At 69.8% G+C, this 228,301-nt stretch carries 215 protein-coding genes, 18 tRNA genes, 3 pseudogenes and 1 other annotated feature (2 of these 237 only partly in view); of the genes and pseudogenes, 134 read left to right on the top strand and 102 right to left on the bottom strand.

Annotation, left to right across the window (positions count from 1 at the left end; genetic code table 11):
• On the bottom strand, positions 1-324 hold the beginning of the coding sequence (locus B086_RS0102595; protein WP_018564852.1) for a TetR/AcrR family transcriptional regulator. Its footprint begins 372 nt before the window's first position; the window shows 324 of its 696 coding nt (coding positions 1-324); the start codon lies at positions 322-324; its stop codon lies beyond the left edge, outside the window.
• Between the two features lie 74 nt (positions 325-398).
• On the opposite strand from B086_RS0102595, the gene B086_RS0102600 reads away from it, so the two are divergent.
• Complete coding sequence (locus B086_RS0102600; protein ID WP_018564853.1) at positions 399-1,874, top strand: MFS transporter; 1,476 nt, start codon at positions 399-401, stop codon at positions 1,872-1,874.
• Here B086_RS0102600 and B086_RS0102605 read toward each other — a convergent pair.
• Together B086_RS0102605 and B086_RS0102610 are read right to left on the bottom strand one after the other, a co-directional pair.
• Positions 1,856-2,284, bottom strand: a complete 429-nt coding sequence (locus tag B086_RS0102605; RefSeq protein ID WP_018564854.1) for an MscL family protein — start codon at positions 2,282-2,284, stop codon at positions 1,856-1,858. The genes B086_RS0102600 and B086_RS0102605 overlap by 19 nt on opposite strands.
• 146 nt (positions 2,285-2,430) lie before the next feature.
• Complete coding sequence (locus tag B086_RS0102610; protein ID WP_018564855.1) at positions 2,431-3,627, bottom strand: THUMP-like domain-containing protein; 1,197 nt, start codon at positions 3,625-3,627, stop codon at positions 2,431-2,433.
• Positions 3,628-3,717: 90 nt separating this feature from the next.
• On the opposite strand from B086_RS0102610, the gene B086_RS0102615 reads away from it, so the two are divergent.
• The 4 genes from B086_RS0102615 (at position 3,718) to groL (ending at position 7,813) form a co-directional block, all read left to right on the top strand.
• Positions 3,718-4,659, top strand: a complete 942-nt coding sequence (locus B086_RS0102615; protein ID WP_018564856.1) for a polysaccharide deacetylase family protein — start codon at positions 3,718-3,720, stop codon at positions 4,657-4,659.
• A complete protein-coding gene (locus B086_RS0102620; protein WP_018564857.1) occupies positions 4,656-5,489 on the top strand; it encodes a polysaccharide deacetylase family protein in 834 nt (277 codons plus the stop codon). The genes B086_RS0102615 and B086_RS0102620 overlap by 4 nt, the downstream gene beginning before the upstream one ends.
• 272 nt (positions 5,490-5,761) lie before the next feature.
• Entirely contained in the window at positions 5,762-6,070 is a 309-nt protein-coding gene (gene groES / locus B086_RS0102625) for a co-chaperone GroES (RefSeq protein ID WP_009190181.1), read from the top strand.
• 117 nt (positions 6,071-6,187) lie between these two features.
• Positions 6,188-7,813: a chaperonin GroEL gene (gene groL / locus B086_RS0102630; RefSeq protein ID WP_018564858.1), complete on the top strand. Its 1,626-nt coding sequence runs from the start codon at positions 6,188-6,190 to the stop codon at positions 7,811-7,813.
• A 118-nt stretch (positions 7,814-7,931) separates the two neighbouring features.
• Here the strand turns inward: groL and B086_RS0102635 are convergent, their stop codons facing one another.
• A complete protein-coding gene (locus B086_RS0102635) occupies positions 7,932-8,369 on the bottom strand; it encodes an ATP-binding protein (RefSeq protein WP_018564859.1) in 438 nt (145 codons plus the stop codon).
• A gap of 287 nt (positions 8,370-8,656) precedes the next feature.
• On the opposite strand from B086_RS0102635, the gene B086_RS0102640 reads away from it, so the two are divergent.
• The 4 genes from B086_RS0102640 (at position 8,657) to B086_RS38980 (ending at position 10,421) form a co-directional block, all read left to right on the top strand.
• The gene (locus B086_RS0102640; protein WP_018564860.1) at positions 8,657-9,502 is read left to right on the top strand and encodes a helix-turn-helix domain-containing protein; all 846 of its coding nucleotides are present in this window, start codon (positions 8,657-8,659) and stop codon (positions 9,500-9,502) included.
• Positions 9,499-9,705, top strand: coding sequence for a DUF397 domain-containing protein (locus B086_RS0102645; RefSeq protein ID WP_018564861.1), 207 nt, complete (start codon positions 9,499-9,501; stop codon positions 9,703-9,705). Before B086_RS0102640 ends, B086_RS0102645 begins: the two co-directional genes overlap by 4 nt.
• 81 nt (positions 9,706-9,786) lie before the next feature.
• The gene (locus B086_RS0102650) at positions 9,787-9,993 is read left to right on the top strand and encodes a DUF397 domain-containing protein (protein WP_018564862.1); all 207 of its coding nucleotides are present in this window, start codon (positions 9,787-9,789) and stop codon (positions 9,991-9,993) included.
• A 206-nt stretch (positions 9,994-10,199) separates the two neighbouring features.
• Positions 10,200-10,421, top strand: a complete 222-nt coding sequence (locus B086_RS38980; RefSeq protein WP_018564863.1) for a hypothetical protein — start codon at positions 10,200-10,202, stop codon at positions 10,419-10,421.
• A 48-nt stretch (positions 10,422-10,469) separates the two neighbouring features.
• On the opposite strand, the gene B086_RS0102660 is transcribed toward B086_RS38980, so the two are convergent.
• The 3 genes from B086_RS0102660 to B086_RS0102670 all read right to left on the bottom strand — a co-directional run bounded on the left by B086_RS0102660 (position 10,470) and on the right by B086_RS0102670 (position 12,874).
• Positions 10,470-11,177, bottom strand: coding sequence for an ester cyclase (locus tag B086_RS0102660; protein WP_018564864.1), 708 nt, complete (start codon positions 11,175-11,177; stop codon positions 10,470-10,472).
• Positions 11,178-11,311: 134 nt separating this feature from the next.
• Positions 11,312-12,085 (bottom strand): SDR family NAD(P)-dependent oxidoreductase, encoded by a 774-nt coding sequence (locus B086_RS0102665; protein ID WP_018564865.1) that lies wholly within the window; start codon positions 12,083-12,085, stop codon positions 11,312-11,314.
• Positions 12,086-12,181: 96 nt separating this feature from the next.
• The gene (locus B086_RS0102670; RefSeq protein ID WP_018564866.1) at positions 12,182-12,874 is read right to left on the bottom strand and encodes an MOSC domain-containing protein; all 693 of its coding nucleotides are present in this window, start codon (positions 12,872-12,874) and stop codon (positions 12,182-12,184) included.
• An 80-nt stretch (positions 12,875-12,954) separates the two neighbouring features.
• Here B086_RS0102670 and B086_RS0102675 point away from each other — a divergent pair, with 80 nt between their 5' ends.
• Positions 12,955-13,851, top strand: a complete 897-nt coding sequence (locus B086_RS0102675) for a LysR family transcriptional regulator (RefSeq protein ID WP_018564867.1) — start codon at positions 12,955-12,957, stop codon at positions 13,849-13,851.
• 98 nt (positions 13,852-13,949) lie between these two features.
• Here B086_RS0102675 and B086_RS0102680 read toward each other — a convergent pair whose 3' ends face one another.
• Positions 13,950-14,279 (bottom strand): WhiB family transcriptional regulator, encoded by a 330-nt coding sequence (locus B086_RS0102680; RefSeq protein ID WP_018564868.1) that lies wholly within the window; start codon positions 14,277-14,279, stop codon positions 13,950-13,952.
• A 382-nt stretch (positions 14,280-14,661) separates the two neighbouring features.
• Between B086_RS0102680 and B086_RS0102685 the strand changes: the two genes are divergently transcribed.
• The 4 genes from B086_RS0102685 (at position 14,662) to B086_RS0102700 (ending at position 19,375) form a co-directional block, all read left to right on the top strand.
• Positions 14,662-15,273 carry a response regulator transcription factor gene (locus tag B086_RS0102685; protein WP_003948568.1) on the top strand — a complete coding sequence of 204 codons (612 nt, stop codon included), beginning with the start codon at positions 14,662-14,664 and terminating at the stop codon, positions 15,271-15,273.
• 548 nt (positions 15,274-15,821) lie between these two features.
• Positions 15,822-16,409, top strand: a complete 588-nt coding sequence (locus B086_RS0102690; protein WP_026252030.1) for a sigma-70 family RNA polymerase sigma factor — start codon at positions 15,822-15,824, stop codon at positions 16,407-16,409.
• A gap of 233 nt (positions 16,410-16,642) precedes the next feature.
• Positions 16,643-18,145, top strand: coding sequence for an IMP dehydrogenase (guaB, locus tag B086_RS0102695; RefSeq protein ID WP_026252031.1), 1,503 nt, complete (start codon positions 16,643-16,645; stop codon positions 18,143-18,145).
• Positions 18,146-18,250: 105 nt separating this feature from the next.
• Complete coding sequence (locus B086_RS0102700) at positions 18,251-19,375, top strand: GuaB3 family IMP dehydrogenase-related protein (protein ID WP_018564871.1); 1,125 nt, start codon at positions 18,251-18,253, stop codon at positions 19,373-19,375.
• 656 nt (positions 19,376-20,031) lie between these two features.
• On the opposite strand, the gene B086_RS0102705 is transcribed toward B086_RS0102700, so the two are convergent.
• Positions 20,032-21,240: a nucleotide sugar dehydrogenase gene (locus B086_RS0102705; RefSeq protein WP_018564872.1), complete on the bottom strand. Its 1,209-nt coding sequence runs from the start codon at positions 21,238-21,240 to the stop codon at positions 20,032-20,034.
• A gap of 302 nt (positions 21,241-21,542) precedes the next feature.
• On the opposite strand from B086_RS0102705, the gene B086_RS0102710 reads away from it, so the two are divergent.
• From B086_RS0102710 to B086_RS0102745, 8 genes are all read left to right on the top strand, one after another.
• Positions 21,543-23,249, top strand: a complete 1,707-nt coding sequence (locus B086_RS0102710; RefSeq protein WP_026252032.1) for a glycerol-3-phosphate dehydrogenase/oxidase — start codon at positions 21,543-21,545, stop codon at positions 23,247-23,249.
• 232 nt (positions 23,250-23,481) lie between these two features.
• Entirely contained in the window at positions 23,482-25,728 is a 2,247-nt protein-coding gene (locus B086_RS0102715; RefSeq protein ID WP_018564874.1) for a serine/threonine-protein kinase, read from the top strand.
• 123 nt (positions 25,729-25,851) lie between these two features.
• Positions 25,852-28,971 carry a protein kinase gene (locus B086_RS0102720; protein WP_018564875.1) on the top strand — a complete coding sequence of 1,040 codons (3,120 nt, stop codon included), beginning with the start codon at positions 25,852-25,854 and terminating at the stop codon, positions 28,969-28,971.
• 167 nt (positions 28,972-29,138) lie between these two features.
• The gene (locus tag B086_RS0102725; RefSeq protein ID WP_018564876.1) at positions 29,139-31,022 is read left to right on the top strand and encodes a serine/threonine-protein kinase; all 1,884 of its coding nucleotides are present in this window, start codon (positions 29,139-29,141) and stop codon (positions 31,020-31,022) included.
• A gap of 94 nt (positions 31,023-31,116) precedes the next feature.
• Positions 31,117-32,964 (top strand): serine/threonine-protein kinase, encoded by a 1,848-nt coding sequence (locus tag B086_RS0102730; protein WP_018564877.1) that lies wholly within the window; start codon positions 31,117-31,119, stop codon positions 32,962-32,964.
• 68 nt (positions 32,965-33,032) lie between these two features.
• A complete protein-coding gene (locus tag B086_RS0102735; RefSeq protein WP_026252033.1) occupies positions 33,033-34,754 on the top strand; it encodes a serine/threonine-protein kinase in 1,722 nt (573 codons plus the stop codon).
• A gap of 206 nt (positions 34,755-34,960) precedes the next feature.
• Entirely contained in the window at positions 34,961-36,574 is a 1,614-nt protein-coding gene (locus tag B086_RS0102740; RefSeq protein ID WP_018564879.1) for a succinic semialdehyde dehydrogenase, read from the top strand.
• 68 nt (positions 36,575-36,642) lie between these two features.
• Complete coding sequence (locus B086_RS0102745) at positions 36,643-38,502, top strand: GMC family oxidoreductase N-terminal domain-containing protein (protein ID WP_018564880.1); 1,860 nt, start codon at positions 36,643-36,645, stop codon at positions 38,500-38,502.
• Between the two features lie 87 nt (positions 38,503-38,589).
• Here the strand turns inward: B086_RS0102745 and B086_RS42390 are convergent, their stop codons facing one another.
• Together B086_RS42390 and B086_RS0102755 are read right to left on the bottom strand one after the other, a co-directional pair.
• Positions 38,590-39,645, bottom strand: coding sequence for an LAETG motif-containing sortase-dependent surface protein (locus tag B086_RS42390; RefSeq protein WP_026252035.1), 1,056 nt, complete (start codon positions 39,643-39,645; stop codon positions 38,590-38,592).
• Between the two features lie 425 nt (positions 39,646-40,070).
• On the bottom strand, positions 40,071-40,439 hold the full coding sequence (locus tag B086_RS0102755) for a chorismate mutase (RefSeq protein ID WP_018564883.1): 369 nt from the start codon (positions 40,437-40,439) through the stop codon (positions 40,071-40,073).
• Between the two features lie 455 nt (positions 40,440-40,894).
• On the opposite strand from B086_RS0102755, the gene guaA reads away from it, so the two are divergent.
• Positions 40,895-42,475: a glutamine-hydrolyzing GMP synthase gene (gene guaA / locus B086_RS0102760; protein WP_018564884.1), complete on the top strand. Its 1,581-nt coding sequence runs from the start codon at positions 40,895-40,897 to the stop codon at positions 42,473-42,475.
• A 20-nt stretch (positions 42,476-42,495) separates the two neighbouring features.
• Here the strand turns inward: guaA and B086_RS0102765 are convergent, their stop codons facing one another.
• A complete protein-coding gene (locus tag B086_RS0102765; RefSeq protein WP_026252036.1) occupies positions 42,496-42,969 on the bottom strand; it encodes a pyridoxamine 5'-phosphate oxidase family protein in 474 nt (157 codons plus the stop codon).
• A 150-nt stretch (positions 42,970-43,119) separates the two neighbouring features.
• Here B086_RS0102765 and B086_RS0102770 point away from each other — a divergent pair, with 150 nt between their 5' ends.
• From B086_RS0102770 to B086_RS0102780, 3 genes are all read left to right on the top strand, one after another.
• Positions 43,120-43,920, top strand: a complete 801-nt coding sequence (locus B086_RS0102770; protein WP_018564886.1) for a class II aldolase/adducin family protein — start codon at positions 43,120-43,122, stop codon at positions 43,918-43,920.
• Between the two features lie 151 nt (positions 43,921-44,071).
• Positions 44,072-45,355, top strand: coding sequence for a hypothetical protein (locus B086_RS0102775; RefSeq protein WP_026252037.1), 1,284 nt, complete (start codon positions 44,072-44,074; stop codon positions 45,353-45,355).
• A 185-nt stretch (positions 45,356-45,540) separates the two neighbouring features.
• Positions 45,541-46,077: a DoxX family protein gene (locus tag B086_RS0102780; protein ID WP_018564888.1), complete on the top strand. Its 537-nt coding sequence runs from the start codon at positions 45,541-45,543 to the stop codon at positions 46,075-46,077.
• A gap of 75 nt (positions 46,078-46,152) precedes the next feature.
• Here the strand turns inward: B086_RS0102780 and B086_RS0102785 are convergent, their stop codons facing one another.
• Positions 46,153-46,386, bottom strand: coding sequence for a hypothetical protein (locus B086_RS0102785; RefSeq protein ID WP_018564889.1), 234 nt, complete (start codon positions 46,384-46,386; stop codon positions 46,153-46,155).
• Complete coding sequence (locus B086_RS0102790; protein WP_078530952.1) at positions 46,373-48,001, bottom strand: PspC domain-containing protein; 1,629 nt, start codon at positions 47,999-48,001, stop codon at positions 46,373-46,375. Before B086_RS0102790 ends, B086_RS0102785 begins: the two co-directional genes overlap by 14 nt.
• Positions 48,002-48,198: 197 nt before the next feature.
• Here B086_RS0102790 and B086_RS0102795 point away from each other — a divergent pair, with 197 nt between their 5' ends.
• Entirely contained in the window at positions 48,199-49,488 is a 1,290-nt protein-coding gene (locus B086_RS0102795) for an ATP-binding protein (protein WP_018564891.1), read from the top strand.
• Complete coding sequence (locus B086_RS0102800; RefSeq protein WP_018564892.1) at positions 49,488-50,225, top strand: LuxR C-terminal-related transcriptional regulator; 738 nt, start codon at positions 49,488-49,490, stop codon at positions 50,223-50,225. The genes B086_RS0102795 and B086_RS0102800 overlap by 1 nt, the downstream gene beginning before the upstream one ends.
• A gap of 3 nt (positions 50,226-50,228) precedes the next feature.
• On the opposite strand, the gene B086_RS0102805 is transcribed toward B086_RS0102800, so the two are convergent.
• Positions 50,229-51,335: an NlpC/P60 family protein gene (locus B086_RS0102805; RefSeq protein ID WP_018564893.1), complete on the bottom strand. Its 1,107-nt coding sequence runs from the start codon at positions 51,333-51,335 to the stop codon at positions 50,229-50,231.
• Between the two features lie 455 nt (positions 51,336-51,790).
• Here B086_RS0102805 and B086_RS0102810 point away from each other — a divergent pair, with 455 nt between their 5' ends.
• Entirely contained in the window at positions 51,791-52,144 is a 354-nt protein-coding gene (locus tag B086_RS0102810; RefSeq protein ID WP_018564894.1) for a hypothetical protein, read from the top strand.
• 19 nt (positions 52,145-52,163) lie between these two features.
• On the opposite strand, the gene B086_RS0102815 is transcribed toward B086_RS0102810, so the two are convergent.
• Positions 52,164-53,132, bottom strand: coding sequence for a tellurite resistance/C4-dicarboxylate transporter family protein (locus B086_RS0102815; RefSeq protein WP_018564895.1), 969 nt, complete (start codon positions 53,130-53,132; stop codon positions 52,164-52,166).
• Positions 53,133-53,379: 247 nt separating this feature from the next.
• On the opposite strand from B086_RS0102815, the gene pcrA reads away from it, so the two are divergent.
• Complete coding sequence (pcrA, locus tag B086_RS0102820) at positions 53,380-55,872, top strand: DNA helicase PcrA (protein ID WP_018564896.1); 2,493 nt, start codon at positions 53,380-53,382, stop codon at positions 55,870-55,872.
• A gap of 87 nt (positions 55,873-55,959) precedes the next feature.
• Here the strand turns inward: pcrA and B086_RS0102825 are convergent, their stop codons facing one another.
• Together B086_RS0102825 and B086_RS0102830 are read right to left on the bottom strand one after the other, a co-directional pair.
• The gene (locus B086_RS0102825; RefSeq protein ID WP_018564897.1) at positions 55,960-57,582 is read right to left on the bottom strand and encodes a M23 family metallopeptidase; all 1,623 of its coding nucleotides are present in this window, start codon (positions 57,580-57,582) and stop codon (positions 55,960-55,962) included.
• A 256-nt stretch (positions 57,583-57,838) separates the two neighbouring features.
• On the bottom strand, positions 57,839-58,735 hold the full coding sequence (locus B086_RS0102830) for an esterase/lipase family protein (RefSeq protein ID WP_018564898.1): 897 nt from the start codon (positions 58,733-58,735) through the stop codon (positions 57,839-57,841).
• A gap of 455 nt (positions 58,736-59,190) precedes the next feature.
• Here B086_RS0102830 and B086_RS0102835 point away from each other — a divergent pair, with 455 nt between their 5' ends.
• Positions 59,191-59,607 carry a cobalamin B12-binding domain-containing protein gene (locus tag B086_RS0102835; RefSeq protein ID WP_018564899.1) on the top strand — a complete coding sequence of 139 codons (417 nt, stop codon included), beginning with the start codon at positions 59,191-59,193 and terminating at the stop codon, positions 59,605-59,607.
• Positions 59,608-59,810: 203 nt separating this feature from the next.
• Here B086_RS0102835 and B086_RS0102840 read toward each other — a convergent pair whose 3' ends face one another.
• On the bottom strand, positions 59,811-61,439 hold the full coding sequence (locus tag B086_RS0102840) for a DUF5691 domain-containing protein (protein WP_018564900.1): 1,629 nt from the start codon (positions 61,437-61,439) through the stop codon (positions 59,811-59,813).
• 283 nt (positions 61,440-61,722) lie between these two features.
• Positions 61,723-63,087 (bottom strand): SWIM zinc finger family protein, encoded by a 1,365-nt coding sequence (locus B086_RS0102845; RefSeq protein ID WP_037872691.1) that lies wholly within the window; start codon positions 63,085-63,087, stop codon positions 61,723-61,725.
• Between the two features lie 133 nt (positions 63,088-63,220).
• Between B086_RS0102845 and B086_RS0102850 the strand changes: the two genes are divergently transcribed.
• The 5 genes from B086_RS0102850 (at position 63,221) to sucD (ending at position 71,101) form a co-directional block, all read left to right on the top strand.
• On the top strand, positions 63,221-64,381 hold the full coding sequence (locus tag B086_RS0102850; protein WP_018564902.1) for an ATP-binding protein: 1,161 nt from the start codon (positions 63,221-63,223) through the stop codon (positions 64,379-64,381).
• Between the two features lie 246 nt (positions 64,382-64,627).
• Complete coding sequence (locus tag B086_RS0102855) at positions 64,628-67,102, top strand: DUF5682 family protein (protein ID WP_420712526.1); 2,475 nt, start codon at positions 64,628-64,630, stop codon at positions 67,100-67,102.
• 164 nt (positions 67,103-67,266) lie between these two features.
• Positions 67,267-68,451 (top strand): vWA domain-containing protein, encoded by a 1,185-nt coding sequence (locus tag B086_RS0102860; RefSeq protein ID WP_018564904.1) that lies wholly within the window; start codon positions 67,267-67,269, stop codon positions 68,449-68,451.
• A 555-nt stretch (positions 68,452-69,006) separates the two neighbouring features.
• Positions 69,007-70,188 (top strand): ADP-forming succinate--CoA ligase subunit beta, encoded by a 1,182-nt coding sequence (sucC, locus tag B086_RS0102865; protein WP_018564905.1) that lies wholly within the window; start codon positions 69,007-69,009, stop codon positions 70,186-70,188.
• Positions 70,189-70,216: 28 nt separating this feature from the next.
• On the top strand, positions 70,217-71,101 hold the full coding sequence (gene sucD, locus B086_RS0102870) for a succinate--CoA ligase subunit alpha (RefSeq protein WP_018564906.1): 885 nt from the start codon (positions 70,217-70,219) through the stop codon (positions 71,099-71,101).
• Positions 71,102-71,230: 129 nt separating this feature from the next.
• Here sucD and B086_RS0102875 read toward each other — a convergent pair whose 3' ends face one another.
• Complete coding sequence (locus tag B086_RS0102875; protein WP_018564907.1) at positions 71,231-72,370, bottom strand: RNA polymerase sigma factor; 1,140 nt, start codon at positions 72,368-72,370, stop codon at positions 71,231-71,233.
• A gap of 96 nt (positions 72,371-72,466) precedes the next feature.
• Here B086_RS0102875 and B086_RS0102880 point away from each other — a divergent pair, with 96 nt between their 5' ends.
• Positions 72,467-74,230, top strand: coding sequence for a DUF6350 family protein (locus tag B086_RS0102880; RefSeq protein WP_018564908.1), 1,764 nt, complete (start codon positions 72,467-72,469; stop codon positions 74,228-74,230).
• A 22-nt stretch (positions 74,231-74,252) separates the two neighbouring features.
• On the opposite strand, the gene B086_RS45260 is transcribed toward B086_RS0102880, so the two are convergent.
• The gene (locus B086_RS45260; RefSeq protein ID WP_018564909.1) at positions 74,253-75,272 is read right to left on the bottom strand and encodes a hypothetical protein; all 1,020 of its coding nucleotides are present in this window, start codon (positions 75,270-75,272) and stop codon (positions 74,253-74,255) included.
• 291 nt (positions 75,273-75,563) lie between these two features.
• Here B086_RS45260 and purN point away from each other — a divergent pair, with 291 nt between their 5' ends.
• On the top strand, positions 75,564-76,193 hold the full coding sequence (purN, locus tag B086_RS0102890; RefSeq protein ID WP_018564910.1) for a phosphoribosylglycinamide formyltransferase: 630 nt from the start codon (positions 75,564-75,566) through the stop codon (positions 76,191-76,193).
• Positions 76,190-77,755 carry a bifunctional phosphoribosylaminoimidazolecarboxamide formyltransferase/IMP cyclohydrolase gene (gene purH / locus B086_RS0102895; RefSeq protein WP_018564911.1) on the top strand — a complete coding sequence of 522 codons (1,566 nt, stop codon included), beginning with the start codon at positions 76,190-76,192 and terminating at the stop codon, positions 77,753-77,755. The genes purN and purH overlap by 4 nt, the downstream gene beginning before the upstream one ends.
• A gap of 3 nt (positions 77,756-77,758) precedes the next feature.
• Here the strand turns inward: purH and B086_RS0102900 are convergent, their stop codons facing one another.
• Both B086_RS0102900 and B086_RS0102905 read right to left on the bottom strand, forming a co-directional pair.
• Positions 77,759-78,157 carry an ATP-binding protein gene (locus B086_RS0102900; RefSeq protein WP_018564912.1) on the bottom strand — a complete coding sequence of 133 codons (399 nt, stop codon included), beginning with the start codon at positions 78,155-78,157 and terminating at the stop codon, positions 77,759-77,761.
• Positions 78,154-78,363, bottom strand: coding sequence for a hypothetical protein (locus B086_RS0102905; protein WP_018564913.1), 210 nt, complete (start codon positions 78,361-78,363; stop codon positions 78,154-78,156). The genes B086_RS0102900 and B086_RS0102905 overlap by 4 nt, the downstream gene beginning before the upstream one ends.
• A 118-nt stretch (positions 78,364-78,481) precedes the next feature.
• On the opposite strand from B086_RS0102905, the gene B086_RS0102910 reads away from it, so the two are divergent.
• Positions 78,482-79,360: a helix-turn-helix domain-containing protein gene (locus B086_RS0102910; protein WP_018564914.1), complete on the top strand. Its 879-nt coding sequence runs from the start codon at positions 78,482-78,484 to the stop codon at positions 79,358-79,360.
• Positions 79,314-79,517: a DUF397 domain-containing protein gene (locus B086_RS42410; protein WP_078530953.1), complete on the top strand. Its 204-nt coding sequence runs from the start codon at positions 79,314-79,316 to the stop codon at positions 79,515-79,517. The genes B086_RS0102910 and B086_RS42410 overlap by 47 nt, the downstream gene beginning before the upstream one ends.
• A gap of 68 nt (positions 79,518-79,585) precedes the next feature.
• On the opposite strand, the gene B086_RS0102915 is transcribed toward B086_RS42410, so the two are convergent.
• Entirely contained in the window at positions 79,586-80,059 is a 474-nt protein-coding gene (locus B086_RS0102915) for a hypothetical protein (RefSeq protein ID WP_018564915.1), read from the bottom strand.
• Positions 80,060-80,205: 146 nt separating this feature from the next.
• Between B086_RS0102915 and B086_RS38985 the strand changes: the two genes are divergently transcribed.
• Positions 80,206-80,685: a MarR family winged helix-turn-helix transcriptional regulator gene (locus B086_RS38985; protein WP_086024149.1), complete on the top strand. Its 480-nt coding sequence runs from the start codon at positions 80,206-80,208 to the stop codon at positions 80,683-80,685.
• 150 nt (positions 80,686-80,835) lie between these two features.
• Entirely contained in the window at positions 80,836-81,240 is a 405-nt protein-coding gene (locus B086_RS0102925) for an SgcJ/EcaC family oxidoreductase (protein WP_018564917.1), read from the top strand.
• 41 nt (positions 81,241-81,281) lie between these two features.
• On the opposite strand, the gene B086_RS0102930 is transcribed toward B086_RS0102925, so the two are convergent.
• From B086_RS0102930 to B086_RS0102940, 3 genes are all read right to left on the bottom strand, one after another.
• The gene (locus B086_RS0102930) at positions 81,282-82,853 is read right to left on the bottom strand and encodes a serine/threonine protein kinase (protein WP_018564918.1); all 1,572 of its coding nucleotides are present in this window, start codon (positions 82,851-82,853) and stop codon (positions 81,282-81,284) included.
• The gene (locus B086_RS0102935; RefSeq protein WP_018564919.1) at positions 82,850-83,620 is read right to left on the bottom strand and encodes an FHA domain-containing protein; all 771 of its coding nucleotides are present in this window, start codon (positions 83,618-83,620) and stop codon (positions 82,850-82,852) included. The genes B086_RS0102930 and B086_RS0102935 overlap by 4 nt, the downstream gene beginning before the upstream one ends.
• Positions 83,621-83,753: 133 nt before the next feature.
• The gene (locus B086_RS0102940; RefSeq protein WP_018564920.1) at positions 83,754-84,317 is read right to left on the bottom strand and encodes a hypothetical protein; all 564 of its coding nucleotides are present in this window, start codon (positions 84,315-84,317) and stop codon (positions 83,754-83,756) included.
• Between the two features lie 298 nt (positions 84,318-84,615).
• Here B086_RS0102940 and B086_RS0102945 point away from each other — a divergent pair, with 298 nt between their 5' ends.
• The 9 genes from B086_RS0102945 (at position 84,616) to B086_RS0102985 (ending at position 94,843) form a co-directional block, all read left to right on the top strand.
• A complete protein-coding gene (locus B086_RS0102945) occupies positions 84,616-85,470 on the top strand; it encodes a bifunctional methylenetetrahydrofolate dehydrogenase/methenyltetrahydrofolate cyclohydrolase (protein ID WP_018564921.1) in 855 nt (284 codons plus the stop codon).
• Positions 85,460-85,984 (top strand): DUF3017 domain-containing protein, encoded by a 525-nt coding sequence (locus B086_RS0102950; protein WP_018564922.1) that lies wholly within the window; start codon positions 85,460-85,462, stop codon positions 85,982-85,984. Before B086_RS0102945 ends, B086_RS0102950 begins: the two co-directional genes overlap by 11 nt.
• A 268-nt stretch (positions 85,985-86,252) precedes the next feature.
• On the top strand, positions 86,253-86,792 hold the full coding sequence (locus B086_RS0102955; RefSeq protein ID WP_018564923.1) for a helix-turn-helix domain-containing protein: 540 nt from the start codon (positions 86,253-86,255) through the stop codon (positions 86,790-86,792).
• A 162-nt stretch (positions 86,793-86,954) separates the two neighbouring features.
• On the top strand, positions 86,955-88,322 hold the full coding sequence (locus B086_RS0102960; RefSeq protein WP_018564924.1) for a helix-turn-helix domain-containing protein: 1,368 nt from the start codon (positions 86,955-86,957) through the stop codon (positions 88,320-88,322).
• 479 nt (positions 88,323-88,801) lie between these two features.
• The gene (locus B086_RS0102965) at positions 88,802-89,791 is read left to right on the top strand and encodes a malate dehydrogenase (RefSeq protein ID WP_018564925.1); all 990 of its coding nucleotides are present in this window, start codon (positions 88,802-88,804) and stop codon (positions 89,789-89,791) included.
• Positions 89,792-89,989: 198 nt separating this feature from the next.
• The gene (locus tag B086_RS0102970) at positions 89,990-91,726 is read left to right on the top strand and encodes a hypothetical protein (RefSeq protein ID WP_026252039.1); all 1,737 of its coding nucleotides are present in this window, start codon (positions 89,990-89,992) and stop codon (positions 91,724-91,726) included.
• Complete coding sequence (locus B086_RS0102975) at positions 91,710-92,063, top strand: hypothetical protein (protein WP_018564927.1); 354 nt, start codon at positions 91,710-91,712, stop codon at positions 92,061-92,063. Before B086_RS0102970 ends, B086_RS0102975 begins: the two co-directional genes overlap by 17 nt.
• A 59-nt stretch (positions 92,064-92,122) precedes the next feature.
• Entirely contained in the window at positions 92,123-93,073 is a 951-nt protein-coding gene (locus B086_RS0102980; protein WP_026252040.1) for a hypothetical protein, read from the top strand.
• Between the two features lie 285 nt (positions 93,074-93,358).
• Entirely contained in the window at positions 93,359-94,843 is a 1,485-nt protein-coding gene (locus B086_RS0102985) for an aldehyde dehydrogenase family protein (protein WP_037872749.1), read from the top strand.
• Positions 94,844-94,849: 6 nt separating this feature from the next.
• On the opposite strand, the gene B086_RS0102990 is transcribed toward B086_RS0102985, so the two are convergent.
• Genes B086_RS0102990 through B086_RS0103000 form a run of 3 tightly spaced genes read right to left on the bottom strand, consistent with a single transcriptional unit; the run spans position 94,850 to position 96,548 of the window.
• A complete protein-coding gene (locus tag B086_RS0102990; protein ID WP_018564930.1) occupies positions 94,850-95,599 on the bottom strand; it encodes an isocitrate lyase/PEP mutase family protein in 750 nt (249 codons plus the stop codon).
• Positions 95,596-96,039, bottom strand: a complete 444-nt coding sequence (locus tag B086_RS0102995) for a carboxymuconolactone decarboxylase family protein (protein ID WP_018564931.1) — start codon at positions 96,037-96,039, stop codon at positions 95,596-95,598. Before B086_RS0102995 ends, B086_RS0102990 begins: the two co-directional genes overlap by 4 nt.
• The gene (locus tag B086_RS0103000; protein WP_018564932.1) at positions 96,036-96,548 is read right to left on the bottom strand and encodes a carboxymuconolactone decarboxylase family protein; all 513 of its coding nucleotides are present in this window, start codon (positions 96,546-96,548) and stop codon (positions 96,036-96,038) included. Before B086_RS0103000 ends, B086_RS0102995 begins: the two co-directional genes overlap by 4 nt.
• 47 nt (positions 96,549-96,595) lie before the next feature.
• Between B086_RS0103000 and B086_RS0103005 the strand changes: the two genes are divergently transcribed.
• Entirely contained in the window at positions 96,596-97,984 is a 1,389-nt protein-coding gene (locus B086_RS0103005) for a PLP-dependent aminotransferase family protein (RefSeq protein ID WP_026252041.1), read from the top strand.
• Between the two features lie 83 nt (positions 97,985-98,067).
• On the opposite strand, the gene B086_RS0103010 is transcribed toward B086_RS0103005, so the two are convergent.
• Positions 98,068-98,937 carry a hypothetical protein gene (locus B086_RS0103010; RefSeq protein WP_037872695.1) on the bottom strand — a complete coding sequence of 290 codons (870 nt, stop codon included), beginning with the start codon at positions 98,935-98,937 and terminating at the stop codon, positions 98,068-98,070.
• A 197-nt stretch (positions 98,938-99,134) separates the two neighbouring features.
• Between B086_RS0103010 and B086_RS0103015 the strand changes: the two genes are divergently transcribed.
• Together B086_RS0103015 and B086_RS0103020 are read left to right on the top strand one after the other, a co-directional pair.
• Positions 99,135-99,512, top strand: a complete 378-nt coding sequence (locus B086_RS0103015) for a hypothetical protein (protein WP_026252043.1) — start codon at positions 99,135-99,137, stop codon at positions 99,510-99,512.
• An 8-nt stretch (positions 99,513-99,520) separates the two neighbouring features.
• Positions 99,521-100,741, top strand: a complete 1,221-nt coding sequence (locus B086_RS0103020) for a glutathionylspermidine synthase family protein (RefSeq protein WP_018564936.1) — start codon at positions 99,521-99,523, stop codon at positions 100,739-100,741.
• Between the two features lie 52 nt (positions 100,742-100,793).
• On the opposite strand, the gene B086_RS0103025 is transcribed toward B086_RS0103020, so the two are convergent.
• On the bottom strand, positions 100,794-101,525 hold the full coding sequence (locus tag B086_RS0103025) for a MerR family transcriptional regulator (protein WP_234029233.1): 732 nt from the start codon (positions 101,523-101,525) through the stop codon (positions 100,794-100,796).
• 136 nt (positions 101,526-101,661) lie between these two features.
• Here B086_RS0103025 and B086_RS0103030 point away from each other — a divergent pair, with 136 nt between their 5' ends.
• The 4 genes from B086_RS0103030 (at position 101,662) to B086_RS0103045 (ending at position 105,517) form a co-directional block, all read left to right on the top strand.
• The gene (locus B086_RS0103030; protein WP_018564938.1) at positions 101,662-101,877 is read left to right on the top strand and encodes a hypothetical protein; all 216 of its coding nucleotides are present in this window, start codon (positions 101,662-101,664) and stop codon (positions 101,875-101,877) included.
• 233 nt (positions 101,878-102,110) lie between these two features.
• On the top strand, positions 102,111-103,556 hold the full coding sequence (locus B086_RS0103035) for a glycine hydroxymethyltransferase (protein ID WP_018564939.1): 1,446 nt from the start codon (positions 102,111-102,113) through the stop codon (positions 103,554-103,556).
• Between the two features lie 138 nt (positions 103,557-103,694).
• Positions 103,695-104,708 carry a tryptophan--tRNA ligase gene (gene trpS, locus B086_RS0103040; protein ID WP_037872751.1) on the top strand — a complete coding sequence of 338 codons (1,014 nt, stop codon included), beginning with the start codon at positions 103,695-103,697 and terminating at the stop codon, positions 104,706-104,708.
• 227 nt (positions 104,709-104,935) lie between these two features.
• A complete protein-coding gene (locus tag B086_RS0103045) occupies positions 104,936-105,517 on the top strand; it encodes a 2'-5' RNA ligase family protein (protein ID WP_026252044.1) in 582 nt (193 codons plus the stop codon).
• A gap of 21 nt (positions 105,518-105,538) precedes the next feature.
• Here the strand turns inward: B086_RS0103045 and B086_RS0103050 are convergent, their stop codons facing one another.
• Complete coding sequence (locus B086_RS0103050) at positions 105,539-106,321, bottom strand: SDR family NAD(P)-dependent oxidoreductase (RefSeq protein ID WP_420712527.1); 783 nt, start codon at positions 106,319-106,321, stop codon at positions 105,539-105,541.
• Positions 106,322-106,461: 140 nt separating this feature from the next.
• On the opposite strand from B086_RS0103050, the gene B086_RS0103055 reads away from it, so the two are divergent.
• A complete protein-coding gene (locus B086_RS0103055) occupies positions 106,462-107,409 on the top strand; it encodes a YihY/virulence factor BrkB family protein (protein WP_018564943.1) in 948 nt (315 codons plus the stop codon).
• Here B086_RS0103055 and B086_RS0103060 read toward each other — a convergent pair.
• The gene (locus B086_RS0103060; RefSeq protein ID WP_018564944.1) at positions 107,384-108,637 is read right to left on the bottom strand and encodes a D-alanyl-D-alanine carboxypeptidase family protein; all 1,254 of its coding nucleotides are present in this window, start codon (positions 108,635-108,637) and stop codon (positions 107,384-107,386) included. The two genes, B086_RS0103055 and B086_RS0103060, sit on opposite strands and share 26 nt — an antisense overlap.
• Positions 108,638-108,740: 103 nt before the next feature.
• Between B086_RS0103060 and B086_RS0103065 the strand changes: the two genes are divergently transcribed.
• The gene (locus B086_RS0103065; RefSeq protein WP_018564945.1) at positions 108,741-108,980 is read left to right on the top strand and encodes an SCO4848 family membrane protein; all 240 of its coding nucleotides are present in this window, start codon (positions 108,741-108,743) and stop codon (positions 108,978-108,980) included.
• A 318-nt stretch (positions 108,981-109,298) separates the two neighbouring features.
• Entirely contained in the window at positions 109,299-110,840 is a 1,542-nt protein-coding gene (locus B086_RS0103070) for an ABC transporter substrate-binding protein (protein ID WP_018564946.1), read from the top strand.
• A 36-nt stretch (positions 110,841-110,876) separates the two neighbouring features.
• On the opposite strand, the gene B086_RS0103075 is transcribed toward B086_RS0103070, so the two are convergent.
• The 7 genes from B086_RS0103075 to B086_RS42415 form a co-directional block, all read right to left on the bottom strand.
• Entirely contained in the window at positions 110,877-111,536 is a 660-nt protein-coding gene (locus B086_RS0103075; RefSeq protein WP_234020894.1) for a TetR family transcriptional regulator, read from the bottom strand.
• Positions 111,537-111,683: 147 nt separating this feature from the next.
• Positions 111,684-112,094, bottom strand: a complete 411-nt coding sequence (locus tag B086_RS0103080) for a VOC family protein (RefSeq protein ID WP_018564948.1) — start codon at positions 112,092-112,094, stop codon at positions 111,684-111,686.
• A gap of 166 nt (positions 112,095-112,260) precedes the next feature.
• On the bottom strand, positions 112,261-113,040 hold the full coding sequence (locus tag B086_RS0103085; RefSeq protein WP_018564949.1) for a succinate dehydrogenase iron-sulfur subunit: 780 nt from the start codon (positions 113,038-113,040) through the stop codon (positions 112,261-112,263).
• Positions 113,040-114,794, bottom strand: coding sequence for a succinate dehydrogenase flavoprotein subunit (sdhA, locus tag B086_RS0103090; RefSeq protein WP_018564950.1), 1,755 nt, complete (start codon positions 114,792-114,794; stop codon positions 113,040-113,042). Before sdhA ends, B086_RS0103085 begins: the two co-directional genes overlap by 1 nt.
• A 24-nt stretch (positions 114,795-114,818) precedes the next feature.
• The gene (locus B086_RS0103095; protein WP_018564951.1) at positions 114,819-115,298 is read right to left on the bottom strand and encodes a succinate dehydrogenase hydrophobic membrane anchor subunit; all 480 of its coding nucleotides are present in this window, start codon (positions 115,296-115,298) and stop codon (positions 114,819-114,821) included.
• 5 nt (positions 115,299-115,303) lie between these two features.
• On the bottom strand, positions 115,304-115,684 hold the full coding sequence (gene sdhC, locus B086_RS0103100) for a succinate dehydrogenase, cytochrome b556 subunit (protein ID WP_078509667.1): 381 nt from the start codon (positions 115,682-115,684) through the stop codon (positions 115,304-115,306).
• Between the two features lie 167 nt (positions 115,685-115,851).
• Positions 115,852-116,418 (bottom strand): 2-oxo-4-hydroxy-4-carboxy-5-ureidoimidazoline decarboxylase, encoded by a 567-nt coding sequence (locus B086_RS42415; RefSeq protein ID WP_420712528.1) that lies wholly within the window; start codon positions 116,416-116,418, stop codon positions 115,852-115,854.
• A 258-nt stretch (positions 116,419-116,676) separates the two neighbouring features.
• On the opposite strand from B086_RS42415, the gene B086_RS0103115 reads away from it, so the two are divergent.
• The 6 genes from B086_RS0103115 (at position 116,677) to B086_RS38995 (ending at position 122,370) form a co-directional block, all read left to right on the top strand.
• The gene (locus B086_RS0103115) at positions 116,677-118,251 is read left to right on the top strand and encodes a beta-N-acetylhexosaminidase (RefSeq protein WP_018564955.1); all 1,575 of its coding nucleotides are present in this window, start codon (positions 116,677-116,679) and stop codon (positions 118,249-118,251) included.
• Positions 118,252-118,473: 222 nt separating this feature from the next.
• Entirely contained in the window at positions 118,474-119,082 is a 609-nt protein-coding gene (locus B086_RS0103120) for a hypothetical protein (protein ID WP_018564956.1), read from the top strand.
• A 143-nt stretch (positions 119,083-119,225) separates the two neighbouring features.
• Positions 119,226-119,846, top strand: coding sequence for an RNA polymerase sigma factor (locus B086_RS0103125; RefSeq protein ID WP_018564957.1), 621 nt, complete (start codon positions 119,226-119,228; stop codon positions 119,844-119,846).
• 77 nt (positions 119,847-119,923) lie between these two features.
• On the top strand, positions 119,924-120,172 hold the full coding sequence (locus B086_RS38990) for a hypothetical protein (protein WP_018564958.1): 249 nt from the start codon (positions 119,924-119,926) through the stop codon (positions 120,170-120,172).
• 318 nt (positions 120,173-120,490) lie between these two features.
• A complete protein-coding gene (locus tag B086_RS0103135; RefSeq protein ID WP_018564959.1) occupies positions 120,491-121,153 on the top strand; it encodes an RNA polymerase sigma factor in 663 nt (220 codons plus the stop codon).
• A complete protein-coding gene (locus B086_RS38995) occupies positions 121,153-122,370 on the top strand; it encodes a hypothetical protein (RefSeq protein ID WP_018564960.1) in 1,218 nt (405 codons plus the stop codon). Before B086_RS0103135 ends, B086_RS38995 begins: the two co-directional genes overlap by 1 nt.
• 202 nt (positions 122,371-122,572) lie before the next feature.
• On the opposite strand, the gene B086_RS0103145 is transcribed toward B086_RS38995, so the two are convergent.
• Complete coding sequence (locus B086_RS0103145; RefSeq protein WP_018564961.1) at positions 122,573-123,568, bottom strand: L,D-transpeptidase family protein; 996 nt, start codon at positions 123,566-123,568, stop codon at positions 122,573-122,575.
• Between the two features lie 154 nt (positions 123,569-123,722).
• On the opposite strand from B086_RS0103145, the gene B086_RS0103150 reads away from it, so the two are divergent.
• Positions 123,723-125,303 (top strand): acyl-CoA mutase large subunit family protein, encoded by a 1,581-nt coding sequence (locus tag B086_RS0103150; RefSeq protein WP_018564962.1) that lies wholly within the window; start codon positions 123,723-123,725, stop codon positions 125,301-125,303.
• A gap of 75 nt (positions 125,304-125,378) precedes the next feature.
• Positions 125,379-125,819 (top strand): annotated as a pseudogene (leuE, locus tag B086_RS39000) (leucine efflux protein LeuE); the annotation flags it as partial.
• Positions 125,820-126,202: 383 nt separating this feature from the next.
• On the opposite strand, the gene B086_RS0103160 reads toward leuE, so the two are convergent.
• Both B086_RS0103160 and B086_RS0103165 read right to left on the bottom strand, forming a co-directional pair.
• The gene (locus B086_RS0103160; RefSeq protein ID WP_018564964.1) at positions 126,203-126,400 is read right to left on the bottom strand and encodes a DUF397 domain-containing protein; all 198 of its coding nucleotides are present in this window, start codon (positions 126,398-126,400) and stop codon (positions 126,203-126,205) included.
• Entirely contained in the window at positions 126,400-127,215 is an 816-nt protein-coding gene (locus B086_RS0103165; RefSeq protein ID WP_018564965.1) for a helix-turn-helix domain-containing protein, read from the bottom strand. The genes B086_RS0103160 and B086_RS0103165 overlap by 1 nt, the downstream gene beginning before the upstream one ends.
• A gap of 675 nt (positions 127,216-127,890) precedes the next feature.
• On the opposite strand from B086_RS0103165, the gene B086_RS0103175 reads away from it, so the two are divergent.
• The 18 genes from B086_RS0103175 to B086_RS44450 all read left to right on the top strand — a co-directional run bounded on the left by B086_RS0103175 (position 127,891) and on the right by B086_RS44450 (position 141,337).
• Positions 127,891-127,990 (top strand) — tRNA-OTHER (locus B086_RS0103175).
• Between the two features lie 2,266 nt (positions 127,991-130,256).
• Positions 130,257-130,361 (top strand) — a sequence feature (16S ribosomal RNA rRNA prediction is too short).
• Between the two features lie 597 nt (positions 130,362-130,958).
• Positions 130,959-131,483 (top strand): hypothetical protein, encoded by a 525-nt coding sequence (locus B086_RS0103185; protein ID WP_018564967.1) that lies wholly within the window; start codon positions 130,959-130,961, stop codon positions 131,481-131,483.
• Between the two features lie 34 nt (positions 131,484-131,517).
• On the top strand, positions 131,518-131,772 hold the full coding sequence (locus B086_RS0103190; RefSeq protein ID WP_158690343.1) for a hypothetical protein: 255 nt from the start codon (positions 131,518-131,520) through the stop codon (positions 131,770-131,772).
• 175 nt (positions 131,773-131,947) lie between these two features.
• Complete coding sequence (locus tag B086_RS0103195; RefSeq protein WP_018564969.1) at positions 131,948-132,127, top strand: hypothetical protein; 180 nt, start codon at positions 131,948-131,950, stop codon at positions 132,125-132,127.
• Positions 132,128-132,641: 514 nt separating this feature from the next.
• Positions 132,642-132,995: a hypothetical protein gene (locus B086_RS44435; protein WP_158690344.1), complete on the top strand. Its 354-nt coding sequence runs from the start codon at positions 132,642-132,644 to the stop codon at positions 132,993-132,995.
• Positions 132,996-133,554: 559 nt separating this feature from the next.
• Entirely contained in the window at positions 133,555-133,764 is a 210-nt protein-coding gene (locus B086_RS44440; RefSeq protein ID WP_158690345.1) for a hypothetical protein, read from the top strand.
• A 504-nt stretch (positions 133,765-134,268) separates the two neighbouring features.
• Positions 134,269-135,831, top strand: coding sequence for a DUF3987 domain-containing protein (locus B086_RS42425; RefSeq protein ID WP_158690346.1), 1,563 nt, complete (start codon positions 134,269-134,271; stop codon positions 135,829-135,831).
• A gap of 29 nt (positions 135,832-135,860) precedes the next feature.
• Positions 135,861-136,361: a hypothetical protein gene (locus tag B086_RS0103225; RefSeq protein ID WP_158690347.1), complete on the top strand. Its 501-nt coding sequence runs from the start codon at positions 135,861-135,863 to the stop codon at positions 136,359-136,361.
• A gap of 68 nt (positions 136,362-136,429) precedes the next feature.
• On the top strand, positions 136,430-136,978 hold the full coding sequence (locus B086_RS0103230; RefSeq protein WP_018564976.1) for a hypothetical protein: 549 nt from the start codon (positions 136,430-136,432) through the stop codon (positions 136,976-136,978).
• A gap of 1,052 nt (positions 136,979-138,030) precedes the next feature.
• Positions 138,031-138,378 carry a histone-like nucleoid-structuring protein Lsr2 gene (locus B086_RS0103240; RefSeq protein WP_018564978.1) on the top strand — a complete coding sequence of 116 codons (348 nt, stop codon included), beginning with the start codon at positions 138,031-138,033 and terminating at the stop codon, positions 138,376-138,378.
• Positions 138,379-138,460: 82 nt separating this feature from the next.
• Positions 138,461-138,784, top strand: coding sequence for a hypothetical protein (locus B086_RS0103245; RefSeq protein ID WP_026252048.1), 324 nt, complete (start codon positions 138,461-138,463; stop codon positions 138,782-138,784).
• Entirely contained in the window at positions 138,781-138,996 is a 216-nt protein-coding gene (locus B086_RS0103250; RefSeq protein ID WP_018564980.1) for a hypothetical protein, read from the top strand. The genes B086_RS0103245 and B086_RS0103250 overlap by 4 nt, the downstream gene beginning before the upstream one ends.
• A gap of 657 nt (positions 138,997-139,653) precedes the next feature.
• Positions 139,654-139,953, top strand: a complete 300-nt coding sequence (locus tag B086_RS0103260; protein WP_018564982.1) for a hypothetical protein — start codon at positions 139,654-139,656, stop codon at positions 139,951-139,953.
• On the top strand, positions 139,953-140,222 hold the full coding sequence (locus tag B086_RS0103265) for a hypothetical protein (RefSeq protein WP_018564983.1): 270 nt from the start codon (positions 139,953-139,955) through the stop codon (positions 140,220-140,222). Before B086_RS0103260 ends, B086_RS0103265 begins: the two co-directional genes overlap by 1 nt.
• Positions 140,222-140,425: a hypothetical protein gene (locus tag B086_RS0103270; protein WP_158690349.1), complete on the top strand. Its 204-nt coding sequence runs from the start codon at positions 140,222-140,224 to the stop codon at positions 140,423-140,425. Before B086_RS0103265 ends, B086_RS0103270 begins: the two co-directional genes overlap by 1 nt.
• Positions 140,425-140,649, top strand: a complete 225-nt coding sequence (locus B086_RS44445) for a hypothetical protein (RefSeq protein ID WP_018564985.1) — start codon at positions 140,425-140,427, stop codon at positions 140,647-140,649. Before B086_RS0103270 ends, B086_RS44445 begins: the two co-directional genes overlap by 1 nt.
• Before the next feature lie 59 nt (positions 140,650-140,708).
• Positions 140,709-141,170: a recombinase family protein gene (locus B086_RS46160; protein ID WP_420712529.1), complete on the top strand. Its 462-nt coding sequence runs from the start codon at positions 140,709-140,711 to the stop codon at positions 141,168-141,170.
• Positions 141,167-141,337 carry a hypothetical protein gene (locus B086_RS44450; RefSeq protein WP_018564986.1) on the top strand — a complete coding sequence of 57 codons (171 nt, stop codon included), beginning with the start codon at positions 141,167-141,169 and terminating at the stop codon, positions 141,335-141,337. The genes B086_RS46160 and B086_RS44450 overlap by 4 nt, the downstream gene beginning before the upstream one ends.
• 898 nt (positions 141,338-142,235) lie before the next feature.
• Here B086_RS44450 and B086_RS42435 read toward each other — a convergent pair.
• The 8 genes from B086_RS42435 to B086_RS41805 form a co-directional block, all read right to left on the bottom strand.
• Positions 142,236-143,174 (bottom strand): peptidoglycan-binding protein, encoded by a 939-nt coding sequence (locus tag B086_RS42435; RefSeq protein ID WP_234029234.1) that lies wholly within the window; start codon positions 143,172-143,174, stop codon positions 142,236-142,238.
• A gap of 59 nt (positions 143,175-143,233) precedes the next feature.
• Positions 143,234-143,518 (bottom strand): hypothetical protein, encoded by a 285-nt coding sequence (locus tag B086_RS42440; protein ID WP_234029235.1) that lies wholly within the window; start codon positions 143,516-143,518, stop codon positions 143,234-143,236.
• A gap of 67 nt (positions 143,519-143,585) precedes the next feature.
• Positions 143,586-144,275, bottom strand: coding sequence for a hypothetical protein (locus tag B086_RS42445; protein WP_234029236.1), 690 nt, complete (start codon positions 144,273-144,275; stop codon positions 143,586-143,588).
• A gap of 300 nt (positions 144,276-144,575) precedes the next feature.
• Positions 144,576-146,105: a hypothetical protein gene (locus B086_RS44455; protein WP_158690351.1), complete on the bottom strand. Its 1,530-nt coding sequence runs from the start codon at positions 146,103-146,105 to the stop codon at positions 144,576-144,578.
• Complete coding sequence (locus B086_RS44460) at positions 146,095-147,186, bottom strand: hypothetical protein (RefSeq protein WP_158690352.1); 1,092 nt, start codon at positions 147,184-147,186, stop codon at positions 146,095-146,097. Before B086_RS44460 ends, B086_RS44455 begins: the two co-directional genes overlap by 11 nt.
• A 6-nt stretch (positions 147,187-147,192) precedes the next feature.
• Positions 147,193-148,590, bottom strand: a complete 1,398-nt coding sequence (locus tag B086_RS42450; RefSeq protein ID WP_037872702.1) for a siphovirus ReqiPepy6 Gp37-like family protein — start codon at positions 148,588-148,590, stop codon at positions 147,193-147,195.
• A gap of 8 nt (positions 148,591-148,598) precedes the next feature.
• Positions 148,599-149,594, bottom strand: a complete 996-nt coding sequence (locus tag B086_RS0103310; RefSeq protein WP_086024151.1) for a phage tail domain-containing protein — start codon at positions 149,592-149,594, stop codon at positions 148,599-148,601.
• A 9-nt stretch (positions 149,595-149,603) separates the two neighbouring features.
• A complete protein-coding gene (locus tag B086_RS41805) occupies positions 149,604-154,406 on the bottom strand; it encodes a hypothetical protein (RefSeq protein ID WP_158690353.1) in 4,803 nt (1,600 codons plus the stop codon).
• 33 nt (positions 154,407-154,439) lie between these two features.
• On the opposite strand from B086_RS41805, the gene B086_RS46165 reads away from it, so the two are divergent.
• Positions 154,440-154,808, top strand: coding sequence for a ParB N-terminal domain-containing protein (locus B086_RS46165; protein ID WP_078530959.1), 369 nt, complete (start codon positions 154,440-154,442; stop codon positions 154,806-154,808).
• Positions 154,809-155,211: 403 nt separating this feature from the next.
• Here the strand turns inward: B086_RS46165 and B086_RS0103325 are convergent, their stop codons facing one another.
• The 9 genes from B086_RS0103325 to B086_RS0103360 form a co-directional block, all read right to left on the bottom strand.
• Positions 155,212-155,520, bottom strand: a complete 309-nt coding sequence (locus tag B086_RS0103325; RefSeq protein ID WP_018564993.1) for a hypothetical protein — start codon at positions 155,518-155,520, stop codon at positions 155,212-155,214.
• Between the two features lie 68 nt (positions 155,521-155,588).
• On the bottom strand, positions 155,589-156,191 hold the full coding sequence (locus B086_RS39015) for a hypothetical protein (RefSeq protein ID WP_234029238.1): 603 nt from the start codon (positions 156,189-156,191) through the stop codon (positions 155,589-155,591).
• A gap of 58 nt (positions 156,192-156,249) precedes the next feature.
• Entirely contained in the window at positions 156,250-156,555 is a 306-nt protein-coding gene (locus B086_RS0103335) for a hypothetical protein (protein ID WP_018564995.1), read from the bottom strand.
• Between the two features lie 77 nt (positions 156,556-156,632).
• Positions 156,633-156,992, bottom strand: coding sequence for a hypothetical protein (locus B086_RS44465; RefSeq protein ID WP_158690354.1), 360 nt, complete (start codon positions 156,990-156,992; stop codon positions 156,633-156,635).
• A gap of 309 nt (positions 156,993-157,301) precedes the next feature.
• Positions 157,302-157,874: a phage gp6-like head-tail connector protein gene (locus B086_RS0103340; RefSeq protein WP_018564996.1), complete on the bottom strand. Its 573-nt coding sequence runs from the start codon at positions 157,872-157,874 to the stop codon at positions 157,302-157,304.
• 26 nt (positions 157,875-157,900) lie between these two features.
• On the bottom strand, positions 157,901-158,995 hold the full coding sequence (locus B086_RS0103345) for a hypothetical protein (RefSeq protein WP_158690355.1): 1,095 nt from the start codon (positions 158,993-158,995) through the stop codon (positions 157,901-157,903).
• Between the two features lie 113 nt (positions 158,996-159,108).
• The gene (locus B086_RS0103350) at positions 159,109-159,591 is read right to left on the bottom strand and encodes a hypothetical protein (protein ID WP_018564998.1); all 483 of its coding nucleotides are present in this window, start codon (positions 159,589-159,591) and stop codon (positions 159,109-159,111) included.
• 107 nt (positions 159,592-159,698) lie between these two features.
• Positions 159,699-161,120, bottom strand: coding sequence for a phage portal protein (locus tag B086_RS42460; protein ID WP_078530960.1), 1,422 nt, complete (start codon positions 161,118-161,120; stop codon positions 159,699-159,701).
• A gap of 11 nt (positions 161,121-161,131) precedes the next feature.
• Positions 161,132-162,004: a hypothetical protein gene (locus B086_RS0103360; protein WP_018565000.1), complete on the bottom strand. Its 873-nt coding sequence runs from the start codon at positions 162,002-162,004 to the stop codon at positions 161,132-161,134.
• Positions 162,005-162,806: 802 nt separating this feature from the next.
• Between B086_RS0103360 and B086_RS44900 the strand changes: the two genes are divergently transcribed.
• Positions 162,807-163,043: a hypothetical protein gene (locus tag B086_RS44900; protein WP_199790710.1), complete on the top strand. Its 237-nt coding sequence runs from the start codon at positions 162,807-162,809 to the stop codon at positions 163,041-163,043.
• 366 nt (positions 163,044-163,409) lie between these two features.
• On the opposite strand, the gene B086_RS0103375 is transcribed toward B086_RS44900, so the two are convergent.
• The 18 genes from B086_RS0103375 to B086_RS46170 form a co-directional block, all read right to left on the bottom strand.
• Positions 163,410-163,485 (bottom strand) — tRNA-Pro (locus tag B086_RS0103375).
• Between the two features lie 41 nt (positions 163,486-163,526).
• Positions 163,527-163,608 (bottom strand) — tRNA-Tyr (locus tag B086_RS44470).
• Positions 163,609-163,761: 153 nt separating this feature from the next.
• Positions 163,762-163,835: transfer RNA gene (locus B086_RS0103380), tRNA-Trp, on the bottom strand.
• 83 nt (positions 163,836-163,918) lie between these two features.
• Positions 163,919-163,993 (bottom strand) — tRNA-Leu (locus tag B086_RS0103385).
• A 292-nt stretch (positions 163,994-164,285) separates the two neighbouring features.
• Positions 164,286-164,358 (bottom strand) — tRNA-Lys (locus B086_RS0103390).
• A gap of 84 nt (positions 164,359-164,442) precedes the next feature.
• A tRNA-Met gene (locus tag B086_RS0103395) sits at positions 164,443-164,515 on the bottom strand.
• A 76-nt stretch (positions 164,516-164,591) separates the two neighbouring features.
• A tRNA-Thr gene (locus B086_RS0103400) sits at positions 164,592-164,667 on the bottom strand.
• Positions 164,668-164,670: 3 nt separating this feature from the next.
• Positions 164,671-164,741, bottom strand: a tRNA-Ser gene (locus B086_RS0103405).
• A 126-nt stretch (positions 164,742-164,867) separates the two neighbouring features.
• A tRNA-Asn gene (locus B086_RS0103410) sits at positions 164,868-164,939 on the bottom strand.
• 92 nt (positions 164,940-165,031) lie between these two features.
• Positions 165,032-165,102, bottom strand: a tRNA-Ala gene (locus tag B086_RS0103415).
• A 4-nt stretch (positions 165,103-165,106) separates the two neighbouring features.
• Positions 165,107-165,178: transfer RNA gene (locus tag B086_RS0103420), tRNA-Arg, on the bottom strand.
• A gap of 114 nt (positions 165,179-165,292) precedes the next feature.
• Positions 165,293-165,365: transfer RNA gene (locus B086_RS0103425), tRNA-Val, on the bottom strand.
• A gap of 9 nt (positions 165,366-165,374) precedes the next feature.
• Positions 165,375-165,457, bottom strand: a tRNA-Ser gene (locus B086_RS44475).
• Positions 165,458-165,461: 4 nt separating this feature from the next.
• Positions 165,462-165,546, bottom strand: a tRNA-Ser gene (locus tag B086_RS0103430).
• 3 nt (positions 165,547-165,549) lie between these two features.
• A tRNA-Ile gene (locus B086_RS0103435) sits at positions 165,550-165,622 on the bottom strand.
• 2 nt (positions 165,623-165,624) lie between these two features.
• Positions 165,625-165,697, bottom strand: a tRNA-Asp gene (locus B086_RS0103440).
• Between the two features lie 97 nt (positions 165,698-165,794).
• Positions 165,795-165,868: transfer RNA gene (locus B086_RS0103445), tRNA-Phe, on the bottom strand.
• Complete coding sequence (locus B086_RS46170; protein ID WP_078530961.1) at positions 165,869-166,204, bottom strand: HNH endonuclease signature motif containing protein; 336 nt, start codon at positions 166,202-166,204, stop codon at positions 165,869-165,871.
• A 430-nt stretch (positions 166,205-166,634) separates the two neighbouring features.
• Here B086_RS46170 and B086_RS44480 point away from each other — a divergent pair, with 430 nt between their 5' ends.
• The 21 genes and pseudogenes from B086_RS44480 to B086_RS42500 all read left to right on the top strand — a co-directional run bounded on the left by B086_RS44480 (position 166,635) and on the right by B086_RS42500 (position 179,884).
• Positions 166,635-167,129, top strand: a complete 495-nt coding sequence (locus B086_RS44480) for a hypothetical protein (protein ID WP_158690356.1) — start codon at positions 166,635-166,637, stop codon at positions 167,127-167,129.
• Between the two features lie 258 nt (positions 167,130-167,387).
• Positions 167,388-167,759 carry a hypothetical protein gene (locus B086_RS0103460; protein ID WP_018565004.1) on the top strand — a complete coding sequence of 124 codons (372 nt, stop codon included), beginning with the start codon at positions 167,388-167,390 and terminating at the stop codon, positions 167,757-167,759.
• A 22-nt stretch (positions 167,760-167,781) separates the two neighbouring features.
• The gene (locus tag B086_RS39030) at positions 167,782-168,546 is read left to right on the top strand and encodes a RecB family exonuclease (RefSeq protein WP_063746745.1); all 765 of its coding nucleotides are present in this window, start codon (positions 167,782-167,784) and stop codon (positions 168,544-168,546) included.
• A 128-nt stretch (positions 168,547-168,674) separates the two neighbouring features.
• Positions 168,675-169,502 carry an AAA family ATPase gene (locus B086_RS0103470; RefSeq protein WP_018565006.1) on the top strand — a complete coding sequence of 276 codons (828 nt, stop codon included), beginning with the start codon at positions 168,675-168,677 and terminating at the stop codon, positions 169,500-169,502.
• 34 nt (positions 169,503-169,536) lie between these two features.
• Positions 169,537-169,911: a hypothetical protein gene (locus B086_RS0103475; protein WP_018565007.1), complete on the top strand. Its 375-nt coding sequence runs from the start codon at positions 169,537-169,539 to the stop codon at positions 169,909-169,911.
• Positions 169,911-170,345 (top strand): endonuclease VII domain-containing protein, encoded by a 435-nt coding sequence (locus B086_RS42480; RefSeq protein ID WP_018565008.1) that lies wholly within the window; start codon positions 169,911-169,913, stop codon positions 170,343-170,345. The genes B086_RS0103475 and B086_RS42480 overlap by 1 nt, the downstream gene beginning before the upstream one ends.
• Positions 170,338-170,577 carry a hypothetical protein gene (locus B086_RS0103485; protein WP_018565009.1) on the top strand — a complete coding sequence of 80 codons (240 nt, stop codon included), beginning with the start codon at positions 170,338-170,340 and terminating at the stop codon, positions 170,575-170,577. The genes B086_RS42480 and B086_RS0103485 overlap by 8 nt, the downstream gene beginning before the upstream one ends.
• 63 nt (positions 170,578-170,640) lie before the next feature.
• On the top strand, positions 170,641-170,895 hold the full coding sequence (locus tag B086_RS0103490) for a hypothetical protein (RefSeq protein WP_018565010.1): 255 nt from the start codon (positions 170,641-170,643) through the stop codon (positions 170,893-170,895).
• Between the two features lie 90 nt (positions 170,896-170,985).
• A pseudogene (locus B086_RS46175) lies at positions 170,986-171,096 on the top strand (hypothetical protein); the annotation flags it as partial.
• A 28-nt stretch (positions 171,097-171,124) separates the two neighbouring features.
• The gene (locus tag B086_RS39040; RefSeq protein WP_234029239.1) at positions 171,125-171,823 is read left to right on the top strand and encodes a topoisomerase; all 699 of its coding nucleotides are present in this window, start codon (positions 171,125-171,127) and stop codon (positions 171,821-171,823) included.
• A complete protein-coding gene (locus B086_RS44910; protein ID WP_018565012.1) occupies positions 171,820-172,236 on the top strand; it encodes a DUF3310 domain-containing protein in 417 nt (138 codons plus the stop codon). Before B086_RS39040 ends, B086_RS44910 begins: the two co-directional genes overlap by 4 nt.
• Positions 172,233-172,649 (top strand): hypothetical protein, encoded by a 417-nt coding sequence (locus B086_RS41810; protein ID WP_018565013.1) that lies wholly within the window; start codon positions 172,233-172,235, stop codon positions 172,647-172,649. Before B086_RS44910 ends, B086_RS41810 begins: the two co-directional genes overlap by 4 nt.
• Before the next feature lie 75 nt (positions 172,650-172,724).
• Positions 172,725-173,111, top strand: a complete 387-nt coding sequence (locus tag B086_RS44490) for a hypothetical protein (RefSeq protein WP_158690358.1) — start codon at positions 172,725-172,727, stop codon at positions 173,109-173,111.
• Positions 173,108-173,914, top strand: a complete 807-nt coding sequence (locus tag B086_RS42490) for a metallophosphoesterase (protein ID WP_018565015.1) — start codon at positions 173,108-173,110, stop codon at positions 173,912-173,914. Before B086_RS44490 ends, B086_RS42490 begins: the two co-directional genes overlap by 4 nt.
• Positions 173,911-174,462, top strand: coding sequence for a hypothetical protein (locus B086_RS0103515; protein ID WP_018565016.1), 552 nt, complete (start codon positions 173,911-173,913; stop codon positions 174,460-174,462). Before B086_RS42490 ends, B086_RS0103515 begins: the two co-directional genes overlap by 4 nt.
• Positions 174,463-174,684: 222 nt before the next feature.
• On the top strand, positions 174,685-175,149 hold the full coding sequence (locus B086_RS0103520; RefSeq protein ID WP_018565017.1) for a hypothetical protein: 465 nt from the start codon (positions 174,685-174,687) through the stop codon (positions 175,147-175,149).
• 180 nt (positions 175,150-175,329) lie between these two features.
• The gene (locus B086_RS0103525) at positions 175,330-177,120 is read left to right on the top strand and encodes a DNA polymerase (RefSeq protein ID WP_018565018.1); all 1,791 of its coding nucleotides are present in this window, start codon (positions 175,330-175,332) and stop codon (positions 177,118-177,120) included.
• Positions 177,121-177,483: 363 nt separating this feature from the next.
• Positions 177,484-177,735, top strand: coding sequence for a hypothetical protein (locus B086_RS0103535; RefSeq protein ID WP_018565020.1), 252 nt, complete (start codon positions 177,484-177,486; stop codon positions 177,733-177,735).
• A gap of 384 nt (positions 177,736-178,119) precedes the next feature.
• Positions 178,120-178,539 carry an SLOG family protein gene (locus B086_RS42495; protein ID WP_018565022.1) on the top strand — a complete coding sequence of 140 codons (420 nt, stop codon included), beginning with the start codon at positions 178,120-178,122 and terminating at the stop codon, positions 178,537-178,539.
• The gene (locus B086_RS44495) at positions 178,485-178,739 is read left to right on the top strand and encodes a hypothetical protein (RefSeq protein ID WP_051115743.1); all 255 of its coding nucleotides are present in this window, start codon (positions 178,485-178,487) and stop codon (positions 178,737-178,739) included. The genes B086_RS42495 and B086_RS44495 overlap by 55 nt, the downstream gene beginning before the upstream one ends.
• A gap of 713 nt (positions 178,740-179,452) precedes the next feature.
• Positions 179,453-179,884 carry a deaminase gene (locus B086_RS42500; protein ID WP_078530962.1) on the top strand — a complete coding sequence of 144 codons (432 nt, stop codon included), beginning with the start codon at positions 179,453-179,455 and terminating at the stop codon, positions 179,882-179,884.
• Between the two features lie 84 nt (positions 179,885-179,968).
• Here B086_RS42500 and B086_RS42195 read toward each other — a convergent pair whose 3' ends face one another.
• Positions 179,969-181,552 (bottom strand): recombinase family protein, encoded by a 1,584-nt coding sequence (locus tag B086_RS42195; RefSeq protein WP_037872709.1) that lies wholly within the window; start codon positions 181,550-181,552, stop codon positions 179,969-179,971.
• Positions 181,553-181,572: 20 nt separating this feature from the next.
• Between B086_RS42195 and B086_RS0103565 the strand changes: the two are divergent.
• A pseudogene (locus B086_RS0103565) lies at positions 181,573-181,818 on the top strand (LysE family transporter); the annotation flags it as partial.
• Positions 181,819-181,860: 42 nt separating this feature from the next.
• On the opposite strand, the gene B086_RS0103570 reads toward B086_RS0103565, so the two are convergent.
• The gene (locus tag B086_RS0103570) at positions 181,861-183,222 is read right to left on the bottom strand and encodes a polysialyltransferase family glycosyltransferase (protein WP_018565027.1); all 1,362 of its coding nucleotides are present in this window, start codon (positions 183,220-183,222) and stop codon (positions 181,861-181,863) included.
• A complete protein-coding gene (locus B086_RS0103575; protein WP_018565028.1) occupies positions 183,219-184,196 on the bottom strand; it encodes a glycosyltransferase family 2 protein in 978 nt (325 codons plus the stop codon). Before B086_RS0103575 ends, B086_RS0103570 begins: the two co-directional genes overlap by 4 nt.
• A gap of 199 nt (positions 184,197-184,395) precedes the next feature.
• Between B086_RS0103575 and B086_RS0103580 the strand changes: the two genes are divergently transcribed.
• From B086_RS0103580 to B086_RS0103635, 12 genes are all read left to right on the top strand, one after another.
• Positions 184,396-185,754: a DUF6716 putative glycosyltransferase gene (locus B086_RS0103580; RefSeq protein WP_018565029.1), complete on the top strand. Its 1,359-nt coding sequence runs from the start codon at positions 184,396-184,398 to the stop codon at positions 185,752-185,754.
• Between the two features lie 74 nt (positions 185,755-185,828).
• Complete coding sequence (locus tag B086_RS0103585) at positions 185,829-187,166, top strand: N-acylneuraminate cytidylyltransferase (RefSeq protein ID WP_018565030.1); 1,338 nt, start codon at positions 185,829-185,831, stop codon at positions 187,164-187,166.
• A 12-nt stretch (positions 187,167-187,178) separates the two neighbouring features.
• Positions 187,179-188,117, top strand: a complete 939-nt coding sequence (locus B086_RS0103590) for an N-acetylneuraminate synthase family protein (RefSeq protein WP_018565031.1) — start codon at positions 187,179-187,181, stop codon at positions 188,115-188,117.
• A gap of 52 nt (positions 188,118-188,169) precedes the next feature.
• Entirely contained in the window at positions 188,170-189,351 is a 1,182-nt protein-coding gene (locus B086_RS0103595; RefSeq protein ID WP_018565032.1) for a hypothetical protein, read from the top strand.
• Between the two features lie 324 nt (positions 189,352-189,675).
• Positions 189,676-190,938, top strand: a complete 1,263-nt coding sequence (locus tag B086_RS0103600; protein WP_018565033.1) for an amidohydrolase — start codon at positions 189,676-189,678, stop codon at positions 190,936-190,938.
• 237 nt (positions 190,939-191,175) lie between these two features.
• The gene (locus B086_RS0103605) at positions 191,176-192,204 is read left to right on the top strand and encodes a BMP family lipoprotein (RefSeq protein WP_018565034.1); all 1,029 of its coding nucleotides are present in this window, start codon (positions 191,176-191,178) and stop codon (positions 192,202-192,204) included.
• A 249-nt stretch (positions 192,205-192,453) separates the two neighbouring features.
• Positions 192,454-193,500, top strand: a complete 1,047-nt coding sequence (locus tag B086_RS0103610; RefSeq protein WP_018565035.1) for a BMP family lipoprotein — start codon at positions 192,454-192,456, stop codon at positions 193,498-193,500.
• Positions 193,501-193,740: 240 nt separating this feature from the next.
• Complete coding sequence (locus B086_RS0103615) at positions 193,741-195,333, top strand: ABC transporter ATP-binding protein (protein ID WP_051115744.1); 1,593 nt, start codon at positions 193,741-193,743, stop codon at positions 195,331-195,333.
• Positions 195,330-196,460, top strand: coding sequence for an ABC transporter permease (locus B086_RS0103620; RefSeq protein ID WP_018565037.1), 1,131 nt, complete (start codon positions 195,330-195,332; stop codon positions 196,458-196,460). Before B086_RS0103615 ends, B086_RS0103620 begins: the two co-directional genes overlap by 4 nt.
• The gene (locus tag B086_RS0103625; protein WP_018565038.1) at positions 196,457-197,719 is read left to right on the top strand and encodes an ABC transporter permease; all 1,263 of its coding nucleotides are present in this window, start codon (positions 196,457-196,459) and stop codon (positions 197,717-197,719) included. The genes B086_RS0103620 and B086_RS0103625 overlap by 4 nt, the downstream gene beginning before the upstream one ends.
• Positions 197,716-198,120, top strand: a complete 405-nt coding sequence (locus tag B086_RS0103630; RefSeq protein ID WP_018565039.1) for a cytidine deaminase — start codon at positions 197,716-197,718, stop codon at positions 198,118-198,120. The genes B086_RS0103625 and B086_RS0103630 overlap by 4 nt, the downstream gene beginning before the upstream one ends.
• A gap of 122 nt (positions 198,121-198,242) precedes the next feature.
• Positions 198,243-199,526 (top strand): thymidine phosphorylase, encoded by a 1,284-nt coding sequence (locus B086_RS0103635; RefSeq protein ID WP_018565040.1) that lies wholly within the window; start codon positions 198,243-198,245, stop codon positions 199,524-199,526.
• 118 nt (positions 199,527-199,644) lie between these two features.
• Here B086_RS0103635 and B086_RS0103640 read toward each other — a convergent pair whose 3' ends face one another.
• Positions 199,645-200,565 (bottom strand): AEC family transporter, encoded by a 921-nt coding sequence (locus tag B086_RS0103640; protein ID WP_026252062.1) that lies wholly within the window; start codon positions 200,563-200,565, stop codon positions 199,645-199,647.
• 126 nt (positions 200,566-200,691) lie between these two features.
• A complete protein-coding gene (locus tag B086_RS0103645) occupies positions 200,692-201,414 on the bottom strand; it encodes a hypothetical protein (protein ID WP_158690360.1) in 723 nt (240 codons plus the stop codon).
• A gap of 157 nt (positions 201,415-201,571) precedes the next feature.
• On the opposite strand from B086_RS0103645, the gene B086_RS42505 reads away from it, so the two are divergent.
• Positions 201,572-201,961: an STAS domain-containing protein gene (locus B086_RS42505; RefSeq protein WP_158690361.1), complete on the top strand. Its 390-nt coding sequence runs from the start codon at positions 201,572-201,574 to the stop codon at positions 201,959-201,961.
• On the opposite strand, the gene B086_RS0103655 is transcribed toward B086_RS42505, so the two are convergent.
• Together B086_RS0103655 and B086_RS0103660 are read right to left on the bottom strand one after the other, a co-directional pair.
• A complete protein-coding gene (locus B086_RS0103655; protein WP_018565043.1) occupies positions 201,845-202,861 on the bottom strand; it encodes a sigma-70 family RNA polymerase sigma factor in 1,017 nt (338 codons plus the stop codon). The two genes, B086_RS42505 and B086_RS0103655, sit on opposite strands and share 117 nt — an antisense overlap.
• Positions 202,862-203,009: 148 nt before the next feature.
• Complete coding sequence (locus B086_RS0103660; protein WP_018565044.1) at positions 203,010-204,341, bottom strand: MFS transporter; 1,332 nt, start codon at positions 204,339-204,341, stop codon at positions 203,010-203,012.
• 62 nt (positions 204,342-204,403) lie between these two features.
• Here B086_RS0103660 and B086_RS0103665 point away from each other — a divergent pair, with 62 nt between their 5' ends.
• Positions 204,404-205,378: a LysR family transcriptional regulator gene (locus tag B086_RS0103665; protein ID WP_026252064.1), complete on the top strand. Its 975-nt coding sequence runs from the start codon at positions 204,404-204,406 to the stop codon at positions 205,376-205,378.
• Positions 205,379-205,439: 61 nt separating this feature from the next.
• Here the strand turns inward: B086_RS0103665 and B086_RS0103670 are convergent, their stop codons facing one another.
• Positions 205,440-206,204 (bottom strand): hypothetical protein, encoded by a 765-nt coding sequence (locus B086_RS0103670; protein ID WP_026252065.1) that lies wholly within the window; start codon positions 206,202-206,204, stop codon positions 205,440-205,442.
• A 147-nt stretch (positions 206,205-206,351) separates the two neighbouring features.
• On the opposite strand from B086_RS0103670, the gene B086_RS0103675 reads away from it, so the two are divergent.
• Both B086_RS0103675 and B086_RS0103680 read left to right on the top strand, forming a co-directional pair.
• Positions 206,352-207,515, top strand: a complete 1,164-nt coding sequence (locus B086_RS0103675; protein ID WP_018565047.1) for an adenosine deaminase — start codon at positions 206,352-206,354, stop codon at positions 207,513-207,515.
• Positions 207,516-207,653: 138 nt separating this feature from the next.
• Entirely contained in the window at positions 207,654-208,007 is a 354-nt protein-coding gene (locus B086_RS0103680; protein WP_018565048.1) for a hypothetical protein, read from the top strand.
• 140 nt (positions 208,008-208,147) lie between these two features.
• Here the strand turns inward: B086_RS0103680 and B086_RS0103685 are convergent, their stop codons facing one another.
• From B086_RS0103685 to afsQ1, 5 genes are all read right to left on the bottom strand, one after another.
• Positions 208,148-208,351 carry a PspC domain-containing protein gene (locus B086_RS0103685; protein ID WP_018565049.1) on the bottom strand — a complete coding sequence of 68 codons (204 nt, stop codon included), beginning with the start codon at positions 208,349-208,351 and terminating at the stop codon, positions 208,148-208,150.
• Between the two features lie 90 nt (positions 208,352-208,441).
• Entirely contained in the window at positions 208,442-208,993 is a 552-nt protein-coding gene (locus B086_RS0103690) for a VanZ family protein (RefSeq protein ID WP_026252066.1), read from the bottom strand.
• A gap of 210 nt (positions 208,994-209,203) precedes the next feature.
• Entirely contained in the window at positions 209,204-209,791 is a 588-nt protein-coding gene (locus B086_RS0103695) for a hypothetical protein (protein WP_026252067.1), read from the bottom strand.
• An 89-nt stretch (positions 209,792-209,880) separates the two neighbouring features.
• Positions 209,881-211,542 carry a sensor histidine kinase gene (locus tag B086_RS0103700; protein WP_018565052.1) on the bottom strand — a complete coding sequence of 554 codons (1,662 nt, stop codon included), beginning with the start codon at positions 211,540-211,542 and terminating at the stop codon, positions 209,881-209,883.
• Positions 211,539-212,216 carry a two-component system response regulator AfsQ1 gene (gene afsQ1 / locus B086_RS0103705; RefSeq protein WP_158679181.1) on the bottom strand — a complete coding sequence of 226 codons (678 nt, stop codon included), beginning with the start codon at positions 212,214-212,216 and terminating at the stop codon, positions 211,539-211,541. Before afsQ1 ends, B086_RS0103700 begins: the two co-directional genes overlap by 4 nt.
• A gap of 193 nt (positions 212,217-212,409) precedes the next feature.
• Between afsQ1 and B086_RS0103710 the strand changes: the two genes are divergently transcribed.
• Entirely contained in the window at positions 212,410-213,147 is a 738-nt protein-coding gene (locus tag B086_RS0103710; protein ID WP_018565054.1) for a SigE family RNA polymerase sigma factor, read from the top strand.
• Positions 213,148-213,376: 229 nt separating this feature from the next.
• Here the strand turns inward: B086_RS0103710 and B086_RS0103715 are convergent, their stop codons facing one another.
• A complete protein-coding gene (locus B086_RS0103715; RefSeq protein WP_420712525.1) occupies positions 213,377-214,012 on the bottom strand; it encodes a uridine kinase family protein in 636 nt (211 codons plus the stop codon).
• A 127-nt stretch (positions 214,013-214,139) separates the two neighbouring features.
• Between B086_RS0103715 and B086_RS0103720 the strand changes: the two genes are divergently transcribed.
• A complete protein-coding gene (locus B086_RS0103720; protein WP_018565056.1) occupies positions 214,140-214,538 on the top strand; it encodes a hypothetical protein in 399 nt (132 codons plus the stop codon).
• Between the two features lie 105 nt (positions 214,539-214,643).
• Here the strand turns inward: B086_RS0103720 and B086_RS0103725 are convergent, their stop codons facing one another.
• Genes B086_RS0103725 through deoC form a run of 3 tightly spaced genes read right to left on the bottom strand, consistent with a single transcriptional unit; the run spans position 214,644 to position 217,964 of the window.
• On the bottom strand, positions 214,644-215,570 hold the full coding sequence (locus B086_RS0103725; protein WP_018565057.1) for an aldehyde dehydrogenase family protein: 927 nt from the start codon (positions 215,568-215,570) through the stop codon (positions 214,644-214,646).
• On the bottom strand, positions 215,563-216,999 hold the full coding sequence (locus tag B086_RS0103730; protein ID WP_018565058.1) for an aldehyde dehydrogenase family protein: 1,437 nt from the start codon (positions 216,997-216,999) through the stop codon (positions 215,563-215,565). Before B086_RS0103730 ends, B086_RS0103725 begins: the two co-directional genes overlap by 8 nt.
• A 5-nt stretch (positions 217,000-217,004) precedes the next feature.
• On the bottom strand, positions 217,005-217,964 hold the full coding sequence (gene deoC, locus B086_RS0103735) for a deoxyribose-phosphate aldolase (protein WP_018565059.1): 960 nt from the start codon (positions 217,962-217,964) through the stop codon (positions 217,005-217,007).
• Between the two features lie 205 nt (positions 217,965-218,169).
• Between deoC and B086_RS0103740 the strand changes: the two genes are divergently transcribed.
• On the top strand, positions 218,170-218,898 hold the full coding sequence (locus B086_RS0103740; protein ID WP_018565060.1) for a PH domain-containing protein: 729 nt from the start codon (positions 218,170-218,172) through the stop codon (positions 218,896-218,898).
• A gap of 112 nt (positions 218,899-219,010) precedes the next feature.
• On the opposite strand, the gene B086_RS0103745 is transcribed toward B086_RS0103740, so the two are convergent.
• The 3 genes from B086_RS0103745 to B086_RS0103755 form a co-directional block, all read right to left on the bottom strand.
• A complete protein-coding gene (locus tag B086_RS0103745; RefSeq protein WP_018565061.1) occupies positions 219,011-220,648 on the bottom strand; it encodes a phospho-sugar mutase in 1,638 nt (545 codons plus the stop codon).
• 400 nt (positions 220,649-221,048) lie between these two features.
• Positions 221,049-221,873: a purine-nucleoside phosphorylase gene (locus B086_RS0103750; protein WP_018565062.1), complete on the bottom strand. Its 825-nt coding sequence runs from the start codon at positions 221,871-221,873 to the stop codon at positions 221,049-221,051.
• 111 nt (positions 221,874-221,984) lie between these two features.
• Positions 221,985-222,422: a gamma-glutamylcyclotransferase gene (locus B086_RS0103755; protein WP_018565063.1), complete on the bottom strand. Its 438-nt coding sequence runs from the start codon at positions 222,420-222,422 to the stop codon at positions 221,985-221,987.
• A 105-nt stretch (positions 222,423-222,527) separates the two neighbouring features.
• Between B086_RS0103755 and B086_RS0103760 the strand changes: the two genes are divergently transcribed.
• Complete coding sequence (locus B086_RS0103760; protein WP_018565064.1) at positions 222,528-223,976, top strand: NAD(P)H-quinone dehydrogenase; 1,449 nt, start codon at positions 222,528-222,530, stop codon at positions 223,974-223,976.
• 147 nt (positions 223,977-224,123) lie between these two features.
• A complete protein-coding gene (locus tag B086_RS0103765; protein ID WP_078509672.1) occupies positions 224,124-225,095 on the top strand; it encodes a DeoR/GlpR family DNA-binding transcription regulator in 972 nt (323 codons plus the stop codon).
• Between the two features lie 257 nt (positions 225,096-225,352).
• Here B086_RS0103765 and B086_RS0103770 read toward each other — a convergent pair whose 3' ends face one another.
• Positions 225,353-227,125: an acetyl/propionyl/methylcrotonyl-CoA carboxylase subunit alpha gene (locus B086_RS0103770; RefSeq protein ID WP_018565066.1), complete on the bottom strand. Its 1,773-nt coding sequence runs from the start codon at positions 227,123-227,125 to the stop codon at positions 225,353-225,355.
• Positions 227,126-227,490: 365 nt separating this feature from the next.
• Between B086_RS0103770 and B086_RS0103775 the strand changes: the two genes are divergently transcribed.
• Positions 227,491-227,946, top strand: a complete 456-nt coding sequence (locus B086_RS0103775; protein ID WP_018565067.1) for a hypothetical protein — start codon at positions 227,491-227,493, stop codon at positions 227,944-227,946.
• Positions 227,947-227,954: 8 nt separating this feature from the next.
• Here the strand turns inward: B086_RS0103775 and B086_RS0103780 are convergent, their stop codons facing one another.
• On the bottom strand, positions 227,955-228,301 hold the 3' portion of the coding sequence (locus B086_RS0103780; RefSeq protein WP_018565068.1) for a Maf family protein. 271 nt of this gene lie beyond the right edge of the window; the window shows 347 of its 618 coding nt (coding positions 272-618); its start codon lies off the right edge, out of view; the stop codon is at positions 227,955-227,957.

The raw sequence follows: 228,301 nt of genomic DNA on the forward strand, positions 1-228,301 counted from the left end.
GGGCATGCCGCTGAGCAGCGCGTGCATGTGCAGGGCGGTGGCCAGGACGCGGTCGCGCGGCGCGGTGGGGAGTTCGGGGCGCGGCACCGTGGCTGCCAGGCCGGAGATGGTGAGCATCAGCAGTTCCCGCTTGTCGCGCACATGGTGGTACAGCGCCATCGGGGTCGCGCCGACCTCCTTGGCGACCCGGCGCATGGACACCGCCTCGACGCCCTCCTCCTGGAGGATCCGCCGGGCCGCCGCCACGATCTGCCCGGCCTCGATCCGCCGCGGCCGCCCCGCCGCCCGTTTCGCTGTGCGCTCGCGCGCCTGGTTCTCCGCCACCCCCGCATTCTCCCCGCCCGGCCCCGGACCTCGGGGATCGCGCTTTTTTATACGCGTATAGTAACGTCGTCGGCATGGTGAACTCCCAGACGCGCCACACCCCTTCCGCGGCCTCGCCCTGGCTGCTGCCGGTGCTGCTCACCGTGCAGTTCCTGGTCTCCCTCGACATGTCCGTCGTCAATGTCGCGCTGCCCGGCATGGGGCGCGGCCTGCACTTCGACCCCGGCTCGCTGACCTGGGTCGTCAACGCCTACGCCCTGACCTTCGGCGGCCTGCTGATGTTCGGCGGGCGGCTCGCCGACGTGGTGGGGCGGCGCCGGGTGCTCGTGGCCGGCTTCGTCGTCTTCGGCGCGGCGAGCCTGGCCGGCGGGCTCGCCCAGTCGCCCGGCGCGCTGATCGCCGCCCGCGCCGCGCAGGGCGTGGGCGCCGCCGCGCTGGCCCCGGTCGGCCTCGCCCTGCTCACCGTGAGCTGCCCGCCGGGCCCCGCCCGCTCCCGCGCCCTCGGCCTGTGGGGCGCCGCGGGCGCGGTCGGCGGCGCGGTGGGCGTGCTGGCCGGCGGACTGCTCACCGACTGGTTCGGCTGGCGCGCGGTGATGCTGGTCAACGTGCCCTTCGTGGTGGCCGTCCTGGCGGTCACCGGCCGCGCCGTACCCGCCGACACGCCCGCCGCCGCGCGGCCGGGTCCGCGCCCCCGGCTCGACCTCACCGGTGCCCTGCTGGTCACGGCCGGGACCGTGCTGCTCGTCCTCGGCCTGGTCAGGACCGAGACGTACGGCTGGGCGTCCTGGCGCACGGCCGCCGTGCTGGGCGCGGCGGCGGTGCTGCTCGCCGCGTTCGTGGTGACCGAGGCGCGCACGGCCGCCCCGCTGCTGCGCCTCGGGCTGCTCGGCACCGGTCCGGTGCTGGCGGCGAACGTCTTCGGGCTGCTGATGTCGGCGGGCCAGTTCGCCGCCTTCTACTTCACCTCGCTCTACCTCCAGCAGGTCCTCGGCTACGGCCCGACCGCCACCGGCTCCGCCTTCCTGCCGTTCTGCGCGGGCGTGGTCGTGGGTTCGGTGCTGGCGGCCCGCACCATCGGCCGCTACGGGCCCCGGGTGCTGCTGACGGCGGGCGGCCTGCTGGGCGCGGCCGGGCTCGCCTGGTTCGCGGCGGCGGCCGCGGTGGACGGCGGCTTCACGGGCTCGGTGCTCGGCCCGTCGGCCGTGGCCAGCGTGGGCATCGGGCTGTGCTTCGTGCCGCTGGGCACCGCGGCCACCGGGTCCGTCGCCGCCGGGGAGGCGGGCATGGCCTCCGGGCTGCTGAACAGCTCGCGGCAGGTCGGCGGCGCGGTGGGGCTCGCCGTGCTCGGCACGGTCGCCGCGCACGCCTCGGGGGCGGCTCCGGACGCCGCCGGTCTGGTGCACGGCTTCTCGGCGGCGTACTGGACGGCGGCCGGGCTGCTCGCGGCGGGGGCGCTGGCGGCGGCGGTGCTGTACGGGCGCGGCGGCCGGGCCGGGGACGGCGCGGCGCCCGCCGCCGACGCGGCGCCCGCTCAGGCAACCGCTGGCTGATCCGTACCGCAGTAGCGGCACTTGGTGGCGGCCCCGGGCAGATCCTCCGACAGGCACGCCGGGCACGTCTTGGCGGGCCCCGGGTCACCGAAGACCTTGACGCCCCGGCGGGCCTGGACGTGCTTGTACGGGACGACGATCAGGAAGTACACGACTGCCATGAAGATGATGAAGTAGATCAGCGCCGAGATGAACGCGCCGAGGTCCAGATAGGTCGCCTTGTTGCCGGTACGGCCGAGCTGCCAGCCGAGGCCGGGCGAGGAGTTGCCCTGCGCGCGGGCGATGATCGGATTGATCACGAAGTCGGTGAACGCCTTGATCAGCGTGCTGAAGGCCAGCGCCACGATCAGTCCGATGGCCACGACCACGACATCGCCGCGCATCAGGAAGTTCTTGAAACCCCGCAGCATGGTTGGTCCTCGCTTCCCGGCGGACCGCGCGCACCGGCGGCACCCGCCGTGCCGCCCGCCGCGACCAGTCTCCGGGCGCGCGGGCGGCGCCCGCACCCCGGGCGCCGCCGATCGGGGGAGCGGGGCGCCCGCCGGGTGCCGGTGCGTCAGGGGCGGTCCGCCGGGTGGCCGAGAAGCATCGTGGGGGCGCCCGCCACCCGGGTGAGGAAGACGGTCGCCGAGTTCCGGCCGCACGGCCTGGGCAGCGCCTTGCGGCGCAGCTCCTCCGGTTCGACGGCCGAGCCGCGCTTCTTCACGGTCAGCGCGCCCACCTCGCGCTCGCGCAGCAGCGCCTTCAGCTTCTTGACGTTGAAGGGCAGCCGGTCGGTGATCTCGTACGCGGTGGCGTACGGGGTGGGCCGCAGCGCGTCGGAGGTGACGTAGGCGATGGTCTCGTCGATCAGGCCGCCGTCGAGTCCGGCGGCGGCCTCGGCGACCAGGTGGGAGCGGATGACGGCGCCGTCCGGCTCGTACAGGTAGCGGCCCACCGGCCGCACCGGCGGGTCGGGCAGGCCCCGGCCGCGCAGCGTGTGCGGTCCGGGCAGCAGGGTCGCGCGGACCAGGCCCGGCTCGGTGCCGAACCACAGCACCGCCTCCTTGACGTCCCCGCCGTCGGAGATCCACTCGGCCTCGGCCTGCGGCGGCACCGCCTCGTGCGGGATGCCGGGCGCGACCTTCAGCGCGGCGTGCGGGGCCTTCAGCGCCGCCCCCACGGCCCAGGAGAGCGAGGGCGAGTAGCTCTCCGGGTCGAAGATCCGGCCCCGGCCGCCGCGCCGCGCGGGATCGACGAACACGGCGTCGTACGCGGACGTGTCGACCTCCGTCACATCCGCCTCGCGGACCTCGATCAGCCCGGCGAGCCCCAGCGCCTCGGCGTTCGCGCGGGCCACCGCCGCCGTCACCGGGTCCCGGTCCACGGCGAGGACCCGGATCCCGGCGCGGGCCAGGGCGATCGCGTCGCCGCCGATGCCGCAGCACAGGTCGGCGAGCGAGGTCACGCCCAGCTCCGCGAGCCGCGCCGCGCGGTGGGCGGCCACGCTCGCCCGGGTGGACTGCTCGACCCCGTTCGGGGTGAAGAACATCCGGTCCGCGTCCGCCGCGCCGAACTTCGCGGCGGCCCGCTGCCGCAGCCGGGCCTGGCCGAGCGCGGCCGACACCAGGGCGGCGGGGTGGTCGCGGCGCAGCCGGGTGGCGACGGCGAGCTCGTCGGCGGGCGCGGTGCCGCGCACCTCCTCCAGGAGGGCGCGGCCCTCGTCGGTGAGCAGCGCGGCGAAGGAGTTCAGCGGGGCGAGTGGGTCGGTCACCGGTTCATTGTCGGCCAGTCGGTGGACGGTGCGCGGCCGGCCGCGGTGTCGCCGCGGCTCAGGAGCGGCGAGCTGCGAGGATCCGGCGCCATGACCGTAGTAGTACAAAATGACAAAAAGCGTCTCCGGGGTGCCCTGCGGCGCCGGGCGGCCCTGCACGCCGGACTCGGCGCCCTCGCCGTCGCCGCCCTCGTCTCCGGCTGCGCCGGGCAGGACAGCACGGCGGTACGGCCCGCCCCCGGCCAGCAGCGCCTCCAGGCGCCCCCCGCCCGCGCCCTCGGCTCCTACGCCTCCCGGCTCGCGACCTCCGCGGCGGCCCGCACCGCCGCCGCCAAGCGCTGGGGCCTGAGCCAGGCCCCGCTGCTGCCCCCGCCGCCCCCGGCCGTCAAGCCGAAGATCCACGCCCGCGCCGGCTTCGAGGTGGACCACCAGGAGGACTGGGACCTGCCCCCGGTCTTCACCACCGTCCCCACCAAGGACAAGATCCTCTTCCTCACCATCGACGACGGCGCCGAGAAGGACCCCGCCTTCCTGCGCATGATGAGCGAGCTGAAAGTCCCCTACACGGCCTTCCTCAGCAACTACCTCGTCCAGGACGACTACGGCTACTTCCGCAAGGCGCAGGCGCAGGGCAACACCCTCAACAACCACACCCTGCACCACCCGTACCTGCCGGGCCTGTCCTACGACGAGCAGAAGCACGAGATCTGCGACATGCAGGACATCATGCAGAAGCAGTTCGGCAAGCGCCCCCGGATGCTCCGCCCGCCCTACGGCAACTACAACCAGGACACCCTGCGCGCCGCCAAGTCCTGCGGCATCCGCTACGCGCCGATCTGGAACGAGGAGGTCTACGTCGACCACTGGGAGTTCCGCGAGGACGACAAGCGGCTGCGCCCCGGCGACATCGTGCTCACCCACTTCCGCGGGCGCGACGAGTGGGACGGCACCATGGCCGACGACATGCGCCGCTTCCTGAACTACGCGACGGCCGAGGGGTACGCGGTGGCCCGGCTGGAGGACTACCTGTGAGACCGCGGCCCCGGCCGCGGCGCACGGCCGCGGGCCTGCTCGCGGCCGTGCTGCTGCTGGCCGGCTGTGCCTCGTCCGTCGACCCGATCCAGCGCCTGGGCCGCAAGGCCGCGCAGCGGGTCGCCTCGCCGGACGCGGCCTCCGACCGGCAGCCGTACCGCCGCTGGGGCCTCACGGCCCCGCTGCCCGCGCCGCCGCGCCCGCCCGCCCGGCCGACGGCGGCCACCGCCCGCCCCGCCGGGCCGCCGCCGGTGGTCGACCACGTCGACACTCCCGACCGGGTCGTCTTCCTCACCTACGACGACGGCGCCGAGCGCGACGCGCGCTTCGTCGACATGGTCCGGGAACTGCGCCTGCCCGTCAGCATGTTCCTCACCGACAGCATCGCCGGACCCGGCTACGGCCACTTCGCGCGCCTGCGGTCGGCCGGTGCGGCACTGGAGAACCACACCCTGGAGCACCCCGCCCTGCGCGGTCTGCCGCACGCCGGCCAGCGCGCCGAGATCTGCGGCCAGCGGGACAAGCTGCACGCCCGCTTCGGCGTCCGCTCCCGGCTGTTCCGGCCGCCCTACGGCTCCTACGACGCCACCACCCGGCGCGCCGCAGCCGAGTGCGGGGTGTCCGCGATCGTCCTGTGGCGCGCCTCGCTGACGGAGACCGGCCTCCGCTTCACCCACGGCCGGCACGCCCTGTGTCCCGGCGACATCCTGCTGGTCACCTCGGACGACGACGACCTCGACGGGCCGACCCTGCGCGAGCGCACCACCCGCCTGCTGCGCGAGATCCAGCGGGACCGGCTGACGGTGGCGAGGCTCCAGGACTACCTGTGATCCCCTGTGATCCCCTGTGACTGCCTGCGGCTACCTGCGGCCACCTGGGGACGGAGGCCCCTTCCGGGGGGTGTCCCGGACCGACGCGCCACGAGGCAATTGGCACTCCGCTTGACCGAGTGCTAATCGCGGTCATAGTCTCGGCTCTGGCACTCCCCACCGGAGAGTGCCAACAACGCGACGGGCAGGTCCGGCACCCGCGACGACGGATCGACCTGGTCGCCACCTCAGACAGTTAACCCCGTGAGATCTCCGAAGGGGGAGGTCGGATCGTGACGACCGCCAGCTCCAAGGTTGCCATCAAGCCGCTCGAGGACCGCATCGTGGTCCAGCCGCTCGACGCCGAGCAGACCACGGCCTCTGGCCTGGTCATCCCGGACACTGCGAAGGAGAAGCCCCAGGAGGGCGTCGTCCTCGCCGTGGGTCCGGGCCGCTTCGAGGACGGCAACCGTCTTCCGCTCGACGTCAAGGTCGGCGACGTCGTGCTCTACAGCAAGTACGGCGGCACCGAGGTGAAGTACAACAACGAGGAGTACCTCGTTCTCTCGGCTCGCGACGTCCTCGCGATCATCGAGAAGTAAGTCACCTCAGCACTCCTGCTGTGAACTGCGCCCCTGGCCCCCGCGATCGATGAGAAGCCGGGCGCCCGGGGCGCAGTGTGTTCTTCACCCAAGATTTCCGAGAGGGCTCCCGCTGCCATGGCGAAGATCCTGAAGTTCGACGAGGACGCCCGTCGCGCCCTCGAGCGCGGCGTCAACAAGCTTGCCGACACGGTGAAGGTGACGATCGGCCCCAAGGGCCGCAACGTCGTCATCGACAAGAAGTTCGGCGCCCCGACCATCACCAACGACGGTGTCACCATCGCCCGCGAGGTCGAGATCGAGGACCCGTACGAGAACCTCGGCGCCCAGCTGGTGAAGGAGGTGGCGACCAAGACCAACGACATCGCGGGTGACGGCACCACCACCGCCACCGTGCTCGCCCAGGCGCTCGTGCGCGAGGGCCTGAAGAACGTCGCGGCCGGTGCCTCCCCGGCGCTGCTGAAGAAGGGCATCGACGCCGCGGTCAAGGCCGTCTCGGACGACCTGCTCGCCTCGGCCCGCCCGATCGACGAGAAGTCCGACATCGCCGCCGTGGCCGCGCTGTCCGCCCAGGACCAGCAGGTCGGCGAGCTGATCGCCGAGGCGATGGACAAGGTCGGCAAGGACGGTGTCATCACCGTCGAGGAGTCCAACACCTTCGGTCTGGAGCTGGACTTCACCGAGGGCATGGCCTTCGACAAGGGCTACCTGTCCCCGTACTTCGTCACCGACCAGGAGCGTATGGAGGCCGTCCTCGACGACCCGTACATCCTGATCAACCAGGGCAAGATCTCCTCCATCGCGGACCTGCTCCCGCTGCTGGAGAAGATCATCCAGACGAACGCCTCCAAGCCGCTGCTGATCATCGCCGAGGACGTCGAGGGCGAGGCCCTGTCGACCCTGGTGGTCAACAAGATCCGCGGCACCTTCAACGCCGTCGCGGTGAAGGCCCCCGGCTTCGGCGACCGCCGCAAGGCGATGCTCCAGGACATGGCCGTCCTCACCGGCGCCACCGTCATCTCCGAGGAGGTCGGCCTCAAGCTGGACCAGGTCGGTCTTGACGTGCTCGGCTCCGCCCGCCGCATCACCGTCACCAAGGACGACACCACCATCGTCGACGGTGCCGGCAAGAAGGACGAGGTCGAGGGCCGGATCGCGCAGATCAAGGCCGAGATCGAGTCCACCGACTCCGACTGGGACCGCGAGAAGCTCCAGGAGCGCCTCGCGAAGCTGGCCGGCGGCGTGTGCGTGATCAAGGTCGGCGCCGCCACCGAGGTGGAGCTGAAGGAGAAGAAGCACCGTCTGGAGGACGCCATCTCCGCGACCCGCGCCGCGGTCGAGGAGGGCATCGTCTCCGGTGGTGGCTCCGCCCTGGTGCACGCCGTGAAGGTCCTGGAGGGCAACCTCGACAAGACCGGCGACGAGGCCACCGGTGTCTCGGTCGTGCGCCGCGCCGCCGTCGAGCCGCTGCGCTGGATCGCGGAGAACGCCGGCCTGGAGGGCTACGTCATCGTCTCCAAGGTCGCCGAGCTGGAGAAGGGCAGCGGTTACAACGCCGCCACCGGTGAGTACGGCGACCTGGTCAAGGCCGGCGTCATCGACCCGGTCAAGGTCACCCGCTCCGCCCTGGAGAACGCCGCCTCCATCGCCTCCCTCCTGCTGACGACCGAGACCCTGGTCGTCGAGAAGAAGGAAGAGGAAGAGCCGGCCGCCGCGGGCCACGGCCACGGCCACTCCCACTGATCGCTCCGCTGAACCGACGGCGCCCGGTCCCCTGCGGGGGGCTGGGCGCCGTCGTCTCTGTGGCTTGCCGGATCCTCCCCGCCCGCGTGCGGGGGAGGCGAGCTGCCGGATCCGCCGGTCACGGCCCCTCGACGGCCGGGGCGGCCACGACGGCCCACACGCTCTTGCCCGGCGCGCCGGGGCGTGGCGCCACACCCCACTCCTTGGCGAGGGCGGCGACCAGGACCAGCCCCCGCCCGCCGTCCGCCTCAGCCGCCGGGCCCCCGCCCGCGCACGCCTCCCGCACGACGGGCAGCCGCTCGCCCCGGGTGTCGTGCACCTCGATCCTGACCCGGCCCTCGCCGTCCCGCCGGGACAGACGCAACTCGGCGTCCCGGCCCGGCACCCGGCCGTGAGTGACGGCGTTCGCGGCCAGCTCGGCGACGATCAGCTCGACGGTGTCGTGCACCGGTGTGCCGTACGGCCAGCCCCAGGCGTCCATCTGCTGAGAGGCGAGCCGCCGGGCCAGCCGGGCACCACGGGGTGTGGCGGTGAAACGGAGGGCGAAGGTGGTCATGGCCCCTGAGCTTTCCGCCTCCAACACCCCGCTGACCAGCCACGACGCCCCTACAGCCACCCGCTGTGAGGCCGGTCCGGCCCACTGTCGGGGTTGTCGCCCTCGCGGACCGTCGGTGCGGATTCCGGCACGGGGTGCTCCGGAGTGCGGGAACGGGCGTGCTGGGTGAGGAAAGCTCGTGGCGGAAGACCCTCACTCCCTGGAGTCAACTTCTCCTGTTCCCCACCCCGTTGACGTGGGCAAGTCCTACCCTTCGGCTACGCACAGCAGCCGAAGGGGGCGAGCGGATGGACACCGGCGCGGACTCGGGCACGGGCACGGAGGAAGCCGAGGAACCCGGCGGGAACTTCCTGCGCTGCTTCGGCCGCCAGATCAAGCTGCTGCGCGAGACCCGCGCACTCACCCAGGCGCGGCTGGGGGATCTGGTGGGCTACGGCGAGGCCCAGATCGCCGCCGTCGAGCAGGGGCGCCGCATCCCCAAGCCGGACCTGATCGACGCGCTGGACCGGGCGTTGGACGCGGGAGGGGTGCTGGTCGCCATGAAGGGGGAGGTGGCGAAGGCCAGGTATCCGTCGTTCTTCCGCCGGTACGTGCAGCTCGAGGCCGAGGCTGTGGAACTGCACGCCTATATCAACCACGTGGTCAAGGGCCTGTTGCAGACGGAGGAATATGCGCGGGCGGTCTTCCGGATGTGGCGGCCGTTGCTGGATGAGGGGGACATCGAGCAGGGCGTATCCGCGCGTATGGAACGGCAGCAATTGCTGGGCCGGCGGCCCGTCCCTCTTTTGAGCTTCGTCATCGACGAGCATGTGTTGCGGCGGCCCCTGGGAGGACCGGAAGTCTTGCGTGGCCAGCTCGAACAGTTGTTGATCTATGGCCACCAGCGGAACGTCGAGATGCAGGTCATGCCGATGGGCCGGGACGAGCATGCCGGTCTCGCGGGGCCCTTCACATTGATCCACTCGAAGAACCAGCGCAGGATGGCCTACATGGAAGTGCAGGACGTGAGCGCCCTGTACACAGAGGCGAAGAAGGTCAGTCCGCTCGAAGCTACGTACGGAGTTCTCCGGGCACAGGCGCTGACTCCACGCGAGTCGCTGGCCTTCATCGAGAAGCTGTTGGGAGAGCTATGAAGAAGGGCAGCCCGACGCGTGCCGTCGCGAGACTGCGATGGTTCAAGAGCAGCTACAGCGCGGGAAACGGCGGTGACTGTGTCGAGGTCGCGGACGCCGGTGCCGTCGTGCTGGTCCGTGACTCCAAGCGGCCCGAGGAAGCGTTNCTGTCGGTGGGTTCCGGCCAGTGGGCCGCGTTCGTACGGATGNCGGNGCGCGGTTGACGTAGGCAGATGGGGGAGGCCGGTGCGGGCGCCGACTCCACGCCAGCCCCTGGCCTTCATCGAGAAGCTGTTGGGAGAGCTATGAAGGCAAGCAGCCCGGATTCCGCTGCGGGCGAGCTGCGATGGTTCAAGAGCAGCTACAGCGCCGGCGACGGCGGTGACTGTGTCGAGGTCGCGGACGCCGGTGCCGTCGTGCTGGTCCGTGACTCCAAGCGGCCCGAGGAAGCGTTTCTGTCGGTGGGTTCCGGCCAGTGGGCCGCGTTCGTGGGGATGGCGGCGCGCGGTTGACGTAGGCGCAGGGATTCTCGCCGGATGCCCGGTCCCCGTCGAGGGGGCCGGGCATCCGGCGTCGTGCGGCCGTCGCGGCGATCGAATTCCCGTGCGCATTGGTCTGGACCTATGCGTGCGGGCATGGCTAGGCTGCGAACGCATCACGCCATCTCTGCTGAAAACCGACTGCATGTCACCATGCCTTCGCAGATGAGGAGTTGTCCGTGAAAAGACGCATCGCCCTGGCTGCCGCGACCCTCGCCGCAGCGGTCGCCCTCCCCCTCACCGCCACCACCTCCGCCCAGGCCAGCGCCTGGCACTTCCAAGGCGCCTATCCGAGCGCCGCCGCCTGCGACGAGGCAGGCAAGGCGGGCGTGCTCCTGTGGGGGCCGCTGTTCGTGTGCAGCCCCGGCGGACAGGGCTGGTACAACCTCTACGTCCACTGACGCTCCCGGGGCGGCCGGGCACCGGGGGCCGGCCGCCCCGTCCGGGCGTCAGTGCTCCAGTTCGTCCAGCGCGCCCAACTGCTGCATCAGGCCCAGATGGTCGCGCTGCCACCAGAGTTCGGCGAAGGTGCCGTGCGGGCCGCGGCGGAAGACGGTCGTGCCGGTCATGGCGACCCGGCGGCCCGTGGGCGCGATGCCCAGGAACTCGCCGCGGTGGACGGCGTCCCACCGCCAGCGGGCGCAGGCGCGCTCGCCCTGGGTGAGCACGTCCTCGACGGTGAAGACGGCGTCGAAGGCGTCGCGCCACATCCGGCACTCGCGCCGGATCGCGTCCAGACCGATGGTGTCCTGCGGATTGACCGGATCGTGGCTGTGGCAGTCCTCGTCGACCAGGTCGTTGAGCGGGGACAGCTCACCGGCGGCCGTCAGCGTGCCGAAGAACCGGCGCACCGCCGACTCGGAGAACTGCTCGTCCCGTACGACCTCCAGATCGGTGAAGACCGGCAGCTCGTCGCAGAGCGCGACCATGCGGCGGAAGACCTCGTCCGTCTCCGGCAGGTTCGAGGTGCGCATCGCCTCCTCGTACGAGGGGAACTCCACCAGCTCCACCACGTGGGCGCCGTCCGAGCGGTCCCTGCCGACCAGCGCGTGCGTGGCGGACCGCTGTCCGCCGGTCCGCTCGGCCCAGGTGTCCAGCAGCCGGTCCAGCTCGTCCCACCGGCTCGTCCTGCACTCGATGAGCTGTACGAAGGTCATGACGCCGCCGCCTTCCGGCCGCCCGGCCCGGTCGCGCCCGGGGCTTTTACCCACCGGGTTCCCGCCGGGGCGGCGCCGTCACGTCCGCGCGCGGACCGGTCGGGCCGCCGGGACGGCCCGCGTACGGGGCGTCCTCACTGCGGTCCGTATTTGCGGCCCGTCTTCGAGGTCATCCCGCCCAGCAGACCGCGCGGGGTGATCTTGACCAGGCCCATCAGCGCCTTGTAGCGGGGGTCGGGGATCGAGACGGTCCGGCCGCGGGCCAGATCCGCCAGGGCCGCCGCGACCAGCTTGTCCGCGTCCAGCCACATCCAGCCGGGGATGTTGTCCGTGCCCATGCCGGCCCGCTCGTGGAACTCGGTGCGCACGAAGCCGGGGCACAGCACCATCAGCCGTACGCCGCTGCCGGCCAGGTCCCGCGCCGCGCCCTGGGTGAACTGCACGACCCACGCCTTGGACGCCCCGTAGGTGCCGCGCGGCACGAACGCCGCCACCGAGGCCACGTTCACCACGCCGCCCCGGCCGCGCTCGCGCATCGCCGCGGTCGCCGCCGCCGTCAGCCGCAGCACCGCCTCGATGTGTACCTTGAGCATCCTCAGCTCGTCGGCCATCGGCACGTCGAGAAAGCGGCCCTTGTTGCCGAAGCCGGCGTTGTTGACCAGCAGGTCGACCGGGTTCTTCCGGTCGCCCAGCCGGGCCGCGACCGTCTCGATGCCCTCGTCGGTGGCCAGATCGGCGGGCAGCACCTCGGCCTCGATGCCGTGCCGGTCGTGCAGCTCGGTCGCCTGCTCCGTCAGCCGCGCGGTGTCCCGCGCCACCAGAACGAGGTTGTGCCCGTCCGCCGCCAGCCGCCGCGCGAACGCGGCGCCGATGCCCGCGGTCGATCCCGTAATCAGAGCCGTTGTCATGGCGAAAGGTTAGTGGTCCGGGGCGCGCGTCCCCGATCCCCGCACAGGGCCCGCCGATCGGTGGAGGAGCGGTGAGCCCGTACCGGACGGGGACCGTCAGCCCGTCGTGTCCGTCGCGTACTTGTCCGCGTACCGGCGTGCCGAGGCCAGGGTCTCGGGGTGCAGCGCCGCACCGGCCGCAAGCAGCCGCGGCAGCAGGGCGCGCTCGGTGGTGCTCGCCCGGAACTCGAGGGCCACGGTCACGTCGTGGTCCGGGCGGTGCACGATCCGCACCGGGTCGCCGCGCCGGATCTCACCGGGCTCGATCACCCGCAGATAGGCGCCCGGCGCACCCTTCTGCGTGAACCTGCGCACCCAGCCCTTCTCGCCCAGATGGCCCTGGAAGGTCCGGCACGGGATGCGCCCGGAGGTGACCTCCAGCAGCACCGAGGGGCCGTCCGGCGCGCCGATGCGCCAGCGCTCCCCGATCAGCGCGCCCGACACGTCGATGCCCGCGGTCGTCAGGTTCTCGCCGAACGATCCGTCCGGCAGCGCCCGGCCCAGCTCCCGCTCCCAGTCGTCCAGGTCCTCGCGCGCCATCGCGTACACGGCCTGGTCGTCGCCGCCGTGGTGCCGCGTGTCGCACACCGTGTCCCCGGCCAGTCCGCTCCCGCCGACGCCCTTGGGACCGGGCGCGGCCACCCGCACCGCGTGCTCCACCGGACGCTTGTCGATCCCGGTGACCCCGGCCGGCTGATCCGTGTACGGCACGGGCACGGCGCGGCCCAGATTGACGGAGAGAAGCTTCATGCCCCGACGGTATGCGACCCGCGGTCAAAGTGTCGACGCGTTTTTCGACGGTATGCCCAAGGCTGCCTTATGCTCGAAGGGTGATCGAGGCCCGCCATCTGCGCGTCCTGCGCGCCGTCGCCGCCAGCGGATCCTTCTCCGCCGCGGCCCGCGAACTGGGCTGCACCCAGCCCGCCGTCAGCCAGCAGATGAAGGCCCTGGAGGGCTCGGTCGGCACCCCGCTGCTGGTGCGCACCGGCCGCGAGATGCGGCTCACCGAGGCCGGCGAGGCGCTGGTGCGGCACGCCGGGGGCATCCTCGCCGGGCTCACCGCGGCCGAGGAGGAGGTCGCCGCCATCGCCGGGCTGCGCGCGGGCCGGGTCCGCCTGGTCTCCTTCCCCAGCGGCAGCTCCACCCTGGTCCCGACCGCCCTCGCCGCGCTGCGCGCCGCCCACCCCGGCACCCGGGTCTCCCTGGAGGAGGCCGAACCGCCCCGCTCGGTCGAGCTGCTGCGCGCGGGCGACTGCGACGTGGCGCTCGCCTTCCGCTACGAGGGCGCCGCGGGCGCGGAGGAATGGGACGACCTGGTCGTACGGCCGCTGCTGACCGACCGGCTCGTGGGCCTGGTGCCCGAGCGGCACCCGCTGGCCGGCGCGGGATCCGTGGGCATCGCCGAACTCGCCGGGGAGCCGTGGATCGCGGGCTGCCCGCGCTGCCGCGGCCAGCTCGTCGAGGTGTGCGCGGAGGCCGGCTTCGCCCCGCGCATCGACTTCGCCACGGACGACTACCCGGCCGTGGCCGGACTGGTCGGCGCGGGCCTGGGCGTGGCCGTCCTGCCCCAGCTCGCCATCGACTCCGTACGGCCCCGGGGGGCGCGCACGGTGGCGCTGGAACCGGCGGTGCGCCGGGAGATCGTCGCCCTCACCCTGCCCGACCTGGCCCAGGTCCCGGCGGTGGCGGCCACGCTGGACGAACTGGTGCGCGCCGGGGCCGGATGACACCGCGGCCGGCACCCCGGCGGGCGGGCACGTGTGTGCGCGCGTGCCCGTGCCGTCGTCCACAGGTGCAGGAAGAAGATGTAAGAAGAAACGTTCCTTCAGGTGTTCGAAGCGACATCGCCGCTCGATGACGAGGCCGTCACCAGGCGGTTGCGTGCGCGTCCCATCAGCTCTTCGCGCTCATCCTCGGTCAGGCCGCCCCACACTCCGTACGGTTCGCGCACCGCCAGGGCGTGTGCCGCGCACTCCGCGCGGACCGGGCACCTCATGCAGACCTCCTTGGCCGAGTTCTCTCGAGCGCTCCGAGCCGCCCCGCGCTCGCCCTCGGGATGGAAGAAGAGCGAGCTGTCCACTCCGCGGCAGGCAGCCAGCAGCTGCCAGTCCCACAGGTCCGCATTCGGTCCGGGAAGGCGGGAGAAATCTGCCATTGCGTGACCCCTTGTAGCCGTTCGGTGGCGGATACGGTGCCAACGACCGTACATCCCCGGTCTAAGGAGATGAAAATATGACTCATTGCGAATCTAGCGCCAGACACCTAGAAACGGGAAGAAAAGGGGCCGAATGGGGCATCCGTTGTGATGAAAAGTTGAGGGTATGACGTCTGTGTCTGCACTGTGTCCGCTCCCTCACGTAGAGTGCCGAAAACGGCGTACGGCCCCGTAACTCTTTCGAGTGACCGTCGTTGAGAGTGCGGAGGCGGTTGAAAACACAAGTGCTCGGACAGGCGTCCGAGACGGTCGACCGCACAGGTGACGATTTCGTACCAGCCTGGAGGCTCAAGGTGACGCGCATCAGCTGCGGAGGGCGGCCATGACATCCGTCCTCGTCTGCGACGACTCCCCGCTTGCCCGAGAGGCGCTCCGCCGCGCGGTCGCGACCGTGCCCGGCGTCGAGCGCGTGACGACGGCGGCCAACGGCGAGGAAGTCCTCCGCCGCTGGGGTGCCGACCGCTCGGACCTCATTCTGATGGACGTGCGCATGCCCGGACTGGGCGGCGTCGAGACCGTGCGGCGGCTGCTGTCCGCCGACCCCGGCGCGCGCATCATCATGCTCACGGTGGCGGAGGACCTGGACGGCGTGGCGCTCGCCGTGGCCGCCGGTGCCCGCGGCTATCTGCACAAGGACGCCTCCCGCGCGGAACTGCGGGCCACGGTGACCCAGGCCCTCGCCGACCCCACCTGGCGGCTCGCCCCGCGCCGTCTGCGCTCGGCCGAGATGGGCGCCGCGCCCACGCTCACCGCGCGTGAGATCCAGGTGCTGGAGGGCATGAGCCACGGCCGTTCCAACGCGGAGATCGGCCGTGAGCTGTTCCTCTCCGAGGACACCGTCAAGACGCACGCCCGGCGGCTGTTCAAGAAGCTCGGCGCCTCCGACCGCGCGCACGCGGTGGCCCTCGGCTTCCGGTGGGGACTGGTCCGCTAGGGCCTGTCGTCAAGGGCTCGTCCGCCGTCGTCAGCCGCGCGCCGTACGGCCGGGTGGGCCGTCGGGGGCGGGCCGTCGCCGGGGCCGCCGTCCTGCGGGCCGGGGGCCGGACCGGGGCCGGACCGTCCCGCCGGGCCCTCCGGCCGGGGCGGGCGTCCGGGCCGGTCACCGGCGTGCGGGGCGGGCAGCGGCCCCGCGGATCCGTCCGGTACCGGCGGCCCGCCGCCGCCCGCGCGTCCCGGCCGCGGCCGTACGCCGTCGCGTGCGCGGGCGCCCCGCGCCGACGCGTCCGGACGGGCGGGAACGGAGCACGGACGGTGTCGCGCACCGCGCGCCGGGTACCAGTGGCGATACGGCCCGCCGGGCGGTCGGTGCTCGTTTCGCCGCGGATGCCGCATCCTTGAGGTGTGGAGTTCCTCGGGGACGAGTCGGTCGAGCGGAATGGGAGGGCGCAGGGGATGGGTTCCGGCGCACCTGCTCATAACGCTTCGGTGCACAACCACGAAGGCGGTGCCACGGAGCAGACGACGTCAAGGCACCATGGACCGATGCGCGACGACGAGGCGGCAGTTGCCCCAGGGGCGATCGGTGCGCTGGTGCACCGCGCCGTCGACGGCGACGAGCAGGCCACGCACGACCTGCTGGCCCGGGTCCACCCGCTCGCGCTGCGCTACTGCCGTACGCGGCTGTCCCGCCTCCCGGGCGACGCGCGCCACTTCGTCGAGGACCTCGCCCAGGAGGTCTGCGTCGCCGTCCTGCTCGCCCTGCCGCGCTACCGGGACACCGGCCGCCCCTTCGAGGCGTTCGTCTTCGCCATCGCCTCCCACAAGGTCGCCGACCTCCAGCGCGCGGCGATGCGGCACCCCGGCTCGACGGCCGTGCCCTCCGACGAGATGCCCGAGCGCCCGGACGACTCGCTCGGCCCGGAGGAGCGCGCCCTGCTCAGCAGCGACGCCGAGTGGGCCAAGAAGCTGCTGGCCAACCTCCCCGAGAACCAGCGCGAACTGCTGCTCCTGCGCATCGCGGTCGGCCTGACCGCGGAGGAGACCGGACAGATGTTGGGAATGTCACCGGGTGCGGTCCGGGTGGCCCAGCACCGGGCGCTGAGCAGGCTGCGGGCCCTCGCCGAGCAGTGACCGTGCGCTGCCCGTGCTTCGGCCGTGCTGTGACCGGGCTTTCGCGGGCGCCCATGGGTGCCCATGGACTCCTGCTGGACTCCTGCGCGCCCGGCCGGGCGCCGGTCCGGACCCCGGGCCGCTCCCGTAGGAAACCACGAAGCCCGGAACGATCTTTCTTCGTGGAATGAGACGCCTCCGCTTCCCGTTAGCATGGACATCCGCACCGAGCAAGGCCATTTGGGGAAGGTGTCATGACTGCAAACGTCGACGGAGTGCCCGGTAAATTCGCGACACTCGGGCTGACCTACGACGACGTGCTGCTGCTGCCGGGCGCCTCGGAGGTGCTCCCGAACGCGGTCGACACCTCGTCCCGCATCTCCCGCAACGTCCGGGTCAACATCCCGCTGCTCTCGGCGGCGATGGACAAGGTGACCGAGTCCCGCATGGCGATCGCGATGGCCCGGCTGGGCGGCGTCGGCGTGCTGCACCGCAACCTCTCGATCGAGGACCAGGTGAACCAGGTCGACCTGGTCAAGCGGTCCGAGTCCGGCATGGTCACCGACCCGATCACGGTGCACCCGGAGGCGACGCTCGCCGACGCGGACGCCCTGTGCGCCAAGTTCCGTATCAGCGGTGTGCCCGTCACCGACCCGGCGGGCCGGCTGCTCGGCATCGTCACCAACCGCGACATGGCCTTCGAGACCGACCGCGGCCGCCAGGTGCGCGATGTCATGACGCCGATGCCGCTGGTCACCGGCAAGGTCGGCATCTCCGGCGTCGACGCCATGCAGCTGCTGCGCAAGCACAAGATCGAGAAGCTGCCGCTGGTCGACGACGAGGGCATCCTCAAGGGCCTGATCACCGTCAAGGACTTCGTCAAGGCGGAGCAGTACCCGAACGCGGCCAAGGACGCCGAGGGCCGGCTGCTCGTCGGCGCGGCGGTGGGCGCCAGCCCCGAGGCCCTGGAGCGCGCCCAGGCGCTCGCCGCGGCGGGCGCCGACTTCCTGGTCGTCGACACCTCGCACGGCCACAACAGCAACGCGCTCAGCTGGATGTCGAAGATCAAGTCGAGCGTGTCCATCGACGTGATCGGCGGCAACGTCGCCACCCGCGACGGCGCCCAGGCGCTGATCGACGCCGGTGTCGACGGCATCAAGGTCGGCGTGGGCCCCGGCTCCATCTGCACCACGCGCGTGGTCGCCGGTATCGGCGTCCCGCAGGTCACCGCGATCTACGAGGCGTCCCTCGCCGCCCGCCCGGCGGGCATCCCGCTGATCGGCGACGGCGGCCTCCAGTACTCCGGCGACATCGGCAAGGCGCTCGCCGCCGGCGCCGACACGGTCATGCTGGGCAGCCTCCTCGCGGGCTGCGAGGAGTCGCCCGGCGAGCTGCTGTTCATCAACGGCAAGCAGTTCAAGTCCTACCGCGGCATGGGCTCGCTCGGCGCCATGCAGTCCCGCGGCCAGGCGCGGTCGTACTCCAAGGACCGCTACTTCCAGGCCGAGGTGGCCTCCGACGACAAGCTCGTGCCCGAGGGCATCGAGGGCCAGGTGCCCTACCGCGGCCCGCTGGCCAACGTGCTGCACCAGCTCGTCGGCGGTCTGCGCCAGACCATGGGCTACGTGGGCGCGGCGGGCATCGGCGAGATGGAGACCAAGGGCCGCTTCGTCCGGATCACCTCGGCGGGGCTGAAGGAGTCCCACCCGCACGACATCCAGATGACGGTCGAGGCGCCGAACTACAGCAGCAAGTAGGAGCAGGGCCCCGACGGGCGGTCCCGGAGGCATCCGGGGCCGCCCTTGTCATGGGCGTCGGCGATACTGGAAGACGCTGCAACGCATCAGGGAAAGGCCACAGACGTGACTGAGATCGAGATCGGGCGCGGCAAGCGCGGCCGCCGGGCGTACGCCTTCGACGACATCGCCGTCGTCCCCAGCCGCCGTACGCGGGACCCGAAGGAGGTCTCGATCGCCTGGCAGATCGACGCCTACCGCTTCGAGCTGCCGTTCCTGGCCGCCCCCATGGACTCCGTCGTCTCCCCGGCCACCGCGATCCGCATCGGTGAGCTGGGCGGCCTGGGCGTGCTCAACCTCGAAGGTCTGTGGACCCGGCACGAGGACCCGCAGCCGCTGCTGGACGAGATCACCGGGCTGCCCGCCGAGGCCGCCACCCGCCGCCTCCAGGAGATCTACGCCGCTCCCATCAAGGAGGAGCTGATCGGGGCGCGCATCAAGGAGGTGCGCGACTCCGGTGTGGTGACCGCCGCGGCGCTCTCCCCGCAGCGCACCGCCCAGTTCTCCAAGGCCGTCGTGGACGCGGGCGTCGACATCTTCGTCATCCGCGGCACCACCGTCTCCGCCGAGCACGTCTCGTCCTCGCACGAGCCGCTGAACCTGAAGCAGTTCATCTACGAGCTGGACGTCCCGGTGATCGTCGGCGGCTGCGCCACGTACACCGCGGCCCTGCACCTGATGCGCACCGGCGCGGCCGGCGTCCTGGTCGGCTTCGGCGGCGGCGCCGCGCACACCACGCGCAACGTGCTCGGCATCCAGGTCCCGATGGCCACCGCGGTCGCCGACGTGGCCGCCGCCCGCCGCGACTACATGGACGAGTCCGGCGGCCGGTACGTGCACGTGATCGCGGACGGCGGTGTCGGCTGGTCCGGCGACCTGCCCAAGGCCATCGCCTGCGGCGCCGACTCGGTGATGATGGGCTCCCCGCTGGCGCGCGCCACCGACGCGCCCGGCCGCGGCCACCACTGGGGCATGGAGGCCGTCAACGAGGAGCTGCCGCGCGGCCAGAAGGTCGACCTCGGCACCGTCGGCACCATCGAGGAGGTCCTCACCGGCCCCTCGCACACCCCCGACGGCTCCATGAACTTCTTCGGCGCCCTGCGCCGTGCCATGGCCACGACCGGCTACAGCGAGCTGAAGGAGTTCCAGCGCGTCGAGGTCACGGTGGCGGACTCCCAGCACAAGCGGTAACCCGCCAGGACCCCGTACCACGGAAGGGGCCCGGTCACTCGTCCGCACGAGTGACCGGGCCCCTTCGTGTGTGCCGCGGAGGTACCGGTGGGGGCGCTTTCGGTAGGCAGGGGGCGCACGGTTGCTTTCGGGCCGAAACCGTCGGGAACGGGCGTGTCGAGCCGGTAATGTCCGTGATCGACGGCCCGGTTGTCCGGGTCGCCCCCTTCCAAGGACATGGTCCGGACCCCGCCCCTCGGGGCCCGGCCCGATTTCCGACGCGCCGTCCACCGGGTCAATGGCGGCATCGTGGAAGGGGGCGTGCCCGTGGGCCGTCATCGCAAGCCCACCCGCTGGGACCACATCCGGCTTCGGCTGGTGCAGTGCCGGAGGAGGTGGATCTTGCGAATCTACGGATGGTGAGCGGCCGCCCCCAAGACAGCTAGGGGCGGACACTCCGTGATCCATCCTGGAGCCTGCCGCAGAGACCACTGCGGCGGGCTCCACCTTTTTTACCCTGTGGTGCGGCCGCCCCCATACAGCCTAGGGGCGGACACTCCGTGATCCATCCTGGAGCCTGCCGCAGTGACCTCTGCGGCGGATTCCGTCTCATACGGTAGCGGCGGGATCCGTCCGCTTCCACCGCTACCGGCCGCCGGGCCCCCGCGCGCCCCCTTTCACAACCGGTGCGCCGCCCCCAGCGGTGCCGCCCCGCGGGTGTCCAGCAGCAGCTGGGCCTTCACCGACAGCCCCTGGAGGTCGTACGTCCGGTGGTGCTGGAGCAGGATCGTCAGGTCGGCGTCGGCAACCGCCTCGTACAGGGCGTCGGCGCGGGGCACGGGACGGTCCTGGACGCTCCAGGAGGGCACGTACGGGTCGTGGTAGCTGACGCAGGCGCCGAGGCCGGTCAGCCGGACGGCGATCTCCTCGGCGGGGGTGCCCTGGAGGTCGGCGAGGTCCGGCTTGTAGGTGACGCCGAGGAGGAGGACGCGGGCGCCGCGCGCCGACTTGCCGTGCTCGTTCAGGAGGGCGGCGGCGCGCTGGACGACGTAGCGGGGCATACGGCTGTTGACCTGCCGGGCGAGTTCGACCATGCGCAGACCGCGGCCGGCCGGGCCGGACATGTCCTGGGGGAGGCCGGGGCCGCCGACGCCGGGCCCGGGGCGGAACGCCTGGAAGCCGAACGGCTTGGTCTCGGCGCAGCGCACCACGTCCCACAGGTCGACCCCGAGGTCGTGGCAGAGCACGGCCATCTCGTTGACCAGGGCGATGTTGACGTGCCGGTAGTTGGTCTCCAGGAGGTGGACGGTCTCCGCCTCCCGCAGCCCGCGCGCGCGGACCACCTTGTCGGTGAGACGGCCGTAGAAGGCGGCGGCGGACTCGGTGCAGGCCGGGGTGAGGCCGCCGATCACCTTGGGGGTGTTGGCCGGGGTGAGGTCGCGGTTGCCCGGGTCGACGCGGCTGGGGGAGTAGGCGAGGTGGAAGTCGCGGCCGGCGGCGAGTCCGGAGCCCTCCTCCAGGAGCGGGCGCAGGAACGCGTCGGTGGTGCCGGGGTGCACGGGTGACTCCAGGATCACCGTGGTGTGCGGGCGCAGCTGCCCGGCCAGTGCGCGGGCGGCGCTCTCCACCTGGCCCAGGTCGAACCCGCCGTCGGCGCCGCGCGGCGTGGGGGCGCAGATCACGGCGGTGCGGACGCGCCCCAGCTCGGCCGGGTTGGTGGCCGGCCGGAAGCCCCCCGAGAGCATCCGGCGCAGTTCGGCGGCGCTGAGCGGGCCGGGTTCCTCCCCGATGCGGTACCCGAGCGTGGGGACACCGGCGGCGACGGCGGCCTGGGCCAGGGGCAGGCCGAGAGGACCGAGTCCGATGACGGCGAGATCTGCGGGCATGGCGTGGGCCGTCCTTCCCAATAACCGAGGTGGGGCAGGCACGCAAGTCCTGTGGACAGGACGAGCGAGAGCAATGTCAGACTAGGAGTAAATATGACCGTTTTGCGGGATTGACCAGCGTGTTTCTCGGTGAACCGGTGGGAGTTGTCCACAGGCCGGGGGCGACTGGTGGCTGAAGCCGGGCATCCCGGTCAGAATTTGGGCAGGGGGAACACGGAGGGGACGCGCGGGGTACAGGGGACGTGTGGGACGGGGCTTCGCCCGACGGGTGCGGCCGGCTCGACCGAGAGCGGGAGGCAGCAGTGAGGACAGCGACACTGGGGCCGGCGCAGCGCGCCGAGTCACTGGCGGCAATGGCCGAGCGTGAGCTGGACATTCTGGTCGTGGGTGGCGGCGTGGTGGGAGCGGGCACGGCCCTGGACGCGGTCACGCGCGGCCTGTCCACCGGCATCGTCGAGGCGCGCGACTGGGCGTCGGGCACCTCCAGCCGGTCCAGCAAGCTCATACACGGCGGACTGCGCTATCTGGAGATGCTCGACTTCGCCCTGGTGCGCGAGGCGCTGAAGGAGCGCGGGCTGCTGCTGGAGCGGCTGGCCCCGCACCTGGTCAAGCCCGTGCCGTTCCTGTACCCGCTCCAGCACAAGGGCTGGGAGCGGCTGTACGCGGGCTCGGGCGTCGCCCTCTACGACGGCATGTCGATGGCCCGCGGGCACGGCCGGGGACTGCCCGTGCACCGCCACCTGAGCCGCCGTCACGCCCTGCGGGTGGCGCCTTGCCTGAAGAAGGACGCCCTGGTCGGCGCCCTCCAGTACTACGACGCCCAGATGGACGACGCCCGCTTCGTGGCGACCCTGGTGCGCACCGCCGTGTCCTACGGCGCGCCGGCGGCCAACCGGGCGCGCGTGACCGGGTTCCTGCGCGAGGGCGAGCGGGTGGTCGGCGCGCGGGTGCAGGACGTGGAGGGCGGCGGCGAGTACGAGGTCCGCGCCAAGCAGATCGTCAACGCCACCGGGGTGTGGACGGACGACACCCAGGCGATGGTGGGGGAGCGCGGCCAGTTCCACGTCCGCGCCTCCAAGGGCATCCACCTCGTCGTGCCCAAGGACCGCATCAACTCCACCAGCGGGCTGATCCTGCGCACCGAGAAGTCCGTCCTGTTCGTCATCCCCTGGGGACGGCACTGGATCATCGGCACCACGGACACCGACTGGGACCTGGACAAGGCGCATCCGGCCGCCTCCAGCGCCGACATCGACTATCTGCTGGAGCACGTCAACTCCGTGCTCGCCGTCCCGCTGGGCCGGGACGACGTGGAGGGCGTCTACGCGGGACTGCGGCCGCTGCTGGCCGGGGAGTCCGACGCCACCAGCAAGCTGTCGCGCGAGCACACCGTGGCCCATCCGGTGCCCGGCCTCGTCGTGGTCGCGGGCGGCAAGTACACCACCTACCGGGTGATGGCCAAGGACGCCGTCGACGAGGCGGTGCACGGCCTGGACATGCGGGTCGCCGACTGCGTCACCGAGGAGACCCCGCTGTTCGGCGCCGAGGGCTACCAGGCGCTGTGGAACGCGCGGGCGCGCATCGCCGCCGACACCGGCATCCACGTGGTGCGCGTCGAGCACCTGCTGAACCGGTTCGGGGCAGCCGCGCAGGAGGTCCTCGACCTGATCGCCGAGGACCCCTCGCTCGGCGCACCGCTCAGGGCCGCCGACGACTATCTGCGGGCCGAGGTCGTCTACGCCGCCTCCCACGAGGGCGCCCGTCATCTGGACGACGTGCTCACCCGGCGCACCCGCATATCCATCGAGACCTTCGACCGGGGCACCCGCAGCGCCCGCGAGGCCGCCGAGCTGATGGCGCCGGTCCTCGGCTGGGACGAGGACCAGATCGTCCGCGAGGTCGAGCACTACGAGAAGCGGGTCGAGGCCGAGCGCGAGTCGCAGCGCCAGCCCGACGACCTGACCGCCGACGCGGCCCGGCTGGGCGCTCCGGACATCGCGCCGCTGTAGCGGCGGGCGGGCCCGGGGCCGGGAGGAGCGGGGAGGAAGCGGGCGAGAAGCGGGCGAGAAGGGGGCACCCGGCCCGGGTTTCGTCACCGGCCGTCATCACGCCGTGCCCCACGGGCTGTTCGGCGGCCGGTCCGCCGCGCCCGGGGTGTCCCCTCGGGGCCCCTGGGCGCCGAGCACTTGTCGCGTGAGGGACAATGGAGCCTCTGTCAGGGCGGGTTGCATGAGGGGACGCATGTCGGAGGCGGAGCGGGCGGGGGCATCCCGTCAGGACACTCGTCAGGACAACAGCGAGCGTCTTCTCGCCGGGCGGTACCGGCTGGGAGACGTGCTCGGCCGGGGCGGCATGGGCACGGTCTGGCGGGCCGAGGACGAGACCCTGGGCCGGACGGTGGCCGTCAAGGAACTGCGGTTCCCGACGACCATCGACGAGGACGAGAAGCGGCGCCTGATCACGCGGACGCTGCGCGAGGCCAAGGCCATCGCGCGGATCCGCAACACCAGCGCCGTGACGGTCTTCGACGTGGTCGACGAGGACGACCGGCCCTGGATCGTGATGGAACTGGTCGAGGGCAAGTCCCTGGCCGAGGTCATCCGCGAGGACGGCCTGCTGGAGCCGAGGCGGGCCGCCGAGGTCGGCCTCGCCGTCCTGGACGTGCTGCGCTCCGCGCACCGCCAGGGCATCCTGCACCGCGACGTGAAGCCGTCCAACGTGCTCATCGCCGAGGACGGCCGGGTCGTGCTCACCGACTTCGGCATCGCCCAGGTCGAGGGCGACCCGTCCATCACCTCCACCGGCATGCTCGTCGGCGCGCCCTCGTACATCTCTCCGGAGCGGGCCCGCGGCCACAAGCCCGGCCCGGCGGCCGACCTGTGGTCGCTCGGCGGCCTGCTGTACGCGGCGGTGGAGGGTTCGCCGCCCTACGACAAGGGTTCGGCGATCGCCACGCTGACCGCGGTGATGACCGAACCGCTGGAGGAGCCCAAGCACGCCGGGCCGCTGCGGGACGTCATCTTCGGCCTCCTCAACAAGGACCCGGCCGAGCGTCTCGACGACGTGGCCGCCCGCGCGATGCTCAACGCCGTCGTCCACGCGCCCGAGCGCGGGACGGTGGAGCCGGAGCCGCTGGAGGCCACCAAGCTGGTGCCGCTGCCCGCGCAGCCGGACCGGCGCGGGGGCAGGGACGGCGGCAAGAAGAACGGCGGGAAGAAGGGCGGCGCCGTGTCCGGCACCGGCTCCGCTTCCGGCCCCGCGGCCGGTTCCGGTTCCGGCGCGGGCGGCAAGCGGGGCGAGGAGGCGGCCGACCGGCTGCGCGGCGCCCTGCGTTCGGTGCGCAAGGCGGCGGTGGCGGCCGGGTCGGCGACCACGGCGGCCGCGTCCCGCACCAAGCCGCCGACAGGCACGGCGGGTACGGCGGGCGCGCCCGCCGCGGGCGCCGGTCCGGCCGCTCCCGGCGCCGCCGGAACTCCGTCCGCCGGGTCCTCGTCCGCGGGGACCGGTGCCGCCGGGGGCGCGCGGCCCGGCGCGAGCCGACCCGGTGCGGCGGGTGCGGCGGGTGCTTCCGGCGGGACGGGCGGTGCGGGTGGCACCGGTGCCTCCTCCGGGTCCGGGGCCGCCGCCCCGGGCACCGCGCAGGCCGGGCGTGCCGGGACGGGGTGGCCCGTGGTGCCGCCGCCGGACCTGGACCTGCCGCCGCGTCAGGTGCCGAGGGCGCCGCTCACCGACGTGGTGCCGAAGCGCACGCTGGTGATCATCGCGGTGGTCGTCGTGCTCGCGGTGATCGGCACCGTCCTGACCATCGCCTTCAGCGGCGACGGCAAGAAGTCCGAGGACGACCGCGGCGGCGCCGCGGCGGCCACCGCGGGGGCGGCCGGGAGCGCCACGGCCGACCACGGCGGGAGCGGCACGAACGGCAAGCAGACCGACTCCGCGACGGGGCAGGGCGGTTCGCCCGCCGCGAGCAGCGGCAGCGGTGACAGTGGCAAGGGCGCGGCGGGCGGCTCCGGCGGTGGCAAGGGTTCCGGATCGGGCTCCGGACACGGTTCCGGTGACGACGGCGCCGTCTCGACGTACCAGGGACAGGGCTTCTCCATCGGGCTGCCCGAGGGCTGGAAGTACAGGACCACCGGTTCCTCCGGCGCCCGCTTCACCGGCCCGGACGGGCAGAAGCTGCTGGTCGCCTGGACGTCGACGCCCAAGGACGACCCCGTGGCCGACTGGAAGAGCCAGGAGGCCTACATGGTGCGCTCCGGCTACCACAAGGTCCGCATCGAGAAGGTGGACTACCGGAAGTGGAACGCCGCCGACTGGGAGTTCACCTACACCGAGGGCGGCACCGGGTACCGGGCGGTGGACCGCGGGTTCGTGGTCGACGACAAGCACGGGTACGCGCTCATGTACACGGCCGAGGCCGACGACTGGGACGGTGACCTGCGCCGGGACACCTGGCAGACCCTGACGAAGACGTTCGAACCCAAGTGAGATCCGGCTTCCCCTCTTGCGGGTTGCCTCCGGCACGTATCGTGAGTGGTTGCGGACCGTGATCACCGGGAACGGGACGCGTGGCGAACGCATCTGACTGGACGTGCGGCCGGGGGAGGCAACGTGGACGACTACGCGGGCCGGGTGCTCGCCGACCGCTACCGCCTGCCGCTGCCTCCGTCCGACGCGTACGAACTCACCGAGACCCGGGCCTTCGACACCTACAGCGGGCAGGAAGTGCTGCTGCGACAGGTGCCGTTGCCCGAGGTCGTCGAGGCAGAGGTGCTCGACGCGGACGGGCTGCCCGAGGGGTTCACGGCGCGCGACGGCGTGTTCCGGGGACCCGGGGCGCTCGGCGGGCGTCCGGGACGTACGGTGCCCCCGGCGCGCGCTTCCCGCGCGGAGTCCGGGGCCACGCGGCGGCCGGCCGATCCGGCGGTGCGACGGGCGATCGAGGCCGCGCAGGCCGCCGCGCGGATCCCCGACCATCCGCGGCTGGACCAGGTCTTCGACGTGTTCGCGGAGGGCGGTTCGCTGTGGATCGCCAGTGAACTGGTCGCCGCCCGGCCGCTGTCGGCGCTGCTGGCCGACCGGCCGCTGACGCCCTACCGCGCGGCCGAGGTCGCCTCCGATCTCCTCATGGCGCTGCGGGTCCTGCACGGCCACGGCTGGGTGCACCGCAACATCACCGCGCGCACCGTCCTGGTCTGCGACGACGGCCGGGTGATGCTGACCGGCCTCGCGGTCGGCGCCGCCGAGGAGGCGCTGTGCGGCTACGACCCGGTGCCCGCGCCGGACGGCGAGGGCGACGGGGCCCAGGAGGACGGCGGATTCGGCGGGTACGCGGGATTCGGCACGGGCGGCGGGGAGTCCGGCACGGGGGGCGGGGCCGACGCACCCGCCGGGCCCGGCGGCATCCGTGACGCGCGGGACGAACGCGGCTACGGCGGCCCTGTGGGCGAGGCCGCTTCCGGTGTTGCTCCCGGTGCCGCCTCCGACACCGCTCCCGGTACCGGCATTGGCGTCGACCCCGAAGCCGCCCGGCGGGCCGCGATCGAGGCGCGGGCGGCCGGTGCGCTGCCGCTGCCCGGTGGCGGACCGGACAGCGGCGGAGCCGCGGGCGAGCTGGTGCGGTCCACGCCGCCGAGCGGCGACGACATCCGGGCGGCGCGCGCCGGGGCGATCGCCGCGTACCGCGCGGGCGCGCGGGCGGCGGCCCGGGTGCAGGAGGCGCAGCAGGGTGCGCGCGCCGCCCTGCCCGGCGCCCGACCGCCCGCCGAGGGCGAGAACCGCGCCGCGCCGCCCGGCCAGATCGCCGACCCCTACGGAGTACGCGCCACGCCGCGCCCGGGGGCCGCCGGTGCCGACGACACGCCGCCCGCGGGGGGCGTCCCGCGCCCCGGGAGCACAGGGAGCACAGGGAGCACCGGGGACGCCGAGGGTTTCGCGGGTCCGGAATACGCAAGGGACGCAGCGGACGCAGGGGACCTGGGGGACGTGGGAGACGGCGGCGCGCAGGGGCGCCCGGCCCTCCCACCGCCGGGCGCCCCGGACCCCTGGTGGAGCACCTCCGCCGCCCCGCCCGCCCCCGGCGCGCCCGGCTCGGCCCCGTACGCCCTCGGTCCGGGCGGTCCGGAGCCGCACGCCCTCGGCCGGGGCGCACCGGGCCCGTCCGGCCGCGGTCCGTCCGGCGTACCGCCCGAGGACGGCCCCGCCGTCGAGGACGGACGCACCGGCGCTCCGTACCCGGGTGGCCGGACAGCGGACGCTCCGGTGAGCGGCGACCGTGACCGTGACCGGCACCGCGACCCGTACGGCGGGCCGGGCCCCTCCGGCGGTGCGTACTTCGGTGCCCGGCCCGTCGCCGGAGTCCCGGCCGCCCGCGACCCGTACCCCGGCGACCGCCCGGCCCCTGGCCGCCCCGCCCCCGACCGACCGGCCCCCGACCGCTCGTCCCCCGACCGACCGGCCCCCGCCGGGACCGGGCCGGGGAGCGCGCTGGCCGCCGAGCGGGCGCGGCAGGCGCGGATGACCGTGGTGGGGCCGGTGACCGAGCGCTGGGCGCCCGAACAGGCCGGGCCCGTGCACGCGAACTGGCAGCTGGCCGCGCCGATCGGGCCCGCCACCGACCTGTGGGCGCTGGGCGCGCTGCTCTTCCGTGCCGTGCAGGGGCACGCCCCCTACCCGGAGGAGTCGACCGCCGAACTGGTGCAACTGGTGTGCGCGGAGCCGCCCGCCTTCGCCGAGGAGTGCGGCGCGCTGCGCCCGGTCGTCGAGTCGCTGCTGCGTCAGGACCCCACCGAGCGGCTGGACTTCGAGGAGCTGGGCGGCTGGCTGCGTTCGCTGGTGCGGTCCGCGCCCGAGCCGGAGGCCGGGGCGCATGTCGTGGCCGCGCCGCCCGCCGACCCGAGGCGGCTGCCGATCGTGCGGCGCCGCGGCGAACTGGTGCGCAGGCGCCGCGCCGGGCTGCCCGCCCACCACGGGCGGCACAAGCGGGGCGGCCGGGAGGGCCGTTCGCCGCGCAGCCTGGGACGGATCCTGCTGTTGCTGGTGCTGCTCCTGCTGGCCGGGGCGGTCGCGTTCGCCATGCTGTTCCTGCCGAAGTCCGGCCGGGACACCGGCGGCGGGCGGCCGGACACCGGCCGGACGGGCGGGGCGAGCGAGGCCCCCGTACCCCCGGACGGCTCGCGCGCGAGCGGCACCCCCGGCGGCGGGCGGAGCACGGCGGACGGCGGCGGCAGCCCCTCGCAGTCCTCCGGCTCGACCGAGACGCAGACCACCGGCGCGGGCGTGCCCGGCGGCTTCACGGTGCGCAAGGACGCCGCCGGGTTCCGGATAGCCGTCGCGAGCGGCTGGAACCGCACCCCGGGCAACGACCGGGGCCAGGTGGTCTACTCGCGGGGCGACTTCGAGCTGATCGTGGTGCCCGGACGGGACACCGCGAAGCGGTACGGCGGCGATCCGATGGCCTACCAGCGCGAGGACGAGTACGAGCTGCGGGACTACCGCGACTCCAGCTGGGCCACCTCCTCCGGGCTGCGGACCACCCAGGTCGGCGGGCGGACCATGGCCGAGGGGCAGTTCACCTGGAGCGCGGGCGGACGGCAGCTCTTCGTGCGCAACCTCGCCCTGCTCCTGGACGGCCGCTACCACGTGGTGCAGGTGCGCGGCCCGGAGTCCCAGCGGGATCAGGTGGACAAGCTGTACGAACAGGCCACGGCGACCTACCAGTACACCGGCTGAGGCGCTGCCAGTACACCGGCTGAGGCGCCGCCGCCCCCGCGCTCCCGCACCTGGTGGGAAGCGACAACTGTCACAGTGCGGTTTCTGGGCACCCCCACCGGTTCCCTGCCGGAGGGGCGGTCCCTAGTCTGGGCCTGTCAAGAACATTGCGGGGAAACGTGAATCAGATGCAGGGCCAGCTGCTCGCGGGCCGCTACCGGCTCGCCGACGCCATCGGCAGCGGCGGTATGGGCCGGGTCTGGCGCGCGCACGACGAGGTGCTGCACCGGGCCGTGGCGATCAAGGAGTTGACCGCCGCGCTGTACGTCGCGGAGAGCGACCAGGCGGTCCTGCTCGCGCGCACCCGTGCCGAGGCGCGCGCGGCGGCCCGGATCAACCACTCCGCCGTGGTCACCGTGCACGACGTGCTCGAACACGACGGCCGCCCGTGGATCGTGATGGAGCTGGTCGAGGGCCAGTCGCTGGCGGACGCGGTCAAGGAGCGCGGCCGGGTGGAACCGGCCGAGGCCGCCCGCGTCGGCCTGTGGGTGCTGCGCGCCCTGTGCGCCGCGCACGCGGCCGGTGTCCTGCACCGCGACGTCAAACCCGGCAACGTCCTGCTCTCCCAGGACGGCCGGGTCCTGCTCACCGACTTCGGCATCGCCCAGATCGAGGGCGACACCACCATCACCCGTACCGGAGAGGTCGTCGGCTCGGTCGACTACCTCGCGCCCGAGCGGGTGCGCGGCCATGACCCGGGCCCGTCCTCCGACCTGTGGGCGCTGGGCGCCACGCTGTACACGGCGGTCGAGGGCCTGTCGCCGTTCCGCCGCACCTCGCCGCTGACCACCATGCAGGCCGTCGTCGACGAGGAGCCCCGCGAGACCCGGCACGCCGGTGTGCTCGCGCCCGTCATCACCGCGCTGCTGCGCAAGGACCCGGCGGCCCGGCCGGACGCGGCCACGGCCGAGCGGATGCTCGCGGAGGCCGCCGAGGGGCGCCGCTCCACCCACGCGCAGGCGTACATCCCCACCCAGTACACCGGACAGCCGTCCCCGCACACCGCGGGCACCGGCGGGACGGGCCACCAGGGGCACCAGGGCGACCCGGGCCCGCACGGGACCACCGGCTCGGGCACGCACGGGACCGCGGGGTCCTACGCGGGCACCGGATCGCACGGCACGGGCGCGTACGGCGGCACGGGCGCGCACGGGAGCACGGGCGTGCCGTTCGACGGCACCGGCACCCCGGCCGGAGGCACGTACCCCGGTCACCGGCCCGGCGCGACCGGGAGCTCCACCGTCGTCCCCGGCGCCGTCCCGGTCTCCCACCACCCGGCGACCGCGCAGACCCCCGTCGCGTCCCCGGCGGCGGGCGGCAGCGGCGGCGACGTGCGGGCGCGGTCCAGGGGCCGTCGGCTGCGCAACGCCGCCCTCGTGGTGGTCCTCGCCGCGGTCATCGGCGGCGGCACCGCCGTGGTGCTCCAGGAGTGGGGGCCGGGCAGCCGGACGGAGGCGGAGGGCTCCGGACCGGCGCTGCCATCGTTGTCCACGACGCCACCCTCGCCGACGCCCCGCAAGACCAAGCCCTCGAACGACAGCATCCCGGCAGGCTGGAAGCGGGTCACGGACCCGTACGGCTTCAGCATCGCCCTGCCCGGCGACGACTGGAAGCGGGTGGTGTCCAACGAGGCCCTGCGCCAGGTCGACTACACCCCGGACGGCGGCCAGCACTTCATCCGCGTCGCCGTCACCGAGTCGCCGGAGTTCCCCAGCGGGTACGACCACCAGAAGGACCTGGAGGAGCAGTTGCGGCGGCTGGTGGACTACCGGCGGGTGATGCTGGAGAAGGACACCTTCCGCGACCGTCCGGGCGCGCTGTGGGAGTACTCCTGGACGGCGCTGCCCAAGGACACCTCGTTCCCCGGCCCGCGGCACGCCATCGAGGAGACGTACTTCTCCCGCTCGGGTGTCGAGTACGCGATCTACATGTCCTCGCCCGAGGCGAGCTGGCCGGTCACCCGCAGTCAGTTCAAGTCGGTGCTCCAGAGCTGGCGGCCCGGCACCGACTGACCGCGTCCGGCCGGACACGACGGCCTGATCAGATCCCCTTCTTGGCCGGTCGGCGTCCCGGAAGCCGGGCGTCCGATGCGGCATGATGGGGCGTATGGGGACCGAGGGGGACGACTTCCGTGTGGTAGCGGGACGTTACCGCCTGGAGGCGCGGATCGGGCGCGGCGGCATGGGCGTCGTCTGGCGGGCGACCGATCAGCTGCTGGGACGGCGGGTCGCGGTCAAGGAACTCCCGTTCGACGAGACCCTGTCCGCCGAGGAGGCCCGGCAACTGCGCGACCGTACGCTGCGCGAGGCGCGCGCGGTCGCCCAGCTGCGGCACCCGCACGTCATCGTCGTCCACGACGTCGCGGAGCAGGACGGGCGGCCGTTCATCGTCATGGAACTGATCGAGGGCGGTTCGCTCGCCGACCGGATCGCCGCGGGCGGCCCGGTGGACGCGGCCGAGGCCGCCCGCATCGGCATCGCGCTGCTGGGCGCGCTGGGCACCGCGCACGCGGCGGGTGTCCTGCACCGCGACCTCAAACCGGCGAACGTCCTGGTGGAGTCCGGCACCGACCGGGTCGTCCTCACCGACTTCGGCATCGCCCAGGTGGCGGGCGCCCCCACACTCACCGAGACCGGGGCCTTCGTCGGCTCCCCGGAGTACACCGCGCCCGAGCGGATGTCCGGCGCGGGGACCGGTCCGCAGTCCGACCTGTGGTCGCTGGGCGCGCTGCTGTGCACGGTGCTGAGCGGTGCCTCGCCGTTCCGGCGCGACTCGCTGGGCGGGATCATGCACGCGGTCGTCCTGGACGAGATCCGGCCGCCCGCCGAGGCGGAGCCGATCCTGCCCGTCGTACGCGGGCTGCTGGAGCGCGATCCCGAGCGGCGGCTGACGGCGGACGAGGCCGAGCGGATGCTGCGCGCCTTCCTGGACTCCGGGCGTACGCCGGGGCAGGCCCCGGACACCTCCGCGCCGCACCAGGGCGAAGCGTCCCGGCGGTCCCGGTCCCCTCGTCCGTCGCTGCCCTCATTGCCCTCGCTGTCGCTCAGGGGCTCCAGGGGGACTCGCTCGCCGGGGCCTCCGGCGTCCTCGGCGTCCTCGGCGTCCTCAGGGTTCTCCGGGCCGCCGTCCCCGGCGGGGCCGCCCGCGTTCCCGTCGCCGCTGCCGGCCCCGACCCCGGCCCTGACACCGCCCCCGCAGGCGGAGCCCGCGGGCGGGGCGCCGTCCGGTCCGCCCGCGCGGCTCTCCACCCGGGGTGTGCTGATCGCCGCGCTGCTGGTCGCCGCGGTGGCCGGGGCGGGGGTGTCCGCGGTGACGCTGCTGATGGACGGCGACCGCGACGGCGGCGGTACGCCCGCCAGTTCGGCGCCGGGACACGGGCCGGGTGCCTCGGCGGGCCCGGCGACCGGAACCGCCTCCGCCACCACCTTCCCGACGCCCTCGTCCGGTGCGCACGCCACCCCCTCGCGGACCCGGCCCGCCACGGGCGCCGACGCCCCCTCCGCGCCCTCGGGCTACCACCTGGCGCAGGACCCGGCCGGTTTCACCGTCGCCGTACCGGACGGCTTCGCGCGCTCGCCGCAGGGCGCGCGGATCTTCTATCTGTCGCCGGGTGAGACCTTCCGCCTCGGCATCAAGGCGGCGGCGCCGGAACAGGGCGGCCCGCTCGCGGTGATGCGCCGCGCCGACGCCGGCGGCCCGTCCGCCAACCCCGGCTACCACGACGGCCAGGTCACGGCCACCACGCACGACGGACACCCCGCCGCCCTCTGGGAGTTCACCTGGAGCGGCTTCAGCGCGGCGGAGGGCGCCCGGCACACCTACGACCTGTGCTGGGAGCAGGACGGGCGGATGTACGACGTGTGGCTGTCGGCGCCGGTCGGCAAGGTGCGCGAGGCCAGGGAGTACTTCGACGTCGCCGTGGACACCTTCGTCACCGGACGGGGCAGACGCTAGGTCACGGGTCTGTGACCGCCCCGCGCCCGCGCTGGAGTCCCGGCCGCCCCTCGCGATATGGATGGACCATGAGCGACAACGGGGGAGCCCGGCACGAGCCGTACGCACCGTACGAGCCCCATGAATCCACGAGCAGCTTCGTCCTGCGGCCACCGGATCCGCAGCCGCGGGTGCCGCACCCGCAGAATCCTTACGCCGCCCCGGCTGCCCCAGCCGTCCCGGTGCCCCCCGCGGTCCCACCGGCCGCCGCCCACGCTCCCGCCCCGCCGCACACCGCCCCCGCCCCGGCTCCGGCCCCCGACCCCGGTACCGGCCGTCTGATCGCCGGCCGCTACCGGCTGCTGGCCAAGCTGGGGCACGGCGGCATGGGCACGGTGTGGCGGGCCAAGGACGAGACCGTGGACCGCGAGGTCGCCGTCAAGGAGCCCCGGGTCCCCGAACACCTGCCCGAGCGGGAACGGGCCAACGCCTTCGAGCGGATGCGCCGCGAGGCGCGCGCCGCCGCCCGGCTCGACCACCCGGCCGTCGTCAACGTGCACGACGTGGCCGTCGTCGACGGGCAGCCGTGGATCGTGATGGAACTGGTCCGGGGCCGCTCGCTCGGCGCCGCCCTCCAGGAGGGCACCCTGGACGCGCGCGAGGCGGCCCGGGTCGGCCTGGAGGTGCTCGGCGCCCTGGAGGCCGCGCACGCCGCGGGCATCCTGCACCGGGACGTCAAGCCGGACAACATCCTGCTCGGCCGGCATGGGCGGACCGTGCTCACCGACTTCGGCATCGCCCAGATCGAGGGCGAGACCAGTCTGACCGACACCGGCGGCTTCGTCGGCTCGCCCGAGTACATCGCGCCGGAGCGCGTGCTGGGGCAGCGGCCCGGCCCGGCCAGCGACCTGTGGTCCCTCGGCGTGGTGCTGTACGCGGCCACCGAGGGCGTCTCGCCGTTCCGCCGCAGCAACACCCCGGCCACCCTCCAGTCGGTCCTGAACGCCGCTCCCGCGCCGCCCGCCGCCGCGCCCGGCCCGCTCGCCGAGGCCGTCACCACTCTGCTCCACAAGGACCCCGCGCAGCGCCCGGACGCCGCCCGGGTCCGCGCCCTGCTGACGGCCGCCGCCGCGCCGCCCGTCCCGGCGCCCACCCAGGAGGTCCGGTACGTCGAGCGTCCCCGGCGCGGGATCCGCCTGGGCCGTACGGCCTGGCTCGGGCTGGGCGCGGCGGTCGTGGTGGGCGCGGTGACCGCCTACCTGGCGATCGCGCGGCCGTTCGCGGGGCCGCTGCCGGACGGCTGGACGGCCCATCAGGAGAAGGACGTCGCGGCGACGCTCGCCGTGCCCGCCGACTACCAGCGCACCCTGCCCGACCGGAAGTCCGACGACGACCACTGGGTGACGTACACGGACTGGAGCGGCAGCGTGTGGGTGACGCTGTCGCTGGCCAGGCAGGCGGAGGACAAGAGCCACGAGATCGCGGGCTCGGCGGCGGCCGAGATGTACCAGGACGACGCCGAGTTCAAGAAGCGCGGCGACTACGGTCTCGACATGCCCGCGGACGCGCGGACCACCCCCGACGACAACGCGACGTTCCACGGGCGCAAGGCCGCCGGGAACACGGTCGTCTACACCACCAATGACTCGCAGCACCCGCGCCCGCGCGAGGTGCGGGTCTTCTACTACCGCACCGGCGGCGGAGACATGTACCGGCTCACCGTGGGCTACCCCGGCAAGGGCGACTTCACCGAGCGGGGCCGGGAGGTGGCCCGGACGGCGATCGCCCAGCTGGACGTCGACGTGCTGTGAGCCGGCGGCCGTCCGCGCACGGCGGGAGCGGGTGTGCGCGGCCGGAGCGAGATGTGCGCGGCGGGAGCCGGGCGTGTGCCGCGGGCGTGAAAAGAGCCCTGATCAGCGGGTTTGTTGCCAGTGATCGCTGGCGGCGTGTGTGCGGTCGGTGAAACCCCGTTACCGACGGGTACACAAACCCGCGGCCACGTCATACCCTGCCGTTCATGACGGACGCGCAGGCCCCGGCACAGACCGGCACGAATCCTTCGGCCCCCGCCCCCGCGGGCGCCCGTACCGCCGCGGACGTGGTGACCCCCGAGCTGGTCGCCCGGCTCACCAAGGGCGTCACCGGGTCGGGCCGGACCGCCAACCACACGCCGTTCACCGGCGAGAAGCGCGCCGACCTGCCCGAGTCCACCCCCGAGGACGTCGCCCTCGCCTTCGAGCGGGCCCGCGCCGCGCAGGACGTCTGGGCGCGCACCCCCGTGCGGCGGCGCGCCGCCGTCCTGCTCCGCTTCCACGACCTGGTGCTCGCCCGGCAGGCCGAGGTGCTGGACCTGATCCAGCTGGAGACCGGCAAGGCCCGCCTGCACGCGCACGAGGAGGTGCAGGCGGTCGCCGTCGCCGCCCGGCACTACGGCCGCCGGGCCGCCGCGTATCTGCGGCCCAAGCGGCACACCGGCGCCATCCCGGTGCTGACCAAGGTCACCGAACTGCGCCACCCGCGCGGCGTCGTCGGCCAGATCGCCCCCTGGAACTACCCGCTGGAGCTGTCCGTCGGGGACGCGCTGCCCGCCTTCGCCGCGGGCAACGCGGTGGTGATGAAGCCGGACACCGAGACCTGCCTGACCGCGCTGTGGGCCCGCGATCTGCTCATCGAGGCCGGACTGCCCGCCGAGGTGTTCCAGGTCGTCATCGGCGAGGGCCCGGTGGTCGGTCCGGCCGTCGTCCGGCACGCCGACTACGTCTCCTTCACCGGCTCCACCCGCACCGGCCGCGAGGTCGCCCAGGGCGCCGCGGCCCGCCTGGTCGGCGTCTCCCTCGAACTCGGCGGCAAGAACGCCATGCTGGTCCTCCGGGACGCCGACATCGAGAAGGCGGCGGCCGGCGCGGTCCGCGCCTGCTTCTCCTCCGCCGGGCAGCTGTGCATCTCCATCGAACGGCTGTACGTCCACGAGGCGGTCGCGGACGCGTTCCTGGAGCGCTTCGTCGCCCGCACCAAGGCGATGCGGCTCGGCACCTCCCTGGCGTACGGCGCCGACATGGGCTCCCTGGTGGGCGAGCGCCAGCTGGAGACCGTCGTCCGGCATGTGGAGGAGGCCGTCTCCAAGGGCGCCACGGTGCTGGCCGGGGGCGTCGCCCGCCCGGACCTCGGCCCGTACTTCTTCGAGCCGACCGTCCTCGCCGGAGTCGAGGCCCCCATGGCGGTGTGCACCGAGGAGACCTTCGGTCCGGTCGTCTCCGTGCACCGCTTCTCCGACGTGGACGAGGCCGTCGAGCACGCCAACTCCACGCCGTACGGCCTGAACTCGTCGGTGTGGACCAAGGACGCCCGGCGCGGCCGGGAGATCGCCGCCCGGCTGCGCACCGGCACCGTCAACATCAACGAGGGGTACGCGCCCGCCTACGGCAGCGCCCAGTCCCCGATGGGCGGCATGAAGGACTCCGGTCTCGGCCGCCGGCACGGCTCCGAGGGCATCCTCAAGTACACCGAGGCGCAGACCGTCGCCCACCAGCGGCTGCTGCCCATGGCCCCGTCGCTCGGCATGGACGACGAGGGGTACGCCGCGTTCATGACCCGCAGCCTGAAGGCGATGAAGGCCCTCCGGCTCCGCTAGGCCCTCCGGAGCCGCCAGGCCCAGGCCCGGCCGTCCCCGACCACACCCGTTCTCGACGAGGAGAGCACGTGTCGCAGGAGAACTCCGTCCCCGAGCAGGACGAAGCGGCGTACGACGTAGCGGCGGTGTACGACGAAACGGCGGCGTACGACGAAACGGCGTACGACTACGACGTCATCGTCGTGGGATCCGGGTTCGGCGGGTCCGTCTCCGCGCTCCGCCTGACCGAGAAGGGCTACCGCGTCGGTGTCCTGGAGGCGGGCCGCCGCTTCACCCGGGGGAGCCTGCCGAAGAACTCCTGGGACCTGAAGAACTACCTGTGGGCCCCGAAGCTCGGCCTGTACGGCATCCAGCGCATCCATCTGCTGGGCAACGTCATGGTGCTGGCCGGTGCCGGGGTCGGCGGCGGCTCCCTCAACTACGCCAACACCCTCTACGTACCGCCGAAGCCCTTCTTCGAGGACCCGCAGTGGCGGGACATCACCGACTGGCAGGAGGAGCTGGCGCCCTACTACGACCAGGCCCGGCGCATGCTGGGCGTCCGGCTGAACCCGACGATGACCCCCTCCGACGTGCATCTGAAGGCGGCGGCGCAGCGCATGGGCGTCGGCGACACCTTCCACATGGCGCCGGTCGGGGTGTTCTTCGGCGACGGCGAGGACGCCGACGGCACCGCGAAGGCCCGGCCCGGACAGCAGGTCGCCGACCCCTACTTCGGCGGCGCCGGACCGGACCGCAATGCCTGCGTCGAGTGCGGCGAGTGCATGACGGGCTGTCGGCACGGCGCGAAGAACACGCTCAACGAGAACTATCTGCACCTCGCCGAGAAGGCGGGCGCGGTGGTCCACCCGATGACGACGGTCGTCTCCGTCACCGACGACTCGCGGGGCGGCTACGCGGTCGCCACGCTCCCGACCGACGACCGGAAGAAGGGCGCGGGCCGCGTCCTCACCGCCCGCCGGGTGGTCCTGGCCGCCGGTACCTACGGCACCCAGACCCTGCTGCACCGCATGAAGGCGGGCCGTCGGCTCCCGTACCTCTCCGAGCGGCTCGGCGAGCTGACCCGCACCAACTCCGAGGCACTGGTGGGCGCGCAGACCGACAACCGGCGCTATCGCGCGGTGACCGGCCAGGCGCGGCCCGACTTCACCCGCGGCGTCGCCATCACCTCGTCCTTCCACCCCGACGAGAACACCCACATCGAGCCGGTCCGCTACGGCAAGGGCTCCAACTCGATGGGTGGCCTGTCCATCCTCCAGGTGCCGTTCGTGGACGGCGGTTCGCGGGTCGCGGCCTGGCTGGCGAACGCCGCCCGCCATCCGCTGCTCGTCCTGCGCTCGCTGTCCAACCGCCGCTGGTCGGAACGTTCCATCATCGGCCTGGTCATGCAGTCCCTGGACAACTCCCTGACGACGTACCTGAAACCGGACGGCGTCGGCAAGGGTCTGCTCACCGCCCGCCAGGGCCACGGCGCGCCCAACCCCAAGCAGATCAAGGCGGCGACGGAGGGCGCCTCCGCGCTCGCCGCCGAGATCAACGGCTTCGCCGGTTCCAACGTGGGCGAGCTGATGGGCACCCCGCTGACCGCGCACTTCCTCGGCGGCTGCCCCATCGGCGACTCGCCCGAGACGGGGGTCATCGACCCGTACCACCGGCTGTACGGCCACCCCGGCATCTCGGTCGTCGACGGCGCCGCGGTCTCCGCGAACCTGGGTGTCAACCCGTCGCTGACCATCACCGCGCAGGCCGAGCGCGCGATGTCGTACTGGCCGAACAACGGCGAGGCCGATCCGCGCCCGGCGCAGGGCGCGGCCTACGAGCGGCTGAAGCCGGTGGAGCCGCGCGAACCGGCGGTCCCGGCCGGTGCGTTCGGCGCGCTGCGGTTGCCGTTCCTGGGCATACCCGCGGTGCCGCCGAAGAAGAAGTAGCACGCCCCGGAAGAAGCGGCAGGCGACGGGAAGGACCCGCGCCCCCCTCCTGGCGCGGGTCCTTCCCGTCCGTGCGGTGCCGGGGGCCTACGCCTGCGCACCGCCCTTGCGGCGGCGCACCGCGAACACCACACCGGCACCGGCCACGACCGCGACCCCGCCGACGAGGCCGAGGACGGGAACCATGGAGCTGGAGCCGGTCTCGGCGAGGGTGCCGGTGGCCGGGATCACCTCGGCGCCGCCCTGCGGACGCTTGCCGCCGGCGGGCTTGTCACCGTTGCCGGGCCGGGCGTCACCGGGGTCGCCGTTGGGGCTGCCGGGCTTCAGGACGGTGAACGCGTAGTAGTCGAACGCGTTGTGCACGCAGTTCTTGTCCTGGTCGACGTAGCCGCCCAGGCCCACGGTGTAGCCGTCGCCCGCGGGGGCCTTCGCGGTGATGTTCACGCGCAGGGAGATGTCGACCGTCTGCTTCGGGCCGAGCGGCGTCTCGCCGAAGTAGATGCCGTTGTCGACCTGGTCCGCGAGGGACTCCCACTTCCCGGTCGCCGGGTTCAGGTACTCCAGCAGGGCGTAGGTGCTCAGCCAGTCCTTCTCGTTCTCGCTCATCGATTCGTTGTCGACGAGGGCGAGCCACTGCACCTGGCCCAGGGGCCGGTCGCTGTGGTTGGACGCGGTGAGCTTGAAGGGGTGCCAGCCGCTGCCCGCGACGATCTTGCCGGGCAGACCGGAGACGGCGATCGTCAGCTGCGAGTCGGCGTCCACGTCGTCGTCGGTGCACGGCGTCGGCTCGGCGGAGGGCTCGGCGGGCTTGCTCGGCGAGGCGGAGGTGGAGGCCGATGCCGATGCCGAGGAGGACGCCGACGACGAGGCGGAGGCGGAGGGCGAGGAGGAGGCGGATCCGGACGGCGACGTCGTGTCGGACGCTCCGGTCGACGGAGTGGTCTCGGTCCCGCCGGAGGACGGGGTGGTCTCGGTCGTGCCGCCGGTCGGGGCGGACTCGGAGGCGGAGGCCGACGCGCTCGACGTGCTCGACGAGGGGGTGCCGGTCGGCTCCTCGGCGGACGCCGTGGGCGCCGACAGCAGGGCCAGCGGGGCTATCGCGGCCGTCGTGGCGGCCAGGGCCAGGGCGCGGCGAAGCTTCATGAAGACCTCGGGAAGTCCGGCGTACCGCGTGTCACGCGGTACGGAGGTTGCGGGAGGCCTCCGCTGTGGGGCGCGGGTGTGGCCGTGGGTTCCGCTGATGTGACCCGGGGCTCCGGTGAATGGTTGCGCCGCTTCTCACCAGATTTTCATGTGAGCTGCGTCATGCGTGGGCGCGGCCGGTTCCGGGCGTCCCCGGAACCGGCCGTCACCCGGGTGACCGGGCTGCTGTCCCCTGCCGTCCGGCCACGTCCCCGGAGCGGGGTCCCACGACGCACGGCACGATCCGTACGTCACACCGCCCCGGAGAGCCACGCGTGGTTTCCTTCGCGTCCGTCCCTGGCTGGCACGGCCACTCCGACCAACGACGCGGGGCCCTTCGCGGTCACGCACCCGCACCGTACGGGTGAGAGCCGCGGACGGACGGGTCAGACCGTGCCGCGGCACAGCTCCAGCAGGGTCATCGCCAGGCTGGTGCCCGGCCTGCCGAGAGCGTCCCGGTAGCGGCCGAGGATCTCCATCTCGCGGGAGAGGTGCACGCGCCGCCCGCCCGAGCCGATCCGGGCCTTCTGGACGACCGCCGACACCGCCATCCGTTCCTGGACCAGGCCCAGGATCCGGTCGTCGAGCGCGTCGATGCGTTCGCGCGCGTCGGTGATGACGCCCGCGGCCTCGGCGGAGCGGGCACCGGTCGGGTCGGTCGTGGTCGCGGTCGAGGCCGAGGGGCGGGCCGGGGGCGCGGCGGTGGTCGCCGGGGTGGGGGTCGCTGCGGTGCGGGCTGCTGCGGTGGTGGTCATCGCGGGGGCTCCTCGCTGGTGGTGGCGGTGCCCCGGAGCGGCAAGGACCGGGTGGAACGCCAGACGCCCCGGGCCTTGTCGGCCCGGGGCGCCTGGGAAGTCGCTCGTCAGTGGCTCAAGCAACACGACCATGGCAGCCGGCGGGCCGGGTGCCATAGGTAAAGACGAAGGTCGTGGAGTGCGTGAGCATGGCGCCAGTATGCCGTGGCGCCGGACGCCGTCCAAGCCGGTTCGCATGCTGAGACATGCGGGGGCGTCCCGTCCGGGGAGCGCGCGGACGGGGCGCCCGCCGGGGCGCCCGCCGGGGCGCCCGCCGGGGCGCCCGCCGGGGCGCCCGCCGGGGCGCCCGCCGGGGCGCCCGCCGGGGCGTTCGTGCGCGCGGGGCGGGTCCCGTCGGCACCTCGGTAGAATCGCAGGTACACCGACCCGCCCGTCCCACCGCCGGAAGGCACCCCGTGTCATCAGCGACTCCCGCTGCCGCCGCCCCCGACACCGTCCTGGTCGTCGACTTCGGTGCGCAGTACGCCCAGCTCATCGCCCGTCGCGTCCGTGAGGCCCGGGTCTACAGCGAGATCGTGCCGAGCACCATGCCGGTGGCGGAGATGCTCGCCAAGAACCCGGCGGCGATCATCCTCTCCGGCGGCCCCTCCTCGGTCTACGAGGAAGGCGCCCCCCGCCTGGACCGCGCGCTCTTCGAGTCCGGCGTCCCCGTCTTCGGCATGTGCTACGGCTTCCAGCTGATGGCGCAGCTCCTCGGCGGCACCGTCGACAACTCCGGCGCGCGCGAGTACGGCCGCACCGGGCTCGCCGTCTCCAAGCCGTCCTCCACCCTCTTCGAGGGCACCCCGGCCGAGCAGGCCGTGTGGATGTCGCACGGCGACGCCTGCTCCGCCGCCCCCGAGGGCTTCACCGTCACGGCCTCCACGGACGTCGTCCCGGTCGCCGCCTTCGAGAACGACGACAAGAAGCTCTACGGCGTCCAGTACCACCCCGAGGTCATGCACTCCACGCACGGCCAGCAGGTGCTGGAGCACTTCCTGTACCGCGGCGCCGGCCTCACCCCCTCCTGGACCACGGGCAATGTGATCGAGGAGCAGGTCGCCGCCATCCGCGGGCAGGTCGGCGACAAGCGCGCCATCTGCGGCCTGTCCGGCGGTGTGGACTCCGCGGTCGCCGCCGCCCTCGTCCAGAAGGCCATCGGCTCCCAGCTGACCTGCGTCTACGTCGACCACGGCCTGATGCGCAAGGGCGAGACCGAGCAGGTCGAGAAGGACTTCGTGGCCGCCACCGGCGTCCAGCTGAAGGTCGTCGACGCCGAGGAGCGCTTCCTCACCGCCCTCAAGGGCGTCTCGGACCCCGAGGAGAAGCGGAAGATCATCGGCCGCGAGTTCATCCGGGTCTTCGAGCAGGCCCAGGCCGAGATCATCGCGGACGCGGGCCCGGCGGTCGAGTTCCTGGTGCAGGGCACCCTCTACCCGGACGTCGTCGAGTCCGGCGGCGGCACCGGCACCGCCAACATCAAGTCGCACCACAATGTCGGCGGCCTGCCCGAGGACCTGGAGTTCCGGCTGATCGAGCCGCTGCGCAAGCTGTTCAAGGACGAGGTCCGCATGGTCGGCCAGGAGCTGGGCCTGCCGGAGGAGATCGTCCAGCGCCAGCCCTTCCCCGGCCCCGGCCTCGGCATCCGCATCGTCGGCGAGGTCACCAAGGAGCGCCTGGACCTGCTGCGCGAGGCCGACGCCATCGCCCGCGAGGAGCTGACCGCGGCCGGTCTCGACCGCGACATCTGGCAGTGCCCGGTGGTCCTGCTCGCGGACGTCCGCAGCGTCGGCGTCCAGGGCGACGGCCGCACCTACGGCCACCCGATCGTGCTGCGCCCGGTCTCCAGCGAGGACGCCATGACCGCCGACTGGTCGCGGCTGCCGTACGAGGTGCTGGGCCGGATCTCCACCCGGATCACCAACGAGGTCCGCGACGTCAACCGCGTCGTCCTCGATGTGACGAGCAAGCCGCCGGGCACCATCGAGTGGGAGTGACGGCCCCCGCCGCGTAGGGGTCAGGTCCGCCGGAGGGTCCGCACCGGCTCTCCGGGCCGGAAGACCTGGACGACCAGATACCGGTCGTCCTCGACGGAGGTCCGCACGACCTCCGTCAGCTCGGTGCGGAAGAGGTGGAACGGCTGCGGCGGTTCCACCTCTTTCTCATACGCCCCCTTCGTCTCCGGGTCCGTCACCTCGAACGCCCGCCCGCCGATCCGCACATCGCCGCCGCCCATCGCGGTGCCGGGACCCGGATTCGCCTGGAGTGCGAACCGCGGGTCCCGCAGCAGATCGCGCGCCTTCAGCGAGTCCGGCATCATGCCGAGCCACAGCTCTCCGTGCAGGAACCGCACCTCCAGTCCGCTGGTCCGGGGCGTACCGTCCGCGCGCAGCGTGACGAGCACGTGGTGCCGGAAGGCGCCGAAGCGCCCCTCGGCCAGTGCGGCAAGGCCGGGTTCCGTCGCGGCGAAAGCCGCCCAGTTCGTCGCCATGCCGGTGAGTGTGGCGCGGAAACCGGACATCTCCCGTCGGGTATGGGACAGGGGCGGCCGGGTGCGCGGCATCTTCACGAACGAGCGCTGCCATTCCCGGCCGCCCCCGGGTACTTTCCGCCCGTACACCGATCACCCGCCGGAGGACCCATGCACGGCCGCGGCCCCACTCCGCCCCCGCCCCTGCCCACCGACAGGCTGCGCTTCGCCATGCCGCCGATGCACGAGTCGGTGGAGGACGAACGCCGGCACCGCAGGGAACGGCTCGCGGGCGCGCTGCGGATCTTCGGCCGGTACGGCTTCGAGGACGGCGTCTCGGGCCACATCACCGCCCGCGACCCCGAGTTCAGCGACTGCTTCTGGGTCAATCCCTTCGGCATGCCCTTCGCGCACGTCACCGTGAGCGATCTCGTGCTCGCCAACCAGGACGGCCAGGTCATCGAGGGCGGCCACCACGTCAACCAGGCCGCCTTCACCGTGCACGCCCAGGTGCACGCGGCCCGGCCGGACGTGGTCGCCGTCGCCCACTGCCACTCCGTGCACGGCCGCGCCCTGGCCGCCCTCGGTGAACTCCTCGACCCGCTCACCCAGGAGAGCTGTGCCTTCTACGAGGACCACGCCCTCTACGACGCCTACACCGGTGTCGTCGTCGACGCGGAGGAGGGCCGCCGGATCGCCGACACCCTCGGCTCCCGCAAGGCGCTGGTGCTGCGCAACCACGGCCTGCTGACGGTCGGCGACTCGGTGGACGCCGCCGCCTGGTGGTTCCTCTCCATGGAACGCTCCGCCCAGGTGCAGCTGGCCGCCCGCGCGGCGGGTCGCCCGGTCCTCATCGACCACCGGGCGGCGGTGTCGACCCGCGAACAGCTCGGCGGGGACCTGGTGGCCTGGATCAACTACCAGCCTCTGTGGCAGCAGGTCAGCCGCGCCGAACCCGACCTGCTGAACTGATCCCCGCGGCGTCAACACGACGCCTCGAACTTCATCCTTCCGGAGCGGACCGGACGGACACGGACCGCGTGCTGTAGGGCACAATTCGCAGTCGGCGTAGGGGTGTTGTCCGCAGCGCGGCTGCGGGTTCCGGGGAAGGCGGGCGTCCGGCGTGGCGGTGCAGGAAGCGAGAGACGGCACGGGGGCGGGAACGCATCCCCACGCGGGCGGCTGCACGTGCGGGGACTGCCCGCACGGGGCACGCGCGGGACACCGGCAGGCGGTGGCCGCCTTCCTGCTCCAGCGCGAGCAGTTCGCCGCCGGGCAGGGACTGCCCGCGGCCGTGGCCCACTCGGTGTCGGCGTCCCGGCAGTGGGTCTCCGAGGAACTGACGCAGTCCGCGGAACTCGTCGCCGCCCGCCGCCGCGCCGAGGGCGGCGCCTGGCTCGGCCGGCTCTGGCGCTGGACCGCGTACACGGTCTGGGCCGCGGTCGTCCTGCTGCTCCTGGTGCAGGCGCTCACCGCGGTCGGCGCGGGCTGGAGCACCGCCCGCACGGCGGGCCTGCTCGCGGCGGTGGCGGTCGCCGTGCTGCTGACGGCCGCCTCGTGGTTCCACCGGGCGCGCGGCGGCGCGCTGGCCCCGGTCATCGGTGAGGACAACAGGCTCTCCACCTCTCGTACGGTCGCCGCGGTCTGGGTGCTGTTCGTGGCGTACGCGGTGCTGGTGCTGGCGGGCCGCCTCGCGGCGGCCTCGGACCACGCCGAACGCGACGCCCTGATCTCCGGCCTCGAACTGGCCCGGGGCGCCGGTGTGGTCACCGTGCTCGCCGTGGTGTGCGGGATCGCTGTGCTGGTGCGGCGGGTGATCGGGCTGCGGGTCCTCGGCCAGCGGCTCCAGAAGGTGCGGGCGGACCGGCCGCGGGCGGCCGACCTGCTGACCGACGACGCGGGCCGCGGCACCTTCGCCGACATCCAGTACGTCGTGATCAGCGCCGTCGCCCTGGCCTTCGCCGCGGTACGGCTGGCCCGGCGGCCGGACCAGCTCCCCGACCTGCCGTGGGGACTCGCGGTGGTGACGCTGGTCTCCGCCGCGACCTACCTGGCGGGCAAGTACGCGGAGGGCGGGCGCCCGGTCATCCTCTCGGTGGTCCGGGCCCGGGAGGCGGGCGACCTGGACGCGCCGATCCGCACCGGCGACGACATCGAGATCCGCGGCGCCGGTTTCGTCCCGCCGGGCGCACAGGGAGCGGACCGGCTGTCGCGGATGGTGGTCCGCATCGGCGCGGTCAACGTCCATGTGCCCCTGGTCCCCGTCACGGGAGGCTTCAGCAGCCCCACGGACACGGTGCTGACCGTGCCGGTCCCGGCCGACGTGGAACCGGGCCGGGTCGAGGTACAGCTCGTCACCGCGGCGGGCGTCGAGACCAACCGGTACGCGATCGACGTCACCGACTGAGGCCCCGGGCCCGGGAGGCGCGGACCGGGGCACCGATGGGGTGAGGCGTCAGGGCCAACCGGGGGGCGAATCCATACGGACGCCGGAAGAACAGCCCGGCCTGGTGGAGCACCTCCTTTCTCGCACACGTATGGTCTGTCGAGGGGTGAACGGCAGTGCGGTGAGGTGAGAGGCGGCTGACAACGATGACTCACGGCCTTCGTACGGACACGCGGACCGCGTATCTCGACCGTCGCGGCACCTGGCGGGAGACCGCCTCGCGCTACGCCCTCCTTCCCCTGCGGGTCTTCCTCGGCGTCACCTTCGTCTACGCCGGTCTGGACAAGCTCACCGACAGCGCCTTCATGAAGGCCGCCGGGCCCGGCTCGCTCGGAGACACCCTGCACGCGGTCCGCGGCTCCTCCGCCGTCCCGGCCCTGGTCGACCTGGCCCTGAAGAGCCCGGCCGGCTTCGGCTACGCCATCGCCTTCGGTGAACTCGCCGTCGGCCTCGGCGTCCTGTTCGGTCTGCTGGGCCGCCTGGCCGCGCTCGGCGGCGCCCTCATCTCCCTCAGCCTGTGGCTCACCGTCAGCTGGGCCACCAGCCCCTACTACTACGGCAACGACCTCGCCTATCTCATGGCCTGGCTCCCGCTCGTCCTCGCCGGCACCCCCGTGCTCTCCCTGGACGCCGTCCTGCCGGGACGACGGCGCCGGAGTCCGGGCCTGGGCAGCTACCGCTAGGGTCTTTCCTTTCGTTTGTACCGCCGGGTTGTTCGTACCGCCGGGTCGTTCGTACCGCCAGGGTCTTTCGTCGGATCAGGCCGGATCCGTCCGGGGCCGCTCCGCCCCGCGCGATCTGCGCCGCCGTCGTACGGTCCCGTCGACCATCCCCACCACGCCCCCCAGGCACAGGCCGCCCACCACGGCCGGGATCGCCACGAACCACGGCGCCCGCCACAGGCCGCCCGCGTCCCCGGCGCAGACGACGGCGGCGCCGAGGACGCTGACACCGGCCACCAGCCTCCCGGGCCGGAACTCATGAAGCAGCACGGCTCACCTCCGCTTGTCCGATGCCGACGTGCAGATCGAGGTCGACCGTCCCGGTGCTCGTGCCGCCCTCCGCCGGATCCAGCGTGATCTGCCGGGACCGGCCCGGGGCCACGTCCACGTCCCGTGAGCCGTCGCCCGGCAGCTGGATGTCGCCGACGCCCACGTCGATCTTCGCCCGCAGGGTCACGTCCTGGGGGACGATCACCCGCAGCCGGCCCACCCCCACCTCGGCCCGCGCGGTCACCTTCTGGCCCTTGCCCAGCCGTATTCGGGACAGGTCGAGCGTGCCGTCGCCGGTGCCCAGGTCGTACCTCGGCCGGACCTCGGTCACGGCGGCGGGCTGCCAGGTCGCGTGCGACCAGTGGGCGCTGACGTTCTCCGGGAGCGTCGTGGCGGTGGCGAGGAGGCCCGCGGTGATGACGGCCAGCAGGATCGAGCCCACCCCGGTCCGGCCGAGGAACGCGCTGACCGCGATGCCCAGGCCGAAGACGCCCAGCGCGCAGGCCAGACCGGTCTGGAGGCTGCCGGGAAGCGAGTGGTCGTACCAGGTCAGGCGCGTGCCGAGGGCACCGGCCGCGACGGCGAGCAGGAAGATCCAGCCGCCGATCGGGCGCGGGCCCTGCGCGCGGGGTGTGTCCGGGGCCGGGGGCCGCGCCTCGCGCCCGGGGCGGCCCCGGCTGATGTTGACGGCCGCCGCGACGTCCCGGTCCCGCGGGTCCTGCGGTCCCCACAGATACCCGGTGCCGCCGACATGGGTGCCGTCCTTGACGATCGGCTCGCGCCACCAGGACGGGTACGACGAAGGGGCCGGGGGTGCCTTGGCCTCCGGCGGCGCGTCGGCGGCGGCCTGGGCCGCCAGCGGGTCCGGGTCGGCCGAGCCCCGGTGCTGCGACCAGTACCCGGCCCCGGCCAGGAGGAGGGAGAGGACGACGGCGAAGGTGAGCACGCTGCCGTTGCGCAGCATGGACAGGAACACCCCGCAGCCGACCAGCGCGAACAGCACGGCGGCCAGCGCATGGCCGTTCACCCGGCCGGTGAGGAGCTTGCGCACCTCGTTCTCTTCCTCGTCGTCGAGGGGGACGAAGAGCCAGGCGAAGCCGTAGAAGATGAGGCCGATACCGCCGGTCGCGGAGAGCACGGCCAGGGTGATCCGGAAGATCACCGGGTCCATGTCGCACCGGCGTCCCAGTCCCGCGCAGACCCCGGCGATCAGCTTGTGGCGCCGGTCCCGCCGGAATCCGAACGGGCCCGGAAGGCTTCCGTCCGCCTCCGCGCCGCCCCCGTCCGTCCGGGCGCCGGGACCGTCGGCAGCGGCCCCGCCGGTGCCGGGACCAGGATCGCCGCCGGTGCCGGGACCGCTGCCGGCCGTCCCCTCTGCTCCTGCCGTCCGCGGCTGCCCCGCCGTCCCCGCTGCCCCCTCTGTCTCCTCTCTCCCTGGTCTCCCTGGCCCGTGCACGCTCGCCTCTCCGGTCCGGCCGGGCCGCTCGTCCGGGCCCGGCTGCCCGCCCGCACCCGCAGCCGGGCCGGGCGCGGCGGCCCCGGGCCCGTCACCCGGGGCCGGGTGCGGGCCGGAGCCGGGTTCCGGACCCGATTCGGCGTGCTGGTGATTCGTCATGCGTCCATGGTGACGGGCGAGCCGCCGCCGCGGCAGTCGGGACGACCCTGGCAGAACCCTGATTCGTCCCTGAGCCCCGCCGGGGGATGCGTTCGACGGGCCACGACCGGCCCGGGGCGCCGCCGCCGCGAAGATCAGGGGAGTCTCGGGGGCCGACCCTGATGCTCCCGCCCGGCCCGCATGTGACCATCGTTGGCATGCCGGAAGCCGCAGCACTGCCCGTCGACGACCCGCGGCCCCCGCGCAAGCTCTACCGCAGCAGCGACGGACGCTGGCTGGGCGGAGTGGCGCGGGGCCTCGCCGGGCACCTCGGGCTGCCCGTGGTGTGGGTGCGGCTCGTCTTCGCCGGGCTGTTCATGGCCGACGGCCTCGGCGCGCTGCTCTACGCGGCCTTCTGGTTCTTCGTGCCGCTCGGCGTCGGCGGCGTCGGCGGGCAGCGGCCGCCGACCTTCGTCACCACGGAGACCTCGCCGGACGGCCGCCGCAGAATCGTCACCCGCAGACCGGACAAGGGCCAGATCGTCGCCCTGCTGCTCATGGTCGTCGTGGCGTCGGTCTTCGTCGGCAGCGTCAACCTCGGCGGCGGCGCCAAGGCCTATCTCCTGCCCGCCGTCCTGGTCGCCGCGGGCGTCGCCCTCGTCTGGCGCCAGGCGGACAACGCCCGGCGGGCCCGCTGGATGGAGGTCGGCCGCCGCCGCCGTACGCTCACCCTGCTGCGCGCGGGCGCGGGTGTGCTGCTGGTCACCGCGGGCGTCTCCGCCATCTTCGTCCTCCAGGGCTCGGCCGCCCACCTCGGCTCGGTCCTCCAGGCGGGCCTCGCCGTCCTCGTCGGGATAACGCTGCTGGCCGGGCCGTATCTGGTGCGGATGACCCAGGACCTCTCCGAGGAGCGGCTGATGCGCATCCGCGCCCAGGAGCGCGCCGAGGTCGCCGCCCACGTCCACGACTCGGTGCTGCACACCCTGACCCTGATCCAGCGCAACGCGGAGAACGCGGGCGAGGTGCGCCGCCTCGCCCGCGCCCAGGAGCGCGACCTGCGCGCCTGGCTCTACAAGCCGGAGGGCAACGGCAAGGACGAGGAGGACGAACCGGCCACGCTCGCCGAGGCGGTGAAGCGCAATGCCGCCGAGGTCGAGGACAAGCACGGCGTCCCCCTGGAGGTCGTCGTGGTCGGAGACTGCCCGCTCGACGAGCGGATCGGAGCCCAGATGCAGGCCGCGAGGGAAGCCATGGTGAACGCCGCCAAGTACGGTGGCGAGGGCGGCGCCGTGCAGGTGTACGCCGAGGTCGAGGGGCGCAAGGTCTTCGTGTCCGTCCGCGACCGGGGGCCCGGCTTCGACCTCGACGCGATACCCGCCGACCGCATGGGTGTCAGAGAATCGATCATCGGCCGCATGGAGCGCAACGGGGGCACGGCCCGGCTGCGCGCGGTGCCGGACGGCGGCACGGAGGTCGAGCTGGAGATGGAGAGGGCGGAGAACACGTGATGAGCGACCCGACCGAGACGAACGGCACGGCGGCCGAGGCGACGGAGGCGGCCGGTACCACGGGCGGCGGGGCGGGGCGGCATGTGCGCGTGGTCCTCGTCGACGACCACCGCATGTTCCGTACGGGGGTGCGGGCCGAGATCGGGCGGACCGACGAGACCGGGGTCGAGGTGGTCGGGGAGGCCCCCGACGTCGACCAGGCGGTCGCGGTCATCACCGAGTCCCGCCCCGAGGTGGTCCTGCTGGACGTCCATCTGCCCGGCGGCGGCGGTGTGGAGGTGCTGCGGCGCTGCGCCGCGCTGATGGCCGACACCGAGCGGCCCGTCCGCTTCCTCGCGCTGTCCGTCTCGGACGCCGCGGAGGACGTGATCGGGGTGATCCGGGGCGGCGCGCGCGGCTATGTGACCAAGACGATCACGGGGACCGACCTCGTCGACTCGATCTTCCGGGTCCAGGAGGGCGACGCGGTGTTCTCCCCGCGGCTCGCTGGGTTCGTCCTCGACGCCTTCGCCTCCACCGACGCCCCGCCGGTCGACGAGGACCTGGACCGGCTCACCCAGCGCGAGCGCGAGGTGCTGCGGCTCATCGCCCGCGGGTACGCCTACAAGGAGATCGCCAAGCAGCTCTTCATCTCGGTGAAGACGGTGGAGTCCCATGTCTCGGCCGTGCTGCGCAAGCTCCAGCTGTCCAACCGCCACGAGCTGACCCGCTGGGCCACCGCGCGTCGTCTGGTGTGACGCTCACGCCACCCGGGTGGCCCCGGCGAACGGCATCTGGTCGACCGGGGCCAGGCGGACCGGGGCCGAGGGGTTCGGCGCGTGGATCATCTGCCCCTTGCCCACATAGATGCCGACGTGACTGATCCCGGAGTAGAAGAACACCAGGTCGCCGGGGCGCAGTCCGGCGCGGGGGACCCGGCGGCCGGCGCCGATCTGGGCGTAGGTGGTGCGGGGCAGGGAGATCCCGGCGGCGCGGTAGGCCGCCTGGACCAGGCCGGAGCAGTCGAAGGCGTGCGGCCCGGTGGCGCCCCACACATAGGGGCTGCCGAGCTTCTGGTACGCGTACGCGACGGCCGCCGCCGCCCGGGAGGTGGGCGCCGCGACGGGTCCCTGGGCGGTGAGCGTGTCCCGCGCGCCCGCGGCGGACCCGGACCGGGAGGCCCGCGCCCCGGGCCCGGCGCCGTCCTCGACGGCCGCCGCGCGCTGCGGCGGGGTGAGCCGGTCCAGCAGCCGCCTGGCCTCGGCCAGCTTGCCGTCGATCGTGTCCTTCTGCCGCCGCAGTTCCGCCTGCCGCGACCGGAGCGCGGCCAGCTCGGTGCGGGCCGCGCCGCGCGCCTGCTCGATCCCGCGCAGCTGCCTGCGCACCTGGGCCACGGCCGCGCTCTGCCGGGCGCCCGCCCGCTCCGCCAGGGCGGCGCCCTCCAGGTAGTGGCGGGGGTCGTCGGAGAGCAGGAACTGCACGGCGGGATCGATCCCGCCGTCCCGGTACTGCGCGGCGGCGATGGCGCCCAGGGTCTCCCGGGCCGCGTTGAGCCCGGCCTGTCCACGGGCCGCCTCGTCGCCCAGGGCCCGCAGCCGCTTCCCGGACGCCTCCGCCTTCTCCCGCTCGCCGTCGTACTTCTGGGTGGCGGTCTCCGCCTCCTGGTACAGCCGGTCCACCGTGGCCCTGACCTGCTCCGGCGTCAGCTGCGGCGCGGCCTGCGCGGAGCCGTCGAAGCCCGTGGCCGCCGCCGCGCCCGCGAGGGCGAGGGTGGCGGCGGTTCGTGCGGTGCTGCCGCCGAGCAGGCGTGGTCGGGGCTTGCGGTGCGAGGCCACGTGGACCGTCACGTCCTTTCGTTCGGCCGCCACGGGGGCGGTCCCTGCGGGTCCGGCGGCGGCCCGTACAGGGGAGCGGGCCGCCGCCGGACTTCTGCGGTGGGGCCCGGCCGCCGTACCGCCGTCCCTGTCCCGGACGGAGGCGGGCTGCCGGACACCCGGGGAAGGACGCTAGGTCGCGCCGCGTCGCACGAGTGACAGGTTGTACGAAACTGCCGCGGCCCGATCGTCCGGTGACCGGAAGTGATCACAGGTGGCACTCGGTCACGACGCCTTCACGCGGAGCGATGACCGAAGTGTCCGTTCGGGGGCGGGCGGAGGCGGCCCGGTGCTATGGCGGCCCGGCGGGGCGCGGGGCGGCGTGCGCGACGGGGGGCGTAGCGGGCGTAGCGAGGTGCGCGGCGAGTGCGCGGCGGGGTGTGCGGGGGCGGGGCGGAGCGGACGGCCCGGTTCCGGTGGGCTCGCGACCTGTCGTTAGGCTCCGCCCCATGGACGTACTCATCCATCTCTTCGTCGGCCTGCACATCATCGGGATCGCCGCGCTGCTCGGCGGCTTCCTCACCCAGATGAAGGCGATGGGCCGGGGCACGGCGCGGTTCGTGCCCGGCATGCTGCACGGCGCGCTGACCATGCTGGTCACCGGCATCGTCCTGGTCGGCCTCAACCAGGCCGACGACCACCACGTCAACACCGTCAAGATCGGCGTGAAGCTGGCGCTGCTGGTCGTGATCCTCGGCCTGGTCTACGTCAAGCGCGACGACGAGAAGGTGGACAAGAGCATGTTCGGGCTGGTCGGCCTGCTGACCACGGCGAACATCTTCATCGCGGTGCTCTGGACCTGACCGCGCCCGCCCCGCGGCCTCAGCGCGCGGCGTCCGCCAGTTCGGTACGCGCCTCGGCGACCGCGCCCGCCGCGACGGCCAGCCACGCCGCCACCGACACCCAGAGCAGCACCTCGCCGAGCCCCTTGAACGGCTTGTCCAGCGTGTCGGCGACGGACAGCGCCGCCGTCGCCGTCATGCCCATGGGGAAGACGGTCGACCAGCGGCGCACGTCGTACCCGGGCCGGGGCCGGACCACCTCCGCCACGGCCAGGACCGCGTACCAGGCGAGGTCGAGCACCAACAGCGCGAGGGTCACGGTGTGCAGGACGCCGTCGTCGTCCTTGTTCCACAGGTAGTGCCCCGCGCCACCGGCGGCGATCAGCTTCGCCCCGGCCACCGTGGAGATCGCCAGCGCCCCGCCCGCGACCCAGTGGTCGCCCCGCCCGGTGAGCACCTGGCGCAGGTCGAAGCGGGACAGGGCGAAGAGATAGAGCGCCAGGCCCAGCCAGAAGAAGACGAGCGCCGTGTGCGCGAGCCAGGCCGCGGACTCGGCCTTCGCCACCGAGGCGCCGAGCACGGCGAGTCCCTCGGTGGCCACGCAGCACAGGAAGACCGCCCCCGGCATGGGGCGCGGCGAGTTGCGCACGACGCGCGGCAGCAGCCACGGCCACAGCGCGGCGGCGAGCGCGAGCAGCGCCTCGGCGAGCCACTGCCAGCCCAGGTTGGAGAAGCGCGTGCCCAGCACGGTGGTCGTGGCGACCCCGGTGAGCGCGCCCGGCGTGCCCGCCTCGGCCGTCCAGCGCTCCCGTTCGCGCAGCAGCCGCAGGGTGAAGTCCGCGGCCAGCGCCACCCAGGCGACGCAGGCCACGGCGAGGACCGCGAGGGACAGCGCCTCGAAGCCCGTCAGGCCCAGCCCGATCGAGACGATGCCGCCGGCCATCACGGCGGCACCGGCGGCGGGCGGACGCTGCGCCAGCCAGGCGCGCAGGGGTGAGGTGGCGGGCATGGTGCTGATGCTAGAGAGCGGCGTACGCCGTGCGGACGGGGCACGCGCGGGGCAGGCGCAAAACCGTCTCCGCGCTCGCGCCGCCCGCGCGACGGACACCCCGTGACGCACGCCCCCCGTGACCCGTGTCCCCGTGACCCGCGTCCCGGTGACGCGCATCTCCTGTGACGCACGTCCCCGTCCGCCCGCGGTGAAGTTTCCGGGGCGGCCCCGGGTTGTCAGTGGGGAGCCCTAGACTCGGAGAGCGATGAGCAGCCTCTTTGACGACAGCTTCCTGGCGGACCTCCAGGCCCCCCGCGGCCACGAGGAGGAACCCCCGCCGCCCGAGGACGAGCACGCTCCGGAGCCGGTTCCGGACGATCTGTTCGGCGGGAAGTTCGACGTGCCCCCGGACCAGGGCTCCCGCGGCGCGGACTCCTACTACCGCGACGGCGCCCCGCGTCCGGCCGTCGACCCGGCCGCCCTCCTGGACGGGCTCAACGAGAACCAGCGCGAGGCCGTCGTCCACTCCGGCTCCCCGCTGCTCATCGTGGCCGGCGCCGGTTCCGGCAAGACCCGGGTGCTCACCCACCGCATCGCCCACCTGCTGGGCGCGCGGGGCGTCCACCCCGGGCAGATCCTGGCGATCACCTTCACCAACAAGGCCGCCGGTGAGATGAAGGAGCGCGTCGAGCAGCTCGTCGGCCCGCGGGCCAACGCGATGTGGGTGATGACCTTCCACAGCGCGTGCGTGCGCATCCTGCGCCGGGAGTCCAAGCGGCTCGGCTTCACCTCCTCCTTCTCGATCTACGACGCCGCCGACTCCAAGCGCCTGATGGCCCTGGTCTGCCGCGACCTGGACCTCGACCCCAAGCGCTTCCCGCCCAAGTCCTTCAGCGCGAAGATCAGCAATCTGAAGAACGAGCTGATCGACGAGGAGGACTTCGCTGCCCAGGCCACCGACGGCTTCGAGAAGACCCTCGCCCAGGCGTACGCCCTCTACCAGTCGCGGCTGCGCGAGGCCAACGCCCTCGACTTCGACGACCTGATCATGACGACGGTCAACCTGCTGCGCGCCTTCCCGGACGTCGCCGAGCACTACCGCCGCCGCTTCCGGCACGTCCTGGTCGACGAGTACCAGGACACCAACCACGCCCAGTACGCCCTGGTACGGGAGCTCGTCGGCACCGCCACCCACCCCGAGGACGTCCCGCCGGGCCCGGACGACCTCGGCCCCGCCGAGCTGTGCGTGGTCGGTGACGCCGACCAGTCGATCTACGCCTTCCGCGGCGCGACCATCCGCAACATCCTCCAGTTCGAGGAGGACTACGCGGACGCGACGACGATCCTGCTGGAGCAGAACTACCGCTCCACGCAGACCATCCTGACCGCCGCCAACGCGGTCATCGAGCGCAACGAGTCGCGCCGCCCGAAGAACCTGTGGACCAACGCCGGTGCCGGTGCCCGCATCACCGGCTATGTCGCGGACACCGAGCACGACGAGGCCCAGTTCGTCGCCGAGGAGATAGACCGCCTCACGGACGCGGGCGAGGCCAAGGCGGGCGATGTCGCCGTCTTCTACCGCACCAACGCGCAGTCCCGTGTCTTCGAGGAGATCTTCATCCGCGTCGGCCTGCCCTACAAGGTCGTCGGCGGGGTCCGCTTCTACGAGCGCAAGGAGGTCCGGGACGTCCTCGCCTATCTGCGGGTCCTGGCCAACCCGGAGGACTCCGTCCCGCTGCGCCGCATCCTCAACGTGCCCAAGCGGGGCATCGGCGAGCGCGCCGAGGCGATGATCGACGCGCTCGCCCAGCGGGAGAAGATCAGCTTCCCGCAGGCGCTGCGCCGGGTCGAGGAGGCGTACGGCATGGCCGCGCGCTCGACCAACGCCGTCAAGCGGTTCAACACGCTGATGGAGGAGTTGCGCACCATCGTCGAGTCGGGCGCAGGTCCGGCCACGGTCCTGGAGGCCGTTCTCGAACGCACGGGCTATCTGGCCGAGTTGCAGTCCTCCACCGACCCGCAGGACGAGACCCGGATCGAGAACCTCCAGGAACTCGCCGCCGTCGCGCTGGAGTTCGAGCAGGGGCGGGAGGAGGGCGAGTCGGTCGCGCTCTCCGAGTTCCTGGAGCAGGTCGCCCTGGTCGCCGACTCCGACCAGATCCCCGACGAGGAGGACGGCGACGGCGTCATCACCCTGATGACCCTGCACACCGCCAAGGGCCTGGAGTTCCCGGTGGTCTTCCTCACCGGCATGGAGGACGGCGTCTTCCCGCACATGCGGGCTCTCGGCCAGGTCAAGGAGCTGGAGGAGGAGCGCCGGCTCGCCTACGTCGGCATCACCCGCGCGCGGGAGCGGCTGTATCTGACCCGCTCGGCGATGCGCAGCGCATGGGGGCAGCCGTCGTACAACCCGCCCTCCCGCTTCCTGGAGGAGATCCCGGAGGCGCACGTGGACTGGAAGCGCACCGGCGGTTCCGCGCCCCTGTCCTCCGGGCCCGCCTCCGGTGTCGCGGCGTCGCTGTCGTCGTCCCGTTCGCGTTCGTCGGCGTCCGGCGCCTCCGGGTTCGCCACCCGTCGGAGCGCGGAGAAGCCGGTGGTGGCCCTCGCCGTCGGCGACCGGGTCACGCACGACCAGTTCGGCCTGGGCACGGTGGTCGCCGTCAAGGGCACCGGCGGCAACGCGGAGGCGACGATCGACTTCGGCGACACCAAGCCCAAGCGGCTGCTGCTGCGGTACGCGCCGGTCGAGAAGCTGTAGGGCTCCTCCGCCCGGAGAAGCCGTGAGCCCCCGCCGGTCAGGCGGGGGCTCACGATCAGGTGGCAGGCGCCGCGCGGCGCCGTGCCGCTACGTCGGGTCCAGGCCGTGGCTGCGCAGCCACGGCAGCGGGTTGATCGGCGCGCCGCCGCCGGGCCGGACCTCGAAGTGCAGATGCGGACCGGTGGAGTTGCCGGACTTGCCGGAGAAGGCGATGGGCTGCCCGGCCTTGACGGTGGCGCCGGTGACGACCTGGTAGCGGGAGAGGTGGCAGTACCACGTCTCCGTGCCGTCCTTCGCGGTGAGGATCAGCATGTTGCCGTAGGCGCTGTTGAACTGGGTGCGCACGGTACCGTCGGTGGCCGCCATGACCGTCGTCCCGTACCAGACGGGGAAGTCGATGCCGGTGTGCACGGACATCCAGTTCACACCGGCCTGCCCGAAGTAGGCGCTGAGCCCCTTCTGCGCGACCGGCAGCGCGAACTTGGGGCGCAGCCGCTCCTTGCGCTCCGCCTCCTCGGCCGCCTTCTTCCGGTCCGCCTCCTGCTGCGCCTTGAGGTCGATGCGCTCCTGGGTGCGGCTGGCCCGGTCGGCGAAGTCGTCGGCACCGGCGGACAGGCTCTGGAGCTGGGTGTCCAGCTTGTTGTTGGCGGTGGCAGGCTGCACGGGGTGCGCCTCGGAGGCGGAGGCGGCCGCAGTGTCCTTGCCGTCGTCGGTGAAGCTGCCGACGGAGGCCGCGGCGATACCGGCGACCCCCACGACACAGACCGAGGGCACCGCCACGGTCAGCAGCGCCGAGCGCCGGGCCGGGGGACGGCGCCGCGAACGGCCCTGGCCGCGCGCGGCCGCACGCGACGGCGGAACCGGAGTGACCTCTTCCTGATCCTCCAGCAGGGCGGCGGCGGGCAGTTCACCGGTGTCGGCCGGACCATCGCCCTCCGTACCGGTGTCCGGGCCGTCCGGGGCGGCGGCGTACGGGTGGTCGAGCCGGTCGAACGTCCGGGTCCCGTCGTGGGGCCGGTGCTCCTCGTACGTACCGGTCTCGTCGTACGCACCGGTCGCTTCGTACGCACCGGTCTCGTCGTACGGGGCGCTCTCGGCGTACGTCCGCTGCGCGGGGAAGTCCCCGGGGGCCGGGGCGGTGTCGCCGGACGCCGGGGCACCGGTGTTCCACAGGGTGGCGTCGTAGGCGCCGGTGTCGAAGGTCTGGGTGCCCCAGTCCCACTGCTGGGTCTGGTCGGCGGCCTGGTGGGTCCGGCTGTCCGGGCCTGCGGCGGGCGCGCCCTGGAGCCAGGCGCCCGTGTCCCACTGGCCGGTGGCCTCGGGGGAGGCCGACTGCTGCGGCACGGCCGACAGGTGCTGGTAGCTGGTGGCCCAGGCGGTCGTGTCGTAGGCGCCGGTGTCGTACGCGGCGTGGTGCTGGGCCGCGTACAGGTCGTGGTGCACGGTCTGGTGGCTGCCGGTGGACCACTGGGTGGTGTCGTACGCGCCGGTCGTGCCGCCGCCATCGGGGAGGTCACCGAAGAGCGGGTCGGCCGGGAAGCCGGCCGTGCTGTGGGCGCCGGTGTGGAAACCGGTGGCGCCGTGGTCGCCGTACGTGGTGAAGTCGCCGTAGGCGGCTTCCTGTCCGCCGTACGGCGCGTAGGGCGCCGGGGCGTCGTCGGAGGCCGGAGCCGGGGGCATCGCGGTCCCCGACGGGTGGCGGTCGTTCACCAACTTCTCTTTCGCCTCGACAACAGGGGCTGCCAGAGCAGTGCGGCGACTGTACCCGGCGGTACGCGGGCGCGACAATCTTCGGCAGGTTTCCCGCCGACGGGAAACGGGCAATCGGCCGTGATTCGGCGGACTGCGGACAGAGCCTTGGCCCTGTGTTCGAGGTGATGTTCGACCCTGATGGGCCAATGCCGGTCCGCAGGCGGGCGGCCGGTGTCCGGTGGGGGAGTGTCAGGCCGGCGGGTCAGGCCCTTGGTCAGGCCACGGTGACCCCGCCGTCCCCGCCTCCGTCCCCGCCCCGCTCTCCGTTCCGGGCAGCCGACGGGTCGCCCGGCCGCACGGTGTCCAGGGCCTCGCGTATCCCCCCGGCCACGGCGGGGTGCACACAGAGCGCGAGATGGCCGATGCCGCTCACCCGGACGTTCTCCGCGCTGAGGTCCGGGTGCTCGACGCAGGCCGACTCCAGCGGGTCCATCAGGTGGTCGAGGTCGCTCCAGAAGCTCACGAAGTACGTACGGCAGCCGGGCGCCGGACGGGACAGCTCCTCGATCAGCTCCGAACCCGGGCGCATCTGGCGGACGATGGGATGCGCGTTGGCCAGCGGGGCGACCCGGGTGCCCGCGTGCGGCGTGCCCAGGGTGACGAGGGTGCGCACACGCAGGTCGCCGCCGAGCCGCTGCACGTAGTAACGGGCTATCAGGCCGCCGAGGCTGTGGCCGACGACATCCACCCGGCTGCTGCCGGTGCGCTCGCAGATCTCCTCGATGTGCCGCCCGAGCAGTTCGGCCGCGGTGCGGATGTCGCAGGTCAGCGGCGAGTAGTTGAGGGACTCCACCTGATGCCGGCCGTGCTGGGCGAGGCTGCGGCGCAGCAGGACGAAGACCGAGCGGTTGTCGATGAAGCCGTGCAGCAGGACCACCGGCGGCTTGGCCTCGACGGGCAGTTGGGCGGCGGCGTCCGGCGCGGGCGCCGGGCCCGCGGCGGCGCGGCGCTCCTGGACGATCCCCGAGGGATAGAGGAGGACGTGCCCGGCGAGGATCGCCAGTTCGAGGGCCGTGGCCTTCAGCAGGTCCAGTGAGAGGCCCGCGACCTTGGCCGGGAGCAGACGCTGGCAGAACGGCAGGATCGGGTCTGCGACGCTGGTGACCTTCATGGCCGACCTCCTGTCGGCACGCGGGAGGACGGCTCTGTCCCCCCGGTGCTCTCATGGGCGGTCGCGGTGAGGCGCCCCGCGCGCCCGCCGGTCCGTCCCTGGTGCTCTCGCCGGGGCGCCGGGTGACGACCGGCTCCCCTGGCCCGGGTCCCGGAGGCGCGGGGGCCCGGCCGCGGCTTCCGGGGCGGGGCGGCGGGGAACGGTGCGCGGTGCACGGGGAGGCGGTCCGCGGGTCCCCCGTGCGCGGCGTGGTCCGCTCCGTGCCGTCGCTCGTGCGTCCGCTCCTGCCCGAGGTGGCCGAGCGGTTGTCCCTGCGTGTGATTTCCCCCTCGCTCCGTGCCGTGAAACTGCCGGGTGCGGGATGCTGGAGATAACGTTCGTTCACTTCCCCGGACGACGTGGTGCGGGGCGTCCGTCCCGTGGTGGGCGTAGGAAGTCGCTTCATGGAGGCAGTGATGGGTGTGGCAGCCGGTCCGATCCGCGTGGTGGTGGCCAAGCCGGGGCTCGACGGCCACGATCGCGGTGCGAAGGTGATCGCGCGGGCGCTGCGCGACGCCGGTATGGAGGTCATCTACACGGGCCTCCACCAGACCCCGGAACAGATCGTCGGCACGGCGATCCAGGAGGACGCCGACGCGATCGGCCTGTCCATCCTCTCCGGCGCGCACAACACGCTGTTCGCCGCCGTGATCGACCTGCTCCGCGAGCGCGAGGCCGAGGACATCGTCGTCTTCGGCGGCGGCATCATCCCCGAGGCGGACATCGCGCCGCTGAAGGAGAAGGGCGTCGCGGAGATCTTCACCCCCGGCGCGACCACCCAGGCGATCGTCGACTGGGTCCGCGCCAACGCCCGCCAGCCCGCCCAGGCGTAGGGCCTCCCGCCCGGACAGGGCTTCCCACCCGGACAGGGTTTCCCGCCGGGAGGGGGCTGGGCCTTCGGGCTTTGGCGCCGCACCCCGGACCGGCTCGATCTGAACGCACGGCCCCGGTCCGTCGCCCCCGTGCCACCGGGCCCCGCGCCGCCCCCGCGCGCCCGGCGCCCCGAGGCGGGCGCCGCACGGGGGCGGGGTGGTGCTCAGCCGGGGGCGGGCGCCAGTTCCTCGGCCATCGTCCGGCGCAGGCGCAAGGTGGTGACCAGCCGCTGGAACGCCTCCGCCCAGTACCCCCCGGCGCCGGGCGAGGTGTCCTCCGTCTCGTCCGGCACCGCCAGCAGCCCGTCGAGCCGGGCCGCCTCCACCGGGTCCAGACAGCGCTCGGCCAGTCCCATCACACCACTGAAACTCCATGGGTAGCTCCCTGCGTCCCGCGCGATGTTGAGCGCGTCGACCACCGCCCGTCCGAGCGGTCCGGCCCACGGCACCGCACACATCCCGAGCAGCTGAAACGCCTCGGACAGACCGTGCGCCGCGATGAACCCGGCGACCCAGTCGGCCCGTTCGGCGGCGCCCAGCGTGCCGAGCAGCTTGGCGCGCTCGGCCAGGGACACCGCGCCCGGCCCGCCGGCCTCGGGCGCCGCGGGCTCCCCGAGGAGCGCCCGCGCCCACACGGCGTCCCGCTGCCGTACGGCGGCCCGGCACCAGGCCGCGTGCAGCTCGCCCTGCCAGTCGTCCGCCACCGGCAGCGCCACGATCTCCTGCGGCGCGCGCCCGCCCAGGCGCGCGGACCACGTGCCGAGCGGGGCGGCCTCCAGCAGCTGGCCCAGCCACCACGACCGCTCACCCCTCCCTGACGGAGCCCTGGGGACGACACCGTCGCGCTCCATGCTCGCGTCGCACTCGTGAGGGGCCTCAACGGCGATCACCGGGGTGCCGCCCGTGCGGTCGACGGCGACACAGGCGGCGGCCCGGTCCGCCATCCGCGCGGCCAGCGCCGACCCGGGCAGCGCCGACAGCAGCTCCGCGGCGGTCGAGCGGACGTTGCGGCTGCGGTCGCCGAGGGCCTGTTCCAGGAACGGCTCGTCGGCGGGGCCGAGTCCGGTGCGCAGCGAGTCCAGGAACATCAGCCGGTCCTCGGCCCGCTCGGTGGCCCAGGTGCCGGCGAGCAGGTCGCGGGCCGCGTCCGGTCGCTGCCGCCGTACCGCTGCGAGGAGCGCGACCCGCTCGGCGAACAGGCCCTCCTCCCACAGGCGGCGGACCCCGCCGGTGTCCTCGGGGCCGGGCAGCGCGGCACCACTGCCGGAGGCCGCCCGCAGCGCGAACCGCCACTCCGGGTTCAGCCGGGCCAGCCACAGCCCGCGCGGACCGGCGAAGGCCAGCGCGGCGGGCCGCAGATCCGTACGCCCCCGGGCCGCGTCCAGCAGCGCCGGGAGCGCCTGCGCGGGCGCCGCGTACCCGTGCGCGTCGGCCGCCGCGAGCCACTGGGGCAGCAGTTCCATGAGGTCCGGTGCGGTGCCCCTGCGTCCGCCGCCGCCCGCGCCGGGTCGGTCGGCCAGCAGCATGGCGAGCCGGTCGGCGGCGGCGGGCGGCAGGGCCGGGCGCGGGTCGGCGGGCGCCTGCGGGATCCGCTCGGCCGCGGGCGCCGGGAGCAGGCCCGCGCGCCGGGCCACGGTCTGTTCGGCCGCCGCGTCCAGCAGGGCCGCCGGGGCGTCCCGGCCGGGCACGCCCGCCGGGGGCCTGCGCCGGTCGGTGCCGAGCAGGGCGGTGGTGACCAACTCCTCCCAGGCGCCCGCTGCGGGCGCTTCCACCGGGGCGGAGGTCCTGATCATGAGCGTCCTTTCCGTTGCCGGGTGCCTGAGGGTGCTCGGAGGGTCACCCGGTCCGGGTTTCCCCTGGTACGGAAGAAATGCGTGAGCCGGGAGAAATGCGTGCGTCTGATGAGGAAGGGCGGGCTCGTGAGGTGCTGCCGGGGCCGCCGGGGCCGGGGTGCGCCTTTCGGGTGAGACTTCCCGCTGCGCTCGGCACGCCCCGCGGTTCGCCCCGACGTCACTCCGATGCCGGACACCAGGACCCCTCCGACCGGGGCGAATGTCGCAGACGGTGTACAGGTCATCAGCACAGCGTCACCGCTTCTCCGTCGCCCTGCGGCCAGACCGTCAAAGGGGTGAACCCGCGGTGCCCGCACTCGCCGAACACCGTGACCGGCGCACCGCCCGACAGGGCCACCAGCCGCCACAGCCCCGGGCGGCCGCCGGCCGCCGCGGTCAGGGGCAGCGCCCGGTCCGTCCCGGCGTCGGCCAGCTGCCAGGAGTCCCCGGCCGGTACCGGCACCACGTCCCGCAGCGTCACCGGGACCGACTCCAGCCAGGGGTCGTCCCGCAGCGCCTCGCCGTAGCGCGCCGCCGCCTCGGCCGTCGTCACCCCGGGCGGACGTATTCGGGCGGGCGCCGGGGCGGCGAACCGCTCGCCCAGGGCCACGCGCTGCCGCCCGGCGCCCGGGAACGCGGCCACCTCCGCGTCCAGCGCCAGGCCGACCGGCAGCGACATCTCCGGTGCCCGGCCGGCCGCGCCGTAGGACAGCAGCAGTGCCGTACGCCCGGACGCTTCGCCGTGCAGCCAGATGCGGCGGGTGGTCAGCTTCGCGTCCGCCGTGTCGTACTGGGCGAGGACCAGCCAGCGGTCGCGCACCGGCGGGCCGTCCGCCGAAGCGGGCAGACCCACCCGGGAGCGGACCGTCGCCGCCAGCTCACCGGGCAGCCGCTCGTGGCGCAGCCAGCCCTGGTCCAGCAGATGCAGCAGCGCGCACTCCTCCAGCAGCCGCACCGGCCAGCCCGGTCCGGACGACGGGATCGCGCCCAGCTCCCGCACCCGGGCCGCGAGCCCCGGCGCCTGCGCGTCGACCATGCGGGCCGCGGTCTCCTCCCACAGCCCGTACCCCGCCTGCTCCGCCGCGGCCAGACCGCCGCGCAGCAGATCGGACAGCCGCTGCTCCAGCTCCGCCGCCCCGGCGCTGATCCGCTCGGCCCGGCGCTCCGCACGCCGCCGCGCCGCCTCCGGATCGGCGGCGCCCCGGGCCTCCTGCCCCGCCCGCTGCTCCGCCTTGTCCGCGGTCCGCTTGCGTCTGCCCGCCAGCCACTGCGCGGCCCACTCGGGTGCCCGCTCCTCGGGCACGGTCGCGAGCGCGCTCTCGCCGCCCGCCCACACCAGCAGCAGCCCGAGCGCGTGCTTGCACGGGAACTTACGGCTCGGACAACTGCACTTGTACGCGGGACCCGCCGCGTCGGCGAGGTCCACGACCGTCTGATACGGCTTGCTGCCGCTGCCTTTGCACAGCCCCCACACCGTCCCTTCGTCCGCACTCCCCGTCTCGGACCACGGTCCCGCCGTGCCGAGTTTGCTTCCCGCTTTGCGTGACGCGGGGTCAGGTGCCAGTGCCAGCACCTGGTCCGCGGTCCAGCGCACCCCCTGCTGAGTCATGCCATCGAAGGTAGATCCCCCCACTGACAATCGGCCTCGCGAGAGTGTTTTCGCAGGTCGGAACGCATTGTCAGTGGGGTGGTGCACGGTTGGTGGCAGATCCGAACCGGCCGAGCTGGAGGGGGCCTCAGCCATGTCTGTGACCGTTGAACCGACGTCCGTCGAACCGAGCCACGAGCACTCCGCGCCCGCGAACACGGGCGAGGAACAGAGCGCGCAGTCGCTGCGCCCGCACGCCGAGGACGCCTTCGCCGCCGAACTGGCCGCGCTGGCGGCGCAGGACGACCGGCCGCGCCCGGCCCGCTGGAAGCTGTCGCCGTGGGCCGTGGCGACCTATCTCCTCGGCGGGACCCTGCCGGACGGCACGGTGATCACACCGAAGTACGTCGGCCCGCGGCGGATCGTCGAGGTCGCCGTCACCACGCTCGCGACCGACCGCGCCCTGCTCCTGCTCGGTGTGCCCGGCACCGCCAAGACCTGGGTCTCCGAGCACCTCGCCGCCGCGGTCAGCGGCGACTCCACGCTGCTGGTGCAGGGCACGGCGGGCACCCCGGAGGAGGCCATCCGCTACGGCTGGAACTACGCGCGGCTGCTCGCGCACGGCCCCAGCCGCGACGCCCTGGTGCCCAGCCCGGTCATGCGGGCCATGGCGGAGGGCATGACCGCCCGCGTCGAGGAGCTGACCCGCATCCCCGCCGATGTGCAGGACACCCTGATCACGATCCTGTCGGAGAAGACCCTGCCGATACCGGAGCTGGGCCAGGAGGTCCAGGCGGTCCGCGGCTTCAACCTGATCGCCACGGCCAACGACCGCGACCGCGGGGTCAACGACCTGTCGAGCGCGCTGCGCCGGCGGTTCAACACCGTGGTGCTGCCGCTGCCGGAGACCCCCGACGCCGAGGTCGACATCGTCTCGCGCCGCGTCGACCAGATCGGCCGCTCCCTCGACCTGCCGTCCGTCCCGGACGGCGTGGACGAGATCCGCCGGGTGGTCACCGTCTTCCGCGAACTGCGCGACGGCGTCACCGCGGACGGCCGTACGAAGCTCAAGTCGCCCAGCGGCACGCTGTCCACGGCCGAGGCGATCTCCGTCGTCACCAACGGGCTCGCGCTGGCCGCGCACTTCGGCGACGGTGTGCTGCGGGCCGGGGACGTCGCCGCGGGCATCCTCGGCGCCGTGGTCCGCGACCCGGCGGCCGACCGCGTCATCTGGCAGGAGTACCTGGAGACCGTCGTCCGCGAGCGCGACGGCTGGAAGGACTTCTACCGGGCCTGCCGGGAGGTGAGCGCGTGACCGGGACGGGAGTCATGGGGCACGGCGCGGGGGACGGCGCCGTGCGGGCCGGTGCCGACGAGGAGCCGAGCTGGACGGGCGGACGGGGACGACGCGCACAGGGGGGACGGCGTGACAGGCGCTGAGCGGAGCGACGGGCGGAACGGCGAGAAGGAGAACGGCCGGAAGGGCGAGAAGGGGAACGGGCGGGACGGCGAGAAGGAGAGGGAGAGCCGCGGGGCCGGGGCGGGGCCGCTGCTGCTCGGGGTGCGGCACCACGGGCCGGGTTCGGCGCGGGCGGTGCGGGCGGCGCTGGACGCCGCCCGGCCCCCGGTGGTGCTGATCGAGGGCCCGCCGGAGGCGGACGCGCTGATCGCGCTCGCCGCCGACGAGGACATGCGGCCACCGGTCGCCCTCCTCGCCCACGCGGTGGACGAGCCCGGCCGCTCCGCGTTCTGGCCGCTGGCCGACTTCTCCCCGGAGTGGGTCGCCCTGCGCTGGGCGCTGGAGCACGGGGTGCCCGCCCGCTTCATCGACCTCCCGGCCACCCACACCCTGGCGTGGCAGGCGGCAGAGGAAGAGGAAGAGGCGGTGACCGGCCCCACGGACGACGCCGACACGGGCGCCGCCGATCCCGTCGACCTCGACAACCCGGCCGACCTCGACAACCCAGCCGCCCCCGGCGATCCGGCCGACCCCGCCGACCCGGACGGCGAGACCACCACCGGTCCCGGCTCCGTCCCGGCCCCCGGCGCCGACGTGCGGGTCGATCCGCTCGCCGTGCTCGCCGCGACGGCCGGATACGACGACCCCGAGCGCTGGTGGGAGGACGTCGTCGAGCACCGGGGCCCGCGGAGCGAGGACGCGTTCGCCCCGTTCCTGGTGCTGGAGGAGGCCATGGGCGCGCTGCGCGAGACGTACGGGAGCCGGGACCGTGACCTCGTGCGCGAGGCGCACATGCGGCTCCAGGTGCGGGCGGCGCAGCGGGAGTTCGGGGACGGCGTGGCCGTGGTGTGCGGAGCCTGGCATGTGCCCGCGCTGCGGCACCGGGTCACCGTCACCGCCGACCGGGCGCTGCTCAAGGGGCTGCCCAAGGTCAAGACGGACATGACCTGGGTGCCGTGGACGCACCGCAGGCTGTCCCGGTTCAGCGGGTACGGCGCGGGCATCGACGCGCCCGGCTGGTACGCGCACCTGTTCGGCGTGCCGGACCGGCCGGTCGAGCGGTGGCTGACGAAGGTGGCCGGGCTGCTGCGCGAGGAGGACCGGATCGTCTCCTCCGCGCATGTCATCGAGGCGGTACGGCTGGCCGAGACGCTCGCGGCGATGCGGGGCCGTCCGCTGCCGGGGCTGAGCGAGACCACCGACGCGGTGCGGGCGGTGATGTGCGAGGGATCGGACGTGCCGCTGGCCCTGGTGCGCGACCGGCTCGTCGTCGGGGATGTCCTGGGCGAGGTGCCGGAAGCGGCGCCCGCGGTGCCGTTGCAGCGGGACCTGACCCGCCTTCAGCGCCGGCTGCGGCTCAAGCCGGAGGCGCTGGAGCGCGAGCTGGAGCTCGACCTGCGCAAGGAGACCGACGCCGGCCGCAGCAGGCTGCTGCACCGGCTGCGGCTGCTGGGCGTCGACTGGGGCGAGCCCGCCGCCTCCCGGGGCAGCACCGGCACCTTCCGTGAGACCTGGCGGCTGCGCTGGGAGCCGGAGCTGTCGGTGCGGGTGGCGGAGGCCGGGGTGTGGGGGACCACCGTGCTCTCCGCCGCCACCGCCAGGGCGGAGGCGGACGCCGTGGGCACGGACGTCCTCGCCGAGGTGACCGCCCTCGCCGAGCGCTGCCTGCTCGCCGAACTGCCGGACGCGCTGCCGGTGGTGATGCGGGTGCTCGCTGATCGCGCCGCGCTCGACGCGGACGTCGGGCATCTCGCACAGGCCCTGCCCGCCCTGGTCCGCTCGCTGCGCTACGGCGATGTGCGCGGCACGGACACCGAGGCCCTGGCCGGGGTCGCCGCGGGGCTGGCCGAGCGCGTCTTCGTCGGACTGCCCCCGGGCTGCGTCGGCCTGGACACGGACGCGGCGCAGGAGATGCGCCGTCATGTGGACGCCGTGCACACGGCGGTGGGCCTGCTCGGGGACACCCTCGACGCCCGCCACGGCGATCTGCGCGCCCGCTGGCACGGCGTGCTCCGGACCCTGGCCGGCCGGGACACCGTGCCCGGCGTCGTGCGGGGCCGGGCGGTGCGGCTGCTGCTCGACGAGGGGGAGATCGCCCAGGACCGGGCCGCCCGGTTCATGGGGCTCGCCCTCTCCCCGGGCACACCGCCGCCGGACGCCGCCGCATGGATCGAGGGCTTCGTCGGCGGCGGGGGCGGGATGCTGCTCGTGCACGACGAGCGGCTGCTCGGGCTGGTGGACGCCTGGCTGACCGGAGTCCCGGCGGACGCCTTCACGGACGTGCTGCCGCTGCTGCGGCGCACCTTCTCGGCGTACGAGTCCGGGGTGCGCAGAACCCTCGGGGAACTGGTGCGGCGCGGCCCGGCCCACGACGGGGGCGGCCCGGCCGGGAGCCCGGCGGCGGGTACGCCCGGCTTCGCCGCGGACCTCGACCCCGAGCGGGCCGGAGCGGTGCTGCCGGTGGTGCGGCTGCTGCTCGGTCTGGACGAGAGCGGAGCCGGGGCGGGGGCGGCGGCGGGTTCCGGCCCGGGAGCCGTGGCGGAGACCGGTGACGCGTACGCGGGGGCGGCGAGATGACACCGGCGGAGGGGAGCGAGGCGACCGGGGCACCAGAGGCGACCGGCCCGCACGCGGGAGGCATGAGAGTCACGGGGGACGGCAGAGACGGCGGGGGCACGGGGGACGGCAGGGCCACGGGGGACAACGGCAGGACCACGGGGGACATGAGGGATGTGGGGAGCATGACGGGCACGACCGGAGTGACCGGCGCGGGGGACCCCGGGCAGGAGCGGCTGCGGCGGTGGCGGCTGGTGCTCGGCGGGGACGCGGCGGACGGCACCGGCTGCGCGCTGACCGGGCGGGACGCGGCGATGGACGCGGCCCTGGCCGCGCTCTACGGCAAGGGGGACAAGCCGCAGGGCCGGGGCGCGCGGGACCGTTCGGCCGGTCTGGGCGCCTCGGCGCCCTCGGTGGCGCGCTGGCTCGGGGACATCCGGACGTACTTCCCCTCCTCCGTCGTCCAGGTCATGCAGCGGGACGCCATCGACCGGCTCGGCCTGTCCGCGCTGCTGCTGGAGCCGGAGATGCTGGAGGCGGTGGAGGCGGACGTGCACCTCGTCGGCACGCTGCTGTCGCTCAACAAGGCGATGCCCGAGACGACGAAGGAGACGGCGCGGGCCGTGGTGCGCAAGGTGGTGGAGGACCTGGAGAAGCGGCTCGCCACGCGCACCCGGGCCACGCTCAGCGGCGCCCTGGACCGCAGCGCCCGCATCAGCAGGCCCCGCCACCACGACATCGACTGGAACCGCACCATCGCGGCCAACCTCAAGCACTATCTGCCCGAGTACCGCACGATCGTGCCGGAGCGGCTGATCGGCTACGGGCGGGCGTCCCAGTCGGTGAAGAAGGAGGTCATTCTCTGCATCGACCAGTCCGGGTCGATGGCGGCCTCGGTGGTCTACGCCTCGGTGTTCGGGGCGGTGCTGGCGTCGATGCGGTCGATCAGCACCCGGCTCGTCGTGTTCGACACGGCGGTCGTGGACCTCACCGACCAGCTCGACGACCCGGTCGACGTGCTCTTCGGCACCCAGCTCGGCGGCGGCACGGACATCAACCGGGCGCTGGCGTACTGCCAGTCGCAGATCACCCGGCCCGCCGAGACGGTGGTGGTGCTGATCAGCGACCTGTACGAGGGAGGCATCCGCGACGAGATGCTGAAGCGGGTCGCGGCGATGCAGGCGTCGGGGGTGCAGTTCGTGACGCTGCTCGCGCTCTCCGACGAGGGGGCGCCCGCCTACGACAGGGAGCACGCGGCGGCGCTGGCGGCGCTCGGCTCACCGGCCTTCGCCTGCACGCCCGACCTGTTCCCGGAGGTGATGGCCGCGGCGATCGAGAAGCGCCCGCTGCCCGTCCCCGCGACGGTGTGATGCGCCCCGGGCGGAAGGTGGGGCCGGATGAAACCGGACAGGGCCGGACAAGGGAGGAGCCCGTTCTACTCGTCGGTAATAGGGGCTTGCGCGGCGACGGGAGGCGCGTGCGAGTATCGGTGCCCCTCGCACGGACGCCTCCGCGGGACCAGCGGACCCGGATGGCCGAAAGCCGTCGGTTTCTCCGGTCGTCCCCTCGGAACCTGCGGAAGGACCGGCTGGTCCCCATTGGGGTGGGGATCAGCCGGCCCGAGCCCCCCTCGGGGCTCTTCCAGGGGTCTCACCGGGTCAACCCCAGCCCGGTGAGACCTCGCGGGACCGGCCCTCGCGCGGCACGCGGTGCCAGGTGGGACGGCATCATGTGACAGGTATCACCGCTCACGTGTGACCCTGGATTTATGGCGCCCCGGCAAGCGGCGATAACCTGCGAGATGGACATGCCGCGCGCTCGGACACCGTGTGCGCCCCCCTTGTGACAAGCGGACGTCACGTTGCCCTTCGCGGCACGCCCACGCATCCAACGAACCGCGAGATCACTGATAGGGACGGAAGCGCGTGGACCTGTTCGAGTACCAGGCGAGGGACCTCTTCGCCAAGCACGATGTACCGGTGCTGGCCGGTGAAGTCATCGACACGCCTGAGGCGGCGCGCGAGATCACCGAGCGTCTGGGCGGCAAGTCCGTCGTCAAGGCGCAGGTGAAGGTCGGTGGTCGCGGCAAGGCCGGTGGTGTGAAGCTCGCCGCCACCCCGGACGAGGCCGTCGCGCGCGCGACGGACATCCTCGGCATGGACATCAAGGGCCACACGGTCCACAAGGTGATGATCGCCGAGACGGCCCCCGAGATCGTCGAGGAGTACTACGTCTCCTTCCTCCTCGACCGCGCGAACCGCACCTTCCTCTCCATCGCCTCCGTCGAGGGCGGCATGGAGATCGAGGAGGTCGCGGCCACCCGCCCCGAGGCCGTCGCCAAGACCCCGATCGACGCCATCGACGGCGTGACCCCGGAGAAGGCCCGCGAGATCGTCGAGGCCGCGAAGTTCCCGGCCGAGGTCGCGGACAAGGTCGCGAACGTCCTGGTCACGCTGTGGGACACCTTCATCAAGGAGGATGCCCTCCTGGTCGAGGTCAACCCGCTGGCCAAGGTCGCCTCCGGTGAGGTCATCGCCCTCGACGGCAAGGTGTCGCTGGACGACAACGCCGAGTTCCGTCACCCCGACTTCGAGGAGCTCCACGACAAGGCCGCGGCCAACCCGCTCGAGGCCGCCGCCAAGGAGAAGAACCTCAACTACGTCAAGCTCGACGGCGAGGTCGGCATCATCGGCAACGGCGCGGGTCTCGTCATGAGCACCCTGGACGTCGTCGCGTACGCCGGTGAGCAGCACGGCAACGTCAAGCCCGCCAACTTCCTGGACATCGGCGGTGGCGCCTCCGCCCAGGTCATGGCGAACGGCCTGGAGATCATCCTGGGCGACCCGGACGTCAAGTCCGTGTTCGTCAACGTCTTCGGCGGCATCACCGCCTGCGACGAGGTCGCCAACGGCATCGTCCAGGCGCTGAAGCTCCTGGAGGACCGCGGCGAGCAGGTCACCAAGCCGCTGGTCGTCCGCCTCGACGGCAACAACGCCGAGCTGGGCCGGAAGATCCTCACCGACGCGAACCACCCGCTGGTGCAGCGCGTCGACACCATGGACGGCGCGGCCGACAAGGCAGCCGAGCTGGCCCACGCCGCCAAGTAAGCACTCAGGACGAGGACACCAACACACCATGGCTATCTGGCTCAACAAGGACAGCAAGGTCATCGTCCAGGGCATGACCGGCTCCACGGGCATGAAGCACACCAAGCTCATGCTGGGCGACGGCACCAACGTCGTGGGCGGCGTGAACCCGCGCAAGGCGGGTCAGACCGTCGACTTCGACGGCACCGAGGTACCGGTCTTCGGGACCGTCGCCGAGGCCATCGAGAAGACCGGCGCCGACGTCTCCGTCATCTTCGTGCCGGAGAAGTTCACCAAGGACGCGGTCGTCGAGGCCATCGACGCCGAGATCCCGCTGGCCGTCGTGATCACCGAGGGCATCGCCGTGCACGACTCGGCGGCCTTCTGGGCGTACGCGGGCAAGAAGGGCAACAAGACCCGGATCATCGGCCCGAACTGCCCCGGCATCATCACCCCGGGCCAGTCGAACGTCGGCATCATCCCGGGCGACATCACCAAGCCGGGCCGCATCGGCCTGGTCTCGAAGTCCGGCACGCTGACGTACCAGATGATGTACGAGCTGCGGGACATCGGCTTCTCGACGGCCGTCGGCATCGGCGGTGACCCGATCATCGGCACCACGCACATCGACGCGCTCGCCGCGTTCGAGGCCGACCCCGACACCGACCTGATCGTCATGATCGGTGAGATCGGCGGCGACGCCGAGGAGCGCGCGGCCGACTTCATCAAGGCCAACGTGACCAAGCCGGTCGTCGGCTACGTCGCGGGCTTCACCGCGCCCGAGGGCAAGACCATGGGCCACGCCGGTGCCATCGTCTCCGGTTCGTCCGGCACCGCCCAGGCGAAGAAGGAGGCCCTGGAGGCCGCGGGCGTCAAGGTCGGCAAGACCCCGACCGAGACGGCCAAGCTGGCCCGCGCCATCCTCAGCGCCTGACAAAGCGCCGGAGAAGGCGCTGGAGAAAGCGCCTTCGCGCGAGCGGAGCACCGGTGGGCCCGCGCCCGGCGACATGCCGGGTGCGGGCCCACCGCCGTATCCGGGGCCGAAGCCGCGTGGGCGGCCGGGTCACCGGGCCTCGGGCGCCAGCCGCTCCGGTCCGGCGTCGGCCTGCTTCTTCAGCGCGGCCCGCAGCCGCTGCTCCTGCTGCGACAGCGGGCCGAGCGCGCCCGGCACCGGGAGGCCCTGGACCGCGTGGCCGGGGGAGACCGGCGCGAAGTAGCGGGTGGGCGCGGTGTGCAGGGTGAGCGCCGTGGCGCCGATGATGGTGACGGTGAACGCGATGGCGGACCGCGTCCAGAAACGGGTGCTGCGCTCCCCGGCGGTGCGCACCGCCACCGGAGCCGCCGGCCCGGCAGGCACCCCGGACCCGGTGCCCGTCCCGGTCCCGGACCCGGTGCCCGTCCCGGTCCCGGACCCGGTCCCCGTCCCGGACCCAGCGCCCGGAGCCGCCCCCGGCCCCGCCGGGGCCCCGACGACAGGGACTCCGGCGCGCACCGCGGCGCCCGCGCCCACCACGCTCCCCACCGCGATCCCCGCACCCGCGGCCACCGCCACCCCCGGGCCCATCGCGGTCCCCTTCGCGGGGCCGGTCGCGGCGAGGTGCCAGGCGGAGCCGAGCCGCACCAGACGGCGGTGGAGTTCCGCCGGGTCGGCCAGTTCGGGCAGGCAGGCGGCGACGGCCTCGCGGGCGTGCATCAGCCGGTTGGCCGTCGCCGGGGTGCTCGCCTCGGTCTCCGCCGCGGTCTCCGGCAGATCGAGGCCGACACCGTCGTAGAGGACGAGCGTGCGCCGGTAGGACGGCGGGAGGCGCAGCAGCGCGTGCTGGAGGGCGCGGTCGGCGGGCTCGGGGGGCGGGTCGGGGATCCGGTTGCGGGGCAGGAAGCGGTACCAGGGGGAGAGGGCGCAGTCGTACGCCAGCGCGCGCATCCAGCCTGCCGGGTCGCGGTCGTGGGCCACTTCGGGCCAGCGCTGCCAGGCCAGTTGGAAGGCGCGCTCCACGGCCTCGCGGGCGCGGTCCCGGCGGCCGGTGAGCAGGTAGGACTGGCGGACGAGGGCGGGAGCGCAGAAGGCGTACAGCGCGTCGAATGCCTGAGCGGGCGTCAGCGGGGCGCCGGTCTGAGCAGGCGTCAGAGAGGCGTCGGTACCGGTGTGTCGGGCGACCGGGGGCGGGGGCGGGGGCAGCGGCTTCGTATGACTGTTCGTCACAGTGCGTCCCTCCGTGTGAATAGGCACATAAACGTATATTGAGCGACACAGCGGAGGTTCGCCTGTTGCGCCGGGAATGCGTGTGACGTTGGGAGCATGGCGGGCGTGATCCAGACGACCCATGGACGTCCGCCGCTGCCACGCCTGCGCGCCCGGGTGCGGGACCGCTCACCCGGACTCGGCGCCGGTCTCCTGGGCGGTGTGGTCGCGGCCGGGCTCGGTCTCGGCTCGTTCGCCGTGCTCGGCATCGTGCTGTGGATCAGCTCGCCGTACCCCGACAGCGGTCCGGGCGGCGCGCTGCACACGGCCGCCGCGCTGTGGCTGCTGGCGCACGGCGCCGGACTGGTCCGCGCCGACACCCTCACCGGTGCGCCCGCGCCCATCGGGCTGATCCCGCTGCTGCTGGCCGTGGCGCCGCTGCTGCTGGTGCACCGGGCGGCGCGGGACGCGACCGACAGCGGCGACGGCGGGCCGCTGGTGCCCCCGCGCACCGCCTGGGCGGGTGTGGTCGGCGGCTATCTGGCGGTCGCGACCGGCGCGGTGGTCTACGCGGCGGGCGGGGCACTGCACCCGGCGTGGTTCTCGACGCTGCTGTGGGTGCCGTGCACCGTCGCGGCGGCGGCGGGCAGCGGCGTCTGGGCGGCGTACGGCTGCCCGCGCGCGCCCCTGGAGCAGGCGCTGCGCCGGTTCTCACCCGGCGTGCGGCGCCTGCTGCTCGCTCCCGGGCCCCGCGCGCGCCTGGGCGCCGCCTCCCGGGCGGCCGGTGCCGGTGCCGTGGTGTTCGTCGGCGGCGGCGCGCTGGTGCTCGGGGTGTCGCTGGTGGGGCACGGCGGAGCCGCGCAGGGCGCCTTCCTGCGGCTGACGGAGGGCTGGTCGGGCCGGTTCGCGATCCTGCTGCTCTGTCTGGCGCTGCTGCCGAACGCGGTGCTGTGGGCGGCGGCGTACACGCTCGGGCCCGGTTTCGCGCTCGGCGTCGGGCACACCGTCGGCCCGTTCGCCTCCGACCCGGCGCCGCTGCTGCCGCCCTTCCCGCTGCTGGCGGCGGTGCCGGACGCGGGCCCGGGTACGCCGCTGCATCTGCTGACGGCCGCGGTGCCGGTGGCGGCCGGGCTGGTCATCGGCTGGTTCGTGGCGGGCGCGGCGGTGCGGGAGGTGCCGGACGCCACGGGCGCCCTGACCGGGGTGCGGGCCTGGCCGTGGCGGCGGGCGGCGGGCGGGGCGGCCCTCGCGTGCCTGCTGTGCGCGACCGGGCTCGGAGTGCTCGCCGAACTGGCGGGCGGCCCGCTGGGCAACGGCACCCTGGACGCCTTCGGCCCGGTGGGCTGGCAGGTCGCGGGGGCCGCGCTGCTGTGGACCTCGGTGGCGGCGGTGCCCACGGCGGTGCTCGTCCGGGCCTGGCGCTGCCACGGTGTACGGGTCCAGGTGATCGCGGAGACGGCCGGGCAGCGCATCGGCAGGCCCCGCGAGGGCGGGCGGCCGCGCGACGGCGGCAAGGGCGGGAACACCGGCGGCAGGGACGGGAACACCGGAGGCGGCAGGGCCGTCGCGAGCGGGGCGCGGGGCGCGGACACCGGCGGGCGGCTGCTGCCCGCGCGCTACGACGCCGCCCTCGAACCGTACGATGTGCTGCCGCTGGACCCGTCGGCCGCCGGGGAGGCCACCTGGGAGCCCACGGCACGCGCGGCCCCCGAGACCGGCGGCCCGGACAGCACCGGCAGCGGACCCACCGCACCCACGGGCACCACCGGTACCGCCGACAGCAGGCAACCCGAGCCGCCCGAGCCGCCGGAACCGGGCGACGCCGGACCCGCGCCCAGCACACCGCCGACCGCCCCGCCGCCCCCGCCCCCGTCCCCCTGAAGGGACCGGGCGGCCCGCGGTCTCAGTCGTCCGTGCCGAGCATGCCCCGCAGCTCCTGCGGCAGATGCCGGTCGCAGGACTGCTGGGCCTGGTGCGTGAGCGAGTCGTTCACGCACGAGTAGTAGTCGCGGTAGACGAACTGCGCGGCGAAACCGGCCAGCACCAGGGCGAGGGCGAGGGACGCGGTGACCAGGCCGCTGATCGCCGCCGTGAGCTGCGGGCGGTTGCCCCCCGCACCGGTCCCCGCACCGGCCCCGGGACCCGCCTGGGGCACAGCCGGAGGCAGTTGCCCCTGCGGCGGAACCTGCCCGGGGACCTGCCCAGGCAGCTGTCCCGGCGCCTGACCCGGGAACGGGCCCGGAACCTGCGGCCGTCCCGCACCGCCCGCCGCCGGACCGGTCCCCGCTCCGGCACCGGCCCGGCGCGGCTCGGACCGCAGCGCGCTGATGCCCCAGTACAGGGCGAGCGCGCCGAGCAGCAGGGCGACGGGTGACCAGCCGAAGAGCACGAAGAAGACGGCCCACATACCGGCGAGCAGGGAGAAGCGGGCGCGGCGCTGGGCGGGGTCGGTCGGGTCCCAGCGCATGCCGGAGCCCCGGCCGGGACCGCCCGGACCGCCCGGTCCGCCGCCCGGCTGCTCGGGTCCCCCGGGACGCTGGGGCCGCTCGCCGAACCCGCCGGGGGAGCGGCCGGGCTGCCGGTCGCTCCACTGACTGCCCCAGGGAGACGGACCGCCACCGGGCCCCTGGCCCTGGCCCTGGCCGTGCCCTTGACCCTGGCCGTTCCCCTGTCCGGAGTCCTGGCCGCCCGGGTGCCGGGGCCGCCACGGCTGGTCGGGCGTGCCCTCGGCGGGCGGGGCGAAGGGATTGTCCTCGGGGGTACCGGGGGTACCGGGGGTGGTGCCGCCCCGGCCGCCGTCGTCGCCGCCCGAGGGCGCGTCCGGCGGTGTGGAGGGGCGCTCCCGCAGCAGCACGGTGCCGCGCTCCCCTCCCCGCGCCGACAGCGTTGGGAGGATGCGGAGGCGCAGGCTGCGGTCGGGCATCAAGTGAGCGTCTTCCCCTTGGTGAGTCACAACTGGTCGGACCGGTGTCCGGCACGTCCCTCACCCCTTGAACGCCCGGAGCGCACACTGCGTTCCCCGGGTGTCCCCGGCGCGTTCCCGTACCAGGCCGGTGCAGACGCTACCGCCCGGCCGCGCCCCCGTCCCACGGGGGCCGTCAGGAGTGCCGGTATCGTTGCTGGCGGTCGGCTGCTTCGTAGGGTTCCCCGTATCCGGGGACCCGAAGCATTCGTACGACCGTACAAGAACAGCTCCCCGAGAAAGGGCCCCACCGTGGCCGCCAAGCCCGTGGCCAAGCGCCTCGTCGTGCTGGTCTCCGGATCCGGCACCAACCTCCAGGCGCTCCTCGACGCGATCGCGGAGGCCGGAGCCGAGTCGTACGGCGCCGAGATCGTCGCCGTGGGCGCCGACCGCGACGGTATCGAGGGGCTGGCGCGCGCCGAGCGCGCCGGGCTGCCGGTCTTCGTGTGCCGGGTCAAGGACCACGCCACCCGCGACGAGTGGGACGCGGCGCTCGCCGAGGCGGTCGCCGCCCACGAGCCCGATCTCGTCGTCTCCGCCGGGTTCATGAAGATCGTGGGCAAGGAGTTCCTCGCGCGCTTCGGCGGGCGGTTCGTGAACACGCACCCGGCCCTGCTGCCCAGTTTCCCGGGAGCCCACGGCGTCCGTGACGCGCTCGCGTACGGCGCCAAGGTCACCGGTTGCACCGTCCACTTCGTCGACGACGGCGTCGACACCGGTCCGGTCATCGCCCAGGGCGTGGTCGAGATCCGGGACGAGGACGACGAGAGCGCGCTGCACGAGCGCATCAAGGAAGTCGAGCGAAGGCTGCTCGTCGAGGTCGTGAGCCGGCTCGCCCGCCACGGCTATCGCATCGAGGGACGAAAGGTAGTAATCCTGTGACCGCCGAGAGCAACAAGCGGCCCATCCGGCGCGCGCTCGTCAGCGTCTACGACAAGACCGGTCTGGAGGAGCTGGCCCGCGGGCTGCACGAGGCCGGGGTCGAACTCGTCTCCACCGGCTCGACCGCCGCGAGGATCGCCGCCGCCGGGGTGCCCGTCACCAAGGTCGAGGAGCTGACCGGCTTCCCCGAGTGCCTGGACGGCCGGGTCAAGACCCTGCACCCCAAGGTGCACGCGGGCATCCTCGCCGACCTGCGTCTCGACGACCACCGGCGCCAGCTCGACGAGCTGGGCGTGGAGCCCTTCGGTCTCGTCGTCGTCAACCTCTACCCGTTCCGCGAGACGGTCGCCTCCGGCGCGTCGCCCGACGAGTGCGTCGAGCAGATCGACATCGGCGGCCCCTCCATGGTGCGCGCCGCCGCCAAGAACCACCCCTCGGTCGCGGTCGTCACCAGCCCCGAGCGGTACGCCGACGTGCTCGCCGCGGTCCGCGACGGCGGCTTCGACCTGGCCGCCCGCAAGCGGCTGGCCGCCGAGGCGTTCCAGCACACCGCGTCCTACGACATCGCGGTGGCCGGCTGGTTCGCCGCGTCCTACGCGCCCGCCGACGACTCGGCCTTCCCCGAGTTCCTCGGCGCCACGCTGGAGCGCAAGAACACCCTGCGCTACGGCGAGAACCCGCACCAGCCCGCCGCGCTCTACACCGACGGCACCGGTGCCGGTCTCGCCGAGGCCGAGCAGCTGCACGGCAAGGAGATGTCGTACAACAACTACACGGACACGGACGCCGCCCGCCGTGCCGCGTACGACCACGACGAGCCGTGCGTGGCGATCATCAAGCACGCCAACCCGTGCGGCATCGCGACCGGCGCGGACGTCGCCGAGGCGCACCGCAAGGCGCACGCCTGCGACCCGGTCTCCGCCTACGGCGGTGTGATCGCCGTGAACCGGCCGGTCAGCAAGGAGCTGGCCGAGCAGGTCGCGGACATCTTCACCGAGGTCATCGTCGCCCCGGACTACGAGGACGGCGCGCTGGAGGCCCTCGCCAGGAAGAAGAACATCCGGGTGCTGAAGGCGCAGGGCGCGCCCTCCCACCCGGCCGAGGTCAAGCCCATCGACGGCGGTGCGCTGCTCCAGGTCACCGACCGGCTCCAGGCCGAGGGCGACGACCCGGCGCACTGGACGCTCGCCAGCGGCGAGGCCCTGTCCGCCGACGAGCTGGCCCAGCTCGCCTTCGCCTGGCGCGCCTGCCGGGCCGTCAAGTCCAACGCGATCCTCCTCGCCAAGGACAACGCCTCGGTCGGCGTCGGCATGGGCCAGGTCAACCGCGTCGACTCCTGCAAGCTCGCCGTCGAGCGGGCCGGTGAGGAGCGGGCGCGCGGTTCCTACGCCGCCTCGGACGCGTTCTTCCCCTTCCCGGACGGCCCCGAGATCCTGATCGCGGCCGGGGTGAAGGCGATCGTGCAGCCGGGCGGCTCGATCCGCGACGAGCAGGTCGTGGAGGCCGCGAAGAAGGCGGGCGTGACGATGTACTTCACCGGCACGCGCCACTTCTTCCACTGACCCTCACCCGCTTCCCGGGCCCAGGGGCACATCGCACCAGACGGTCTTGCCGTGGCCGTTCGGGGTGACGCCCCAGCGCAGCGCCACCGCGTCGAGGAGGAGGAGTCCGCGCCCGGACTCCTCCTCCTCGCCCGCGTCGCGCACCACCAGCCACGCGTGCGGCTCCCGGTCGCCCACCTCGACCCGGACCGGGCCGTCCGCCCCGTCCGGACACCGCACCCGTACGGACACGGGGGCGCCCTCCCCGACGTGCAGGATCACGTTCGACAGCAACTCGCTGACGCAGAGCTGCACATCGCCGCACGGCACACCCAGGTGCTCCCGCACCGCCCGGCGCACCTGCGCCACGGCCCTCGGGTGCGCGGCCAGTTCCAGTGCCAGCGGTGGCGGCGACGTCCTCACCCCGCCGCTCCCTTCCGCAGCGCGGCCGTCAGCGCCCGCGCGGTGGCCTGGTTGCAGTTCCCGAGCGCGACGAGCGGGGCGCTGTACGACGCGGCCAGCGACGGGAGTTCGAGTCCCAGCGAGGGCAGCGTGATGCCGTGCGCCATGAGCGCGGCGCGCAGTTCCGCCAAGTGGGCCTCGGCTTCCCTGATGTGGGGGTGCGGCACGGGCGTACACCTTTCTGTGTGCGATGCGTGACGAATGGCTCACACAGTGGCGTAACGCGGCGTACCGTGCCAGGGGTTCGGGTTGCGCACGGTGACTGGTAAACGGTGGTGATGAGCGATGCCCGCTCGCAAGGATCCCGACGCCTCGACGAGCGTCCCCTCCTTCTACGGCGCGGAGTTGCGCTTCAAGCGCGAGGCGGCGGGCCTCACGCTGGAGCAGTTGGCCGAGGGCAGCTTCCGGGGCATCTCGTTCCTGAGCCAGATCGAGCGGGGCGAGCGGCGGATGCCGCTGGATCTGGCCCGCCATGCGGACCAGCGGTTGGGCACGGACGGCTTTTTCGAGCGGCGCTGTGAAGACGCGGCGCGGGCGCGGCAAGTGGGCATCGCCGAGTACTTCGCGGACGTGGCGGAAATGGAGCAACGTGCGCTGAGCATCGAGGAGTGGGCGCCGACGCTCGTACCCGGCTTGTTGCAGAACGAGGCGTACGCGGCGACTGTCACACAGACGGCCATGCCCCGGGCGTCCGAGGAAGAGGTGACGGAGAAGGTCGTTGCCCGCATGAAACGGGCTCGGGTCTTCTCGGCCTCTGCTCCGCCCAAATTCTGGGTGACCATGGACGAGTCGGTTCTGCGGCGACGCGTACTGCCGCCTGCGGGCATGGCGGATCTGCTCCTTCACATCGCGGGGAGGATCCGGTCCACCCGGTCGATTCTTCAACTGGTTCCGGAATCCTCGGGCAGCCACCCGCTCATGATGGGCATGCTCAAGATCATGACCTTCGCCGACGCGCCCCCGGTCGTTTACACGGAAGCCCTGCACAGTGGTCAAGTCATCGACTATCCGGCGCTCGTGATGGACTATCGCGAGTCGTACGATCTGCTCAGGGCCGCCGCGTTGGCACCAGGGGCGTCCCTGGCCATGATCGAGGCAGCGGCAGAGGACTACAGCAATGAAGCCCACAAAGACGTCCGACCTGAGTGCGGCCCGCTGGCGTAGATCCAGCTACAGCAACGGCACAGGTGGTGACTGTGTGGAAACCACGTCCCACCTTGCACCTCTGGTCCCCGTCCGTGACTCCAAGAACCCCGCCGGTCCCGTCCTCCTCTTCCAGCGGAGTGCCTGGGTCCCGTTCCTCTCCGCGCTCAAGGACTGACCGCATGGCGATGGCCTCCGGCCCTCCCCCAGGAGGGGCCGGAGGCCATCGCCGTCAGGCGGCCCGGATCAGCAGGGGCGCAGGGACCAGATCGGGTCCCAGGTGGCCGTGCCCGCCTGGTAGGCGGTGGACGTCCAGCGGACGCTGCCGTCCTTGTTGAAGAACTTCGCCACCGTGCCCGGCGTCTGGTTGTTGGTGAAGGGACCGTTGCCGGTCCAGTTGTTCAGGTTCCAGGTCTGGCACTTGTAGAAGTCGAACTTCTGGCCGTTGACGAGCATGCAGAGGTGGCCGTAGGCGCAGTCCAGGTCCTTCTTCAGGGCGGCCCTGTTCCTGGGTGCGTCGGTGACGGTGAGGCCGTCGTACTTCACCGCCTCGGCGGTGACGCGGAGGGGCTCGGGATGCCCCGCCAGGACCTGCTCGGCCCGCTGCTGGAGGCCGGTCACCCGGGTGCCGGCCGGGTCGGACGCGGAGGCCGCGGCCGAGGTTCCGGCGAGCAGGGCGGTGGCCGCGACGAGCAGCGCGGCGGGCTTCTTCACGTTCACAGGTTCCCCCATGTGACGAAGGTGGTCGTACCGCCGAAGCGGAGTGGTCACACCGTGTCAGGCAGCCGTCACCATCGGTACCTCGGATGTCTCAGGGTCCCGGGCGGACCGGTCCGGTGGGAACGGCCGGCTGCTACGTTGCCCGGATGAGGAAAGGACCTGCCACGCGCAGTGCCGGGGCGGACGAGCCGCTCGGCTTCGTGATCGCCTCGGTGGGCAACGCGGCGGCTCTCGCGTTCGAGTCCGCCCTGGCCGTGGAGGGCCTGCACCCGCGGCACTTCGCCGTGCTGCGCGGGCTGCGGGACGGTGAGGAGCACAGCCAGCAGCAGCTCGCCTCCTCGCTGGGCATCCCGGCCAGCCGCCTGGTGGGGCTGCTCGCGCTGCTGATCGACCGGGAGCTGGTGGAGCGGCGCGAGTCGCCGGACGACGCCCGGGTGAAGCTGGTCCGCCTGCGGGAGGAGGGCCGGGCCGAACTGGAGCGGCTGATCCGGCTCGCGGGCGCCTCGGAGCGGCGGCTGACCGCGGGACTCACGGCCGGGGACAAGGCCGAACTGCGCCGCCTGCTCGGCATCGTCCACGCCAACGTCGCCGCCGAGCCCGGGGGGCGGCCCGCCCGGGTGTGGTGAGCGGCCGTCCGGCTCGGCTGTCGGGCACGGTTGTCCGGTTGGTGGCGGGCGAGGCTTGCGCAATTCGTTTCAGTGAGAATAGTTTCAGTGAGAACGAAATGATGGTGCGGCGCGGCGCCGCCGCACGGCACCCGACCACAGGAGACGGCGATGACGGTCACGAGTGACGACACGGTCGAGGAGTTCCTCGGCCGGATCCGGGACGCCTGGGACGCGGGGGACGCGACCGGCTACGCGGCGCAGTTCGCCGAGGACGCCTCGTACGTGATCTTCCTGGGGGACGCCCTGTTCGGGCGTGCCGCCATCGAGCGGACGCACCGCGAGGTGTTCGCCCGGTGGCAGAAGGGCACGCGCATGGCGGTCAGGCCGGTCGACGTGCGGCTGCCGGACGAGTCCACGGCGGTGGTCACCACCGTCGGCGGCATCGGCAGGCGCGGCCGGATCGGCTTCGACAAGTTCCAGACCTTCACGCTGCACCGCCGCGCGGGACGCTGGGAGTGCGTGGCGTTCCAGAACACGAGGATGAGCCGCCGGTCCCGGCGCGCCCACCGCTGAGGACGCCTCCGGCCGCAGGCGGTACCTCGGAGTTCTCAGGGTCACCTGCGGCCCGGGGGCGTGTACTCCTTGAGGTAGTGGGCGACGCGGGCGCAGTAGTCGCGGTACTTCGGGGGAACTCCGCCCGCGTCGTTCACCTTGCGGAACGAGGTCCGGTAGGCGGCGGCGATCAGGACGCGCCGGTCGCCGGGCAGGCCCGGGGCCAGGTTCGGGGCGATGAAGCACAGATAGCGGCCCATGGCCGGGATGGAGACGCGGGCCGGGAACGGCGGCCGGGGGACCGTCGCCTCCGGCTGTCCGTCCGGGCGGATCCACCAGCGCAGCACGCGCGGCGTCCAGCGGGCGATGCCGTACTCGTCCTTGGCGGGGTCGGACAGGTTGGGGTCGAAGTCGCTCTCCGCCTTCAGCATGGCGGCGACCAGCGCCGGGGTGACGTCCGCGTTCGGGCAGGCGTGCGCCGCGTCGACGATGAGGGGCCGGTAGGAGGGCGGTACGCCCTGGTCGGTACGGAGTTCGGGGGCGCCGTAGGTGGCGGGGGCGGCCGAGGTGCCGGGCAGCGCGGCGGAGGTCTCGGCGGGCGGCGGCTCGTGCGCCAGGGTGCCGATGCCGTAGCCGAGGGCGGCGACGGCGGCCGTGGCGAGCAGACCGCCGGTGAGCAGGCGGGTGCGGTGCGGGTGCCCGGCGGCGCGCGCGGGCAGCCGGGGCACGCGCGACGGGCGGGCGGTCCCGGCCGCGGCGGCGACCCGGCGCAGCAGGGCCTCGGTGCCGATCCGGTCGGCGTGCGTCCGGGTCAGGCAGAGCGGCAGCACCGCACGCCAGGCGTCCGGGAGTCCGGGGGACAGGCACAGGCCCGCCGCGCCCTGCGCGTAGGCGACGGCCGCGTCCCGGCGGGCGGTGGGGATGCCGCCGGGCAGCGGGAACGCGCCGGTGAGGGTCAGATGGGCGAGCACGCCGAACGCCCAGACGTCGGCGGACGGGCGGATCCGCCGCCCGCGCTCCCCGATCTCGGACCACAGCAGCTCGGGCGGGGTGTAGTCGGAGGTGGAGAAGCCGGGGGAGTAGGCGTGGGTGCCCTCCAGCTCGGCGGCCATGTTGAAATCGGCCAGCCGCGCCGAACCGTCCCGCATCAGCAGCACGTTGGCCGGTTTCAGGTCACCGTGCACCCAGCCGGCCCGGTGCAGCTGCGCCAGGCCCTCGCAGATCTGCGCGAGCAGCGCGGGCCCGGCGGCGGGCCGGGGACCCGCGGCGAGCAGCGCGGCGAGCGAGCCCTCCGCCTTCTCCAGCACGAGGACGGTGGCGCCGTCCAGGGCGGGACATTCGGGATCGTCCACGGTCAGCGTCTCGTACATCCGGATCAGCCGGGGGCGGCGCAGGCGGCGGTGCAACGCCACCTCCCGGTCCGCGAGTTCACGCAGATGAGTGAGGCGGCGCGGGGTGCCGGTGCCGGTCGGCAGGAACTTCAGGGCGGCGCTCTGCGGCAGCGGGCCGTGGCCGCCGCCGGTCCGCCGGGCCTCGTAGACGCTGCCGAAGGCGCCCGTCGCCAGGGGCCGCCGCACCTCCCAGACGCCCACCCGGTAGCCGCGCGGCACCGGCACGGCGTACGGCTCGGTCACCGCTCCACCGGGCCCGGGGCGGCCGGGAGCACCGTGCGGCCCGGCCCGGCCAGCACCACCAGGTCGTCCTCGCGCACCAGGTCGAAGCGGAGGGCGAGCGAGACCAGCGACTCCTTCTTGCCGTTGAGCCGCGGGCCGGACTCGGCGGTGTCCGGGCCGGGTTTGAGGCGCAGCTTCACGGCCAGGTAGTCGATGTTCCACTGCACCGAGGTGCGCGAGGCGGCCGGCCAGAGCGGGCGCAGCCGCTCCACGACCTGGTCGACGGTGGGCAGCGGTGCGTGCGGGTCGCCGCGCAGGCGCGGCTCGCACAGGGCGGCGAGCACCGCGAAGTAGCGCTTGGCGCGGTCCACGGAGAAGGCGGGCACGGTGGGTTCGCCGTCCGGGCCGCCCGCACCGTGCAGATAGTCGTGGCGCGGCGCCCACACCTCGATGGGCAGCAGGTCACCGGCGGCGGGCAGCACGATCCGGGAGAACTCGAAGGGCACCGGCGCGTCCAGGCGGCCCGGCCCCACCTTGATGTGCTCGCCCGCGCCCTCCGGGTTCTCCACGACGTAGGTCTGCCGGGCCGAGAGGTTGCTCAGTATCCAGAAGGCGCCGTGCGCGGTGATCCGTCCGGCCCGGCGGGAGACCCCGTCGTGCCCGATCACCAGGTCGTTGTCCGGGGCGGAGCGCCCGAAGGACAGATGGTCGCCGGGCGCCAGCCGCAGCTGGCCGCCGGTCCGCTCGTCCTCCGTGGTCGGCGGAGGTACCACGATGATGCTGTACAAGGTGCGTCTCCCCGTGCCTGACGGCTACGGATCCCAGACTAGGGCGACGCAGCGGGGCCGTGCCCGCCCTCGTGAGGGTGAGACACGGCCCCGGGGGTGAACGGCGGGAACCGCTCGGTACGACGGTCGGATCTCAGTAACGGGGGCGGTTGAACCACGCCTTGCCCTTGGAGCCGCCGACGAAGCAGGCGATCAGGATGGCGAGGACCAGGTGCACGATGCCCACCAGGGTGAACGGGTACAGGCCGAGCACCGCCGTGATGATGCCGAAGACCAGGATGGTGATCCGCACGCCGTTGCCGCCGGAGGTGAACTTGGTGGCCAGCACGGCCGCGAGCACACCCCAGACCACCGCGAAGACCACCAGCGCCCACAGCTTGCCGGTCGAGTAGTCGGCGATCTGCTGGAAGGCGGAGTTGTCCTTGAGGCTGTCGTCCTTCTGGGCGGCGTTGATGGTCGCGGCCGAGACGGCGAACAGGCCCGCGCCGATCACCTGGAGACCGACGATCACCCAGAGCATCACACGGGCGGCGCTCACATTGCCCGGCATGGTCAGGGGGGCGCCGCCGTAGGGCTGCTGGCCCAGCGGCGGGGCCTGCGGGTAGCCGTAGCCGGGGGCCTGGCCCGGCTGCTGCGGCTGGCCGTAGCCGGGCTGCTGCGGGGCGCCGTAGGGGTTGTTCGGGTCGCCGTAACTCATGGCGGTGGTTCCTCCGTGGATCAAGTGCGGGGACGACGCGCGGCACCGTACGGAGGAGAGTTCTACAGAAAGCGGTCCGTCCCCCCGATGAGCTGCCCGCGGCACTGTGCCGTCCATCGTTCTTGACCGAATGCTTACTTGTCCAGTCGTATCCGGCGGGTGTTGTGCAAGTGCAACATCACTGATCATGGACGCGACGGGCAGGTGGACGGCGGGGGGTGCGGATGCGAACGGCGCCGCCGCCCGGTTCGGCACACCGGATTGGAACAGCGGGCGGGTCATCCGCGAGGATGGGGCCATGACCGCCCAGATTCTCGATGGCAAGGCCACCGCAGCCGCGATCAAGTCCGATCTGACCGCCCGGGTGGCGGCGCTGAAGGAGAAGGGCGTCACGCCCGGCCTCGGCACGATCCTGGTCGGGGACGACCCCGGCAGCCGCAAGTACGTCGCGGGCAAGCACCGCGACTGCGCCGAGGTCGGCATCTCCTCCCTCCAGCGCGAGCTGCCCGCCACCGCCTCCCAGGAGGAGATCGAGGCGGCCGTCCGCGAGCTGAACGAGGACCCGGCCTGCACCGGCTACATCGTCCAACTGCCGCTGCCCAAGGGCATCGACGAGAACCGCATCCTCGAACTGATGGATCCGGACAAGGACGCCGACGGGCTGCACCCGATGAACCTCGGCCGCCTCGTCCTCAACGAGCCCGCCCCGCTGCCCTGCACCCCCAACGGCGTACTGACCCTGCTGCGCCGCCACGGCGTGGAGATCAAGGGCGCCGAGGTCGTGGTCGTCGGACGCGGGGTGACCATCGGCCGCCCGATGCCGCTGCTGCTCACCCGGCGCAGCGAGAACGCCACGGTCACCCAGTGCCACACCGGCACCCGCGACCTGTCCGCCCACCTCAAGCGGGCCGACATCATCGTGGCCGCGGCCGGTTCCCCGCACCTGATCCGCGCGGAGGACGTCAAGCCGGGTGCCGCCGTGCTCGACGTGGGCGTCTCCCGCAACGCCGAGGGCAAGATCGTCGGCGATGTGCACCCGGACGTCGCCGAGGTGGCCGGCTGGCTCTCCCCGAACCCCGGTGGTGTCGGTCCGATGACCCGGGCCCAGCTGCTGGTCAACGTGGTCGAGGCGGCGGAGCGCAGTGTCGGCTGAGGCGAGCGGCACCGTACGCGGCAGGCTGCGCCGGGCGGGCCGGGGGCGGACCGGCCAGGAGCCGGGCGGCCCGGACGGAAGCGGCGGGTCCGGTGGCGCGGCCGGGAAGGGGCGCCGCCCGCGCGGCACGCGCCGCTTCCCGCTGTTCACCCGGGACACCGCGCGCCCCGAGGGCGGCGGCCGGGCCGCTCCCGGCGACGCCCCGGCGCCCGCCCGGCAGTGGCCGCTGCTGTCCGTCCTGATCACGGTCGGCGTCGGCCTGCTGGTGATCGCCCTGGACGCGTTCCGGGTGGGGCTGCTGCTGGTCGGCATCGGACTGCTGGGCGGCGCCGTGCTGCGCTGGCTGCTGCCCCGGGTCGGCATGCTCGCCGTCCGCTCCCGCTTCACGGACATCGTCACCTACGGCGTCCTGGGCCTGGCCGTCGTGCTGCTGGCGCTGATGGCCCAGCCCCGGCCGTGGCTGGAGATCCCGTTCCTGGACGACGTTCTGCACTACACCGTACGCAACCGCTGACGCGGTTCCCGCATCATCCTGAGTAGCGTGACGGCGGCCCATCCTCTCCCCCGAGTAAGGACGGGCCGCCGCCGGGATCAACCCTGCTCCACGGGGAACAGGCGTTCAACGCCTGTCTGTGCGCTGTGGCACGGAAGTGACCGTTCCGCTACGGTGTCCGCGCTTCGCCACAGCCATGTCCATGACCGGCGTGGGAACCGGCCGGTGCGCCGTCGTCGTCACTCGCCGCGAGGCGGGCCCCCGTGGCCGCCGGGAGGTGAGGTGAGCGATGGGCGCCTGGCAGCCGTTGCCGGACGATCTGCCGCCGGAGGTACGGCATTTCGTGGAGCAACTGCGGCTGCTCAAGGACGGGACCGGGCTCAGCCTGGTCGCGCTCGGCGCGCGCACCGCGTACAGCAAGTCGTCCTGGCAGCGCTATCTCAACGCCACCCAGCCCCCGCCCCGGCAGGCGGTCGCCGCCCTGTGCCGGGTCGCGGGCCTGACCGGAGCGGACGCCGAACGGCACACCGTGCGCTGGGAGATGGCCGTCAAGGTCTGGCCCCGGACGGCGCCGCTGGCCGCACCGCTGGCGGCGCCCGCGCCCGCTTCCGTGCCGGTCGCGGTTCCGGTGCCGCAGGGGCGGGACACGCCGGACGGCGAGGTGCGCGAGGGCTACGAGGAGGTGCCCACCGTGCCCTGGTGGGACCGGCCCGAGGGCTTGGACGAGCGGCGGCGCGGCCGGCCCGGCGGGCGCCTGCTGCTGTACGCCCTCGCGCTGCTCGCCGCGCTGCTGGTGACCGTGGTCGTGGGCGCCGTCGCGCTGGGCTGAGCGGCGGCCGGAGTCGCCCGGGGACGGGGATGTGACGACAGGCCCTGGCGTGGACAATCAGCGTGTACGGCGGTGTGTCCGCGTCCTCCGCACGGGCACCGCACAGGCGCCGTGCGGGGAAGAGCCGGTACGTACCGGGGAAAGAAGAGGGGGAGAGCAGCGATGCCTCGCTGGAAGGCCCTGCCCGAGGAACTGGACCCGCAGGTCAAGGAGTTCGCGGGCCAGTTGCGTCGGCTCGTGGACCGGAGCGGGCTGAGCGTCGCCGCGCTCGCCGACCGCACGGGCTACAGCAAGACGTCCTGGGAACGCTATCTGGGCGGGCGGCTGCTGGCGCCCAAGGGCGCGGTGATCGCCCTCGCCGAGGTGACCGGCACCGACCCGGTCCACCTCACCACCATGTGGGAGCTGGCCGAACGCGCCTGGAGCCGCGCGGAACTGCGCCACGACCGCACCATGGAGGCCATCCGCGTCGCCCAGGCCCGCGTCGCCCTGGAGGAGGAGCCGCCCGGCACACCGGCGCCGGACGCCACCGCCGCGACCAGGCTGCCCGCTCCGGGCGTCGCGGGCCCGGCGGGCGTGTCCCCCACGGTGCCGCCGCAGCCGACCGCGTCGGACGCGGACGCCCGCGAGGACGCGCGGAGCGGGGCCCGGAAGGGGACCGAAAAGCCCGGGGCGGACGCGAAGAAGGCGAAGAACCAGAAGGACCAGAAGGACCAGGAAAAAGAAGAGAAAGAAGAGAAAAAAGAAGAGGAGGAGCGGAAGGCCCCGACGGTCAACTCGTGGGGGCTGGCCGGGTACCGGGGCCCGGCGCCGATGGGCGTCCGCCCGGCCGGGCCCGCGGCGGCGGTGCCCGCCGGGCCGGGTGGCGCGAGCGGCCCCGTACGTCGCCCGGACAGCGCCACCCCCGGCAGCGGCACACCGGCCGTGGCCCCACCGGGACCGCCGGGACCGCCGGGACAGCCGGGCGCGGCCATGGGCCCGGCGGGCGCCGCGAACGCCGTACCGTCCCCGCCCGCCCCGGCCACCGGCGGCGGCTTCCGGCGCCAGTTGGCGATGTTCCTCGCGGGCATGCTCACGACGCTCGCGGTGATCGGCGGCGTCCTGTACTTCACGGGCGGCGACGGCGGGAAGAAGACGGCGGGCGCGACCGGTTCGCCCTCGCCCTCGGCCACCACCCGGCCGAGCCCGCCGCCCGGCGTGAAGTGCGTGGCCGACGGCTGCACCGGCAAGGACGCCCAGGCGATGGGGTGCAGCAGCGGCGGTCTGGGCACCACGGACCGCAGCGTCACCATCGGCAACGCTCTCGTCGAGGTCCGCTACAGCAAGACCTGCGGCGCCGCCTGGGGCCGGGTCGTCCGGGCCGGGCAGGGCGACGAGATCCGGATCACGGTCGGCGCGCACACGGAGCGGGACACGGTCCCGGCCACGGGCGGCGGCATCGCGTACACGCCGATGGTGGCCGTCGCGGACGCCACCGGCGCGCGGGCGTGCGTGACGCTGGCGTCGGGCCAGAAGGGGTGCACGGAGTAGCGGGTGCGCGGGGCGGAGGCGGTTCCGCGCGGCACGGCGTGGCGCGGCGCAGCGTGGCACGGCTCGGCTCGTGAAGGAGCCGCACCGGTACGGAAAAGAAACCGGGTGCGGTGCGCATGAGGCCCGCCGTCCGGGGCACGTGGACCGTACCCCCACGGGAGTCCGGTGCTCCGGTACCCCCATTCGGCGGCCGTTCCGTCTCTCCCTCTCCCGGACGGACCGGCCGCCTCCCGTGTGTTCCCCGCGTGTTCCCCGCCGGTGACCGGCTCACTCTGTGGGACGGGCCACAGGGGGCCGGACGTCCGGCATGCCGGATGCGCGATAGCCTGATCGCTGGATCTCTCTTGACGCCAAGAGATCGATCATCCGTACGCGTGATCGATCACCGTGGCGGACGTCCGGTCTCCGCGGCCGGTCGCGGGGATCCCCGCACCCCGGGGCAGGGACGCCCCGACCGCCAGCTGTCTACGGAGAACGCCATGACCCGCACTCCCGTGAACGTCACCGTCACCGGCGCGGCCGGCCAGATCGGTTACGCCCTGCTCTTCCGCATCGCCTCCGGCCAGCTGCTCGGCGCGGACGTGCCGGTCAAGCTGCGGCTCCTGGAGATCACCCCGGCCCTGAAGGCCGCCGAGGGCACGGCCATGGAGCTGGACGACTGCGCGTTCCCGCTGCTCCAGGGCATCGACATCTCGGACGACCCGAACGTCGCCTTCGACGGCACCAACGTCGCCCTGCTCGTCGGCGCCCGCCCGCGCACCAAGGGCATGGAGCGCGGCGACCTGCTGGAGGCCAACGGCGGCATCTTCAAGCCGCAGGGCAAGGCCATCAACGACCACGCCGCGGACGACGTCAAGGTCCTGGTCGTCGGCAACCCGGCGAACACCAACGCGCTGATCGCCCAGGCCGCCGCCCCGGACGTACCGGCCGAGCGCTTCACCGCGATGACCCGCCTCGACCACAACCGCGCGCTGACCCAGCTCGCGAAGAAGACGGGCACCACGGTCGCCGACATCAAGCGCCTGACCATCTGGGGCAACCACTCCGCCACCCAGTACCCGGACATCTTCCACGCCACGGTCGCCGGCAAGAACGCCGCCGAGGCCGTCAACGACGAGAAGTGGCTGGCCGAGGACTTCATCCCGACCGTCGCCAAGCGCGGCGCCGCCATCATCGAGGCCCGCGGCGCCTCGTCGGCCGCCTCCGCCGCCAACGCCGCCATCGACCATGTGCACACCTGGGTCAACGGCACCGCCGAGGGCGACTGGGTCTCCATGGGCATCCCCTCGGACGGCTCCTACGGCGTCCCGGAGGGCCTGATCTCGTCCTTCCCCGTCACCACCAAGGACGGCGTGTACGAGATCGTCCAGGGCCTGGAGATCAACGAGTTCTCCCGCGCCCGCATCGACGCCTCCGTGCAGGAGCTGGCGGAGGAGCGCGAGGCGGTCCGCGCCCTCGGCCTCATCTGAGCCACCGCACCCGCGCACGGGCCCCGTTCCGGTTCGACCGGAGCGGGGCCCGCGTGCGTCCCGGCCGGACACGGTGTGGTTCGCGCCACTGCGGCATCCTCTTGACTGTTCGCTTCCCCTGTGGCTCGCCCGCCCCCTATGCTGATGGCCCATCAGTGTCACGCGCAGTGATGACCGTTCACACCTCGGGGGAGCCACGTGAACACCGTGTCCGTGCCGCCACAGCCGCATCCGGCGCCTCCTGACGCGCCCCCGCCCGTGCCGCCGCACGCGAGCGAGGCCACCCGGCTGCTGTGCGCGGGGACCTATCTGGACCCCGCCTACCGGGACCGCGTGATCGAGGAACTGCACCTCAACGAACAGCGCCTGGTGGCCCCTTCCCTCGGCTTCGACGCGGCCCGCGTCCTCGCGCACGCGCTGCGCGCCCGCCGTACGGAGGTCGGGTGGGCCGCCGGGATCGTGGGACTGTGGATCGTCGGCTGGCCGCTGACCGGCGGGGTGATGGTGGCGTATCTGCTGCCCAGTCTGCTGCTCGCGATGGGCGTGGCCGCCCGCGGCGAGGACCCGAGCGCACCGGCGCAGCGCCGGGCCATGGCCGCCGCCCTGCGCTGGCTGGGCCGGCTGGTGTTCGCCCTCTTCCTGCTCGCCACCGTGGTCGCCGCCTTCTCCAGCGAGCGGGACACCTACGAGGCGACCGGCTTCAAGAGCTTCCTGCTGGGCCTGCTGCCCGCCCTGTCCCGGCTGGCGGGCGGCCACGACCGGATGACGGCGCTCCAGGCGTGGCTCGCGCTGGTGCTGTTCCTGGCCGTCGCCGTGGCCGCGGGCGTCCAGCGCAGCCAGTTCGCCCGCGCGCTCGGCGGCGAACTGGCCCCGGACCGCTTCCCGGACGCCGCCTCCGACCCGGCGGAGCGCGCCGACGACCCGCGCTTCCAGCGGCTCAAGGAGCGCATCCGGCTCGAACAGCACGCCCCGCTGGTGATGTACCGCGAGTCCCGCCCGTTCTGCGGCGCGGGCCGGGCGTATGACACCTGGGTGCTCGCCGTCGAGATGCGCCCCGTCGAGGGCCGTACACCGCGCCCGCTGCGCAACCGCACGGTCCTGGACACCGTACGGCCGCTCCTGGAGGGGCTGCGGCTGCCCCCGGAGTACGCGGGGCACACCGTGCGCGACCGGCTGCGCTGGCTGGAGCTGGACGAGTGCGTGTTCCTGCCCGCCGAGGGGCTGTCCCTGCGGCAGGACGCCCCCTACAGCCAGGAGGCGTTCGAGGAGCACCGGGACCGCGCCGTCGAGGAGGGCGCCGAGAAGCGGCGGCACTTCCTGCGGGTGCGGGTCGGCGGCTGGGAGGAGGAACTGGTCGTCACCGTGTACATCCGGGTGCACACCCAGGGGCGCATGCTCATGCTGGAGATCGCCCCGCATGTGCTGATGCCGGTCCGCGAGGACTTCAAGGACGCCGACCGCACGGCCCACCGGTTCCGCGCCAACGGCTGGCTCGGCATGGCGACCTGGGCCGCCGGACAGGTGCCCCTGTCGGTGACGAGTTCCTTCCTCACCCTGTGCCGGGCGGCGGGCCACGCCTGGCAACTGCTCACCGGCGGCTACGCGGACGCCCTGCCCGACGGCCCGGCGCTGTCCGTACGGGAACTGGGCGCCGCCGACTCCGGATCGACCTTCCAGCAGATGGACGTCGACCGCTATCTGCGCAGCGTCCAGGACCGTATCGCCCAGGGCGTCCGCACGGCCCTGTCCGAACACGGCTACCAGACCGGCGAGTTCGTGCAGAAGGTCGTCAACATCAGCAACGGCGGGGTGCACATCGACTCCGTCGCCCAGAGCACGTTCGCCATCGGCACGCACGCGCGGGCCGGATCCTCGGCGACCACCGGCGGTTTCGCGCCGCAGAAGGGAAACAGCCACGATGACCACGGCCGATGAGCCCGGCGTCAGTATCGGCGACGTCTCGCACAGCACGTTCGCCGTCGGCAGCCACGCGCACGCCGAGAGCCACCACGCGGCGGCCCCGCGCGACGCGGCGGCCGAGGAACTGCTCACCGCGGTCCGGGAGTTGCGGGCCGATCTGCAACGGGTCCGGGCGAGCGACAGCAGCCGGGACCTGGACGCGGCCCTGGCCGACACCGAGGACGAGATCACCCGTACCGGGAGCGCGGGGGAGAGCAGGCGGCAGCGGCTGCGCGAACTGCTCGCCGACGCCCAGTCGGTGCTGGCCGTCTTCGCCTCGGCCGGATCGGTGGCCGGACTGCTCGGCATGTGACCTGCCGGGCGGCCCGCCCGGACGGCAGACACGGACGGGGGAAGGAGAACACGGTGGTGATGCACGGGGGCGGCCGGTACTGGAACGAGGAGACCCAGCGCTGGGAGAACGGCAGGCGGGGTGCGCCCGTGGCGACGTCACCGCCGCCTGCCCGGCCCGACCACGCACCGGACGTGCCGGTGCCGGGACCGGTCCGGGACCCGGACGCGCCCACCGGCCGGTGGACCGTGTCCGGACCGCCGTCCGCACCGGCCGTGTCCGGCGTCCACGGCCACCGCAGACTGTGGACGGCGGCGGCCGCGGCCGCCGGGACCGGCGTCGTCGCCCTGGTGGTGACGCTGAGCCTGGGCGGCGGGAGCGACGACGACAAGGTCGCGCCGGCCGTGGACGTGTCCACCCCGGCCGTGGACATGTCCACCCCGGCCTCCTGGCCCGAGCCGTCGTGGTCCACGGACGTCTCCGGCGGGACGGTCACCGGCGGCCAGGAGCCGGATCCGGCCACGCAAGCGGCCACGGCGGAGCCCCCCGCCGGGTACGCCGTCCGCGACGACCCGGAGGGCTTCAGGATCGCCGTGCCCGACGGCTGGGAACGCCGCACGGTCGCTTCCCAGTTCGGCATCGACATCGTCAACTACCGCAGCGGCTCGGGCCACCGGCGGATCCAGGTCTACCAGGTGGCGGAGGACTCGCCCGACGCCTCCTTCACGCTCTACCTCTCCGACGCGGTCCCCAAGCCCTCCGGCTTCCGGGCGCTGGCCCTGGACCACGTGCAGACGGACGGGGTGAGCGGCACGCGTCTGGAGTACGTCGCCGACTCGCTCAAGGGCCAGCCGGACATCGGCACCTGGCACGTCTACGACGAGCGGTTCGCGGCCGCCGACGGCAAGGTCTACGCCATCGCCTCCTACGGGCCCGACTCGGACAGCGGGGGCGGCGCGCTGGCCGCTCTCACCACGGCGCTGGGCTGGTTCTGCCCGCCGGGCGCGGTGTGCCCGGCGCCCACCGGCTGAGCCCCGCCGCCGTGTCCGCAGCGGTGGTGCCCGCCGCGCGTTTTGTGCCCGTAAGCGGCCAAGATCCGTGACACGCGGCACGTTCACCCGCCGATCACGCATGGGAGCCGGGGGAAGAGGGCAGATGCCCCCGGCCCCGGGGGTGGCATCCGCGTCACCCCGGCGACGGTGAGGGAGCGGAAGGCAGTGCCGGACAAGCCGGTCGGACCGGACGAGACGGATGAGGCGGGCAGCGCCCGGCACCCGGCGCATCCCGCCCGGCGCTCGGCACAGCCCACCCTGCACATGGGCGGGGAGTGGCGCCAGGCGTACTCCGGTGCGACGCGCGACATCCTCGACCCCGCGGACGCGACCGTGTGCGCCGTGGTCGCCGAGGGCGGCGCCCAGGACGTGGACCTCGCCGTGGAGGCCGCCCGGCACGCCTTCGACGGCGGGGAGGGCGCCTGGCCGCGCACGCCGGTCGCCGCCCGCGCCGAACTGCTGCGCCGTGTCGCCGGTCTGCTGCTGCGCGACCGCGAGCGGCTCGCCCTGCTGGAGAGCCGGGACGCCGGCAAGACGCTGGAGGAGGGCCGGGTCGACGTGGACTGCGTCGCCGACGCCTTCCGCCACTTCGCCGACCTCGTCGCCGCCGAGGCGCCCGGCCGGGTCGTGGACGCGGGCTCGCCCGACATCCACAGCGTCGTCGGGCACGAGCCGGTCGGCGTCTGCGCGCTGATCACGTCCTGCGACTACCCGCTGCTCCAGGCCGGCTGGAAGATCGCCCCGGCGCTCGCCGCGGGCAACACCTTCGTGGTCAAGCCGAGCGAGCTGACCCCGCTGACGACCGTCGCGCTCGTCGACCTGCTCGCCGAGGCGGGGCTGCCCGCCGGTGCGGCCAACCTCGTCACCGGGTCCGGCCGCACGGCCGGTGCCCGGCTCGCCGGGCACCCCGGGGCCGACCTGGTCTCGTTCACCGGGAGCCGGGCCGCGGGCACCGAGGTGGCCCGTGCCGCGGCGGCCACCGTGAAGCGGGTCGTCCTCGGGCTCGGCGGCAAGAACCCCAATGTCGTCTTCGCCGACGCCTGCGCCACCGACGACGGTTTCGACACCGCCGTCGACCAGGCCCTCAACGCGGCCTTCGTGCACAGTGGCCAGGTCTGCTCGGCGGGCTCCCGGCTGATCGTCGAGGAGTCCGTGAAGGAACGTTTCGTCGCCGAACTCGCCCAGCGGGCCCGGCACATCCGGCTGGGCCGCGGCACCGAGCCCGGCGTCGAGTGCGGCCCGCTCGTCTCCGAGGAGCGGCGCGCCCGTACGGAGGCGTACGTCGCCGCCGCGCTCGCCGAGGGCGCCGTGGTGCGCTGCGGGGGCGGGCGCCCCGAGCCCGCCGTGTACCGGCCCGCCACCGGCTTCTTCCACGAGCCGACCGTCCTCGACCGCTGCCACCGCCAGATGAAGGCCGTCCGCGAGGAGGTCTTCGGGCCCGTCCTCACCGTGGAGACCTTCCGCACCGAGCAGGAGGCGGTCGCGCTCGCCAACGACACCGAGTACGGCCTGGCCGGGGCGGTGTGGACCGCCGACGCGGGCCGTGCCCGCCGGGTGGCGGGACGGCTGCGCCACGGCACCGTCTGGATCAACGACTTCCACCCCTGCCTGCCGCAGGCCGAGTGGGGCGGCTTCGGCAAGAGCGGCCTCGGCCGCGAACTCGGCCCCACCGGCCTGGCCGAGTACCGCGAGATCAAGCACACCTACCAGAACCTCACCCCGGGACCGGTCCGCTGGTTCGCGGGCTGACCCGGCTCACCCGGGCGGGAGCGTCCCGGGTCCCTGCCGGAGCAGTCCGTCCGCGATCTCCCGCAGGGCCTGGGCCGTCCGGCGCTGGAGCCCCGGGCCGAAGGTGACGCGGGTGGCGCCGAGGGTGCCGAGGGCGGTGGGGGAAGGGGCGCCGGGGGCCGGGCGGTGCAGGGCGTTCAGCGGGCCCTGGATCCCGGCGCGCAGCAGGGGCAGGACGTCCTCCGGCGCGAGGATCGGGTACACACAGTCCGCGCCCGCGGCCACGTACCGCCCGGCCCGGCCGATGGCCCGGCCGGGATCGCCGTCGCCGTGCACGAAGGTGTCGACGCGGGCGTTGAGGAACAGCCGGTCACCGGCGGCCGCGCGGACCTCGGCGAGGTAGTCGGCGTGCTCCCGCGGGTCCTTGAGGACACCCCCGTCGGAGTCCTCCAGGTTGCAGCCCACGGCGCCCGCCTCCAGCAGCCGTTCCACCAGCTCCTTCGCCGGCAGCCCGTAGCCGCCCTCGATGTCCGCCGACACCGGTACGTCCACGGCGCGCGCGATGCGTGCCACCGCGGCGAACATCTCGTCCGCCGGGACGTCCCCGTCGGCGTACCCGAGGGACGCGGCGACGCCCGCGCTGGGGGTGGCGAGCGCCGGGAACCCGGCCTCCGCGAAGACCCGGGCGCTGGCCGCGTCCCACGGTCCGGGCAGGATCAGGGGGTCGTCGGGCAGCCTGCCGTGGTGCAGGGCACGGAAGGTCTCGGTGGCGTTCACGGGCGGTGGCCTCCCGGCGGGACGCGGCGGGCGACCATCAGGCGGTTCCAGCCGTTGATGACGGTGATCAGCGCGATCAGATGGGCGAGCGCGGCCTCGTCGAAGTGGCGGGCGGCCTCCTCGTACACCGCGTCCGGCACGAAGCCGTCCGTCAGCACGGTGACCGCCTCGGTCAGCGCGAGCGCCGCCCGCTCGCGCCCGGTGAACAGGTCCTCGGTCTCCTCCCAGGCGTTCAGGAGCTGGATCCGGTCCTTGGACTCGCCGTTCTTCCGGGCGATTTCGAGATGCATGTCCAGGCAGAACGCGCAGTGGTTGAGCTGCGAGGCCCGGATCATGACCAGTTCGGCCAGGACCGGATCGCCCAGCCCTTTCTTGGCCGCCGCGCTCAGCGCCGACATCGCCCCCGAGACCTCAGGGTCCAGCAGCCGGGTCCGGCTCACTTGTGCGCCCCCGGCCGGTAGTGGCCCGGGGTCATCCGGGTGGTCACGCCGAACCGGTTCCAGGCGTTGATCACCGCGATGGCCGCGATCAGCTGGGACAGCTCGGCCTCCTCGAAGTGCCGGGCGGCCCTCTCGTACACCGCGTCCGGCACGAAGCCGTCGGTCAGGACGGTGACGGCCTCGGTCAGCTCGATCGCGGCCAGCTCCTTCTCCGTGTAGAAGTGCCGCGACTCCTCCCACGCGCTGAGCTGCACGATCCGCTCCACGCTCTCACCCGCCGCGAGGGCGTCCCTGGTGTGCATGTCCAGGCAGAACGCGCAGTGGTTGAGCTGGGAGGCCCGGATCTTCACCAGCTCGTACAGCCGGGGTTCGAGCCCCCGCTTGGCGGCCGTGTCCAGGCGGATCATGGCCTTGTAGACCTCGGGGGCGTACTGGTGCCAGGACAGGCGGGGCGCCTGCTCGGCCGCGTAGGGGGTGTCGGCGGATTCCGCTTCAGTCTCCGTGCTCATGCGCTCGACCCTAGGCGCGAAGCATCCCAGGAGTATGGTCCATTTCCATGGCGAGAACATGGGCCACTCTGGGCGTCGACCTCCATCTGGAACCGGCCGGTCCAGGGGTGCGGCGCGGACTGACCGACGCCCTGCGGGAGGCGGTCCGCACCGGCCGGCTCGCCCCCGGCACCCGGCTGCCGTCCTCCCGCAGCCTCGCCGCCGACCTCGGCGTCGCCCGCAACACCGTCGCCGACGCCTACGCCGACCTCGTCGCCGAGGGCTGGCTCACCGCCCGCCAGGGCTCCGGCACCCAGGTCGCCGACCGGGCGGTCGCCGCCTCCGCCACCGCCCCGCCGGGCCCGCACCGCACCCCGCACCGCCCCCGGTACGACCTGCGCCCCGGCAGCCCCGACCTGGCCTCCTTCCCCCGCGCCGCCTGGCTCAGGGCGGCCCGCCGCGCGCTCACCACGGCCCCGCACCACGTCCTCGGCTACGGCGACCCGCGCGGCACGGCCGAGCTGCGCACCGCGCTGGCCGGGTATCTCGCCCGGGTGCGCGGCGTGCGCACCGGCCCGGAGCACATCGTGGTGTGCGCCGGGTTCGCGCACGGCCTGCGGATCCTCGGGGAGGTGCTGCGCGAGCGCGGCACGGACACCGTCGCCGTCGAGTCGTACGGCCTCGACCTGCACCGGGACCTGCTGACCCGGGCCGGTCTGCGCACCCGCCCGCTGCCCTTCGACGAACGCGGGACGGTCGTCGCACCGCCGCCCGGCACCGGGGCGGTCCTGCTCACCCCCTCGCACCAGTTCCCGATGGGCGTGGCCCTGCCCCCGGACCGGCGCGCGGCCGTCACCGACTGGGCGCGGCGCACCGGCGGCCTGGTCCTGGAGGACGACTACGACGGCGAGTTCCGCTACGACCGCCAGGCGGTCGGCGCGCTCCAGGGCCTCGACCCCGACCACGTCGTCCATCTGGGCACCGCCAGCAAGTCCCTGGCCCCCGGCCTGCGGCTGGCCTGGATGGTGCTGCCCCCGGACCTCGCCGAGGCGGCGGTCCGGGCCAAGGGGCACGCCGAGGTCTGCGGGGTGCTGGACCAGCTGACGCTGGCGGAGTTCATCACCTCCGGTGCCCACGACCGCCAGGTGCGCGCCGCCCGGCTGCGCTACCGGCGCCGCCGCGACGCCCTGGTGGCGGCGCTGGCCACCGCCGCCCCCGCGGTCCGCCCCACCGGCATCGCCGCCGGACTGCACGCCGTGCTGCGGCTGCCACCGGGCACCGAGCAGGCGGTGGTGCAGGCCGCCGCCTGGCAGGACCTCACCCTCCACGGCCTCTCCCGCTTCCGCCACCCGGAAGCCACGGTGCCCCCACTGGACGCCCTGGTCGTCGGCTACGGCACCCCGCCCGATCACGCGTGGGCGGGGGCTCTGGACGCGCTGTGCCGGGTGCTGCCCTGAGCGGGGTGGGGACCTGTCCGCGGGCCGGTCGCCGCTCGGGCCGATCCGGCCGGGGAAGGGGCGGGCCGTCGCTCCGGGGGTGGTCAGGCCGAGTCGGCCGGTTCCTGTTCCTGTGCGGGCTCGGTCGCCGGGGCCTCGCCGAAGCGGGCCAGGGCCAGTGCCCCGGCCACCGCGACCGCGAAGCCGAGGACCGCGAGCCAGGCCAGCCCGTCCCGGGTGCGGTCGCCGAGCCACACCACGCCGATCGCCGCCGGGCCGAGCGTCTCGCCCAGCACGAGACCGGCGGTGGCCGTGGTCACCGAGCCGCGCTGGAGGGCGGTGGTGAGCAGCAGGAAGGCGGCACCGCCGCCCAGGACCAGGGCGTACGCCGCCGGGTCGGTGAACAGCGTCGCGGGGGCGAGCGAGTCGATCAGCCGGACCGCCACCTCGACCACGCCGAAGCCGAGGCCCGAGCCCAGACCGAGCAGCAGCGCCCGGCCGCGCTCGGGCAGCCGCCCCGCCACCGAGCCCAGCGCCAGCACGGCGAGGGCCGCGGCGAGCATCGCCCACTTCAGGGCCGTGGAACCGGGCTTGTCGCCCTCGGCACCCGAGGCCAGCCCGAGCAGGGCGAGCCCGGCGCAGACCACCGCCACCGCGGCCCACTCCGTGCCGCTGAGCCGCACCCGCAGCAGCCGGGCCGCGGCCACCGCCGTCACCGCCAGGCTGGAGGCCAGGGCCGCGCCCACCGCGTAGATCGGCAGGGAGCGCAGCGCCACGATCTGGAGCACGAAGCCGGCCCCGTCAAGGCCGAGGCCCAGCAGGTACCGCCACTGCCGCAGCGCCCGCAGCAGCAGCGCCGCGTCACCGCCCGGACCGGCCTGGCCGCCGTCCGCACCGGCCGCCGCCCGCGCGGCGACCGCCTGGAACACCGTCGCTGTACCGAAACACACCGCCGCACCGAGCGCGCACACCATTCCCAAGAACACGCACCGACTGTAGGCGAGTGCGGGGGGCACGGGGCCGCCCGCACCCGTGTTCCCGGCCCTCTCTAGGCTGGCCGACGCGCGACGGCCGGGAACCGGCCACCGGGTTCCGGCCGTGAACAACGACAGCACGTACCGGCACGGCATCACACGGCATCACACGACGATTGCGACGGGGAGACAGGGACATGGCGGACACACGCAGACGGCTTCGGTCGGGCACGGTCGTACTGGGGGGCATGGGGCTGCTGGCCGCCGCGCTCACCTCCTGCTCCTCCGCCCCGGACAAGCGGTGCGTGGACCGCGGCAGCTACTCGCTGTCCAAGGGCTACAAGGTCGTCGCGGACAAGAACTGCAAGACCACCAAGTCCTCGTACAACAGCGCCTGGTACTACGGCGGCAAGAAGAAGAGCGGCTGGGTCACCGGCGGTTCGTTCACCAAGCCGCGCAAGAGCTCCGGCGGGTCCGGCCCCAGCTCCGGGTCGGTGTCCGGCGGCAGCCACGGCAGCCACGGCGGCGTCGACCGGGGCGGCTTCGGCGGCGGCCACGGCAAGTCCGGCGGCTGAGGCCCACGATGGAACGCCGCACCCTGGAACCCCGGCCCGGCTGGCAGCAGACCGTCGAGGCGCAGGGCCTGATCTACCCGCTCACCCGCCACCCCGACGACTCGCTGCGGCCCTACTGGGACGAGAGCGCCTGCTACGTCTTCTCGCTGCCCGAGGTGGAGGCGCTGGAGGACGTCGTCGAGGAACTGCACCGCATGTGCCTGGCCGCGGCCGGGCACATCGTCGCCACCGGGCGGTTCGCCGACCTCGGCATCACCGACCCGCGGGTCGCCGCCGCGGTCGCCGAGTCCTGGCACCGGCGGGCCGAACTCCCCTCCGTCTACGGCCGCTTCGACCTGCGCTACGACGGCACGGGACCGGCCAAGCTGCTGGAGTACAACGCGGACACCCCGACCTCGCTGGTCGAGGCGGCCTCCCCGCAGTGGTTCTGGATGGAGGACCGCTTCCCCGGCGCCGACCAGTGGAACTCCCTGCACGACCGGCTCGTCGCCGCGTGGCGCAAGCAGGCGAAGCTGCTCCCGCCGGGCGCCCCGCTGCACTTCGCGCACTCCGCCGAGGACGAGCTGGGCGAGGACCTGATGACGGTCGCCTACCTCAAGGAGACGGCCGAGCAGGCGGGCCTGGAGACCGAGTGGATCTCCGTCGAGGAGATCGGCTGGGACCCGCTGTCCGAGCGGTTCGTGGACAACGGACTGCGGTTCATCCGCAGCGTCTTCAAGCTCTACCCCTGGGAGTGGCTGACCACCGACCGCTTCGGCGGGCACGTGCTGGACACCCTCGACAACGGCGGCGGCACCGGCTCCACCCTGTGGATCGAGCCCGCCTGGAAGATGCTGCTGAGCAACAAGGCGCTGCTGGCCGTCCTCTGGGAGCTGTACCCCGGCCACCCCAACCTGCTCCCCGCCTACCTCGACGGCCCGCGCGAACTGGCCGACACCAGCGGCTATGTGGCCAAGCCGCTGCTCGGCCGCGAGGGCGAGGGCGTCACGGTGCACGAGCCGGGCACCGAGGCCGCGCCCGGGTCCGGGTCCGGTCCCGGCCCCGCGTCCGCCTCGGAGGACGAGGCGTGCTGCTACCAGGCGCTCGCCCCGCTGCCCGCCTTCGACGGCAACCATGTCGTCCTGGGCGCCTGGGTCGTCGGGGACGCGTCCGCCGGTCTCGGCATCCGCGAGTCGTCCGGTCTGATCACGGACGAGTACGCCCGCTTCGTCCCGCACGTGATCCTCTGAGCGCACCGGCCGGGACCGGTGCCGGACGGAGGCTCGGGTGAGGTGGCCGGGCTCAGGTGAGGTGGCCGAGGGTGCGCAGATAGCCGTGCAGGGCCGCGGACGCGGCCAGACGGCGGCTGCTGTGCTCGTACAACCGCTCCCGGCGGGCGGTGAGTTCGTCGCGGACCCGGTCCGAGCCGCCGCCCGCGCGCAGCGCCTCCAGGACCGGTCCGGCCGCCGCGAGCGGATGGCCGCCCCGGCGCAGCAGCGCCACGACGTGCGCCGCCCGCAGCTCGGCGGGCGGGTAGCGGCGGTAGCCCGTGCCCGGCTCCCGGTCCGGCCGCAGCAGTCCGCGCTCCTCCCACAGCCGCAGCACCGGCGGCTTCACCCCCACGGCGCGCGCGGCCTCCCCGATGCGCGGCGCCCGGCGCCCGGCGGCCGGGGAGAGCGCGCCGCCCGCCAGGACCGACGCCAGCGCCTCGCCCACGGCGGCCAGCCCGGCGCGTTCCCGGTCGAGGGCGGCATGGCTCGCGTCGACGGCGGCCAGCGCCGCCCGCAGGTCCCCGGCGTGCACGGCCCGCATGACCGTGCGCGCCGTCGGCCAGCCGTGCCCGGCGGCCAGTTCCCGCAGCGCCGCCAGCGCCTCGGCGTGCACGGCGGTGAAGACCCGGTAGCCGGACGCGGTGCGCCCGGCCGGGGGCAGCAGCCCGCCGTCGGCGTAGACGCGGATCTGCTGCACCGACACCCCCGCCGACCGCGCCAGCACGGCGATCCGCACCCGGTCCTCCACGCGAGTCCTCTCCACCGGTTGAGACTTTCCGGACAGCCGGCCCGGCCCACCTGCGGACAGTCTGCGCCGAGTGCCTGCCAGCAATTGAATGGAACAATGGAAACCACCGGATCCGGCCCCCGAACCCGCCACCCGATGGGAGACGACGGACGTGCAGTTCCTTCTGGAGGTCACGGTGGACCCGGCCCAGCCGCCCGAGGAGCGGGCCCGCGAACTGGGCCGCATCCTGCGCTACTGGGGCGGCAACCTCCACCACTACGCCCTCGAACCCGGTGACGGCTCCGCCGTCCACGACTCGTCCTACCGCGAGGTCGGCCGCTGGAGCATCACCGGCACCACCGGCACCACCGGAGCCGACGGCGCCTGACCGCCGCCCGCCCGCCCGGACGGCCGCCGCGCCCCGCCCGCATGGTGGACGCCGCGGCGTCCGTCCCGGCACCGGCCGGTAGGCTGGCCGAGGGCCGTGACTGGCGCGCTGGGCCCCGGCGGGACGCCGGGACCCGAAGATGGGACCGACCATCGGGAAGCGGCCCGAGCAGCATCTGTGCCGTGCGCCTGGGCCGTCCCGTGAACGCCGACGCCACGTCCGGAGGTCCCCAGATGTCCGCGCCCCTGTCCACCGAGTCCACCGCCTTCCGCGCCGCGCTCGACGTGATCCGCGCCGTCGAACCGCGCGTCGCCGACGCCATCGGCCAGGAGGTGGCCGACCAGCGCGAGATGCTCAAGCTGATCGCCTCCGAGAACTACGCCTCCCCGGCCACGCTGCTCGCGATGGGCAACTGGTTCAGCGACAAGTACGCCGAGGGCACCGTGGGCCGCCGCTTCTACGCGGGCTGCCGCAACGTCGACACCGTCGAGTCGCTGGCCGCCGAGCACGCCCGGGAGCTGTTCGGCGCCCGCCACGCCTACGTCCAGCCGCACTCCGGCATCGACGCCAACCTGGTCGCCTTCTGGGCGGTCCTCGCCGACCGGGTCGAGGCGCCCTTCCTGGAGAAGACCGGCGTCCGCCAGATCAACGACCTCTCCGACGCCGACTGGGCCGAACTGCGCGCCGCCTTCGGCAACCAGCGCATGCTGGGCATGTCCCTGGACGCCGGCGGCCACCTCACCCACGGCTTCCGCCCGAACATCTCCGGGAAGATGTTCGACCAGCGCTCCTACGGCACCGACCCGGCCACCGGTCTCCTCGACTACGAGGCCCTGCGCGCCACCGCCCGCGCGTTCAAGCCGCTGATCATCGTCGCGGGCTACTCGGCCTACCCCCGCCTGGTGAACTTCCGGATCATGCGCGAGATCGCCGACGAGGTCGGCGCCACGCTCATGGTCGACATGGCCCACTTCGCCGGGCTGGTCGCGGGCAAGGTCCTCACCGGCGACTTCGACCCGGTCCCGCACGCCCAGATCGTCACCACCACCACCCACAAGTCGCTGCGCGGCCCGCGCGGCGGCATGGTCCTGTGCGACGACTCCCTCAAGGACCAGGTCGACCGCGGCTGCCCGATGGTGCTCGGCGGCCCGCTCCCGCACGTCATGGCCGCCAAGGCGGTCGCCCTGGCCGAGGCCCGGCAGCCCTCCTTCCAGGACTACGCCCGGCGGGTCGTCGACAACTCCCGCGCCCTGGCCGAGGGCCTGACGCGGCGCGGCGCCACCCTGGTGACCGGCGGCACCGACAACCACCTCAACCTGATCGACGTCGCCTCCTCCTACGGGCTGACCGGCCGCCAGGCCGAGGCCGCGCTGCTGGACTCCGGCATCGTCACCAACCGCAACGCGATCCCCGCCGACCCCAACGGCGCCTGGTACACCTCCGGCGTCCGGATCGGCACGCCCGCGCTGACCACCCGGGGGCTCGGCACCGCCGAGATGGACGAGGTCGCCGCTCTCATCGACCGGGTGCTGACCGCGACCGAGCCCGGTACCACCGCCAAGGGCGCCCCGTCCAAGGCGCGGCACGTCCTGGACGGCAAGACCGCCGAGGAGATCGCCCACCGGGCCTCCGACCTCGTGGCGGGCTTCCCGCTCTACCCGGAGATCGACCTCGGCTGACCACCGGCCCGCGGCCGCCCCCTCCCACGCCGGGGGGCGGCCGTCCGGTGAGGCTGTTGCACAACAGCAGGCGATTCGGGCCGCGGCTGTTGCGGACCAGTTCCGGATCGGGGGCCGTTACCTGAGAGAATGGTGAGCATGGCCAACGACCGACCTCGCGTGCTCTCCGGAATCCAGCCCACCGCAGGCTCGTTCCACCTCGGCAACTACCTCGGCGCCGTCCGCCAGTGGGTGTCCCTCCAGGAGTCCCACGACGCCTTCTACATGGTCGTCGACCTGCACGCGATCACGGTCCCGCAGGACCCGGCCGAGCTGCGCGCCAACACCCGGCTGGCCGCCGCCCAGCTGCTGGCCGCCGGTCTCGACCCGGAGCGCTGCACGCTGTTCGTCCAGAGCCACGTGCCCGAGCACGCCCAGCTCGCCTGGGTCATGAACTGCCTCACCGGCTTCGGCGAGGCGTCCCGGATGACCCAGTTCAAGGACAAGTCCGCCAAGCAGGGTGCCGACCGGGCCTCCGTCGGCCTGTTCACGTACCCCGTCCTCCAGGTCGCCGACATCCTCCTCTACCAGGCCCACCAGGTGCCGGTCGGCGAGGACCAGCGCCAGCACATCGAGCTGACCCGCGACCTGGCCGAGCGCTTCAACGGCCGCTTCGGCGAGACCTTCACCGTCCCCTCCGCGTACATCCTCAAGGAGACGGCGAAGATCTACGACCTCCAGGAGCCGTCGATCAAGATGAGCAAGTCGGCGTCCACGCCGAAGGGCCTCATCAACCTGCTCGACGACCCGAGGACCACCGCGAAGAAGGTCAGGAGCGCGGTCACCGACACCGACACGGTCATCCGCTTCGACCCCGAGGCCAAGCCCGGCGTCAGCAACCTGCTGTCGATCTACGCCACGCTCACCGGCACGGGCATCCCCGCGCTGGAGGAGAAGTACGAGGGCAAGGGGTACGGCGCGCTCAAGACGGACCTGGCCGAGGTCATGGTCGAGTTCGTGACGCCGTTCCGCGAGCAGACCCAGCAGTACCTGGACGACCCGGAGACGCTGGACTCGATCCTGGCCAAGGGCGCCGAGAAGGCCCGCGCGGTCGCCGCGGAGACCCTCGCCCACGCGTACGACCGGGTGGGCTTCCTGCCGGCCAAGCACTGAGGCGCACTCCCGCTCGCGACCGTCCCGTACGAAGCGCCGTACATCACTGCGGCTGCGCCTGCCCATCGCCGGGCCGTGGCCGTACAGTCGATAGCCGGACGGCCGGGACGAAACGGCCGGGAACACGCGAGAGCGCACGAGAGGGCACGAGCCCGCCCGGCCCTCGCCCGCGGGGACGGCACGGACAGCAGAGCAGAGACCACATCGGCACGACGACAGGAGACGACGTGGGGACCGTAACGATCGGTGTGTCGATCGCGGTCCCGGAGCCCCACGGCAGCCTGCTCCAGGAGCGGCGCGCGGGCTTCGGCGACGCCGCGGCTCACGGCATCCCCACGCATGTCACCCTGCTCCCGCCGACCGAGGTCGACCGGGCCGCGCTCCCGGCCGTCGAGGCCCATCTGACCGAGGTGGCGGCGGCCGGGCGGTCCTTCCCGATGCGGCTGTCCGGCACCGACACCTTCCGGCCGCTGTCGCCGGTGGTGTACGTCCGGGTCGTCGAGGGCGCCGAGGCGTGCGCCCGGCTCCAGGAGCGGGTCCGGGACGCCTCCGGGCCGGTGGCCCGCGAACTCCAGTTCCCCTACCACCCGCACGTCACGGTCGCGCACGGCATCGACGAGGCCGCGATGGACCGCGCCTTCGCGGAGCTGGCCGGGTACGAGGCCGCCTGGACGTGCACCGGTTTCGCGCTGCACGAGCAGGGCCCCGACGGGGTGTGGCGCAAGCTGCGGGAGTTCTCCTTCGGCGGCCGCGCGGTGGTGCCCCCGCAGGCGGCCCCCGTCGACCGCGGCACCCTGCCCGCCCGCTAGGCCCGCCAGGACGCCCCTCCGCTACAGCGGCAGCCGCCGGTACAGCCCGCGCGGCAGATGCCGCAGCGCCGTCGTGACCACCCGCAGCGTGCCCGGCACCCATACGGTCTCCGAGTGCCGCCGCAGGCCCAGTTCGACGGCGGTGGCGACCTCGCCCGGCGTGCTCGCCAGCGGCGGCACCGCGCGGCCCGCCGTGGCCCGGGACGTCACGAACGCGGGGCGTACGAGCATCACGTGCACGCCCGTCCCGTACAGCGCGTCGCCCAGGCCCTGGGTGAAGGTGTCCAGGCCCGCCTTGCTGGAGCCGTAGATGAAGTCGGTGCGGCGGGCCCGTTCGGCGGCGGCAGCGGAGAGGACGGCGAGAGAGCCGTGCCCCTGGTTCTGGAGGGCGCGCGCGGCCACCAGGGACGCCGAGACCGCGCCGGAGTAGTTGGTCTGGGCGACGTGCACCGCGTTCAGCGGCTCCCGCTCGTCGTACGCCTGGTCGCCCAGGACGCCGAAGGCCAGCAGCACCAGGTCGACGGGGCCCTCGGCGAACACCTTGCCGAGCACGCTCTCGTGCGCGCCGCAGTCGAGCGCGTCGAAGGCGACCGTGCGCACCTCGGCGCCCAGCGCCCGCAGCCGGGCCGCCTCCTCGTCCAGGGCGGGCGCGGACCGGCCCGCCAGCCACACCGTGCGGGTGCGGCGCGCGATCAGCCGCCGCACGGTGGCCAGCGCGATCTCGGAGGTGCCGCCGAGCACCAGCACGGAGCGCGGCAGCCGGCCGGGACCCGGATCGGTGAGCCGGGGGACCAGCCGGGCCAGGGAACGGGCGGGACGGGAGGCGGGACGGGGGACCGCGCCGGGGGCAACCTTCACGGCAGACGACTGTATCGTCCGCTTATGGGCGTTCTGTCGTAGAAACGCGGTGTTGACGCGGCGCCTGAGCGGGCAGAAGTCCGATCATGGACTGGCTGAAGAACCTCCCCGTGATCGGCCCGTGGCTGACACGTCTGATGCAGACGCACGCGTGGCGGTCGTACGAACGTCTGGACCGGGTCAAATGGACCCGGCTCGCCGCCGCCATGACGTTCGTCAGCTTCATCGCGCTGTTCCCGCTGCTGACCCTGGCCGCCGCGATCGGCGCCGCCACCCTCAGCACCCGGCAGCAGCACACCATGGAGAGCAAGATCGCCCAGCAGTTCCCGGGCCTGGGCGACCAGCTGCACATCACCACGCTGGCGCAGAACGCGGGCACCGTCGGGATCATCGCCGGTGCCGCCCTGCTCTTCACCGGCATGGGCTGGGTCGGCCAGATGCGCGACTGCCTGCGCGCCGTCTGGGAGCTGCCGGACCCGGAGAAGAACCCGGTGGTGAGCAAGGTCCAGGACGCGGGGATCCTGGTGGGCTTCGGCGGCGCCGTGCTGGTCACGCTCGCCGTCTCCACCGTCGCCTCGGCCGCCGTCGGCTGGACCTCGCGCGCGGTGGGCCTGGGCGAGGACGGCGCGGGCAGCGTGGTCCTGCGGGTCATCGCGTTCGCCGTCGCGGTGCTCGCCGACTTCCTGGTGCTGCTGTACGTCCTGACCCTGCTGCCCGGCGTCGAGCCGCCGCGCCACCGCCTGGTGGTCGCCGCGCTGCTCGGCGCGGTCGGCTTCGAGCTGCTGAAGCTGCTGCTCAGCGGCTATATCCAGGGGGTGGCGGCGAAGAGCATGTACGGCGCGTTCGGGGTCCCGGTCGCGCTGCTGCTGTGGATCAACTTCACGGCCAAGCTGGTGCTGTACTGCTCCGCCTGGACCGCGACCGGCAGCGCGGCGGAGGCGGACGGGGACGCCGCCGGTCCGGGGACCGGCGGCGGTGACGAGGCGGCCGAGCGGCCCGGCGGGCGGCTCAGGGGCGCGGACGGCGCCGCATGAGCTCCGGCAGCGGCCAGCGCCGGTTGACCAGGAAGGCACCGGCCGCCAGCAGCACCAGCACCCCGCCGGTGATGCCCAGCGCGATCCCCATGCCGCCGGAGCCGCTCCCGGCGGCGCTCGCGGTCCTCGCCGTGCCCCGCGTGCCGTCGGCCGGGGCGCTCGGGTCCGGCTGCGCACCGGCCGCCTCGGCGCTCCTGGGCCGTACCAGGGTGCCCACCGGCTGCACCTTGCCGGCCGCCTTGAAACCCCAGTCGAAGAGCCGGCCGGTCTCCCGGTAGACCTCGTCGTGCACGGTGCTCTGCGGGTTCATCACCGTCACGAGCAGCACCCTGCCGTTGCGCTCGGCGACGCCGGTGAAGGTGTTGCCCGCGTTGGTGGTGTAGCCGTTCTTCACGCCCGCGATGCCCGGGTAGACGGACAGCCCGGCGTCACCGGCGAGCAGCCGGTTGGTGTTCTGGATCTCGAAGGAGTCCCGGGAGGTCTTCCCCTTCTTGTTCTTGTCCTTCTTCGTCTCGCCGGGGAAGGCGGCGCGCACGGTCGAGCAGTACTCCCGGAAGTCCTTCTTCTGGAGCCCGGAGCGGGCGAACAGGGTGAGGTCGTAGGCCGAGGAGACCTGGCCGGGGGCGTCGTAGCCGTCCGGGCTCACCACGTGGGTGTCCAGCGCCTGGAGGTCCTGGGCGTGCGCGTTCATGTCCTGCACGGTCCGGGCCACGCCGCTGTTCATGGCGGACAGCACATGCACGGCGTCGTTGCCGGAGCGCAGGAAGACGCCCAGCCACAGGTCGTGGACGGAGTAGGTCTCGTTCTCCTTGATCCCGACCAGGCTGGAGCCCTCGCCCATCCCGGCCAGGTCGCTCGGGGCGACCTTGTGCGTCTGGGTCTTGGGGAACTTCGGCAGCACGGTGTCGGCGAAGAGCATCTTCAGGGTGCTGGCAGGGGGCAGCCGCCAGTGCGCGTTGTGCGCGGCGAGCACCTGCCCGGACTCGGCGTCGGCGACGATCCAGGAGCGCGCGGTCAGCTCCTTGGGCAGCGCGGGCACCCCGGGGGCCAGGGCGACCTGGGTGCCGGGCTGGGCCAGCCGGGCACCGCCCACGCCGGACATCTGCGCCGGGGGAGTGGCCGTGGGGGCGGGCGCGGCGAGCGCGGCGGGCGCGGTCACGGAGAGGGACAGCAGGGCGGCGGAGGCGACCAGCAGCGAGCGGCGGACGGTCCTGGCGGGTGCGGGCACGGTCGGAAACGTACCTGTCGTGTCCATCGCGGCCCTGCCTCGGGGCCCGCCCCCGGCCGTACCCCGCCCCCGGCTCCGGACACCCGGCAGCGATACTGAGGGTATGAAGCTCAGCCGCCCCGTCTCCTGGTTCCTGCTCGCCTTCGGGGTGTGGAGCTGGGTCATCTGGATCACTTTCGTCAAGAATCTCGTCAAGGACAGCAGCGGGCTCGCGTTCGACGACGGTCATCCGACGGCGTACTTCTGGGTCCACCTGGCGTTGGCGGTCGTCTCCTTCGTATGGGGGACGGTCATCGGGGGCCTCGGGTTGCGCGGGCTGCGCGCACTGCGCCGGATGTCATAACGGGTACGGCGGACCGGGCGGCTGACGTTCCGTCCGGAACCGGGACGGGCGTCCAGGTGTGTGGCGTATCACCTTTCATCCCGGAAGGACGGATGAAAAGGAGTAAAACGTACATTCATCGCCATCTGAGGGGCGCCTGAGGACATCCTGTGAAACAAAGCGACAACACTTCTTCATAACGTCTTTTCATCCCTTCCTGGAACCTCTTCCCCAAGGTGAACGTCGTGTGATTATGTGTGCGCGGCCCTACGGGGTGTGGCATATGCACGGCGGCTCGCGAAGGGCCTGGGGAGGGCATCACCGATGCGGTCGGTTCGCATGCGGATTCTGCTGACACTGCTGGTTCTGGCGGTGGTCGGCGTGGGCGGCTGGCAACTCCTGCCGTCGCAGGGTGACAAGGGCAAGGCGATCACCCTGGGCACCACGGACGCCGTCACCTCGCTGGACCCGGCCGGTGCCTACGACGCCGGTTCCTGGGCCCTGTACAGCAATGTCTTCCAGTCGCTGCTGACCTTCGAGCCCGGCGGCACCCAGCCGGTGCCGGACGCCGCCAAGGACTGCGGTTTCACCGGCGGCGGTTCGCGCACCTACCGCTGCACGGTCCGCGAGGGGCTCAAGTTCCCCAGCGGCCGGACGATGACCGCCGAGGACGTCAAGTACTCCTTCGACCGGGTCAAGAAGATCAACTCCCAGGTCGGCCCGTCCTCCCTGTTCTCCACCCTGGGCTCGGTGGAGGCCGACGGCATGACCGTCACCTTCCACCTCTCCACGCCCGACACCACCTTCCCGCTGAAGGCCGCCACCGGCGCCGGCTCCATCGTCGACCACACCCGCTACGCGCTGGACTCGCTGCGCACCGGGAACGACGCCGACGGCACCGGCCCCTACCGGCTGACCGGCTACAGCAAGGACAAGAGCGCCGAGCTGAAGCCCAACGGCTCCTACAAGGGCGCCATCAGCGGCTCCGCCAAGCCGGTCCAGGTGCGCTACTTCACCGAGGGCACCGCGCTCGACAAGGCGTGGGAGGACAAGCAGGTCGACGTCGCCACCCGCACGCTGACCCCGAAGGTGCTCGCCGGGCTGAACCCCAGCGACCCCAAGCAGCGCGTGTCGGTGTCCGACAGCGCCGAGACCCGCAACCTGTACCTCAACACGCACGACTCCTCGCCGCTGCACGACGCCCGGGTCCGCCGCGCCATCGCCTGGCTGGTCAACCGCGAGCAGCTCGTCACCTCCGTCTACGACGGCACGGTCGACGCGCTGTACTCCCTGGTCCCGGCCGGCATCACCGGACACACCACGTCCTTCTTCGACTCCTACCCGGCCCAGAGCACCAAGAAGGCCCGCCAGCTGCTGACGGACGCGGGCGTCTCCACCCCGGTGCGCTTCACCTACGGCTACGGCGAGGGCCGCGGCCAGGGCGCCCAGGAAGCCGCGGAGATCAAGAAGCAGCTGGAGGCGAGCGGCCTGTTCAAGGTCGACGTCAAGGGCTACGAGTGGACCGACTTCCAGAAGCGGTACACCTCCGGCAAGCTCGACGCCTGGGCGGTCGGCTGGGTCGCCGACTACCCCGACCCGGACACCTTCGGCGGCCCGCTCGTCGGCACCGGCAGCAGCATGAACACCGGCTACAGCAACAAGGCCGTCGACGCACTCGTCTCCGACAGCCAGCAGTACACCGACCGCAGCCGCGCGGCCACCGACTTCCGCAACCTCCAGGCGAAGGTGGCCGAGGACGTCCCGCTGGTCCCGCTGTGGCAGCAGAAGGAGTACGTCGTCACCACCGAGGACGTCGGCGGCGGCCAGTACCTCTCGGACGGCACGGGCGTCTTCCGCCTGTGGAAGCTCACCTGGATCTGACCCGCGCCCGCGTGACGGCCCGCCGCCCGGCGGGCCTCACGCCTGTCTGCGGGCCCTGGCCGACGGATCCGGCAGCGCCTTCGTCATCCCTGGCAGGAAGTCCGTGAACAGCTCGTGCACATCGAGCACGAGCGGACGCAGCGCCCGGAACCGGGCCAGCGACACGCCCCGCGCGGTGAGCCGGGCGCCGCGCTCGGCCAGCCGGTAGCTGCGCTCACGGCCCTCGGTGCGGTCGAACACCCAGTACAGGACCAGGCCCATCTGGGCCAGCCACATCAGCTCGGGCAGCACCTCGCGCAGCTCCGCCGGCACCCTGGTCCGCGCCCCGTACAGCACCTCCTTGTGGACGCTGACGGCCTCCACGCGCGCGTGCTCGGACTCCGGGGAGAACGGGCTGAGCGGACTGTCGGGATCGGCGGCGTTCTTGAAGAACTGCACCGCGAACTCGTGGTACGGCGTGGCGACGTCGAGCCATGCCTTCAGCACCCCCGCCAGCCGCGCCTGGAGGCCCGTCTCGCGCGCCAGGACCTCGCGCACCGCCTCCCGGTGCTCGGCGGCGATCCGGTCGTAGAAGCCCTGGATCAGGTGTTCCTTGCCCGCGAAGTAGTAGTACGCGTTGCCGACCGAGACCCCGGCCTCCTGCGCGATGGCCCGCATGGTCGTCCGGTCGTAGCCGCGCTCCTGGAACAGGCGCATGGCCGTCTCCAGGATGAGGGCGCGGGTCTGCTCGGACTTGCTCGGGGCCGGGCCCGCGCCGCTGGTCTCGCTCTTGCCGCCGGGGCTCTTCTTCTCGGACACGGACAGAGCCTAGCCAGTGCCCGCGCGCCGTCGGCGCCCGGCCGCTCAGGGCCTGCGGCCCAGCTCCGGGCGCTTGGTGTAGTCGGTGAGACCGAGGACGTTGCCCCAGGGGTCGGCGATCTCCACGGTCCAGCCGGTCGCCTGCGCCACCGGCGTGTCCAGCGGCTCGATCCCGGCCGCCGCCAGCGCGCGGGCCGCCGCGCGGGCGTCCGGGACCTCCAGCCACAGCCGCGGGGTGTGCCAGGGCGGCGGCCGGTGCCCGAGCGCCTCCTCGCGGCGCAGCAGGATCCCCGGGGTCTCCCCGCCGACCTTCAGCAGCGCGATCCCCGCCTCGTCCAGCCGGAAGGCCACCGTGAACCCGGCCCGCCCGTAGAAGGCCGCGGCCTCGTCGAGATCACCCACGGCCAGCAGCACGTTGTCGAACCCGAGCAGCTCGTACGACTCGTCATCTGACATGTGATCAGGTTAGGTACGGCCCGGCCGCCCGCCCCCGCGTCCACCCCGCACGGCGGCCCGCGAGGTCACCCGCCCGGCGCAGACACGCCGAGGGCCCCGCTCCAGGACGGAGCGGGGCCCTCGGTACCGGACCGGCCGCCGCGGGGCGTACCGGACGGCGGACGCCTCAGAAGCGCCGGGTGATCAGCGCCCGCTTGACCTCCGCGATCGCCTTCGTCACCTCGATGCCGCGCGGGCAGGCGTCGGTGCAGTTGAAGGTGGTGCGGCAGCGCCAGACGCCGTCCTTGTCGTTCAGGATCTCCAGGCGCTGCTCGCCCGCCTCGTCACGCGAGTCGAAGATGAAGCGGTGGGCGTTGACGATGGCGGCCGGACCGAAGTACTGGCCGTCGTTCCAGAACACCGGGCAGGAGGAGGTGCAGGCCGCGCACAGGATGCACTTCGTCGTGTCGTCGAAGCGCGCCCGGTCCTCGGCCGACTGGAGCCGCTCACGCGTGGGCTCGTTGGTGTCCTTCGTGATCAGGAAGGGCATCACGTCCCGGTACGCCTGGAAGAACGGCTCCATGTCGACGACCAGGTCCTTGAGGACCGTCAGGCCCTTGATGGGCTCGACCGTGATCGGCTTCTCGGGGTTGATGTCCTTGATCAGCGTCTTGCAGGCCAGACGGTTCTTGCCGTTGATCCGCATGGCGTCCGAGCCGCAGATGCCGTGCGCGCAGGAGCGGCGGAACGTCAGCGTGCCGTCGACATCCCACTTGATCTTGTGCAGGCCGTCGAGGACCCGCTCCTTGGGGTCGATCTCCAGCTGGAAGTCTTCCCAGACCGACTCCGCCGAGACCTCCGGGTTGAACCGGCGGATCCGGAAGGTGACGGTGATGTAGGGGGAGTCGGCGAAACCCGGCTCGGGCTGCCCGGCCGCGTCCGCCTTGTCCAGAACAGGGGTTGCCATCAGTACTTACGCTCCATCGGCTGGTAGCGGGTCTGGACGACCGGCTTGTAGTCGAGACGGATGGATTCGGACCCGTCGGCGCCGACCTCGCGGTACGCCATGGTGTGGCGCATGAAGTTGACGTCGTCGCGGTTCGGGTAGTCCTCGCGGTAGTGACCGCCGCGGGACTCCTTGCGGGCCAGGGCGGAGACCGCCATGACCTCGGCCAGGTCCAGCAGGTTGCCCAGCTCGATGGCCTCCAGGAGGTCGGTGTTGAACCGCTTGCCCTTGTCCTGGATGGACACGTTCTTGTAGCGCGCGCGCAGCTCGGCGATCTTCTCGACCGCCGTCTTGATCGTCTGCTCGGTGCGGAACACCATGACGTTGGCGTCCATGGTCTCCTGGAGCTCGCGGCGGATGGTGGCCACCCGCTCGGTGCCCGTGGAGGAGCGCAGCCGCTCGATCTGCTCGACGACCTGGCTCTCCGGGTCCTCGGGCAGCGCCACGAAGTCCGCGCCGTCGGCGTACTCGGCGGCGGCGATGCCGGCCCGGCGGCCGAAGACGTTGATGTCCAGCAGCGAGTTGGTGCCCAGGCGGTTGGCGCCGTGCACGGAGACGCAGGCGACCTCGCCGGCCGCGTACAGGCCCGGCACGACGGTGGTGTTGTCCGCCAGGACCTCACCCTCGACGTTGGTCGGGATGCCGCCCATCGCGTAGTGCGCGGTGGGCTGGATCGGGATCGGGTCCGTGTAGGGCTCGATGCCGAGGTAGGTCCGCGCGAACTCGGTGATGTCGGGCAGCTTGGCGTCCAGCTGCTCCGGCGGCAGGTGCGTGAGGTCGAGGTAGACGTGGTCGCCCTCGGGACCGCAGCCGCGGCCCTCACGGATCTCCGTGTAGATGGAGCGGGACACGACGTCGCGGGACGCCAGGTCCTTCATGACGGGAGCGTACTTCTCCATGAAGCGCTCGCCGTCCTTGTTGCGCAGGATGCCGCCCTCACCGCGGGCGCCCTCCGTCAGCAGGATGCCCATGCGCCAGATGCCGGTCGGGTGGAACTGGAAGAACTCCATGTCCTCCAGCGGCAGCCCGCGGCGGTAGACGGCGGCCTGGCCGTCACCGGTGAGCGTGTGCGCGTTGGAGGTCACCCGGAAGAACTTGCCGGTGCCGCCGGAGGCGTAGATCACGGACTTCGCCTGGAAGACGTGGATCTCACCGGTCGCCAGCTCGTACGCCACCACGCCGGCCGAGCGCTTGACGCCGTCGACCTCGGTCAGCAGCTGGTCCAGGACGTAGAACTCGTTGAAGAACTCCACGCCCTCCTTGACACAGTTCTGATAGAGCGTCTGGAGGATCATGTGGCCGGTGCGGTCGGCCGCGTAGCAGGAGCGGCGGACCGGGGCCTCGCCGTGGTTGCGGGAGTGACCGCCGAAGCGGCGCTGGTCGATCGTCCCGTCGGGCGTCCGGTTGAACGGCAGGCCCATCTTCTCCAGGTCGAGGACCGAGTCGATGGCCTCCTTCGCCAGGATCTCGGCGGCGTCCTGGTCGACCAGGTAGTCACCGCCCTTGATCGTGTCGAAGGTGTGCCACTCCCAGTTGTCCTCCTCCACGTTGGCCAGCGCGGCGGCCATGCCGCCCTGCGCGGCGCCCGTGTGGGAGCGGGTGGGGTAGAGCTTGGTCAGCACGGCGGTGCGGCTGCGCTTGGTCGACTCGATGGCGGCGCGCATACCGGCGCCGCCGGCGCCGACGATGACGGTGTCGTACTTGTGGATCTTCATGAGTGGATTACCTCAGCCCCGTGCCTAGCGGATGTTCGGGTCGAAGGTGAAGATCACCAGCGTGCCCAGCAGGATGGTCCACACCGTGGCGGTGTAGAGCAGGCCCTTCAGCCACAGCCGCGTGTTCGCGCGCTCCGCGTAGTCGTTGATGACGGTACGCAGGCCGTTGCAGCCGTGCAGCATGGCCAGCCACAGCATCAGCAGGTCCCAGACCTGCCACCAGGGCGAGGCCCAGCGGCCCGCGACGAACGCGAAGCCGACCTTGGAGACACCGCCGTCCAGCACGAGCTGGATGAGCAGGTGGCCGATGACCAGGACGACCAGGACGACGCCGGACAGCCGCATGAAGAGCCAGCCGTACAGCTCGAAGTTGCCCCGGGTCGACTTCGGGGTCTTCTTGGTGCGCTTGCGCGGGGCCTCGATGAGCGGCGCCGGGTTGTCGACGTTGTAGGAGGCGCCCTCGACCGGGCCGACGCCGGAAGCGGTGATTTCAGTGGTGGACATGCGCGTCAGCTCCCGAAGACGACTCGAGCGGCGTGGCCCAGGACGGGGTAGACCGCCCCGAGCATGAGCACGACCCAGACGCCGACGACGGTCCAGAGCATCTGCTTCTGGTAGCGGGCGCCCTTGGCCCAGAAGTCGACGGCGATGACACGGAGACCGTTGAGCGCGTGGAAGAGGATGGCGGCGACGAGGCCGTACTCCAGGCACGCGACGATCGGGGTCTTGTACGTGGACACGACCTTGTCGTAGTCCTCGGGAGACACGCGGACGAGCGCGGTGTCCAGCACATGAACGAACAGGAAGAAGAAGATGAGGACGCCGGTGACTCGGTGAGCCACCCAGGACCACATTCCTTCCCGTCCGCGGTACAGCGTTCCAGCCGGCACGGAAGAACCCTCCGGGAGCGGGGACTAGGGCCGCGCCGGCTTCACTGTCGGTCGGGCCCGGCCGGGTACGGTCCACCGGCCCCCAGCATCGTAGCGACGTGTGTGAGCGGTGCTGACAGCGGGCCTGCCGGTGTGATCAAACTGGCACGCAAAGGGGCACGGACGGCTCAGTGCGGAGCGGCCACGGGCGACGGGTGGTGCGCGGACTGCCGGGCGCGGCCGTGCGGGGGCTGGCCGGGCACCGGCGCGGCCCCGGCGGGCGCCGCCGCGGGGCCCCGGGCGGCGCGCAGCAGCCGCCCCCGGGCCAGGCGCCGCAGTTCGTCCGCGGCGGTGATCCGTTCCTCCTCGGGATCGTTGGTCAATCGTGACCGGATCGCCGCCAGCACCCGGTTCAGGGCCTCCCCGGGAGCGGCGTCGTCCAGGCAGATGACGAACTTGTGTCCGAATCTGGCGTCGTAGGCCGCGTAGGCGGCGCTCAGCGCGGTGGAGGCGGCCAGGTATATGCCCTCGGGCAGGACGGGCAGCGGCTCCGCCGCCAGGGCCTCCGCCAGATCGGCCGGACCCAGGTCGTAGGCCGCCTCGTCCGCCGCCGCCAGCAGGGCGGGCAGATCGGGATAGGGGCGGTGGGCGGTGACACGGTGGGCCCAGCGCGGGCTGCGCAGGCAGGCCAGGAGGGTGCGGCGGGCCTCGTCGGGCGGGGCGGTGTTGAACTGCTCCAGGGTCTGCGCGCGCAGCGTGGGTCCTCGGCGTGGGAACGGGCGCCCGGGTGACGGGCGTTCCGGATGAGTCGGCAGGTACTGCCGTGAGTCGTGCGGTCACGTTATCGGCAGCGGCCCGGATGTGTCCGGCCGCTGCCCGGAATTCACCCGGACGGGAGAGTTTGGGCGCCGTGTGTGGACCTGCGGAGCGGCCCGGACCCGTAGGTTGGCCGGGTGAGTCAGCACAGGCGGCGACGTGCCGCGGCCCCCGCGCCGCGGCGCCGGTGGGTCTTGGTGGGCGGGGCGTTCGCCGTCACGGTCGGCCTCGGCGCCGGCCTCGGCGTGTGGGCCTCGGGCGGCGGCGACGGCCCGGCGGGCGCGGCGCGCGCCACGCCCGGCGCCTCCTCCCCGGGCCCGGCCGCGCCCAGCCCGGCCCGGACCTATCCCCTCTCGCAGGCACCGCGCACCATCCCGGCGGTCCGCTCGCACACCGCGGCCCGCGGTCCGGGCTGGCGTCCGGCGCGCGGCGAGCGGGTGGTGATCGGCGCCCCGTCCCTGGCCGACGAGGGCCGGCTGATCGCCGGTGAGCTGGGACTGGCGTACGCGGGCGAGCGCGACGACGTCCGGACGGGCGACGTGCGCCTGGAGCTGGGCGGCGGCACGGACGGCAACCCGGAGTCGTACACGATGACCGTGCGCGAGGGGCGCGTCACCGTCAGCGGGCCGGGCGACGCGGGCGTCTTCTACGGCACCCGGACCCTGAAGCAGGAGGTGCACGCGGGCGGCACCGCCCCGGAGGGCGTCGTGGCGGACGCGCCCGCCAAGCCGCGGCGCGGCTTCATGCTGGACATCGCGCGCAAGCCGTTCCCGGCGGACTGGATCGCGGACCGCATACGGGAGCTGGGCGACCTGAAGTACAACGAGCTGGGCCTGCACTTCTCCGACGACCAGTCCTTCCGCATCCAGTCCGACACGCACCCGGAGATCGTCTCCCCGGACCACCTCACCAAGGCGCAGGTCCGGCAGCTCGTCGCCCTCGCCGCGAGCCGGCACATCACGGTCGTGCCCGAGATCGACTCGCCCGGCCATCTGGGCGCGGTGCTCGCCGCCCACCCGGAGCTGCGGCTGCGCACCGCGCAGGGCACGGTGACCAAGGGCGCGATCGACATCTCGCAGGACGGCGCGGCCCGGATCGTGGACGACCTGCTCGGCGAGTTCGCGGACCTCTTCCCCGGCGGCCTGTGGAACCTGGGCGGCGACGAGTACCAGGCGCTGACCGTGCGCAGCCCCGAGGCGACCTACCCGCAGCTGGCCGCCGCCGCGCGCCGGGCCTACGGCGCGGGCGGCAATGTCGCCGACCTGACGACCGGCTGGCTGAACGACCGCGCCGCCGCCGTCCGCGCCCGCGGCCGGACCGTGCGCGCCTGGAACGACGGCTTCTACCGCAGCAGTTCGGTGCGGCCGTCCGGCACCGTCGAGGTCGCCTACTGGACCGGCAAGGAGCTGGGGGCGCGGCAGCCGGCCGAGTACCTGGCCGCCGGGCGCCGGGTGATCAACTACAACGACGAGTTCCTGTACTACGTCCTCGGCCAGCCGCAGACCTTCGTCTACCCGACCGGGCAGCGGATCTACGAGCAGTGGACACCGCGCGTGCTGCGCGGCACCGAGGCCGTGCCCGCCCGCTACGACTCCCAGATCCTCGGCGGTGTCTTCGCCGTCTGGTGCGACCTGGCCTCCTCGCAGACCCCGCAGCAGGTGGCCGCCGGGATCCGTATGCCGCTGCGGGCCACCGCGCAGAAGCTCTGGGACCCGGCGCGGCCCGCCCTGTCCTGGACGGAGTTCAGGGCCCTGGCGGACCGGCTGGGCTGAGCCCGCCGCGCACCCGCCGCGCACCCGCCGCGCACCCGCCGCGCCCCCGCCGCGTATCCGGCGGACCGTCGGGCGCCGCGTCCGGGAGTATGGCCGAAATCTTTTGTTCCGCACCGGCTCTCGACGGCGGGTGAGGGGCGTGTGACACTGCGGACGGCCGCCCGTGACACCGGACGGTGCGGCCTGGCGCAGGGGGTGGGGCCCTGCCGGGGGGAGGCGTGGATGAGCCTGGTGGAACTGATCGTGCGGGCGGACGAACGCGGCCTCGCCGCCAGCGGGCTGGCCTGTTTGGATCGGTGCGTCCCGCTGCTGGGCGGCGCCGACACCGAGGCCGACGACGTGCTGCGCCCGCTGTGGGGAGCGCTCACGGACGAGGGCGGCGACTGGGGCCGCCCGCTGGAACGGGCCCGTACCGCCCTCGCCGCCGCGGCGCCCGCCGCCCCCGGGGACGAGGCGGCGCTGCTGGCCCGCCGCATGCTGGACGAGGCCCCGGCGGGCCGCGCCGCCGGGGCCGCCGTACGGGAGTGGGCCGACGCCTGCTCGGTGGCCTCGCTGCGGATCCACCGGCTCCTCGACCGGCCCGAGGACAGCGCGCCGGACCCGGCCGGTCCGCGGGACCTGGACGCCGTGCGGCGGGCGCCCGGCCCGGACGGCGCCCGCCTCCAGGGACTGTCCCCGCTGGTCGCGGCCGAGCTGCGCCGCCAGATCACCGTCCTGGAACTCCTCGCCGGACACGGTGCCGCCGGGCTGCGCGGGGCCCGGGACGTGGCCACGGAGGGGCGCCGGGTGCTGCGGGCGGCCCTCTCGCGCCGGGCCCGCGGCCGCGGCTGACCCGGCCGGGCCGCCCGGCGGCCGGGCTGTGACACTTCCGCGGGGTCCGGCGCTGATGACCATGGGCCGTACGGCACGGCCCGTCCTGTGACACGGCGGGCCCGGCCGGGCCCGCTTCGCACTCGCCACTTACGGGGACAGTGTTGGGCCAGGCAGGGGAGCCCCGTCGCGCGCGGGCGACCGACGGGGAACTGGGCGCGGCGGTCGCGCGGGCCCAGCAGGGCGACGAGAGCGCGTTCGCGGTCGCGTACCGGATCGTGCAGCCCGGCCTGCTCGGCTATCTGCGCGGGATCGTCGGCGCGGAGGCCGAGGACGTGGCCTCCGACGCCTGGCTGGAGATCGCCCGGGACCTGGGCCGGTTCCAGGGCGACGGGGCCGGATTCCGGGGCTGGACGGCGACCATCGCCCGCCACCGCGCCCTGGACCACCTGCGCCGCCGCCGGGCACGCCCCCGGTCGACGGCCCTGGAGGACGCCGACGCGGAGGCCCTCATCGCCCCGCAGGACACCCACGAGCAGGCGCTGGAGTCGCTCTCCACCCAGTGGGCCCTCGACCTGGTGCGCTCCCTGCCCCGCGACCAGGCGGAGGCCGTACTGCTGCGGGTCGTCGTCGGCCTCGACGGCCCCGCCGCCGCCCGCGTCCTCGGCAAGCGGCCCGGGGCCGTGCGCACCGCCGCCCACCGCGGGCTGAAACGTCTCGCCGCCCGGCTCGGGGCGCCGGGTGTGACGGCGGACGGCCCGCGGCCGCTGGGGGAGTCGGAGTGAACGGCACCGGCGGACCGCGCGGACGGCCGTGCGGTGGGTCCGCCCGGCGGACCCGGACAGGACGGACGGACCCGGACATGGGCGAACAGCGGAGCGAGAGCGGTTTCGGCCATCGTGGACGCGGCGGCCCCGGCGCGGCGGGTCCGCCCGGCCCCGCCGGTACGCCTCCCGAGACCCTGCTCGCCGCCGCCCTGCGCGCGCGGCCGGCGGACGGCGCCGAGGCCGAGCGGCGCGCGCTCGCCGCCTTCCGGGCGACCTGGGAACAAGGGGTCCGGCGCCCGGCCAGGACCCGGCGCCGCGACGACTGGCGACCGCGTCGCCGCTGACGAAGAGGGAGTTCGGACCGGGTTCCCGGCCCGCTGCGCCGAGGCAACGGCCGGGGCCGCCACCCCCCACAGGAGAGACCCCGGCCGTCGCGCGGCACGGGCCGCGCGGCGGCCCGTACTCCCTACAGCGCCATGAGTGCGTTTTCTGTCACACCTCGCTCTCGGAGGAATTGGTTGCACGTTGTACGGTCGTGGACGACAGGCGGTTTCAGGCCGTAACGTGCCTTTCGCGCCGGGCGCGGAAGATGCATGATCACCGCACAGTTCGACGGCCTCGTTGCCGCGACGATCCTGCTCGATCTAGCGAGGAACCACGGGGTGCTGGGGGACGACGCGGAGCTGACCGCCGCGGTGCTTGCGGCGCAGACCGGGGACGAGACCGCGTTCCGGACTGTGTACCGCGCCGTGCACCCGCGCCTGCTCGGATATCTGCGCACACTGGTCGGTGAACCCGACGCCGAGGACGTGGCGTCCGAGTCCTGGCTCCAGATCGCGCGCGACCTGGAGCGGTTCAGCGGGGACGCCGACCGGTTCCGCGGCTGGGCCGCCCGGATCGCCCGCAACCGCGCGCTCGACCACATCCGTATGCGGGGCCGCCGCCCCGCCATAGGCGGCGACGAAACGGAACTCACCGGACGGGCCGCCGAGTCCGACACCGCGGACGAGGCCATCGAGTCCCTCACCACCGGCAGCGCCCTGGCCCTGATCGCCCAGCTCCCCCAGGACCAGGCCGAGGCGGTGGTGCTGCGCGTGGTGGTGGGCCTGGACGCCAAGACCGCCGCCGAGACGCTCGGCAAGCGGCCGGGCGCCGTCCGCACCGCCGCGCACCGCGGTCTCAGACGGCTCGCCGAACTGCTCGGCGGCGATGCGGAATCCGTCGGCGTGCTCGGCGCGATGCCGCCCCCGAGAGAACCGCGGGGACGCGCGGTGACGTCCGCCGGTGTGACGCATACGCGCGCCCGGACGCAGAAGGACATGTGATGGCCGACGAGCAGTACCGATGGCTGGACAGTGACAGCGCGGAGCGCCTGCTCCGCGGGGAGCCGCTGGACACCGTCGACGTTACCGTCCGTGACCAGTCCGAACGCCTCGCCCGCGCCCTGGACGCGCTCGCCGCGGAATCCGTCGTCCACCCCGCCCAGGCACCCGCCGAGCTGCCCGGCGAGGCCGCCGCCCTGGCCGCCTTCCGCAAGGTCCGCGCCGAACGGGCGGCCGCCGCCGCGGAATCCGTCGCGCCCGCCGGGCCGTCGGCCACCGACGCCGGACTCGTCCGGATCGCCGCGCACGGAGCCGCCCCGGGGCACGGCGCCCGCACCGGGCGCCCCCGGCGCCCCGGCCCGCGCCTGGGCCGCCCTGTCCGGCTGGCGCTGACCGCCACCCTGGCCGCGGGCGCGCTCGGCGGGGTCGCGGCGGCCACGACCGGGGTGCTGCCGACCCCGTTCGGCGGCGACGAACCCGCGCCCGCCGCGTCCGCCCCCGCACCGGCCGCCCCCGCCCGCCCCACGTCCTCGCCGTCCGGCACCGGCACCGGCGCCACCGCCGTCGGGCCGGGGCAGCCCCACGGACCGGCCACGCCCGGCGCCCCGGCCGGTTCCGCCACGGGCGGCGCCGAGGACACCGACGACGGCACCGCACAGGGCTCCGCCGCCGGGCACGACGACGACCGGGGCCGCTCGGGCGGACGCTGGGGCCGGCTGTTCGCCGCCTGCCGCGACCTGCGGGACGGCAAGTCCCTGGACACCGGCCGACGGCACGTGCTGGACGGGGCGGCCGGCGGTCCGGCGCGGGCCTGGACGTACTGCAAGGGTGTGCTGAAGGCGGCCGAGGGCCGCGGCACCGGGCAGGGCGGCCGGGACGGCAACGGCGACGGCGGCACCGGAGCCAAGGGCGGCGGCCAGGGCAATGAGGGCGAGGGCGGCAAAGGGGGTAGAGGGGGCAAGGGGGGAAGCGGCGGGAAAGGCGGCTCGGGCGGTCACCAGGGGCGCGGCGGTGACGACGACGGCGGTCACGCCGAGGGCACCGGCGGCCGCCCCGGCGGCGGGATCCCGCACGGCGGTCACCCCGGCAGCGGCCGTCCCGGCGGCCACCCGGGCGGCGATCAGCCGCGCCGTGACGTCGTGACCCGCCCGACCACCACGGCGCGGCCCCTGGGCGAGACAGCACCGTCCGCCTCGGCTTCCCCGCTCGCAACGCGCTGACCAGCGGTTTCACCGATGCGGTAAAAATTCTCCCCGCAGGGTGTGACGTTTTTGACCGCCCCGGCGCAGTAGTGAGTAAGGCCGACTGGTCATCGGCCCTCGCACAGAGCCGGGGTTCCCCCCGTACCCGCGGCTCGTGCATCGGCGCGGGCGGGGCACGTTCCCCCGGTCCCGCCCGCGCCACGAATCCCCTGGGGCCGCCTCACCAGTGCACGACGACCTTGTCGCCCTCCTTCACCTGGGCGAACAACTGCGCGATGGCGGCCTCGTCCCGTACGTTGACGCAGCCGTGCGAACCGCCGGCGTAGCCCCGGGCCGCGAAGTCCGACGAGTAGTGCACCGCCTGCCCGCCGCTGAAGAACATCGCGTACGGCATGGGGGAGTGGTAGATCGTCGACACATGGTGGCGTGACTTCCAGTAGACCTTGAACACACCGTCCCGGGTGGGCGTGGCCTCGGTGCCGAACCGCACCGCCATCGTCGACACCGTCCGCCCGTCGATCATCCAGCGCAGTGTCCTGGTCGTCTTGTCGATGCACAGCACCCGGCCGGTCAGACAGCGCGCGTCCGGTGCCCCGGCCGGCTGGCCGCCCATCAGATACAGCTCCCACTGCCCCGGCTCGTGCGTCATCGCCCGCAGCCGCTGCCAGGTGACGGTGTCGGAGCGGCCGGTGACCGGCAGTCCCCGCTTGCCCTGGAAGCCGCGCACGGCCTGCTCCGTGGCGTCGCCGTACGTCCCGGTGGGACCCTCGGCGAGCCAGCCGACCTGGCGCAGCCGCGCCTGGAGCCTCCGTACGGCGAGGCCGCTGTCGCCGCGCGACCACAGCACGGGGGCGTCGGTCCGCGGGGCGGGCACCGGCCGCGTCCTCCCGCCGGAACCCGCCGACCCAGCCGATGCGGTGGCGCCCGTGGACCCGGTGGAACCGGCCGTGGCCCGGGGCCCGCCGTCGGACGCGCGGGCCTTCCCGCCGCTGCCGCCGCCGCTCCGGTGGGCCCCCTTGCCCTCCTGGCTGTCCTTGCCGCCCGCGCCGCCGTCGGCGGGCCGGGCGGACGGGACCTCGATGTGCACGGGAGAGCGGTGCTGTCCGTCCGCGCCCGCGCCGGACCCCTGCTCGGCCGGTGTGCAGCCGAACACCCCGGCCAGCGCCCCGGCCGCGGCCACACCCGCCGCCGCCTTCCTGATGCCCCCGCTGCGCATACGGCCCCCCGCTGTCTCCCCGGTGTGTGCGGTGCCCGCCGCCGTGGGCCGCGGCACTCCACCGGACAGTCTTTCCACCCGCGCCCGGTGGCGAACCACGGCGCAAGGTGGGAAACAGGGGAACGGAAGGAAACGGAGCGCACGGAGGCACGCCATGGCACGCGAGTCGGAGTCGGGTCTGCCCATCGAGCCGGTGTACGGCCCGGACGCGCTGGCGGGATGGGACCCGGCGGCCGAGCTGGGGGAGCCGGGCGGATACCCGTTCACGCGGGGCGTGTACCCGTCGATGTACACGGGCCGCCCCTGGACGATGCGGCAGTACGCCGGGTTCGGCACCGCCGCCGAGTCCAACGCCCGCTACCGGCGGTTGATCGCGCACGGTACGACGGGCCTGTCGGTGGCGTTCGACCTGCCCACGCAGATGGGCCACGACTCGGACGCCCCCCTCGCGCGGGGAGAGGTGGGCCGGGTGGGGGTGGCGGTCGACTCGGTGGAGGACATGCGGGTGCTCTTCGACGGGATCCCGCTGGACCGGGTGTCGACGTCGATGACGATCAACGCACCGGCGGCGCCGCTGCTCCTGATGTACCAACTGGTCGCGGAGGAGCAGGGGGTGGCGGCGGAGAAGCTGACGGGGACGGTCCAGAACGACGTGCTCAAGGAGTACATCGCGCGGGGCACGTACATCTTCCCGCCCGAGCCGTCGCTGCGGCTGACCGCGGACGTCTTCCGGTACTGCCGGGCGGAGCTGCCGCGGTGGAACACCATCTCGATCTCGGGCTACCACATGGCGGAGGCGGGGGCCTCGCCCGCGCAGGAGATCGCGTTCACGCTGGCGGACGGCATCGCGTACGTGCGCACGGCGATCGCGGCGGGCATGGACGTGGACGACTTCGCGCCCCGCCTGTCCTTCTTCTTCGTGGCCCGCACGACGCTCCTGGAGGAGGTCGCCAAGTTCCGTGCCGCGCGCCGGATCTGGGCGCGCGTGATGCGGGAGGGCTTCGGCGCGCGGGACCCGAAGTCGTGGATGCTGCGGTTCCACACGCAGACGGCGGGGGTGGCGCTGACCGCGCAGCAGCCCGAGGTCAACCTCGTCCGGGTGGCCGTGCAGGGTCTGGCGGCCGTCCTCGGCGGCACGCAGTCGCTGCACACCAACGCCTTCGACGAGGCCCTCGCGCTGCCCACGGACACCTCCGCGCGGCTGGCGCTGCGGACGCAGCAGGTCCTGGCGTACGAGACCGATGTGACCGCGACCGTCGACCCCTTCGCCGGGTCCTACGCCGTCGAGCGGATGACCGACGGCATCGAGGCGGCCGCCCGGCTCCTGATGGACCGGGTCGAGGAACTGGGCGGGGCGGTCGCCGCGATCGAACGCGGCTTCCAGAAGGGCGAGATCGAGCAGAACGCGTACCGCATCGCGCGGGAGACCGACTCCGGGGAGCGGGTCGTCGTCGGCGTCAACCGCTTCCGGCTCGACGCGGAGGAACCGTACGAGCCGTTGCGCGTCGACCCCGCCGTCGAGACCCGGCAGACGCGGCGTCTCGCCGCGCTCCGCGCCGCCCGCGACCAGTCGGCCGTGGACACCGCCCTGACCGCGCTGAAGCGGGCGGCGGAGGGCGACGACAACGTCCTGCCGCCCATGAAGGAGGCGCTGCGGGAGCGCGCCACGGTGGGCGAGGTGTGCGGCGCGCTGCGCGAGGTGTGGGGGAGCCACCGGCCGCCGGACGCGTACTGAGCGGGGGCCGGGGCCGCCCGTCTCGTCCCTCGGGACATCTCCCGGAGTGTCGTACTGCCGTGCGACACTCCAGCCATGTTCGGCGTCATCGATCTCCCCACCTATCTGGCGGGCCTCGTCCTCATCGTGCTGCTCCCCGGGCCCAACTCGCTCTATGTGCTGTCGGTGGCCGCCCGGCGCGGCGTCCGCTCCGGGTACACCGCGGCGGCGGGCGTCTGGTGCGGGGACACCGTGCTGATGACCCTGTCGGCGGCGGGGGTCGCCTCCCTGCTCAAGGGGAACGCCCTGCTGTTCGGGATCGTGAAGTACGCGGGCGCCGGATACCTCACCTGGCTGGCGATCGGGATGCTGCGCGCCGCCTGGGCCATGTGGCGCACCCGGCGCGAGCGCACCGCCGCGGCCGGTCCGGACGCGGGCGGCCCTGCCGACGAGCGGCCCTTCCGCCGGGCCCTGGTCGTCAGTCTGTTCAACCCGAAGGCGATCCTGTTCTTCGTGGCCTTCTTCGTCAACAAAGTTACAGGATCAAAACGTGTCTGACCTGGGAGTTTGTGGTGTCTGAACTTGTCCAAGCGGTGTCCCGGTTCGCCAGCATGAGCCCGCAGGACCAACAGCGGGCCCTAGAGTCCATGGGCCTCCCCAACCAGCCTCGGGCGGGGCGCGAGGAGCCCACCGTGGGCACACCCTTTTCCGCCCTTGTTAGCGCACCTTCCAGGAAGCGACGGCGGCCCATCACTGTGACTGTCCGGACCGCCAGCCCTCAGAGGACCCTGAAGGGCCTTGAGAGCGCCTGAGAGGCGTGCGGAGCCCCGGCGGACCTGGAGGGCCCCGTGAGGGCCCTGGATGCAGCAGAACGCCCCTCCCGGTGGATGTACGGGAGGGGCGTTCGTGTGTCGAGTGTGTCAGACGGAGTGGTCCTGTGCGAACAAGACGAACGAGGACCAGGCCGCCGGGCGGACGGCCAGCGTTCCGGCCAGAGGGTCCTTACTGTCCCGGACAGGGACCGCGCCGGAAGCGACGGCGGACGGCTGCCACTCAAGGCACTGCCCGCCTTCGCCGCCGCTGTACGTCGACTTGACCCAGGTATGCGTGGTGCTCATCAGCTATAGCCCTTCATCAACTCTTTGATCATGGTCACAGAGAGCGCAGGGGACAGGGCAGCCGCCCTGAGCCGGTCGTACGTGACCTTGCCTGCTTCTACGGCAGTCGCGCTGTCGTTGACGTGGCCGACTCCCCGGGTCTCCCCGTAAAGAATAGTCGGCTGGTCGTCCTGTGAGATCAGAGTAAACGGCAAACTCGAAGCAGGTGCACCCGCCGAGAAGGCGTGAACCTGGATTGTGATGTGCGGGGACTCTGCTTCCGTCAGTAGGCGGGCCATCTGGCCCCGCATGACCGCAGGGTTACCCACCACTGTCCTGAGGCAGGCCTCGTGCAGGATCACCCAGAGGAGGGGAGGGTTAGCGCGACTCATCACGTCGTAACGCCGCATGCGGGATTCGACCCGTTGCCTAGTTTCCTCGTGGGACTCCCGAGGCCGGACGGCTCGAAAGACGGCGGTTGCGTACTCCGGAGTCTGGAGCATGCCCATGATCAAAGCGTTCGAGTAGTCAAGGATCTTCGTAGCTGCCTTCTCCAGCTTCAGGTAGGGGACGAACCAACCGGGATGCCCGCCGTCGCTGAGGCGCTGCCGCAACCGGGTCAAGTGCCCTGACGTAGCGAAGGCTCGGTCACAGGCCCGCACGAAGTCTTCACTAGCAAGCAGGCTTCCCCCCTCCACGCGAGATACGTAGCTCCTGACGTACCCCGTGGCAGTGGCAAGGAACTGCTGCGTCATGGCCACGTGCTCGCGGCAGGCCTTGACCTCAGAGCCCAAGTACCCGGCCGCATCCTGCGGCTGCTGGCTCGCTGAGTCCATCTCTTCCAACCCCCTGACGTTACAAACGCTTTGTAACCCTGGAACCACTTGGAAAGCGTACGCCCGGTGCGTTGAACTAGAGGTCAGCAGGGCAACCACCCTTCCGAGAGGCCCCCCCATGCCCGAAACCACTCCCCAAAATGTCACCCCCGGTATCCGTGAGCCCGCCATAGACACCCGCAGGAAGCGGGTCGGGGAGGTCATGGACAAGGCGGGTAGCACCTGTTGGATCAGGCCTCTGGGGGGCGGCCGGGAATGGGAAGCAAGCCTGAAGGACGTTCGTCCCCCGACCCAAGACGAGCTGCTGAGCGCGAAAGTGGCTCTGACGAACCACAGGAGTACACACCCGTGTTGAAGCCTCCTCGAAGAGCCCGTAAGAGCGCCTTAGGCGCCACGCTCGTTCTGGGAGTCACCCTGACAATGGGATTTGGCCTCGGCTCCATATTGGGGCGCGGGCCCATAGATCCCTGCACCCAAGACCGATGTATCGGTTCGCCCCCCGCGCTGAAAACCGGTCTTGGGTGCAGGCACCACATCTGCTAGCAGTCCCTAAGTGAGCGATCCTCAGGGGGGGACTTTACGAGTGGGCTAGCAGGCCCTCGAACATCAGGCTCCGCTAATTATCTACGGCCGCGTGAGTCGGGTTTCCGGTCCAAGCCCGGACGAGGGCACCACGCCTCTGTAGCTCAGACGGTAGAGCGCCACTTAGCGCCCGCCTCGTGGGGAAGCACCGGGTAGCGGGTGGATGTCGCGGGTTCGAGTCCCGCCAGAGGCACCGCCGTGGGAGTAGGTGGTCTGCGACTGCGGCTAGTCAAGTCAGTGACCGACCTTGGTCGAAGGTCGGCAGACAGCTTGAGGGGAGGGAAAATGAGGATCAGCATGGAGTTGCACAACAGTCCTGGGACGGACGAGGATTTCGAACCCACCGTGCCACCGCCCGAGGACGACCCGCCGACACCTCCGCCCGGCTCCTGAGAGGAGCACACCGTGACCGCTAAGACGTACAACCGCATTCGCACCCAAAAGGAACTGGAAGAAGAGGAGTATAGGAGCAACCAGGCAGGGGGCCGCCGCCGATGCCGGAATCATCCCCGGCAACAGATGATGCCTCTTACGCCTCGGCTTGACCTGTGCCCCATCTGCGGTGGTACGAACGCGGTACGGCCTTAGCGGTCCCTGATTCGGCCCCGGTCGCCCATATCCCCCGTTGGGTGGCCGGGGCCTTCCTGTATCCAAAGGGGAGCCATAGTGTTTCGTTGTTTGGCATCCGCCATCCCAAGTGAATTCACTCTGTCCGCTGCTGAAATGGTTCCGAGTCCGGTCGATGACCGTACATCGTGGGCGCATTGTGGCGACCTTCAGTGCGCACTCGATAACGATGGGCATGAGTTCCACTGTGCTTTTCTGCGGGACTCCTCGACACAGGACGAGGAGGCGTTCCTATGCTGGGACGCAGCGAACCAGTGGTTAATGGTCTCGGAACCGTGTGGAAAGGCTGAGCCTGAAGGCGGCGATACCTGCACTGCCTACCAAAATCATCCAGGAAGGTGTAGGTGGGACCTAGTTGACGTTAAAACCATGGCTTTGAAGATCAAGGCGGCAGACATATGGGCCCGCTACAAAGAGCAAGGCAGGTTCCCCCCCGAGTGGGATTTAGACTGAACAGTAGGGGGGTATACCAAACCCCCCTCACAAATAACGTACGTGTCCTCTTGGCCAGCTCCGGACAGCGGTGTGACGCGTCGAACAATAATAATGATGCAACAGGCTTGCTGCATAGATCGCCTGTCCGATCTGGGCGGACATGCGTGGACGAAGAGGCCCGTAAAGGGGGCTGGAGGGGCCTGTGAGCGATCCCAGGTGGCTCCGGGAAGGTCGGGCAGCCCCAGAGGCTCACAGGGCCACACAGAGGCTTGCGCCTTTGTGAAAATAACGAAACCCGTACATCGTGGAAGGAACACGCTCCTGCGGTTCTCCGTGACGTATTCGCGTTATATTACCCCCGTATATGTGCAGCAAGAGTGCTGCATTGTTGTTATTGATTTGTGATCTGCCCGAACATTAATAATGCGTCCGTAATGCTGCATAGATCAGGCTCATTCGAGTGCCTGTGACAGGCCGTGTGTGCCGAGGGTGTCGGCCCTGCCGACAGAAACAGAACGGGCGCAGAGGCAGGGGCCTGCCGCTCAGTCGGTCGGTAGGCGCGGACTTCTGAGTCAGTAGAGCGGCAGGGATAGGCGCACTATCCGACATACAAGGCCATATAGGGGCTACTGATTGGTTGTTCAGTAGCTCTAGAGGATGTGGACGTAGGTGGTGTAGCGGCAGTTGACACCGCGTCTGCCAAGCAGGAACACGTTCTATTTCCATGTCCGGTATGGGATGCATGCCCTTTATAAATATCACAGAGCCATAACGGCCAGGTCACAGGTTGTGTTGTGGTGATGCATTGTTCCGGACATGGAGAGGCTGACGGAAAAGGGCCTCTGACCTGCACTTATGTGCCCAGTCCTCGTGTGCGCGTCTTCAATACCCACCATGCGGGGCGAGACTTGCGCATCACCACAACACAACCCCTAATTGGAAGCGCAACACCAACCGCGCCGAACCGGAGCGGCCCCGAGTACCGGCCCCTGAGGGGCGAGCGGAAAAGGGCTTCAGCGAAGACGGGGGCAGGGCGGGAGTCATGAAATAGGTGGAGTGAAAGAGCGGCAGTGAACCGGACGTGAATGCGGCGGGTAATGCCGGAACTACGTTCCTTGATAACTCAACAGCGTGCCAAATGCCCAGAGTGATTGCGTGAACCGCAGCACATTCCCTACTCACGGGGCATGGTGACTCGGCCGGAAACGGGAGTCTTCCAGTGTCGGGACTATGCGACACACCTACATCAGGGCCAGTAATGGCCCTGACAGCCCCTGTGAGGCGCGAACGGGTCCGGTGCCGGAGACCGGATAGCCGATAGGCCGGAGCGTCCCTTAGCGCTGATCTGAGGGGACCGGGCGGGGGTCGGTACCCACCGCAGCACAACGGGAGCCAATGAGTAACACGTGCGTACCGAAAGGGCGTGCGGCTTAGCAGCTTGTTGGTGGGGTAACGGCCCACCAAGGCGACGACGAGTAGGCGGCCTGAGAGGGCGTCCGCCCCACCGGCATCTTCAATGTCCGGTGTAGCTCCTATGCCACGCAATCAGCAATGCAAGAGCGCTGAACGCTTGATGAGCAGCCCGAAAGGCAATCAACGATGCACGAGTGTTGAACGCCTGGATACTGCGACCGCATTACGCATTGCCTACGGCAGACAGGACAACACGACAGGGCCGGACTACGGCATGGGCAGTGACTGATACTCACGGCCATGTGGGCTAGTCCCTAAGCGTCTGAGTCCCTGTCTGTCTAGGGGAGTGTCGTCAAGGCGCTTAACGGGGCCCGTAAGGGCCGTACGACCACATGAGGGGTAATGCAGGCAACATTTCAGCCTCCCGTGTTCTCCTTCTACTTCGCCTACATGGCATGGGACACGTTTGACGTGTGCTTCAAGGAAGTAGAGGGGGGCTATGAGCATCACGTGACCGTCAGGTCCTTCGGGAATGTGGTCCTGAACATTCGGGGCTTTGCTAGCTGCATAGCCTTTCAGGGGCAAGTAACGGTGTGCGTGGCGGACATATACAAGTCAGGTACCGCCACCGTGAACGGCTACCAGGTAACGGTTACACCGATCCGTCAGAGCGAAGGAGCATGCAAGTGAAGGTCATACCGGGTATGTACGCCACTCGTGACGGTGAATCCTATTTGCTCGTCATGTCCGGTCGCCGCATGTACAACGTGATTTGGATGTACAAGGAGGATCACATTTTGGTGAACGTGAGGGACGACCACGAAAACCCGGATTCGGGATGGCGGGAACATCAGCGCGTCAACATCCCGTCCGACTACCGAGGTAAGAAGTGGGAGGACGTGGCCAAAGGAATGCGTGAGCACATCTACCACGTTTGCTCAGGCCTCACCCGTAAGTGGGAGGGTGACGCGGGCATGAACGAGTTCCGTGAGGAATGGGCAATGTGGAAGTGGCACAAGGACCAAAAGGTGCGTTATGAGTCCGTGATGGGGGACGTCTTGGGGATCGTCAAGGAAACCCGCCGTGCCGGAACGGCGCGAGAAGTGTTTGTGCGTATCACGAGTCGCAAGCACCCGCTCTACAAATGCGGGGAAGTGGTCCCGTTCTCCCCTACCTGCCCGTGGATCAAGTCTCGTGAAGGGAGCCGGTGATATGTGGGACGCGCCGCAGACGAGTATCTACCGCGTGAACGTCTCCGGTTACGACTACCGGACGCGTAGGGCTTTCCTTGCTCGGGTCAACGTCAAGGCCTCGGGCCCCTCCATGGCGGTCAAGTGGGTTTTGCAGCACCCCCTTGATGCGCGGCTTCCCGTGCACACAAGCCTGGAGATCACTGGGGCATACAAGCTGCGTAAGCAGCCCGTTTGGCTCAACAAGGCCGGACAGAATCACTTCCGTTTCCACGTCAAGGAACTGACCTCTTGGGTTTCGGGTCACTGACAGACGAGACGGAGTAAGGCGCAAGACAAAGGCATGGGGGAACGCTGTGGATGGCTCTTTCCCCTGCCGAACGGCCGTCAGGGGGCAACGGAAATGCTCGCAAGATTGGCAATTCTGGTCATCGTCGCGGTGACCGTGGCAACGAGCGTAGTCAAGATCAAGGGAGCCTAAGAATATGCGTACTTTCTTCATCGCACTCGTGAGCGCGCTCATCACCGGACTCGTGGTGTTCGGCATCATGCACCACCACGAAGAGACCCGCGTTTTCCGAGTCACGGTGGACGCGTTCAACGATGGATTCATGGACGGGGTGTGCAACGACGGAGTTGATGGTTTCGGCCGTCCGTGCCGCTAGCGCTTGACTGTGAGGCCCGTGAGAAGGTCACCCGTTTACGGGCGGCGACCACTCACGGGGTTCGCAGTGAGTCTCTAGAGGCAAGCTCAGGGACTTTCAAGGGGAGGGCAAGAATGAGGCTCACTCTCAAGACAATCAGAGCGGCGTTCCGAGGACTGTACCCGGGCGATGACCTGTGCATCTCTTTCCTTGATGGGGAGGTGGTTGTTACGGGACGCGTGATGGGCATTGGTGACCGGATCGCCGCACGTACCGATATGCGGTTGCATGAAGACATTCACGTAAACCGGGTGCTGTCCATGGAAGTCAAGTAGGGCGGCACAAGGATGGCTTTGAACATTCGCAAGCATCAGTGCGTGAGCTGCGGCGGTACCGCTAACGTCCAGACGGATGACGGGTTTGTGAAAGTGGCGCACTGTCGGGACTGCACCCGCAAGGGTCTGATTGCGAGACACATAAAAAAGATGTTCGCCACCATTACTCCATTGGCACAGGTTCAGGGATGCACGGAGGGATGCAGGTGACCCGCGATACCCTTACCGAGGAAAACGCCACACACCTTGCGGTCGGAATCATCGGGGAGCCCCTTGAGCTGAAGGTGCACGTCTACTGGCGTGCCAACGAAAAGGGTGCCCTCATCGTTCTCAGTGACCTGGAAACGAGCAAGGAATACGGTCGATGGGCCGGGAAAAGCCTTGACCCTATGCCGGGGGAATCCCTGGCGAGCGCAGTCCTTGACTCCTTTGTGGGGGCCACACTCGGTGTGCATGCGGTTCAAGGGTGCGGTTGGACGACGGATCCCGTGAGTCTGGCAGCGTTCTTTTCCGATGAATGGGGCTGGAACTGGGTTCCCGAAAGACTTGCCTAGAGGGGTGAGCTTTGGGGACCGCCGTTAGGCGGCCCCCATTGCTCGGCAGCTAGCCGGTCGGGGAAGGGGAGCAATGAGTTCAATGAAGGCGTGGGCGGAGGATGTGGGGACGGCGCACAGGCTCGCCAAGGGTGCCGCTGAGCTGCCTACCGCCCTCCGTCGTGTGGCTGCACTTGAGTTCGCGTTTTTGGTCATGGGGGAGGCCTCCGGCCGCTACCATGACCCTCGGTGGGCTGAGCGGGCACTGAAGCGGGAAACGATCAAGGCTTACCGTGCCGCGCTTAAGGCCCGGCCAAGGAAGAGGGAGGCGTAATGCCGGTAGGTGCGACACGGTTCATCCGCGCACGTAACCTCGTGACAGGTGACCGTGTGGTCAAGCGGAACTCTGACGGAGGGACGTACGCGGCACCCGTTCAAATTGACGTGCACGCGGAAGACGGGGTACGCGAATACATCGAACAGGGCGGTTGGGGCGAGTTTCACGGATTCCGGGATGACGATTGGGTGGAAGTGGAAGTGTCCCCGCCCGGTGAAAATCAAACGGAAATTCCGTTCTGACATGGCCACGGATAAACTGTCGCGTACGGAACTGAAGCTCAAAGCACAAGAGAACATTGCACACATGATTTCTCTCGTGTTCCAGTACGTCACAGACAACGTGTTGGATGAGATTCCCGAGGGACAGTACGAGGAATTTCACGCAATCCTGGAACATCAGGCAGACAGGGCGGTCCGGCTCATGGGCTATGAGAAGCATTGGAGAAGCTGATATGGCAGGGAAAGCCACTGGGGTGGAAGTCACGTACAAGTGCGGTGACTGCAAGAAAAGCTTTACCGTGTATCAGGATGTGAGCCCGGACGCCTTTCAAATCGTCCTGGGCCTCACCGAAGAACACGAGGACTGCCCCGAGGGGGAAGAGTGAGGCCGGAAGAAGTCGACAGTATCTACAGCGCCATCGCAGTGCTTCTGACTGAACTTGAAAGAGCGGAGGAACGTCCGGTCCTCGAAATCTCCCCAGAGGCTGAGGGAATCATCGGAAAGAGCGGACGGGTCATCCGTGACCCGGAAAACGGAAAATGGGTTGCTCAACCGGGCGGGACTGAGCGGCTTTAGTGAGGGTCGGACACTCCGGTGTCCGGCCCTTGTTATGGACGCTCACGTACAAGCGTGACCGTGCAATGCAGGTGACTAGCGGAAGGGGAACAGGTGGAATCGCTGGGTCGATTCGACGCCATGTCTTACGGACCCATGGGAAAGGAGGTGCAGGGGATCATGCCTTACACAGAGGCTGATCCGATTGGAGTGTTCGCCGCATTGCTGGCCCTATTCTCTGCGGGAATCAACGGAAAGGTTGTGCAGGCCGGTGACCGGCCTACGGTCGTCTGGACCGGACTGGTTGGACGCTCGTCCATCGGATGTAAGGGAACCGCTAAGGAATGCGCGGACTGGATCCTTGACGAGCCGCTAGGCGACTTCCTTAGACAGCGGACAAGGTCCGGCATTTCGTCCGGGCCTTCGCTCGTCAGTGCGTTGCACCAGCAGTATGAGCGAAGTCTCACGCAAGAGGACGGTCCTGATGGACGACTTCTTGTGGTGGAAGAGGAGTGGCAAAACCAGTTGCGGCGAACCAACCGTTGCCCGACGTTCGCCGGACAGTTCCGTACGGCCTGGGACGGGAAATCCGTCTCTAACCTAACGAAGGCCAAGTCTGCGTCAGACACACAAAATGAACAGATGGTGGAACGTCCCCTTCTCGGCTTTCACGCACACATTCAGCCGGGTGCGTGGAACAAGTACATTTCCGCAACGGAAGCGCTCGGAGGCTCGTACAACCGGATCCTTCCCGTTTCCGTGGAAATGTCCAAGGTGCTTCCGGAACCTGAAGGGTCTGACAGGGAAATCTATAAGTACCGTCCCGGAAGGGCCCTTGCATTGGCCTATGAGTGGGCGCGCAAAGAGAAGCGCGTGATGGTCCTCAGCAGTCCTGCAAGGAAGCGTTACGACGAGATTCGTCGGGAGTACCTGACAGCAAACGCAAAACTGCCGGAGGTGCTGGCATCCTTCTTCGAGCGTTCGTCGGAACAGGTAAAGCGGGTTGCCTGTGTTCTGACAGCAGCAAACCGGCGGACGGAAGTCCCGTTGGCTGCCGTCGAAGCGGCTAAGGCTTTCGTGGACTACTCGATCCAGAGTGTTACTCAGCTTCACAATGACGCGCTTGCTTTCTCCACGCGACGCGAAATGCTGACCCTGGAAGACAAGATCCGTAAGGCTCTCCAAACTCACGGGAAGATGACGCGCACCCAGCTTTACAAGTCTGTCGGTGCTGGCCGTTTCACTGCTGCCGAGGTAGGAAGGGAGGCGGATGAAATGCCGGACGTGGAAGTTTGGGTGGACAGCGCGTCCCGTCGAACGGGTCCGAAGCCAACGTACTACCGACTGGTGGAGCGTGAGGAACTTGAGGACGAGCCGCTTGAGGGCAAGCCGACGGTCCCTCACCAGGCGGAAGCAGAAACCCTGTTGAACGCTTATGCGGATTGGGCCAGCCTGCCCGGCAATGAGGGTAAGAGCGTCCCGGACTTCCTGGCCCACGTCCAGGAGGCGGCCAAGGTGCCCGTGGAGCCCTCGGCGAAGCCACCGGTGAAGAAGGTCGTCCGCAAGCGCGCTGCGTCCCCCAGGAAGGCTCCTGAGGCTTCCGGGGGGACGGTAGCCAAAACCCCTAAGGCCAGGGGCACGGCGGCCCGTAAGGCGGCCACCAAGACTCCTGCAAAGAAGACTGCCCCTGCGGCAGTGTCAGAGCAGGGTGGTAAGAAGGAACCTACCGAGTCACTGTTCTGACTCGGAGCGCAGAGAAGAGGCAATGAATCGTGAGCGACGAAAAGCCCATGTACCCGGTCAAGGTCCCGAACTCCGTTATGGAGTGGTTCAACGAGGACACCGGCGTTGGACAGGGCTCGGACACGGCCGAAAGGCCGTGCGTGAAAGCTGAGTTGGACGGACTGAACTGGACCGGAAAGGGTGCGTCCGGGGCAGTGAGCCTGTACACCCTGGGATGGATGCTGGACCAGGTACGGAACGGCATCCTCGAAGATCCCCCGGCTTCTTGGAAGCCTGCCGCGCTCAAGGCTGCGGCTGCGGCTGCCGACCGGTACGAGGCGGCCTATGAGTCGGGCCGGGAAGCGGAAGGCCCGGAGACTCCGGAGAAGCCCGAAGGGATCCAGGTGGATGGAGTGACCGTTCCCAGCAATTTCGGGAAGCCGGTCTACCATGCCAAGGACAAGACACGCGTGGTTGGGTTCCTTACCGAGGGAAACGCCAAGTTCGTTCCTGTTGAGGACGTCAAGGCTGAATTGGGAAAAGCGCAGTAAGCGAGGGGGGTGGGCCTCTTTCGGAGGATGAGAAAGAAGCCCTGTCCACTCTCGCGAAGCTAGGTCCCATGCAACACCGTCTCGGCATTCGCCGCTCCACTATGGAAAGCCTGGAGCGGCGCGGGTTCGTGGAGTTGATCACGTTCACGGGTGGCCGCAGGTGGGTTGCCTCCCTGACGGACAAGGGTGAACCGGTAGCGCGGGAGTACCAGACCTACCGCCCCGCAAAGCAAATTGACCCCGTCACGGCCACAGGTCAAGTGTCCACGGAGCTTTTCAAGAAGCACCCGGAGTACGGTTTGGAATCTGTGTACGAGCGAGTGGACGTGCACAGTTTCTCAAGATTCGTAGATTCGGTGAAGTCCTGGTGTAAGGACAAGACGGAACTTTCGGGGGCCGTTATCGACGCTGCGGACTATCGGGAGCTGTACGCGGACTTCTGCACATATGAGGGACGTGAGCCGGTGTGGGAGGAGCAGCCGGAGTTGCCGGGGGTAGTGCTTCCCGAGGATCCCGCAGAGGCTGAAAGGGTGTCTGACGCGATGCGGGAGCACTTCAGCCGCCCGACCGTCCGGCTGGAAGACATCCCGGGCCTGTTGCGGGACGACAGGGAATGAGGGCTTCACTTCAGCCGCACTACGTCTTCGCTCACATGGTGGGCGTACACAAAGAGGCTGACGCGCAATCCTCAACCGAATACCGGAACGGCGAATATGTCGTATCCCTGTGGTTCGCGTCCGAAGAGCCTGCAAAAAAGATGCAGGACTACTTTCGGGGAGTGTTTGCGCGAGACTGGAACAACCTGGAGTATCACAATTACGGCTCCGCGTTCCTGGTGAGGATCAGATTCAAGCGAGAAAGTGAAGGTTAGTCAGTGGAAGATCATGAGTGTCTGGAAGAGCGCGAGAGCGGGTGCAAGGGGCCCGTGACTGGACGCCCCTCCCACGCGGGTACGGGCACGATCATTTGGCGCTGTACGGCTCACGCCGAAAAGGCGGCACAGAGGGCCCAAAGGATTCTGGAGGATTACCCGGACAGTCCCGTCCCCCCGGAATGGTTTGATCCGACTGCGGCCGGTGAATCCTGGGACGGGGAGTAGATATGACGCGGGTGAGTCCCTTTCCGGAGGGAACGCGGCAGACGGGACGGGGAATCATTCTCCCTCGTCCCGACGTGGACGAGATCCTGAGAAAAGCAGCCCTCAAGGGGTACCTGCACCTTCAGGACCGCCCCTATAAGACGGTGGCGAATCTCGTCATTGACCCCTGGCACAAGAACCTCGTGTACGGGGTGTACTTGGCCCTGGACGGGTCTACCGCGTCCGTAGGGAGCTACTGGGGAAGTTCTCAGGGCTCCGTACTGGACGCTGAGGCCACCGCTTCTCAGCTCCACGCGCTCATAGAGCGTTGGGGCCACATGCTACGTGCCTGAGCAGCAGGCGGGGACGGCTCGTCCGTCCCCGTCGCAGGTACCCCAAGTTCGGCCGGTGAAATCCCGTGCCGTACAGGGCCGTTACTCCCAGGTCTGTGAGAAGTGGCAGGACGGAACCTGGAAGCCGTAGCGGCCTGCTTAACCGCAGTTCAGAGCACCCGGCAACGAAACCTCTGTCGGGTGCTCTTGTCTTGTGCTTACATGTACCAACCATCGCAAGTCAGGAAGAGGAAAGAACATGGCACAGCGGGTATCGGTCACCCTTATTGACGACTTGGACGGAGAGTCGGAAGCGCAGGACACGATCACTTTCGGGCTGGATGGTCGCACGTACGAAATCGATCTGACCGAGGCGCACGAAACGGAACTTCGCACCTTCCTGGAGAGGTTCGTTACGAAGGCTCGCCGCAAGTCCGCCAACACGGGCGCGGGAGGTCGGCGGAAGCAGGTTACGCCGATCCGGAGCGAGACTGAGCCGTCCGCCGAGGTCTACCGCAAGTGGGCCGAGTCCAACGGCTTTGAGGTCAACGCCCGTGGGCGCGTCCCGGCCTCCATCAAGGAGGCCTACCACAAGGCCAACGACTGATTTCACAAACGTGCACCAACCGGCGGCCCGTTCCCTCATACTGAGGGGGCGGGCCGCCTTTGGCAGTAGGGAGGTCAAGTAGATGGTGGTCGACAACCCGTTCACCCGTGAACGGACTTATGTGGCGACGGAGCTGGCAGAACAGTACGGGAGAGGGTACGCACGAATTCTGGCTCGAATGAGTGGGCTTGCCTTTCGGGGGAGGGGAGACAATAGTCGTACGTCTCAACGCATCCTCAGGGCCAAGCTTGAGGGCTTCCAGAAGTCGGCGGTAATCGTTCTTCTGTCGGACGACTACAACAACGTCGACAAGGAAAGTGAGGCTGAAGCTCTGGTTAAGGAGCATCGGACCAAACTCCTTGAAGCAATTGAGAAGGACGAGAAGGAAAGGCAGGCATACGAGTGAAGCGCATGTACCTGACTCCCGAGGACGCGTACAAGGAAATCGTGGAAATCCTCAACGTGCTTGAGGAGATGAAAGAGGAGCCGTTCCGGGGAGTATCGACCTTCGGCTCTTCTTGGTACGGCTACCAGGGGAAGAGTGGTTCGGTCCGACGCGAAGGGGACGGGTGGGTGTACGAGCCTGCTTCGGAGTTCCCGAAGGGTGGCAAGCAGTGAAGGACGACGACGTTATCCCCATCCTGGAAATCATGGCGGAGATGGACGAGGACAAGAAGGTACGTCGTGATCGTTCCCGTGCCGCCTACACGGCGGAAGTTGCCCCAGAGAGTCCAGGGAGCGACTGGACCCTTCGGGGGCTCTCAGAGGAGGACATGGGGGCCCTGAGTCTTACTCTCCAGGTCCGCCAGGAGCAAGCGGAGTCGTGGGAGGCTGAGCGATGGGCCCGGATCGTCAGGGCCGTCCACCAGGCCGTGAACCAGGACGAGGACCCGTGCGCTCCTGGGGGGAGCTGCCGGTGTCCGGCCGGTGAGGCAGACTGCGGCAGGAGCCAGCCATGAAGGGCGGATCACCGCTTGACCTGAACCTGAATAAGGTAGGGGTCCTCTCGGAGAAATGTGACACCTGTCTTCTGCGCAAAGAAGCAGGGCACGAACCGGCAACCGTCCGGCGCGTGATTGAGGCGAACCGTAAGGCGGGAAGTGCCCTCACCTGTCACGAAACTCTTGACTACGGCCCTTACCCGGACTTTGGGGAGGCCATGTGCCGGGGGTTCTACGACGCGTACAAGGATGAGAACTCCGCAATCCAAATTGCGGAAAGGCTCATCGGTATCGTGGAAGTGCCTCCCCCGGCGGATCCCCGAAAGGGACCGCAGTGAGCACCGACTACCGAGAGCCGACACTCGCGGATCCGGTCCACGTGAACGGATGGGAAATCACGTTTACCGTAACGGGCTACCGTGCTTCTTACGGGTTCGTGGAACTCCCCATGAGCGGGCCGTGGGAATTCGCGCTGGAGTGCATCAAACAACTGCCTGCTGTTGAGGGTGCCGAACAGCAGGCCTACTTCAAGGTTTGGGAAGAGGCAGTAAAGCTCCCCACCATCAAAGTTAATCAGCTCATCCGGGACCTGCAAAAAGAAGTGGACGACCGCTGGAAGGGGGGAGTGGAGTAGTGGATGTGCTTCTCACCTTCTACTACCAGCACCCCTCCGGGTCTGGATACGTAGACCTGGGATGCGGTAGAGCGACCGTGCGCACAGAGAACGGACTCACGGAAACCCTGGCACGGGAAAGCATGGCTGCTTTCGCCGATCTCGGAATCCGGGATCACTGGAAGTCGTCCGAACCGTACGACCCTGCAAAGGTTGTGATCTCGGGCACCTTCGGGGATTTGGGAACCCTGTACGTGGACGGCAACGGTGTACCGAAGGAGAAGGTGTGATGGAACGTCCTGACTTTACCACTGTGGAGTACCTGAACCCGGGGGACTTCATCGACGTCGGGGACGCGACTGAGGAGCCGGTTTTCGTCACGGTGGAATACGTGACCCACCGGGGAAATCAAGTGCGAGTTTCCACCAAGGAACTGGCTTTCGACCTGATGATGACCCGGGGTGACCAAGTCACTTTCAGCGAGGAGGGATAGTGGAAAGTCGAGCAATCGTCATCGACATGGACCACGGTCCGGAAGTCCGGGTAACTGGATTTGAAGGCCAGACAGCAACCATGATCGCGACGGACCAGGGCGACCCTCACAAGGCCGTGATCCTGAATATGGGTCGCGCACAGATGGAAGCCATTGTGCGGGAGTTGCAGGAATGCTTCACCTTCTGGGACACCCCGTCAAAGCCGTGGGGCGAGTCGCAATGACCGTCTACAGGTGCAAGCACCACAACGAGGACCACAAGACCCATGCGGATATCGCGTTTATGGTCTGTGGCTGTGATGGAACCACTCATCACGCGTGCAAGCGGAGGGCCGTCCCTGCGGGGACGGCTCGGCCGTCCGATTGGCCGGTTGCTTTGGCTTGGCCACACCAGGGGCAGGAGCCTTCCCTGATTCCGGCCCTTGGGTACGTCCGGGGAAACACTCCTCGGGCATTCACTGAATCTGAGCGACAGCGGAAGAACATCAGTGCTTGGGCCGACCGCACGGGACACTTGATGGTGGGCTGGGTAGAGGACGTGCTTACGGACGGCACCGGGGCGAACTCTGCTGGCCTTGAGGAGCTGCTGACCCGAGTAGAGTCCGGTGAGGCAAAGGTGGTAGCCGTAGAGGAGTACCACCGTCTAGGAAGACTCCGGGGACCCGTCAACGGGTGGATTGCTCGCCTGGAAGGTCTTGGGGGACGCGTTGCACAGACCGGCAAAGCCGCTGAGGGAGTGGAATGAAAAAGTACCTTGTCCTCTACCGGGACGGGACCTCTCGGGAATTTGAGGTCAGAAGAATGGAGTACCTGGAAACCGGCGTTGAGTTCTCCGGGGCCAAACACTCCCAGGAGGTGAAGTTCGTGGCCTTCATTCCGTACGCCATGCTGAAGTGCGTGGAGTCGGTTTGACGCCATTCTGTCCCGACTGTCGCGGCAGGGGCTGACAATCCCGGCTGGAGTCTGAGACGATCCCCCCTCACGCCCGGTGAGGGGGGATCGTTGCATTACCGCAGCACGCAGGAGATAAGAGCACGGCGGGCCGAGGCCTTTGAGCGGGTAGGCAAAATATGGGCCGGGTGTGGAATCATCTGGTTCATTTTTGCCATGTTCGTGCAAGACGTTCCCGTTGTGGGTACCGTGGCCTACTGGGGAATCTACGTGGGGGCAGTAGTCGCCACTGCCCTACTCATCCTGGCCATGGTCCGAATCAGCCGTTCGGCTGATGAACAGATCAAGGCTCTCAAGCAAGAGGGAAAGTTCTAAGGAGCAGGCGTGGACAACTGCAAGTATTGCGCGGACCTTTCGGAATGGCTCCTGCGACTGCCAAGCGACGAAGAAGTCGTGGGAGCCTCCTGCGGACGCGGTGAGCATGTCGGCTTCATGCTGGCAGACGCTGAAGCAAATCACCCGTACGCCTCGGGGTTTTTGATTCTACGAGCGGATTAACCAAAAAAAGCCCCCCGGCTCATGCCGGGGGGCTTTTCTGTTTTCTCTCTCACTCTAGGCGGACCCCTCCACCTAAGACAGGGGGGACCTACTTCGGGCCCTGCACCTCATCCTCAAACGGGGAGTCCGTGTAGAGCGCTGTAAGGGTCTTTGCGTCCTCGTGAGTGGCTGCTACCACACCCACACCCAGAAGGGCCGCAGAAGCAGTCACGAGGGCTTCCCAGGGCACGTCGGGAAGCACCAGGACGAGAACGGGCACCAGGGCCGACAGGACGGCATAGATTCGAACACCGTGAACAGAAAGAAACGAACTGATAACGTTAATGCTGCACCACTCCTTGCTGCATAGATAGAGGCAGGACTAGCCGAACAGAAGCTTCCAGGTCAGAGGGCCGGGGTAGCCATCGGCGTCCCCGGCAAGCTCCTTGTGGGCGAGCTGGAAGGCCTTGACAGCGGCTCGGTCAACGGCAGTCCAGGTAGGGCCCGGTCCCACCTGGTAGAAGCGCCCGTACCCCTTCTTGACGAGCTGCTGCCCAAGCTGGGTCACGTACTGGTTGCTGGCACCAGCCTTGAAGTAGCCGGTGCCGGGAAACGCTGGAATGGACGGCTTAGGAGCCGCACCCTTCAGCTTGAGAACCTGACCCGGCTTGATGACGTATGGGGCCTTGATGCCGTTGAGGCTGGCAATGGTCATCCAGGCCACTCCAGTCTTCTGGCCGATGGCGGACAGCGTGTCACCGGACTTCACGGTATACGTGGATGGGCTGCCACCGGACGACCCTCCGGAGTCCCCACCAGGGGCCGCAGAGAAGAGTGCGGAAGTAGAAATGTGGCCGGGGTCCCAGTGGCTATTGCCCGGAACATTGCAGTGACCATAGTGACCCCCCTTGGTCAGCCACACGTTCCGGTCGCGCTTGCAGTCCTTAGCTAGCGCAGGCGGAGCACCCATCGGAAACACGTCCGGGACTCCCCAGGAGCGGATAGCGTCCATCAGTGCCTTGAAGTTCTTTCCGGGCTTCCAGTAGGACGTGAACGGCTTCTCGGCCTTACCTAGAACCTCAACCTGAATACAGGCCTTGCCGGTCCGGTTGGTGCGGGCAGACCCGTCGTTCTGGAGTGCCCGCGCGCTCTGGTTCAGTGGACCGAACTGCCCTAGTCGGTCGGTAGTTGGGTCATAGAGAATGTGGGGCTCGTAGGCCTCACTGATCAGGTATTGTCCAACATTCTTGAATGCGTTATCACCAGCACCGGACTCGGTGGTGTGCCATACAACGCGTGCAGGATGGTTCGGGGTGTCCATGGCCCCACCAATAGAGCCGTCTCCTAGGCGCTCAGCGCCGGGGATCCAATTAGTTGCCATCATTCCTCCGTGTGGGTATTAGGGTTCCGGGCAAGAGCAAGCCGGTTGGGGTCCAGTGAAGTCAGAAGCTGAATCAGTCGAGCGTTCTCCCGCTCGATGTTCGTAAGTCGTTCCTTGATCTCCTTGAGATCCCGCTCAAGCCGGTCGGCACGGGTCTTTTGCGCGTCCGCCTCCTCACGCCACACCTTCGCCGCGTTAGTTCTGAAGGCGGCAATGGCGACAGCGGCAGAGCCCAGGACAGCCGCAGCAATGCCGCCCAGTGAGTAAATTTCGGATGCTGTCATGTGTGCGAACTCCTTAAGGGCAGCAGAAAGGCGGCCCCGCGGGGCCGCCCTTACGTGAACATGGTGCTTATGCGGGGGCAATAGTGGTGACAGTCCCGTTGGGGCCACGCCACTTCAGGGCACCGTTTTCCGGGTAGAGAACTCCACCGCCCGTGGGGTTGCCAGTCGGTACAGTCGCCGCATTCTTCATTCCAAGGACGCCGACGCCCCCACCAACGTCAGCAGTCGTAGACCCGATCTGTACGGCCTGAGAGAACGCGGAAACCCCCCGGTGGGTAATCGCACCACTGGCAGCGATTTCGAACCGCACAACCCCATCAGGGTCCCTCACGAGGACAAGCTGAGGAGCAGTGCCAGTGAACCCGACCACCTCAAGCGCAACCGTGTTCGCGTCATTCTGCTGAATGAAGTTACGGCCAGAGTTGATGGTGCCGTTCACGGTAGCCGTTTCGGCTACAAAATTCTGTACCGCTACAGCACCCGCTGTCAGTTCAGCCGGACCAGGACCAGCATGGGCAGCCTGGTAAATGAACCCAGCGACGCCCTTTTTGGCAGGGTCGGCCGTGTAAATTCCCTCCGCGTACTGCGGCAGGCCGTACCCGTAAACGTTGGCATCGGACCGGCGGCGCTTACGGATATGGACTCCGTCGCCTTCGGTCGATCCATTGTCGTTGGTATTAGCCTCAACCGCCCAAATGAAAATCTGATCGTAGGCGATTATAATTCCAGTGTGATCCTGCCCGGAGTCCCCGTACATGACCTGACTCCCCAATGCGGGGAACCAGGACCAACGGCCCTTGTTATTCCACCAGGTGACAGCCTCCGAACAGTCGGCAGTACGAGGGAACAGTGAAGAAACACCGGCCCGCATAGCAACCCAGCTAGTGAATGTTGCACACCAACTTTGTCCCTGAGCCCAGGTAAGGCCAGGAACTTCCAGTGCATAGCGGGTTACGTTGTTCCACCCGCCTTCCACGTATTCCTCGCGTACGCCTACCTGAGACTTTGAAACTGCGACGACTTGTGCCATCTGAGAATTAGCCAATGGTTCCCCCTATTAGCTGTTGAGGAGAGCTGCCAGCACTCCAGCCATGTGGGAGTGACCTGCATCGGAAGGAAGGACAGCGTCTGTTCCAGCGGTGCCCGGAGCCGTGGGGTTTCCCCAGTAACCCAGGGAGTTCCAGAAGTTCCACGAATTCCGGCCGAGGTTCCAGAAATCAACCACTGCGGCCTCAAAGGTGCTGGCCAGGGCGTACGTGCGATCTGCGAAATCCTGGAATCGGTAGCCCTGCGCGTCCGCCTGCCCGATGTGCGGCAGGACAAAGACAATGTCAGTAGCTCCCTGGTTGGCGCCACCGTCCTTCACCTGTGAAAGATGCTGACGAACCTGGGAAGCCCAGGTATCAACGGCAACTCCGTCAATTACATCCTGAACGCTCACGGCATAGATGACGAGATCAGCGGGGAATGAACCTCCACCGTTCCACTCGACCTTTCCAGCGGGTAGATACTGGAGAGCGTTAGCGTTCTTGCGGCTTAGGTTGTTCACGACCACACCAGAGGCATTTTCAGCGCTCACACCGCACACAGACAGGTACTTGGATGCCACACCAGCATGCGTGACCTTGACCGTGTGAGTGCCTGCTGAGAGGCCCGTGACGGTCGTCTTGATGACCGTTAGCCCTGTGGAGCTGGAGTCAGTGACAGTCACGGCCTGGCCGCCGTCGATGGTGTACGTCCAGGCAGGCCGGTTACCGTCTCCACCCAGCGTGTAAATGGTGACGGAAGTTCCGCGCACGGTCCACGTGAGGGAGCTTCCGGCGGTCCCTGAATAGAGGTATCCCCAACCGGGGCCTCCCTGGAGACCGCCAATCGCCCAAGTTCCCGTCTGAGTCACCAGACCACCGGCAGAAGTCCACTGGTTGACGGCGGCAGGGTCATTACCGGCGATGCCGGACGCACTGTAGAGCGAGGACGTAAACCCGCTACCCCCGTCGCCGTTAGCCGCCTGAAGAGCAGAGCCGAGGGATCCCACCCAAGACTTGCTGACTAGCTGGGAGGCGTAAAAGCCGACTGCACTGGATCCGCCTACAACGCCAACTGTGGCCTTCCCTGATCCCGCCTTAGCGGCGGCCCGCTTAGGCCGCCAGAATTCGCCCCACTGGCGCGGGACAGAGACACCCTTGCCGGTGGCCTTGCCATTCGGGGTAACGAGCCAGCCAGCATCAACAAGCTTTACGAACGTGGCATCCGAGTAAGCACGGTCCCCATGAGGATCCGGGACAGTGTTGTTCACGTGAGCCGTAAGCCGAGTACCCACATCCAGCGGCGTAATGGCGACTCGACCGGCCCCAAAGTCCACCCAGAGGATTTCTGCACCATCAGGGCCCATGAAGGAAGGAATCATACCCTGACTGTCGGCAGTGAGCTGCCCCATTTCAAGGCCGTTCAAGTCCGTTAGATCAGTGATTTGGTTCGCGCTCTGACCGGGTCCGTCCCATACGGTGCCGATGACGCCGGGGACCCGTGCACCATTAACGTCCTCCGCTACATCGCTAGCCGTACCGCCAAACAGATTACGTGGCATTGATCGCCGTCCTTGGATATTGGTTCGCCTCAACCACTCCAGAAACATTCAGAGATGAGCGGGCGGGAATCGACACTAGAGAGTCCAACCCTTCCTTAAGGGTGTTGACGTTGGGGGTGTACAGATAAAGCGTGCTAGAACCGGGCGACGGATGAGCTGTAATCTGCATCATGTTCGGGTAGCCGCCCGAGTAGTACGTGTTCCAGATGCTTCCCGGCAGTACCTGAACTCCATCCGGATTGGAGATTTGCGGGAGCGTTACCCCGATAGTCTTGTTACTTCCGCTAACGCTGATCCCCTTGTCTTCGTAGTCGTTCTGAATGGTGATTTGGAACCAGAACATATTGGGGGCGATCCATCGCCAACGGCCGCGCCGGTTCGCTACCGGAACGGTCCCGTTCGTGTACAAAAGGTTTGGCGTGTAGTTGCGGGACCTACCGAAATGGCGGGTCACCACGTAGCCATCCCGCCCGTTGAAGGCCTCAAACTGGCTGTCACCGCCGTTACTGTCGAGGTCGTACGCAATGGAGCCCTTAGGGAGCAATGCCGTACTGTCAGGCACATTCCAGGGGTAGGCCACTACGGGCGGAGCCGTATACGGCGCACGGGCATTGGCGGAAAGCGGCCCATTGTTTGCCGGAACAGATACTGAGAGAACCGGCATTTCCCAAACTCCACCGGGCTGCCGTGTGGGAGTTGGCTCAGTCGGAGTGGTGGTCGTAGCCGGGGTACCCTGGATAACCGCCATATTCACAGAGGAATTAGCCATATCAGCTCGCAGAACCACAAGGTCCCTGCGATCCTTGGCAGTGTTGTTGTCGGCAATAGTGAACTGCTTGCTGCCGGTAAGCCGGTAGTAGAAACCCCCAACCCATGCGGACCCGGCATTAACCGTAAGAGTTCTGCCGCTAAAACTGTAGGAAAATGGGAGCTGAGCGGTCGTGTAGGAGGTATTGACTAGAGGGAAGTCGACGCGGTCACTGGTCCAGGCAAGGGCCATGGTTTGCCACTGGGTCTGTGACACAACCTTGGTTCCACCGTTTGCGTTGTCGGCGTCAAAGGGGTAGCTGATCTCTGCCATAATGCCTCACATTCTCGATTCCAGGCGCCGTAGTTTTCTCTGCATTTCAGACACGGTCTTATAGAGGTTCAGGGGCTCACCGGATCCCTGCTGGCCGATCTTGGGTGCCACATCCTGAGTGTTTCCGCCGTCATCCACTGAGATAGTGACCTCACGAACAATGTCGGTGTACTCCACGCCGTCCACCGATACCGTAATGACGTCCCCGACAAAGTAATGAATGCCGAACTTGCAGCCTTCCGTGTCGATCGGATAGACCTGGAAGTTCCCCCGCTTTTCGCCATCCGTCAAAACTGCGTCTGCCGCCTCCTCGATGACGTCCATGTAATAGGCGACGGCCACCGGCTTAGCCGCCTTCACGGCATAGACAACGGCGTCGTACTCAACGTCGTGATTACCGTTGGGGTCCTTCTGCTTGGCGGCCTCGTAAGCGGCGCGAGCCCGCGCAAGCTCGGTAGTCCAGTCGTTTCCGTTCGGATCCAGGCCGATATCCTCGATACCGTCTGAATCGGTCTTGGTGACAAGCTGAGGTGCCCCGGTGGAGGCTGTCTTAAGGGGGATGTCCCGACGATCGACAAAAGATTCAACAGAAATGCCCCACTCTGCTTCGGAGGCCGTATCAACCTTCTGCCAGACGTATCGGTCCTTTCCTTCGCCCTGGCATGCCACAATCGCTCGGGTGACCTGTGGGGCATTGAGCGTGTAAACGTACTCCCGCAGGTTCCCAAGATCGGTACTGAAGCGAACGGTCTTACTGCGGTCGCGGGGCTTGTACACCTTCAGGTCGACAGCCTGAGTCTGAGGGTTGTAAAGCATTCGGTAACCCGTCGCATACCCATTTCCCTTGTCTGAAGTCCATTGCTCCAACTTGTCCCCTATCACCTCGTATCGGAGACTGTCCGTCACGGTGTCCCCGATACTTACAGAGGAGCCGACGTTAAGCCTTGGGATACGCCTGTCAGTGACCGCACCAGGACCCAGGGATGCATTCAGCTCGTTCCAGATCAGCGCACCAGCAGGGCCGCTTACATTTCGAGAGGTGGGACCGAGGTACTGCCTACTCACGGTGCGGCCGGTAGACGTGAAGGCCAGACGGTTGTAGGCGAGTTGATTGTGGCACTTCCCCGCAATGTAGACACTGCCCGGCCCCGTGTGCTGCTGAGTCGTCCAATACTTCTGGAAGGTATCTACCTGACCCGACAGGAGCGGTTCAGGGGCCCCGTCCTGCCAAATGACGATTCCCCCTCCCTTCTGTATGAGCGCAGCCTGAGGAGTCTGGTCCTTGACTAGGAGCTGCCATATACCCGCCTGGCAGAACCGAACGGTGAAATCCAGGCTTATCCACTGGTCAATTTCGCCAACCCGATTCAGGTTCTTGTCAAAGACTTCAATGCGGTATCCCAATGGACCCCCTATACGTAGGACGCGTACCGGGGAAGATAGGTGAGCGACACAGAAGCCTTGCCCACGCCGGTTACAACGCTGATTGATACGGTCGTGTCACCGGGCTCAACAGACCAAAATTGCGGGTTGGTGTCGAGTCGGGACCAGTAATTGACGCCCTGGTCATCCATCACGGTCTTGTATCCGGGCCGAGTGTCGATGGTGACCACACGGCCTGTCGGAATCAGGTCTGAGCCGTCAGCGGGCGCCGAGGCCTTGATGGTGTCCCCATACGGGCCTATGAGCGCAAAAGTCTTGATGGGGCCCTTCAAGGCCCAGATGGGCCAGGCCTCAATGTCTCCGGAATTTGAGATGGTGATGTTTGGCCCACCGCTCATGACCCCGGAACTGATACGCATGGGGAAGAATGCTTGAGAGCTGGAAAGAAGCGGTTCGCCTTCCCCGAAATCCCACCGAATCACCTCGTAGCGAGTCTGATACCACCAGGGATCCATAGCGGAGAAGGTAAGCCCGTACTTGGTCCATGTGAAACCCGCCGTATCAGAGGCTTCCGAGCCCTCCATCCCCCCCTTGTAATACGCCTTGAGGAGGCGCGTCTGACTGTCCCCCTCAGTGAAGCGCAATACACAGTAGCCCCGCTTGGGATTCAATGCCTGAAAAAGCTGACGCTTGATCCGATTTACAGACGGGCGGTCAATCCCGTACAGATAGACGGGAATCATGATCTCTCGTGCCGCAGCACGGGTAGACCGGAATATGGAGCCGTCGAGATTTGGTGAGTCGTCGGAGAAGAGCGCATAGGGGGGCGCATCCAAGCCGGTTGCCCCCGGCTGCATAATGATGGCTGGCCAAGCATCATCACTGAAGGAGGTGAGGGAGATAGCCTCTCCCTCACCGTTCCTTCCAGCGATTGAAACGCTTGTGCGTCCCCACTTCTCCGGTACCGGCGGCACCACATAACTTGATGCCGGTGGTATGACTCTCTTCGGTACCGGAATCGGCATACAGCCTCCTTACATGGTCGAGTAAAGGGCCTCAGCCGTCTGAAGAGCCCTCAGCACCGCCTGAGGCGTCGGCTCGTTCCGTGCCTCGTGAATGTGAATCTCGTACTTTCTGCCATTCAGAAGGCCCTCGGTTTCCTGATTGTCGAGAACTCGTTCACCACCGCCGAACAGAACCATTTCCCGTCCCCGCTCACCCACCATGGCCAAGCCGGGGGAAGCAGATCGAGTTCCGGATGCGTAGCCCTTGTTTCCGGAAAGAACTGACTGCCACCGGGAACCGTAGGTGTGAGTGGCATAGTTGAGTCCGGCATAAATGTTGGCTAGCGGCATAACGGATGTACCGAACTTGAACGGACCGGTATTTCGAAACGGCCCGGCCCACCGCTGATAGGTGGGGCCGATGACCTGCATAAGGCCAACCGATGGCGTACCCATCTTCGCATTAGAGTCCCAGTTGTTGACGATGTTCGGGTTACCCCCGGACTCGACGCCAATACGGTGCAGAACAACACTGAGAGCACCCTCAGGAAGCCCCAGCATCTTAAGAGCCTGGGAAGCTACCGGAGCCCACTTCTGAACGCCCTTACCCGAACCAGGCTCAGCCAACATGTTGGCGAAGTCCTGAAGGTCACCACCAATCTTCGACCCCTTATCGAAATCAAAGAGGCCCTTGGTGTTCGGCATGGAATCCCTGGCAGTTTCCATGAAGTTTTCATAGACGCGACCCGCGTAATCGAGAGGAGACGCCTTGAAATCCTTGATGGTCTGATACATGCCGACGTAGTTGTCATACGACCCCTTGGCAATGTCCCAGAGATCCCCGATAGCGCCGGAGAAAGCACCAACAGGATCCGTGACCGTGTCCCAGATTGCCCCAGCAGACGACTTTATGCCGCCCCACAGGTCATCCCAGACGGATCCTAGAGTCTTCCAGGAGAACACGTCACCGAGGAACCTTTGCCCTCGATCAACCACGTTTCCTGAACCCTTCCAAACGTCATCCCAGAAATATTCCCGTAGAGTCGGAGCAAGGGTTCCGCCGATGACACCAGCTACTTGACCAACAAAGCTAGGCACCTTCTTGGCCACCTTGAACAGGTCATCGGTAAACCAGTCGTACATGCCTCGCAAGTTCTGTGCGGCGACCGAACCGCCAAACCGAGCCGATACGTCACCGGTCCCCAGAATGCCGCCCCGAGTCGTTCCGCCTAGCGCGTCGGAAGTTCCGTCCAGGCGCATGGTGTCCACCATTGCCGTTCCAACAGGAACAATGTTCTGAAGATCCATAAGGCTCTTCAGCTCGTCCAGGTTGAATCGGCCACCGGATCCGCGAGCATGACGCGTAAGCCTCCCTCGGACTGCCAGGGAATTCCAAGCGTTGATCCGCTCCTCACCCAGGGCGTTGGTCACTTCGGGACGGAGGACTGATTCACCCGGAGAAAGGATCGCCGGAATGCTGTCCACCCAGGGCGCGTAGCCGGGCATCACGTCGGTTTCTCGCATAACGCCGCCGCGAGCCCGCTTCTTGGGCTTCTTGGCGCCACCGGACGAGCCACCACCCGGAGACTTCTTACCAATGCGATCGAGGGCACCGTCTAGGCCGTCGCCCTCGTTCTTGGCCTTCCTCAGGGCGGCCTCAAGGTCCTTAACGCGCTTCGTAATGTCCTTGAGGGAACGTCCGTTCAGGAGCCCAACACGGCCAGCAAGCGACTTTGCGCCTGTACCCTGCCCAACAATGTCGTACGCATCCTTGGCCGCAGAGTGGAGCTTTACGAACTCCTTGACGATATCGGTCAGGCGCCGCTTGTTGAGGTTGGCCGTACGTCCTGAGACGCTGTTGGACATTGCTCCGTCACCAATTTGGTTGGCCGCCTTCTGGGCCGCCTGAGTCAATTCGTGTACGGAACCTGTTACACCAGAAACACTCTTGCCGTTCAGATTTCCGATGCGAGTATTAACGCTCGTGACGTTCTTACCGGCCGCCTCGGCTTCCTTCTTAAGATTCTCGACCTGAGTATGAACCTTCCCAAGGGAGGATCCGTTCAGTTCGTTGATCTTCGTGTGAGTCTGACCGAGTTCCTTCGTTACCGCCTCAGCTGACTTCCGGAGCTTGTCTAGCTCCTGGTCAAGCTGATTCAAGTTCTGCCGGTTGATCTGCTGTAGCTGATTCTGAACGTGGTTCACCGACGAACCAGCCGCATTTGCTGCACCCTGAACCGAACCGCGCCCATTGCCTGAAAGGGCGTCGGCTATCTGCCGCATGGTCTGACTGTTGAGTTGCCTCAGATCGTCACGAAGCTGATTTACCTCCCTTTCAGCTCTGCGAATTTCGTCCTCAAGGTCGCGGATTTGATTCCGCTGTGCCGTCTGATTGTTGCCGGTAATCCGGTCGACCACTCGGCGACCAGCAGAGCGACTGTCCCCGCCGTTCTGCTGAGTGCGTGTCTGCCTGTACGCCTGCCTTCCAGCCCTGCGGGCATCCCTACGAGAGCCGCCCTCATCGCGGGCCGTCTGGCGAGCCTCAGAGCGTGCGTCCCACCGACCAGTGAGGTTCTGTGCCCTCTGTCGAGAGCCCCGCACAGCGTCAACGCTGCGGACGACTCCACGGCCCGCAGCTCGAACAGGGGAGAGTGCCGAACCACCAATCTTCACAACCTTGCCGAGAAGTTTGGTGGCAAGGCCCACAGCGATAATGAGCGGCCCCCACTTAGCGAGGAACTGACCCACCTGAATGGCGACCTTGTCTAGACCGGTCTTCTTCATGTACCCGGCCACAGTGTCGAACACCTTAATCAGGTTCTGTACCGAGTCAAGGAAAGCTCCCAGGAACTTCTTGACATCAGGTAGGTATTCCTTACCCATGTCCTGAACCTGGTTAAGCATCCCGCCTTCGTAGCGGTATCCGGTCTGAGTAAGTTCCCCATGCTTGTCGCGCGTGTACGTAGGCGTCTTCTTGCCCATGACCTTCTCGCCAAGGCCGGTGTACTCGTACTGCCCGTCCTTGCCTTCCTTGACGAACATGTTTCCCAGCTCGAAGACGCCACGTTCCTTCATCTGCTGAAGGCGGCCCGTGATGGTCTCATTGGTCATCTTCTCTGCAAAGCCGACAGAGCCGGTTCCCTGCTGGTGACCCTTGTACTTCTTCGGATCCCAGTAGTTCAGCATCGAATTCATGATCTGGACGCCGGTTACTCCACCGCCATCCTTGGCAGGAGTACCAATAATCTTCCACATTTCCGAAGAGTTCTTGAAACCCAGGAGCTGTGCAAGCTCAGATGCGGGCATACCCGTGGACGAAGCGAGCTGCTTGACATTACGAGTAGGCGCCCGGTCCATATCCATAATCATGTCCATTGCGTACATTGCGCGTCGGAACATGTCGGGGGAGAGATTACCGGCCCGAGCCATTGAGTCACCGATAGCCATGATGATATCGGTCGTCTTGTCAGCAGCCTTGTTAGCGGCAGTAGTCCGCTTCTTAGGGTTGGACGAGTACCAGTTCTTGTCTGCACCGGCAACGGAGCGGATAAGCTTCATCTGATACTCGTGCATTACGTCAATGCTGTACGGCGTGTTAATCGCGTACTGCTGAACGTCCTTCATCTGCCTTGCCGACTCCTTAGGAGTCACACCGGCAGCAGTAAGGCCAAGCTGTCCTAGAAGACGCTTGTCAGCATTCTCGACACCAACAGCAGACAGGGCCGAGCCTGCAAGAGCCAGAGGGCCAAGGAAGTGGGTAGTCAGCAGGTTTCCGGCCTCAGTGATGGACGTTCCGACTTCATGAAACCAAGTGCCCATGTTCTTCATGCCGGACTCAACGCGCTTGAAGTAGCTTGAGGCCTGCGTGGACGAGTCCGCCATAGTGCGACGCAGGGAAGCGATCTGAGTACGCGTATCCCTGATAGCCGCCTGCTGAGCCGCAATGCCACCTCTGATGGCGTCCCGCTGCTGGGCAGCCGCAGCACGAATTTCCGCTACCTGCTGCTTGGCTGCCTCCCGCTGAACTCTCAGCGTCTCCCGAATCGCAGCCTGATTCCTTCGCTCGTTCTCCGCGTAAGCCTGAGACACGTCACGCCGGTACTTCTTTTCCGCAGCGGCGACTTGCTCAGCTTCCTTAAGCCTGCGCCTCTCGTTCTCCGCATAGGCCCGAGCAACCGTGGTCCGCCACTTCACCTCTTCGCGGGCGGTTAGCTCAGCTTCCTTACGCTTCCGCTTCTCGTTCTCCGCATAGGCCTGAGCAATCATCTTGTTGTACTTGGTGAGAGCCCTAGCCTGCTTCTCGGCGTCGGTCTCTTCCTGCTTGCGGAGCTTTGCCTGTTCCTTGGAACGAGCCTGAGCGAACTTAACTCGCTCCTTCTCAGCGGCGGCCCACCGCTTAGCGGAGGTGGTGGCAGCCTTCTCCTCGGCTGCCACCGTGTCCCGCAGAGCCTTCTTAGTAGCGGCAGAGGTCTTTTCTGCAAGCTTGACCTTCTCGGCCTCTACTCGCTGGGAGGCCTTGAATCGGTCGGCGGCTTCCTTGCCGTACTGCTTCGTTAGCTCCTTGGCAATACGCGTCAGTGTCTTCTTGGAGTCCAAGGCCTCCTTTTCGGTGGCCTGCTTAGCCTTCTTGGCCTGCTTGGCAACCTCACTCGGAAGACTGGCTAGACCCTTGGTGACGGCCCCCTTCATTTCCTTGGATGCCGCAACACCGATCTTCTCCAGGTCCGCAGTGATCTTTCGCCGAAGCTCCGCCATGTCCTTGGACAGAACCTTGGGAACGATCTCGACATACCCGCTACCAACCTTGATAGCTCCACGATTCTCTGAAGCCATGCGGGAACCCCCTCATTTTGCTAGAGTCCACCCATGGACTACTACGAAGATCAGTTAGAAACGTGGAAGGCCTCTCGAAGGAGGCTGCTACCCCTTAGCCGGTTCAACGATGACGACATTCGGCCCATCGACTATTCGTCCTGGAGGGCGACTGAGCAAGCGCACACGCACTACCGCGTGTTGCCGGAACTGGAGGAACTGCAACATCAAGTTGAGATCAAAGGTCTTCAGAAGCCGGTAGAAATTTGGGCCTCTGTAGATGGAAGTAGCCCGGTGGTATCCGATGGCCACCACAGAATTACTGTGCTCAAGCGATTGGGCTGGACTCACGTGCCCTACCGCTGGTATCACTATCACCCAAACACGCGGAAGCGTAGCTACCAAAGGAGGCATCTTCCTTAAAGCGAATTCATCCGCCCGAAGAAGGCTGACACTTCCGCCCCGGAGGAAAAGTCAGGCTGTGAAATTGGCTGGGGATCCGGGTCGCCGGGTCTGGTTAGCGGAGTGGGTAGTTCAAGATCTTCGGTTTCCTCGGCGTTCGCCTTAATGAAGAGGAAGTTGGAGAGTTCAGCAGCATCACTAAGACGTGCCAGGAGGTAGTCAGATTCTGACCAGGAGGCCCGCTCGTCCATAGCCATGAGAAGGGCAGACCTTCCCGGCTTGCGCATGAGCGCGTCTATGAGGACGCCTACCCGGCGGAGGGAAAGCCGTCCACGCCAAAGGTCAAGTAGATCTGTGTGGAAGAACTCCAAAAGATCTGCCTCAAGTTCGTCCGAGAATTCTCGGATGACGCGGACGACTGCAATTAGTTTCCCGCGTCAGCGTCCCGACCACGAGCCTCGGACATGGCATCAACAAGGTCACTAAAGTCAGCAATAGAGGGCTTGGTGTTCATGAACTTCGCCCACTGGTCATCGCCTAGGACAAGGCGGGTAGCTACAACCTCATCATCGGTCATCAGGAGCTCTAGCGGAAGCTGATGAGGGTCAGTCGGAAGGGAAAATGTGATCTCCTTGAACTCGAACGAAACAGGGGCATTCTCAGCCTCGGCCTGCTTCGCCTCAACCTTCGTGCTGGCCTTACGGGTACGTGCGGAAGTGCTCTCAGTGGTCATGGGGTCTCCTTGGGTATGGGTTAAGAGAGAGGGCCGGGGTGTAACCCTGCCCCGGCTCAGGGCACTACTTACGGAGTGACAGTCTCGATGATGTCATCATTGGTCAGTACGTAGCCAAGAGAACCGTCAAGGTCCATTGCTTCAATGGTCAGCTCAAACTTGCCGTTTTCCGTACGGGAGAGCTGAATGGCGCCCCGGTCAGAGATCATGGCTCGGGAGATCACGGCCCGGTTCTTGACGGACTTCTCGTTCCAGTCAATTACTAGACTGATCTCCTTCAGTTCTGGGGTGCTAGAAAGGTCCAGCCGAAATACTCCGGTACCAGTACCCTGGGTATCCTTGACCTCCACCCACGGGGCGCCCCAGAAAAGTTCAGTGGTCGTCTGGTTGGTTTCCTGAAGGGTGGCCTTAACGGAGAAACTGGCTGACTGTACGTTGTAAAGAACTGGGGAAGCACTCTGCCACGCGTTCACCGCCTGAGTCTCAATTGCAGGTGTCAGGGTCACCCCGCTTTCGTCTACGTAACCCAGGGCCTTATAGCCCGATGGAGCAGAACCGTCGCCTAGCTCAGCAGGCGGAGTAGTGCCACCTGTAGCACCCTTTACAGGTGCTGGGGCGACGTAGATAGCGCCGTTGGGCGCAAAGCGAATCTTAGAAGCGTCATTGGCCATGGGGCCTCCATGAGGGCAATAAAAAAGCCCCCATGAAGGGGGCTAACAGGTTTGGAAGTCAGGATGACTTGTAGAAAACGGCGATCTCTCCGCCGTACATGTGCTCACGAGAAGAGTCATCCGGGTAGTAACGGGGAACAGCAATATCCCTCACGTCCAGCACCAGGGCTTCACCCACGGACTTGCCGGGAAGGTCCTCCAGGAGCTTTTCCCGGACGAGTAGAGCAAGGTCCACACAGGCCTTTCGGTCCACGTGATAAACGTCGTACTCTACGTGTGAGCAGTCCTCGGAATCCCTGACAACCCGATAACCCCCAGAGGTCTCCAGGTAGATGCAGGTATCTCCGGAAACATGCTCAGTCATATCCCCAGTTGGGGAGTCCCTAGGTATGTCGGGGTCAGATCTGAGGTACTGAACCAGAAACTCAACAGGGTCTAGCCTCAATCAATCCTCGCTTTCAGCAGGGCACCCTTGAGCCACTTACGGCCCGGATGCCTACGGCCTGCGCGGTCGTGGAAGCCCTTTTCTAGAAGCATCGCGTGTCTGGCTCGGTCATTGGCTTCTGTCGCAACCCCGCCGTACCACCCGTCCTTATCAATCGCGACAACAGGCGTGATCTGATTTCGGATGGAGTTCCACGAAGGCTTTGCGGAGATACCACGACGCGGGGCGTCGCCCTTGGCGTACGCGTCAATACGCTTCACGGCTAGGTCAATAACCTTCTTGGTGCCAAAGGACGTGTACAAGTCTCTCTCCCAGCCCTTACGGAAAACCACCTTCGCCCGCGCGTCCTCGCTCACCGGAGAGCCCTCCAGGCGGTAAGGCGCGTATGCCGTCGAGAAGTCTTTGTGTGCCGTCTCGGATCCCCGTCAACCTCATACCAGAGATTCCCGATTAGAAGGCGGTCGGTGTCTGTAACATCCGCATCAACGGGCAGAAATACAGTGAGCCGTTCCTGTGACACGTCACGGGCAGGAGAGTACGACTCATAGGCCTTGTCCGGCTGAACGCTTGCTAGGCCTTCCCAGACCTTTACCGCCTTGCCCCAGTCGGGGCGAGACGTATAGGCGTTCTGATCCCTGACGGTCGTTCTCCAGACCTCAACAGGGTCAGTAGCCGAATACATGAGGCCCCGCTCTCCGGAGGGTCATCACGCCGACTCCACGACGCCTGTAGGGCTTAAGTGCGGCCCTTGTGAGGGCAGACAGGCTCTGAGTGCTGGACGCCCCGGAGAACTCCACCTCGACCTCGCCCACCCTCTCCCTGGTGACACCAGGGGAGACGGCGAGCCATCGCATCACCTCTGAGCACACAACGGCCTTCAGGGCGGGAGGGGAGGAGAGGAAGCCCCAGGACGCGACAACGGTCACGGGACCTACCGGCCAGCCAGCATCAGACAGGAGCTGCCTGCCGGTGAACGTCCAGTCGGTCACGGCCTGGTCCTCGACCTTGACGGCCGTGATGGACATGAGGGTGAGGTGCCGGGGCGGGACGGAAAGACACCGCCCGCCCTGCGCATACAGCGTCAGGAACTCATCGGTGTGCCGGTCAAGGTCCCTGCCGCAGTAGTCCTCAATGAGGCCTGTAGCGTCGGCTATGAAAGCCTCGATGCGAGGGGATTCGTCCGAAGAAATGGGCCGCCCTAGGCGGGCGGCCACATCCTCAACTGTTGCCAGCGGCATTCAAACTCCCTGAATGGTTGGGGGAATTAGCTGCCGGAAGGCGCAGTCTCCGTAATGCTGACCTTGAGTCCACGGACGAACTTCTCACCGATGCTTACACCGCGTACGGAATATCCCGGATCCTCCTTGATGGTCGCGAGACCGTACATCGTGTCAAGGCCGATGGTGTCCATCTTCTTGCCGTAGTCGTAGTCAACGAGCATTCGGGTAGCAATCCCATTGACGTTCTGGATGCTGCCGGTAACCGCACCCATCGGAAGAGCCGGGCAAGCCGACGCAATGAGCATCGCGGACTTGTGGAAGAGGTACATTTCCAGACCGAAGGAGTTGTGAATGACAATGTCGAAACCATAGATCCGACCGACAGTCGCCCGGCGCAGGGCGTTCGTGTCGCCGCTGTAGTCGACGCTCACGAACTCGGGATCCTTGAGCAGGATTGCCTCTACCTCAGGACCGGCAATCAGATATCGCTCCGAAGTCGGCACAAGGGCAAGGCTCATGTTCATCCGCGCGTCCACGAGGGCCGCACGCACAGCGAGGGCCCGCTGAGTCATATTCGCCCCGGTGCCGTCCGCCTGTGGAATGGTGACAGCTACGTCACCACCAACGGCCTTAGCCTGGGCCGTGGTCAGGCCGGAACGAGTGACGTTGGCCTTAATGAAGCTTGCAACCGTGTCATCGAAATACTCGGCAAAACCCCGAGTGAGCTTGGAAAGAACCTGCGTCCCGAATCGCTTCAGATCGAAAGCAACCTGCTCCATTCCAAGCGCGGTCGCGTTGCTGGCAAGGGTGGTTAGCTGTACCGGGAAACGCGTCTCATTCACAAAACCGTTAGGGGCACGTCGATCAGCGTCCGGAAGAGGCCGATCAGACGCAGCAGCAAATACGTTCTTGTCACCCGTGATCGGGTTCTTGATAGGAGCGGAGATGCCCGCTTCCTGGACCGGGATTCCGCGAGACTCCCGGTTGACGTTGATAACGTCACCAATGCCACCGCGGAAGTTTAGTTCCGAATATCGGGCGGGAAGTCCACCAAGGGTAAGCTGTCGGTCAAGAATGCCAAGCGCAGCAATTGTTACCTGTACTGGATCAAGATTAAAGTGATGCTGAGTAGGTGCCATGCAGTCTCCAAAAGGGCATGAAAAAGGCCCCCCGGAGGGGGCCTCTTCGCGCGCTATGGAGCTGTGCTAAAAACCCCTCAACGGAGGGCCGTGCGATAGATGAGAGGGAGGGCTTACAGGAAGGACCCGCCTGAGATGAAGTCGGCAAGATCAGAAGGGTTGAGACTGGTGAACTTTCCGTCACTTCCCCGGTTATGCCCGGCGCCATTGAGCTTGGGGAATTCGGTATCGGTCTTGCCCTTAGGCAGAGACTCAATGAACGACTTGATAGCCTCAGCGTTGGGCTTCGCGTCGTCACCCTTGAACTGGTCCAGGTCCAGGAACTTGAGGTTAGGAAGCTCGGTGCCAGCCGATACCGCCTGAAGCTTCAGTTCGGCCGTTACGAGATGCTTAGAGACCTCTCCGAGGGCGGACGTCCGGCCTTCGGTCTTAGCGGCCTCAACGGCTGCCTGCTGGGTCTCCTGGAGCTTCTGAAGCTCAGTGCGCGTCTGGTTGTAGTTCGTCTCGTTCTGACGAGACAGAGCCTTCCAACGGTCAATGTCGGCCTGTAGCTGTTCTACGGTCAGTGGTGCCGGTGGACTAGCCGGGGGCGTCACGGGAGGAGTTCCCTCAGTGGACGGAGTGCCGGGCTTGGTGTCATTAGACTGAGTTGTCATACGTGAATCCATTTCGGAAGGGACCTAGCGCCATTTCGGCAGGTCGTTTACTTAGCCTCGTTGATCTTCCGATTCGCGTTACCGGAGTTGCCCTGTGGAGGCTTAATGGCAGGGGAAGCAGGCTCAGGCTGTGGCATGAGCTTCTGTACCTCGGCAGCGGCCTTGGCGTCCTCCTTCCGCATTTCACGGAAGGAGTCGATCTGGGCGGCAGAGAAACCGGCTTCAGACCACAGGACGGCTTCGGGTACGTTAAGCTGCTTCAACTTCAGTAGTGCGTCAATGTGCTGTGCCTCAGTGCGGTATTCGGGGTCCCGCCAACGGGTTTCCATGTCGTATGCGGTCCGCCGCTTGTCGCTCTTCACGGCGAAGCAAAGACGGACGACCCTTTCCCAGGCCTCACCAAAGTGGAGCATCCTTTCCCGTACCTTGGCCACTAGTCCGGCCTCTGCGGAAATGATCGCCTCACCTGATGGCGTGTTGGTCGAGTTGACCAAAAAATAATGGCTCGGGACCCTGGAAATGCTGGCAAGGTGCTGTGTCAGCAGGTCCACCAAGACCACGTAGTTCTTGAGGTCAGCGGCAGGAAAGGCACCGAATGTGGATTGCGGATCTTCCGCCTGTAGGAGCTTGTCCAAGCCGACGTTGAAAGGCGCAATGGGATTGCCGTTCTCGTCTTCCTGGATCTCCAGCCCCGTAACGTACCTCTGCGGAAACGCTGCCATCTCAGATGCCGTAAGAGCATCCATAGTCGTCTTGTTGATGGCGTCCTGAATTGGCACACAGTCAGCAAGGTCAGAGACCGGCGCACCGGAAAGCCGCGCACGATTCTCAAAAGGGACCACGGGGACACGCTTGAGTGGATTGGGAGCCGTGACACCCTGGTCCCACTCCGTGACGCCGTAGGCCACCTCGTACACGTAGTCCTCGGTCCACAAGGTGACCTGCTGTCGGCCCCAAGGGTCCATCTCGAACCTTGCTGCGGCCTCCAGCTCCCAGAGGGAACCCGGTCTGTACGAGACGGCCATGCGGTCGCCCGGCACAGGCGTAATGGTCGGCTCTCCGTCCTCGTCCGCCCACACCACCACATAGGCACGGCCGGTGATCATTGCCTCCAGATGAACCGCATTGCTGTAGGAGTCCATAGAGGATCGCTGCCAGAAGGCGCGCGCATCCTTGTCGGTGCCCGAATCACCGGGAATACGGAAGCTGTCAACAGTCAGACGCTCATTAGCAGCATCAATAATCATTCCGCAAAAGTTGTCCCGCCACTGACGGAACACATCGGCAAAAGCCATCTTGTAGCGCATCTGTGAGAAAGCCAGCTTCTGCTGTTCACCCTCGTAATAATCAGAGTAGATACGAGACGGGTGACGAGGGCCGGGGATCTTGCCGTACAGATACGAAAGCCACTCATCCGGCTTGGTCGGTCTGCCTATAAAAGCCGTATGACTCCCTGGTGGCACAATCATAGGCAGTCCCCCTAAAAGCCGACTACGCGGCTCCTACGTATCTTGAGTCGTCCATCCGCAATGGCATCTGCCCTTGCCTCCATGGCGAGTGCGGCACAAACAGCTAGGTCAATTTTCCGCTTAGAGCGGGGTGAATCCTTCTGAATCAAAATCCCCTGAGATACCTCACGGGTCACAGCGTTCAGGACGTGCCGAGTAAGCCGGTGGTCGTTCTCGTGCTTCAGGTCCTGAACCATGACGGCCGTACGAAATCGCTCAAGAGCCTGAGTCATTCTTGTGGGCTTGTTGGTCCAGAACTCATAGACATAGTCCTCGCCGTACTCGATGGCCCAACGACCAATGTTCTCCTGCCAGAAAGGCGGATCGCAGTACATCCATTCAACACGGTAATTCTCAAAGGCACGCTTAACTGCCGCCTCTACCGAGAGCACGTCTACTTCCCACTCGTCCGGCGCGTTCTCTGGACGCTCCCAAACATCGATCACAAATAGCTTGGCATCCCGTAGACGGGCACCCACCAAACCTGTACTATCTCCTCGGATACTCCCGTCAAAACCGATGGCGATTTGATCGCCCGAAATAATCGGGTCCGCATCATCGAAACACGCATCCCACTCGGTCTTACTCATCCAGCCATCGGAACTTTCCGCGATCTGGTTGAAGAAGAACCGGCAATAGGTGCTGTCGGGAGTCGTACGGTCATAGAGAACTGTTCGTGTCAGTCCGTCGATATCCGCCCATGAGGCGTCGCCGTAGGACTCAACGAGGGCCGCTCGAACCTTCCCCTCATCCCGAATGTCCTCGGGGTCGATACTCGCCTCAAGGCAGTCGTACAGCCAGTAACCCTCTGAAACCATGGCAGACTCAAAGATGATCTGAGCCACGGAGTCTTCATTAGGGTTATACGCGTTGGTCGTGGTACACCACCGGCTGCCTGCCTTAGTGGTCTTTTCCACGTTGCGCTTCAAAACCTGATAGAAGTCAGGACCACCATTACTACTAACCCAATGGTGTACCTCATCCATAAGTACGAATCACGTACTCGTCCGGACCCCGACAGAAGTTAATCCACCGGGGTCCGGACAAAGGTTGGGCGATTCCCCTCGTTGGTCCTGGAGGCCGTAGCACGAGGCTTGATAGACCCCGGCTTGCCGCTCTTGAACTGGACCGTCATCTTTCCGATATCAAGCCCGTAGACTCGTTCGGCAGGCGATTCGGAAAGCATTCCCCGGATCATGTCCATAGTCTGTTCTGTCTGGTCTAGCGCCGTGGCTCCAAGCTGGACAACAGGCAGGGGTACGGGCTTGGCTATAGGCAGACCAAAGGCATTCCAACCCGCGAAACGGCAAGGTCCGATGAACTCCACAATGGCGAGAGCTGCAAGAAGAGGAGTCTTCCCCCAGCCCTTTGCCCGCCTTAGAGTGGCAGCCGAGTAAAGCCAGGATCCATCAGGCTTGATAGCGTAAAGCCACAACACAAAGCGGAGCTGTTCGGGAGTGAACTCCCAGGGCTCACCGGCCCTGTCTCCGTCAGGCTGAACAATGTACGTCTGACACCATCGGATGATCTGATACCCAAGAGTCTCAGTAGGCTTCGGGACCCCTACAGGAAGGTTTCCAGTCTGCAAGAGGCCTCACCACCTAATCAGTTTTCGCTAAGCATCTTCCAAAGCGCTTCATCAGATACATGAGCCTCTACCGCAACCTCACCCGAAGAGTCCCCATGAGAAGACGGCTCATCGTCTTCCAGCTTCATTCGGAGGCGATTCCTGTCCTCGACAGTCGCACCCCACTTAGCCACCCGCTGACGGATTTCCCCCGCCAACTTCACGTCACCCTTGAAGAATTCATCAACCAGCTTCGCGGTAATTTCAAGTTCGGCCCAATCGGTCTCGACCCAAACAGCAGTTTGAGGAGCGGTTGACCAGGTCTTCCAGAAGCGGCGTGCGCCGCCCGTAGTGACCCCCAGGGCCCTCGGCAGCTCCCTACCGCACTGAGGCTCCGTGGGGAGCTGCTGGGCGTGCTCGTGAACGTTCCGGCGGACGGCGTTGGGCTTGGGGGAGGGTCCTCGGGTCACAGTCGCACCCCCGGCAGGCCCGGATACAGCTCCTCCAGATCCTCCAGCTCAGACAGGGCCTCATGCCGCCAACTGCGGGCCTGAGCTGCCCTGGTGGGCTGGCCAGCGTCCCGCAGGCGGGGACCGTTCTGGGCCTGGTCGTCGACGTTGTGCACTGTGCAGCACCCCTGTTGCAGTGTTGTTGTTGTCGCCCCCTCCCGGAGGGCCTGGTGGTGGTCTAGCTAGCAGGGCTCGAACCTGCGGCCTTCCGCTCCCAAAGCGGACGCTCTTCCGACTGAGCTATAGCCAGATGCGGGGCCAGCCTTTAGCCGAAGCCAAGCAGGACCCTTGTGGATAGCGAGGGATTCGAACCCCCTAAGCCAAAGCGCCGGGTTTACAGCCCGGTACGACTCTCCGACGTCGTCGGCTATCCAGGAACCCACCCCCGGGACCGATCCGGAGTTAAGCGGGTCTGCGCCGATTACCCCGACACCGCATGTTCGGGCCACCTCGTATAACGCCAGGGTGGTTGCTGATAAAGCATGTCTCTAGTCGGTCAAGCAGACAGAGGCGGTATCAGCCACTGCTGAGCCGGTAGGAATTGAACCTACGTCTTCCGGTTTTGGAGACCGGACGGGTTTCCAATTACCCCACGTCCCATTGCAGTCAGGTCACGACGGGTTGCACCGTGACAGGGGAGTGCATGCCCCTCGTTGACCCATTACGGTTCGCTGACTGCTCCGTACCCCCTCCCGGATTCGAACCGGGAAACTCCTGTTCCTAAGACAGGCGGCTTTGCCGAATTTGCCTAAGGGGGCATGACCTACGTGCTACAATTCCCAAATGGGCGAATCAGGAGCACCTGTTTGGTGGCTAGCAACACCTGTTAAACATCGCGTGCTATGCGCGGTGTGCCGGAACAATGCCACTCCATCAGTGCATAATCCCGTACGGTGGGACAACAACGGCCGGTACTGCTCCGCGTGCAGGGTTTATAAGGACTGGACAGAGTACGGACCAAACAAGAATGGTCCAAATGGCAAGGTATCCACCTGCAACGCTTGCCGTCGTGAGAGGCAGAACGCACGTAATAGGGCCAAGCGTGCTAGGTGATTCTGGTAGGACTCGAACCTACGGCCAGAGGATTAAGAGTCCCCCGCTCTACCAACTGAGCTACAGAACCAAAGTGGCACGGGCAACCAACCCGCACCATGACCCACCCCGATCGTGAACCCTCTCAATGGCCAATCAGTGTGTCTTCCCTGCGTGGCGGAAGTGGGGATCGAACCCACGGCCTCCGGGTTATGAGCCCGGCGCGCTACCAACTGCGCTATCCCGCTAAAGCTCTCCGTCATGGATTCGAACCACACTCTTCGGGTCCAGAGCCCGACGTAATGCCGCTATACGAACGGAGAATGGGGCCTCAAGGAGGAGTCGAACCCCCGACGTCCTGATTACTAAACAGGTGCTCTACCAACTGAGCTATTGAGGCATAGGCGCGTTACGGGATTCGAACCCGCGTCTCCCCCTTCGCGGGAGAGTTCTAGGCCACTGAACTAAACGCGCGATCACTCGTTACCTGTATGCATCCAAGTAGGTCTGTGATCAGGGGAGCTACCCCACATTCACGAGGGCGGGGCCGCCTCGCCCACTTTGCTTTATCCCGCTCGGCTCATGCCGGGAACCCTCTCGCTGGCATAGCTGGATTCGAACCAGCAACCTAGGCATTAACAGTGCCGCGCTCTACCGTTGAGCTATACGCCATTGGTGTGCGTGGAGTCGGTGACTCACTCGCTAGGTACCTTTCCGGTCCGTGTGCGCACACTCGCCGGTATTCTCTCTAGCTCAAACGCCCGTGGATCGTGTCGGATTCGAACCGCCATTCCTGCATGCAAGGCAGGCGTGTTACCACTACACCACACAACCCAAAGTTGGCGCAGAGGGATTCGAACCCCCATCTTGGGGTCCGTAACCCCACACTCTCTCCGTTGAGCTATACGCCAAAGATTTAGGGCTACTCGCCGCCCGCTTACCCGATGACTAGTCGAGCAGTCAGGGCCGGTTTCGCCCATGGTGCCTATCGTCGGCCAGTCACGGCCTATTGTCGAACACACAAGTTGGCATGGTCGGACTCGAACCGACAACCCCCACTTTGTAAAAGTGGTGCTCTCCCAATTGAGCTACACGCCATAGTTTCTGCGGAAGGTGGGGGAGTTGAACCCCCAAGGCCGTTCAGCCCGACACTTTTCTAGAGTGCTTGATACGCCAATATCCGACCTTCCAGGGCGGAAAGTGCAGGGATCGAACCTGCGCGGGCGTTAGCCCGGCTTCGGGTTAGCAACCCGACACATTACCACTCTGTCAACCTTCCAAGTTTGGATGACGGGATTCGAACCCGCGACACCGGGCATATCAGGCCCGCGCTCTAACCGCTGAGCTACACCCAAAGCGCTCCCTACCGGATTCGAACCGGCAACCACCGGCATGACGAGCCGGTACTCTATCCATTGAGCTAAGGAAGCATGGCCGGGTGCAGGTGGGGGGACTCGAACCCCTGGAGGCCAATCACGCGGTAAACCCCGCGCGCCGGTACCCACCGGCCTCCACCATTCCCCTTTGTCGGCTCCGGTGGACTTGAACCACCGCCTACGGGATTTCACCCCGCTGCTCTCCCCTGACTGAGCTAGGAGCCGCTACCGGCCGTGCCGGTCGTTCTGTGTCTTCTCCCGGTGGCAATTCCGGCAGAGCGTCTGTGCGTTGTCCAAGGACCAGGACCCGCCCTTAGCAATAGGTAGAACGTGGTCCACCTCCAGGCCCTCGCGGACACCACAGAGAACGCAGGCGAAGCAGTCACGGGCCAACGCCCTTGGCCTCACAACTCGGTCCCATGACCGGCGCTCAGGGCCCTTCTCGCGGTTCCTGGCACTGGTGGTCTCCCAGGCCGGTGGGGCATGGTCAGGGCACCTCCCCCGGTAGGTGGTGCGTTTGGTGCATCCCCGGACGTAGCAGACAGAAGCGGCACGAGGCATCGGCTGCACCTCCTATGCCGTGATCGACTCGTTACAATCCTTAACGTTCAATTAACCGTTGGCCACCCTCACAACGGGAGAGTGTGGCCCCGGTGGGTTCTGGTCTAGCACCGGGGCCACGCCCCCTTGGCTCTCAACCTGGGCCGTGGCCCGCAGGGAGACTCAACAAGGGGTAGATCATTAGTAGTTACTTTTTCTACAAAAGGTTGAACTAAGTGTGAGTCAGGTTAGTCACGGTAGGAAACTTCCTTCCCTTAGTTGCTCTCTCACTTAGTACGTAGGTGTCCTCCGATGGGCTACCGGACGCCACACGCCTACACTGAGACGTAGGTCACATTGGCTACATAGCCATGACCGGCATGTGAGGCACTAGTTAAGGTGCGGTAAGGTCCGCCTAACCCTTGGACTCTTCCATGGCAAACAGCTTCTCTTGGCAGCAGAAGGCGAAATTATGATGGTGCTTCCCAGTGACTATGAGCTTCAAAAACTACTTTCTGCTGGCCTGAATGAAACGCAAATCGCCAAACAGTTCGGGGTGACTCAGCAGGCGGTAGGCAACCGGCTCAACTATATTGAGATTTACCGCAAGGGCCCCAAAAGCCCCGTTTCTTCTGTGATTCCCTGGGACATATCTCAGCACCCAGAAAAGAAGCGGCTTACCCAGCAGGCGTCATTTCGTGGGCTTCGTGGCTATGTGCGAAATAAAATGGGTGAAACTCTAACCGAGCGGGCGAAATTGGACGTTCGGGCCTTCCTGAACCGGGTGAGGCAGGGGTACGTCTTGGACCTGATGGACGGCCCCGGCTTCGCCTACGTCCCTAGGGAGGCTTCAGACGGCCTGCTGGTCGTCCGGTGGCCGGAAGGTGTGCCCAGGGACGGTAGAACCGCGCTGCTGGAGGACAACGACCGGCACGCAGAGAGGTAGCGGGGGAGGCCCGGCCCCGAGCCGGGGGATACTGACCGCCCACGCACCCTGTTGACAGGGGAGTCAGTAAGAGGTGCGCTGACCAGGCCCGACAGGCTTAGACCTGTGCGGGCCTGCTGCGGTTGTGCTGTGAACGACATGTGAAGGTGTGACATGAGTCACAGTAAATCGGAGGTGAGACCTCCACTAACGCAGGGTTAGAGTCTGTGACCAGAACGCATCGGACGAGCGTTCGAACGGGCGAAGCAAGCGGGGGCGGTGGTCGTGATCCTGTGGACGGTAGCGGCGGGGCCGGTGAGCACGGACCAGGCCCGCAGGATCCTGGAGACGGCTCCTGTGGTGCGTCGGGACGACGAGTACCACTCTGAGAGCCTGCTCATCACGAGAGTTGAGACGGACGGCGCAGGCATTTATTACGTTGTGGTGGAGACCGATTGCGTGTTTCCTGAAGATGTGGACGCCCTGGAAGACCTCGGCCGAAAGGTGGGGGAACCCTGGCGGATGCAGGTACTTGACACGGACGTGTGGATGAGACCTCATCCTGAACTTGCCATGTCGAGCAGCTTTCAGGTTCATGTGGTGGTTCCGGCTGCCCTTGAAGGAGAATCGAGGAAAACAATTATTGTCTGAGCGCTACGAGCGCATACGGACTATGGTCAGGTCCGTTTCACAAACGGAGCAGTACCTAGACAAGTGTGCGCATCAGTATTTCCTACGCCGGGTTGAAGGCATTACGCCTCGCCCGGCTGCTTGGTCTCTACAGGGAACCGCCTTTCACTCGGCCATTGAGGAGTATGAGCGAGGCGGCCGGAAAGCTGACGCGGGGACCGTGGCCGACTTGTTCAGCCAGGGCTATTCGCAAGCGGCCATCAAGGCTCTTGACAAAGAGCCTGATCTCAGCAAATGGTTGACGGCAGGACCGGACGGGGGGAGCGACATTGAGGCTAGATACGTCCTAGGGCGACAACAGGCAGCAGACTATGTGAACTGGTCCAAGGAGCACGGGCCTAGCCTCTGGAAGGCCCCTGACGGCCGCTTGGGTGTCGAGCTGCACGTTCAAGCAGAGATAGGCGGTGTGCAGGTCCAAGGGTATATAGATCAACTACCTGAGGAACCGGACGAGTCAGTCAGGGTCCGAGACCTAAAGACCGGATCCACCAAGAGCAAGTTTCAGCTAGAGACGTACACCATCCTTGTCCGGAAGGTTTTGGGACTGGTCACCAACAAGGCGGACTGGTACATGGCGAAGAAGGGCGGGTTGAGCAGGCCCATCGACATGTCCAAGCTTTCTGAGGACCAGGTGGGGGAGAAGTACGCCAGGATGGACGAGGGCGTGAAACGAGGAGATTTCCCACCCAACCCAGGCTTCGGCTGCCGCTTCTGCGACGTGTCCCACGCCTGTAATTTCAAGCGCTAATCAATCGACTTGCCACAGCAGGGCACCAGCCCTACTCTGCGATTGGATATCCCGCACTTTGCGGGTTTTTTAATCCCCTCGTAGTTGTGTTGTGGTGAAACTGCACAGATAAGGAAGGAGGGGAGTAGGTGTACTCACTGGCTCAGTCGGTAGAGATCCGGGGTGCGGCGGGTGAGCCAATACCCCACCCTTTCCGGGGACTTTCCAAGCTAGAAGTCGAGTTTCGACGGTCAGAATTCTCCCTCGTGGCTGCTGGACCAGGAACCGGAAAGTCCTTGTTCGCTGCCATGCTTGCCACATGGGGGAACATACCGTGTCTCTACTTCAGCGCGGACAGTTCCGCAGCAACTCAAACAGCCAGGGCAACAGCCATGATTACCGGGGACAACGTCCAAGGGGTCAAGGATGCCCTACTGGGAGGGGACTTCAGCAGGTACGAAAAGGTCACAGGGGCCCGCTGGTGGTTGCGTTATAACTTTGACGCGAGGCCGAAGCCCTCAGACATTGAGCGTCATCTGTTGTGCTATTACGAGATCTACAACATTAACCCACACCTCATCATCGTGGACAACGTCACAAACGTTGACACGGGAAACGTGGGTGATGCGGAGAGTTACACGTTCGGGCTGGAAGGCCTGTGTGAGTACCTTTCCGAAATGGCTAGAGTCACTAACGCTCATGTGCTAGGGCTCCACCATGTGAAGGGTGAGTACGCCGATGGACTCAACCCCATTCCTCTATCTGGGGTGAAGGGCCAGATTAGTCGGGTACCGAACCTCATCCTGACCGCTCATAAAGAGATTGACGGGATGAACTCGCGCATTCTTAACTTCAGTCCGGTCAAGAATCGCGAGGGGTTTGAGGACTCGTCCGGGGGCACGTTCGCGAGCTTCCGGCTCAACCGCACCAACTTGCGGTTGGAAGACCTAGACGACGAGCTTCCGGCTTACGTCTGAAATCACTTGAGCAGCGGGGAAAGGCGGGCCTACCGTGGACAGCAGCGCATTCGTCACGGCCGCACGACAGAAGTCCGGCCGCCAGCACACGGGAGGCTTTCAGGCCACCCGAGAATTCGGGTTCGCGCTGGAGAAGCGATTCCCTGACCTGGACCTGACGAGCGTGGACACCGAGGGCCTGGCGCTCATTGTCGAGATAACCGACACTCGGCGCCTGAACCTCTTCAAACTGTCCAAGGTACTTACCGCGGTAGCGAAAGGCGGCGTCAAGACGGCTGTGATAACCGTCAAGGACCGTCCCGACTTTCAGAAGGCGGTTCCCTTGTTCAACCTGTTCATGATGGTTGACGAGGGAGCGCAGCTCAAGGAAATGACGAAGCTGGAAAGGGCCATCAGGACGGGGGTCTAATGGCCGAACCCAAAAAGGGTTACCGGCAGTGCCAGAAATGCGGTAAGAACAGATCAGAGAGGTTCTACACCTCTCCTCGGGGGAAGATCTGTTCTGCCTGCCGTAAATCGAGTAGACGAACGGCAGCACGAAACGCCAGGATCGAAAAAACCTACGGGCTGAGCCCCGGCGACTACCAAAAACTCTTCGAGTTCCAGGATGGTCGGTGCGCAATCTGTAGGGAAACACGCAAAACCAATTTGGCCGTGGACCACTGTCACAAGACAGAGGCGGTACGCGGCCTTTTGTGTGCCCGCTGCAATGGTCAGCTTCTAGCGCGGGGGGCTAGGGACCGGCCTGAGGTTCTGAGGCGGGCCGCCGATTACCTAGAGGACTATCCAGCCTGGAGAGTCCTAGGACCGAGATACGCCAACAAGGGGATTCAAGATGGCTAAGGCCACTGCGCAGACCACCACTGTTACGACCAAGACGTTTACGCTCACCCTCTCCGAGGACCAGGCGGCTGCACTTCTCACCGTTACCGGATCGGTCGGGGGCAGCGGGAAGAGTGCCCGCAAGTACACGAGCGAAGTGTATTACGCGCTCCTTGACGCAGGTGTGACGGAGAAGTTCAACAAGCAGCGCACCGGAAGCATTCAGTTCCAGGGGCCCTTCGACACCTTCTAAGCCGTCCATCACAAATCAATAACAACAATGCAGCACTCTTGCTGCACAGATGTGGGAGTCAAAATGGCTAAGGTCGAGACCGAGACGAAGACGGTAAGCACGATCAAGCGGGTTGAGCTGGCCCTTTCCCTCGAAGAGGCGGAGGCGCTTGCGACCCTCACCGGGCACGTGATGGGCGACCCCGTCACCTCTCCCCGCAAGTACACCGATGCGGTGTACTTCGCACTGCGCAAGGCGGGAGTGGAGAACAAGTTCAAGCGTGAGCTGAACGGTTCCGTCCGGTTCGGGGGAAGCGCCAAGAACTCCATTTGGGTCTGACGTTCCTTGAGTGAACGAGGATCTAAGCCGCCAATAGCTGAGGTCCTGAATCACTACTACGGGTTTCAGGCGAAGCCCGGAAGGGGGCGGGTGAAAGTCCCCTGCCCCCTTCCGGGCCACCCAGACTCTAACCCGTCTGCGAGTGTGGACCTTGATAACGACCGCTGGAATTGCTTCGGATGCAACCTTTCCGAAGACTCCTATGCGGTCATCATGAGGGAGAGGAACTGTGGCTTCCCTGAAGCCAAAGAATACGCGCATTCCCAATGGGGTGGCGATGGCGCGGACGTACCACGAGCAGTACCAGGGAAGTCCGGCAGCGGAATACGTCAAGGCTCGGGGTCTGAGCGACGTAGCAGCGTCATTCGGTCTGGGGTATGTCGCTTCGGCAATACCTGGACATGAGCGCTTTACCGGGTTTCTTGCTATCCCCTACCTGCGTCCGGCGGGCGGAGACGATTCCGTGGCTACCGTCAGATTTCGTTGCGTGGCGGACACGTGCGTAAAGGACTCTGACGGCCGGTACTTCTTTGAGAAGCAGCAGAAAGAGCACCACGACGGACACGGGAAGTACATGACGCTTCCCGGAGATCCGCCGAGGATCTACAACACTGCTGCCCTGGTCACGCCCTCTCCTCACCTTGTGATGGTCGAAGGGGAGCTAGACGCAATGACATGGACTTTGGCCGGTACACCAGCCGTAGGGGCTCCTGGTACGGGCACGTGGCGGGACTACTGGACACCGGCTTTCCTCGGCTACCGGAATCTCTATCTGATCTCCGAGGACGCTGCCGGATTCAAGTTCATGGAGTCACTGGCCGGTGAGTTGCCAAACTCCAAGATCATTGAAATGTCGGGGAATCTGGACTCAAACGCAACGTACCTGCTTGAAGGGGCAGAGGCTCTTAAGGAAAGGGTCGGACTGTGACGTTCAAAACGAAAGACCTCGTGCGTGTGACCTCCGGTCCATTCTCTGAGCGTCTGGGCGAGGTCTTCTCGGTGCTTTCCTCGGCCTCTACTGAGTATCCGTACGGAGTCAAGCTTGTGGTTGGCGGCATAGTCCGTCATCTCTACTTCCATGAAAACGAGCTTGAGTCGCATGTTCGGGCGAAGGTACTGAAGGACAGCGTCAACCACCCCAGCCATTACGCCGAGGGTTGGTCCAATGGGGCAGAGGTCATCGACCTAACGGAAAACCTTCCCTTTAACCCCGGCAATGCCGTGAAGTACCTGTGCCGGGCCGGAAAGAAAGACCCGGCAAAGCACTTGGAAGACCTTGAGAAGGCCCTCTGGTACGTGCAGCGGGAAATCAATCGAATCAAGAAAGCGGAAAACAAGTGAGCTACGTTTTCACTGATGAGCAGATTCTCGGCACCCTTGCGGAGGTTGTCCGCGAAAACCCGGACAAGGTGTACAAGATCCCGGAGTCGATGAGGTTTACTTCGGATGACCGATCCTGCTTCTATGTTCACAAGAACGAGGACGGTACAAAGTCTCCCGGCTGCATTGTCGGTCAGGTCCTGCACCGGCTCGGTGTTCCCCTGAAGGACTTCAAGAGGGCTGAAGGGCTGGGGTCGAATTTCGCGATGAGCATGCTCGGCATTACCGGCGTTGGGCAAGAGACTGCGGGGCTGCTGCGGAAGGTGCAGTACTACCAGGACTGTGGACGCTCCTGGAGTGATGCCCTTCAGAGGGCCCTGAAGGAGATGGAAAACGATTATGGCGCTACCGTCAGCCTTCCGGTTGCGGCCTAACCGATAGTTGTTTGTGAGGCCCTTCACGATGCTGGGGGGCCTCACTGTGTTGACTCTTACTCGAAAGGTATTGCTGTGGTTGAGACGACCGACGCTGAGGTTCTTGAAATGCTCCGGGAAGTCGTTTCCGAGCGCCCGGAGTACGTCTATTCCTGCCCGGAATACATGGTGGGAACAAGTGGCGACGATGGGGTTAACCTGAGCTGCTTCTACGTGCACACGGACGAGGCCGGAGCTCCGGTGAGTGCCGGATGCGTAGTGGGCGTTGTCCTGCATCGACTTGGTGTTCCTCTAGAAGAACTCCGTAAGCACGAGGGACGTACGCCGGTGCAGATGCTCAAGGATGTGGTGAGCGGTCCCGGCCGGGGGGTCGCTCACGTTCTGGGGGACGTTCAGTTTGAGCAGGATGAATCAACGCCTTGGGGTGAGGCGTACACACACGCGATGGGGGAGACCATTTGAAGCGAATCGTAGTCCTATCTGACCTTCAGGTTCCCTACCACGACCCGAAGTCACTAAACAACGTCATTGCGTTCATCAAGGACTATCAGCCGGACGCGCTGTACCAAATTGGAGACCTGAACGACTACGAGACGCCCTCACGTTGGAACGAGGGCACTCGGTACGAGTATCGACAGCAGGTCAAGAGTGATTCGGACATCACGAAGAAACGGGTCCTGGAACCAATCCGGCTCGTCTATGACGGTCCCTTCGGAATCCTGGAAGGCAATCACGATCTACGCCCGCGAACCTACCTGAGCGCCAAGGCTCCTGCCCTCGCGGAATACGCGGACGACTTTCATTTCTCCAAGCTTCTGGAGTTCGACGCCTTCGGGATTGACTTGACTCCTCCGTTTCATAGGGTGGGGCCAGACACGGCCCTTATCCACGGGCACGAGATCAAGGGCCTTTCCAGTATCGCCGGTACGACCGCCTACGGTCATGCAAGCAAGGCGACCGTGAATCTGGTGATGGGCCACACTCACAGGCTTGGTATTCGTCGTCATGGCCCATCGCACCTCGGGGGAATGCGGTGGGGTATGGAAGTCGGACACATGATGGATCCAAGGAAGGCGAAATACTTGGGTCCGGGGGCTGTGGCTAACTGGCAATCGGGTTTCGGCATTCTGTACGTGGGGGACCACGACGTTTCGCCGGTAGCCGTGGATATTCGTCGGGATGCCTCATTTGTTGTTGAGGGAACCAGATACGGGAAGGTTGCGCGAGGCGCCGGGGGGCGTTTCGCGAAGCGGGGGAATTCATGACTGAGATTGACTGGGAGCACGTAGGGGGCGTTGCCGATAGTGTCGCCGGATCCATCGCTCGTAACTGGGCGGTGGTTGAGAAGGACGACGTAAAGCAACACATTCTTATGAACGCATACGAGCGGCGAAAGTCCCTAGAGGAACGGTGGGAAGACCCCGCCTTCCTCTACGGATTCTGTAGAAAGGTCGGCACGCAGTTTGCCTCAGCAGAACGCGATGCGCGGGACGTGCAGGACGGGCGGTACTACTACACCCCGATGGAGGCCAGGCAAGCATTGGAGACGTTCGTTCTCTCCGATGAGGAAATCGGTCAGATGCTGGGGCGACACGACGACCTTTTGAAGTGCCGCGTAACCGACAGCCTTCTTACCGCCCGCATGGATGCCTCTCTAGCCCTCAATCGCCTTCCCAAGCACACAAAGGCGCTACTGATGAAGCGCTACGTGTACGGGCTGCCAATGGCTGACGATACAGAGCGGAAGGCGGCCAATAGGGCCGTTGACGCCCTGGCCCGGAAGATGAACCGGGACCTGAGGGTGGCTTCATGAGCCGAAAACCCAAGACCGTGAACACGGAATTTAGGCGTGGGCCAGACTGTCCGCGATTCCGAGCAAGATACCCCGTACTTGTGTGCCGTGCGCTGCACGGGGCGAATGGCAAGGCGGGTAACGAAACCTACACCTGTCCGGAGCGTGTGAGTGAGTTCTCCAAATCCATTTGATGGCCCCAACCCGTGGGGCGAGAAAGAAAAGCCCAAGGAGGCTATGCCTATGACTGAGACCGTTAACGTTGCACCCACCCCCAACAAGTTCGCCATCGGCCTAACACTTAAGGCAGGCGCGGGGTTCGACTGTGAGTGGATTACGCCCAAGGTTTACGGCCAGACTGCCGACGAGGCGGCACAGAACACGGTTGACCTGATCAAGGCCCTAGCTGACAAGGGTGTCGTGGAGTTGACCTCTCAGGCCGCCAACGCGGTGCGGGGGGCGTACAAGGGCACGAGTGGGGGCGGGAACGCCTCCCGTGGGGGAGCTGCTGTCCCTAAGACGTTCTCTAACGGCAAGGTGCAGCCGAAGGCGGAGGCGGCCCCCGACAACGACACCTGCCCGCATGGACGCACCCTGCGGGAGGGTCAGGGCGCAAAGGGCCCGTGGGCGGCGATGTTCTGTTCCGCGCGGGAGAAGCACGAACAGTGTGACCCGCTGTGGAGGCAGAAGGACGGCAGCTTTCAGTAGGGGCTAGTCGATTGAGGGGGCCTAGCGGCTGCTAGGCCCCCTTTTGCATGGAGCTGGAAAAAGGGGGCTGTGCTGTGAGTAAGAGAGAAAGCGACTTCGTTAAGTGATAACCGTAATCTTCATTGTCGTTGTCGTGCTCCTTCTTCTGGAGGCATCGTCAAGGAGCTAAACGGGGGCTGAGTGAGGTACATAACCTATGGCATAAAAGGCAGTCCCGTCCGCATTCGAGTAGTCGAGACTGAGGAAGACCTCACAGCCTTCCGGGACTGGCTCCGGGGGCAGCGGATAGCCGGGTTCGACACGGAGACAACAGGCCTTGACTGGTGGGCCGATGATTTTCGAATTCGTCTAGCCCAGTTCGGCACAGGGGCTGAGACTTGGGTAATCCCGATTGAGAGAGGGCCTGCGTTCGTCCAGGCGGTCAGGGAGGCTTTGGTTCGGCTTGAGTGGTTGGTGGCCCATAACGCCACGTTCGACCTTCACGCCGTTGAGACCTCCATGGGAATCCCCATGGAGGATCTGGCCCCGAAAATGTGGGATACCTCCCTATTGGCGCACCTAGTAGATCCGAGAGGCGTAAAAGAGCGCGGGCCGGGCCTCAAGCTGGAAGAACTGGTAAAGCACTACATAGACGCTCAGGCAGCCGAACAGGTCAAGGGCTCTATGCGGGAAATCGCCAAGCGGTACAAGACGACAAAGGAAAAGATCTGGAAGGTAGTAGACCTCAATGACGAGGAGTACAACCTATACGCCGGAATGGACCCTGCTTGGGCCTACCGGCTCTTTCAGATCCTCTATCGGCTCGTTCCGTACCGTACAAAGGCTCACGGTCTCATCGGTTGGGAGCATCGTCTAGCACACGTTACAGCGAAGCTAGAACGCACCGGCTATCTCCTCGATGTGGAGTACGCCGAAATGCGTTGTGCTGAGCTGTCAGCAGAGCAAGAGCGCTGGGCGAACGTTGCGAAGTCGTTCGGGGTCGAGAATCCGAACTCGGCACAGCAACTGGCAGAGGCATTCCAGGGCCTAGGGGTGAAGCTCACCAAGAAGACCCCCAAAGGCCAGTTGGCCATGGACGACGACGTTCTTTCAGGGCTGAAGCATCCGATGGCCGATGCGGTTATCAAGTCGCGTAAGGCTGGCAAGTGGCGTAAAACCTGGTTCCAGAAGGCGCTGGACGGCCGGGACTCCAGTAATCGCGTCCATGCGAGTATAAATAGTCTCCAGGCTAGAACGTCAAGGATGAGTATTTCAGGCTCCATTCCTGCACAGACCTTCCCCTCGGGGGACGGCTATGTTCGGCACATGTTCCTGGCCGAGTCGGGGCACGTAAGCGCCTCGATCGACTTCGGCAACATGGAGTTGCGCTATCTTGCTGCGTTCTCTCGTGATCCGACGATGCTTAACGCCTTCCTCAACGGGATGGACCTGCACCAGATAACCGCAGATGCGGCGGGGGTTGATCGCAAGATCGGCAAAATGGCTAACTTCCTCACGGTGTACGGCGGTGGATGGGCTGCACTTATGCAGCAAGCCAACGTGGATGAGGAAACGGCTCGTGCTGTCCTGAAGGCCTTCAACGAGACCTATCCGGGTGTCGGTGCCTTTGGTCGCAAGTTGGCTGACGAGGCCAGAAAGACCGGCTACGTGTGGACAGCCACCGGCCGACGCCTGCCAGTCGACCCCGGTAAGTGGTTCCGGGCCCTCAACTACTTCATTCAGGGAGGGTCCCGAGACGTAACGGCTCGTGCGCTTCTGGAGATCGACCGGGCGGGATTGCTGGAGTATTGCCGTTTGCCTATCCATGACGAACTGGTCTTCTCCTTCCCGGAGAAGGATGCAACGGAACTCGCGCAGGAGTGCTCCAAGCTGATGGAGTTCTCAGTCAACGATCTACTGATCCCGGCGGATGCGGAAATCGGTGCCCGGTCCTGGGGATCGGTCCTTGAGTTGGAAGACAGTAAGCATTAGGAGGCGCCTTGGCTCGGATGATGGCCAAGTCTCGATGGACCCAAAAGCCTGCGTGGTACTGCTGCCACTGGCACGATCCGAATTTTTATCAGAAGGGATCGCAGCGCATGAAGGAGTCCCAGGAGTGGCGTCGACAGGCTGTAGATGAAATGGAGGGGGAGCAATGGGAGCACTAGTCAACGCCATCGCGCAGCGGTGGCGGGCACAGGAAGACGATTTGTGTGGTGGATGGTGCGTGACGCTGGAGGGCGACCAGCGCTCCCCAGCGGAAGGGGCCCGCCCCATCGCCTTCTTCTGCGAGAAGGAAGAGGCCAAGCACATCGCCCGGCTTCACAATGAGTGGCTTGAGAACGGGGGCAAGGTATGAGCGACGACAGCGGGCCGGATGCGGGCGACATTTTCGGAGGCCTCATGGAAGGCCTTGAAATGGAGCTGAATGACAAGCTCCTGGAGAAGAAGGGAATTTACGCCCTCAAGTGCACCCGAATTGCGGGGGCGGTCTACGTGGAGGCCATCTCTTCCGGCGTGCCTTCGGAGCTAGCGCAAGACATGTCCACGGATACGTGGGTCAACCTCATGGGCATCCCTGCTGTGACCACGCAGGAGGAGCAGTGAGGGCCTATTCGAAGACCACTAAGCACCCGTTTTGCCTGTACCTGACGTCTGACGAACTCATCGACCTAGTAAACGAGGCCACAGACGCGATAGTGAATAGCCCCCACAGCAAGGAGCGGTATCCGACCCTGAACAAGGCCTCCATCCGCCTCAGCGCACTTCTGACGGAGAACCGGTGACAGGGCTCCTGAGGGCCTGTGCGGCTGCTGCCGGTGTCCTGGTGCTGGCAGCCGCACTCACGGCCTGCGAGGACGACACGCGGCCGTGCGTAAAGTCCCACACGGAGCTAACGACTGTAGTCATGCCGGGGGCTAACGACTCGGTCACGGTATCGGCCGTTCCTTACACGGCGTGTGACGAGTACGCGGAGCCTTCAAGCTCCCCATGAGGGTGTTGGTCACCGGCTCCCGACTGTGGATCAACGTTGCCGCACTTGAGTGGCAATTGGTGCGGCTTGTGCGGCGTGTAGGCAGGCCCTGCGACGTATTACTTGTGCACGGGGCCTGTCCTCGGGGGGCTGATCACCTAGCCGACAGATTCGCCCGCTCAATAGGGATGGGAATCGAGCGTCATCCAGCCGATTGGAACACCTGGGGGAAGGCGGCAGGGTTCCGACGCAATTCGGAAATGGTCGCCCTGGGTGCTGATATCTGCTTGGCGTTCATTGCGAACGGGAGCCGTGGCGCTTCCATGACTGCGGATCTGGCCATTCAAGCTGGTATCCCTACGTACATCTTTGAGGAGAAGAAGTGCCTTACCACAGCTATGACTACGGCAGTCGCGGTGACGATTGCATCGACCTGAAAAACGTCCCAAAGAATGCGGTCACAGTGACCGTAAGCATTTCCGACGAGAGACTGAAGAACGTGGTTGAGGGGCGCCTTAAGCGGCTCAAGGAGGCAAAGAAGCGCCATATCAGCATGGAACAGTGGGAAGCCGTTGCCCGAGGCGATGCAAAGATTAAGATTCTTGAAATCGTTCTCATTGAGGCCGGTATCTCGTGATGACTGCCGCTGTGGTCCTCATTGTCCTTGCGTACCTAGGCGTCGGACTCCTCTTTGACCGCTGGCTTGGTCCGGCGTCAAGTAACCTGTTCGAGCGCGGATCGGCCGTCATCTTCGGCCCGGCCATCCTATTGGCGATATCGCCGTTCCTATTCATCGGCCTCGTTGCTGAGAAGATTTGGGGCCCGGTGAAATGATCGAAGACATTGAGATGGACTGCGAATGAACGACTCTCTTGGTGTGCCTGTCGAACTTGGCGACACCGTACTTTCGGCTTCTACAACGCACGGCCGAGTGAAGATCGGTCTAGTTGAGGCAGGCCCTGAAGGCCGTTTCCGCATGGAAGTGAAGGCCTCGTTCCACTGGGGCAAGCAGGAAACCAGTGACAGGCACCCTAAGCGGCAGGCTTTCGGCACTAACGTAATTGTCCTCCGAAAGGCGGACGGATCCATTCCCGAACCCGTGAGGATGCTGTATGCCTGACCTCTCCCAACTGCCTAAATACCTTCTGGTGTACGGAACCCGGGATCACAGGGTTGCCTATTCGGACAGTTTCGTCCGGAACAGCCTCCGAGGAAGGTACACCCGTTACGGAGACAGGGGCCTTGACGGTGCCGCCGTTCTAACTCTTCCTGGATATGAGGACGTGACTAAGCGGTTCATCATCGGAGAAGAGTGTGAACCTGCGCCCTTCTGATCGCCCCTCCTGGGACATGTGGGCACTCGGCATTGCCGATGCTGTGGCAGTCCGGGGGGACTGCACCAGGGGCAGGGTAGGAGCGGTTCTCCTAGACCAGGAACGCCGTGTATGCGCCTCTGGCTACAACGGGACGGTTCCGGGGGACAAGGGTTGCCTAGCGGGATCCTGTCCTCGGGGGAAGCTGACCTATGAACAGGTACCGGCGGGAAGCGACTACGGGAATTGCATCAGCATTCACGCTGAAGAGAACCTGTTGATTCATGCTCGGCGGGAAGACCTTGACGGGGGAACGGTGTACGTGACCCGCGCCCCTTGCTACCGATGTTTGCCCCGTCTTAAAGCGGCTGGGGTGTTCCGCGTTGTTTGGCGGACTGAAACGGACTGGGACGCGAAGGTTCTGGATTGGGGGAAGCGTGCGGATTATAACCGTGATCCAAGACAGTGAAGGTAAGCGGACTGTTATTGCTGATGTTGTCTTCCCGTCTAAGGGATGACACAAAAGGCCCCCTCCATCGGAGGGGGCCTTTTGCTAGCTCCAGGCGTTGCTAACCTTGACCAGGCGTTCTTTTACGTCATGTGGAATGACGAGCTGCCCAACCACTTCGCCGTTTTCATCCTTCTCCATTTCGAAGGTTATTCCAGCAGTCAATAGGTCCTTTTCCATGGCCTCTATTCCGCCCTCATTCCAGTGCTGAGCGTACGTCTTGCCGGTGCTCTGGTAGATCCACCTGTCTTCGGTGGACTCGGGGTCGAACTTCGCCAAGTCCGTCATAAGTGATTCTAGCGTCTCTTCGGCTTTATCCTTAATAAATCCCGCCTTGTCGAACTTGCCTCCAGGCTCTAGCCCGGTCATGTAGTAGGAAATGGAGTCTTCAAGTCGCTTTCGCTCGCGTCGGTTCTCGTCTCCCCGGGCGTACTCACGTTGAACCACTTCATAGCTTCCTAGGGCGGATATGACAGACTCAATGAGGTTCCGGTAAAGGAAGGGGGGGTCTGCCATCCCGAATGATGGCTTCCTACACTTGGGGCAGCGGAGATAGCGGTATTCCTTCACTTCTCCGGTGGAGAGAGTCTGATAGGCGTTCGTCTCTACTATGTTGTTTGTGCACGGCTTGTGCTTCATGACGTACAGGAAGCGAGTGGGTCGCTTATTTGTAGGACTGCGCCTACGGCTCTTGCTCCTGCTGGCAAGAGCATCTTGAATCTTGTCGTACTGCTCCTGTTTAAAGATCGGCTCTTTGGTTACATAGAGCTCCTTCCCATTCTTGTCGAGTACCGGAGTCGACCGATACCCCTCTTTCTTGGTTCCGCCTTCAGTCCGGACGCCTCGCAAGGCAGGGTTTTTCAATATGCGAATAACCGTCTGATTGTTCCAAGACCTACCGCTGTACGTGGGTGCCTTGGCCCTGTTCAATACGAGAGCTATCCGGTTGGCGGGTACTCCGCGAAGTGCGGCGTCTGCCATATATCGAATGACTCGGACCTGGTCCGGGTTTTGCACCAGGCGGTTCTTTCCCTCCTTGTCTTTTTGGCTCTTGTATCCAAAGATGGGCTTTCCGATCTTCCACAGATCTTGACCCTTGTTGTACTCCCAAAGGGACACCACGCGGGTTCGGGTGTTGGCTGCTTCAATCTCGGCTACAGCGGCAATGAACGTAACCATAGCCTGAGCCATAGGCGACGTAAGGTCGAGGGTGTCATTGAGGGAGACGAGGTTTTTCCCGAACTTCCCACACCACTTGATGACCTCGTGAAGGTCGGATATCCGCCTAATGAAGCGGTCCAGCTTCCAGAAGAGAATCGAGTCAAACTCTGGGATTCTGTTGTTCAACCAGTCGCCGAGTTCTTTTCTCTCCCAAGGGGCCTTCTTGGTGGCCGACACTCCAAGGTCCCGAGCCACGCCCACGACTCGTATGCCCTCGTTGGCCGCGTGTCGGCGTAGGTCCAGTTCCTGCCGCGCGGGGCTTGTCGTGTCCTCCGTGAGGATCGACAGCCGGACGGACAGGAGTCCGCGCGGAGCCCCCTCGGGTAGGGCGTCGTTCCTGGCCTGGAGATCGGCCAGCTCTGCCAGCTCGTCTGCGGTCCAGTCGGGGGCCGGGTGCGTGGTTGCCATGTGGTGAGGCTAGCAGTCGTTTGGATTATGGCTCGTTCTTCGTGCAGTTCGTCGACCCGGGTTACGCCTACCCGGCTCTCTCCTTCGTCGTGCTCGGTGCCTTCGCGCAGGTGGCCAGCTTCCTGTATCTGAGCGCCCTGATCTTCAGCGGCACCCGGCTGGCCGCCGCCTTCCGCCGCCGCAAGCGGCTGTCGGCGGGGGCGACCTCGGCGGCGGGCGCGCTGTTCCTGGGCTTCGCGGTCAAGCTGTCGCTGGCCGGTTCGTAGCCGCCGGACCCGCTCGCGCGCGGCCCGTCCCGGCGGACCGGCTCAGGCCCTGCGGCCCGTCCGGCGCCGCAGGGCCCGCGCCTGCCGGGCCACCCGCCGCACCGTCGCGTTGCGCGGGATGAACGCCAGTTGCCGCGGGACCCCGCCGGGCAGCCCCAGGGCGGTCAGCCGACGGCGCTTGAAGTAGCGCAGGGTGTGCGGACCGGGGTGGGCGGCGAGATACCGCTCCGCGTCCCCGCGCAGCCCCGGGCAGATCCTCGGCCGCATCGCGAAGGCGACCGCCCGCACCAGTTCGGCCAGCGCCGCCACGGCCGCCGGAGTGGCCGGCCCCGGGCCGGGCCCCTGCCCGGCCACCGCCGCCGCGTCGGCCACGTCCGGCAGCAGTGCGTCGACGATCGTCACGGGCACCCGGTTGCTGTTCTCGTACGGCGTCAGCCGCTCCAGCAGCATGCCGGTGCCGGTCCGGGCCACCGGCAGCCCGTACAGCGTGGAGGCGGTGAGCAGCGCGGTGGAGAAGCAGCCGACCACCAGCGCGGGACGCGCCCGCTGGTACAGCACCTCGGCGAGGACCGGCACGTCGAGCACCGTCAGCTCGGCGCCCAGCCGCGCCGCCTCCTGCTCCAGCGTCCGCGACCAGCGGGCCGGTGCGGAGGGGTGCGGCTTGAAGACGACCCGGGTGTGACCGAGCGCCACGGCACCCCGCAGCATCCGCACGTGCAGGGCCTCTTCCTCCTCCGCGGTGAGGATGTCCAGCGCGGCCAGGTACTGCCCCAGCAGCAGGGCCGGCCCGTCCGGCAGGTCCGGCAGCTCCGGGGCGGCGTCGGCGAGCTCGGCCAGCACCTCGACGAAGGCGTCCGCGGGGATCACCTCCGGCTCGACACCGAACTCGGTGAGCAGCACCGGCCGCAGGCCCGGCACCAGGTCCAGGTGGAGCAGCCGGTCGATGCGGGTGCCCACCAGCGGGTCGATCTTGTTCCGGGTGGGGCCGTAGCTCATCAGGCCGTCCGCGTAGACGGTGACGGGCGCGCCGGTGAAGATCCGGCAGACCGCGAGCGCCGGGTCGACCTGGATCGACTCGACGGCCAGCTCGACGTCGTCGTCCCCCAGGTCCCACAGCAGCCGCAGATGCCGCTCCCACAGCGGTACGTCGTCCGGGCGCGGGGACCAGCCGCCCGGGTGGACGGGGGAGACGGTCTCGTTCCAGGACAGCACCTCGTCGAACCGGTGGCGCAGCCGGGCGAACCCGGGCATGTCGTCCAGGGACGGTGTGGTCTCCGGGTTGGCCGTGGTGTTGCAGACGAGCAGGATGCGCCGGCCGGCCGGGCCGAAGCAGCCGGCGTCGAGGGCGGCGGCGAGCGTGGCGGCGCCGTACAGCGTCGAGGCGAGGAAGATCCGGGTGGTCACGCGGCGGCCCCCGCGGCGGCCGGGCGGCGGCGCAGCCGGCGCAGCCGGGTGGCGCGCCGGACGTCCATGGAGTCCAGGGCCTCGTCCAGGACGCCCTGCGGCATCCGGCGCAGGGCGCGCGCGCCGAGCGATCTCAGTTTCCGGGCCACCGGCGGTTCGAACCTCTCGACGGAGCCCAGATGGTGGGCGAGGATCGCGCAGTAGGTGCGTACGGCCTTGGGCAGCAGCAGGTCGGCCTCCCGGTCCCGGGCGGTCTCCTCGACGACCTGGTCGAAGGCGCGCAGGAAGTCGAGCTGGCGCACATCGCCGATCTGGGTGAGCGAGGTGGCCACGCCCCGCCGGTAGTGGACGCCCAGCAGGCCGCAGACGGCGAAGGACTCCGCCTCCCGGTGCAGCCTCCAGATCCACGGCCGGTCCTCGGCCGTGCGCAGTCCGTCCGTGAAGTGCAGCAGGCCCCGCTCCAGCAGCCGCCGGTGGTAGACGCCCGCCCACGCGTAGGCGTAGTCGACCGGCGTGGTGCGGTCGGCGGGCAGGATCGCCGCCCGCGGGTCGAGGACCACCCCGCGCCGGCCGTGCGGCACCCGGTGCACGCTGCGCGCCCGCCCGGTGCACTGCACATGGTCGGCGCGGACGAAGTCGCAGCCCAGTTCCTCGATCACGGCGAGCAGCCGCGGGTAGTAGCCGGGGGCCAGCCAGTCGTCGCCGTCCAGGAACGTCACGTACTCGCCGCGTGCCCGGTCGAGCCCCGTGTTGCGCGCGGTCGCCAGACCGCCGTTCCGCTCGCGCCGGACGAGGACCGCACCGGGCAGTTCGCGTTTCGCGCGCGCGAGGACATCCAAGGTCCCGTCGCTCGAACAGTCGTCGACGAGTATGAATTCGAAGTCGTCACGCGTGTTCGCACGAAGACTCTTCACGGTGTCGGGTGCGTATTGCCGCACGTTGTAGAACGGCACGATGACGGAGAGCTTGACCACGTGTGTGACGTTAGGGTGCCGGTCCCGACCGTGTCTTGACCGGTGGGCCGCCCCGGGGTGAACGGCATGTGGCGATGCCGTGAACCGGGCTTTCCGGAGTCGCCCTCCGGCGCCGATTCGGCATTCGGAGGCGTGCTGTTAACCGTTTGTTGCATTCGGGTTGTGCCGGACCTAGAAATACCTTCCTAGCGTCTTCGGCGTGCCAGCAAGTGCAACGAAGTCCCTGCGGGTCGCCGTTCTCGCCGACTCCGACACCCGGTGGAAATGGGGTGCGCTCACCGCGCAGCGCCTTGCCCCCGCCGGTGCCGCCGTCCGGCTCGACGGCTACCTCCTGCGGGGCCGTGCCACCCCCACCCCCCGCCAGCTGACGGAGGTCGGCGTCCGCGCCGACTCGCTCCGCGAGGTGAGCGCGGCCGAGTTCCTGCGCGCCGTGCGGGAGGACCCCGCCGCCGAGCCCTACGACCTGCTCGTCCTCGCCCTCGTCGGCGGCGGCGTCCAGGCCGTGCTGCACGGGCTGCGGCACACCTGGCAGGACGCCGCCCGGCGGCCCGTGGTCGTCACCGGCTATGTCGGCGTCGTCTACGAGAAGCTCACCGACGGCCTGCTGCTGCGGCACGGCGCGGACCTCGTGCTCGCCAACTCCCGCCAGGACGCGGAGCGTTTCCGCGCCGTCTACGAGGGGGTGGGCGCCGACGCGGCCGCGGTCACCGAGGTGGCCCTGCCCTTCCTCGGCGGCGTCCCCTACACCGGCGCGCACGAGCCGTACACCGTGGTGTTCGCCGCGCAGCCCTCCGTGCCGGAGAGCCGCCGGGACCGCGCCTACCTGCTGGAGCGGCTGATCCGGCACGCCCGGCTGCACCCCGGGCGCGAGGTGCTGCTCAAGCTGCGCTCCAAGCCGGGCGAGCACACCACCCACATCGAGGAACTGCCGTACCAGAAACTGGCGCGCAAGCTCACGCTGCCGCCCAACCTGCGCCTGGTCTACGGGCACATGGGGGAGGTGCTGGACCGCACCGACCTGCTGGTGACGGTCAGTTCCACCGCCGCCCTGGAGGCGCTGCACCGCCGGGTGCCCACCGCCGTCCTCACCGACCTCGGGGTGCGCGAGACGCTCGGCAACCACCACTTCACCGGTTCCGGCTGCCTCGCCTCCTGGGACCAGCTCGACGCCGGGCACCGGCCGGTGCCCGAGGAGGACTGGGTGGCCCGGCAGGGCGTGGCGCCGGGGGGCGCGCCCGCCGGACCGGACGCCTCCGGCGAGGACTCGTACGCCGGTGCCTTCGACGAGGCCCGGGAGAAGATCGCCGGCCTGCTCGGCGAGCGCGGCGCGCTGCCCCCGCTCGCCCCCTACTACACCCCCGCGACCGCGCCCGGCTATCTGCCGGGCCTCCTCGCCCGCCACCACCTCGGACCCGACGGCGCGCCGCTGCCGGGCGCACCGGCCGCCGGCCGGGAGCCCGGAGCGGTCCGGCGGACCGTCCGCCGCGCCGCCCGCGGCGCCTACCGCCACGGTGTGCAGCGCGTGGCGCCGGTGATCCGGCGGATGGGCGAGCTGTGAGCGGCCCGGCCCCGCACCCCGGCCGTCCGGTCCCGTACGCGGGCGGTCCGGCCCCACGTCAAGGAGCAGAAGTCATGTCCCACCCGGAAGCGGGCCAGGGCGCCCCGGCGCGCCGTGTGCTCGCGGTGATACCCGCCCGCGGCGGCTCCAAGGGCGTGCCCGCCAAGAACCTCGCCCCCGTCGGCGGCGTCCCGCTGGTGGCACGGGCGGTGCGCGCGTGCCGCGCCGCCCGGCTCGTGACGGACGTCGTGGTCTCCACCGACGACCGGGCGATCGCCGCGGTGGCCCGCGAGGCGGGCGCCGAGGTGGTGCTGCGGCCGGCCGCGATAGCGGGCGACACCGCCACCTCCGAGGCGGCCGTCCTGCACGCGCTGGACGCCCACGAGGCGCTGCACGGCGCGGTGGTGGACGTGGTGCTGCTGGTGCAGTGCACCAGCCCGTTCCTGACCGGTGAGGACGTCGACGGGGTCGCCCGCGCGGTCGTCGAGGACGGCGCCGACACGGCGGTGACCGTGGCGCCCTTCCACGGCTTCCTGTGGCGGTCCGCCGAGGACGCGGCGGGCGCGGCCGATCCCGCGTACTCCGGCGCGGCCGCGATCGCGGCGGGGGGCGCGGACGGCCCGCGCGCCGGTGCCGCCACCATCGCGCCCGCCACCCCCGCGACCGGCGGCTACGGCGTCAACCACGACAAGTCCTTCCGCCCCCGCCGCCAGGACCGCCCGCAGGACCTGCTGGAGACCGGCGCCGCGTACGCGATGGACGCGGCGGGCTTCCGCGCCCGCCGGCACCGCTTCTTCGGCCGCACCGAACCGGTCCGCACCGACCCGGCGCGCGTCCTGGAGATCGACGACCCGCACGACCTGGCCCGTGCCCGCGCCCTCGCGCCGCTGTTCGACGCGGCCGGGGTGCCCGCGGGCCCCCTCCCGACCGCCGCCGACATCGACGCGGTCGTCCTCGACTTCGACGGCACCCAGACCGACGACCGGGTGCTGATCGACTCCGACGGACGGGAGCTCGTCGCCGTGCACCGCGGCGACGGCCTCGGCATCGCGGCGCTGCGCAGGAGCGGCCTGAAGATGCTGATCCTCTCCACGGAACAGAACCCGGTCGTCGCCGCCCGCGCCCGCAAGCTCGGACTGCCGGTGCTGCACGGCATCGACCGCAAGGACCTCGCGCTCAAGCAGTGGTGCGAGGAGCAGGGCATCGCCCCCGAGCGTGTCCTCTACGTCGGCAACGACGTCAACGACCTCCCGTGCTTCGCCCTCGTCGGCTGGCCCGTGGCGGTCGCCGGTGCCCACGACGCCGTACGCGTCGCCGCCCGCGCGGTCACGACCGTCCCCGGCGGCGACGGCGCCGTCCGCGAGATCGCCGACTGGATCCTCGGCCCCACCCTCGATTCCCTCCCCCAGTAAGGACACCCCCTGATGAGCACCCACTCCCGCCTGCGCACGTTCGGTTCGCGCGAGGTCGGCCCCGGCCGCCCGGTCTACATCTGCGGCGAGATCGGCATCAACCACAACGGAGAGCTGGAGAACGCCTTCAAGCTGATCGACGTGGCCGCCGAAGCCGGCTGCGACGCCGTCAAGTTCCAGAAGCGCACCCCCGAGATCTGCACCCCGCGCGACCAGTGGGACATCGAGCGCGACACCCCCTGGGGCCGGATGACCTACATCGACTACCGCCACCGCGTGGAGTTCGGTGAGGACGAGTACCGCCGGATAGACGCGTACTGCAAGGAGAAGGGCATCGACTGGTTCGCCTCCCCGTGGGACACCGAGGCCGTCGCCTTCCTGGAGAAGTTCGACGTGCCCGCCCACAAGGTGGCCTCCGCCTCGCTGACCGACGACGAGCTGCTGCGCGCCCTGCGGGCCACCGGCCGCGCGGTCATCCTCTCCACCGGCATGTCCACCCCCCGGCAGATCCGGCACGCGGTCGAGGTCCTCGGCTCCGACAACATCCTCATGTGCCACGCCACCTCCACCTACCCGGCCAAGGCCGAGGAACTGAACCTCCGCGTGATCAACACGCTGGAGAAGGAGTTCCCGAACGTCCCGATCGGCTACTCCGGCCACGAGACCGGCCTTCAGACCACGCTCGCCGCGGTCGCCCTCGGTGCCGCCTTCGTCGAGCGGCACATCACCCTCGACCGCGCCATGTGGGGCTCCGACCAGGCCGCCTCCGTCGAGCCGCAGGGCCTGACCCGCCTCGTCCGCGACATCCGCACCATCGAGGCATCGCTCGGCGACGGCGTGAAGAAGGTCTACGACTCCGAGCACGGCCCGATGAAGAAGCTGCGCCGCGTCACCGGTGTGGTGGCCGAGGCGGAGATCGCCGCGGCGGCGGGCGAGCCGGTCGCGGTGTGAGACCGAGCCCGCCCACCCCCTCACCCTCACGCGACGGAACGGTCGTACGCCGATGAGCCCCGCCGCCGGCCCCGCCGGCCCCGCTCCCGCTCCCACCCTCGCCTTCGTCGAGAGCCCGGTCCAGCTCCTGAACGTTCTGGAGTGGGCCCACGCCCACGGTCTCTCGGCGAAGGTCCGGCGCCCGGCCACGGACAGCGGGGACGACACCTCGCCGGACAGGGCCGCCGGGGCCGCCCGCGACCTGCTCACCGTCGTCGTACTGGCCCCGACCGACCCGATGACCCGGGGCCAGCTGCGGCGCATGGCCGAACTGGCCCGGGACGAGGGGTACGAAGTGCGGTGGGAGGAGGCGCGGGGCGGGGCCTCGGCGCCGTTCAGGACCATCGGCGCGCTGACGGGACGGCTGCGGCAGGCGGAGCGGGTGGTGATGGGGGACCCGTTCTCGCGCTATGTGCAGCTGCTGCTGACGATCACCGGGGCGCCCGATCTGGTGGTCGTGGACGACGGCACCGCGACCATGGAGTTCACCGCCCAGCTCAGCCGCGGCGAACGGCTGGTGCGCTGGCACCGCAAGGGCGGCCGGCCCGGCCCCCGCGACCTGCTGTTCGCCCCGGTGTCCGCCGCCGCCCGCCGTCGGCTCGCACCCGGCGCCGCCGGGCGGGACGGGCGGCGGGTGGAGGTCTTCTCCTCCATGCCGATCGACACGGTCCCGGACGGGGTGAGCGTCACCGCGAACCGGTTCGTGTGGACCCGGACCCGCTTCGGGCCACCCCGTGTCACCACCGGCGCCGACCTCGTGGGCACCTCCCTGGTGGAGACCGGCGTGGTGGACTGCGACCGCTATCTCGCCGCCGTCCGCGCGCTGGCCGGGGCGCACGGCGCCGGCCGCTACTTCGCGCACCGCCGCGAGAGCACCGAGAAGCTGCACCGGCTCGCGGTGGAGACCGGCCTGGAGGTGGTCCGCCCCGAACTGCCGCTGGAACTGACCGCCCGCCGCGGGCCCATCGGCCGTACGGTCCTCAGCTTCCCCTCCACGGTCGTGCACACGCTGCCGCTGGCCCTGGAGGGCACGGGGGTGCGGGTCGCCGTCTGCGACATCGACCCGAGCTGGCTGACACCGACGGCCTCCCCGCGCGCCGAGGGCTTCCTCTCCGGGGTGACCGGCACCGCGCGCGGCGTGCACCGGGTCGCGGGCACGGCACTGCCCGGCCGGCAGGCACCGCAGGCGCCCTGACCTCAGGCAGGGCGACCTCAGGACGCCCTGCGGCCTCCGCCGGGACGGCCCGCGTCGTGCCGCGCGGCCCGAGGGAGGGGTGACACGGGCCGTCCGGACGTCCAGCAGGTGAACATTTCGGGCGTGATCCGGACGGCACGTGGTATGCCTGGAGAAAAGAACAAAAGCGGTCCACTCGGCCGAGCAGGACGGGCGAGTGTACCCATCCCATTCGACGCCTATGCGCCGACGGCCGGTTCTTCTTCCCCTGACGGGCTGAACTTTTGTTGAACGAGGGGCAGTTGACCGTCCCGGCGTCATACCCTTCAGAGGGTGAACCAACTGATGTCCCCAGAGTCCGAGGCCGATCATCCCGCGGAGAACGCCCTGCCCGGCACACTGCCGGAGGCGCTGTTCGCCGAACTCGTCGCGTTCCGCCGCGACCTGCACATGCACCCGGAGCTAGGCAACCAGGAGTTCCGCACCACCGCCGCGATCAAGGCGCGGCTGGAGAAGGCGGGCCTCAGGCCCCGGGTGCTCCCCTCCGGGACCGGCCTCGTCTGCGACATCGGCAAGGACGCCGAGGACGACACGGGCATCGACGAGAACGCCACCGAGCCGGACGCCGCCCACGGCATGCTCGCGCTGCGCGCCGACATCGACGCGCTGCCGATCCCGGACACCAAGAGCGAGAGCCCCTACCGCTCGACCGTGCCCGACCGCGCCCACGCCTGCGGCCACGACGTGCACACCACCGTCGTGCTCGGCACCGGACTCGTCCTCGCCGAGCTGCACCGTGCGGGCCTGCTCGCCCGCCCCGTGCGGCTGGTCTTCCAGCCCGCCGAGGAGGTGCTGCCCGGCGGCGCCACCGAGGCGATCAAGGCCGGGGTGCTCGGCGGCGTCAGCCGGATCCTCGCCGTGCACTGCGACCCGCGCGTGGACGCCGGGACGATCGGCCTGCGCCAGGGCGCCATCACCTCCGCCTGCGACCGCCTGGAGGTCTCGCTCGACGGCCCCGGCGGGCACAGCGCCCGGCCGCATCTGACGACCGACCTGGTCACCGCCGCCGCCCGCGTCGTCACCGATGTGCCCGCCCTCGTCGGCCGCCGCATCGACACCCGCGCCGGACTCGCGGTGACCTGGGGCCGCATCGAGTCCGGGCACGCGCCCAATGTCATCCCGCAGCACGCCGAGCTGTCCGGCACCGTGCGCTGCCTGGACATCAAGGCGTGGCGGCACGCCCCGGACATCGTGGTCGCCGCCATCGACGAGGTCGCCAACCTGCACAAGGCCAAGTCGGAGATCAACTACGTGCGCGGCGTCCCCCCGGTGGTCAACGAGCCGGTCGCGACCGAACTGCTGCGCGAGGCCATGACCGCCCGGCGCGGCCCGTCCGCCGTGGAGGACACCGAGCAGAGCCTGGGCGGCGAGGACTTCTCCTGGTACCTCGAACACGTGCCCGGCGCCATGGCCCGCCTCGGCGTCCGCACCCCCGGCGAGCGCACCCTGCGCGACCTGCACCAGGGCGACTTCGACGCCGACGAGTCCGCGATCCGCGTGGGCGTGGAGCTGTTCACGGCGGCGGCGCTGCTGCACCCGACGCACTGAGCCGGGTCCGCCGCACCGCCGTGGGGAGGGGCGTCCCCGGGCGCCCCTCCCCACGGCGGCACGGTTCGGTAACGGCGCGGAAAAACACCGTTCCCCCCTCCTTCTACGCGCGTTACTGTGCGCCGGACTCGCCACCAGGGGCGGCACATGGGGCGCGCGCCGGTGACGGCGCCGTGGCAAGAAGGGGTGCTTGCTGTGCGTACGAACTCCCGGAGGACCGGTTTCTCCCAGGCCGCGGTGGCTGTCGCGGCCGTCGCGCTCTTGGCCGCGGGATGCGGCAAGTCCAGCACCGACTCGGGGGGCGGTGCCTCCGCCTCCGGCGCGTACTCGGGCAAGGGCATCGGCCTGGCGTACGACATCGGCGGCAAGGGCGACCAGTCCTTCAACGACGCCGCCTTCGCGGGCTTCGAGAAGGCGGAGAAGGAGTTCAAGATCGGCGGCCGGGACATCGAGCCGCAGGACGGCGAGTCCACCGCCGACAAGGTGCAGCGCCTGGAGCAGCTCGCCAAGGCCGGTTACAACCCGATCGTCGGCGTCGGCTTCGTCTACGCGCCGGCCGTCAAGGAGGTCGCCGCCAAGTATCCGAAGATCACCTTCGGCATCGTCGACGACGACACCGTCAAGGCGTCCAACGTCGCCGACCTGCTCTTCCACGAGGAGCAGGGCTCCTACCTCGCCGGGGTGGCCGCGGCGAAGACGACCAAGAAGAACCACATCGGCTTCATCGGCGGCGTCGACATCCCCCTGATCCACAAGTTCGAGGCCGGCTTCGAGCAGGGCGCCCGGTCCGTGAACCCGAAGATCAAGATCGAGTCGCAGTATCTGACGCAGACCGCGCAGGAGGGCGGCTTCGCCAGCCCCGACAAGGGCAAGGACGCGGCCAACGGCCAGATCGAGGCCGGGGCCGACGTCGTGTACGCCGCGGCGGGCCTGTCCGGTCAGGGCGTCATCCAGTCCGCCGCCGCGCACAAGGTGTGGGCGATCGGGGTCGACTCCGACCAGTACCAGCAGTCGGCGCTCGCGCAGTACAAGGACTGGATCCTCGGCTCGGCGCTGAAGAACGTCGGCGGCGCGGTGTACGACCTGACCAAGTCCGTCGTCGACGGCAAGCCGCACACCGGCGAGGTGCGCGGCGACCTGAAGTCGGGCGCCGTGGGCTTCGCCGACTCCAACCCGAAGTACCAGGCCATGAAGGACGTCGTCGCCGCCGTCGACAAGGCCAAGCAGGACATCGTCGACGGCAAGGTCACCGTCCGCGTGGAGTAGTCCGGGCGGGTCGGGACACGGGGCCGTCCGGGCGGATCGGCGGCCCCTGTCCGGCCGGTTCCGCGCCCGCCCCCTCGCCTTGCGCGAGGGGCGCGGCGCTGTCCGTGAGGGCGGCCCCGGCGGCGGCCACCGTGCGGCCACAGCTCGGTAACGGAGGGGACAGAAGGGGTTTTCCGTCTGGTCTACGCGCGTTACGCTGCGGCGGAACCAGCGCCTGGTTTGGGCGCTTGCACAAAGGAGTCTCCTTCCATGCGCCGGGTGTCCCGTATCGCGGTTGCGGGCGTTGCAACCGCAGCTCTCGCTGTCACCGTCTCCGCCTGTGGCAGTTCGTCCAGCAAGTCCTCGGGCGGCGAGGGCAAGAACCTCGGCCTCGCCCTGGCCTACGACGTCGGCGGCAAGGGCGACCAGTCCTTCAACGACGCCGCGACGACGGGCCTGGAGCGCGCCGACAAGGAGTTCGGCTACAAGAGCACGGCCGTCGAGCCGCAGGACGGCGAGTCCGACGCGGACAAGGTGCAGCGCCTGGAGACGCTGGCCAAGCAGGGCTACAACCCGGTGATCGGGGTCGGCTTCGCCTACGCGCCGGCCGTCAAGGAGGTCGCCGCGAAGTACCCGAAGGTCACCTTCGGCATCGTCGACGACGAGCAGATCAAGGCGTCCAACGTGGTGGACATGGTCTTCCACGAGGAGCAGGCGTCCTACCTCGCCGGTGTCGCCGCCGCCAAGACCACCAAGTCGAACACCGTCGGCTTCGTCGGCGGCGTGGACGTCCCGCTCATCCACAAGTTCGAGGCGGGCTTCAAGCAGGGCGTCGAGGACACCAAGAAGGGTGTCAAGGTCAAGTCGCAGTACCTGACCGAGACGGCCGCCGAGGGCGGCTTCGCCAGCCCCGACAAGGGCGAGAACGCGGCCAACGGCCAGATCGACGCCGGTGCCGACGTCGTCTACGCCGCCGCGGGCCTGTCCGGCCAGGGCGTGATCAAGGCCGCCGCCGCGCACAAGATCTGGGCGATCGGCGTCGACTCCGACCAGTACAAGCAGGACGCGCTGGCCAAGTACAAGGACTCGATCCTCACCTCGGCCATGAAGGACGTCCAGGGCGCGGTGTTCAACCTGGCCAAGTCGGTCAAGGACGGCAAGCCGCAGAGCGGCCTGGTCCGGGCCAGCCTGTCCACCGGCGGTGTGAGCCTGGCCGACTCCAACCCCGTCTTCAAGAACAACGCCGACCTCCAGGCCGCGCTGAAGAAGGCCGAGGACGGCATCAAGAGCGGCGCCATCAAGGTCAAGACCTCCTGACCCGGTCGTGACCGGCCTGGAACCTTCCCGGGCATGGTCAGGGCGACGCTGCGATGGCAGCGTGGCAGCGTCACAGCCAGGGAACGGGGTGCGGGAGGCATGACAGGTCTCCGCACCCCGTTCGCGCGGCAGAATGCTCGGAAAAGATCGGGACGGAAAAAAATCCGATCGATTCCGGGCACTACGTAAAGCAGGGGCGCTACGCGCGTAGAGCGGCCCCTTTCCTGAGGAGAGTGCGCCATCGACGCGTCCAGCAGCCCTCCGCTCACCGCTCAGCCGACAGCCGCGGTCGAGCTCGCGGGCATCACCAAGCGGTTCCCCGGAGTCGTCGCCAACCACGACATCCGCCTCACGGTCCGCCGCGGCACCGTCCACGCCCTCGTCGGCGAGAACGGCGCCGGCAAGTCGACCCTGATGAAGATCCTCTACGGCATGCAGAAGCCGGACGAGGGCACCATCACCGTCGACGGCGAACAGGTGGCCTTCGGCAGCCCCGCCGACGCCATCGCCCGCGGCATCGGCATGGTCCACCAGCACTTCATGCTGGCCGACAACCTGACCGTCCTGGAGAACGTGGTCCTCGGCAGCGAGAAGCTGCACGGCATCGGCGGCGCCGCCCGCAAGAAGATCAAGGAGATCTCCGACCGGTACGGCCTCGGCGTACGCCCCGACGTCCTCGTCGAGAACCTCGGCGTCGCCGACCGCCAGCGGGTGGAGATCCTCAAGGTCCTCTACCGCGGCGCCAGCACCCTCATCCTCGACGAGCCGACCGCCGTGCTGGTCCCGCAGGAGGTCGACGCGCTCTTCGACAACCTGCGCGAACTGAAGTCCGAGGGCCTCTCCGTCATCTTCATCTCCCACAAGCTGGGCGAGGTCCTCTCGGTCGCCGACGACATCACCGTCATCCGGCGCGGCACCACGGTCGGCACCGCCGTCCCCGCCGAGACCACCCCGCGCCAGCTCGCCGAGATGATGGTGGGCAGCGAACTGCCGACGCCGGAGACCGCCGAGTCGACGGTCACCGACCGGCCCGTGCTCACCGTCGACCGGCTCCGCCTGGAGGCCGAGGGCGGCCGTCCCGTCCTGGACGACATCACCTTCACCATCCACGCCGGTGAGGTCCTCGGCCTCGCGGGCGTCGAGGGCAACGGCCAGACCGAGCTGATCGAGGCCCTCATCGGCCTCCAGCACGCCGACTCCGGCTCGATCAGCCTGCTCGGCGAGGACATCACCCCCTGGCCCACCCGCAGGCGCCGCGAGTCCGGCGTCGGCTACATCCCCGAGGACCGCCACCGCCACGGCCTCCTCCTGGAAGCCCCGCTGTGGGAGAACCGCATCCTCGGACACGTCACCGAGCGCCCCAACGCCAAGGGCTTCTGGCTCGACCCCAAGGGCGCCCAGGCCGACACCCGCCGGATCGTCGAGGAGTACGACGTCCGCACCCCCGGCATCGACGTCACCGCCGCCTCCCTGTCCGGTGGCAACCAGCAGAAGCTGATCGTCGGCCGCGAGATGAGCCACGGCCCGAAGTTCCTCATCGCCGCCCACCCCACCCGGGGCGTGGACGTCGGCGCCCAGGCGCAGATCTGGGACCAGATCCGCGAGGCCCGCCGCGAGGGCCTGGCCGTGCTGCTGATCTCCGCCGACCTGGACGAGCTGATCGGCCTGTCCGACACCCTGCGGGTGATCTACAACGGCAGGTTCGTCGCCGACGCCGACCCCGCCACCATCACCCCGGAGGAACTGGGCTCGGCCATGACGGGTGCCGCCGCGGGCCACCTGGAATCCGCAGAGACCACCGACGACGCCGGTCCGGAGGACGAGGCCCGATGAAGAAGTTCGACAAGGAGCGGGTGCTCCTCGCGGTGGCCGGCCCGGTCATCGCGCTCGTCGCGGCGATCGTGCTGACCTCGGTCGTACTGATCGCCTCGGGCAAGAACCCGATCGAGCCGTACACGCTGATGCTCCAGCAGGTGCCGTACTCGGACGTCCAGGTGCTGATCATCAACCAGGCGTCGCTGTACTACATCGCCGCCATCGCGGTCGCCCTCGGCTTCCGCATGAACCTGTTCAACATCGGCGTCGACGGCCAATACCGGCTCGCCGCCATGATGACCGCCGTGGTCGGCGCCCATCTCGCCCTGCCGTCCTTCCTCCAGATCCCCGTGCTGCTCCTCGTGGGCATGCTCACCGGCGCCTTCTGGGCCGGTATCGCGGGCGTCCTGAAGGTCACCCGGGGCGTGAGCGAGGTCGTCGCGACGATCATGCTCAACTCCATCGCCACCAGCCTCATCGGCTACCTCACGCTGAACAGCGTGTGGGGCGTGCAGGTCGGCAACAACTCGACCACCGGCATCATGAAGAAGTCCGGCTGGATGCCCGGCATCGACCTCGGCTCGGACGTCGGCGAGATCTACGGCCTGGTCTTCCTCGCCATCGTCATCGGCATCGCCTACTGGGCCGTCCTCAACCGCACCCGCTTCGGCTTCGACCTGCGCGCCACCGGCGCGTCCGAATCCGCCGCCGCGGCCTCCGGCGTCAGCGCCAAGCGCATGGTGCTGATCTCCATGCTGATCTCCGGCGCCATCGCGGGCCTGTCCGGCCTGCCGCTGCTGCTCGGCGACTCTCACACCTACAGTCTGAGCTTCCCGGCGGGCCTCGGCTTCACCGCCATCGGCATCGCCCTGCTCGGCCGCAACCACCCCGGCGGCATCGCGCTCGCCGCCCTCCTGTGGGCCTTCCTCGACAAGGCGTCCCCCGCCCTCGACTACGCCACCCCGGTGGCGTACGAGAAGGAGATCGCCACGATCATGCAGGGCCTGATCGTCTTCGCGGTCGTCATCTCCTACGAGGCCGTACGCCAGTGGGGCCTGCGCCGCCAGCAGAAGCAGGTCGGCCTGGAACTCGCCGTGGCCGCCGCCCAGAACAACTCCGAGAAGAAGGAGGTGGCGGCCCGATGACCACCGCGACCATCGCCAAGCCGCAGGCGAAGCAGCCCGGCCGGGGCAGCCGCCGGTTCTCCCTGCCGGTGCTCCTGCTGATCATCGCGGGCGTCCTGGTCCTGACCTCCGTCGTCCGCCTGATCACCGGCGCCGACGGCATCACCTCCACCGGGCAGATGTCCACCGCGCTGCGCCTGGCCGTGCCCATCGGCCTCGCCGGACTCGGCGGTCTGTGGGCCGAGCGCGCGGGCGTCGTCAACATCGGCCTCGAAGGCATGATGATCCTCGGCACCTGGTTCGGCGCCTGGGCCGGCTACCAGTGGGGCCCGTGGACCGGTGTCCTGTTCGGCATCATCGGCGGCTGCCTCGGCGCGCTGCTGCACGCCGTCGCCACGGTGACGTTCAACGTCAACCACATCGTCTCCGGTGTGGCCATCAACATCCTGGCCCTCGGCACCACCCGCTACCTGTCGAAGTTCACCTTCGAGGGCGTCCCGCAGGGCTCCTCCAAGCAGTCCCCGCCGATCGACTCGCTGGGCACCTTCGACATCCCCGGCCTGTCGGGCTGGCTGGACACCCTCAACGAGAAGCACTGGTTCCTGGTCTCCGACGTGGCCGGCCTGGTCGGCGGTCTGATCACCGACCTGTCGCCGCTCACCGTCGTCGCCGTGGCCCTCGTCCCCCTGTCCTGGTGGGTGCTGTGGCGCACCGCCTTCGGGCTGCGGCTGCGCTCCTGCGGCGAGAACCCGGTGGCCGCCGAGTCCCTCGGCGTCAACGTCTACAAGTACAAGTACCTGGCCGTGATCATCTCCGGCGGCTTCGCCGGTCTCGGCGGTGCCTTCCTGTCCATCGTGGCCTCGAACGTCTACCTCGACGGCCAGACCGCGGGCCGCGGCTACATCGGCCTCGCGGCCATGATCTTCGGCAACTGGATGCCGGGCGGCCTCGCCCTCGGCGCCGGGCTGTTCGGTTACACCGACAGCCTGAACCTGCGCGGCGGCACCACCAACGTCCACGCGCTGATCCTGCTGCTGGCGATCCTGCTGGTGTTCGGTGTGGCGTACCTGGTGTGGCGCAAGAAGCTCGTCCCGGCCGTCGTCACCGCCGTGATCTCGGCGCTGATGTTCGTCTGGTACGCCGGCACCAGCGACGTGCCCAAGCAGGTCGTGACCGCCACCCCGTACATCGTCACCCTGCTGGTGCTGTCGCTGTCGGCGCAGCACCTGCGGATGCCGAAGGCGGACGGACTGCCGTACCGGAAGGGACAGGGCAAGTGACACAGAGCGCGCCGACCGTCGACTGGGCGGCCCTGCGCGAGGCGGCGCGGGCGGCGATGAGCCGGGCCTACGCCCCCTACTCGGGCTACCCCGTCGGCGTCGCCGCCCTGGTCGACGACGGCCGCACCGTCACCGGCTGCAATGTCGAGAACGCCTCCTACGGCATCGGACTGTGCGCCGAGTGCGGTCTGGTCTCCCAGCTCCAGAACAGCGGCGGCGGCCGGCTGACCCACTTCACCTGCGTGGACGGCAAGGGCGACATCCTCGTGCCGTGCGGGCGCTGCCGCCAGCTGCTGTACGAGTTCGGCGGGCCGGACCTGCTGCTGGAGACCCCGGCCGGGATCCTGCCGCTGGAGCGGATGCTGCCGCAGGCCTTCGGGCCGGAGCACCTCGCCAAGTGACCCGTGTACGGCCCCTCGGCGCCCGGCCCGGCCCAGCCCCCCGCGGGTGAGCCCGGCGCGGCGCGGAGGGGCCGCACCCGTCTGAACAAGACCTTCGCACCCCGGAAGGAAGCGAAACAACCATGGCCATGGACGCCATCTCCGTCATCCGCACCAAGCGGGACCGCGGCGGACTCAGCGACGAGCAGATCGACTGGGTCATCGACGCGTACACCCGCGGGGAGGTCGCCGACGAGCAGATGTCCGCGCTCGCCATGGCCATCCTGCTCAACGGCATGGACCGGCGGGAGATCGCCCGCTGGACCGCCGCGATGATCGCCTCCGGCGAGCGCATGGACTTCTCCTCGCTGTCGCGGCCCACCGCCGACAAGCACTCCACCGGCGGCGTCGGCGACAAGATCACCCTGCCGCTGGCCCCGTTGGTGGCCGCCTGCGGCGCGGCCGTCCCGCAGCTGTCCGGGCGCGGCCTCGGCCACACCGGCGGCACCCTGGACAAGCTGGAGTCGATCCCCGGCTGGCGGGCCCTGCTGTCCAACGAGGAGATGCTGTCCGTGCTGGACGGCGTCGGCGCGGTGATCTGCGCGGCGGGCGACGGCCTCGCCCCCGCCGACAAGAAGCTCTACGCCCTGCGGGACGTCACCGGCACGGTCGAGGCGATCCCGCTGATCGCCTCCTCGATCATGTCCAAGAAGATCGCCGAAGGCACCGGCTCGCTGGTCCTGGACGTCAAGGTCGGCTCCGGCGCCTTCATGAAGACCGTCGAGGACGCCCGCGAACTGGCCTCCACCATGGTCGGCCTGGGCACCGACCACGGGGTGCGGACGGTCGCGCTGCTCACCGACATGTCCACCCCGCTCGGCCTGACCGCGGGCAACGCCCTGGAGGTCCGCGAGTCCGTCGAGGTGCTGGCCGGCGGCGGCCCCGCCGATGTCGTCGAACTGACCCTGGCCCTGGCCCGGGAGATGCTGGACGCGGCGGGCCTGAAGGACGCCGACCCGGCCAAGGCGCTGGCCGACGGCTCCGCCATGGACGTGTGGCGCCGCATGATCGCCGCGCAGGGCGGCGACCCGGACGCCGCGCTGCCCACCTCCCGGGAGCAGCACGTCGTCACGGCCCCCTCCTCCGGTGTCCTCACCCGTCTGGACGCCTACGCCGTCGGTGTCGCCGCCTGGCGTCTCGGGGCCGGCCGCGCCCGCAAGGAGGACCCGGTGCAGGCGGCGGCCGGCGTCGAACTGCACGCCAAGCCCGGTGACCCGGTCACCGCGGGCCAGCCCCTGCTGACCCTGCACACCGACACCCCGGACCGCTTCGCGTACGCCCTGGAGGCCGTGGCCGGCTCCTACGACGTCGCCCCGGCGGGCACGGACTTCAGCGCCTCGCCGGTGGTCCTGGAGCGCATCGCCTGACCCGCGGGCCGCGGCTCGCGGCCCGCGTACGCGGACGGACGGGACCGGTGGAGCGCCGCCGGTCCCGTCCGGCGTACGGGGCCCGGATCCCGGTGTCCGGCACGGGGCCGAGGCGGCGTCAGCCCAGCAGCGCCGCCACCGCCACCAGGACCGGTACCGACAGCACCGTCGAGAGCAGGATCGACTCGCGGGCCAGGTCCTCGCCGACGCCGTACCGGCTCGCGTAGGTGAAGAGGTTCTGCGCGGCGGGCAGCGCCGAGGTCACCACCACGTCCAGCAGCGCGGCGCCGTGCAGTGCGAAGACGCCCGCCGCCAGCGCCCAGGCGGCCACCGGCTGGCCCACGGCCTTCAACGCCACCGACAGCAGCACCGGCCGGCGGTCGAGCCCCCGGCCGGGCGCGGCGCTGCCGCGCAGCGCGATGCCGTACGCCAGCAGGACGGCCGGGACGGACATGTTGGCGATCAGGGTCAGCGGCTCCAGCACCGGGCCGGGAAGGGGCAGCCCCGTCCCCGAGACCAGGACGCCGCCGAGCGCGCCCACCGCGATCGGATTGCGCAGCGGGGTGAGCAGCCGCCGCCACAGCGGCCCCTTGTCGCCCGCGCCGGTCAGGTCGAGCACCGTCAGCGCGACCGGGGTGACGACGATCTGCTGGAACAGCAGCACCGGCGCCACCAGGGAGGCGTCACCGAGGACGTACGCGGCGATCGGGATGCCCAGGTTCCCGGAGTTGACGTAACTGGAGCACAGCGCGCCGATGGTGGTGCGGCCCACGCCCCAGCGGCCTACGGCACCGGCAGCGACGAACACCCCCGCTGCCGCCGCCGTGCTCAGCGCCGTCACCAGCAGCCGGCTGGAGAACACCACGGACAGATCGGCGCGGGCCAGCGTGGTGAACAGCAGGGCCGGGGTCGCCACCTGGAAGGCCAGCCGGGTCAGCACCTCGCGGCCCTGCTCGCCGAGCGAGCCGCGCCGGCCCAGGACGTACCCCACGCCGATGACCACGGCGATGACCGCGAAACCGGTCAGCACCCCCTGCACACGGCCCCCTCGGCGGTCGGCGGTCCTGCGGGTGTCGGGGGCGGCGGGGGTCCGTGGCGCATGCCGCCCACCCTCCGGCGGGGGAGGGCGGGCGGTCAATGTGATCTCCGCCCGGTCGCCCGCGGATCAGCGGCGCAGGCCGTCCGGCAGCCGCTGCGGCGGGAGTTCGGGGTTCCCGTCCGCGCCGGTCGGGGTGTTCTCCGGGTAGCGGGCGCACTCCGCGGCGGCGGACACGGCGAGCCGGCCGCCGGGGAGGGCCCTGGCGTACAGGGTCGCGCCGCCGCCGGGCGGCACCGTCCGCAGGGTGGTCCTCTGGTCGGCGGTCGCGTTCTCGGTGACGTCCCAGCCCTGCCGCCGCAGTTCGGTGGCCGCCCGCCGCAGCGCCGACTGCCCCGCGGAACCGGGGACGTTCTTCAGCGTCCACCGGCTGCTCACGGTGACCACGCCGGGCATGTTCGGCGGCGTGTCGCTGAACTGGTCCGCCAGGTGGCTCAGACCGGTGTAGGGGCAGTCGGACTCGGCCCGGCGGCGCGGGCTGCTCGTGGGCGCGTCGTCCAGCTCGGCGTCCGGCAGGGCGAGGGCCGCGTAGACCTCCTGGGCGCGGGCGTCCAGCCGGTCGGCGGTGACGGCCGGGTCGGCGACCGGATAGGCGTCGCCGTCCCACCACTGCCGCGCCGTCAGCCCCGCGCCGAGGCTGAGCACGGTGGCGAGCGCCGTCAGCCCCACGGCCACCGTCACCCGGATACGGCGCGAGCCGGCCGGACGCGGACCGGAGACGGCCGCGACGGGCCGCGCGGGCGGCGCGGGCGGTATGGGCGGGGCGGACGGGGCGAGCGGACCTCGTGTCATGGGCAGCATGCTGCCGGGCGACGGCGGGCCGGACATGGGCGCGCGTACTCACACCGCGTACTCAAGGGCGTACTCAAGGAGGCGCGGGGTGCTCCCGGGTGGGCGCAGGACCGGAACACACCGGGCCGCGCAAAGGAGTTCGGGCCGGGGCGTGCCGATGAGTCCGGGCCGTCGCGGGCGTCTACCGCACGTGGATGCCAGGACACCCGCCGTGCTCGTGCTGACCGGCCCCGTCACGCGTGACGAGGTGGCCGGGCTCTGCGCCGCCGTACATGCGCTGCTGGAAGGGGGAAGGCTGCCCGGGGTCGTCGTCTGCGACGTCGGCGGGCTGGGACCGCCGGGCCTGTGGGCCGTGGAGCTGCTGGCACGGCTCCAGCTGGCCGCCCGCCGGTCCGGCGGCCGGATCCGGCTGCGCGACCCCGACCCCGCGCTACCCCTGCTGCTCGACCTGGTCGGCCTCGCCTTCGAGACGGAGGGGCAGCCCGAACAGCGGGAACCACCGCTGGGTGTCCAGGAAGCAGTGGAACCCGGTGATCCGGCCCGCTGAGATCTCCAGCACCTGCACCGCCCACGGCGCGTAGCCGCCCGCTTCCGGGTCCGGCTTGTACTGGGCGAAGGCGGGCAGCCCGTTGGCCCGCACCGGCACCAGCCGGGAGTCCGCGCAGGCCGCGCCCATCGTCGACATGAAGCCGGTGATGTCGGACGGCCCGGTCAGCCACAGGTCGAACGGCGGCATCGTCATGACCGCGTCCTCGTGCAGCAGCGCGGTCAGCGCCGTCATGTCGTACCCCTCGAACGCCTGCACATAGCGCTCCAGGAGCTTCTGCTGCTCCTCGTCCAGCGGGTCGGACACCTCGGCGTCCGCGCCGCTCTCCGCCCGCTCGGCGAGGGTGGCGCGGGCCCGCTGGAGGGCGCTGTTGACCGAGGCGACCGTGGTGCCGAGCAGCTCGGCGGCCTCGCTCGCCCGCCAGGCCAGCACCTCGCGCAGGATCAGCACGGCCCGCTGCTTGGGCGGCAGCCGCTGGAGCGCGGCCATGAAGGCGAGCCGCACGGACTCCTTGGCGACGGCCGCCTCCGCCGGGTCCCCGGCCGCGGGCAGCACCCGGCTGTCGGGCACCGGCTCCAGCCACACATGGTCCGGGCGGGGCGCCAGGGCCGCCTGCGCCAGCGGTGCCGACTCGGTCAGGTCCATCGGTCTGGCCCGCTTGCCGCCCGCCTTCAGCATGTCCAGGCACACGTTCGTCGCGATCCGGTACAGCCAGGAACGCAGGCTGGAGCGGCCCTCGAACCGGTCGTGGCTGCGCCAGGCGCGCACCAGGGTGTCCTGGACCGCGTCCTCCGCCTCGAAGGACGAGCCGAGCATGCGGTAGCAGTAACCGGTCAGCTCGACGCGGTGCTTCTCCAGCTGTGTCGCGAGGTCCGCCGTCGCCGCCGTGCCGTCGCCCATCGTCGTCCACCCACCCCTGTGGCCGTCCCGCCGGAGTGCGTCGTCGCACCCGACACCCCGGAAGCTACCGCAGCCCACTGACAACGGCCCCCGGAGCCGGGAGAACGGCAGGTCAGGAGGGGGGCGAGGGAGCCGGTGCCGGTCCGGCTCAGGCCACCGCCGCCTCGCGCCGTGTCTCGCGCCGAGCGGCGCGCCGGGCCGCGTGCGAGCCGAGCGCCGTGATCGCCACGACCCCCGCCACGGCCAGCAGTCCGACGCCGACGGTGCCGTCCCAGCCCTGGCCGTGGAAGGCCGTCGCACCGACCGTGCTGCCCACGCTGGAGCCGATGTAGTACGCGGACTGGTACAGGGCGGACGCCTGGGCACGGCCGTGCGACGCGGTCCTGCTGACCGCCGAGGAGGCCACCGCGTGCCCGGCGAAGAAGCCCGCGGTGATCAGGACCAGGCCCAGCAGCACGGACACCAGCGAGTCCAGCACGGACAGCAGCAGGCCCGCCGCCGTCGTGGCGCCCGCCAGGTACAGGGCGCCCCGGCGGCCCAGCCGCCCCACCAGACGGCCGGCCGTCGACGCCGACACCGTGCCCACCAGGTACACCAGGAAGATCGAGCCGACGATGCCCTGCGGGAGCGAGAAGGGCGCCTCGGTCAGGCGGTAGCCGATCACCGTGTAGACGCCGCCGAACACCGTCATGAACAGCGCGCCGATCGCGTACAGGCGGCGCAGCAGCGGGTTCGAGAGGTGGTCGCGGACCGTGCCGGCCAGCACCCGCGGGCGCAGCGAGCCCGGCGTGAAGTGGCGCGGCGCCGGGAGCAGCAGGCGGAAGGCCACCGCGCACGCCACCGCGATCGCCCCGACGAGCCCGACCGCGACCCGCCAGCCCCACTCCTGGGCGGCCCAGCCGGTGATGACCCGGCCGCTCATCCCGCCGACGCTGTTGCCCGCCACGAACAGGCCGATCGCGGTGACCAGCGCCTTGGGCCGGACCTCCTCGGCGAGATACGCCTGCGCGGAGGCGGGCACCCCGGCCAGCGCGGCGCCCTGGAGGGCCCGCAGCACCACCAGCGCGCCCAGCGACGGGGCGAAGGGCACCACCAGGCCGACGGCCACCGCGACCACCAGCGACGCCGTCATCACCGTACGCCGTCCGAAACGCTCCGAGAGCGCGCTCATCGGCAGGACGAACAGGGCCAGGCCGCCGGTCGCCGCCGCCACCGTCCAGCTCGCCTCGCTCGCCGCGACCCCGAACTCGCCGGAGATCAGCGGCAGCAGCGCCTGCGTGGAGTACAGCAGGGCGAAGGTGGCGACCCCGGCGAGGAAGAGGGCGAGGCTCATCCGGCGGTAGCCGGGACCGCCGGGCGCCATCCGCGAGTCGGCGGAGGAGACGGAGGAGGCTGAGGAGAGGGACGAGGCCGGGGAGGCGGAGGAGACGGCGGGGGAGGCGTCCACGGCGGTGGACGCCCCGGTATCGGCGGGAGACATGCTTCGACGGTAGGAAGGACGCCTTCATCCGTCCAATGCACGGACTCGCCATAATCGTTCCCATCGTGCATCAGCAGAGGTCACAGGGGCGTCTGTCACCGTCCGGTGACACAGAAGTCATGACAGAGCGGACCAGTGAGGAGATCACGCGGCTGCTCGCGCCCCGGCTCGCCCACTTCGCCGGGGTCGCCCGCACCGAGCACGTCACCCGCGCCGCGCAGGAGATGCGGGTCCCGCAGTCCACGCTGTCGCGGGCCATGGTCCGGCTGGAACAGGACCTCGGCGTCGACCTGTTCGCCCGGCGCGGCCGCACCGTCTCCCTCACCCCCGCCGGACGCACCTTCCTCGGCTCCGTGGAACGCGCCCTCGCCGAGATCGCCCGCGCCGCCGACGAAGTGCGCGCCGACGCCGACCCGGCCACCGGCAAGGTCGCCTTCGGCTTTCTGCACACCATGGGCGCCGAGACCGTGCCCGGCCTCCTCCAGGCGTTCCGCGCCGACCACCCCCGGGTCCGCTTCAGCCTGGTCCAGAACTACGGCGAGGCCATGCTGGAGCGGCTGCGCGCCGGTGAGCTGGACCTCTGCCTCACCTCTCCGGTGCCCGAAGCCCCCGACCTGGTCGCCCGCCGCCTCGACGAGCAGAAGCTGCGCCTGGTCGTCCCGGCCGGGCACCGGCTCGCCGCCCGGCGCCGGATCCGGCTGGCCGAGGCCGCCGAGGAGACCTTCGTGACCCTGGAACCGGGCTACGGCATGCGCCGGATCGCCGACGCGCTGTGCCGGGAGGCCGGGTTCACCCCGCGCATCGCCTTCGAGGGCGAGGAGACGGAGACCCTGCGGGGCCTGGTCGCCGCCGGGCTCGGCGTCGCCCTGCTGCCTCCGCCCGCGGTCCCCAGGCCCGGCGTGGCCGAGCTGACGGTCACCGCTCCGCGCGCGGTCCGCGAGATCGGCGTGGCCTGGCTGGAGGGACATCCGGACACCCCACCGGTGGCCGCGTTCAAGAAGTTCCTGCTCTCCCGGCGCGGCAGACTGCTGCCGTGACAGCCGTGACACGGGACGGCCCGGTGCGGCCCGCGCACACGGGCCGCACCACCGCGACCGGCTACCGCCGCCGCAGCGTCGTGCCGAAGCCCGCTGCCAGCGGCATCCGCAGTCCCAGCGGTGGCGGCGCGGCCAGCGCGTCCTGCACCGGCCGGGAGAAACCCCGGTCGAACAGCGCGCCCAGCACGAAGTCGGCGGTGAGCGCGGCGACTTCGCTGCGGTACTGGCGTAACCCGTGCCGGTCGGAGTGGACCTCGAAACGGCACACGTCCCGGTTCGCCTTCTTCGCGCGCTCCGCGAAGCGGAAGGACAGCTCGGGGTCGGTGCGTTCGTCGTTGGTGCCGTGCACGATCAGCACCTGGCGGCCGGCCAGCTGCCGGACCGGTTCGGGTGAGGCGGCGACGTCGTCCTCGGGCAGCCAAGGGGCGAGGGCCACCACGGAGTTGACCGCCTCGTGACCGGCCGAGCACAGCGCCGCCCGGCCGCCCATGTCGAGCCCGGCCAGGCACACCGGGACATCGCCGTAGCGCCGTACGGTCTCCTCGACGGCCCAGGTGGCGTCCTGCGCGAGATGCGCCTCGCCGCCGTTCCAGCCGCTGTAGCGGTAGTGGACCACGTGCGCGGCCAGCCCCTCGGCGCGGCCCGCGCGGGCCAGCCCGCGCCCCAGGGTCCGTACCGAGGCGGCGGCCAGCACCGCGGAGGGTCTGCGCGCGGACGTCTCCCGGCCGGCCGGGAGCAGCAGCACCACCGCGCTCACCGTGGCCGGCTCCGGGCCGAGCGTCCTTCCCAGCCGGGCCGTGCGAACCGGCGTCGCTTGCTGTGCCATGGCAGAACAGTGTCAGAAGGCTCCGTGTACGCGACCCGTCCGTGCGGTCACCGTTACGTATCGGCGGCTGTGCGAAGGCCCGTACCGGACCGGAGGGAGCGGCGCGCGCACGGCGCTTTCTACGCGCGTAGGGCATAGAGTGCGAAAATGACGAGCCAGCCTGCCCGCCCGGGGAACGCGCCGGGCCGTGACCAGATCCGCCGGGCGCCCAAGGTGCTGCTGCACGATCACCTCGACGGCGGGCTGCGGCCCGCGACCGTGGTCGACCTGGCCCGCGCCACCGGCTACGACCGCCTCCCCACCACCGATCCGGAGAAGCTGGGCCTGTGGTTCCGCGAGGCCGCCGACTCCGGGTCGCTGGAACGGTATCTGGAGACCTTCTCCCACACGGTCGGCGTGATGCAGACCCGCGACGCGCTGGTGCGGGTGGCCCGCGAGTGCGCCGAGGACCTCGCCGCCGACGGTGTCGTCTACGCCGAGGTGCGCTACGCCCCCGAGCAGCACCTGGAGGGCGGCCTCGGTCTCGAGGAGGTCGTCGAGGCGGTCGACGAGGGCTTCCGGGAAGGGGAGCGGGCCGCGCTCGCCGCCGGGCGGCGGGTCCGGATCGGCGCGCTGCTCACGGCGATGCGGCACGCGGCGCGCTCGCTGGAGATCGCCGAACTCGCCGACCGGTACCGGGACGCGGGGGTCGTCGGCTTCGACATCGCGGGCGCCGAGGCCGGTCATCCGCCCACCCGGCATCTGGACGCCTTCGAGTTCCTGAAGCGGGCCGACAACCACTTCACCATCCACGCCGGCGAAGCCTTCGGGCTGCCGTCCATCTGGCAGGCGATCCAGTGGTGCGGCGCCGACCGGCTCGGGCACGGGGTGCGGATCATCGACGACATCGAGGTCCGCGAGGACGGCACGGTCGCGCTCGGCCGGCTGGCCGCGTACGTCCGCGACAAGCGCATCCCGCTGGAGCTGTGCCCCAGCTCCAACCTCCAGACCGGCGCCGCCGCCTCCTACGCGGAGCATCCGATCGGGCTGCTGCGGCGGCTGCACTTCCGCGCCACCGTCAACACCGACAACCGTCTGATGTCCCACACCACCCTGAGCCGGGAATTCGAGCACCTTGTCGACGCGTTCGGCTACACGCTCGACGACATGCAGTGGTTCTCCGTCAATGCGATGAAATCAGCGTTCATTCCTTTCGATGAACGTCTGGCCATGATCAACGATGTGATCAAGCCCGGATATGCGGCACTGAAATCCGAATGGCTGTTCCGGCAGACCGCTTCCACCAGCGGTTCTTCCACCCCGGAAGGCTGACGGCGGGATATCCGGGGTGACGGCGGGGAGAGTGGCTTTCACCATCCGTCCGCAATTCGATGTTTGCGGTACGGCACTCGCCGTGTTTACGGTCGAGAACCGCTCAGTCCCCCGTCTTCCAGTCAAGGACGCGTTTACATGAAGCAGTCTGCCGTCAAGACCCTCGGTGTCGCCGCCCTCGGCGCCGCGTTCGCCGCGGCGGGCGCCGGCGCCGCGAACGCCGCCCCGGCCGCCCCGGACGCCGGCCAGGCGCTGGGCACCGTCAGCAAGGCGCTCCCCACCGAGAACGTCACCAAGGCGCTGCCGGGGGCCGGTCAGGCGCTCGACCAGGCCAAGCCGACCGTCGCGACGGGCCTCGCCGCCGCCCAGCCGGTGGCCCAGAGCATGCTCGAACACGGCCCGACCGCCCCGGTCGCCGGTCTGCTCGGCGGCCTCCCGGTCAAGGGCCTGCCCACGCACGGCCTCCCGGTCAACGGCCTCCCGCTGGGCTGATCCGGCGCACCCGGCCGACCGGCCGACCCCTCCGGTCCGGCCGGTACGCCGGTCCGGCCGCACACCGGTCCGGCCGGTACGCCGCCGGGGCGCACCCCTGCTTCAGGGTGCGCCCCGGCGGCGTACGTCCACCGCGTCGGCTACCACGCCGTACGGCCCGGCCTGCCCTCGGCGGGCAGCAGGATCCACAGGGCGAGATAGAGCAGGCACTGCGGTCCGGGCAGCAGGCAGGACAGCAGGAAGATCACGCGCATCGTCGTCGCGGAGGTGCCGAAGCGCCGGGCCAGCGCGGCACACACCCCGCCGATCACGCGGCCGTTGGTGGGACGGGCAAGGGCGCTCATCTCGATGCCTCCGTGGGCTGTCGGTGCGGGCCCCGGCGGGACCCCCTCATGACCTCCACGCTACGGAGACGAAGGGGATGAAGCGTCGCTCTACGGGGCGATCCCGACCCTGGGAATCGTCGGGGTCCGACCCTGAGCCGTCTCCTCCACGGGCACGGTCCGCCGCTGCGGCCGCCCGGCCCTGCGGCGCAGCCGGGCACGGACCGCCGGGACGACCGCCCCGTACACGAGAGCCACCCCCGCGGTGTTCAGCAGTATCGTGTCCACGTCCACCACCCGGCCGGGCACCCCCGACTGAAGCAGCGCGATCCCCACGGACACCAGCGCGCCCGCCGCGGTCGTCCGCAGCCCGGACGGCAGCGGACGGGAGTCGATCCGGCCGTGCGCCATCGGCAGCAGCACCCCCAGCGGTGCCAGCAGCACCAGCCCCTCCCCGATCCGCCGGACCGCCTGGGCGCCCCCGAGGGCGAGATCGGCGCGGAGGGTGGTGAGCGGGCGCAGATTCGCCGGCATCACCCAGGGGACGTCCAGCGGACGCAGCATCAGCCAGGCGACGAAGGCGAGATGGGCGGCAAGGAGGACACTCCCTGCCACACGGACGCGGAACGCGGCACTGCCGCAGGCGGACCCTTCAAGCTGCACGCCCCCCAAGACGCGGCGCTCCCCACGATCGGTTCCGCCCCCGGCCCGTACCCCGGTGAGTCCCGCGCCACACCCGGACCCGTCCGGCCCGTACGGTGGCGGGCAGGGCCCCAGCGCGTACGGCCCGGCGCGTACGGCCCAATGCGTACGGCCCGGCGCGTACGGACCCGTCCGGCCCCTGCCCCCTGCCCCGCCCCTGCCGTACGGCTCTCAGGAGCCCGTGACCTCCGAGGACGGGGGCTTCGTCGTGCCGGGGCGGGAGCGCAGCTCGTCGGTGCACGCGTAGCGGCTCAGGCGGACGTCGCCGGGGCCGCCGAGGACCACCGAGCCGTCGCCCTCGGCCGCCGCCGAGTCGGAGAGCGTGCAGACGATCTGCGCGAGCGCGTACGGATCGAGGCCGCCCGGCGCGGTGCTCAGCCGCAGACTGTCCTCGGGATCCTTGGGACGCGGCCCGGCGACGGTCAGACCGGCCGGGACATGTGTGGTGTACCCGGCGGCCTGTTCGGCGGCCGAGGGCGGCGCCGCGAGCTGGCCCAGCAGCCCGCGGGCCACGATCAGCCGCCGCTGCGCGTCCGCCGCGCCCTCCGGCACCGGCACCACGCGGTCCACCGTCACCAGCGAGGCACCGCAGAGCAGGAACGCCTGCACCGGCACCCCGCGCGAGGTCTGCGTCACCACGTCCGGCTGGGACAGCGAGCACGGCACCCGCGACGGCGCGCCGCCGAAGTCCGTGGGCACCCCGGTCGGCCGGATCCCGCAGCCGGCCAGCAGCAGGGCCAGCGCGGGCAGCGCCAGCAGCGCCCCGCTCGGCCGACGGCTGCGGTGACTTCGGTGGTTCCGGTGGTTCCGGTGTGCGGACGCCCAGCGCCCTCGGGTCCCGCGCGCCCTCACCGGGCACCCCCCTTCGCGTTGCCCGCCGCGCCCGCGCCGTGCCGTCCGTCGCCCTCCGCGCCGTCCCCGGTGAGCGCGGAGGCGTCGCGCGGCAGCCGCAGCGTGAACACCGCGCCGCCGTCCGGCGAGTTGGCCGCGGTGATGTCGCCGCCGTGGATGTGCGCGTTGTTCAGCGCGATGGACAGACCGAGACCGCTGCCCTCCGAACGCGGCCGGGACGCGCTGGCCTTGTAGAACCGGTCGAAGACATGCGGCAGGACGTCCTCCGGGATGCCCGGCCCGTGGTCGCGCACCTGGATGACGATCTGCGCGCCCTGTTCCGCCACGGCGCCCGGCTCCCGCTCCCCGGCGGACTCCGGCGCCCCGGACGGCTCCCCGCCGTCCGACACCCGCACCGACACCCGCACCGGCGAGCCGCCGTGCTTGAGCGCGTTGCCGATCAGATTGGCGAGGATGACGTCCAGCCGCCGCGGGTCGAGCTGCGCGTGGATGCCCCGTTCGGCGTCCAGCTCCACCGCGTCCAGCCAGGCCCGCGCGTCGATGCACGCGGTGATCTGGTCGGCGATGTCGACGTCGTCCAGGACCAGCCGCGCCGTGCCCGCGTCGAAGCGGGTCACCTCCATCAGGTTCTCGACCAGGTCGTTCAGCCGCCGGGTCTCGCTCACCACCAGCCGGACCGCCGGTTCGATCATCGGATCGATACCGCCGCCCTCGAACTCCAGCTCCTCCTCCAGCACCTCCGTCACGGCGGTGATGGCGGTCAGCGGCGTCCGCAGCTCATGGCTCATGTCCGCGACGAAACGCCGCGACGCCTCGTCCCGGGCGGCCATGTCCGCGACGCGCTTCTCCAGCGCTGCCGCCGCGTTGTTGAACGTACGGGAGAGATCGGCGAGTTCGTCCGTACCGGACACCCGCAGCCGGGTGTCGAGCCGGCCCTCGCCCAGCCGCCGCGCGGCCACCCCGAGCCGGTGCACCGGCTTCAGCACAGTCGTCGCCGCGGCCTGCGCCAGCAGCGCCGCGCCGACCAGCGCCAGCGCGGTCGCGATCCCCAGCGACCAGGCCAGCGAGTTGAGATCCTTCGCCTCCGGCTCCAGCGACTTCAGCATGTAGCCGGTCGGACCGCCCCCGATCACCTTCGTACCGGCCACCAGATACGGCGTGCCGTGCAGCGTGACGCGCTGCCAGTACAGGTGGTACGGGGACTTGTTCGACGAGGAGAGCGACTGCGCCTTGTCCACCGCCGCGCGCAGCGAGGCGGGCACGTCCGCCAGCGAGAAACCGCTCAGCCCGCCCGAACTGGCGTACACCGCGTGCCCGTCCGCGTCCTGGCCCACCAGCAGCACACTGAACCGCTGGCTGCTGCCCGCCATCTGCCCGGCGGTGTGCTGCAACCGGTCCTGGGTGGTGTGCACCGGCAGCGTGCCCGCGCGGTTCTGCATCTCCTGCCGGAAGTCCCGCAGCACCGCGTCCTGCGCGCGCGTCAGCACCGCCTCGCGGTTGAGCCAGTACGCGATCCCCGACGCCGACACCGCCGCCGTCAGCGCCACCAGCGCGAACACCACGACCAGCCGCAGCCGCAGGCTCGTGAAGCGCCACCGCGACAGCACACCCTTGCGTCCCGCGGCCCAGCCGCCGGACCCCCCTTGCTCCTTCGTCACTGAGGCGCGTCCAGGCGGTAGCCGACGCCACGCACGGTCCGGATCAGCGTCGGCGAGGACGGCACGTCCTCCACCTTGGCCCGCAGCCGCTGCACACAGGCGTCCACCAGCCGCGAGTCGCCCAGGTAGTCGTGCTCCCACACCAGCCGCAGCAACTGCTGCCGCGACAGCGCCTGACCGGGCCGCCGGCTCAGCTCCAGCAGCAGCCGCAGCTCGGTCGGGGTCAGCTGGAGGTCCTCGCCGTTCTTCGTCACCGTCATCGCGGCCCGGTCGATGACCAGGCTGCCGAAGGCCGCCGCGTCGTTCGCCTCCCGCTCGCCGCGCCGCAGCACCGCCCGGATCCGGGCGTCGAGCACCCGCCCCTGCACGGGTTTGACGACATAGTCGTCGGCACCGGACTCCAGACCGACCACCACATCGATGTCATCGCTGCGCGCCGTGAGCAGGATGATCGGCAACTGGTCCGTGCGCCGGATGCGCCGGCACACCTCGAACCCGTCGATGCCGGGCAGCATCACGTCCAGCACGATCAGGTCCGGCCGCTGCTCGCGCAACAGCTTCAGACCGTCCTCACCACTGGCAGCGGTGGCCACCCGGTGACCCTGGCGCGTCAGTGAGAGCTCCAGGGCCGTCCGGATGGCGTCGTCGTCCTCGATCAGCAACAGGGAAGGCACGGGCCTCATTCTGGCCCATGCGGGCCCGGGGTTTCGACACCCGTACGGCTTCGCACCCCTCCGCCGCCGGACCGGACCCCTGTGACAGGTCTGTGACAGTCGGCGGACATCGCCATGAAGTGCCCCCGGCAGGCTTTTCGACACAGCACGAGAGCGATCCGAACACCAGAGGTCCACCGACGGGAGGCGCGAGATGAACCCGCTGCACAGCACCAGCACCAGCGCAGTGGTCACGCGTCTGCACGACGTGACCCGCGGATCGGAGAAGTCCGGTGCCCAGAGCCTGCGGGGGTGTGCTCGCGGCACCGGGCGTCAGCACGCCGCCTATATGACGGTCGTGGACGCACCCACGGGGGAGACACACGGGGGAAGCGCGTACGGGGAGGGCTCGGGGGAGCGCCGCACCGTGTCGGAGGTGGAGTTCACCGCCTACGTCCAGGAGCGCCGCGCCTCCCTGTACGCCACCGCCTACCACCTCACCGGCGACCGCTACGAGGCCGAGGACCTGCTCCAGAGCGCGCTGTTCTCGACCTACCGGGCGTGGGACCGGATCAGTGACAAGGCGGCGGTCGGCGGATATCTGCGCCGCACCATGACCAACCTGCACATCAGCGCCTGGCGGCGCCGCAAGCTCAACGAGTACCCGACCGAGGAACTGCCGGAGACGCCCGGCGACACGGACGCGATGCGCGGCACCGAACTGCGCGCCGTCCTGTGGCAGGCGCTCGCCCGGCTGCCCGAACTCCAGCGCACGATGCTGGTCCTGCGCTACTACGAGGGCCGCACCGACCCGGAGATCGCGGACATCCTCGGCATCAGCGTCGGCACGGTGAAGTCCAGCATCTGGCGCTCGCTGCGCCGGCTGCGCGAGGACGAGGTCCTCAGCTTCGGCCGTGACCACGAGGAGTCCTTCGGCGAACTGGTCGCCTGAGCCGGTCCACCGGAGGTCTGGGGGAGGAACGGGGGAAGCACGGGGGAAGCACGGGGGACGGGGAAGCAGGGGGAAAGGAAAGAGAAGGGATACGGGGGAACAGGGGAAGCAGGGAACACGGGGGAAACGAGCGGGGCTGGAGGGCCGGGGGGTCCTTCCGGCCCCGCTTTCCGTTTCCGTGTGCGCGCCCGGGGTGCGGCTGTGCGGGGCGCGGCGCCGCGGGGTGCGGCTACGCCGCCGTACGCGTCCGCACCTGCCGGCCCGCCGCGGCGGCCGCGAGCCGGCTCAGGGCCTCGTCGCGGCCGCAGGCGTGCGCGCCCAGGGAGACCTGGCGGGCGACGATCGCCCGCTCGGTCCGCAGCAGCCGCCAGCCCCGGCGCAGCAGGAACGGCACCGACTTGCGCCCCTCCTTCAGATCCCGCAGGAAACGCCGCCGGAAGGTGGTCACCGGCCCCCGGGCCAGACAGAGCGCGTCGGCCAGCACGCCCCGCTCGCGGCAGCGCTCCACGATCTCCGCGGCGAAGATCCCCTCCGCGACGAACAGCGGCGTGCGCCCGATGTGCAGCGTCTCCTCGCCGGTCCGGGAACTGGACGCGATGTCGTACACCGGGACCCCGGTGCTGCCCGTCGCGCAGAGCCGCACGATCGCCTCCACGGCGACCTCCGCGTCCCACGAGCCGGGATGGTCCCAGTCGATGTCCGAACTCCCCGCCACCAGCGGCAGCGTGGGGTCGTCCCCCTCCTTGTAGAAGTCGTCGAGACGCAGCACAGGCAGCCCGGAACGGGCGGCGACCAGGGACTTGCCCGAACCGGAGGGGCCGCAGAGCAGCACGACGCGGGCGGGTGACGGGGGATGAAGGCTCACGGAACACCAGTTTGACGCATGGTTGCCCGGGTGCCGAGAGGGCGGGTCGGCTTTGGTGCGTGGGATGGGTCTCAACTACCCTGTGCGTTGTTCTCGTTACTCTGCGCATCAGAAGGTGGCATCAGAAATGGCCCGACACGCGTCCGCTTCCCGTTCCGCCGTCCGGCGTGTACTGACCGCCGTGACGACCATCGGTGTCGCTCTGGGGGCGGGTGTGGTGTCCGCCGAGGCGGCGAGCCTGCCGGTCGTGGGCGGTGACTACGAGACGGGGTCGCTCGGCAAGGTCGACCCGCAGGCAGGGGCCCAGGCGCTGGCCGGGACGGTCGGGTACATCACCGGGCCGGTGGCCGGGCTCAAGCCCAACCCGCTGGCGGGGACCGGCGTCGACCCGCTGGACAACGGCGTCGGCACCCAGCTCGCCGACTTCAAGCCGCTGACCTCGCAGATGCTCACCGGTCCGGTGGCGCAGGCGCCGTCGGTCGGGAGTGTGCCGGTGGTCGGGCAGGTGCTCGGCGCGGTGCGCTGACCCGGTCGCGCCGACCGCTCGCGTGCGGAGAGCCGCGCTCCCCCGGACGGAGGGGAGGCGCGGCTCTCGGCTTCGCCGGGGCGGTGGTGCCGCCTCCGGGGTGTGTCAGTACGACGAGCCCGAGGCGCCCAGGGAGCCCGTGGGGTGCCAGACCGTCTTCGTCTCCAGGAAGGCCGTCAGGCGCTCGGTGCCCGGGGCGGCCGTCCAGTCGATGTTGTCCACAGGCTGTGGACGCAGTACGCGCTTGAGGTTGTCCGCCGCGGCGATCTCCAGTTCCTTCGCCAGCGCCTCGTCGGCGCCCGCGAGGTCGATCGCGTTGACGTCCTGGTGGGCGGCGAGCGGTGCCGCGATCTCCGCCGTGCGGCCGGAGAGGACGTTGACCACGCCGCCGGGCACGTCCGAGGTGGCCAGCACCTCGGCCAGGGAGAGCGCGGGCAGCGGGGACCGCTCGCTCGCGATCACCACCGCGGTGTTGCCGGTCGCGATCACCGGGGCCACCACCGAGACCAGGCCCAGGAAGGACGACTCCTGCGGGGCGAGGACGGCCACCACACCGGTCGGCTCCGGGGAGGACAGGTTGAAGAAGGGGCCCGCCACCGGGTTGGCGCCGCCGGTCACCTGGGCGATCTTGTCGGTCCACCCGGCGTACCAGACCCAGCGGTCGACCGTGGCGTCCACGACCGCCGCCGCCTTCGCCTTCGACAGGCCCTCCGCGTCGGCCACCTCGCGCACGAACTGCTCGCGGCGGCCCTCCAGCATCTCGGCGACCCGGTAAAGGACCTGGCCGCGGTTGTACGCCGTCGCGCCCGACCAGCCGCCGAACGCCTTGCGCGCGGCCACCACCGCGTCCCGGGCGTCCTTGCGGGACGCCTGCGGCGCGTTCGCCAGCCAGTTGCCCTTGCCCGCCGCGCCAGCGGCTGATGTGCGCGTCGTCACCTCGTACACCCGGCCGCTCTCCGAACGCGGGAACTTCCCGCCGACGTACAGCTTGTAGGTCTTGAAGACAGACAGTCGGTCAGATCGGTCAGACATCGAGGTACGCCTCCAGGCCGTGGCGACCGCCCTCGCGGCCGAAGCCCGACTCCTTGTACCCGCCGAAGGGCGAGGTCGGGTCGAACTTGTTGAACGTGTTGGACCAGATCACGCCCGCGCGGAGCTTGTTCGCCACCGCCAGGATGCGGGAGCCCTTCTCCGTCCAGATGCCCGCCGACAGGCCGTACTGCGTGTTGTTCGCCTTGGCGACCGCCTCGTCCGGGGTGCGGAAGGTCAGCACGGACAGCACCGGGCCGAAGATCTCGTCGCGGGCGATGGTGTGCGCCTGGGTCACGCCGGTGAACAGCGTCGGGGCGAACCAGTAGCCGGAGCCGGGCAGTTCGCAGGCCGGGGACCAGCGCTCGGCGCCCTCCGCCTCGCCCTGGTCGGCCAGTGCGGTGATCCGGGCCAGCTGCTCGGCGGAGTTGATCGCGCCGATGTCGGTGTTCTTGTCCAGCGGGTCGCCCAGGCGCAGCGTGGAGAGCCGCCGCTTGAGCGCGTCCAGCAGCTCGTCCTGGACCGACTCCTGCACCAGCAGGCGCGAGCCCGCGCAGCAGACCTGGCCCTGGTTGAAGAAGATGCCGGTGACGATGCCCTCGACGGCCTGGTCGAGCGGGGCGTCGTCGAAGACGATGTTGGCGCCCTTGCCGCCCAGTTCCAGGGTGAGCTTCTTGGCCGTGCCCGCGACCGTGCGCGCGATCTCCTTGCCGACGGCCGTGGAGCCGGTGAACGCCACCTTGTTCACGTCCGGGTGCGCGACGAGCGCGGCGCCCGCGTCGCCGTAGCCCGGCAGGATGTTGACGACGCCCCTGGGCAGGCCCGCCTGGCGGCAGATGTCCGCGAAGAACAGGGCGGACAGCGGAGTGGTCTCGGCGGGCTTCAGGACGACGGTGTTGCCCGTCGCCAGCGCCGGGGCGATCTTCCACGCCAGCATCAGCAGCGGGAAGTTCCACGGGATGACCTGGCCGGCCACGCCCAGCGGGCGCGGGGCGGCGCCGAAACCGGCGTGGTCGAGCTTGTCGGCCCAGCCCGCGTAGTAGAAGAAGTGCGCCGCGACCAGCGGGAGATCCGCGTCGCGGGTCTCGCGGATCGGCTTGCCGTTGTCCAGGGTCTCCAGGACGGCCAGCTCGCGGCTGCGCTCCTGGATGATCCGGGCGATGCGGAACAGGTACTTGGCGCGCTCGGCGCCCGGCAGCGCCGACCACTTCTCGAACGCCTTGCGGGCGGCCTTCACCGCGCGGTCGACGTCCGCCGCACCGGCCTGGGCGACCTCGGCGAGGACCTCCTCGGTCGACGGGCTGACCGTCTTGAAGACCTTGCCGTCGGCCGCGTCGGTGAACTCGCCGTCGACGAACAGGCCGTAGGAGGGGGCGATGTCGACGACCGAGCGGGACTCGGGCGCGGGTGCGTACTCGAATGCGGAAGCCATGGGGATCAGTCCACCGTCACGTAGTCGGGGCCGGAGTAGCGGCCGGTGGCCAGCTTCTGGCGCTGCATCAGCAGGTCGTTCAGCAGCGAGGAGGCGCCGAAGCGGAACCAGTGGTTGTCCAGCCAGTCCGCGCCCGCGGTCTCGTTGACCAGGACGAGGAACTTGATCGCGTCCTTGCTGGTACGGATGCCGCCGGCCGGCTTCACACCGATCTGCACGCCGGTCTGCGCCCGGAAGTCGCGGACGGCCTCCAGCATGAGCAGGGTGTTGGCGGGGGTCGCATTGACGGCGACCTTGCCGGTGGAGGTCTTGATGAAGTCCGCCCCGGCGAGCATGCCGAGCCAGCTCGCGCGCCGGATGTTGTCGTACGTCGACAGCTCGCCGGTCTCGAAGATGACCTTCAGCCGGGCGGCGCTCCCGCACGCCTCCTTCACCGCGGTGATCTCGTCGAACACCTTCAGGTACCGGCCGGCGAGGAACGCCCCGCGGTCGATGACCATGTCGATCTCGTCGGCGCCCGCGGCGACGGCCTCGCGCACGTCGGCCAGCTTCACGTCCAGGGCGGCGCGGCCGGCCGGGAAGGCGGTGGCGACCGAGGCGACCTTGACGGCCGAGCCGGCGACGGCCTCCTTGGCGGCGGCCACCATGTCGGGGTAGACGCAGACCGCGGCGGTGGCGGGCGTGGTGCGGTCCGTGGGGTCGGGACGGACCGCCTTGGCGCCGAGCGCCCGGACCTTGCCCGGGGTGTCCGCGCCTTCCAGCGTCGTCAGGTCGACCATCGAGATGGCGAGGTCGATGGCGTACGCCTTCGCGGTGGTCTTGATGGAACGGGTGCCGAGCGAGGCGGCGCGCGCCTCCAGGCCGACCGCGTCGACGCCGGGCAGCCCGTGCAGGAAGCGGCGCAGGGAGCTGTCGGACGCCGTGACGTCGGAGAGCGGCTGCGCGGAGGGTGCAGTGGTGGGCATGGTCACCAGAGGAGCATATCTACGCGCGTAGCGGCTGTACAGCCCTGGGGGCGGGGTGTGGGGAGGGGGAGCCGGGGGCTGCTTGTGGGATGGGGGCGGGGGTGGGTGCCGGGCGGGGGCTGGGTCGGTGGGGGGTGGTGCTCGTGGGGTGGTTGCGGTGGGTGGTGGTGCGGGGGGAAAACGTGGGTCGGGCAGAATCGGGGGCATGACGACGCCCGAGCACGAGCCCTCCGCGCCGCAGCCGACGGCCCCCGAGTTCCCGGACCGGGTCCGCCGGTCGTCCGGCGCCATCGCGGGCGGTGTCCTGCTGCTCGCCATCATCCTGTGGCTGGGCTTCGACGCGATGTTCACCGGCAGCGGGCGCGTCCCGTGGCTGGCGCTGGCCGGGATGATCCTCGCCGTGCCGCTCGTGACCGCCTTCACCTTCCGGCCCGCCGTGTACGTCAACGACGACCGGCTGCGCATCCGCAATCCCTTCCGGGTGGTCGTGCTCCCCTGGAGCCAGGTCGCCGGTCTGCGGTCCGGCTACTCCAACGAGGTCGTCACCGTGTCCGGGAAGCGGTACCAGCTGTGGGCCGTGCCCGTGTCGCTGCGGGCGCGCAAGCGTGCCGCCCGGCAAGAGGCGCGGGCCGCCGCCGCGGGGGAGCCCGGGGCCGAGCGGCGCAGCGGTCTCTTCGGCCGGAGCGGCGCCGGTGTCGGCGGGCTCGGCGGGATCGCCGGTGGGGGTGCGGGGCGCGGCGGTGCGTCCGGCGCGCCCGGCGCGCCCATCCGTGCGGAGGGCGACCAGTTCATGAACGACCTGCGCGAACTCCAGGAGAACCGGGCGCACGCCGAGGGCGCCCAGGGCGAGGTGACCGTCCGGTGGGCCTACGAGATCGCGGGGCCCGCGGTCGCCGGTGCGGTGGTGCTGGCGATTCTGCTCGCGGTGGGGTGAGGGCGAGGGCGGGGTTCTGCGGGTGCGTACGCGGTCTGCGGGTGCGTACGGGGTCTGTGCTGCGTACCGGGCCTGTGTACAAGGCGCCCCCCCGGGGGGGGCGCCTTGTGTGTCAGATGCCCGCCGCCTCCGACAGGTCGCGCTTGATCGCCGCCAGCAGCTCCGCCGCCTTCGCGCGGGCCGCCGGAAGGTGCGTGCGGTCCGGTACCGGGACCACCACTTCCAGGTAGCACTTCAGCTTCGGCTCCGTGCCGGACGGGCGGACGATCACCCGGGCGCCGTCGAGCGTGTAGCGCAGGCCGTCCGTCGGGGGCAGCGCCTCCGTGCCCCGCGTCAGGTCCTCGGCGCGGGTCACGGGCAGACCGGCCAGGGCGGTCGGGGGCTGCTCGCGCAGGCGGCGCATCGCGTCGGCGATGAGGGAGAGGTCCTCGACGCGGACCGAGAGCTGGTCGGTGGCGTGCAGGCCGTGCTCGACGGCCAGGTCGTCCAGCAGGTCGGGCAGCGTACGGCCCTGCTCCTTGAGCTGTGAGGCCAGTTCGGTGATCAGCAGGGCCGCGGTGATGCCGTCCTTGTCGCGGACGCCGTCCGGGTCGACGCAGTAGCCGAGGGCCTCCTCGTAGCCGTAGCGCAGGCCCTCGACGCGGGCGATCCACTTGAAGCCGGTGAGGGTCTCCTCGTACGGCTGGCCCGCCTTCCGCGCGATCCGGCCGAGGAGCGAGGAGGAGACGATCGACTCGGCGAACGTGCCCTGCGCGCCGCGTGCCACCAGGTGGGCGGCGAGCAGCGCGCCGACCTCGTCGCCGCGGAGCATGCGCCAGTCGGCGCCGTCCTTGACGGCGGCTGCGCAGCGGTCCGCGTCCGGGTCGTTGGCGATGATCAGGTCAGGGCCGGGTGCGGCGGCGCGGGCCGTGGCGAAGGCCAGGTCCATCGCGCCGGGCTCTTCCGGGTTGGGGAAGGCGACGGTCGGGAAGTCCGGGTCCGGGTCGGCCTGCTCGGTGACCAGGACGGGCTCCGGGAAGCCCGCGCGGGCGAACGCGGCGAGCAGGGTCTCCTTGCCGACGCCGTGCATCGCGGTGTAGACCGTGCGGGCCGTGCGCGGGGAGTCCGGGGCGAGGACCGCGTCCGTACGGGCCAAATAGGCGTCCAGGACGTCGTCGCCGAGCGTGTCCCAGCCGGAGTCCGGGCGGGGGACCGCGGTGAGCGTGGTGATCGCGTCGATCTCCGCCGCGATCTCCGCGTCGGCGGGCGGGACGATCTGGGAGCCGTCGCCCAGGTACACCTTGTAGCCGTTGTCGCGGGGCGGGTTGTGGCTGGCGGTGACCTCCACGCCGGCGACCGCGCCCAGGTGGCGGATGGCGAAGGCGAGGACGGGGGTGGGCAGGGGGCGGGGGAACACGGCCGCGCGCAGGCCCGCGCCGGTCATGACGGCGGCGGTGTCGCGGGCGAAGTCCGCCGACTTGTGGCGGGCGTCGTAGCCGATCACCACGAGGCCGTCGGTGTGGCCCTGCTTCTTCAGGTACGCGGCGAGGCCGGCGGCGGCGCGGATGACGACGGAGCGGTTCATGCGCTGGGGGCCGGCGCCGAGTTCGCCGCGCAGGCCGGCGGTGCCGAACTGGAGGGTGCCGCTGAAGCGGGCGGTCAGTTCCGTGTGGTTCCCGGCGTCGAGCAGCGCGGCGAGTTCGTCACGGGTGTCCGGGTCGGGGTCCTCGGCCAGCCATGCCTTGGCCCGTGCGATGAGGTCGTCGTGCACGTCGGGTCAGCCTCTCGTGGTCGGTCGGTGCGGTCCGTGCGGTCAGTGCGGTGCGAGGTGCGGGTTCCGGTCCGTGGTGCGCTTCCGGGCCGTGTGCGGTGGGTGCCTGCGGCGGCCCGTTGCGGGTCGTGGGGGTGCGCCTCGCGCCTTCCGGGGCGGGGTGGGGCGGGGCCGCGCCGGGGGGTGTCCGTCCTCGGAACGGCGCGGAATCGGTCGGTTGTTGGGTGGGCCTCGTGGACGCGCCAACCGCTGCGGGCGGACACCCCCCGTCACGTCCCCTTCCCGCCGTACGCGGGTGCGGGGCCCCTTCCCGGGCACTGACGGGTGCTGCGGTGCGGGTCGTACGGGGGCGCCCCTCCGGGGGCGTGCGGGACCGCCTGTGCGGCGGTCCCGCCGGAGGCTAGAGGCGCTCCAGGACCTGGGCCAGGAGGGAGCCCATGCGGGTGGCGCTGTCGCGGCCCGCCTGGAGGACCTCCTCGTGGTTGAGGGGTTCGCCGGTCATGCCCGCGGCGAGGTTGGTCACCAGGGAGATGCCGAGGACCTCGGCGCCTGCCTCGCGGGCGGCGATGGCCTCCAGGACGGTGGACATGCCGACCAGGTCCGCGCCGATCACGCGGGCCATGCGGATCTCGGCCGGCGTCTCGTAGTGCGGGCCGGGGAACTGGGCGTAGACGCCCTCCTCCAGGCTGGGATCGACCTCCTTGCACAGGGTGCGCAGGCGCGGGGAGTAGAGGTCGGTCAGGTCGACGAAGTTCGCGCCGGCGATCGGGGAGGTGGCGGTCAGGTTGATGTGGTCGCTGATCAGGACCGGCTGACCGGGACGCATCCCCTCGCGCAGGCCGCCGCAGCCGTTGGTCAGGATGATCGTCTTGACCCCGGCCGCCACGGCGGTGCGCACACCGTGGGCCACGGAGGCCACGCCGTGGCCCTCGTAGTAGTGGGTGCGGCCCAGGAAGACCAGGGCGCGCTTGGTCCCCGTGCTGTACGAGCGGATCCTGCCGCCGTGGCCCTCCACCGCCGGGGGCGGGAATCCGGGCAGCTCGGTGACCTGGAACTCGGCGTCGGGGGTGCCCAGGGCGTCGACGGCCGGAGCCCAGCCGGAGCCCATCACGAGGGCGACGTCGTGGGTCTCGGCGCCGGTGAGTTCCCGCAGGCGCGCGGCGGCGGCGTCGGCGGCGGCGTAGGGGTCGCCCTGGATGTCGTCCGGAAGAAGAGATGCGTTCACGCGGACGAGGGTAGCCGCAATTCGCCTACGCGCGTAGATGACGGAGTCGACGGGAACGGGATCGTTGTCTTGTCGTTTCCGACGAGCGGCGGGGCTCTTGCGGCGGGGGGTTCAGCAGGGGCGCTTGCGCAGTTCCATCACGTAGTCGTGCGGGGCGCCCGCTGACTCGGCCGCGTCCGCCAGTTCGCCCAGGTAGCGGGCGGAGGGCAGGCCGCCCTCGTAGGCGTTCAGTACGTAGACCCAGGACGGCTCCTCGCCGTCCAGGGTGTGCACCCGCACCCGCATCCTGCGGTAGATGTCCAGGCCGACGCCCTCCCAGCGGTCCAGCGGCTCCTCGTCCATCGGCGCGAGGTCGTAGAGCGCGACGAAGACCTGGGAGATCGGGTCCTCGACCAGGGTCGCCAGGGCGCCCTCCCAGCCCATGTGCTCGCCGCCGAAGGTCAGCCGCCAGCCGTTCAGCCAGCCCGTCGCGCGCAGCGGCGAGTGCGGGGCGCGGCGGGACATCAGCCGCGCGTCGAGATTGCCGGCGTACGCGGCGTAGAGCGACATGGGTCGAAGGGTACGGCAGCGACGCGGGCGGCTCATCCGGCACAGAAGGCGTCTCCTGCCCCGGGCGGTGCCCCCGGGGGTGAGCATCTTGAGGAGTGCGGGACAATGGAGTACGTGACTCGGATCGTGATCATCGGTGGCGGACCCGGCGGATACGAAGCGGCCCTGGTGGGCGCTCAGCTCGGCGCGGAGGTGACCGTCGTCGACTGCGACGGACTGGGCGGGGCGTCGGTGCTGACCGACTGCGTGCCGTCCAAGACCCTCATCGCCACGGCCGAGGTGATGACGACCTTCGACTCCTCGTACGAGGAGCTGGGGATCATCGTCGCCGACGACACCCCCCACATCGACCGGGCCGCCCGGGTGGTCGGTGTCGACCTGGGCAAGGTGAACCGCCGGGTGAAGCGGCTGGCACTCGCCCAGTCGCACGACATCACCGCGTCCGTGACGCGGGCCGGTGCGCGGGTGCTGCGCGGGCGCGGGCGCCTGGAGGGCATGCAGGCCCTGGACGGCTCGCGCAAGGTCGTCGTCACCGCCGCCGACGGGACCGAGGAGACGCTCACCGCGGACGCGGTGCTGATCGCCACCGGCGGTCACCCGCGCGAGCTGGCGGACGCGCAGCCCGACGGCGAGCGCATCCTGAACTGGACCCAGGTCTACGACCTCACCGAGCTGCCCGAGGAACTCATCGTGGTCGGCTCCGGTGTGACCGGCGCCGAGTTCGCCGGTGCCTACCAGGCGCTGGGCTCGCGGGTCACCCTGGTGTCCTCCCGCGACCGGGTGCTGCCGGGCGAGGACCCGGACGCGGCGGCCGTCCTGGAGGACGTCTTCCGGCGCCGCGGCATGAACGTCATGGCGCGCTCGCGCGCCGCCGCGGCCAAGCGGGTCGGGGACCGGGTGGAGGTGACGCTGGCCGACGGGCGCGTCATCACCGGCTCGCACTGCCTGATGGCCGTCGGCGCCGTCCCCAACAGCGCCGGGCTCGGTCTGGAGGAGGCCGGTGTCCGGCTGCGCGACTCCGGGCACATCTGGACCGACAAGGTCTCGCGCACGACGGCTCCGGGTGTCTACGCGGCCGGTGACGTGACCGGCGTCTTCGCGCTGGCGTCCGTGGCCGCGATGCAGGGACGTATCGCCATGTACCACTTCCTCGGCGACGCGGTGGCCCCGCTGAACCTGAAGACGGTCTCCTCCAACGTCTTCACCGACCCCGAGATCGCCACCGTCGGCTACACCCAGGCCGACGTGGACGCCGGGAAGATCGACGCCCGCTGCGTGAAGCTGCCGCTGCTGCGCAACCCGCGCGCCAAGATGCAGGGCATCCGGGACGGCTTCGTCAAGATCTTCTGCCGGCCGGGCACCGGGATCGTGGTCGGCGGTGTGGTCGTGGCACCGCGCGCCTCCGAGCTGATCCACCCCATCTCGATCGCCGTCGACAACAACCTGACGGTCGAGCAGATCGCGAAGGCCTTCACCGTGTACCCCTCGCTGTCGGGCTCGATCGCCGAGGTGGCCCGGCAGTTGCACGGGCGCAAGGAGACCGGAGGGGCGTAGCCCGGAGGGCGGGGCGGGGCGCGGCTCTTGCGCGTGGCATAGGCCGGAGTAGTGCTTATACCACTCCGTGACCTGCCATGCGAACAATTTCTGTTATCCGGCGCAAACTGCTGAAAGCAGACGGTCGCTGGGGTTACTGTCAGTTTCGTGTTCGCTGCTGAACGTCGCCAATTGATCCTCGAAATGGTGCGAGCGAACGGTGCCGTGTCGCTCCGTGAACTCGCCCGCGTCGTCCAGACCTCCGAAGTGACCGTACGGCGGGACGTGCGGGCGCTGGAGGCGGAAGGACTCCTCGACCGCCGGCACGGCGGTGCCGTACTGCCGGGCGGCTTCACCCGGGAGTCGGGCTTCCCGCAGAAGTCGCACCTCGCGACCGCGGAGAAGACGGCCATCGCCGACCTCGCCGCGGGCCTCGTCGAAGAGGGCGAGGCCATCGTCGTCGGGGCCGGTACGACCACCCAGGAGCTGGCCCGCCGGCTCGCCCGGATCCCGGGGCTGACGGTGGTCACCAACTCGCTTCTCGTCGCCCAGGCGCTGGCCCACGCCAACCGGGTCGAGGTCGTGATGACCGGCGGGACCCTGCGCGGCTCCAACTACGCCCTGGTGGGGTCGGGGGCCGAGCAGTCGCTCCAGGGGCTGCGCGTCTCCCGCGCGTTCCTCTCGGGCAGCGGTCTGACCGCCGAGCGGGGGCTGTCCACCTCCAACATGCTCTCGGCCTCCGTCGACCGCGCCCTCGTCCAGGCCGCCGCCGAGGTCGTCGTCCTCGCCGACCACACCAAGCTGGGCGCGGACACCATGTTCCAGACCGTGCCGACCGAGTTCATCACCCGGCTGGTCACGGACGAGCCCCCGGCCCACGACGACCGCGCGGGCACCGAGCTCCAGGCGCTCGCCGACCAGGGCGTGCAGATCGCCGTGGCCGGTCCGAGCGGCCACCCGGTGGGCGGTGAGCAGGTGCCGGGCCGCGGCGAGCGCCGCAGGGACGTTCCGCTGCCCGCACCGCGCCGCGGTCAGGTCACGGGCCAGGCCGCCGCGGCGCTGCGCTCGGCGGGGCTGGGGCAGGACCCCTCGGCGGGCGCCGAGCGGGCGGCCCGGGTGGCGGATCTGCGGCGGCGCTGAGCCGCTCCGCGGGGAGCGCGGCGGGAGCGCGGCGGTTCGGTCCGGTTCGGTTCGGTCCGTAGGGGTCGGCTGCCGGTCCGGGTCGTACGGGGCGGCTGTCGGTCCGGTCCGGTTCGTACGGGGCGGTCGCCGGTCCTCCGTCGTGCCTCTCGGGCGTGGTGCGGGGCGGTGGGGTGTTCGTTCGTGACGACGGGAGGCGCCCGGCGGCCGCTGTCGCGGTCCGCCGGGCGCCTCCCGGTGCTACGGGTGCTGCGGGGTCAGTCCTTGATCTCGCAGATCGCGGCGCCCGACGTGATGGACGCGCCGACCTCGGCGGACAGGCCCTTGACGGTGCCGTCCTTGTGGGCGTTGAGGGGCTGTTCCATCTTCATGGCCTCCAGGACCACGATGAGGTCGCCCTCCTTGACCTCCTGGCCCTCCTCGACCGCGATCTTGACGATCGTGCCCTGCATGGGCGAGGCGAGGGTGTCGCCGGAGGCGACCGGGCCGGACTTACGGGCGGCGCGGCGCTTGGGCTTGGCGCCGGCGGCCAGGCCGGTGCGGGCCAGGGACATGCCCAGTGAGGAGGGCAGGGAGACCTCCAGGCGCTTGCCGCCGACCTCGACGACCACGGTCTCGCGGCCGGTCTCCTCGTCCGCCTCGCCGTCGGCGGGGGCGGTGAAGGGCTTGATGTCGTTGGTGAACTCGGTCTCGATCCAGCGGGTGTGGACCGTGAACGGGTCGGTGGAGCCGGTCAGTTCCGGGGCGAAGGCCGGGTCGGTGACCACCTTGCGGTGGAAGGGGATGGCGGTGGCCATGCCCTCGACCTGGAACTCCTCCAGGGCGCGGGAGGCGCGCTGGAGGGCCTCGGCGCGGGTGCGGCCGGTGACGATCAGCTTGGCCAGCAGGGAGTCCCAGGCCGGGCCGATCACGCTGCCGGCCTCCACGCCCGCGTCCAGGCGGACACCGGGGCCGGTGGGGGCGTCGAAGCGGGTGACGGTGCCGGGGGCGGGGAGGAAGCCCCGGCCCGGGTCCTCGCCGTTGATGCGGAACTCGAAGGAGTGGCCGCGCAGCTCCGGGTCGCCGTAGCCGAGTTCCTCGCCGTCGGCGATGCGGAACATCTCGCGGACCAGGTCGACGCCCGCGACCTCCTCGGTGACCGGGTGCTCGACCTGGAGGCGGGTGTTGACCTCCAGGAAGGAGATCGTGCCGTCCTGCCCGACGAGGAACTCGCAGGTGCCGGCGCCCTCGTAGCGGGCCTCCTTGAGGATGGCCTTGGAGGCGCGGTACAGCTCGGCCACCTGGGCGTCGGAGAGGAACGGCGCGGGGGCCTCCTCGACGAGCTTCTGGTGGCGGCGCTGGAGCGAGCAGTCGCGGGTGGAGACCACCACGACGTTGCCGTGCTTGTCGGCCAGGCACTGGGTCTCGACGTGGCGGGGCCGGTCGAGGTAGCGCTCGACGAAGCACTCGCCGCGGCCGAAGGCGGCCACGGCCTCGCGGACCGCCGAGTCGTACAGCTCGGGGACCTCGTCGAGGGTGCGGGCGACCTTGAGGCCGCGTCCGCCGCCGCCGAAGGCGGCCTTGATCGCGATGGGCAGGCCGTGTTCCTTCGCGAAGGCCACGACCTCCTCGGCGCCGGAGACGGGGTCGGACGTGCCGGCCACCAGGGGCGCGCCGGCGCGCTGGGCGATGTGCCGGGCGGCGACCTTGTCGCCGAGGTCGCGGATGGCCTGCGGCGGCGGGCCGATCCAGATCAGGTCGGCGTCCAGGACGGCCTGGGCGAACTCGGCGTTCTCCGAGAGGAAGCCGTAGCCGGGGTGGACGGCGTCCGCCCCCGACTCCTCGGCCGCCTTCAGGACTTTGCCGATGTCCAGGTAGCTGGTGGCCGGGGTGTCACCGCCCAGGGCGAACGCCTCGTCAGCGGCGCGGACATGCAGAGCGTCCCGGTCGGGGTCCGCGTAGACGGCCACGCTCGCGATTCCGGCGTCCCGGCAAGCGCGGGCCACACGGACAGCGATTTCGCCACGGTTGGCGATGAGCACCTTGCGCACGATTGAGGCTCCCTCCTTGAAACAAGCCGAGTTTAGGGACTGCCGACACGGCACTTCGACCCGTCCCCAATGGTGAGCTTGCCCACACGGAGCGTGATTCGAGGCTCGCTCGACCCGCGAAAGCCCTTGTCGTACCTCGGTACGCAGGACTCCTCCGGAAAACCCTAGCCCCACGGTGTGGTCAAGGTCTCTGTGAGAGCGTGCTGCGGCCCACTTCGTTTCTTTGTGGAGTCCCTACGAATGGCCCAATGAATCTTTGCCCTCGGCGGAACTCTTGTCCCTTGGTTTACCCGTTAGTAGCGTTCGCGATGTCTGGACGGTACTGGCGGTAACAGGGCTCCGGGTGGAGCGGCGGTCGGAAGTGGGTGGATCCGGTGGTGCGCAGACCGGTGGCATGGGTCGTGGCGGTCGTGCTCCTCGCCGAGGCGGTCGGACTCGTCGCGCTGAACTGGATCCTGGGCGAGGTCGTGCACCGGCAGCGGATGTCCCTGGCCGGCCTGGACCCGGACGTGATGTCGACGTCCTCGAAGGTCGCCGGGCTGGTCTTCGGCCTGTACTTCGTCCTGTGCGCGCTGGCCGCCCTGCTCGTCGCCGTGCGCGGCCGCGGTCCGGCCGGGCTCGGGCGCGGCCTGCTGATCAGCGCGGCCGTGGTGCACGGGCTGCTGGCCGCCTTCGTGTGGGGTCCGGTGGGTCCCGCGGCCTTCGTGTTCATGATCGTCGTACTGGCGCTGATCGTGCTGCTCCTGATGACGTACGACCAGGAGGGGCGGGCGGCGGACCCCGCTCCGGCGGACGCCCCGGTGTCCCCCGAGGCGTCCTGAGCCGGTTCTCAGTCCCGCTTCGACCACAACTCGGTGATGCCCACGCCCAGTCCGGCCAGCAGTCGGCGCACCAGGGGCAGGCTGATGCCGATCACGTTGCCGTGGTCGCCGTCGATGCCGTCGATGAACGGGGCCGATCGGCCGTCCAGCGTGAAGGCGCCCGCGACGTGCAGCGGCTCGCCCGAGGCGACGTAGGCGGCGACCTCCTCGTCGGTCGGCTCGCCGAAGCGGACCACGGTGGAGGCGGTGGCCGCGGCGTGCCGGCCGGTGGCCGTGTCCCAGACGCAGTGGCCGGTCTGGAGGGTGCCGGCCCGGCCGCGCATCGCCTCCCAGCGGGCGACGGCCTCCTCGGCGT

Source organism: Streptomyces sp. PsTaAH-124 (genome assembly GCF_000373685.1).
GTDB lineage: Bacteria > Actinomycetota > Actinomycetes > Streptomycetales > Streptomycetaceae > Streptomyces > Streptomyces andamanensis.

Coding starts and splice junctions, on each gene's coding strand:
- B086_RS0102600 (WP_018564853.1), top strand. CDS start 399: ATGGTGAACTCCCAGACGCGCCACACCCCTTCCGCGGCCTCGCCCTGG.
- B086_RS0102605 (WP_018564854.1), bottom strand. CDS start 2,284: ATGCTGCGGGGTTTCAAGAACTTCCTGATGCGCGGCGATGTCGTGGTC.
- B086_RS0102615 (WP_018564856.1), top strand. CDS start 3,718: ATGACCGTAGTAGTACAAAATGACAAAAAGCGTCTCCGGGGTGCCCTG.
- groL (WP_018564858.1), top strand. CDS start 6,188: ATGGCGAAGATCCTGAAGTTCGACGAGGACGCCCGTCGCGCCCTCGAG.
- B086_RS0102635 (WP_018564859.1), bottom strand. CDS start 8,369: ATGACCACCTTCGCCCTCCGTTTCACCGCCACACCCCGTGGTGCCCGG.
- B086_RS0102640 (WP_018564860.1), top strand. CDS start 8,657: ATGGACACCGGCGCGGACTCGGGCACGGGCACGGAGGAAGCCGAGGAA.
- B086_RS0102650 (WP_018564862.1), top strand. CDS start 9,787: ATGAAGGCAAGCAGCCCGGATTCCGCTGCGGGCGAGCTGCGATGGTTC.
- B086_RS0102660 (WP_018564864.1), bottom strand. CDS start 11,177: ATGACCTTCGTACAGCTCATCGAGTGCAGGACGAGCCGGTGGGACGAG.
- B086_RS0102665 (WP_018564865.1), bottom strand. CDS start 12,085: ATGACAACGGCTCTGATTACGGGATCGACCGCGGGCATCGGCGCCGCG.
- B086_RS0102670 (WP_018564866.1), bottom strand. CDS start 12,874: ATGAAGCTTCTCTCCGTCAATCTGGGCCGCGCCGTGCCCGTGCCGTAC.
- B086_RS0102680 (WP_018564868.1), bottom strand. CDS start 14,279: ATGGCAGATTTCTCCCGCCTTCCCGGACCGAATGCGGACCTGTGGGAC.
- B086_RS0102685 (WP_003948568.1), top strand. CDS start 14,662: ATGACATCCGTCCTCGTCTGCGACGACTCCCCGCTTGCCCGAGAGGCG.
- B086_RS0102690 (WP_026252030.1), top strand. CDS start 15,822: ATGCGCGACGACGAGGCGGCAGTTGCCCCAGGGGCGATCGGTGCGCTG.
- guaB (WP_026252031.1), top strand. CDS start 16,643: ATGACTGCAAACGTCGACGGAGTGCCCGGTAAATTCGCGACACTCGGG.
- B086_RS0102705 (WP_018564872.1), bottom strand. CDS start 21,240: ATGCCCGCAGATCTCGCCGTCATCGGACTCGGTCCTCTCGGCCTGCCC.
- B086_RS0102715 (WP_018564874.1), top strand. CDS start 23,482: ATGTCGGAGGCGGAGCGGGCGGGGGCATCCCGTCAGGACACTCGTCAG.
- B086_RS0102725 (WP_018564876.1), top strand. CDS start 29,139: ATGCAGGGCCAGCTGCTCGCGGGCCGCTACCGGCTCGCCGACGCCATC.
- B086_RS0102730 (WP_018564877.1), top strand. CDS start 31,117: ATGGGGACCGAGGGGGACGACTTCCGTGTGGTAGCGGGACGTTACCGC.
- B086_RS0102735 (WP_026252033.1), top strand. CDS start 33,033: ATGAGCGACAACGGGGGAGCCCGGCACGAGCCGTACGCACCGTACGAG.
- B086_RS0102740 (WP_018564879.1), top strand. CDS start 34,961: ATGACGGACGCGCAGGCCCCGGCACAGACCGGCACGAATCCTTCGGCC.
- B086_RS42390 (WP_026252035.1), bottom strand. CDS start 39,645: ATGAAGCTTCGCCGCGCCCTGGCCCTGGCCGCCACGACGGCCGCGATA.
- B086_RS0102755 (WP_018564883.1), bottom strand. CDS start 40,439: ATGACCACCACCGCAGCAGCCCGCACCGCAGCGACCCCCACCCCGGCG.
- B086_RS0102765 (WP_026252036.1), bottom strand. CDS start 42,969: ATGGCGACGAACTGGGCGGCTTTCGCCGCGACGGAACCCGGCCTTGCC.
- B086_RS0102770 (WP_018564886.1), top strand. CDS start 43,120: ATGCACGGCCGCGGCCCCACTCCGCCCCCGCCCCTGCCCACCGACAGG.
- B086_RS0102780 (WP_018564888.1), top strand. CDS start 45,541: ATGACTCACGGCCTTCGTACGGACACGCGGACCGCGTATCTCGACCGT.
- B086_RS0102790 (WP_078530952.1), bottom strand. CDS start 48,001: ATGACGAATCACCAGCACGCCGAATCGGGTCCGGAACCCGGCTCCGGC.
- B086_RS0102795 (WP_018564891.1), top strand. CDS start 48,199: ATGCCGGAAGCCGCAGCACTGCCCGTCGACGACCCGCGGCCCCCGCGC.
- B086_RS0102800 (WP_018564892.1), top strand. CDS start 49,488: ATGAGCGACCCGACCGAGACGAACGGCACGGCGGCCGAGGCGACGGAG.
- B086_RS0102810 (WP_018564894.1), top strand. CDS start 51,791: ATGGACGTACTCATCCATCTCTTCGTCGGCCTGCACATCATCGGGATC.
- B086_RS0102815 (WP_018564895.1), bottom strand. CDS start 53,132: ATGCCCGCCACCTCACCCCTGCGCGCCTGGCTGGCGCAGCGTCCGCCC.
- pcrA (WP_018564896.1), top strand. CDS start 53,380: ATGAGCAGCCTCTTTGACGACAGCTTCCTGGCGGACCTCCAGGCCCCC.
- B086_RS0102830 (WP_018564898.1), bottom strand. CDS start 58,735: ATGAAGGTCACCAGCGTCGCAGACCCGATCCTGCCGTTCTGCCAGCGT.
- B086_RS0102835 (WP_018564899.1), top strand. CDS start 59,191: ATGGGTGTGGCAGCCGGTCCGATCCGCGTGGTGGTGGCCAAGCCGGGG.
- B086_RS0102840 (WP_018564900.1), bottom strand. CDS start 61,439: ATGATCAGGACCTCCGCCCCGGTGGAAGCGCCCGCAGCGGGCGCCTGG.
- B086_RS0102845 (WP_037872691.1), bottom strand. CDS start 63,087: ATGACTCAGCAGGGGGTGCGCTGGACCGCGGACCAGGTGCTGGCACTG.
- B086_RS0102850 (WP_018564902.1), top strand. CDS start 63,221: ATGTCTGTGACCGTTGAACCGACGTCCGTCGAACCGAGCCACGAGCAC.
- B086_RS0102860 (WP_018564904.1), top strand. CDS start 67,267: ATGACGGGCACGACCGGAGTGACCGGCGCGGGGGACCCCGGGCAGGAG.
- sucD (WP_018564906.1), top strand. CDS start 70,217: ATGGCTATCTGGCTCAACAAGGACAGCAAGGTCATCGTCCAGGGCATG.
- B086_RS0102880 (WP_018564908.1), top strand. CDS start 72,467: ATGGCGGGCGTGATCCAGACGACCCATGGACGTCCGCCGCTGCCACGC.
- B086_RS45260 (WP_018564909.1), bottom strand. CDS start 75,272: ATGCCCGACCGCAGCCTGCGCCTCCGCATCCTCCCAACGCTGTCGGCG.
- B086_RS0102910 (WP_018564914.1), top strand. CDS start 78,482: ATGCCCGCTCGCAAGGATCCCGACGCCTCGACGAGCGTCCCCTCCTTC.
- B086_RS42410 (WP_078530953.1), top strand. CDS start 79,314: ATGAAGCCCACAAAGACGTCCGACCTGAGTGCGGCCCGCTGGCGTAGA.
- B086_RS38985 (WP_086024149.1), top strand. CDS start 80,206: ATGAGGAAAGGACCTGCCACGCGCAGTGCCGGGGCGGACGAGCCGCTC.
- B086_RS0102925 (WP_018564917.1), top strand. CDS start 80,836: ATGACGGTCACGAGTGACGACACGGTCGAGGAGTTCCTCGGCCGGATC.
- B086_RS0102940 (WP_018564920.1), bottom strand. CDS start 84,317: ATGAGTTACGGCGACCCGAACAACCCCTACGGCGCCCCGCAGCAGCCC.
- B086_RS0102945 (WP_018564921.1), top strand. CDS start 84,616: ATGACCGCCCAGATTCTCGATGGCAAGGCCACCGCAGCCGCGATCAAG.
- B086_RS0102955 (WP_018564923.1), top strand. CDS start 86,253: ATGGGCGCCTGGCAGCCGTTGCCGGACGATCTGCCGCCGGAGGTACGG.
- B086_RS0102960 (WP_018564924.1), top strand. CDS start 86,955: ATGCCTCGCTGGAAGGCCCTGCCCGAGGAACTGGACCCGCAGGTCAAG.
- B086_RS0102965 (WP_018564925.1), top strand. CDS start 88,802: ATGACCCGCACTCCCGTGAACGTCACCGTCACCGGCGCGGCCGGCCAG.
- B086_RS0102975 (WP_018564927.1), top strand. CDS start 91,710: ATGACCACGGCCGATGAGCCCGGCGTCAGTATCGGCGACGTCTCGCAC.
- B086_RS0102980 (WP_026252040.1), top strand. CDS start 92,123: ATGCACGGGGGCGGCCGGTACTGGAACGAGGAGACCCAGCGCTGGGAG.
- B086_RS0102985 (WP_037872749.1), top strand. CDS start 93,359: ATGGGCGGGGAGTGGCGCCAGGCGTACTCCGGTGCGACGCGCGACATC.
- B086_RS0103000 (WP_018564932.1), bottom strand. CDS start 96,548: ATGAGCACGGAGACTGAAGCGGAATCCGCCGACACCCCCTACGCGGCC.
- B086_RS0103005 (WP_026252041.1), top strand. CDS start 96,596: ATGGCGAGAACATGGGCCACTCTGGGCGTCGACCTCCATCTGGAACCG.
- B086_RS0103010 (WP_037872695.1), bottom strand. CDS start 98,937: ATGGTGTGCGCGCTCGGTGCGGCGGTGTGTTTCGGTACAGCGACGGTG.
- B086_RS0103015 (WP_026252043.1), top strand. CDS start 99,135: ATGGCGGACACACGCAGACGGCTTCGGTCGGGCACGGTCGTACTGGGG.
- B086_RS0103020 (WP_018564936.1), top strand. CDS start 99,521: ATGGAACGCCGCACCCTGGAACCCCGGCCCGGCTGGCAGCAGACCGTC.
- B086_RS0103035 (WP_018564939.1), top strand. CDS start 102,111: ATGTCCGCGCCCCTGTCCACCGAGTCCACCGCCTTCCGCGCCGCGCTC.
- trpS (WP_037872751.1), top strand. CDS start 103,695: ATGGCCAACGACCGACCTCGCGTGCTCTCCGGAATCCAGCCCACCGCA.
- B086_RS0103055 (WP_018564943.1), top strand. CDS start 106,462: ATGGACTGGCTGAAGAACCTCCCCGTGATCGGCCCGTGGCTGACACGT.
- B086_RS0103065 (WP_018564945.1), top strand. CDS start 108,741: ATGAAGCTCAGCCGCCCCGTCTCCTGGTTCCTGCTCGCCTTCGGGGTG.
- B086_RS0103070 (WP_018564946.1), top strand. CDS start 109,299: ATGCGGATTCTGCTGACACTGCTGGTTCTGGCGGTGGTCGGCGTGGGC.
- B086_RS0103075 (WP_234020894.1), bottom strand. CDS start 111,536: ATGCGCCTGTTCCAGGAGCGCGGCTACGACCGGACGACCATGCGGGCC.
- B086_RS0103080 (WP_018564948.1), bottom strand. CDS start 112,094: ATGTCAGATGACGAGTCGTACGAGCTGCTCGGGTTCGACAACGTGCTG.
- B086_RS0103085 (WP_018564949.1), bottom strand. CDS start 113,040: ATGGCAACCCCTGTTCTGGACAAGGCGGACGCGGCCGGGCAGCCCGAG.
- sdhA (WP_018564950.1), bottom strand. CDS start 114,794: ATGAAGATCCACAAGTACGACACCGTCATCGTCGGCGCCGGCGGCGCC.
- B086_RS0103095 (WP_018564951.1), bottom strand. CDS start 115,298: ATGTCCACCACTGAAATCACCGCTTCCGGCGTCGGCCCGGTCGAGGGC.
- B086_RS0103120 (WP_018564956.1), top strand. CDS start 118,474: ATGAGCCTGGTGGAACTGATCGTGCGGGCGGACGAACGCGGCCTCGCC.
- B086_RS38990 (WP_018564958.1), top strand. CDS start 119,924: ATGGGCGAACAGCGGAGCGAGAGCGGTTTCGGCCATCGTGGACGCGGC.
- B086_RS38995 (WP_018564960.1), top strand. CDS start 121,153: ATGGCCGACGAGCAGTACCGATGGCTGGACAGTGACAGCGCGGAGCGC.
- B086_RS0103145 (WP_018564961.1), bottom strand. CDS start 123,568: ATGCGCAGCGGGGGCATCAGGAAGGCGGCGGCGGGTGTGGCCGCGGCC.
- B086_RS0103150 (WP_018564962.1), top strand. CDS start 123,723: ATGGCACGCGAGTCGGAGTCGGGTCTGCCCATCGAGCCGGTGTACGGC.
- B086_RS0103160 (WP_018564964.1), bottom strand. CDS start 126,400: ATGAGCACCACGCATACCTGGGTCAAGTCGACGTACAGCGGCGGCGAA.
- B086_RS0103165 (WP_018564965.1), bottom strand. CDS start 127,215: ATGGACTCAGCGAGCCAGCAGCCGCAGGATGCGGCCGGGTACTTGGGC.
- B086_RS0103195 (WP_018564969.1), top strand. CDS start 131,948: ATGCGTACTTTCTTCATCGCACTCGTGAGCGCGCTCATCACCGGACTC.
- B086_RS44435 (WP_158690344.1), top strand. CDS start 132,642: ATGCAGGTGACCCGCGATACCCTTACCGAGGAAAACGCCACACACCTT.
- B086_RS44440 (WP_158690345.1), top strand. CDS start 133,555: ATGGCCACGGATAAACTGTCGCGTACGGAACTGAAGCTCAAAGCACAA.
- B086_RS42425 (WP_158690346.1), top strand. CDS start 134,269: ATGCCTTACACAGAGGCTGATCCGATTGGAGTGTTCGCCGCATTGCTG.
- B086_RS0103230 (WP_018564976.1), top strand. CDS start 136,430: ATGCAACACCGTCTCGGCATTCGCCGCTCCACTATGGAAAGCCTGGAG.
- B086_RS0103240 (WP_018564978.1), top strand. CDS start 138,031: ATGGCACAGCGGGTATCGGTCACCCTTATTGACGACTTGGACGGAGAG.
- B086_RS0103245 (WP_026252048.1), top strand. CDS start 138,461: ATGGTGGTCGACAACCCGTTCACCCGTGAACGGACTTATGTGGCGACG.
- B086_RS0103270 (WP_158690349.1), top strand. CDS start 140,222: ATGGAACGTCCTGACTTTACCACTGTGGAGTACCTGAACCCGGGGGAC.
- B086_RS46160 (WP_420712529.1), top strand. CDS start 140,709: ATGGTCTGTGGCTGTGATGGAACCACTCATCACGCGTGCAAGCGGAGG.
- B086_RS44450 (WP_018564986.1), top strand. CDS start 141,167: ATGAAAAAGTACCTTGTCCTCTACCGGGACGGGACCTCTCGGGAATTT.
- B086_RS42435 (WP_234029234.1), bottom strand. CDS start 143,174: ATGGACACCCCGAACCATCCTGCACGCGTTGTATGGCACACCACCGAG.
- B086_RS42440 (WP_234029235.1), bottom strand. CDS start 143,518: ATGACAGCATCCGAAATTTACTCACTGGGCGGCATTGCTGCGGCTGTC.
- B086_RS42445 (WP_234029236.1), bottom strand. CDS start 144,275: ATGTACGGGGACTCCGGGCAGGATCACACTGGAATTATAATCGCCTAC.
- B086_RS44455 (WP_158690351.1), bottom strand. CDS start 146,105: ATGCCACGTAATCTGTTTGGCGGTACGGCTAGCGATGTAGCGGAGGAC.
- B086_RS44460 (WP_158690352.1), bottom strand. CDS start 147,186: ATGGCAGAGATCAGCTACCCCTTTGACGCCGACAACGCAAACGGTGGA.
- B086_RS0103310 (WP_086024151.1), bottom strand. CDS start 149,594: ATGCCGATTCCGGTACCGAAGAGAGTCATACCACCGGCATCAAGTTAT.
- B086_RS41805 (WP_158690353.1), bottom strand. CDS start 154,406: ATGGCTTCAGAGAATCGTGGAGCTATCAAGGTTGGTAGCGGGTATGTC.
- B086_RS46165 (WP_078530959.1), top strand. CDS start 154,440: ATGGACTACTACGAAGATCAGTTAGAAACGTGGAAGGCCTCTCGAAGG.
- B086_RS0103325 (WP_018564993.1), bottom strand. CDS start 155,520: ATGACCACTGAGAGCACTTCCGCACGTACCCGTAAGGCCAGCACGAAG.
- B086_RS39015 (WP_234029238.1), bottom strand. CDS start 156,191: ATGGCCAATGACGCTTCTAAGATTCGCTTTGCGCCCAACGGCGCTATC.
- B086_RS0103335 (WP_018564995.1), bottom strand. CDS start 156,555: ATGACTGAGCATGTTTCCGGAGATACCTGCATCTACCTGGAGACCTCT.
- B086_RS0103340 (WP_018564996.1), bottom strand. CDS start 157,874: ATGCCGCTGGCAACAGTTGAGGATGTGGCCGCCCGCCTAGGGCGGCCC.
- B086_RS0103345 (WP_158690355.1), bottom strand. CDS start 158,995: ATGGCACCTACTCAGCATCACTTTAATCTTGATCCAGTACAGGTAACA.
- B086_RS42460 (WP_078530960.1), bottom strand. CDS start 161,120: ATGATTGTGCCACCAGGGAGTCATACGGCTTTTATAGGCAGACCGACC.
- B086_RS44900 (WP_199790710.1), top strand. CDS start 162,807: ATGAGCCTCTACCGCAACCTCACCCGAAGAGTCCCCATGAGAAGACGG.
- B086_RS46170 (WP_078530961.1), bottom strand. CDS start 166,204: ATGCCTCGTGCCGCTTCTGTCTGCTACGTCCGGGGATGCACCAAACGC.
- B086_RS39030 (WP_063746745.1), top strand. CDS start 167,782: ATGGTCAGGTCCGTTTCACAAACGGAGCAGTACCTAGACAAGTGTGCG.
- B086_RS42480 (WP_018565008.1), top strand. CDS start 169,911: ATGGCCGAACCCAAAAAGGGTTACCGGCAGTGCCAGAAATGCGGTAAG.
- B086_RS0103485 (WP_018565009.1), top strand. CDS start 170,338: ATGGCTAAGGCCACTGCGCAGACCACCACTGTTACGACCAAGACGTTT.
- B086_RS0103490 (WP_018565010.1), top strand. CDS start 170,641: ATGGCTAAGGTCGAGACCGAGACGAAGACGGTAAGCACGATCAAGCGG.
- B086_RS0103515 (WP_018565016.1), top strand. CDS start 173,911: ATGACTGAGATTGACTGGGAGCACGTAGGGGGCGTTGCCGATAGTGTC.
- B086_RS0103520 (WP_018565017.1), top strand. CDS start 174,685: ATGACTGAGACCGTTAACGTTGCACCCACCCCCAACAAGTTCGCCATC.
- B086_RS0103535 (WP_018565020.1), top strand. CDS start 177,484: ATGAGCGACGACAGCGGGCCGGATGCGGGCGACATTTTCGGAGGCCTC.
- B086_RS42495 (WP_018565022.1), top strand. CDS start 178,120: ATGAGGGTGTTGGTCACCGGCTCCCGACTGTGGATCAACGTTGCCGCA.
- B086_RS42500 (WP_078530962.1), top strand. CDS start 179,453: ATGTGGGCACTCGGCATTGCCGATGCTGTGGCAGTCCGGGGGGACTGC.
- B086_RS42195 (WP_037872709.1), bottom strand. CDS start 181,552: ATGGCAACCACGCACCCGGCCCCCGACTGGACCGCAGACGAGCTGGCA.
- B086_RS0103585 (WP_018565030.1), top strand. CDS start 185,829: ATGTCCCACCCGGAAGCGGGCCAGGGCGCCCCGGCGCGCCGTGTGCTC.
- B086_RS0103590 (WP_018565031.1), top strand. CDS start 187,179: ATGAGCACCCACTCCCGCCTGCGCACGTTCGGTTCGCGCGAGGTCGGC.
- B086_RS0103595 (WP_018565032.1), top strand. CDS start 188,170: ATGAGCCCCGCCGCCGGCCCCGCCGGCCCCGCTCCCGCTCCCACCCTC.
- B086_RS0103600 (WP_018565033.1), top strand. CDS start 189,676: ATGTCCCCAGAGTCCGAGGCCGATCATCCCGCGGAGAACGCCCTGCCC.
- B086_RS0103610 (WP_018565035.1), top strand. CDS start 192,454: ATGCGCCGGGTGTCCCGTATCGCGGTTGCGGGCGTTGCAACCGCAGCT.
- B086_RS0103620 (WP_018565037.1), top strand. CDS start 195,330: ATGAAGAAGTTCGACAAGGAGCGGGTGCTCCTCGCGGTGGCCGGCCCG.
- B086_RS0103625 (WP_018565038.1), top strand. CDS start 196,457: ATGACCACCGCGACCATCGCCAAGCCGCAGGCGAAGCAGCCCGGCCGG.
- B086_RS0103635 (WP_018565040.1), top strand. CDS start 198,243: ATGGCCATGGACGCCATCTCCGTCATCCGCACCAAGCGGGACCGCGGC.
- B086_RS0103645 (WP_158690360.1), bottom strand. CDS start 201,414: ATGACACGAGGTCCGCTCGCCCCGTCCGCCCCGCCCATACCGCCCGCG.
- B086_RS42505 (WP_158690361.1), top strand. CDS start 201,572: ATGAGTCCGGGCCGTCGCGGGCGTCTACCGCACGTGGATGCCAGGACA.
- B086_RS0103655 (WP_018565043.1), bottom strand. CDS start 202,861: ATGGGCGACGGCACGGCGGCGACGGCGGACCTCGCGACACAGCTGGAG.
- B086_RS0103660 (WP_018565044.1), bottom strand. CDS start 204,341: ATGTCTCCCGCCGATACCGGGGCGTCCACCGCCGTGGACGCCTCCCCC.
- B086_RS0103670 (WP_026252065.1), bottom strand. CDS start 206,204: ATGGCACAGCAAGCGACGCCGGTTCGCACGGCCCGGCTGGGAAGGACG.
- B086_RS0103675 (WP_018565047.1), top strand. CDS start 206,352: ATGACGAGCCAGCCTGCCCGCCCGGGGAACGCGCCGGGCCGTGACCAG.
- B086_RS0103680 (WP_018565048.1), top strand. CDS start 207,654: ATGAAGCAGTCTGCCGTCAAGACCCTCGGTGTCGCCGCCCTCGGCGCC.
- B086_RS0103685 (WP_018565049.1), bottom strand. CDS start 208,351: ATGAGCGCCCTTGCCCGTCCCACCAACGGCCGCGTGATCGGCGGGGTG.
- B086_RS0103710 (WP_018565054.1), top strand. CDS start 212,410: ATGAACCCGCTGCACAGCACCAGCACCAGCGCAGTGGTCACGCGTCTG.
- B086_RS0103720 (WP_018565056.1), top strand. CDS start 214,140: ATGGCCCGACACGCGTCCGCTTCCCGTTCCGCCGTCCGGCGTGTACTG.
- B086_RS0103725 (WP_018565057.1), bottom strand. CDS start 215,570: ATGTCTGACCGATCTGACCGACTGTCTGTCTTCAAGACCTACAAGCTG.
- B086_RS0103730 (WP_018565058.1), bottom strand. CDS start 216,999: ATGGCTTCCGCATTCGAGTACGCACCCGCGCCCGAGTCCCGCTCGGTC.
- deoC (WP_018565059.1), bottom strand. CDS start 217,964: ATGCCCACCACTGCACCCTCCGCGCAGCCGCTCTCCGACGTCACGGCG.
- B086_RS0103740 (WP_018565060.1), top strand. CDS start 218,170: ATGACGACGCCCGAGCACGAGCCCTCCGCGCCGCAGCCGACGGCCCCC.
- B086_RS0103755 (WP_018565063.1), bottom strand. CDS start 222,422: ATGTCGCTCTACGCCGCGTACGCCGGCAATCTCGACGCGCGGCTGATG.
- B086_RS0103760 (WP_018565064.1), top strand. CDS start 222,528: ATGGAGTACGTGACTCGGATCGTGATCATCGGTGGCGGACCCGGCGGA.